237 protein-coding genes, 26 tRNA genes, 3 rRNA genes, 1 pseudogene, 1 riboswitch and 2 other annotated features (1 of these 270 running past the window's edge) are annotated in these 230686 nt (G+C 39.0%); of the genes and pseudogenes, 220 read left to right on the top strand and 47 right to left on the bottom strand.

Features of this window, described 5'->3' with window-relative positions:
- Nucleotides 1-168: 168 nt before the first annotated feature.
- The gene (locus IGJ41_RS00505; protein WP_438713644.1) at nucleotides 169-2676 is read left to right on the top strand and encodes an EndoS/ChiA family endoglycosidase; all 2508 of its coding nucleotides are present in this window, start codon (nucleotides 169-171) and stop codon (nucleotides 2674-2676) included.
- A 284-nt stretch (nucleotides 2677-2960) separates the two neighbouring features.
- The gene (locus IGJ41_RS00510; protein WP_010827083.1) at nucleotides 2961-4229 is read left to right on the top strand and encodes a RidA family protein; all 1269 of its coding nucleotides are present in this window, start codon (nucleotides 2961-2963) and stop codon (nucleotides 4227-4229) included.
- Nucleotides 4230-4278: 49 nt separating this feature from the next.
- On the opposite strand, the gene IGJ41_RS00515 is transcribed toward IGJ41_RS00510, so the two are convergent.
- Both IGJ41_RS00515 and IGJ41_RS00520 read right to left on the bottom strand, forming a co-directional pair.
- Nucleotides 4279-4722: a MepB family protein gene (locus IGJ41_RS00515; RefSeq protein ID WP_010827084.1), complete on the bottom strand. Its 444-nt coding sequence runs from the start codon at nucleotides 4720-4722 to the stop codon at nucleotides 4279-4281.
- Nucleotides 4719-6131, bottom strand: a complete 1413-nt coding sequence (locus IGJ41_RS00520; protein ID WP_002373794.1) for a PLP-dependent aminotransferase family protein — start codon at nucleotides 6129-6131, stop codon at nucleotides 4719-4721. The genes IGJ41_RS00515 and IGJ41_RS00520 overlap by 4 nt, the downstream gene beginning before the upstream one ends.
- A 97-nt stretch (nucleotides 6132-6228) precedes the next feature.
- On the opposite strand from IGJ41_RS00520, the gene IGJ41_RS00525 reads away from it, so the two are divergent.
- Together IGJ41_RS00525 and IGJ41_RS00530 are read left to right on the top strand one after the other, a co-directional pair.
- Nucleotides 6229-7194: an ornithine cyclodeaminase family protein gene (locus IGJ41_RS00525; RefSeq protein ID WP_010827085.1), complete on the top strand. Its 966-nt coding sequence runs from the start codon at nucleotides 6229-6231 to the stop codon at nucleotides 7192-7194.
- Between the two features lies 1 nt (nucleotide 7195).
- On the top strand, nucleotides 7196-7984 hold the full coding sequence (locus IGJ41_RS00530; protein WP_010827086.1) for a PhzF family phenazine biosynthesis protein: 789 nt from the start codon (nucleotides 7196-7198) through the stop codon (nucleotides 7982-7984).
- A gap of 48 nt (nucleotides 7985-8032) precedes the next feature.
- On the opposite strand, the gene IGJ41_RS00535 is transcribed toward IGJ41_RS00530, so the two are convergent.
- The 4 genes from IGJ41_RS00535 to coaA form a co-directional block, all read right to left on the bottom strand.
- On the bottom strand, nucleotides 8033-8578 hold the full coding sequence (locus IGJ41_RS00535; protein WP_002383833.1) for an ATP:cob(I)alamin adenosyltransferase: 546 nt from the start codon (nucleotides 8576-8578) through the stop codon (nucleotides 8033-8035).
- A gap of 150 nt (nucleotides 8579-8728) precedes the next feature.
- On the bottom strand, nucleotides 8729-9070 hold the full coding sequence (locus tag IGJ41_RS00540; RefSeq protein ID WP_025191068.1) for a hypothetical protein: 342 nt from the start codon (nucleotides 9068-9070) through the stop codon (nucleotides 8729-8731).
- Between the two features lie 111 nt (nucleotides 9071-9181).
- Nucleotides 9182-10744 carry a glutamine-hydrolyzing GMP synthase gene (gene guaA / locus IGJ41_RS00545; RefSeq protein WP_002356158.1) on the bottom strand — a complete coding sequence of 521 codons (1563 nt, stop codon included), beginning with the start codon at nucleotides 10742-10744 and terminating at the stop codon, nucleotides 9182-9184.
- A gap of 311 nt (nucleotides 10745-11055) precedes the next feature.
- Nucleotides 11056-11979, bottom strand: coding sequence for a type I pantothenate kinase (gene coaA, locus IGJ41_RS00550; protein WP_002356160.1), 924 nt, complete (start codon nucleotides 11977-11979; stop codon nucleotides 11056-11058).
- Between the two features lie 154 nt (nucleotides 11980-12133).
- Here coaA and IGJ41_RS00555 point away from each other — a divergent pair, with 154 nt between their 5' ends.
- On the top strand, nucleotides 12134-12721 hold the full coding sequence (locus IGJ41_RS00555) for an SGNH/GDSL hydrolase family protein (protein WP_002383835.1): 588 nt from the start codon (nucleotides 12134-12136) through the stop codon (nucleotides 12719-12721).
- A 14-nt stretch (nucleotides 12722-12735) separates the two neighbouring features.
- Entirely contained in the window at nucleotides 12736-13344 is a 609-nt protein-coding gene (locus tag IGJ41_RS00560) for a class I SAM-dependent methyltransferase (protein ID WP_438713648.1), read from the top strand.
- Nucleotides 13345-13376: 32 nt separating this feature from the next.
- Here IGJ41_RS00560 and add read toward each other — a convergent pair whose 3' ends face one another.
- Nucleotides 13377-14408, bottom strand: a complete 1032-nt coding sequence (add, locus tag IGJ41_RS00565; protein WP_002394590.1) for an adenosine deaminase — start codon at nucleotides 14406-14408, stop codon at nucleotides 13377-13379.
- Between the two features lie 141 nt (nucleotides 14409-14549).
- Between add and IGJ41_RS00570 the strand changes: the two genes are divergently transcribed.
- From IGJ41_RS00570 to deoD, 18 genes and pseudogenes are all read left to right on the top strand, one after another.
- Complete coding sequence (locus tag IGJ41_RS00570; RefSeq protein ID WP_002356164.1) at nucleotides 14550-15557, top strand: substrate-binding domain-containing protein; 1008 nt, start codon at nucleotides 14550-14552, stop codon at nucleotides 15555-15557.
- Between the two features lie 140 nt (nucleotides 15558-15697).
- Nucleotides 15698-16999, top strand: coding sequence for a pyrimidine-nucleoside phosphorylase (locus IGJ41_RS00575; RefSeq protein ID WP_002356165.1), 1302 nt, complete (start codon nucleotides 15698-15700; stop codon nucleotides 16997-16999).
- 27 nt (nucleotides 17000-17026) lie between these two features.
- Nucleotides 17027-17689 carry a deoxyribose-phosphate aldolase gene (gene deoC / locus IGJ41_RS00580; protein WP_002359333.1) on the top strand — a complete coding sequence of 221 codons (663 nt, stop codon included), beginning with the start codon at nucleotides 17027-17029 and terminating at the stop codon, nucleotides 17687-17689.
- On the top strand, nucleotides 17658-18122 hold the full coding sequence (locus tag IGJ41_RS00585; RefSeq protein WP_002387503.1) for a cytidine deaminase: 465 nt from the start codon (nucleotides 17658-17660) through the stop codon (nucleotides 18120-18122). Before deoC ends, IGJ41_RS00585 begins: the two co-directional genes overlap by 32 nt.
- A gap of 95 nt (nucleotides 18123-18217) precedes the next feature.
- Complete coding sequence (locus IGJ41_RS00590) at nucleotides 18218-19291, top strand: BMP family lipoprotein (RefSeq protein ID WP_002356168.1); 1074 nt, start codon at nucleotides 18218-18220, stop codon at nucleotides 19289-19291.
- 53 nt (nucleotides 19292-19344) lie between these two features.
- Nucleotides 19345-20427, top strand: a complete 1083-nt coding sequence (locus IGJ41_RS00595) for a BMP family lipoprotein (RefSeq protein WP_289866382.1) — start codon at nucleotides 19345-19347, stop codon at nucleotides 20425-20427.
- Between the two features lie 206 nt (nucleotides 20428-20633).
- The gene (locus tag IGJ41_RS00600) at nucleotides 20634-22202 is read left to right on the top strand and encodes an ABC transporter ATP-binding protein (RefSeq protein ID WP_002381361.1); all 1569 of its coding nucleotides are present in this window, start codon (nucleotides 20634-20636) and stop codon (nucleotides 22200-22202) included.
- Nucleotides 22195-23328 (top strand): ABC transporter permease, encoded by a 1134-nt coding sequence (locus IGJ41_RS00605; protein WP_002356171.1) that lies wholly within the window; start codon nucleotides 22195-22197, stop codon nucleotides 23326-23328. The genes IGJ41_RS00600 and IGJ41_RS00605 overlap by 8 nt, the downstream gene beginning before the upstream one ends.
- A complete protein-coding gene (locus IGJ41_RS00610; protein ID WP_002356172.1) occupies nucleotides 23328-24281 on the top strand; it encodes an ABC transporter permease in 954 nt (317 codons plus the stop codon). Before IGJ41_RS00605 ends, IGJ41_RS00610 begins: the two co-directional genes overlap by 1 nt.
- Before the next feature lie 206 nt (nucleotides 24282-24487).
- Nucleotides 24488-24886, top strand: coding sequence for a hypothetical protein (locus IGJ41_RS00615; protein ID WP_104855887.1), 399 nt, complete (start codon nucleotides 24488-24490; stop codon nucleotides 24884-24886).
- A pseudogene (locus tag IGJ41_RS00620) lies at nucleotides 24883-25065 on the top strand (lipase); the annotation flags it as partial. The gene IGJ41_RS00615 and the pseudogene IGJ41_RS00620, both read left to right, overlap by 4 nt.
- 72 nt (nucleotides 25066-25137) lie before the next feature.
- Nucleotides 25138-25536, top strand: a complete 399-nt coding sequence (locus IGJ41_RS00625; RefSeq protein ID WP_252671922.1) for a hypothetical protein — start codon at nucleotides 25138-25140, stop codon at nucleotides 25534-25536.
- Entirely contained in the window at nucleotides 25536-26774 is a 1239-nt protein-coding gene (locus tag IGJ41_RS00630) for a lipase (protein WP_173963735.1), read from the top strand. Before IGJ41_RS00625 ends, IGJ41_RS00630 begins: the two co-directional genes overlap by 1 nt.
- 8 nt (nucleotides 26775-26782) lie before the next feature.
- Complete coding sequence (locus IGJ41_RS00635; protein WP_104855890.1) at nucleotides 26783-27097, top strand: hypothetical protein; 315 nt, start codon at nucleotides 26783-26785, stop codon at nucleotides 27095-27097.
- Between the two features lie 13 nt (nucleotides 27098-27110).
- Nucleotides 27111-27368 carry a hypothetical protein gene (locus IGJ41_RS00640; protein ID WP_224798854.1) on the top strand — a complete coding sequence of 86 codons (258 nt, stop codon included), beginning with the start codon at nucleotides 27111-27113 and terminating at the stop codon, nucleotides 27366-27368.
- A 305-nt stretch (nucleotides 27369-27673) separates the two neighbouring features.
- Nucleotides 27674-28840: a phosphopentomutase gene (gene deoB / locus IGJ41_RS00645; protein ID WP_010819698.1), complete on the top strand. Its 1167-nt coding sequence runs from the start codon at nucleotides 27674-27676 to the stop codon at nucleotides 28838-28840.
- Between the two features lie 16 nt (nucleotides 28841-28856).
- A complete protein-coding gene (locus IGJ41_RS00650; RefSeq protein WP_002356180.1) occupies nucleotides 28857-29675 on the top strand; it encodes a purine-nucleoside phosphorylase in 819 nt (272 codons plus the stop codon).
- Nucleotides 29676-29693: 18 nt separating this feature from the next.
- On the top strand, nucleotides 29694-30401 hold the full coding sequence (gene deoD / locus IGJ41_RS00655) for a purine-nucleoside phosphorylase (RefSeq protein WP_002359338.1): 708 nt from the start codon (nucleotides 29694-29696) through the stop codon (nucleotides 30399-30401).
- A 38-nt stretch (nucleotides 30402-30439) separates the two neighbouring features.
- On the opposite strand, the gene IGJ41_RS00660 is transcribed toward deoD, so the two are convergent.
- Nucleotides 30440-31378 (bottom strand): iron-hydroxamate ABC transporter substrate-binding protein, encoded by a 939-nt coding sequence (locus tag IGJ41_RS00660; RefSeq protein WP_002361532.1) that lies wholly within the window; start codon nucleotides 31376-31378, stop codon nucleotides 30440-30442.
- A 229-nt stretch (nucleotides 31379-31607) separates the two neighbouring features.
- Between IGJ41_RS00660 and IGJ41_RS00665 the strand changes: the two genes are divergently transcribed.
- The 4 genes from IGJ41_RS00665 to IGJ41_RS00680 all read left to right on the top strand — a co-directional run bounded on the left by IGJ41_RS00665 (nucleotide 31608) and on the right by IGJ41_RS00680 (nucleotide 35738).
- Nucleotides 31608-32414 (top strand): ABC transporter ATP-binding protein, encoded by an 807-nt coding sequence (locus IGJ41_RS00665; RefSeq protein WP_002356183.1) that lies wholly within the window; start codon nucleotides 31608-31610, stop codon nucleotides 32412-32414.
- A complete protein-coding gene (locus IGJ41_RS00670; RefSeq protein ID WP_002367634.1) occupies nucleotides 32411-33421 on the top strand; it encodes a FecCD family ABC transporter permease in 1011 nt (336 codons plus the stop codon). The genes IGJ41_RS00665 and IGJ41_RS00670 overlap by 4 nt, the downstream gene beginning before the upstream one ends.
- Nucleotides 33418-34422, top strand: a complete 1005-nt coding sequence (locus IGJ41_RS00675) for a FecCD family ABC transporter permease (protein WP_010816253.1) — start codon at nucleotides 33418-33420, stop codon at nucleotides 34420-34422. Before IGJ41_RS00670 ends, IGJ41_RS00675 begins: the two co-directional genes overlap by 4 nt.
- Before the next feature lie 113 nt (nucleotides 34423-34535).
- On the top strand, nucleotides 34536-35738 hold the full coding sequence (locus tag IGJ41_RS00680; RefSeq protein WP_173963734.1) for an iron-containing alcohol dehydrogenase: 1203 nt from the start codon (nucleotides 34536-34538) through the stop codon (nucleotides 35736-35738).
- Between the two features lie 56 nt (nucleotides 35739-35794).
- Here IGJ41_RS00680 and gpmA read toward each other — a convergent pair whose 3' ends face one another.
- The 3 genes from gpmA to rpiA all read right to left on the bottom strand — a co-directional run bounded on the left by gpmA (nucleotide 35795) and on the right by rpiA (nucleotide 37953).
- Complete coding sequence (gene gpmA / locus IGJ41_RS00685) at nucleotides 35795-36481, bottom strand: 2,3-diphosphoglycerate-dependent phosphoglycerate mutase (RefSeq protein WP_002359343.1); 687 nt, start codon at nucleotides 36479-36481, stop codon at nucleotides 35795-35797.
- Between the two features lie 174 nt (nucleotides 36482-36655).
- Nucleotides 36656-37231, bottom strand: a complete 576-nt coding sequence (locus tag IGJ41_RS00690; protein WP_002356188.1) for a recombinase family protein — start codon at nucleotides 37229-37231, stop codon at nucleotides 36656-36658.
- 41 nt (nucleotides 37232-37272) lie between these two features.
- A complete protein-coding gene (gene rpiA / locus IGJ41_RS00695) occupies nucleotides 37273-37953 on the bottom strand; it encodes a ribose-5-phosphate isomerase RpiA (RefSeq protein WP_002376386.1) in 681 nt (226 codons plus the stop codon).
- A gap of 344 nt (nucleotides 37954-38297) precedes the next feature.
- Here rpiA and rpsL point away from each other — a divergent pair, with 344 nt between their 5' ends.
- From rpsL to truA, 42 genes are all read left to right on the top strand, one after another.
- Nucleotides 38298-38711: a 30S ribosomal protein S12 gene (gene rpsL, locus IGJ41_RS00700; RefSeq protein WP_002356190.1), complete on the top strand. Its 414-nt coding sequence runs from the start codon at nucleotides 38298-38300 to the stop codon at nucleotides 38709-38711.
- A gap of 55 nt (nucleotides 38712-38766) precedes the next feature.
- The gene (gene rpsG / locus IGJ41_RS00705) at nucleotides 38767-39237 is read left to right on the top strand and encodes a 30S ribosomal protein S7 (RefSeq protein ID WP_002356191.1); all 471 of its coding nucleotides are present in this window, start codon (nucleotides 38767-38769) and stop codon (nucleotides 39235-39237) included.
- Between the two features lie 83 nt (nucleotides 39238-39320).
- Nucleotides 39321-41402, top strand: a complete 2082-nt coding sequence (gene fusA / locus IGJ41_RS00710; RefSeq protein ID WP_002356192.1) for an elongation factor G — start codon at nucleotides 39321-39323, stop codon at nucleotides 41400-41402.
- Between the two features lie 150 nt (nucleotides 41403-41552).
- Nucleotides 41553-42740, top strand: coding sequence for an elongation factor Tu (tuf, locus tag IGJ41_RS00715; protein ID WP_002356194.1), 1188 nt, complete (start codon nucleotides 41553-41555; stop codon nucleotides 42738-42740).
- A 180-nt stretch (nucleotides 42741-42920) separates the two neighbouring features.
- Complete coding sequence (thiD, locus tag IGJ41_RS00720; protein WP_010713619.1) at nucleotides 42921-43745, top strand: bifunctional hydroxymethylpyrimidine kinase/phosphomethylpyrimidine kinase; 825 nt, start codon at nucleotides 42921-42923, stop codon at nucleotides 43743-43745.
- A gap of 271 nt (nucleotides 43746-44016) precedes the next feature.
- On the top strand, nucleotides 44017-45183 hold the full coding sequence (locus IGJ41_RS00725; RefSeq protein WP_002391607.1) for an SAM-dependent methyltransferase: 1167 nt from the start codon (nucleotides 44017-44019) through the stop codon (nucleotides 45181-45183).
- Between the two features lie 348 nt (nucleotides 45184-45531).
- Entirely contained in the window at nucleotides 45532-45840 is a 309-nt protein-coding gene (rpsJ, locus tag IGJ41_RS00730) for a 30S ribosomal protein S10 (RefSeq protein WP_002389727.1), read from the top strand.
- 21 nt (nucleotides 45841-45861) lie between these two features.
- A complete protein-coding gene (gene rplC, locus IGJ41_RS00735) occupies nucleotides 45862-46491 on the top strand; it encodes a 50S ribosomal protein L3 (protein ID WP_002356199.1) in 630 nt (209 codons plus the stop codon).
- A 25-nt stretch (nucleotides 46492-46516) separates the two neighbouring features.
- Nucleotides 46517-47140: a 50S ribosomal protein L4 gene (gene rplD / locus IGJ41_RS00740; RefSeq protein ID WP_002356200.1), complete on the top strand. Its 624-nt coding sequence runs from the start codon at nucleotides 46517-46519 to the stop codon at nucleotides 47138-47140.
- Nucleotides 47140-47430 (top strand): 50S ribosomal protein L23, encoded by a 291-nt coding sequence (locus tag IGJ41_RS00745; protein ID WP_002356203.1) that lies wholly within the window; start codon nucleotides 47140-47142, stop codon nucleotides 47428-47430. Before rplD ends, IGJ41_RS00745 begins: the two co-directional genes overlap by 1 nt.
- Nucleotides 47431-47469: 39 nt before the next feature.
- Complete coding sequence (gene rplB / locus IGJ41_RS00750; RefSeq protein ID WP_002356204.1) at nucleotides 47470-48300, top strand: 50S ribosomal protein L2; 831 nt, start codon at nucleotides 47470-47472, stop codon at nucleotides 48298-48300.
- A 42-nt stretch (nucleotides 48301-48342) separates the two neighbouring features.
- On the top strand, nucleotides 48343-48621 hold the full coding sequence (rpsS, locus tag IGJ41_RS00755) for a 30S ribosomal protein S19 (protein WP_002356205.1): 279 nt from the start codon (nucleotides 48343-48345) through the stop codon (nucleotides 48619-48621).
- A gap of 21 nt (nucleotides 48622-48642) precedes the next feature.
- On the top strand, nucleotides 48643-48990 hold the full coding sequence (gene rplV / locus IGJ41_RS00760; protein WP_002356206.1) for a 50S ribosomal protein L22: 348 nt from the start codon (nucleotides 48643-48645) through the stop codon (nucleotides 48988-48990).
- 66 nt (nucleotides 48991-49056) lie between these two features.
- Complete coding sequence (gene rpsC, locus IGJ41_RS00765) at nucleotides 49057-49713, top strand: 30S ribosomal protein S3 (RefSeq protein WP_002356207.1); 657 nt, start codon at nucleotides 49057-49059, stop codon at nucleotides 49711-49713.
- A 2-nt stretch (nucleotides 49714-49715) separates the two neighbouring features.
- Nucleotides 49716-50150, top strand: a complete 435-nt coding sequence (gene rplP, locus IGJ41_RS00770) for a 50S ribosomal protein L16 (protein WP_002356208.1) — start codon at nucleotides 49716-49718, stop codon at nucleotides 50148-50150.
- The gene (gene rpmC / locus IGJ41_RS00775; RefSeq protein WP_002383858.1) at nucleotides 50140-50328 is read left to right on the top strand and encodes a 50S ribosomal protein L29; all 189 of its coding nucleotides are present in this window, start codon (nucleotides 50140-50142) and stop codon (nucleotides 50326-50328) included. Before rplP ends, rpmC begins: the two co-directional genes overlap by 11 nt.
- 23 nt (nucleotides 50329-50351) lie before the next feature.
- Nucleotides 50352-50618, top strand: a complete 267-nt coding sequence (gene rpsQ, locus IGJ41_RS00780) for a 30S ribosomal protein S17 (RefSeq protein WP_002359348.1) — start codon at nucleotides 50352-50354, stop codon at nucleotides 50616-50618.
- Nucleotides 50619-50675: 57 nt separating this feature from the next.
- Nucleotides 50676-51044, top strand: a complete 369-nt coding sequence (gene rplN / locus IGJ41_RS00785) for a 50S ribosomal protein L14 (protein WP_002356211.1) — start codon at nucleotides 50676-50678, stop codon at nucleotides 51042-51044.
- Between the two features lie 35 nt (nucleotides 51045-51079).
- Nucleotides 51080-51391: a 50S ribosomal protein L24 gene (gene rplX, locus IGJ41_RS00790; RefSeq protein ID WP_002356212.1), complete on the top strand. Its 312-nt coding sequence runs from the start codon at nucleotides 51080-51082 to the stop codon at nucleotides 51389-51391.
- Between the two features lie 25 nt (nucleotides 51392-51416).
- Nucleotides 51417-51956: a 50S ribosomal protein L5 gene (gene rplE, locus IGJ41_RS00795; protein ID WP_002356213.1), complete on the top strand. Its 540-nt coding sequence runs from the start codon at nucleotides 51417-51419 to the stop codon at nucleotides 51954-51956.
- Between the two features lie 18 nt (nucleotides 51957-51974).
- Nucleotides 51975-52160: a type Z 30S ribosomal protein S14 gene (locus tag IGJ41_RS00800; protein WP_002356214.1), complete on the top strand. Its 186-nt coding sequence runs from the start codon at nucleotides 51975-51977 to the stop codon at nucleotides 52158-52160.
- Nucleotides 52161-52195: 35 nt separating this feature from the next.
- On the top strand, nucleotides 52196-52594 hold the full coding sequence (gene rpsH, locus IGJ41_RS00805; protein ID WP_002356215.1) for a 30S ribosomal protein S8: 399 nt from the start codon (nucleotides 52196-52198) through the stop codon (nucleotides 52592-52594).
- A 31-nt stretch (nucleotides 52595-52625) separates the two neighbouring features.
- Entirely contained in the window at nucleotides 52626-53162 is a 537-nt protein-coding gene (gene rplF, locus IGJ41_RS00810) for a 50S ribosomal protein L6 (protein WP_002356217.1), read from the top strand.
- A gap of 160 nt (nucleotides 53163-53322) precedes the next feature.
- Entirely contained in the window at nucleotides 53323-53679 is a 357-nt protein-coding gene (gene rplR / locus IGJ41_RS00815; protein WP_002356218.1) for a 50S ribosomal protein L18, read from the top strand.
- A gap of 20 nt (nucleotides 53680-53699) precedes the next feature.
- A complete protein-coding gene (gene rpsE, locus IGJ41_RS00820; protein ID WP_002356219.1) occupies nucleotides 53700-54200 on the top strand; it encodes a 30S ribosomal protein S5 in 501 nt (166 codons plus the stop codon).
- 14 nt (nucleotides 54201-54214) lie between these two features.
- A complete protein-coding gene (gene rpmD / locus IGJ41_RS00825; RefSeq protein WP_002356220.1) occupies nucleotides 54215-54394 on the top strand; it encodes a 50S ribosomal protein L30 in 180 nt (59 codons plus the stop codon).
- Between the two features lie 47 nt (nucleotides 54395-54441).
- The gene (rplO, locus tag IGJ41_RS00830) at nucleotides 54442-54882 is read left to right on the top strand and encodes a 50S ribosomal protein L15 (protein WP_002356221.1); all 441 of its coding nucleotides are present in this window, start codon (nucleotides 54442-54444) and stop codon (nucleotides 54880-54882) included.
- Nucleotides 54883-56181: a preprotein translocase subunit SecY gene (gene secY, locus IGJ41_RS00835; RefSeq protein ID WP_002359350.1), complete on the top strand. Its 1299-nt coding sequence runs from the start codon at nucleotides 54883-54885 to the stop codon at nucleotides 56179-56181.
- Nucleotides 56182-56267: 86 nt separating this feature from the next.
- Nucleotides 56268-56918 (top strand): adenylate kinase, encoded by a 651-nt coding sequence (locus IGJ41_RS00840; protein WP_002356223.1) that lies wholly within the window; start codon nucleotides 56268-56270, stop codon nucleotides 56916-56918.
- A gap of 210 nt (nucleotides 56919-57128) precedes the next feature.
- Complete coding sequence (gene infA / locus IGJ41_RS00845) at nucleotides 57129-57347, top strand: translation initiation factor IF-1 (RefSeq protein ID WP_002356224.1); 219 nt, start codon at nucleotides 57129-57131, stop codon at nucleotides 57345-57347.
- 32 nt (nucleotides 57348-57379) lie between these two features.
- A complete protein-coding gene (gene rpmJ, locus IGJ41_RS00850; RefSeq protein ID WP_002288710.1) occupies nucleotides 57380-57496 on the top strand; it encodes a 50S ribosomal protein L36 in 117 nt (38 codons plus the stop codon).
- Nucleotides 57497-57515: 19 nt separating this feature from the next.
- Nucleotides 57516-57881: a 30S ribosomal protein S13 gene (gene rpsM / locus IGJ41_RS00855; RefSeq protein ID WP_002356225.1), complete on the top strand. Its 366-nt coding sequence runs from the start codon at nucleotides 57516-57518 to the stop codon at nucleotides 57879-57881.
- Nucleotides 57882-57908: 27 nt separating this feature from the next.
- On the top strand, nucleotides 57909-58298 hold the full coding sequence (gene rpsK, locus IGJ41_RS00860; RefSeq protein ID WP_002356226.1) for a 30S ribosomal protein S11: 390 nt from the start codon (nucleotides 57909-57911) through the stop codon (nucleotides 58296-58298).
- Between the two features lie 80 nt (nucleotides 58299-58378).
- The gene (locus IGJ41_RS00865) at nucleotides 58379-59317 is read left to right on the top strand and encodes a DNA-directed RNA polymerase subunit alpha (protein WP_002356227.1); all 939 of its coding nucleotides are present in this window, start codon (nucleotides 58379-58381) and stop codon (nucleotides 59315-59317) included.
- 73 nt (nucleotides 59318-59390) lie between these two features.
- A complete protein-coding gene (gene rplQ / locus IGJ41_RS00870) occupies nucleotides 59391-59774 on the top strand; it encodes a 50S ribosomal protein L17 (RefSeq protein ID WP_002356228.1) in 384 nt (127 codons plus the stop codon).
- Nucleotides 59775-59819: 45 nt separating this feature from the next.
- Nucleotides 59820-60080, top strand: a complete 261-nt coding sequence (locus IGJ41_RS00875) for a hypothetical protein (RefSeq protein WP_002390254.1) — start codon at nucleotides 59820-59822, stop codon at nucleotides 60078-60080.
- The gene (locus tag IGJ41_RS00880; RefSeq protein ID WP_002363456.1) at nucleotides 60050-61249 is read left to right on the top strand and encodes a membrane protein; all 1200 of its coding nucleotides are present in this window, start codon (nucleotides 60050-60052) and stop codon (nucleotides 61247-61249) included. The genes IGJ41_RS00875 and IGJ41_RS00880 overlap by 31 nt, the downstream gene beginning before the upstream one ends.
- 15 nt (nucleotides 61250-61264) lie before the next feature.
- Nucleotides 61265-62440, top strand: a complete 1176-nt coding sequence (locus IGJ41_RS00885; protein WP_010827091.1) for a M20 family metallopeptidase — start codon at nucleotides 61265-61267, stop codon at nucleotides 62438-62440.
- A gap of 201 nt (nucleotides 62441-62641) precedes the next feature.
- On the top strand, nucleotides 62642-63481 hold the full coding sequence (locus IGJ41_RS00890; protein ID WP_104855724.1) for an energy-coupling factor ABC transporter ATP-binding protein: 840 nt from the start codon (nucleotides 62642-62644) through the stop codon (nucleotides 63479-63481).
- Nucleotides 63457-64326 (top strand): energy-coupling factor ABC transporter ATP-binding protein, encoded by an 870-nt coding sequence (locus IGJ41_RS00895; RefSeq protein WP_002381364.1) that lies wholly within the window; start codon nucleotides 63457-63459, stop codon nucleotides 64324-64326. Before IGJ41_RS00890 ends, IGJ41_RS00895 begins: the two co-directional genes overlap by 25 nt.
- Nucleotides 64323-65120, top strand: a complete 798-nt coding sequence (locus IGJ41_RS00900) for an energy-coupling factor transporter transmembrane component T family protein (RefSeq protein ID WP_002373841.1) — start codon at nucleotides 64323-64325, stop codon at nucleotides 65118-65120. The genes IGJ41_RS00895 and IGJ41_RS00900 overlap by 4 nt, the downstream gene beginning before the upstream one ends.
- A gap of 18 nt (nucleotides 65121-65138) precedes the next feature.
- Complete coding sequence (gene truA, locus IGJ41_RS00905; protein WP_153854391.1) at nucleotides 65139-65888, top strand: tRNA pseudouridine(38-40) synthase TruA; 750 nt, start codon at nucleotides 65139-65141, stop codon at nucleotides 65886-65888.
- 50 nt (nucleotides 65889-65938) lie between these two features.
- On the opposite strand, the gene IGJ41_RS00910 is transcribed toward truA, so the two are convergent.
- From IGJ41_RS00910 to IGJ41_RS00920, 3 genes are all read right to left on the bottom strand, one after another.
- Entirely contained in the window at nucleotides 65939-66250 is a 312-nt protein-coding gene (locus tag IGJ41_RS00910; protein ID WP_002381365.1) for a heavy metal-binding domain-containing protein, read from the bottom strand.
- Nucleotides 66251-66381: 131 nt separating this feature from the next.
- A complete protein-coding gene (gene brnQ, locus IGJ41_RS00915; protein ID WP_010821285.1) occupies nucleotides 66382-67737 on the bottom strand; it encodes a branched-chain amino acid transport system II carrier protein in 1356 nt (451 codons plus the stop codon).
- A 90-nt stretch (nucleotides 67738-67827) separates the two neighbouring features.
- The gene (locus tag IGJ41_RS00920; RefSeq protein WP_173963733.1) at nucleotides 67828-68319 is read right to left on the bottom strand and encodes a GNAT family N-acetyltransferase; all 492 of its coding nucleotides are present in this window, start codon (nucleotides 68317-68319) and stop codon (nucleotides 67828-67830) included.
- A 173-nt stretch (nucleotides 68320-68492) separates the two neighbouring features.
- Between IGJ41_RS00920 and IGJ41_RS00925 the strand changes: the two genes are divergently transcribed.
- Complete coding sequence (locus IGJ41_RS00925; RefSeq protein WP_173963732.1) at nucleotides 68493-69077, top strand: TIGR00730 family Rossman fold protein; 585 nt, start codon at nucleotides 68493-68495, stop codon at nucleotides 69075-69077.
- A gap of 44 nt (nucleotides 69078-69121) precedes the next feature.
- On the opposite strand, the gene IGJ41_RS00930 is transcribed toward IGJ41_RS00925, so the two are convergent.
- The 3 genes from IGJ41_RS00930 to IGJ41_RS00940 all read right to left on the bottom strand — a co-directional run bounded on the left by IGJ41_RS00930 (nucleotide 69122) and on the right by IGJ41_RS00940 (nucleotide 72312).
- On the bottom strand, nucleotides 69122-69862 hold the full coding sequence (locus IGJ41_RS00930) for an amino acid ABC transporter ATP-binding protein (protein WP_002356242.1): 741 nt from the start codon (nucleotides 69860-69862) through the stop codon (nucleotides 69122-69124).
- Nucleotides 69863-69873: 11 nt separating this feature from the next.
- A complete protein-coding gene (locus IGJ41_RS00935; protein WP_002381368.1) occupies nucleotides 69874-71457 on the bottom strand; it encodes an ABC transporter substrate-binding protein/permease in 1584 nt (527 codons plus the stop codon).
- 194 nt (nucleotides 71458-71651) lie between these two features.
- Nucleotides 71652-71826: riboswitch (Lysine riboswitch) on the bottom strand.
- Nucleotides 71827-72015: 189 nt separating this feature from the next.
- Nucleotides 72016-72312 carry a hypothetical protein gene (locus IGJ41_RS00940; protein ID WP_002356244.1) on the bottom strand — a complete coding sequence of 99 codons (297 nt, stop codon included), beginning with the start codon at nucleotides 72310-72312 and terminating at the stop codon, nucleotides 72016-72018.
- A 172-nt stretch (nucleotides 72313-72484) separates the two neighbouring features.
- Here IGJ41_RS00940 and IGJ41_RS00945 point away from each other — a divergent pair, with 172 nt between their 5' ends.
- From IGJ41_RS00945 to IGJ41_RS00965, 5 genes are all read left to right on the top strand, one after another.
- Nucleotides 72485-73198: an NAD-dependent protein deacylase gene (locus IGJ41_RS00945; protein WP_002403960.1), complete on the top strand. Its 714-nt coding sequence runs from the start codon at nucleotides 72485-72487 to the stop codon at nucleotides 73196-73198.
- A 4-nt stretch (nucleotides 73199-73202) separates the two neighbouring features.
- Nucleotides 73203-74048, top strand: coding sequence for a chorismate mutase (locus IGJ41_RS00950; RefSeq protein ID WP_002363448.1), 846 nt, complete (start codon nucleotides 73203-73205; stop codon nucleotides 74046-74048).
- Nucleotides 74049-74058: 10 nt separating this feature from the next.
- A complete protein-coding gene (locus IGJ41_RS00955; RefSeq protein WP_002356248.1) occupies nucleotides 74059-74571 on the top strand; it encodes a transcription repressor NadR in 513 nt (170 codons plus the stop codon).
- 227 nt (nucleotides 74572-74798) lie between these two features.
- The gene (locus tag IGJ41_RS00960; RefSeq protein WP_438713658.1) at nucleotides 74799-76295 is read left to right on the top strand and encodes a glucosaminidase domain-containing protein; all 1497 of its coding nucleotides are present in this window, start codon (nucleotides 74799-74801) and stop codon (nucleotides 76293-76295) included.
- Between the two features lie 275 nt (nucleotides 76296-76570).
- Complete coding sequence (locus tag IGJ41_RS00965) at nucleotides 76571-78061, top strand: aldehyde dehydrogenase family protein (RefSeq protein ID WP_438713660.1); 1491 nt, start codon at nucleotides 76571-76573, stop codon at nucleotides 78059-78061.
- Between the two features lie 226 nt (nucleotides 78062-78287).
- Here IGJ41_RS00965 and IGJ41_RS00970 read toward each other — a convergent pair whose 3' ends face one another.
- Nucleotides 78288-79271 carry an L-lactate dehydrogenase gene (locus IGJ41_RS00970; protein ID WP_002356251.1) on the bottom strand — a complete coding sequence of 328 codons (984 nt, stop codon included), beginning with the start codon at nucleotides 79269-79271 and terminating at the stop codon, nucleotides 78288-78290.
- 335 nt (nucleotides 79272-79606) lie between these two features.
- Here IGJ41_RS00970 and pth point away from each other — a divergent pair, with 335 nt between their 5' ends.
- The 46 genes from pth to IGJ41_RS01200 all read left to right on the top strand — a co-directional run bounded on the left by pth (nucleotide 79607) and on the right by IGJ41_RS01200 (nucleotide 110529).
- Complete coding sequence (pth, locus tag IGJ41_RS00975; RefSeq protein ID WP_002361556.1) at nucleotides 79607-80173, top strand: aminoacyl-tRNA hydrolase; 567 nt, start codon at nucleotides 79607-79609, stop codon at nucleotides 80171-80173.
- 19 nt (nucleotides 80174-80192) lie between these two features.
- Nucleotides 80193-83732, top strand: a complete 3540-nt coding sequence (gene mfd, locus IGJ41_RS00980) for a transcription-repair coupling factor (protein ID WP_010714993.1) — start codon at nucleotides 80193-80195, stop codon at nucleotides 83730-83732.
- 15 nt (nucleotides 83733-83747) lie between these two features.
- Complete coding sequence (locus IGJ41_RS00985; RefSeq protein WP_271851426.1) at nucleotides 83748-85337, top strand: putative polysaccharide biosynthesis protein; 1590 nt, start codon at nucleotides 83748-83750, stop codon at nucleotides 85335-85337.
- Between the two features lie 14 nt (nucleotides 85338-85351).
- Nucleotides 85352-85615, top strand: a complete 264-nt coding sequence (locus tag IGJ41_RS00990) for an RNA-binding S4 domain-containing protein (RefSeq protein ID WP_271851424.1) — start codon at nucleotides 85352-85354, stop codon at nucleotides 85613-85615.
- Between the two features lie 254 nt (nucleotides 85616-85869).
- Nucleotides 85870-86349, top strand: a complete 480-nt coding sequence (locus IGJ41_RS00995; RefSeq protein WP_002356257.1) for an FtsB family cell division protein — start codon at nucleotides 85870-85872, stop codon at nucleotides 86347-86349.
- A 44-nt stretch (nucleotides 86350-86393) separates the two neighbouring features.
- Entirely contained in the window at nucleotides 86394-86873 is a 480-nt protein-coding gene (locus IGJ41_RS01000) for a S1 domain-containing RNA-binding protein (RefSeq protein WP_002356258.1), read from the top strand.
- A gap of 84 nt (nucleotides 86874-86957) precedes the next feature.
- Complete coding sequence (tilS, locus tag IGJ41_RS01005) at nucleotides 86958-88346, top strand: tRNA lysidine(34) synthetase TilS (RefSeq protein ID WP_002378722.1); 1389 nt, start codon at nucleotides 86958-86960, stop codon at nucleotides 88344-88346.
- A gap of 18 nt (nucleotides 88347-88364) precedes the next feature.
- On the top strand, nucleotides 88365-88910 hold the full coding sequence (gene hpt / locus IGJ41_RS01010; protein ID WP_002356260.1) for a hypoxanthine phosphoribosyltransferase: 546 nt from the start codon (nucleotides 88365-88367) through the stop codon (nucleotides 88908-88910).
- Between the two features lie 93 nt (nucleotides 88911-89003).
- Nucleotides 89004-91160, top strand: coding sequence for an ATP-dependent zinc metalloprotease FtsH (gene ftsH / locus IGJ41_RS01015; protein WP_002363441.1), 2157 nt, complete (start codon nucleotides 89004-89006; stop codon nucleotides 91158-91160).
- 161 nt (nucleotides 91161-91321) lie between these two features.
- A complete protein-coding gene (hslO, locus tag IGJ41_RS01020) occupies nucleotides 91322-92218 on the top strand; it encodes an Hsp33 family molecular chaperone HslO (protein ID WP_016635097.1) in 897 nt (298 codons plus the stop codon).
- A gap of 11 nt (nucleotides 92219-92229) precedes the next feature.
- Nucleotides 92230-93228, top strand: coding sequence for a tRNA dihydrouridine synthase DusB (gene dusB, locus IGJ41_RS01025; protein WP_002396119.1), 999 nt, complete (start codon nucleotides 92230-92232; stop codon nucleotides 93226-93228).
- 93 nt (nucleotides 93229-93321) lie between these two features.
- Nucleotides 93322-94818: a lysine--tRNA ligase gene (lysS, locus tag IGJ41_RS01030; protein WP_287045896.1), complete on the top strand. Its 1497-nt coding sequence runs from the start codon at nucleotides 93322-93324 to the stop codon at nucleotides 94816-94818.
- A 654-nt stretch (nucleotides 94819-95472) separates the two neighbouring features.
- Nucleotides 95473-97033 (top strand): 16S ribosomal RNA (locus tag IGJ41_RS01035).
- 226 nt (nucleotides 97034-97259) lie between these two features.
- Nucleotides 97260-100172 (top strand): 23S ribosomal RNA (locus tag IGJ41_RS01040).
- 96 nt (nucleotides 100173-100268) lie between these two features.
- A 5S ribosomal RNA gene (gene rrf / locus IGJ41_RS01045) occupies nucleotides 100269-100384 on the top strand.
- The 16S, 23S and 5S rRNA genes sit together here with 25 tRNA genes alongside, the layout of an rRNA operon.
- A 14-nt stretch (nucleotides 100385-100398) precedes the next feature.
- Nucleotides 100399-100471, top strand: a tRNA-Val gene (locus IGJ41_RS01050).
- A gap of 6 nt (nucleotides 100472-100477) precedes the next feature.
- Nucleotides 100478-100550 (top strand) — tRNA-Lys (locus tag IGJ41_RS01055).
- Nucleotides 100551-100566: 16 nt separating this feature from the next.
- A tRNA-Leu gene (locus IGJ41_RS01060) sits at nucleotides 100567-100648 on the top strand.
- 6 nt (nucleotides 100649-100654) lie between these two features.
- Nucleotides 100655-100730 (top strand) — tRNA-Thr (locus IGJ41_RS01065).
- A gap of 4 nt (nucleotides 100731-100734) precedes the next feature.
- Nucleotides 100735-100806: transfer RNA gene (locus IGJ41_RS01070), tRNA-Gly, on the top strand.
- A gap of 15 nt (nucleotides 100807-100821) precedes the next feature.
- Nucleotides 100822-100907, top strand: a tRNA-Leu gene (locus IGJ41_RS01075).
- A 14-nt stretch (nucleotides 100908-100921) separates the two neighbouring features.
- Nucleotides 100922-100995: transfer RNA gene (locus IGJ41_RS01080), tRNA-Arg, on the top strand.
- A gap of 11 nt (nucleotides 100996-101006) precedes the next feature.
- A tRNA-Pro gene (locus IGJ41_RS01085) sits at nucleotides 101007-101080 on the top strand.
- Between the two features lie 13 nt (nucleotides 101081-101093).
- Nucleotides 101094-101166: transfer RNA gene (locus IGJ41_RS01090), tRNA-Ala, on the top strand.
- Between the two features lie 23 nt (nucleotides 101167-101189).
- Nucleotides 101190-101263, top strand: a tRNA-Met gene (locus IGJ41_RS01095).
- A 20-nt stretch (nucleotides 101264-101283) separates the two neighbouring features.
- Nucleotides 101284-101357, top strand: a tRNA-Ile gene (locus tag IGJ41_RS01100).
- A gap of 33 nt (nucleotides 101358-101390) precedes the next feature.
- Nucleotides 101391-101480: transfer RNA gene (locus IGJ41_RS01105), tRNA-Ser, on the top strand.
- A gap of 33 nt (nucleotides 101481-101513) precedes the next feature.
- Nucleotides 101514-101587, top strand: a tRNA-Met gene (locus tag IGJ41_RS01110).
- A gap of 38 nt (nucleotides 101588-101625) precedes the next feature.
- A tRNA-Asp gene (locus IGJ41_RS01115) sits at nucleotides 101626-101702 on the top strand.
- A 1-nt stretch (nucleotide 101703) separates the two neighbouring features.
- Nucleotides 101704-101774: transfer RNA gene (locus tag IGJ41_RS01120), tRNA-Gly, on the top strand.
- 9 nt (nucleotides 101775-101783) lie between these two features.
- Nucleotides 101784-101857 (top strand) — tRNA-Ile (locus IGJ41_RS01125).
- Nucleotides 101858-101871: 14 nt separating this feature from the next.
- A tRNA-Glu gene (locus IGJ41_RS01130) sits at nucleotides 101872-101943 on the top strand.
- A 12-nt stretch (nucleotides 101944-101955) separates the two neighbouring features.
- Nucleotides 101956-102045: transfer RNA gene (locus IGJ41_RS01135), tRNA-Ser, on the top strand.
- Nucleotides 102046-102078: 33 nt separating this feature from the next.
- A tRNA-Met gene (locus IGJ41_RS01140) sits at nucleotides 102079-102152 on the top strand.
- 48 nt (nucleotides 102153-102200) lie between these two features.
- Nucleotides 102201-102274 (top strand) — tRNA-Asp (locus IGJ41_RS01145).
- Between the two features lie 5 nt (nucleotides 102275-102279).
- Nucleotides 102280-102352: transfer RNA gene (locus IGJ41_RS01150), tRNA-Phe, on the top strand.
- A gap of 14 nt (nucleotides 102353-102366) precedes the next feature.
- Nucleotides 102367-102437 (top strand) — tRNA-Gly (locus tag IGJ41_RS01155).
- A gap of 13 nt (nucleotides 102438-102450) precedes the next feature.
- Nucleotides 102451-102524: transfer RNA gene (locus IGJ41_RS01160), tRNA-Ile, on the top strand.
- 10 nt (nucleotides 102525-102534) lie between these two features.
- Nucleotides 102535-102622, top strand: a tRNA-Ser gene (locus IGJ41_RS01165).
- A gap of 15 nt (nucleotides 102623-102637) precedes the next feature.
- A tRNA-Glu gene (locus tag IGJ41_RS01170) sits at nucleotides 102638-102709 on the top strand.
- Nucleotides 102710-102951: 242 nt separating this feature from the next.
- Nucleotides 102952-103794, top strand: coding sequence for a BglG family transcription antiterminator LicT (licT, locus tag IGJ41_RS01175; protein ID WP_002355181.1), 843 nt, complete (start codon nucleotides 102952-102954; stop codon nucleotides 103792-103794).
- Between the two features lie 73 nt (nucleotides 103795-103867).
- Entirely contained in the window at nucleotides 103868-105766 is a 1899-nt protein-coding gene (locus IGJ41_RS01180; RefSeq protein WP_002361131.1) for a beta-glucoside-specific PTS transporter subunit IIABC, read from the top strand.
- A 23-nt stretch (nucleotides 105767-105789) separates the two neighbouring features.
- On the top strand, nucleotides 105790-107220 hold the full coding sequence (locus IGJ41_RS01185) for a 6-phospho-beta-glucosidase (protein WP_002355183.1): 1431 nt from the start codon (nucleotides 105790-105792) through the stop codon (nucleotides 107218-107220).
- A gap of 122 nt (nucleotides 107221-107342) precedes the next feature.
- Complete coding sequence (locus tag IGJ41_RS01190; protein ID WP_002373156.1) at nucleotides 107343-108809, top strand: glycoside hydrolase family 1 protein; 1467 nt, start codon at nucleotides 107343-107345, stop codon at nucleotides 108807-108809.
- A 20-nt stretch (nucleotides 108810-108829) separates the two neighbouring features.
- Nucleotides 108830-109648, top strand: a complete 819-nt coding sequence (locus IGJ41_RS01195) for a histidine phosphatase family protein (RefSeq protein ID WP_104855682.1) — start codon at nucleotides 108830-108832, stop codon at nucleotides 109646-109648.
- 137 nt (nucleotides 109649-109785) lie between these two features.
- Nucleotides 109786-110529 carry an alpha/beta hydrolase gene (locus IGJ41_RS01200; protein ID WP_153854340.1) on the top strand — a complete coding sequence of 248 codons (744 nt, stop codon included), beginning with the start codon at nucleotides 109786-109788 and terminating at the stop codon, nucleotides 110527-110529.
- 17 nt (nucleotides 110530-110546) lie between these two features.
- Here the strand turns inward: IGJ41_RS01200 and IGJ41_RS01205 are convergent, their stop codons facing one another.
- The gene (locus IGJ41_RS01205) at nucleotides 110547-111140 is read right to left on the bottom strand and encodes a bifunctional transcriptional activator/DNA repair enzyme AdaA (RefSeq protein ID WP_002383918.1); all 594 of its coding nucleotides are present in this window, start codon (nucleotides 111138-111140) and stop codon (nucleotides 110547-110549) included.
- Between the two features lie 110 nt (nucleotides 111141-111250).
- Between IGJ41_RS01205 and IGJ41_RS01210 the strand changes: the two genes are divergently transcribed.
- The 5 genes from IGJ41_RS01210 to IGJ41_RS01230 all read left to right on the top strand — a co-directional run bounded on the left by IGJ41_RS01210 (nucleotide 111251) and on the right by IGJ41_RS01230 (nucleotide 114475).
- Nucleotides 111251-111742, top strand: coding sequence for a methylated-DNA--[protein]-cysteine S-methyltransferase (locus IGJ41_RS01210; protein WP_153854339.1), 492 nt, complete (start codon nucleotides 111251-111253; stop codon nucleotides 111740-111742).
- 12 nt (nucleotides 111743-111754) lie between these two features.
- Nucleotides 111755-112267 carry a DNA-3-methyladenine glycosylase I gene (locus tag IGJ41_RS01215; protein WP_002355189.1) on the top strand — a complete coding sequence of 171 codons (513 nt, stop codon included), beginning with the start codon at nucleotides 111755-111757 and terminating at the stop codon, nucleotides 112265-112267.
- A gap of 12 nt (nucleotides 112268-112279) precedes the next feature.
- Nucleotides 112280-112954: an HD domain-containing protein gene (locus IGJ41_RS01220; RefSeq protein ID WP_153854338.1), complete on the top strand. Its 675-nt coding sequence runs from the start codon at nucleotides 112280-112282 to the stop codon at nucleotides 112952-112954.
- A gap of 142 nt (nucleotides 112955-113096) precedes the next feature.
- Nucleotides 113097-114032 (top strand): cation diffusion facilitator family transporter, encoded by a 936-nt coding sequence (locus IGJ41_RS01225; protein WP_153854337.1) that lies wholly within the window; start codon nucleotides 113097-113099, stop codon nucleotides 114030-114032.
- Nucleotides 114033-114061: 29 nt separating this feature from the next.
- On the top strand, nucleotides 114062-114475 hold the full coding sequence (locus IGJ41_RS01230) for a DUF4809 family protein (protein WP_002364994.1): 414 nt from the start codon (nucleotides 114062-114064) through the stop codon (nucleotides 114473-114475).
- 99 nt (nucleotides 114476-114574) lie between these two features.
- Here IGJ41_RS01230 and fabI read toward each other — a convergent pair whose 3' ends face one another.
- Nucleotides 114575-115327, bottom strand: coding sequence for an enoyl-ACP reductase FabI (gene fabI / locus IGJ41_RS01235; protein ID WP_002358338.1), 753 nt, complete (start codon nucleotides 115325-115327; stop codon nucleotides 114575-114577).
- A 297-nt stretch (nucleotides 115328-115624) separates the two neighbouring features.
- Between fabI and fabF the strand changes: the two genes are divergently transcribed.
- From fabF to IGJ41_RS01250, 3 genes are all read left to right on the top strand, one after another.
- Nucleotides 115625-116863, top strand: coding sequence for a beta-ketoacyl-ACP synthase II (gene fabF / locus IGJ41_RS01240; protein WP_002358339.1), 1239 nt, complete (start codon nucleotides 115625-115627; stop codon nucleotides 116861-116863).
- A gap of 1 nt (nucleotide 116864) precedes the next feature.
- Nucleotides 116865-117299, top strand: a complete 435-nt coding sequence (gene fabZ, locus IGJ41_RS01245) for a 3-hydroxyacyl-ACP dehydratase FabZ (protein ID WP_002355197.1) — start codon at nucleotides 116865-116867, stop codon at nucleotides 117297-117299.
- A gap of 144 nt (nucleotides 117300-117443) precedes the next feature.
- Complete coding sequence (locus IGJ41_RS01250; RefSeq protein ID WP_002386045.1) at nucleotides 117444-118412, top strand: dihydroorotate oxidase; 969 nt, start codon at nucleotides 117444-117446, stop codon at nucleotides 118410-118412.
- 38 nt (nucleotides 118413-118450) lie between these two features.
- Here IGJ41_RS01250 and IGJ41_RS01255 read toward each other — a convergent pair whose 3' ends face one another.
- Complete coding sequence (locus IGJ41_RS01255; RefSeq protein ID WP_438713668.1) at nucleotides 118451-119098, bottom strand: FusB/FusC family EF-G-binding protein; 648 nt, start codon at nucleotides 119096-119098, stop codon at nucleotides 118451-118453.
- A gap of 354 nt (nucleotides 119099-119452) precedes the next feature.
- Here IGJ41_RS01255 and efp point away from each other — a divergent pair, with 354 nt between their 5' ends.
- From efp to IGJ41_RS01275, 4 genes are all read left to right on the top strand, one after another.
- Entirely contained in the window at nucleotides 119453-120013 is a 561-nt protein-coding gene (gene efp / locus IGJ41_RS01260) for an elongation factor P (RefSeq protein ID WP_002355202.1), read from the top strand.
- 168 nt (nucleotides 120014-120181) lie between these two features.
- The gene (locus IGJ41_RS01265) at nucleotides 120182-120319 is read left to right on the top strand and encodes a hypothetical protein (protein WP_002355203.1); all 138 of its coding nucleotides are present in this window, start codon (nucleotides 120182-120184) and stop codon (nucleotides 120317-120319) included.
- Nucleotides 120320-120408: 89 nt separating this feature from the next.
- Nucleotides 120409-121326, top strand: a complete 918-nt coding sequence (locus tag IGJ41_RS01270; protein WP_023894876.1) for a PLP-dependent cysteine synthase family protein — start codon at nucleotides 120409-120411, stop codon at nucleotides 121324-121326.
- A 13-nt stretch (nucleotides 121327-121339) separates the two neighbouring features.
- Nucleotides 121340-122476 (top strand): cystathionine gamma-synthase, encoded by a 1137-nt coding sequence (locus IGJ41_RS01275; protein WP_002358342.1) that lies wholly within the window; start codon nucleotides 121340-121342, stop codon nucleotides 122474-122476.
- Between the two features lie 36 nt (nucleotides 122477-122512).
- On the opposite strand, the gene genA is transcribed toward IGJ41_RS01275, so the two are convergent.
- The 3 genes from genA to genR all read right to left on the bottom strand — a co-directional run bounded on the left by genA (nucleotide 122513) and on the right by genR (nucleotide 126239).
- Nucleotides 122513-123943, bottom strand: coding sequence for a 6-phospho-beta-glucosidase GenA (gene genA, locus IGJ41_RS01280; protein WP_048737150.1), 1431 nt, complete (start codon nucleotides 123941-123943; stop codon nucleotides 122513-122515).
- A gap of 26 nt (nucleotides 123944-123969) precedes the next feature.
- Nucleotides 123970-125304 (bottom strand): PTS sugar transporter subunit IIC, encoded by a 1335-nt coding sequence (genB, locus tag IGJ41_RS01285; RefSeq protein ID WP_202524419.1) that lies wholly within the window; start codon nucleotides 125302-125304, stop codon nucleotides 123970-123972.
- Nucleotides 125305-125477: 173 nt separating this feature from the next.
- Complete coding sequence (genR, locus tag IGJ41_RS01290) at nucleotides 125478-126239, bottom strand: transcriptional regulator GenR (RefSeq protein WP_002362941.1); 762 nt, start codon at nucleotides 126237-126239, stop codon at nucleotides 125478-125480.
- A gap of 246 nt (nucleotides 126240-126485) precedes the next feature.
- On the opposite strand from genR, the gene IGJ41_RS01295 reads away from it, so the two are divergent.
- The 6 genes from IGJ41_RS01295 to IGJ41_RS01320 all read left to right on the top strand — a co-directional run bounded on the left by IGJ41_RS01295 (nucleotide 126486) and on the right by IGJ41_RS01320 (nucleotide 133009).
- Entirely contained in the window at nucleotides 126486-127028 is a 543-nt protein-coding gene (locus IGJ41_RS01295) for a dihydrofolate reductase family protein (protein ID WP_002419241.1), read from the top strand.
- A gap of 131 nt (nucleotides 127029-127159) precedes the next feature.
- A complete protein-coding gene (locus IGJ41_RS01300; RefSeq protein WP_002362943.1) occupies nucleotides 127160-128527 on the top strand; it encodes a TrkH family potassium uptake protein in 1368 nt (455 codons plus the stop codon).
- A 20-nt stretch (nucleotides 128528-128547) separates the two neighbouring features.
- Nucleotides 128548-129711 carry a cation:proton antiporter gene (locus tag IGJ41_RS01305; protein WP_002355211.1) on the top strand — a complete coding sequence of 388 codons (1164 nt, stop codon included), beginning with the start codon at nucleotides 128548-128550 and terminating at the stop codon, nucleotides 129709-129711.
- A 127-nt stretch (nucleotides 129712-129838) separates the two neighbouring features.
- Nucleotides 129839-130279 (top strand): CopY/TcrY family copper transport repressor, encoded by a 441-nt coding sequence (locus IGJ41_RS01310; RefSeq protein WP_002358353.1) that lies wholly within the window; start codon nucleotides 129839-129841, stop codon nucleotides 130277-130279.
- A 15-nt stretch (nucleotides 130280-130294) separates the two neighbouring features.
- Nucleotides 130295-132781 (top strand): heavy metal translocating P-type ATPase, encoded by a 2487-nt coding sequence (locus IGJ41_RS01315; protein ID WP_153854333.1) that lies wholly within the window; start codon nucleotides 130295-130297, stop codon nucleotides 132779-132781.
- Nucleotides 132782-132802: 21 nt separating this feature from the next.
- Nucleotides 132803-133009 (top strand): heavy-metal-associated domain-containing protein, encoded by a 207-nt coding sequence (locus tag IGJ41_RS01320; protein ID WP_002355215.1) that lies wholly within the window; start codon nucleotides 132803-132805, stop codon nucleotides 133007-133009.
- A gap of 44 nt (nucleotides 133010-133053) precedes the next feature.
- Here IGJ41_RS01320 and IGJ41_RS01325 read toward each other — a convergent pair whose 3' ends face one another.
- Both IGJ41_RS01325 and IGJ41_RS01330 read right to left on the bottom strand, forming a co-directional pair.
- Nucleotides 133054-134424: a DUF5808 domain-containing protein gene (locus IGJ41_RS01325; protein ID WP_425142625.1), complete on the bottom strand. Its 1371-nt coding sequence runs from the start codon at nucleotides 134422-134424 to the stop codon at nucleotides 133054-133056.
- Nucleotides 134424-134813: a GntR family transcriptional regulator gene (locus IGJ41_RS01330; RefSeq protein WP_002358356.1), complete on the bottom strand. Its 390-nt coding sequence runs from the start codon at nucleotides 134811-134813 to the stop codon at nucleotides 134424-134426. Before IGJ41_RS01330 ends, IGJ41_RS01325 begins: the two co-directional genes overlap by 1 nt.
- A gap of 149 nt (nucleotides 134814-134962) precedes the next feature.
- Between IGJ41_RS01330 and IGJ41_RS01335 the strand changes: the two genes are divergently transcribed.
- A complete protein-coding gene (locus IGJ41_RS01335) occupies nucleotides 134963-136291 on the top strand; it encodes an aminopeptidase C (protein ID WP_002358357.1) in 1329 nt (442 codons plus the stop codon).
- An 81-nt stretch (nucleotides 136292-136372) separates the two neighbouring features.
- Here IGJ41_RS01335 and IGJ41_RS01340 read toward each other — a convergent pair whose 3' ends face one another.
- The 4 genes from IGJ41_RS01340 to IGJ41_RS01355 form a co-directional block, all read right to left on the bottom strand.
- Nucleotides 136373-137587, bottom strand: a complete 1215-nt coding sequence (locus tag IGJ41_RS01340; RefSeq protein WP_438713672.1) for a tyrosine-type recombinase/integrase — start codon at nucleotides 137585-137587, stop codon at nucleotides 136373-136375.
- Between the two features lie 169 nt (nucleotides 137588-137756).
- Complete coding sequence (locus IGJ41_RS01345; protein WP_438713674.1) at nucleotides 137757-138353, bottom strand: DUF5067 domain-containing protein; 597 nt, start codon at nucleotides 138351-138353, stop codon at nucleotides 137757-137759.
- 83 nt (nucleotides 138354-138436) lie between these two features.
- Nucleotides 138437-138859, bottom strand: coding sequence for an ImmA/IrrE family metallo-endopeptidase (locus IGJ41_RS01350; protein WP_438713676.1), 423 nt, complete (start codon nucleotides 138857-138859; stop codon nucleotides 138437-138439).
- A gap of 16 nt (nucleotides 138860-138875) precedes the next feature.
- Complete coding sequence (locus IGJ41_RS01355; RefSeq protein ID WP_438713678.1) at nucleotides 138876-139292, bottom strand: helix-turn-helix domain-containing protein; 417 nt, start codon at nucleotides 139290-139292, stop codon at nucleotides 138876-138878.
- A 280-nt stretch (nucleotides 139293-139572) separates the two neighbouring features.
- Between IGJ41_RS01355 and IGJ41_RS01360 the strand changes: the two genes are divergently transcribed.
- From IGJ41_RS01360 to IGJ41_RS01580, 45 genes are all read left to right on the top strand, one after another.
- Nucleotides 139573-139755, top strand: a complete 183-nt coding sequence (locus tag IGJ41_RS01360; RefSeq protein ID WP_438713681.1) for a helix-turn-helix domain-containing protein — start codon at nucleotides 139573-139575, stop codon at nucleotides 139753-139755.
- A gap of 42 nt (nucleotides 139756-139797) precedes the next feature.
- Nucleotides 139798-140079, top strand: coding sequence for an excisionase (locus tag IGJ41_RS01365; protein ID WP_438713683.1), 282 nt, complete (start codon nucleotides 139798-139800; stop codon nucleotides 140077-140079).
- A gap of 43 nt (nucleotides 140080-140122) precedes the next feature.
- Nucleotides 140123-140539: a hypothetical protein gene (locus IGJ41_RS01370; RefSeq protein ID WP_438713685.1), complete on the top strand. Its 417-nt coding sequence runs from the start codon at nucleotides 140123-140125 to the stop codon at nucleotides 140537-140539.
- A 1-nt stretch (nucleotide 140540) separates the two neighbouring features.
- Complete coding sequence (locus tag IGJ41_RS01375) at nucleotides 140541-140744, top strand: hypothetical protein (protein WP_438713687.1); 204 nt, start codon at nucleotides 140541-140543, stop codon at nucleotides 140742-140744.
- Nucleotides 140720-141004, top strand: a complete 285-nt coding sequence (locus IGJ41_RS01380; protein WP_438713689.1) for a hypothetical protein — start codon at nucleotides 140720-140722, stop codon at nucleotides 141002-141004. Before IGJ41_RS01375 ends, IGJ41_RS01380 begins: the two co-directional genes overlap by 25 nt.
- A complete protein-coding gene (locus IGJ41_RS01385; RefSeq protein WP_438713691.1) occupies nucleotides 140997-141278 on the top strand; it encodes a hypothetical protein in 282 nt (93 codons plus the stop codon). The genes IGJ41_RS01380 and IGJ41_RS01385 overlap by 8 nt, the downstream gene beginning before the upstream one ends.
- Nucleotides 141279-141310: 32 nt before the next feature.
- On the top strand, nucleotides 141311-141898 hold the full coding sequence (locus IGJ41_RS01390; RefSeq protein ID WP_438713693.1) for a hypothetical protein: 588 nt from the start codon (nucleotides 141311-141313) through the stop codon (nucleotides 141896-141898).
- Nucleotides 141899-141914: 16 nt separating this feature from the next.
- On the top strand, nucleotides 141915-142400 hold the full coding sequence (locus IGJ41_RS01395; RefSeq protein WP_438713695.1) for a hypothetical protein: 486 nt from the start codon (nucleotides 141915-141917) through the stop codon (nucleotides 142398-142400).
- A 2-nt stretch (nucleotides 142401-142402) separates the two neighbouring features.
- Nucleotides 142403-143575 (top strand): DUF2800 domain-containing protein, encoded by a 1173-nt coding sequence (locus IGJ41_RS01400; RefSeq protein ID WP_438713697.1) that lies wholly within the window; start codon nucleotides 142403-142405, stop codon nucleotides 143573-143575.
- Nucleotides 143544-143906, top strand: coding sequence for a hypothetical protein (locus IGJ41_RS01405; protein WP_438713699.1), 363 nt, complete (start codon nucleotides 143544-143546; stop codon nucleotides 143904-143906). Before IGJ41_RS01400 ends, IGJ41_RS01405 begins: the two co-directional genes overlap by 32 nt.
- Before the next feature lie 24 nt (nucleotides 143907-143930).
- Nucleotides 143931-144515 carry a DUF2815 family protein gene (locus IGJ41_RS01410; protein ID WP_320564296.1) on the top strand — a complete coding sequence of 195 codons (585 nt, stop codon included), beginning with the start codon at nucleotides 143931-143933 and terminating at the stop codon, nucleotides 144513-144515.
- A 52-nt stretch (nucleotides 144516-144567) separates the two neighbouring features.
- Nucleotides 144568-145062, top strand: coding sequence for an NUMOD4 domain-containing protein (locus IGJ41_RS01415; protein WP_438713702.1), 495 nt, complete (start codon nucleotides 144568-144570; stop codon nucleotides 145060-145062).
- Entirely contained in the window at nucleotides 145059-147029 is a 1971-nt protein-coding gene (locus IGJ41_RS01420) for a DNA polymerase (protein WP_438713704.1), read from the top strand. Before IGJ41_RS01415 ends, IGJ41_RS01420 begins: the two co-directional genes overlap by 4 nt.
- A 12-nt stretch (nucleotides 147030-147041) precedes the next feature.
- A complete protein-coding gene (locus IGJ41_RS01425; protein WP_438713706.1) occupies nucleotides 147042-147431 on the top strand; it encodes a DUF1642 domain-containing protein in 390 nt (129 codons plus the stop codon).
- Nucleotides 147428-147649, top strand: a complete 222-nt coding sequence (locus IGJ41_RS01430; RefSeq protein ID WP_438713708.1) for a hypothetical protein — start codon at nucleotides 147428-147430, stop codon at nucleotides 147647-147649. Before IGJ41_RS01425 ends, IGJ41_RS01430 begins: the two co-directional genes overlap by 4 nt.
- Before the next feature lie 195 nt (nucleotides 147650-147844).
- Nucleotides 147845-150277: a VapE domain-containing protein gene (locus tag IGJ41_RS01435; protein ID WP_438714614.1), complete on the top strand. Its 2433-nt coding sequence runs from the start codon at nucleotides 147845-147847 to the stop codon at nucleotides 150275-150277.
- Between the two features lie 332 nt (nucleotides 150278-150609).
- Nucleotides 150610-150906, top strand: coding sequence for a VRR-NUC domain-containing protein (locus tag IGJ41_RS01440; RefSeq protein ID WP_185954524.1), 297 nt, complete (start codon nucleotides 150610-150612; stop codon nucleotides 150904-150906).
- A 3-nt stretch (nucleotides 150907-150909) separates the two neighbouring features.
- A complete protein-coding gene (locus IGJ41_RS01445; protein ID WP_438713710.1) occupies nucleotides 150910-152271 on the top strand; it encodes a DEAD/DEAH box helicase in 1362 nt (453 codons plus the stop codon).
- Nucleotides 152272-152276: 5 nt separating this feature from the next.
- Nucleotides 152277-152690 carry a sigma factor-like helix-turn-helix DNA-binding protein gene (locus IGJ41_RS01450; RefSeq protein WP_438713712.1) on the top strand — a complete coding sequence of 138 codons (414 nt, stop codon included), beginning with the start codon at nucleotides 152277-152279 and terminating at the stop codon, nucleotides 152688-152690.
- A gap of 171 nt (nucleotides 152691-152861) precedes the next feature.
- Nucleotides 152862-153053 carry a hypothetical protein gene (locus IGJ41_RS01455; protein ID WP_438713714.1) on the top strand — a complete coding sequence of 64 codons (192 nt, stop codon included), beginning with the start codon at nucleotides 152862-152864 and terminating at the stop codon, nucleotides 153051-153053.
- Complete coding sequence (locus tag IGJ41_RS01460; protein WP_438713716.1) at nucleotides 153046-153270, top strand: hypothetical protein; 225 nt, start codon at nucleotides 153046-153048, stop codon at nucleotides 153268-153270. The genes IGJ41_RS01455 and IGJ41_RS01460 overlap by 8 nt, the downstream gene beginning before the upstream one ends.
- A gap of 40 nt (nucleotides 153271-153310) precedes the next feature.
- Nucleotides 153311-154033, top strand: coding sequence for a phage terminase small subunit (gene terS / locus IGJ41_RS01465; protein ID WP_438713718.1), 723 nt, complete (start codon nucleotides 153311-153313; stop codon nucleotides 154031-154033).
- Nucleotides 154026-155366: a PBSX family phage terminase large subunit gene (locus IGJ41_RS01470; protein WP_438713720.1), complete on the top strand. Its 1341-nt coding sequence runs from the start codon at nucleotides 154026-154028 to the stop codon at nucleotides 155364-155366. Before terS ends, IGJ41_RS01470 begins: the two co-directional genes overlap by 8 nt.
- Nucleotides 155366-156898, top strand: a complete 1533-nt coding sequence (locus tag IGJ41_RS01475) for a phage portal protein (RefSeq protein WP_438713722.1) — start codon at nucleotides 155366-155368, stop codon at nucleotides 156896-156898. The genes IGJ41_RS01470 and IGJ41_RS01475 overlap by 1 nt, the downstream gene beginning before the upstream one ends.
- Nucleotides 156898-158055, top strand: coding sequence for a phage minor capsid protein (locus tag IGJ41_RS01480; RefSeq protein WP_438713724.1), 1158 nt, complete (start codon nucleotides 156898-156900; stop codon nucleotides 158053-158055). The genes IGJ41_RS01475 and IGJ41_RS01480 overlap by 1 nt, the downstream gene beginning before the upstream one ends.
- An 11-nt stretch (nucleotides 158056-158066) precedes the next feature.
- The gene (locus IGJ41_RS01485; RefSeq protein ID WP_016618524.1) at nucleotides 158067-158309 is read left to right on the top strand and encodes a hypothetical protein; all 243 of its coding nucleotides are present in this window, start codon (nucleotides 158067-158069) and stop codon (nucleotides 158307-158309) included.
- 95 nt (nucleotides 158310-158404) lie between these two features.
- Nucleotides 158405-158974 (top strand): phage scaffolding protein, encoded by a 570-nt coding sequence (locus IGJ41_RS01490; protein WP_063855942.1) that lies wholly within the window; start codon nucleotides 158405-158407, stop codon nucleotides 158972-158974.
- A 2-nt stretch (nucleotides 158975-158976) separates the two neighbouring features.
- Complete coding sequence (locus IGJ41_RS01495) at nucleotides 158977-159837, top strand: hypothetical protein (protein ID WP_016635118.1); 861 nt, start codon at nucleotides 158977-158979, stop codon at nucleotides 159835-159837.
- A 96-nt stretch (nucleotides 159838-159933) separates the two neighbouring features.
- Complete coding sequence (locus IGJ41_RS01500) at nucleotides 159934-160338, top strand: hypothetical protein (RefSeq protein WP_438713727.1); 405 nt, start codon at nucleotides 159934-159936, stop codon at nucleotides 160336-160338.
- Nucleotides 160332-160676: a putative minor capsid protein gene (locus IGJ41_RS01505; RefSeq protein WP_016635120.1), complete on the top strand. Its 345-nt coding sequence runs from the start codon at nucleotides 160332-160334 to the stop codon at nucleotides 160674-160676. The genes IGJ41_RS01500 and IGJ41_RS01505 overlap by 7 nt, the downstream gene beginning before the upstream one ends.
- Nucleotides 160676-161002, top strand: a complete 327-nt coding sequence (locus tag IGJ41_RS01510; RefSeq protein WP_002410129.1) for a minor capsid protein — start codon at nucleotides 160676-160678, stop codon at nucleotides 161000-161002. Before IGJ41_RS01505 ends, IGJ41_RS01510 begins: the two co-directional genes overlap by 1 nt.
- Complete coding sequence (locus tag IGJ41_RS01515) at nucleotides 161002-161400, top strand: minor capsid protein (RefSeq protein ID WP_085406301.1); 399 nt, start codon at nucleotides 161002-161004, stop codon at nucleotides 161398-161400. The genes IGJ41_RS01510 and IGJ41_RS01515 overlap by 1 nt, the downstream gene beginning before the upstream one ends.
- A complete protein-coding gene (locus IGJ41_RS01520; protein ID WP_438713730.1) occupies nucleotides 161400-161882 on the top strand; it encodes a phage tail tube protein in 483 nt (160 codons plus the stop codon). The genes IGJ41_RS01515 and IGJ41_RS01520 overlap by 1 nt, the downstream gene beginning before the upstream one ends.
- Nucleotides 161883-161952: 70 nt before the next feature.
- Nucleotides 161953-162402 (top strand): phage tail protein, encoded by a 450-nt coding sequence (locus IGJ41_RS01525; RefSeq protein WP_438713732.1) that lies wholly within the window; start codon nucleotides 161953-161955, stop codon nucleotides 162400-162402.
- A gap of 54 nt (nucleotides 162403-162456) precedes the next feature.
- Nucleotides 162457-162864, top strand: a complete 408-nt coding sequence (locus tag IGJ41_RS01530) for a hypothetical protein (RefSeq protein WP_438713734.1) — start codon at nucleotides 162457-162459, stop codon at nucleotides 162862-162864.
- Nucleotides 162865-162869: 5 nt separating this feature from the next.
- Entirely contained in the window at nucleotides 162870-163439 is a 570-nt protein-coding gene (locus IGJ41_RS01535; RefSeq protein ID WP_438713736.1) for a Gp15 family bacteriophage protein, read from the top strand.
- Nucleotides 163432-166710: a tape measure protein gene (locus IGJ41_RS01540; RefSeq protein ID WP_438713738.1), complete on the top strand. Its 3279-nt coding sequence runs from the start codon at nucleotides 163432-163434 to the stop codon at nucleotides 166708-166710. The genes IGJ41_RS01535 and IGJ41_RS01540 overlap by 8 nt, the downstream gene beginning before the upstream one ends.
- Complete coding sequence (locus IGJ41_RS01545) at nucleotides 166703-167425, top strand: distal tail protein Dit (RefSeq protein WP_438713740.1); 723 nt, start codon at nucleotides 166703-166705, stop codon at nucleotides 167423-167425. Before IGJ41_RS01540 ends, IGJ41_RS01545 begins: the two co-directional genes overlap by 8 nt.
- The gene (locus IGJ41_RS01550) at nucleotides 167425-170598 is read left to right on the top strand and encodes a phage tail spike protein (RefSeq protein WP_438713742.1); all 3174 of its coding nucleotides are present in this window, start codon (nucleotides 167425-167427) and stop codon (nucleotides 170596-170598) included. Before IGJ41_RS01545 ends, IGJ41_RS01550 begins: the two co-directional genes overlap by 1 nt.
- A 14-nt stretch (nucleotides 170599-170612) precedes the next feature.
- Nucleotides 170613-171029, top strand: a complete 417-nt coding sequence (locus IGJ41_RS01555) for a hypothetical protein (protein WP_438713744.1) — start codon at nucleotides 170613-170615, stop codon at nucleotides 171027-171029.
- Nucleotide 171030: 1 nt separating this feature from the next.
- Nucleotides 171031-171282, top strand: a complete 252-nt coding sequence (locus tag IGJ41_RS01560) for a hypothetical protein (protein WP_438713746.1) — start codon at nucleotides 171031-171033, stop codon at nucleotides 171280-171282.
- A 26-nt stretch (nucleotides 171283-171308) separates the two neighbouring features.
- The gene (locus tag IGJ41_RS01565; protein ID WP_438713748.1) at nucleotides 171309-171689 is read left to right on the top strand and encodes a hypothetical protein; all 381 of its coding nucleotides are present in this window, start codon (nucleotides 171309-171311) and stop codon (nucleotides 171687-171689) included.
- Between the two features lie 47 nt (nucleotides 171690-171736).
- The gene (locus tag IGJ41_RS01570) at nucleotides 171737-171991 is read left to right on the top strand and encodes a phage holin (protein ID WP_438713750.1); all 255 of its coding nucleotides are present in this window, start codon (nucleotides 171737-171739) and stop codon (nucleotides 171989-171991) included.
- Nucleotides 171988-172992, top strand: a complete 1005-nt coding sequence (locus tag IGJ41_RS01575; RefSeq protein WP_438713752.1) for a GH25 family lysozyme — start codon at nucleotides 171988-171990, stop codon at nucleotides 172990-172992. Before IGJ41_RS01570 ends, IGJ41_RS01575 begins: the two co-directional genes overlap by 4 nt.
- 689 nt (nucleotides 172993-173681) lie before the next feature.
- Nucleotides 173682-173755: transfer RNA gene (locus IGJ41_RS01580), tRNA-Ile, on the top strand.
- A gap of 193 nt (nucleotides 173756-173948) precedes the next feature.
- On the opposite strand, the gene IGJ41_RS01585 is transcribed toward IGJ41_RS01580, so the two are convergent.
- From IGJ41_RS01585 to IGJ41_RS01595, 3 genes are all read right to left on the bottom strand, one after another.
- Nucleotides 173949-174197 (bottom strand): hypothetical protein, encoded by a 249-nt coding sequence (locus IGJ41_RS01585; protein ID WP_425150468.1) that lies wholly within the window; start codon nucleotides 174195-174197, stop codon nucleotides 173949-173951.
- Between the two features lie 291 nt (nucleotides 174198-174488).
- A complete protein-coding gene (locus IGJ41_RS01590; protein ID WP_010827109.1) occupies nucleotides 174489-175109 on the bottom strand; it encodes a flavin reductase family protein in 621 nt (206 codons plus the stop codon).
- 21 nt (nucleotides 175110-175130) lie between these two features.
- Nucleotides 175131-176105, bottom strand: a complete 975-nt coding sequence (locus IGJ41_RS01595; protein WP_002355221.1) for a ring-cleaving dioxygenase — start codon at nucleotides 176103-176105, stop codon at nucleotides 175131-175133.
- A gap of 265 nt (nucleotides 176106-176370) precedes the next feature.
- On the opposite strand from IGJ41_RS01595, the gene IGJ41_RS01600 reads away from it, so the two are divergent.
- Together IGJ41_RS01600 and IGJ41_RS01605 are read left to right on the top strand one after the other, a co-directional pair.
- On the top strand, nucleotides 176371-176727 hold the full coding sequence (locus IGJ41_RS01600) for a DMT family transporter (RefSeq protein WP_002386054.1): 357 nt from the start codon (nucleotides 176371-176373) through the stop codon (nucleotides 176725-176727).
- Complete coding sequence (locus IGJ41_RS01605) at nucleotides 176724-177035, top strand: DMT family transporter (protein ID WP_002355223.1); 312 nt, start codon at nucleotides 176724-176726, stop codon at nucleotides 177033-177035. Before IGJ41_RS01600 ends, IGJ41_RS01605 begins: the two co-directional genes overlap by 4 nt.
- Nucleotides 177036-177130: 95 nt before the next feature.
- On the opposite strand, the gene IGJ41_RS01610 is transcribed toward IGJ41_RS01605, so the two are convergent.
- Together IGJ41_RS01610 and IGJ41_RS01615 are read right to left on the bottom strand one after the other, a co-directional pair.
- Complete coding sequence (locus tag IGJ41_RS01610; protein WP_002364979.1) at nucleotides 177131-178177, bottom strand: chitinase; 1047 nt, start codon at nucleotides 178175-178177, stop codon at nucleotides 177131-177133.
- 42 nt (nucleotides 178178-178219) lie between these two features.
- Entirely contained in the window at nucleotides 178220-178804 is a 585-nt protein-coding gene (locus IGJ41_RS01615) for a lytic polysaccharide monooxygenase (RefSeq protein ID WP_002355225.1), read from the bottom strand.
- Nucleotides 178805-179078: 274 nt separating this feature from the next.
- On the opposite strand from IGJ41_RS01615, the gene IGJ41_RS01620 reads away from it, so the two are divergent.
- The 3 genes from IGJ41_RS01620 to IGJ41_RS01630 are packed head-to-tail and all read left to right on the top strand — an operon-like array spanning nucleotide 179079 to nucleotide 181250.
- Complete coding sequence (locus IGJ41_RS01620) at nucleotides 179079-179813, top strand: acyl-ACP thioesterase domain-containing protein (protein WP_002355227.1); 735 nt, start codon at nucleotides 179079-179081, stop codon at nucleotides 179811-179813.
- Between the two features lie 50 nt (nucleotides 179814-179863).
- Nucleotides 179864-180697 carry a DUF72 domain-containing protein gene (locus IGJ41_RS01625; protein WP_002358361.1) on the top strand — a complete coding sequence of 278 codons (834 nt, stop codon included), beginning with the start codon at nucleotides 179864-179866 and terminating at the stop codon, nucleotides 180695-180697.
- Between the two features lie 16 nt (nucleotides 180698-180713).
- Nucleotides 180714-181250 carry a haloacid dehalogenase gene (locus IGJ41_RS01630; protein ID WP_002383648.1) on the top strand — a complete coding sequence of 179 codons (537 nt, stop codon included), beginning with the start codon at nucleotides 180714-180716 and terminating at the stop codon, nucleotides 181248-181250.
- Nucleotides 181251-181272: 22 nt separating this feature from the next.
- Here the strand turns inward: IGJ41_RS01630 and IGJ41_RS01635 are convergent, their stop codons facing one another.
- Nucleotides 181273-182625, bottom strand: coding sequence for an aspartate kinase (locus tag IGJ41_RS01635; protein ID WP_010827110.1), 1353 nt, complete (start codon nucleotides 182623-182625; stop codon nucleotides 181273-181275).
- A gap of 186 nt (nucleotides 182626-182811) precedes the next feature.
- Here IGJ41_RS01635 and IGJ41_RS01640 point away from each other — a divergent pair, with 186 nt between their 5' ends.
- The 3 genes from IGJ41_RS01640 to IGJ41_RS01650 all read left to right on the top strand — a co-directional run bounded on the left by IGJ41_RS01640 (nucleotide 182812) and on the right by IGJ41_RS01650 (nucleotide 186692).
- Nucleotides 182812-183498, top strand: a complete 687-nt coding sequence (locus tag IGJ41_RS01640; protein WP_010827111.1) for an HAD family hydrolase — start codon at nucleotides 182812-182814, stop codon at nucleotides 183496-183498.
- Between the two features lie 185 nt (nucleotides 183499-183683).
- A complete protein-coding gene (ezrA, locus tag IGJ41_RS01645; protein WP_002355233.1) occupies nucleotides 183684-185420 on the top strand; it encodes a septation ring formation regulator EzrA in 1737 nt (578 codons plus the stop codon).
- A 126-nt stretch (nucleotides 185421-185546) separates the two neighbouring features.
- Nucleotides 185547-186692 (top strand): cysteine desulfurase family protein, encoded by a 1146-nt coding sequence (locus tag IGJ41_RS01650; RefSeq protein ID WP_002358363.1) that lies wholly within the window; start codon nucleotides 185547-185549, stop codon nucleotides 186690-186692.
- 124 nt (nucleotides 186693-186816) lie between these two features.
- Here IGJ41_RS01650 and tnpA read toward each other — a convergent pair whose 3' ends face one another.
- The 3 genes from tnpA to IGJ41_RS01665 form a co-directional block, all read right to left on the bottom strand.
- A complete protein-coding gene (gene tnpA / locus IGJ41_RS01655) occupies nucleotides 186817-187272 on the bottom strand; it encodes an IS200/IS605 family transposase (RefSeq protein ID WP_173963818.1) in 456 nt (151 codons plus the stop codon).
- Nucleotides 187273-187476: 204 nt separating this feature from the next.
- Nucleotides 187477-188169 (bottom strand): response regulator transcription factor, encoded by a 693-nt coding sequence (locus tag IGJ41_RS01660; RefSeq protein WP_002355236.1) that lies wholly within the window; start codon nucleotides 188167-188169, stop codon nucleotides 187477-187479.
- Nucleotides 188166-189509: a sensor histidine kinase gene (locus IGJ41_RS01665; protein WP_025190950.1), complete on the bottom strand. Its 1344-nt coding sequence runs from the start codon at nucleotides 189507-189509 to the stop codon at nucleotides 188166-188168. The genes IGJ41_RS01660 and IGJ41_RS01665 overlap by 4 nt, the downstream gene beginning before the upstream one ends.
- A gap of 323 nt (nucleotides 189510-189832) precedes the next feature.
- Between IGJ41_RS01665 and IGJ41_RS01670 the strand changes: the two genes are divergently transcribed.
- From IGJ41_RS01670 to IGJ41_RS01690, 5 genes are all read left to right on the top strand, one after another.
- On the top strand, nucleotides 189833-190810 hold the full coding sequence (locus IGJ41_RS01670) for a DUF4822 domain-containing protein (RefSeq protein ID WP_002380015.1): 978 nt from the start codon (nucleotides 189833-189835) through the stop codon (nucleotides 190808-190810).
- A gap of 184 nt (nucleotides 190811-190994) precedes the next feature.
- Nucleotides 190995-191960, top strand: a complete 966-nt coding sequence (locus IGJ41_RS01675) for a DUF4822 domain-containing protein (protein WP_104855594.1) — start codon at nucleotides 190995-190997, stop codon at nucleotides 191958-191960.
- A gap of 218 nt (nucleotides 191961-192178) precedes the next feature.
- A complete protein-coding gene (locus IGJ41_RS01680) occupies nucleotides 192179-193222 on the top strand; it encodes a DUF4822 domain-containing protein (protein ID WP_002387660.1) in 1044 nt (347 codons plus the stop codon).
- 173 nt (nucleotides 193223-193395) lie between these two features.
- Nucleotides 193396-194199, top strand: coding sequence for an ankyrin repeat domain-containing protein (locus tag IGJ41_RS01685; RefSeq protein WP_002373191.1), 804 nt, complete (start codon nucleotides 193396-193398; stop codon nucleotides 194197-194199).
- Nucleotides 194200-194250: 51 nt separating this feature from the next.
- Complete coding sequence (locus IGJ41_RS01690; protein WP_104855596.1) at nucleotides 194251-195462, top strand: amidohydrolase family protein; 1212 nt, start codon at nucleotides 194251-194253, stop codon at nucleotides 195460-195462.
- 38 nt (nucleotides 195463-195500) lie between these two features.
- On the opposite strand, the gene IGJ41_RS01695 is transcribed toward IGJ41_RS01690, so the two are convergent.
- Both IGJ41_RS01695 and IGJ41_RS01700 read right to left on the bottom strand, forming a co-directional pair.
- Nucleotides 195501-196313 (bottom strand): alpha/beta hydrolase, encoded by an 813-nt coding sequence (locus tag IGJ41_RS01695; RefSeq protein ID WP_002397026.1) that lies wholly within the window; start codon nucleotides 196311-196313, stop codon nucleotides 195501-195503.
- Nucleotides 196288-197880, bottom strand: a complete 1593-nt coding sequence (locus IGJ41_RS01700; protein WP_002355248.1) for a PucR family transcriptional regulator — start codon at nucleotides 197878-197880, stop codon at nucleotides 196288-196290. Before IGJ41_RS01700 ends, IGJ41_RS01695 begins: the two co-directional genes overlap by 26 nt.
- A gap of 122 nt (nucleotides 197881-198002) precedes the next feature.
- On the opposite strand from IGJ41_RS01700, the gene fdrA reads away from it, so the two are divergent.
- From fdrA to IGJ41_RS01740, 8 genes are all read left to right on the top strand, one after another.
- On the top strand, nucleotides 198003-201014 hold the full coding sequence (gene fdrA, locus IGJ41_RS01705; RefSeq protein ID WP_002355249.1) for a DUF1116 domain-containing protein: 3012 nt from the start codon (nucleotides 198003-198005) through the stop codon (nucleotides 201012-201014).
- The gene (locus tag IGJ41_RS01710; RefSeq protein WP_131750442.1) at nucleotides 201007-201840 is read left to right on the top strand and encodes a DUF2877 domain-containing protein; all 834 of its coding nucleotides are present in this window, start codon (nucleotides 201007-201009) and stop codon (nucleotides 201838-201840) included. The genes fdrA and IGJ41_RS01710 overlap by 8 nt, the downstream gene beginning before the upstream one ends.
- 9 nt (nucleotides 201841-201849) lie before the next feature.
- Nucleotides 201850-203103 carry an MFS transporter gene (locus tag IGJ41_RS01715; protein ID WP_002355251.1) on the top strand — a complete coding sequence of 418 codons (1254 nt, stop codon included), beginning with the start codon at nucleotides 201850-201852 and terminating at the stop codon, nucleotides 203101-203103.
- A 134-nt stretch (nucleotides 203104-203237) separates the two neighbouring features.
- Nucleotides 203238-204176, top strand: coding sequence for a carbamate kinase (gene arcC / locus IGJ41_RS01720; protein ID WP_002355252.1), 939 nt, complete (start codon nucleotides 203238-203240; stop codon nucleotides 204174-204176).
- A gap of 6 nt (nucleotides 204177-204182) precedes the next feature.
- Nucleotides 204183-205403: a dicarboxylate/amino acid:cation symporter gene (locus IGJ41_RS01725; RefSeq protein ID WP_002361159.1), complete on the top strand. Its 1221-nt coding sequence runs from the start codon at nucleotides 204183-204185 to the stop codon at nucleotides 205401-205403.
- An 89-nt stretch (nucleotides 205404-205492) separates the two neighbouring features.
- The gene (gene allD / locus IGJ41_RS01730; protein WP_010710125.1) at nucleotides 205493-206554 is read left to right on the top strand and encodes an ureidoglycolate dehydrogenase; all 1062 of its coding nucleotides are present in this window, start codon (nucleotides 205493-205495) and stop codon (nucleotides 206552-206554) included.
- Nucleotides 206554-207975 carry a hypothetical protein gene (locus tag IGJ41_RS01735; RefSeq protein ID WP_002408676.1) on the top strand — a complete coding sequence of 474 codons (1422 nt, stop codon included), beginning with the start codon at nucleotides 206554-206556 and terminating at the stop codon, nucleotides 207973-207975. The genes allD and IGJ41_RS01735 overlap by 1 nt, the downstream gene beginning before the upstream one ends.
- A gap of 24 nt (nucleotides 207976-207999) precedes the next feature.
- A complete protein-coding gene (locus IGJ41_RS01740; protein WP_002389547.1) occupies nucleotides 208000-209223 on the top strand; it encodes an amidohydrolase family protein in 1224 nt (407 codons plus the stop codon).
- 139 nt (nucleotides 209224-209362) lie between these two features.
- Here IGJ41_RS01740 and IGJ41_RS01745 read toward each other — a convergent pair whose 3' ends face one another.
- The gene (locus IGJ41_RS01745) at nucleotides 209363-210874 is read right to left on the bottom strand and encodes a helix-turn-helix domain-containing protein (RefSeq protein ID WP_438713760.1); all 1512 of its coding nucleotides are present in this window, start codon (nucleotides 210872-210874) and stop codon (nucleotides 209363-209365) included.
- 74 nt (nucleotides 210875-210948) lie between these two features.
- On the opposite strand from IGJ41_RS01745, the gene IGJ41_RS01750 reads away from it, so the two are divergent.
- Complete coding sequence (locus IGJ41_RS01750) at nucleotides 210949-213084, top strand: vWA domain-containing protein (RefSeq protein WP_438713762.1); 2136 nt, start codon at nucleotides 210949-210951, stop codon at nucleotides 213082-213084.
- 61 nt (nucleotides 213085-213145) lie between these two features.
- Here the strand turns inward: IGJ41_RS01750 and IGJ41_RS01755 are convergent, their stop codons facing one another.
- On the bottom strand, nucleotides 213146-213325 hold the full coding sequence (locus tag IGJ41_RS01755) for a hypothetical protein (RefSeq protein WP_033591568.1): 180 nt from the start codon (nucleotides 213323-213325) through the stop codon (nucleotides 213146-213148).
- 185 nt (nucleotides 213326-213510) lie between these two features.
- On the opposite strand from IGJ41_RS01755, the gene IGJ41_RS01760 reads away from it, so the two are divergent.
- Together IGJ41_RS01760 and IGJ41_RS01765 are read left to right on the top strand one after the other, a co-directional pair.
- On the top strand, nucleotides 213511-214890 hold the full coding sequence (locus IGJ41_RS01760) for a PcsB-like coiled-coil domain-containing protein (RefSeq protein WP_104855599.1): 1380 nt from the start codon (nucleotides 213511-213513) through the stop codon (nucleotides 214888-214890).
- Between the two features lie 117 nt (nucleotides 214891-215007).
- Nucleotides 215008-215237, top strand: a binding site (T-box leader).
- Nucleotides 215238-215297: 60 nt separating this feature from the next.
- Nucleotides 215298-216425 (top strand): 5-methyltetrahydropteroyltriglutamate--homocysteine S-methyltransferase, encoded by a 1128-nt coding sequence (locus IGJ41_RS01765; protein WP_438713765.1) that lies wholly within the window; start codon nucleotides 215298-215300, stop codon nucleotides 216423-216425.
- Nucleotides 216426-216475: 50 nt separating this feature from the next.
- Here the strand turns inward: IGJ41_RS01765 and IGJ41_RS01770 are convergent, their stop codons facing one another.
- Nucleotides 216476-217660 carry an AI-2E family transporter gene (locus IGJ41_RS01770; RefSeq protein ID WP_010817008.1) on the bottom strand — a complete coding sequence of 395 codons (1185 nt, stop codon included), beginning with the start codon at nucleotides 217658-217660 and terminating at the stop codon, nucleotides 216476-216478.
- A 15-nt stretch (nucleotides 217661-217675) separates the two neighbouring features.
- A complete protein-coding gene (locus IGJ41_RS01775) occupies nucleotides 217676-218191 on the bottom strand; it encodes an HdeD family acid-resistance protein (RefSeq protein WP_002381189.1) in 516 nt (171 codons plus the stop codon).
- Nucleotides 218192-218383: 192 nt separating this feature from the next.
- Here IGJ41_RS01775 and IGJ41_RS01780 point away from each other — a divergent pair, with 192 nt between their 5' ends.
- The 6 genes from IGJ41_RS01780 (at nucleotide 218384) to IGJ41_RS01805 (ending at nucleotide 223886) form a co-directional block, all read left to right on the top strand.
- Entirely contained in the window at nucleotides 218384-219070 is a 687-nt protein-coding gene (locus tag IGJ41_RS01780; RefSeq protein ID WP_002355265.1) for a DUF969 domain-containing protein, read from the top strand.
- Nucleotides 219067-220011: a DUF979 domain-containing protein gene (locus IGJ41_RS01785; RefSeq protein WP_002355267.1), complete on the top strand. Its 945-nt coding sequence runs from the start codon at nucleotides 219067-219069 to the stop codon at nucleotides 220009-220011. Before IGJ41_RS01780 ends, IGJ41_RS01785 begins: the two co-directional genes overlap by 4 nt.
- A 15-nt stretch (nucleotides 220012-220026) precedes the next feature.
- Nucleotides 220027-220668, top strand: coding sequence for a pyroglutamyl-peptidase I (pcp, locus tag IGJ41_RS01790; protein WP_153854057.1), 642 nt, complete (start codon nucleotides 220027-220029; stop codon nucleotides 220666-220668).
- Between the two features lie 281 nt (nucleotides 220669-220949).
- Nucleotides 220950-221125 (top strand) — a binding site (T-box leader).
- An 89-nt stretch (nucleotides 221126-221214) separates the two neighbouring features.
- On the top strand, nucleotides 221215-222660 hold the full coding sequence (gene nhaC / locus IGJ41_RS01795) for a Na+/H+ antiporter NhaC (protein WP_002383673.1): 1446 nt from the start codon (nucleotides 221215-221217) through the stop codon (nucleotides 222658-222660).
- 151 nt (nucleotides 222661-222811) lie between these two features.
- The gene (locus IGJ41_RS01800; protein ID WP_002362972.1) at nucleotides 222812-223246 is read left to right on the top strand and encodes a MarR family winged helix-turn-helix transcriptional regulator; all 435 of its coding nucleotides are present in this window, start codon (nucleotides 222812-222814) and stop codon (nucleotides 223244-223246) included.
- A gap of 4 nt (nucleotides 223247-223250) precedes the next feature.
- Nucleotides 223251-223886, top strand: coding sequence for a nitroreductase family protein (locus tag IGJ41_RS01805; protein WP_438713768.1), 636 nt, complete (start codon nucleotides 223251-223253; stop codon nucleotides 223884-223886).
- A 42-nt stretch (nucleotides 223887-223928) separates the two neighbouring features.
- Here IGJ41_RS01805 and IGJ41_RS01810 read toward each other — a convergent pair whose 3' ends face one another.
- Complete coding sequence (locus IGJ41_RS01810; RefSeq protein WP_101731663.1) at nucleotides 223929-224762, bottom strand: Cof-type HAD-IIB family hydrolase; 834 nt, start codon at nucleotides 224760-224762, stop codon at nucleotides 223929-223931.
- A 183-nt stretch (nucleotides 224763-224945) separates the two neighbouring features.
- Here IGJ41_RS01810 and IGJ41_RS01815 point away from each other — a divergent pair, with 183 nt between their 5' ends.
- The 3 genes from IGJ41_RS01815 to IGJ41_RS01825 are packed head-to-tail and all read left to right on the top strand — an operon-like array spanning nucleotide 224946 to nucleotide 229163.
- Nucleotides 224946-226694: a PTS transporter subunit EIIC gene (locus IGJ41_RS01815; protein ID WP_202524423.1), complete on the top strand. Its 1749-nt coding sequence runs from the start codon at nucleotides 224946-224948 to the stop codon at nucleotides 226692-226694.
- Nucleotides 226685-228718: a BglG family transcription antiterminator gene (locus tag IGJ41_RS01820; protein WP_438713771.1), complete on the top strand. Its 2034-nt coding sequence runs from the start codon at nucleotides 226685-226687 to the stop codon at nucleotides 228716-228718. Before IGJ41_RS01815 ends, IGJ41_RS01820 begins: the two co-directional genes overlap by 10 nt.
- 10 nt (nucleotides 228719-228728) lie before the next feature.
- Nucleotides 228729-229163 (top strand): PTS sugar transporter subunit IIA, encoded by a 435-nt coding sequence (locus IGJ41_RS01825; protein ID WP_010711967.1) that lies wholly within the window; start codon nucleotides 228729-228731, stop codon nucleotides 229161-229163.
- A gap of 256 nt (nucleotides 229164-229419) precedes the next feature.
- On the opposite strand, the gene IGJ41_RS01830 is transcribed toward IGJ41_RS01825, so the two are convergent.
- Nucleotides 229420-229515, bottom strand: a complete 96-nt coding sequence (locus IGJ41_RS01830; protein WP_015543884.1) for a type I toxin-antitoxin system Fst family toxin — start codon at nucleotides 229513-229515, stop codon at nucleotides 229420-229422.
- A gap of 245 nt (nucleotides 229516-229760) precedes the next feature.
- Here IGJ41_RS01830 and IGJ41_RS01835 point away from each other — a divergent pair, with 245 nt between their 5' ends.
- A protein-coding gene (locus IGJ41_RS01835) for a PTS mannitol-specific transporter subunit IIBC (protein ID WP_010715007.1) crosses the window boundary here: on the top strand, nucleotides 229761-230686 show its 5' portion. Its footprint extends 847 nt past the window's final position; only the first 926 of its 1773 coding nucleotides appear in the window; the start codon lies at nucleotides 229761-229763; its stop codon lies beyond the right edge, outside the window.

Consider the following 230686-nt stretch of genomic DNA (forward strand, 5'->3'; position numbering starts at 1 on the left):
AAGTCTCAAAATTTACATTTAAACGCCGCCTAACGAAAGTGATTTTAGGCGGGAAAAGATTTTTATAGAAAATCCTCATTTTTCCAGTTTCTATTTTGCAAATTCGTTATTTTTTGTTATTCTATTGATGGTTGTGTATGCGCTTTCTTTTTTGGCGGATACACAAAAATGAACGGAGTGCAGAAAGGAATGGTGTTCAAAGTGGGGAACAATTTATCGACAAGAAAAGGAGAAAACAGAGAAACAATTGTCAGTTGGCTGGGTCTTTCGTTATTGGTTGGCTTGGCGTTTATCTTATTTAGTCTGTTTCATCAACCAATGATCAGCCAAGCCAATGAGCCGACCCAAGAGAAACATTTTATGGTTTATTATCGGGCTTGGCGTGACAAAACGATGCAAGGAGTTAATACAACATTGCCAGATGGAAATTGGCTAACGATGCACGATATTCCTTATGGTATTGACATTGTGAATGTCTTTAGTTATGTGCCAAAAGGACAAGAAGCACTTGCACAGCCATTTTATGATACGTTAAAAAATGAGTATGCGCCAGCACTGCATGCACGAGGTGTTCGTTTAGTTCGTGGGATTGATTACAACGAGCTATTAAAAGTTCCTTACGCAGGAACAACGCCTACAGAAGCAGAATTTGATGCTTATGCGAAAGAGTTGTTAACCAAATTTGTCGATGATTTAGGAATTGATGGGTTAGATATTGACATGGAAACTCGTCCAAGTGAAAAAGATATTGTTCTATCTAATGGTGTCATTCGTGCATTATCAAAATACATTGGACCGAAGTCGGGAACGGATCGTCCATTTTTGTATGATACCAATGCAGAATATTTACCACCTTTACAAGATGTCAGTGACTGTTTCGATTTTCTCGCGTATCAACAGTATGGCAGCGATGACCAACGCACGCAACGAGCATTAAATAATTTAAGTCCGGTTCTCAATGGGGAACGATTTGTTCCAGGATTAACTTTCCCAGAAGAGCAAGATCGCAACCGCTGGTATGACACAAAAGAGCCGTATATGGAAAGTAACATGTATAAAGTAGCTCGTTATTCTTATGAAAATAATTTAGGGGGCATGTTCCTCTATGCCTTAGATCGCGATGGTCGCACCTATAATGAAGACGATTTAAATCAGATAAAACCTTCTAATTTACTTTGGACAAAAACGGCCATTGCAGAGAGTAAAGGCGTTTCTCTTGCAGAGATGAAAGCGGCTGCGCAACACTATTTAAAACGAATTAGCTACGCCAACACAGACCTTGAAGCACAAAATAAAGCCGCAGAAGCAGTGACACAAGCAACGACGCTTTATGATGTGAATAAAGCTATTTTAGGTGGCGATTATGGCCAAGGGATTTCAAATACCTATGATGCTGAATTAGAAAAAGGCCTGTTAGCCATTGACTTAACCACTTTATATCGTGCGTTGGATCAAGCAGTTACAGCCATTGAAAAGGCAGAAAGCTATACACCAGAAACGATTCAAGCACTACAAACAACAAAAGAGACAGTCGCAACAGAACTTGCGGGAAAAACGTATACAGCCGCGCAAGTGACTACTTGGCAAACGGAGGTCCAAACAGCTTTGGATAATTTAAAAGAGAAACAAACACAACCTTTAAAAAGTGTCTTCTCCATTGATGCGGGAAGAAAATATTTTTCCGTGGAACAACTGGAAGAATTAGTGGCCAAAGCCAGTCAAAATGGGTACACAGATGTCCAATTAATTTTAGGAAATGATGGCTTACGGTTTATCTTGGATGATATGTCGGTCAATGTGAATGGTAAAAAATACAACCACAACCGGGTTTCAAAAGCAATCCAACGAGGCAACAACGCGTATTACAATGATCCTAATGGCAACGCGTTAACACAAAAAGAAATGGATCGGTTGTTGGCTTTTGCGAAAGCGCGCAACATCAACATCATTCCCGTGATTAACAGTCCAGGACATATGGATGCGTTGTTAGTGGCCATGGAAAAACTAGCGATTAAAAATCCCGCTTTTGATGGCTCAAAACGAACAGTAGATTTAGGGAACCAAAAGGCAGTGAATTTCACAAAGGCAATTATCAGTAAGTACGTGGCTTATTTTTCCGCGCATAGTGAAATTTTCAATTTTGGTGGCGATGAGTATGCAAATGATGTCGATACAGGCGGTTGGGCAAAACTGCAATCTTCTGGGCGCTACAAGGATTTTGTCGCTTATGCGAATGATTTAGCTAAAATAATTAAAGATGCGGGCATGCAGCCAATGAGCTTCAATGATGGCATTTATTACAACAGCGACGATTCTTTCGGTACATTTGACCCAGAGATTATTATTTCTTATTGGACAGCCGGTTGGAGTGGGTATGACGTAGCCAAACCTGAGTACTTTGTTCAAAAAGGACACAAAATTTTTAATACCAATGATGCGTGGTATTGGGTAGCTGGCAATGTTGATTCTGGCATTTATCAATATGACGATGCTTTAGCAAATATGTCGAAAAAAGCATTTACAGATGTGCCAGCAGGTAGCCCAAATCTTCCAATTATTGGAAGTATTCAATGTGTTTGGTATGATGACCCTAGTCGTGACTATGATTTTGAACGAATTTATACGCTAATGGATACGTTCTCGGAAAATTATCGTGAGTATATGGTGGTTAAATAAAACTAGTTAAAGCTAACGAGTTATCTATAAAGACTGGCACGAATCAAGCTTGATTCGTGCCAGTCTTCTTTAACTGAAGAAGATTTGTTTGAGGGCCAACAATCAATTTAGGAATGCCTTATTGAAATGTTCCTGTTCTTATTGTAGACTGAAAGAAGTGGTGGTGGAAAGCTATCACCATTAATAGAAAAGCAGGAAAATAAAAAGGATCTTGTTGGAAGTTTAATGTTTGAAAATGTAAGCGGAATCATTTTTGTTGGAATGCTAAAAAAGGGAGTAGAGTTATGAGTAATGAAAATATCGTCTTAGCAAGAAATACAGAGCGTGCACCAAAGCATCCTCTCACAACCCAAACAGTCGCATTTTCCCACTATAATCATTTGTCGGCACAGTTACCTATTGAGCCAACCTCTGGACAATTGGTAGAAGGTGACATTCGGGCCCAAGCGACACAATGTTTGAAAAATATCCAAGCGGTTGTTGAAAGTATCAACCATGTGATGAGTGACATTGTCAGAATGACCATTTTTGTCAAAGACATGCGGGATGTTGCCGCAGTTGAGGAGGTCTATGCGGCCTTTTTTACCCATTATTATCCAGCTAAAACAGTGATCGCCGTCGCAGATTTGCCGTTAGGCGCTTCTGTTCAAATGGAGGCACTTGTTTCAAATGGGGAAGGAACTATCCCTAATGCACCTCAAGCCGGGGATTTAATTAAATTAACAAATCAGACTGTTCAGGCACCAATTGATGCTCTAGCCAGTCAAACGGTCGCGTTTTCTCACTATAACAATCTGTCTGCACAATTGCCTATAGATCCTCAAACGGGCAGAGTTGTGGCTGGCTGTGTTAAAACGCAAACAAAACAATGTTTGAAGAACATAAAAGCCATTTTAACCAGTATTGATGTGCCTTTTGATGATATTGTGAAGGTCAATATTTATTTAAAAGATTTATCTAAGCTAGAAGCTGTCAATCAAGTATATGCCGCTTTTTTCCCAGATTCAGGAATTGCGCGTACGGTCAATTACATGCCAGCACGAACAGTGATTGCTGTTGCTGATTTACCAATGGGCGCGGCGGTGCAAGTAGAAGCGGTGGTTTCTCATGGGGATGGTACGCCACCACAAGCGATTGAAGATCGACATGGATTAATTATTGAAGCAAATAATACAGATCACGCACCGAAGTGTCCATTTTCGACACAAACTGTTGCTTTTTCTCATTACAACCATCTATCAGCTCAGCTACCATTAGACCCTAAAACAAATGCGTTAGTCGCTGGCGAAATCAAGGAACAAACGACGCAATGTTTAGAAAACATCAAAGCGATTATTGAAAGTGTGGATCATAGCTTAGCTGATCTGGTGAAAGTGAACATTTTTGTGAAAGAGATTGAAGAGCTGGCGGCAGTAGATGACGTCTACCAAACGTACTTCCCTGAAGGCACGCCTGCCAGAAGAGTGATTGGTGTGACGGATTTACCAAAAGGTGCCCAGATTCAAATCGAAGCGATTGCTGGGAACGCAGAAGGTACGCCACCAATTGGCTAAACAGTAAAATAAACAAACGTCAGCTGGCTTCTGAAGCCAGCTGACGTTTTTAGTATTTAGATAAATCAGTAAAGTAAGCTAGTTGCCATTTTTGTGTTTTTTTGGCGGTTTGATTAAGATTTTGGCACCAAGAAGGATAAAAACGGGCCGCCAATTTGCCTTTTTGTTGGTGCGTTTTGAGAATTTTTTGTTGGATTAAACATTCTTTCGGCAGAAGAAAGAGACCTTGCTTTTCTTGATCAGCAATGACAATTGCTAACATTTCAGGGGCTTCCGTAGCATCAAAGGCTTCGTTCTGATTTTGTTGATTTTTTTCCCAGAAGGCTACAAAATAGCCTTCTTTTTTCGGCGTTTTTTTGGCTAAGCGACTGCGGATAAGTTGTTGCGATTCATTAACTTGACATAAAAAGCCTTCATATTCGGCATTTTGTTTTTCTTCGGAAAGCAGGGTGATCGCGCCCACTGCTTTTTCAAGTATTGGCAATGAATTCATAGGGAATGTCCTTTCTTTTCGTTTAATGTCGGTAAGAGTTCTTGGATAATGGTTAATCCTTTCGCCAATACCTCAAGCTGATTGGAGGCCAAGGAAATTCGTAAAAAAGCATCTGGCTGATTTTGCACAGTAAAGCGGCTCGAGTGAAAAAGACGTACCCCATTTTGGAGAAATTCTTGTTCAATTTGCGGCGCCGTTTTTTCGGTAGAAAGGGGAATAGTTCGGTAGTACGGCAAAGGATTGCTAGGTCTAGCTAACCCAAAAATGGTATCAAATAAGTCATTGGCTTGTTTTGTTAAAGCCAATTTTTCTATCACTAATTCTTCTGCAACTGGTGAGCGTAAGACTTGGGTGACAATTTCAGCATCAAAGCCAGAAGTTTTAACGTTAATGTTAAAAATCGCACGCTCTATTTCTTGGCGAAGAAGCGGAGGGAAAACAAGGTACGCAATGCGTAAGCCTGTACAGACAAACTTTGTCATCCCCGCTAAGTAAATCGTTTGTTGAGGTAAGAGTTCTTGAAACGTTGGTAAAACTGCTTGCTGTGCATAAGTTGTTAAAAAAGAATGAATGTCATCTTCAATTACCCATAAGTGTTCTTGCTGAATGATTTCAGCTAAAGTCATTCGGCGGGCGCTAGACATTTGGAAACCAATCGGGTTATTACATGCGGGCATTAAGAAAATACCGTGTATTTTTTTCTTTTTGCATTCTTGCAGTAAATGCTCTGGGTCCATCCCCTCGGAATCATAGCCAATCGGGACGATTTCTAAATGATAAAGCTGGGCGAGTTCAATAAAATTTGAATACGTGTATCGATCTACGGCAATCCGCTGACCTGGAGAAAAAGCGGCGGCTAACGTCACGGCCAGCCCATTCTGGACACCAGATACAATGGCAACTTCTTCGGCATTGGTCCGAACGCCTTGTGTCTGAAGCCATTCGGCAGCGGTTGCTCGTTGAAAGTGCGTACCTAAAGGATCGCGATAATTTAGCAAACTGTTAAGGGCCGCATTTTTACTAACGGATTCAATAAAAGGTAAAATCCGCTGATTACACATATCAAAGGAACTAACCAGCCCTAAATCAATTAGATGGTCCGCTACTTGGTTGGTAGAGATTGTAATTGAGTGAAACGCGTTGGGAGAAACGAAGGTGCCGCTACCGATGTTGGTATAAAGTAAGCCTTTTTCCATAGCGTGTTTATAAGCTTGACCAATCGTCGTGAAATTCAGATCCAAGTAATCAGCTAATTCTCTTTGCGAAGGCAATTTCACATTTTTTTGAAGCGCACCAGATAAGATATCCGCTTCTAATTGTTGAACCAATGATTGGTAATAAGGTCTTGTTAAACGTTCTTTAACAGGGCGCCATGACAACGCATAGTTCTCATAGGAATTAATCGGCATGAGGGGAACTACCTTTCTATAAAATTGTATTCCATACAATTATAACATTGAGTGTATTGTTTGTCTGGTTTATGATAGCGCAAAGGGAGGAATTCAGATGGACATTATTTCTTATGAGAGGGTTATTCAACAATTGTCGTTTTCCGAAGCAATTCAAGTGATGAAACGTTGCTTTGCAGAGTTGCAAAAAGGAAAAATTTCGCAAAGTGAGCGCCATGTAGAGGTTTTACCAGATGGGGAAAATCAGAATCTTTTTGCATTAATGCCTGCTTACTTAGGAAAAAATCGCTTTTTTGGGGCAAAAATCATTACAGCTTTTCCAGAAAATCCACAAAAAAATTTGGCCTCGCATCTTGGTCAAATTTTATTGTTTGATAGTTCTACTGGAAGACCAGTCGCGATGATGGACGCCAATGCGATTACGTGGCTTCGCACAGCAGCTGTTTCTGCTTTGGCAACCGATTATTTAGCAGCTCCAAAGGCAAAAAGTATCGCTTTGATTGGTGCAGGTCAACAAGCTTCATCTCATCTCGCAGCGCTACAAAGCGTTCGGGCGATTGAAAAGGTTTTTATATATGACCGAACAGCAGAACGTGCACGAAAATTAATCGCTAAGCAACAGCACAATTACCCCGCATGTACCTTTATTGGTTGTTCTTCTGTCCAAGAAGCCGTCCAGGAAGCAGAAATTATCTGTACACTAACTTCCAGTCAGGACGCATTTTTAGAAGAAAAAGACGTTTTGCCGAATGCCCATATTAATGCAATTGGTACATTCACGCCGACTTCCAGAGAATTAACAAGCGACCTTGTTAAAAACAGTCAAGTGTTTGTAGATGAGTACGCGGCTGCATTAAAAGAAAGCGGGGATCTTTTAATTCCGATTTCAGAAGGTGCCTTTTCAGCTGAAAAAATTGTAGGTTCTCTCGGCGAATTAGTGACTGGCAAAGTTAAACTAAAGGCGGAGCAGAAAGGCCGTACGATTTTTGATGCGGTTGGCTTAGCAGTTGAGGATTTGTGTTGCGCGGAATACATTTATCAAAAAATACAAGGAGAGAATTAAAATGAGTTATCACTATTATATTGTCGATGCTTTTGCGGAGGAAGTTTTTAAAGGCAATCCCGCCGCTGTTTATGTTTTGGAAAAGTGGTTGCCAGAAGCGGTGATGCAAAACATTGCGATTGAAAATAATTTGTCAGAGACTGCTTTTACGGTCAAGGAGGGACAAAGTTACGCCCTACGCTGGTTTACGCCGGAACGAGAAATCGATCTCTGTGGACATGCTACATTAGCGACGGCTTTTGTGTTATTTAACTATTATTCCGTTGCGGAAGAAACGCTTCATTTTACTAGTCAAAGTGGACCGCTCGCAGTGACCAAAAAAGAGGAATACTATTATCTAGATTTTCCTTATATCCTACCGGAAAGGATTCCAATTTTGCCAGAGTATGAAGCCGCTTTAGGCACGAAAATTTATGAAGCTTATTTGGGTCGCGATTTATTTTTTGTCTTAAAAGACGAAGAGACAGTGGCAAAAATCACACCAGATTTTTCTGCATTAAAAGCATTGGATTTAGGAGTAGGAGTCATTGTAACGGCATCAGGAGACTCGGTGGATTTTGTTTCACGAACTTTTTTCCCGAAACTAAGAATTAACGAAGATCCAGTTTGTGGTTCTGCGCACGCCAATTTAATTCCTTATTGGGGAAAACGGCTCAATCAAATGACCCTTTCGGCCTATCAAGTGTCCCCAAGAGGCGGATTTTTAACTTGTGAAGTGAAAGAAGATCGAGTCATTATTGGTGGTACTGCTAAACTATTTGCAAAAGGGGAAGCGTACTTACCTGTATAAAAAGTACACCGACCGCTAGCAATTCGTCGTTAGCGGTCGGTGTACTTTTTAAATAGAATAGTTGCGAGAAACAAAGGGAACTTCTTCACCATTTTCGAGCTGATTTAGATACAAAGCTAACATGAAAAAGTAACCTGAGAGTAAGTTGACTACATCATACAGCTGCGGATCAATTTTTTTACCACCATAGTCCATGCGATAAAGTAAACGAACAATATCTTTGGCTTTGGCTCTTAAAATGTGTGCATAAGAGGAACAGATTGTGCCCATCGGTAAAACAAAAGGACGATTTTCTTCGTATGTCAGTTCATTCATAGTATTGACACGTTCCAAAAGCCAGGCTATTTCTTCCTCTGTGACTGTTAATTTTGTTCGGGTCGTTGGATTGACATGGTAGATTAACTCGCAAATTTTGGCTAGTTCTTCTGTTAGTGCAGGCTGTTCAGGGACGTCTAATTGTTGCACATATCCTCGTAGAAGACCTGTCATCGAGGCCAATTCATCAGTCATTAATTCAAAATCACATCGTAAATCTTCTGGTTTAGAAGATAGATACGGGTACGCTTCATACGGACTGCGGTACATTTTTTCCATTCAATTTCCCTACTTTCTAAAAATAAAAAGCCCTCAAAAAGAATGCACGAAAGCCAATCTTTTTGAGCGCCGTTGCTCGACTGTTCACAGTACACCATTGTACTTGCTAAGGTAATCATAGCCAAGAGTGAAGGGAGAGTCAAGGGGGAATCAAGGTTGGAGAAAGAAAATGAAGCTAAGAATTACCAGAAGTAAACCAAGCAATAAACTGACAAGACCAGAAAGTTGACCTAATCGTTGTTGGGTAGAAGAAGGCTGGTCGGTAACTGTGAGCAAACTTGAGAAAAAGTTCATTTTTTTCACGAGTATTAAATACGCAACAATAAGCAAAAGAATACCCGAAAAAAGGTACGAAAGGGGCTCAGAAATAAATTTTTGGGCACGAAGTAAAAAAATTCCTATGAAGAGGACAACAAAACCATACTTAAGAAAAGTTTTTTTTGACATGTTGAAATCGCTTCTTTTTAATTGATGAATTTTATTAATAGCCACTATTCTTATGATTAAATTATAGGACTTTGAGGGCGGTGGAGCAAAGTGTGATAACACAAAAGAAAACCCGCTAGAAACACCTATAAAATAGGTTTTCTAGCGGGTTGATTGTTATTCCCACTCCACAGTTGCAGGTGGTTTTGAAGTAATATCGTACACGATACGGTTTACATGTGCAACTTCGTTCACGATGCGCACAGAGATTTTTTGTAAAACATCCCAAGGGATACGGGCAAAGTCAGCGGTCATGCCGTCGATAGAAGTCACAGCACGGATACCGACTGTGTAATCGTAGGTACGGCCATCGCCCATAACGCCTACTGAGCGGATGCCAGGTAAGACAGTAAAGTACTGCCAAATGTCACGATCTAAGCCAGCTGCTGCGATTTCTTCACGTAGGATAGCATCTGAATCACGAACGATTTGTAATTTATCTTCTGTAATTTCACCAAGCACACGAATACCTAATCCTGGTCCTGGGAATGGTTGGCGCCAAACGATTGCATCAGGCATGCCAAGTTCAGTTCCTAAGGCACGAACTTCGTCTTTGAATAATGTATTTAAAGGTTCAATTAATTCAAATTGCATGTCTTCAGGAAGACCACCAACGTTGTGATGTGATTTAATTGTTTGCGCAGTTTCTGTACCAGATTCGATGACGTCTGTGTAAAGAGTTCCTTGTGCTAGGAATGAAACGCCTTCTTCCCCAGCAAGTTTAGTTGCTTCGTCATCAAAAACATACACAAATTCGTTACCGATGATTTTACGTTTTTGTTCAGGGTCAGAAACGCCTGCTAATTTGCTTAAGAAGCGTTCTTTTGCATCTACTTTAATAATGTTTAAGCCAAATTTACCGCCTAAACTTTCCATTACTTGTTCTGCTTCACCTTTACGTAATAATCCATGGTCAACGAAGATACAAGTTAATTGGTCGCCAATGGCTTTTTGTAAAAGCACGCCGACAACACTTGAGTCAACGCCACCTGATAAACCAAGTAAGACTTTTTTATCGCCTACTTGTTCACGGATTTTAGCGACTTCCATATCGATGAAGTTTTCCATGCTCCAGTCACCAGTACAGCCACAAACATCAAAAGCAAAGTGACGTAATAAGTCGTTACCATATTCTGAATGCCGAACTTCTGGGTGAAATTGTACGCCGTAGAATTTGCGGTTGGCATCTTCGATAGAAGCGATTGGACAATCGTTGCTTGTCCCAACTTTTTCGAATCCAGGAGCGATTTCTGTTACTAAATCACCGTGGCTCATCCAAACGGTTTGTTTCGCAGGTGTTCCTTGGAATAATGTCGCATCACCAAGGATTTCTAATTCTGCTTTTCCGTATTCACGGTTTGCGGCAGGTTCTACTTTTCCGCCTAAGTTATGAGTCATTAATTGCATACCGTAGCAGATGCCAAGAATGGGAATTCCTAACTCATAAATTTCTGGATCAATGCTAAAAGCATCTTTGTCATACACGCTGTTTGGTCCACCTGAGAAGATGATTCCTTTAGGCGCGATTTTGCGAATTTCTTCTGCCGTAGTTCGGTGGCTTAATAACTCAGAGAATACGCCAAATTCACGAATACGACGAGTAATCAATTGGTTAAACTGACTACCAAAGTCTAAAACAATAATTTTTTCGACAGATGTTAAATCGGCAACGTTAGTCACGTCTATTACCCCTTATCCATTTAAATTTATCTAAAGAAAAGGCGGTTAAAAAGTGGTCAGCACCAAGAATTAAGAAAGGATTTTCAAAAATTGTTTTACGATTTTTAGAAAATTTTGGCTTAATTCCGCAGGGGCTACTTTTAAACAGCCGAGAATCAGGCGGTTAAAAAGTGGTTCACTTTTGTTCCGTACTCTTCTTTGTCTAGCTATACTTATTAAAACATTTTACTCCTTGAAAGTCATGCATTCTGCTGAAAATTTTCAAGGATATTTCTACAAAAGATACAGGATATTTCTTAGCTCGTCAACCCTTAATATTTACGTAGATAGATTTGGTCAATCAAATGATTTTCCGTTTTATGCAAAATAATGTCCGCACGTCCGCGCGTTGGCAAGATATATTCCTCCAAGTTCGGCAAGTTCACGGTTTTCCAAACATTCCGTGCCATGGCGAAAGCATCTTCTCGTTTGCCAATTGCATATTGGTAATAATAATTATTAGGATCTAAGAAAGCCGTATCTAATAAGGCCCCAAAACGTTCTAGGTACCATTTTTCAATTAAGGCTGGATCGGCATCTACAAAAATAGAAAAATCAAAAAAATCACTCACATAAATTTGTTGATTGGCGGGTAACTGTAAGGTGTTAATGCCTTCAACAATCAAAATATCTGGTTGTTGAATCAACTCATATTCGCCTTCGATAACATCGTAGACACTGTGAGAATAGACGGGTGCTTTAATTTCGTCTTTGCCGCTTTTGACTTCGTTTAAGAAATTAATTAGCTTCTCCATGTCATAACTTTCAGGAAACCCTTTTCGGTCCATAATTCCCTGTTCTTCTAACACTTTATTGGGATACAAAAATCCATCCGTTGTAATGAGTTGAACGTTTCTTCGTTTAAACGTTCGGGCCAGAATTCTTTGCAAAAGACGAGCGGTGGTGCTTTTACCAACGGCGACACTGCCGGCAATTCCAATGATGAATGGTGGTACAGAGACATATTCATGTAGGAATAATCCTTTGCTAAGTGTTAGCGATTCAAATTCTTTCATGTACAAATGAATAAGATGCGTTAAGGGTACATAAATTTCTTGTACATCTTTTAGTGAAATTTGGTCGTTCACACTTTTAATGTTATCCAATTCTGCTTCGGTTAACGGTGCTTTGCCGTCATGATAAAACCCATGCCATTCTTCTCTGGAAATTGGGTAGTAATTCATTTTATCGTCCATTGTTCCTCCACCAAACCCTGTTCAATCTTTGTACATTTTACCATAATTTCACAAGGGAAACACAGGATTTTACAAAAGAATTCCCTTCTTCGCCAATTTATGATGAAAATGGTATCATGAAAAGAGAAAACTGTTAGAAAAGAGGGGAAAAGCCATGAGAAAAATTGTATTATTTGGTGATAGCATTACTGCTGGTTATTTAGAGGAAGCCGTCTCACCTGTTCTTGTTGACTTAGTGAAACGGGATATTGCTGCGATGGGTCTAGAAGAAGTGGCCGTTATTAATGCTGGAATGCCTGGCGATACAACAGAGGATGGTTTAAAACGATTAAATAAAGAAGTACTAATTGAGAAACCTGATGAGGTGGTGATTTTCTTTGGCGCCAATGATGCGTCACTGGATCGAAATATAACAGTAGCCACGTTTAGAGAAAACCTTGAAACAATGATTCACGAAATTGGTTCAGAAAAGGTGATTTTAATTACACCACCATATGCGGATAGTGGCAGACGTCCAGAACGTCCACAAACGCGTATCAAGGAATTGGTCAAGGTTGCACAAGAAGTCGGAGCGGCACATAACTTGCCAGTTATTGATTTGTATAAAGCGATGACTGTTTATCCTGGAACGGATGAATTTTTACAAGCGGATGGTTTGCATTTTTCACAAGTGGGCTATGAATTATTAGGTGCCTTGATTGTTCGAGAAATAAAAGGTAGACTAAAACCAAAACAAGCATAGATAGGAAGAACAAAATGGCGAATCATTATTATACAGAAAATCCAGAATTAGCACATGATTTAGAAAGCTGGTCTTTTCCATTACGTGGTCGGACCTTTCAGTTTACGACCGATAGCGGGGTCTTCTCAAGAGGAACAGTGGATTATGGTTCTCGTGTGTTGATTGATGCCTTTGAATGGGAAAATTTACCAGCAGGCCGTTTGTTAGATGTTGGTTGTGGCTATGGACCAATTGGGTTGTCCTTAGCAGCGGCGACTGGTCGACTGGTGGAAATGGTGGATGTCAACCAACGGGCAGTTGGGCTAGCTCAAATGAACGCCCAACGCAACCAAATTACTACTGTGGATATCCATTCTTCCAATGTGTATGAAACCTTAAACGAAACGACCTACGCGGCTATTGTTAGCAATCCGCCCATTCGTTCAGGCAAAAAAGTTGTCCATGGCATTTTAACAGGGGCTTTTCCGTTGTTGAAAGTTGGTGGCACACTAACGGTGGTTATTCAAAAGAAACAAGGTGCACCTAGTGCAGAAAAGAAAATGGCTGAAGTATTTGGCAATGTTGAAATTGTGACAAAAGACAAAGGCTATTATATTTTACGAAGTGTTAAAGAAGCAGAGTAAAAAAGAACCTCCACTTTAGTGGAGGTTCTTTTTTAGAATAGATATGCTTGATCAATTTTTTGGTTCAACAGTTTTTTTTCGTCTGGCGATAAAAAAGCACCTGCAAGCGCATTTTTAGTGAGTTGCTTCATTTCGTCATAACTTAATTGATACCAAGTGGCCAATTTCATGAATTCTTTCGTTAACGTAGTATCTGAAACAGTGCGATTATCGGTATTGATGCAGACGGCTAAGCCAGCCTCTATAAATTGTTGAAAAGGGTATTCAGCCAATGTTTTGACGGTGCCTGTTTGGAAGTTGCTAGTTGGACACATTTCTAAAAGAACCTTTTTTTCTTTTAAGAGCCCCAAATATTCGGGTGTATCTTTCAAAGCAATACCGTGCCCAATCCGAGTGGCACCTAAAGTGACAGCATCAGCGACATTTTTGCCACAGCCGCATTCCCCAGCGTGGAGTGTTAATGGAATTGACAATTGGTTGGCTAAAGCTAATACGTCTTCAAATGTGTATGGAGGGAAATCGACTTCATTGCCAGCTAAATCAAAGCCGACAACGCCTGTCTCTCTGAAATCATGCGCTAAGTGAACGATTTTTTCTATGGCTTGTTGTTGGTCATGCCGCATGCCGCATAACAGTGCATTGCTTTTTACACCAAAATCTTCTTCGCCTTGTTTTAAGCCAGTTAAAACAGCGGTCACGATTTCAGGTAACCGTAAGCCTTTTTCTGTATGTTGCGAAGGCGCAAAACGCACCTCTATGTAAGCCACGCCATCTTCGGCAGCTTGGCTAATCACGTCATACGCCGCTGCTTGCAAAGCTTCAGCTGTTTGTAGACAGGTTAGCACGAAGTCGAACCGAGTTAAATAATCATTCAAATCGGTGCATTTTTCAGGGGCAACCACTAACTCTTTCAAGGCTTGTTCGTCTTGGGGTAATGGAATGTTTTGTTTTTCAGCAATGGTGCGTAAAGTGGTTGGTCGAATCGACCCATCTAAGTGACAGTGCAACTCGATTTTTGGTAATTGACGGACACGGGATTCTTCCATGAAAAAAATAGCCTCCATTTTCTTTTGTTTTTTAATCTTTTTAGTCTATTTCTTTTGTCTTTTTTTTGTTAAAATGTAAAAGATTCGATAAGTATTTTGAAGACTGTAACACGTCTACAAATGTCTGTCAATGCAAAAGGAGACGTTGGGAGGGGCGCGATGAAACTAACGATTAAAGAAATTGCTGATATGGCTGGTGTTTCTGTCACAACCGTCTCACAAATTCTGAATAATAAAGGGAGTCGTTTCAGTGAAAAAACCCGCAACAAGGTGTTGGCGGTAGTCGCTGAAAATCATTACAAGCCAGATTACTTTGCTTCGAATGTAATCAACCGTCATTCCAAAACCATTGGTATGATTGTGCCAGATGTGACGGATTTCTTTTTCTCAAAAGTGATTGAAGGTGTGGAAACATATTTAAATTCGTTAGGCTACATGATTTTGTTATGCAATTCAAAGCATGATTCCGAGCAAGCGATGCAATATGTTAGCGAGTTGATTCATCGGTCGGTGGATGGCATTATTTTTGCCACGCCGAATGTTTTGCCAGAAAATCATATTTTAAAAGACCGACGAGAACATCCGATTCCTGTCATTCTTGTCGATCGTGGGATTAATCCACGAGATAGTGGACGATTAATCGTTAAAGAGTACGAAGGTGCTTATCAAGCGGTCCATCATTTGATTCAACAAGGGCATCAGCATATTGGCATGTTGCGTGAAAGTGCCGGCTATTATCGTTTGACGGAACGAGTGACGGCGTATCAGCATGCGTTACAGGACAACAATTTACCTTTTCGTCCGCATTATGTTTGTGCTGGGGAATTGAACTTGCATGGCGGCTATGCTGCGGCGAAAGAAGTTTTGAAAAATGAAGAAATCACAGCAATTTTTTGTGGCAATGATGAAATGGCGATGGGAGCTTATCAAGCCATTGAAGAAGCGGGCAAGAAAATTCCTGACGATATTTCGGTGGTTGGTTTTGATGGCTTGGAAATTTCCGAATATTTGGTGCCGAGTTTAACAACCGTCTATCAGCCGAGTTTTGATATTGGCTATTATGCAGCAAAATTTTTGGTGGAAGCTATTGCAGATCCAACAGGGAAAGTGCCGAATAAAGTTTTCGATGCGACGTTTATTGCTAGAAAAAGCACAAAACCGATTTAAAAAACAGCTTAGAAATAGAATGTTCGTGTTGTTTGCGTTTTCACAAGAAAAAAATAATAGTAAACTGGTTTACTAAATGGTTTAAAGCTGAACGATTTTGTTGTATAATACATTATCGGGAAATCGGAGGGAACGAATTCATGAGAATGGTAGACATTATTGAAAAGAAACGTGACGGGCATCAACTAACAAGCGAAGAAATTCAATTTATTATCAACGGATACACAGATGGTTCAATTCCAGATTATCAGGTAAGTGCCTTTTTAATGGCTGTTTTTTACCAAGATATGACAGACGAAGAAATTACACAAATGACGTTAGCAATGGTCCATTCAGGCGAAATTGTGGATCTTTCTTCTATAGAAGGAATCAAAGTCGACAAGCATTCTACAGGTGGCGTAGGCGACACTACGACGCTTATTTTAGCGCCATTAGTTGCTAGTGTCGGGGTCAATGTAGCAAAAATGTCTGGTCGTGGCTTAGGCTACACGGGCGGTACGTTGGATAAATTAGAAGCGATTCCTGGTTTTAAAGTTGAATTGACAGAAGAACGTTTTATTCAATTGGTGAACGATACAAAAGTGGCAGTGATTGGTCAGTCAGGTGATCTAGCACCAGCAGACAAAAAACTTTATGCGTTACGTGATGTGACCGCCACTGTTGACTCAATTCCATTAATTGCAAGTTCCATTATGAGTAAAAAAATTGCCGCAGGGGCAGATGCGATTGTCTTAGACGTGACTACTGGTGAAGGGGCCTTTATGAAAGACCTAGCAAGTGCTCGTCGATTAGCAGAAACAATGGTTCGCATTGGGAAACTGGCAAATCGCCAAACGATGGCAGTAATTTCAGACATGTCACAACCTTTAGGGGAGGCCATCGGAAACAGTTTAGAAATCGTTGAAGCAATCGAGACCTTGCAAGGAAATGGACCAGAAGATTTAGTGGAGATGTGCTATGTCTTGGGAAGTCAGATGGTCGTTTTAGCTAAAAAAGCCGAGACGTTAGACGAAGCACGGGCTTTATTGGAAGAAGCTTTAACAAGCGGTCGAGCGCTCGCAAAATTTAAAGAAATGATTGAAAATCAAGGCGGCGACAGTTCCGTTGTTGACCAGCCAGAAAAATTATTAACCGCGACTTATCAATTTGATTTACCTGCCAAAGAAACAGGCGTGGTACAAAAAATCGTTGCCAATGAAATTGGCGTTGCCGCAATGTTGCTGGGCGCTGGTCGTGCTACGAAAGAAGATACGATTGATTTTGCAGTTGGCTTGAAACTTCACAAAAAAGTGGGGAGCCCAGTTGAAAAAGGCGAATCATTATTGACCATTTACGCCAATCGTGAAGACGTGACAGAAGTTGAACAATTGCTTTATAAAAACATTGAAATTGGACCAACCGGCGAAGAGCCTATTTTGATTCACGATATTATTACGGAATAAAACAAAAAGAAAAGAGGAATTCTCATCATGGAATTAAACCGCATGATTGACCACACTATTTTGAAACCAGAAGCGACAGAAGCCGCTGTCCAAAAAATTATTGACGAAGCTAAGGAGTACAACTTTTTCTCTGTATGTATCAATCCTTGTTGGGTCGCTTTTGCTAGCGAGCAATTAGCTGATACCGACGTCGCTGTGTGTACCGTTATTGGCTTTCCTTTGGGGGCAAATACGCCAGAAGTTAAAGCATACGAAGCAGCTGATGCGATTAAAAATGGTGCGAATGAAGTGGATATGGTGATTAATATTGGTGCATTAAAATCACAACAATACGATCACGTACGTCAAGACATTCAAGGCGTAGTAGATGCAGCCAAAGGAAAAGCGTTAGTCAAAGTGATTATTGAAACAGCATTATTAACAGACGAAGAAAAAGTTAAAGCTTGTGAGTTAGCCAAAGAAGCAGGTGCCGATTTCGTTAAAACATCTACTGGCTTCTCAACAGGCGGCGCTAAAGTAGCAGACATTCGTTTAATGCGTGAGACAGTTGGTCCTGACATGGGCGTTAAGGCTTCTGGTGGCGTGCATAATGCAGAAGAAGCGTTAGCAATGATTGAAGCGGGGGCAACACGCATCGGTGCAAGTACGGGTGTAGCAATTGTTTCTGGCGCAACTGGCGAAGGGTATTAATTCGTATTTCAAATTAAACGAAGGTGTGGCGAAAAAGATGACAGTAAAACAAGAATGGCTTGATTGTGCCGTAGAAGCATTGGCACACGCCTATGTACCGTATTCTAACTTTCCTGTGGGCGCTTGCTTAGTGACTGCAGACGGGAAAATGTATCAAGGAGTCAACATTGAAAATGCCTCCTTTGGTTTAACAAATTGTGCAGAAAGAACGGCGATTTTTAAAGCCATTTCAGAAGATGAACGGACCTTCCAACATTTAGTTGTAGCAGGTAATACAGAGGCACCCATTTCTCCATGTGGCGCTTGTCGTCAAGTAATGGCTGAATTCTTTGATCCACAAATGCCAGTCACGCTAGTTGGTAAAGATGGCGCGACTAAAACAATGACAGTTGAGGCATTATTGCCCTATTCATTTACAGATAAAGATTTTTAAAAAAAGGACATAAGGTTTCGTTGGGCTCAAAGTAGATTTCAATAGCATAAATGCGAATGAAATAATAGATAAAATAGTAGGGGGCTTTTCGGAAAGTGAAACAAGCAAAATTTTTAGGTCTAGGATTGGCGGCAGTTGCCTTAACCATTGGGTTAGCTGCATGTGGTGGCAATAGCAAAAAGAACGCCAACACAAAAGGTGATCCACAACATAGTGTCGTAATGGTCACAGATACAGCCGGCATTGATGACAAATCTTTTAACCAATCTGCGTGGGAAGGAATGCAAGAGTGGGGCAAAGAGCACAAACTTCCAGAAGGACCTCAAGGGTATGCGTATATTCAATCAAATGAAGCATCTGATTATACATCAAACATTGACCAAGCCATTTCAAGTCAATTTAAAACGATTTTTGGCATTGGCTATTTACTAAAAAATGCAGTAGTAGATGCAGCGGACGCCAACCCAGAAACGAATTTCGTTCTAATCGACGATACAGTTAATGGGAAAAACAACGTCGCTTCTGCAACATTTAGAGATAATGAATCTGCGTATTTAGCAGGTGTGGCAGCAGCTAACACTACGAAAACCAACAAAGTAGGATTTATCGGCGGGGTTGAAGGACCTGTTATTGGCCGTTTCCAAGCTGGTTTTGAAAAAGGTGTAGCAGACGCTGGCAAAAAATTAGGCAAAGATATTCAAATTACGTCTACTTATGCAGGGACATTTGCAGACGCTTCAAAAGGACGGGCCTTAGCTTCTTCTATGTATCAAGCAGGTGCCGACATTATTTATCACGCAGCGGCGACTACAGGACAAGGAATCTTCCAAGAAGCCAAAGCGCTAAATGAAACAGGTTCAAAAGATAAAGTTTGGGTGATTGGTGTTGACCGTGACCAAAACGAAGACGGTAAATATACAACCAAAGATGGCAAGGATGATAACTTAACGTTAGCTTCAACCATTAAAGGGGTAAATATTGCTGTGAAAAAAATCTCTGATCTTGCATTAGAAGATAAATTCCCTGGCGGCGAACATTTAACTTATGGATTGAAAGATGGCGGTGTTGATTTAACAACAGAAGCCCTAAGCGATCAAGCCAAAACGGCAGTTAAAGAAGCCAAAGAACAAATCATCTCTGGTGACGTAAAAGTCCCAGACCAACCTTAGAAACAACTTAGTTGTTTAAATACATTAAACTATTTTTAGGAGGCTTTACAGAAATGAAAAAAGCAAAATTATTCGGTTTTAGTTTGATTGCATTAGGTTTATCAGTTTCACTTGCAGCATGTGGTGGCAAAGGCAAAACCGCTGAAAGCGGCGGTGGCAAAGGGGATGCAGCGCATAGTGCTGTAATCATTACAGATACAGGTGGCGTGGATGACAAGTCGTTCAACCAATCTTCTTGGGAAGGATTGCAAGCTTGGGGTAAAGAACATGATTTACCAGAAGGTTCAAAAGGGTATGCATATATTCAATCGAATGATGCAGCTGACTATACAACAAATATTGACCAAGCGGTATCAAGTAAATTCAACACAATCTTTGGTATTGGCTACTTGCTAAAAGATGCAATTTCTTCTGCAGCAGATGCCAACCCTGATACAAACTTTGTTTTAATCGATGATCAAATCGATGGCAAAAAGAATGTCGTTTCTGCAACATTTAGAGATAATGAAGCAGCTTACTTAGCCGGTGTTGCTGCTGCAAACGAAACAAAAACGAACAAAGTCGGTTTTGTTGGTGGTGAAGAAGGGGTCGTAATTGACCGTTTCCAAGCTGGTTTTGAAAAAGGTGTGGCTGATGCTGCGAAAGAATTAGGTAAAGAAATTACTGTTGATACAAAATATGCGGCTTCATTTGCTGATCCTGCCAAAGGGAAAGCTTTAGCTGCTGCAATGTACCAAAATGGCGTTGATATCATCTTCCATGCTTCTGGTGCGACTGGACAAGGGGTCTTCCAAGAAGCAAAAGACTTGAATGAATCAGGTTCTGGCGACAAAGTTTGGGTAATCGGTGTTGACCGCGATCAAGATGCTGATGGCAAGTACAAAACAAAAGACGGCAAAGAAGACAACTTCACGTTAACTTCAACGCTTAAAGGTGTCGGCACAGCGGTTCAAGATATTGCCAACCGTGCGTTAGAAGACAAATTCCCTGGTGGCGAACATTTAGTTTATGGATTAAAAGATGGTGGCGTTGACTTAACAGACGGCTATTTAAACGACAAAACAAAAGAAGCTGTTAAAACAGCAAAAGATAAAGTAATCTCAGGTGACGTAAAAGTCCCAGAAAAACCAGAATAATTTAAGCTCCTAAATGAAAAAAAGAAGGGCTCATTATTGTTCCTTCTAAAAATAAAGTGGTCCTTGGCAGCGACGGCTGCCAAGGAAACCCTTTATGATGTTTGGATTTTTAACTAAATAGTTGAGGTTCTTCAACTACTTAGTTAAGGGTCAAAATTACCCTCTAAAGTATTGCCAATATAATTTTGTTAGGAAGTGAATAGACCTTGTCTCAAGAAGAAAACGTAATTGAGATGCGTAAAATCACCAAAGAATTTGGGACGTTCAAAGCCAACGACCAAATTGATTTACAAGTAAAACCTGGTGAAATCCACGCACTGCTAGGTGAAAATGGTGCAGGCAAGTCGACCTTGATGAATATCTTATCAGGGCTATTGGAACCGACCTCAGGTGAGATTTATATGAATGGCGAAAAAGTCAACATTACCAGTCCTACTGCAGCCAATCGTTTAGGAATCGGAATGGTCCATCAGCATTTTATGTTAGTTGAAGCCTTTACTGTGACTGAAAATATTATCTTAGGTAGTGAACCTACCCATGGCGGTATTTTAGACCGGAAAAAAGCGAAAAAAGAGATTGAAGAAGTGTCTAAGCAATACGGGTTGGATGTAAATCCCAATGCCTATATTCGCGATATTTCTGTGGGTATGCAACAACGGGTTGAAATTTTAAAGACCTTATATCGTGGTGCGAACGTTTTAATTTTTGACGAACCAACCGCAGTATTAACGCCACAAGAAATTGATGAATTAATGATTATTTTGAAAGAACTAACCGATGAAGGCAAATCGATCATTTTAATTACACATAAGTTAGATGAAATTAAAAAAGTGGCGGACCGTTGTACGGTCATTCGCCGGGGGCAAAGTATTGGCACCGTCAATGTGAAAGACGTTTCTTCGCAACAGTTAGCCGATATGATGGTGGGCCGTTCTGTTTCTTTCAAAACAGAGAAAAAACCAGCGCAACCGAAAGAAACAATTTTATCAATTAAAGATTTAGTAGTGAAAGAAAGCCGCGGCTTAGATGCAGTGAAAAATCTTAGCTTAGATGTCCGAGCAGGGGAAGTTGTTGGAATTGCGGGGATTGATGGCAATGGACAAACAGAATTAATCCAAGCCTTAGCAGGATTAACCAAAGTCGAAAACGGGTCCATTCATTTGAATGAAAAAGAGATTACTAATCGCAAACCTCGGGAAATTACGGAAATGGGTGTCGCCCACGTTCCTGAAGACCGACATAAATATGGCTTGGTATTAGAGATGACATTGGCTGAAAATATTGGCCTACAAACGTATTACCAAAAACCATACAGTTCAACAGGTATTTTAAACTATCGAATGATTAACAAACATGCCCGTGAATTAATTGAAGAATATGATGTACGGACTCCTAATGAATTAGTACCAGCTCGGGCGCTTTCAGGTGGGAATCAGCAAAAAGCAATTATTGCCCGAGAAGTTGACCGCGATCCAGATTTGTTGATTGTTTCTCAACCAACACGCGGTTTAGATGTCGGAGCTATTGAATACATTCATCGTCGACTAATTGAACAAAGAGATAAAAATAAAGCTGTTTTATTAGTAAGTTTTGAATTAGACGAAATTTTGAACGTTTCTGATCGTATCGCTGTTATTCATGCGGGGGAAATTGTCGGAATTGTTGATCCGAAAGAAACGACAGAAAATGAATTGGGCTTGTTAATGGCTGGCTACTCATTGGAAGAAGCCCGTGCTGAATTATCAAAAGTAGAGGCAGGTGAAACTGTTGAATAATCGTTCTGAAAAAATAAGAAATATTTTAGTCCCTGTGTTATCTGTTATTATGGGTTTCCTCTTAGGGGCAATTATTATGGTTATCTTTGGCTATGACCCAGTGGCTGGGTATCAAGCGATGTTTGAAACAGCTTTCCAAGGAAAGAAAAGTATTGGTGAGATTTTTGTCACCGCAGCACCGTTGATTTTTACCGCTTTAGGATTCTCGGTGGCAAATTCGGCTGGATTCTTTAATATCGGGCTTTCTGGACAAGCCTTATGTGGTTGGGTGGCTAGTATTTGGGTCGCTTTATCCATGCCTGATGCACCCCGGATGATTGCGTTGCCGGTGGCGATTATTGTTGGGGCAGTTGCAGGAGCTTTAGCAGCAGCCATCCCAGGTTTCTTGCGTGCCTATTTTGGGACGAGTGAAGTTATTGTTACGATTATGTTGAATTATATTTTATTATACACAGGAAATCATATTGCTAATAATGTCATGAAACCAAGTATTATGGCGAATAAAGGGATTACCAAAATGATTGGTGCGAATGCATCATTACGCTCACCGTTTTTAACAAGTATCAGTGATGGCTCTCGTTTGAACATCGGCATTTTCTTGGCCTTCATTTTCCTTATTCTTGTGTGGTTCTTGATGAAAAAAACAACGCTTGGTTTTGAAATTCGGTCGGTGGGGTTAAACCCATTTGCTTCTGAATATGCTGGAATGAGCAGCAAGCGAACAATTATTTTATCTATGATGATTTCAGGAACGCTGGCTGGTTTAGGTGGTGCGGTCCAAGGATTGGGGACTTTCCAAAACTTCTTTATTCAAAACACATCGTTGAGCATTGGGTTCGATGGTATGGCCGTGTCTCTATTAGGAGCAGGTAGCTCAATCGGGATTTTACTTTCCGCATTACTGTTTGGAATGTTAAAACTTGGTGGACAAGGAATGCCGTTGATAGCTGGTGTACCAACAGAATTAGTTGATGTTGTTATTGCAGCGATTATTTTCTTTGTGGGAATTAGTTATTTAATTCGTTTCTTGTTAGCAAAAGCGTCTGGTAGTAAAAAAGAAGTAGCGATTGTAGAAACAATTGAAGCGGCGCCAGACAAAAACAATCAAGAGGGGGGAGACATCTAATGGATTTAGCAACAATTTCCTCAATCATCACGCAAACATTAGTGTATGCAACTCCGCTCATCTTGACAGCATTAGGCGGAACGTTCTCAGAACGAAGTGGTGTGGTTAACGTTGGTTTGGAAGGTATTATGGTAATGGGCGCTTTCAGTTCGGTCGTTTTTAACTTGACGTTTGCTGATACATTTGGCGCGGCGACACCATGGATTGCTTGTTTAGTAGGAGGCGTTGTCGGGATTGTCTTTTCTCTCTTACATGCCGTTGCAACTATTAACTTACGAGCAGATCATATTATCAGTGGTACTGTCATTAACTTGATGGCACCGGCGCTAGGGGTTTTCCTAGTAAAAGTTATTTATCAAAAAGGACAAACAGATATGATTACACAATCATTTGGCTATTTTTCTTTCCCAGGATTGTCAAAAATTCCAGTAATTGGTGAACTATTCTTTGCAAAAACCTCTTTGCCAGCTTTCGTAGCAATTTTGATTGCGATTTTAGCTTGGTTTGTCATTTATAAAACACGTTTTGGCTTACGGTTACGTTCTGTGGGGGAACATCCACAAGCGGCAGATACATTGGGAATTAATGTCTACTTAATGCGTTATTCTGGCGTCTTGCTATCCGGCTTCTTAGGCGGTATGGGCGGAGCTGTCTTTGCTCAAAGTATTGCGGGTCGTTTTGGGATTACCACAATTGCAGGACAAGGGTTTATTTCAATGGCCGCAATGATCTTTGGTAAATGGAATCCACTTGGGGCAATGGGCGCAGCCTTATTCTTTGGCTTTGCACAAAACTTAAGTATTGCTGGGGAAAACCTACCAATTATTTCAGAAATTCCAAAAGTTTATCTACAAGCAGCACCATACGTATTGACCATTTTAGTCCTAGTTGTGTTCTTCGGAAAATCATCGGGACCAAAAGCGAACGGGAAAAATTACGTCAAAACGAAATAGATTTAAAACTGTCCGTTGTAAAATAACGGGCAGTTTTTTTGATTGTTCTTCAAACAACTTTAGCGAGAGAGCTTTTCCTAGTACTTATTTTCTCAATTTTTTCTAGTGAAGTACAAGAAATTGAAAATTCATTTCTTTTTGCTATGTTAAACTAAAAAAGTAAAACGCTATCAAAGTCTCGATTCTAAATAAAGAAAGGAGGAGTCATGAATAAAAAAGGAATTAGAATGGGTATTTTATTGATTTTAGGAATCATCCTAATTGGCATTGGAGGAAAAGTATTTATGGACAAACGGGCAGAACAAAAAGAACAAGATTTACTAGCAGTGGAAAAACAATCTGTTAAAGTGCTGAAAAATACCTTTGCGGATATAGCAGAAGTCAAATTTGAGCGTTCGGCTAAAAATGAAATGACAGGGTCGTACAGGATTGTTGTGACGGTGAGAAGTAATACTGGTAGCACTGCTTATTTTGATTATGGGTTTGTAAAGGATAGTAAAGAACTTGATGATTATGGAGTGGTCGACAGAGAAGTTCAGAAAAAAGGAATAACCAAAAATGTTGTTAAAGTGATATTTTCTAATGGGCAGGAGATGTTAATTTGAATATAACAGACAAAGGTTATAATAAAATAAGTGGTGCTGTTTATTGGTTGGATCCAAAAGATAAGAAATATTCTCCTACACTAAAAGAGAATGTTGTTCATAACCTTGGTGGTACTGAATTCCAAATTCTCAAAATCCAAGAGAATTCTCAGACGGATGGGATGCAAGCGATGGCTGTTGTGTCAAACATAAATATCAGATGAAGATACATAGGTTAAGCAATTAACTATGAATAAATAAAAGGAGGAGCTATGAATAAAAAAGGAATTAGAGTAGGTATTTTATTGATTTTAGGAATCATCCTAATTGGCATTGGAGGGAAAGTATTTATGGACAAACGGGCAGAACAACAAGAACAAGATTTACTAGCAGTAGAGAAACAATCAGTGAAAGTACTGAAAAATACCTTTGCGGATATTAAGGAAGTCAAATTCCATGAAGCAGGAAAAAACGAAATGACAGGGTCGTATGGAATGTATGTGACAATGTTTAATAAGAATAACGACTCTGTAAAATTTGATTATGGATTTTGGAAAGAGAGGAATGAATTGGGAGATTATGGAGTAGAAGATGAAGCGGTACAAAAAGAAGGAGTCACAACTACTTCAGTAAAAGTAACATACACTAATGGGCAGGAGGAGTTGATTTAATGATAACTGACCAAGACTATAATCAATTAAGTGATAGAGTTTATTGGCTAGACCCTAAGCATAAAAGATATACACCGAGTATTAAAGAAGGAAGAATACGTAAATTTGGAAATTTAAAATTCCAAATCCTCAAAATCCAAGAGAATTCTCAGACGGATGGGATGCAAGCGATGGCTGTGGCTCCTTTAGATAAGCAAGGGGTTCCTGATTTGTCGCAAATTGTGATTAGTTATGCTGGCACCAATCCTGGTGATTGGAAAGATGTGGAAACGGACTTGCGCACGATTGGTGGTTTTTGGGACAAAACGGCATCTCCTGGTTTTTCCAATGCACGGAGTCTGCAACGTTTGGCTGGGCAACTGAGTTCGGCGGTGGCTTTTGCTGAGGCAGTCAAACAAGAATACAGCGAGGCCACTTTTTCTACTACCGGACATTCTTTAGGGGAATATTTAGCGTTGTATATTGCCGCGGAAAATCAATGGAAAAATGTCGGTTTTAATGGGCCGGACCCGTATGAGGTGTTAACACCAGCTGCTAAAAAGTGGGTTGCTGCAAATCCTGGCTGGTTAACCAATTACCGCAATCAGGCGGATTTTGTAGGCAATTTAATGGGCAATGGCACTGGTGCAGAAATCAAAGTTGCTTTGCAAATGAGGCTGCAGAATCCTTTAAAATCTCATGATTTAGCCAATTGGCGCTTTGATGCAGATGGTTATTTGGTAATTCCTGAGAATGAACACAATTTAGAAGCGAGCCTTCAAAGACAAGAGCGAAAAGCCATGACAGCTTTTTCCAGTGAGTTAGCCAACTTACAAGTTTTAAAGAAAAAGTTACTGAAAAATGGTGGCGGTTTATCAAGTAGTCAACAAATTTATTTAGAGGATGCTCAAGCCCGAGCGGTGGTTAAACTGGCGGCTCGTAATGCAAAAGAGGCGATGGAGCGAGTGATTCGCGTTCATCAGGAAGCTATTCGAAATTTAGAGAGAAATTGGGAAACAGGCCTTCATTCAGCTAGAAACGCTGTTCAGACGCTAACTGAAGCGGAGATTATGGAAGCTTTAGCTAGTGTGGGTGTCACCAAGCAAAGTCAAGTGTTTCAACCGAAAGAAACCCATGAACTACGTATCCAACAAGCCAAAGAAAAAAGCGCAGCCTTTGATGCTTTAGAACGAGAAATCACTGCCAAACTCGCTGAAATAGTTACCCGCGATAGCGAACTGGCAAGTCAATTTAGATAGGAGTAAAGATGACATTGGATGAATTACAAACAAAGTATCGCAAAGAACGACAAGGTTTAGAGGAACAGGGTGATGAGTTACGACGGACTCAGTTGCGAGGAGAACAAATGGTAATGGAAACTGAACAGCGTTTAAGAAGTGCCTTAAACAGTTTGGCGTTAGACGGAGAACCTTTACATCGAGCCAAAAGAGACCATTCAATGATGGTTGAACAGTTTCAAGAAACTATCCAGTTAGAACGACGAAAAATAAACCATAAAATAGAGAATTTAGAACAAACTTATCGAAGTGAGTATCAAAAACGAAGCAATGAAAAGAGGTAATTTAGTGGAAGAAATGATTCAACGGTTGTTAAAGGAGTTAGCTAGAAGTGCAGATAAAGCCAATGTTCGTTCTGTAGGAGTAGCAATGCAACAACGGGTTGCTCAGGAGAAGAATCAGGCAAATCAAAGGCATCGCAAGCTAGTCGTCGAAGCAGCAACAAGTTTTGGGACAAGGCAGCAACAACTAGGAACGGCTCTTAAAGGACAGTTTGGTAACAAAGTAAAAGAAGCCTTTCAAAGACAAACAATTAGTTTGAAGCAGTTCTTGTAGGAATATTACAATGACAAAAGGATTTTATGCGTTCATTTTTAAGAAGAAAATTGAAGGAATCTCAGCAATGCTCTAGGGAACAGCCTGGGGCTTTTTTAGTGTAATTATTTCTTTATATTTTAGAAAAAGTTGCTTTTTCTAAAATATAAGCCAGTCTTAAACACGCAATAATAGCGGATTCATGGTATAATTGAAGAGCTGAGAATAAATAGATTATTCTGTTTGATTCTCGAGACTATTTAAAAGGCTAGCGTAAAATAATTGTCATTCTTGACGTATTTACGACCTTAGAGGAGGAAGCAAGTGTGTTTAAACGTGTTCATTTAATCGTACTAGATTCAGTCGGTATTGGTGAAGCACCAGATGCTGAAAAATTTGGGGATGTCGGCAGTGATACACTGGGTCATATTGCCAAAGAAGCGGGACTAACCATTCCTCATTTAGAAAAACTTGGATTGGGAACTATTGCTCCTTTAACAGGTGTCAAAGCAGTGGCAGACCACGATGGCTATGTCACCAAATTAGAAGAAATTTCTGTTGGAAAAGATACTATGACCGGTCACTGGGAAATTATGGGCTTGAACATCAAAAAACCTTTTCGGGTATTCCCAAACGGCTTTCCTGAAGAATTGCTGAAACAAATTGAAGATTTTTCTGGGCGAAAAGTTGTTTGTAACAAACCATATAGCGGGACAGCAGTCATTGATGATTATGGCGAACATCAAATGAAAACAGGGGATCTAATCGTTTATACTTCAGCAGATCCTGTTTTACAAATTGCGGCGCATGAAGACATTATTCCATTAGAAGAATTGTATAAAATTTGTCAATATGTTCGTGACATTACGAAAGACGAACCTTATATGATTGGTCGGATTATCGCTCGCCCGTATGTTGGTGAACCAGGTAATTTCACTCGAACCAGTAACCGTCATGACTATGCTCTAGATCCTTTTGGCCATACTGTTTTAGATTCGTTAAAAGAAAACGGCAATGATGTGATCGCTGTTGGGAAAATTAACGACATCTTTAATGGACAAGGAATTACTGAAGCTATCCGCACGAAGAGCAATATGGATGGGGTGGATCAATTATTAACGGTCATGAACAAAGATTTCACAGGCTTAAGTTTTACTAACTTAGTGGATTTCGATGCGCTGTATGGCCACCGTCGTGATGTGAAGGGCTATGCAAAAGCCATCGAAGATTTTGATGGTCGTTTGCCAGAGATTATGGCAGCTATGGCCGAAGATGATTTGCTTTTAATTACAGCAGATCACGGGAATGACCCAACTTTCCCAGGAACAGACCACACACGTGAATATGTGCCTTTATTGGCTTATAGTAAAAAAATGACAAAACAAGGCAGCTTGCCACAAGGATTTTATTCAGATATTTCAGCAACGATTGCTGAAAACTTTGAAGTTCCTGCAACGGAAAACGGTCAAAGCTTTTTAAATCAATTACAATAATTCGAGGAGGCAACACATGACAACGTTAACGAATCATTTAAACGAAACAACTGAGTTTTTGAAAGAAAAAGGGGTGCAACAAGCAGACTTCGGTCTAATCTTAGGTTCAGGGTTAGGTGAATTAGCTAATGAAATAACCGATGCGATTGCTATTCCTTTCTCTGAAATTCCCCATTTTTCTGTTTCAACAGTCGTTGGACATGCTGGACAATTAGTTTACGGAACGCTTTCTGGAAAAAAAGTTTTGGCGATGCAAGGACGTTTTCATTATTATGAAGGACATTCGATGCAAACGGTCACTTATCCCGTTCGTGTGATGGCTGCTTTAGGCATTCATTCAATGATTGTAACCAACGCAGCTGGTGGCGTAAATGAAACATATACACCGGGAAATTTGATGTTAATCAATGACCACATTAATTTTACAGGCGATAATCCGTTAATTGGTGAAAATGATGAAGAAATCGGGCCGCGTTTTCCAGATATGAGTCATGCTTACACGCAAGAATATCGGGAAGTGGCAAAAAAAGTGGCTGCGGAACAAAATATTGATTTAAAAGAAGGCGTGTATATGGGCTTTTCTGGCCCGACATATGAAACGCCTGCAGAAATTCGGATGTCACGGACGATGGGTGCGGATGCAGTTGGCATGTCAACTGTTTCGGAGGTCATTGTAGCTGTGCATAGTGGCATGAAAGTACTAGGCATCTCTTGTATTACGAATTTAGCAGCTGGTATGCAAAGTAGCTTAAATCATGCAGAAGTAGTTGAAACAACTGAACGCGTTAAAGGACAATTCAAAGAGTTAGTGAAAGCAACACTAGCAGCTTTATAAAAAAAGGAGTAAACCAGAATGAGTGTGCATATCGAAGCAAAACCAGGTGAAATTGCCGATAAAATTTTACTACCAGGGGATCCCCTCCGAGCAAAATATATTGCGGAAACTTTTTTAGAGAATCCTGTCTGCTATAATCAAGTTCGTGGGATGTTAGGTTACACAGGAACGTATAAGGGACAGCGTGTTTCGGTTCAAGGAACAGGGATGGGGATGCCTTCAGCAGGTATTTATGCCCATGAGTTAATCAACTCTTACGATGTGAAGAAGTTAATTCGTGTTGGTACGTGTGGTTCTATTTCAGAAAAAGTCAACGTTCGTGAATTAGTTATCGCACAAGCAGCAGCGACGCCTTCTTCCGCGATTCGCAATGATTTTCCTAAATATGATTTTCCACAAATTGCGAGCTTTGATCTTTTACTCAAATCTTACGAAATTGCTAAAGCAAAAGGCTTTACTACCCATGTTGGTAACGTATTGTCAGATGATGTTTTTTACAAAGATAGCTTAGATGATGTCTTTCGTTTAGGTCGATACGGGGTATTAGCGATTGAAATGGAAGCGGCAATGTTATATTATTTAGCAGCAAAATTTGATGTAGAAGCATTGGCGATTATGACGGTGAGTGATAGCTTGGTGACAGGCGAAGAAACAACGGCAGAAGAACGCCAAACGACGTTTAATGAAATGATTGAAGTTGGTTTAGAAACGGCAATTGCTAATTAAAAAAATGCTTGGATGATTGTTTTCATCCAAGCATTTTTTTAATTTAAGAGCGCTTTTTTTACATCTTCAACAATTTGGGTATTCGCAATAGGTCCGTTGTATAACCAACTACTTTTTTTATCATAGGTATGAACTTGGTTATTTTTCACAGCAGGTAAGTTCTTCCAAATTGCTTCTTGGAAAAGAGGTGCTGATTCATCGCTATTTACAAGGAAAATATGGTCTGCGTCAAGCTCAGCTAATTTTTCTAAAGAAACTTGATTCCAATCCGCAGTAGCATTTTTAGAAATTTCTTCCACTAATTTTGGAACTTGGAGGCCTAAGTCCTGATAGAGCACGGTTCCGCTTGAGCGATTATCGCTAACCATAAAGACTTGGTTGTTGGTTACCCATAAGACTGCCGCAGATTTGCCAGCATCTTTTTTGCCAAGGTCTTCTTGGACGCCTTTGGTTAAGGTATCATAATCTTCTAACACTTTTTTCGCTTGTTCTTTTTTATCTAAAACAGTGGCAATATCTTCCAATTGATCACGCCAAGTGACATTTTCGCCGTTTTTGACTACATAAGTTGGCGCAATTTTACTGTATTCTTTGTATTTACCGCCTTCAACTAGAGCAGATGAACTGATTAATAATAAGTCAGGTTCAAATTTTAGAACCGCTTCATATGGTAAGTCATAGGAAATAGTGGGGACATCTTTCAATTCTTTCGCTAAATAATCTTGAATGCTGCCTTGTCCAACTGTCCATTGTGCCACTGGTTTTTCTCCTAATGCAACTAGATAATCTTCTAAATAACTCGCAATAATCCGTTTGGGTTTCGCGGGGACGGTTACTTTATTGCCTAAGGTATCTGTTACTTCATGTGTTTTGTCAGCGTTGTTGGCTTCTTTATTCGTATTACCACAAGCTGCGAGTAAGAATGAACCAAGAAGAAGGGTGGTACCAATTAGGACCGTCTTTTTTAAAAGTTTCATTGTGTAACTCCTTTATTTTTAGTTGATAACGATTCTCATTATCAGTTAAAAACGACTGTTTGTCAATCATCGCTTGCTTTTTTGAGCAAATAAGTTGCATTTTTTAGATAATTCGTTTTTTGATTGGAAGAAACATTGCTTTTTAAGGAAGGGTCTTTTATAATCAAGGAACAATGAGTGAGAACGATTCTCAATAAATGTAAAATAACGACAGAAAAATTAAAGAGGAATGGTTATGAATTATTTAGAGGCAGAGGACTTAACTACAGGATATGGTCGTCAAGTGATTAGTGAGGCGCTGAACTGTTCATTTGAAGCGGGAACTATTACAAGTATTATTGGACCAAATGGTTGTGGCAAATCGACCTTGTTAAAAACACTTGCGCGTATTTTGCCAGCTGAGAAAGGCAAGGTGTTCATTAAGAACCAAGAACTTCAACATTTTTCTTCAAAAGAAGTGGCGCAAGAACTAGCGATCTTATCACAAACGCCAGAAAATACAATCGATTTATCTGTTTTTGACCTCGTCTCTTTCGGGCGATATCCTTATCAATCGGGCTGGAAAAGCGTCACCACAGAAGATCAAGAGTACATACAATGGGCATTAGAATTAACAGGCTTAACTGAGTTAGCTAGAGAGTCTGTGGCAATTTTATCAGGTGGACAACGTCAACGGGTTTGGATTGCTATGGCGCTAGTGCAGGATACAGATATTTTAATTTTAGATGAACCGACCACCTATTTGGATCCAGCGCATCAGCTAGAAATTTTAAATGTGTTAAAACGAATTAATCAAGAACATCAGAAAACTATCGTGATGACAATTCATGATATTAATTTAGCTTCTCGTTTTTCTGATCGCGTGATTGCGATGAAAGAGGGAAAGATTATCAATGAGGGAACACCGCAAGAGGTGATTACTGTTACTGGCTTAGCAGATGTTTTCGCTATTCAAGCAGAAATTAGTTATCATAGTCAGACACAGCGGCCACTAGTGCTTTCTTATGAGTTGATGGAAATGGAGCTGGATGGATGAAAGGCATAAGCGGATTTTATAGACACCAATGGCAAGTGTTACTTGTCTGTCTTTTTTTGCTACTGGGGACAATGCTTCTGTCGCTGATGTTTGGTGCGACGTCGGTTTCGATTCAAACGATTATTGAATCATTTACGCACTTCGATGCGACTAATCAAGCGCATCAAGTTATCCAAACGGTTCGGTTGCCGCGGATTTTAGGGGCCGCTTTTGTGGGAGCAAGTTTAGCGGTGAGTGGGGCGTTAGCGCAAGGGATTACACAAAACCCATTGGCAGATTCTGGCTTGCTGGGTATCAATGCTGGGGCTGGCTTGGGCTTAGCGCTTGTTTTTGCTTTCCTCCCTCAGGCAAGTTATTGGTGGCTTTTAGTTGTTTCTTTTCTTGGTGCCGGCGTGAGTGTGGCACTGATTTATTATCTTTCTAATCATTCAATTCGAGGAGCAAGCCCCATGCGTCTGACCTTGGTGGGAGCTGGTATTAGTGCCCTTTTTTTATCATTTAGTCAATTCTTAGCCATTCAGTTCAATTTGAGTCAAGAGTTAACGTTTTGGTTTCTTGGCGGTGTCAGCGTTATTTCTTGGGCGCAATTAAAAATAGTCGTCCCGATCTTTCTGGGTGCATTTGCATTAGCAATTCTGATTAGTCCGTCGGTGACTATTTTACGGTTTGGCGATGATGCAACAATTGGTTTGGGGCGAAATCCGCAGCGTATTCGGTTGTTCGCCAGTATAACGATTTTGCTTTTATCAGGATTGTCTGTGGCGCTGGTTGGCTCGGTCAGTTTTGTTGGTTTGGTGGTGCCTCATGTGATGCGAACAGTTTCTGGAGAAAATTACCGGCGCTTGATTCCGTTTTCGGCGTTAGGCGGTGCGCTCCTTGTTTTGGTGGCAGATTTAATCGCTCGAATGGTGAATCCGCCTTTTGAAACACCATTTGGGATTATCACGGCCTTAATTGGCATCCCGTTCTTTCTTTATTTATTTCGTAAAGGAGGGCAATTAGGATGACACAGAAAAAAGTGTCCCGTTGGGTGGCTGTCTTAATAGTTGGGATTATCCTAACTGCTTGTATCAGTTTAACGCAAGGGGAATTATCTGTTTCCGTCATGGATTTAAAAGCCCTTCTTTTGGGACAGGGAAGTCAGGCCAAACAACTGTTAGTTTGGGATTTTCGGTTACCACGGATTGTGCTAGCGGTCCTTGCGGGCGCAGCTTTAGGCTTAAGCGGCGCTATTCTTCAAGGGATTACTCGGAATCCGTTAGCAGATACTGGGATTTTAGGCATTAATGCGGGTGCGGGTTTGGCAGTGATTTTGTTTATTAGTTTTGTTGAGACGACAAGTATCACGACGTTTGCACTTCCGCTCGTGGCCTTAGTTGGCGGCTTGCTAGCGGCTGTTGGGATTTTGGTAATCGCGTATCATCATCGTTTAGGATTGACGCCAGTTCGAATGGTCTTAGCGGGTGTCATTTTGAGTACGGGTATTTCAGCACTCACCTTATTAATTACATCAAAAATTGATACTGAAAAGTACCGTTTTGTTACAATGTGGCAAGCAGGCAGTATCTGGGGCAGTAATTGGTTCTTTGTGGGCGCTTTGTTGCCTTGGCTAGTCATCGGGTTCTTTTTTGCGATGAAGCGTCATCGTCTGTTGGATATTTTACAATTGGGGGACGAAACAGCTATTTCTGTAGGTATTGCTGTGAAAAAAGAACGAATCGTTTCGTTGCTGTTAGCGGTGATGTTGGCGGCTTCAGCGATTTCCGTTACAGGGGGAATTAATTTTTTAGGTTTACTTGCGCCACATATTGCTCGCAAATGTGGTTTTACGCAACAAAAACAGGTATTGCCATTGGCGGCGTTGTTTGGGAGTTTACTTTTATTGGTTAGTGATACGATTGGTCGGCTATTGCCTGGCAATGGAGAAATGCCTGCAGGGATTATTGTTGCGATCATCGGTGCGCCTTATTTTCTTTATTTGTTAATCAAAACAAGCGATTCGTTATAAAAAAGAATCAAAAGCTGGGTCAATTGGTCGTTGTGAAAGCAACTGTCATTTGCTCGGCTTTTTTATTGGCGGATTTTTGAAAAAATAGTATGATAAATGCGTAAGAGCATTGAATGGAGGGTGAAAGAATGGAAAACTTTAATTTTTATGTACCAACAGACATCCGTTTTGGGAAAGATCGTTTAGACGAATTACCTGCTGTGTTAGATCAATTTGGCAAAAATGTCTTACTTGTTTATGGTGGCGGTAGTATCAAACGTAATGGCTTGTACCAACAAATTACTGATTTGGCCCCAAAAAACGGGCATACACTGATTGAGTTGAGCGGTGTCGAACCAAACCCGCGCATTGAAACCGTTAGAAAAGGAATTGAGTTGTGTAAAGAAAACCAAGTCGATGTTATTTTAGCAGTTGGCGGTGGTTCAACCATTGACTGTTCCAAAGCAATAGCTGCGGGCTTTTATTCGGAAGAAGATATCTGGACAGTCATTGCAGCCAGAAAAGGGTATACTGGTCCTGCTTTACCAATCGTGACCATCTTGACTTTAGCAGCAACAGGTAGTGAAATGAACGCAGGTGCTGTCATTTCTAACTTAGAAACCAATCAAAAATTAGGCTTTGGTGGTCCGAATATGATTCCAAAAGTTTCGTTCTTGGATCCAACGAATACTTTTACGGTTCCTCAAAATCAAACAGCAGCTGGCTCAGCGGATATTTTCAGTCATTTGATTGAAAACTATTTTAGTATTTCGACAGGCACAGACGTCCAAGATTTTGTGTCAGAAGGCTTAATGCGAACGGTTATCAAAAATTGTCCTATTGCTTTAGAAAATCCAGAAGATTATGATGCACGTGCTAATTTAATGTGGGCAAGCAGTTTAGCCTTAAATGGTTTAACAGGGCGCGGCAAACAAGGTGTTTGGTCTTGTCACCCAATGGAACATGAATTAAGTGCGTTTTATGACATTACGCATGGGATTGGCTTAGCAATTTTAACGCCTCGTTGGATGAATTACGTTTTGTCTGAACAAACCGTAGGCAAGTTTGCACAGTTTGCTCGAAATGTTTGGGGAATAGTCGAACAAGAAGAGGAAGTAGCAGCGAAAAAAGGTATTCAAGCATTGTATGATTACTTTGTGGCTTGTGGCATTCCGATGACATTACCAGAAGTTGGCATCGAAGCAGATAAATTTGAAGAAATGGCACAACAAGCTGTGGCCCATAGTTCAATTGCCGAAAAGGCTTATGTACCATTGGATGCAGCGGATATAGTAGCGATTTATAACGATTGTTTAACCGAAAGTCAATTTATTTAATCCATAAAAAAGCGGTTTGCCTTGGCAAACCGCTTTTGTTAATAAGAAACAAGTTCTTATAAGTAGTATTTTTCTTTCACAGTTAAATCATCATTTAATTCATAAACTAATGGTTTACCTGTTGGGATTTCAAGATCCATAATATCTTCATCAGAAATGCCTTCGATGTGTTTAGCTAAAGCACGTAATGAATTACCATGAGCCGCTACTAAGACAGTTTTGTTGTCTTTTAAAGCTGGCGCAATTTCATCTTGCCAGAATGGTAATGCACGTTCCAAAGTAACTTTCAAGTTTTCGCCACCAGGAATATCGCGTTGGTCTAACATTGCATAACGACGGTCGTTTGCTGCAGAACCTTCATCTGTTGCTTCCATTAATGGAGGAAGAGTATCGTAAGAACGACGCCAGATGTGGACTTGTTCGTCTCCGTATTTTTCAGCAGTTTCTTTTTTGTTTAGTCCTTGTAATTTACCATAATGACGTTCGTTTAAGCGCCAAGATTTGATTTGAGGTACCCATAATTGATCTGAGTATTCTAGTAAATAGTTACAAGTTTTGATGGCACGAGTTAAAACAGAAGTATAAGCAACGTCGAATTCGATGCCTGCTTCTTTAATTTTACGGCCGCCTTCTTTTGCTTCTTCAACACCTTCAGGTGCTAAATCTACGTCAGCCCATCCAGTAAATTGGTTTAAGGCATTCCATTCGCTAAGTCCATGACGAGAAAAAACTAATTTTGGCATGTATAAGCTCTCCTTTGAGTTTAGTTTTCTGAAAATAAGATTTCCACGTTTATTGTACACCGTTTTGCGCAAGATTTCCAATGGAAAATAGTAAAAAAACGTGAAAGTTGCTGAAAAATTAGAGTGAAATCGAATCAAAAAAGAAGCCCCATCTGAAGGACTTCTTTTTTATTTTTAGGAATACAGCCGCTCGACATCTGTCTCAGGTAAATTGATGTACTTATAACAAGTGCCCACCGAAACGCCGCATTTATTAGAAATAAACTGGATGGTTTCTTTGTTTTCGTAATATAATGCACGGATTTTGCGGACGGTGCGTCCATCGATTTTTGGACGTCCACCTACTTTTCCGTTTTCACGAGCTTTGTGGAGCCCGACGAGTGTTCGTTCTTTAATTAGTGCACATTCCATCGCAGATAAGCTCTCCATTAATTGGAAATAGGCTTCACCTGTTGGAAGGTGAGTATCAATTCCTTCTGAAATGCTGACAAAATCAACTTGTTTTTCCTTTAACATTTTCATAAAGTCTGTTAATTGGCGGGTTGTTTTACCTAAATGGTGCAATTTACAAACAATAAGTGTATCCCCAGCAGAAAGAAGTTTTTCGACTTCGTCTAAGACACTGATCTCCGCTTGAGGATCAAATGTCTCTTGGAAAATATCATCACAACCAAACGATTGGAGAGTGGTTAGTTGATTTTTTAAATCGTCTTCAATAATAGTTGTGCGTGCATAACCAATTCGTTTCATATATTATCCTTCCTATATAAATAATCTTTTTTCACACATTCTTAACGTGCGGGAACATGTAAGGTTTTCGGTCCATCTTCATAACCGACGATTACCATAGAAACCATATTTAAAAATAAGCCGTGTTCAACGACGCCAACCAAGTTGTCTAAATAAGAACCTAAAGCTTCTGGATCTGTAATTTTTTCTAAATGCAAATCGATGATATGGTGGCCTCCATCTGTTATTAATGTTTCGCCAGCAGCGTTTAGACGAAGTGCTGGGTGATAGCCTTTTTCTTCAAATAAATGCACTAGTTGGCAGCTGCCATAAGGAACAACCTCAACTGGAAGTGGGAAAGCCCCTAAATCGTCCACCATTTTTGATTTATCCACAATCCAAATACATTTCTTTGAATAAGTGGCCACAATTTTTTCAAAAAGTAAGGCAGCGCCACCGCCTTTGATTCCTTGAAAATCAGCGCTGATTTCATCGGCGCCATCAATCGTAAGATCCACATACGGAACCTCATCAATACTTTTTAAAGGAATGCCCAAGGCTAAGGCTTGTTTCTCTGTTTCTTTTGAAGTAGTAACCCCTACGATTGACAATCCTTCTTCTTTTACGCGACGACCAATTTCGTCTACCATAAATTTTGCTGTTGAGCCAGTACCCAAACCGACAATCATGCCGTCTTCTACATATTTTGCAGCTTCGATTCCTACCATTTGTTTCAGATTCATCGCTGTTTTCCGCCCCCTTCAATAGTCAAAGATATTGTACCGTTATTTAACTAAAAAAGATAGAAAGTTTTTGAAAAAGTCATAAAAATTTTTAAAGGAAAAGTGCGTTTAAATAGAAGGAAAAGCTTTTTTTCGAAAGGCGAAAGAAGAGGGTTGACAGCTGATACTTATCGTGGTATCCTAACAAAGGTGCTTTATCTACAGGTTCCTTATAGGGACGTGCTGACTGTCTATCAAAGCATATTTGATAAAGAGTGCAGAGATTGCATTATTTTTTATCGCGAAAAAAGAACCACCTGGATGTGTGGAACTAGAAGCGAAGTAAGGAAGGAGGAGAACAAGGAATGCCTACAATTAACCAATTAGTACGTAAACCTCGTAAATCTAAAGTAGAAAAATCTGATTCACCAGCCTTAAACAAAGGATATAACAGTTTTAAGAAAACTCAAACAAACGTTAACTCTCCGCAAAAACGTGGAGTTTGTACACGTGTGGGTACGATGACACCTAAAAAACCGAACTCAGCTTTACGTAAATATGCCCGTGTTCGTTTGTCAAACTTAATCGAAGTTACAGCTTATATCCCAGGTATCGGTCACAACTTACAAGAACACAGCGTGGTATTATTACGTGGTGGACGTGTAAAAGACTTACCAGGGGTACGTTACCATATCGTTCGTGGTGCGCTTGATACTGCCGGTGTTAACGACCGTAAACAAAGCCGCTCTAAATACGGTACAAAACGTCCTAAAGCTTAATTATAATAAGACAATAACAACTTGAAAAATCATATTTCGGAAGGAGGAGTTACGGATGCCTCGTAAAGGTCCTGTTGCAAAACGTGATGTTTTACCAGATCCAATTTATAACTCAAAATTAGTAACTCGCTTAATCAACCGTGTAATGGTTGACGGTAAACGCGGGATTGCTGCTAACATTATCTATAATTCATTTGATATCATCAAAGAATCTACAGGTAACGATCCATTGGAAGTTTTTGAACAAGCAATGAAAAACGTTATGCCTGTTCTTGAAGTTAAAGCACGTCGTGTTGGGGGTTCTAACTACCAAGTACCAGTTGAAGTTCGTCCAGAACGTCGTACAACTTTAGGTTTACGTTGGGTAGTTAACTACGCACGTCTACGTGGTGAACACACAATGGAAGAACGTCTAGCGAAAGAAATCATGGATGCTGCTAACAACACTGGCGCTTCTGTTAAAAAACGCGAAGACACACACAAAATGGCAGACGCAAACCGCGCATTTGCTCATTATCGTTGGTAAGATCCTCTCTGTCTGTCGCGTAAAGTGGCAGCAGAAAGTCAATTTACAATCGATTTAAATAAAGAGAGGAGTAAACATACAAAATGGCAAGAGAATTTTCACTTGAAAAAACTCGTAACATTGGTATCATGGCCCACGTTGATGCTGGTAAAACAACAACAACTGAGCGTATCTTGTACTACACTGGTAAAATCCATAAAATCGGTGAAACCCATGAAGGTGCTTCACAAATGGACTGGATGGAACAAGAACAAGAACGTGGTATCACGATTACATCCGCTGCGACAACTGCACAGTGGAAAGGCTACCGTGTAAATATCATCGATACTCCAGGACACGTGGACTTCACAATTGAAGTACAACGTTCTCTGCGCGTATTAGATGGTGCGGTAACAGTTCTTGACTCTCAATCAGGTGTAGAACCTCAAACAGAAACTGTTTGGCGTCAAGCGACTGAATATAAAGTTCCTCGTATTGTATTCTGTAACAAAATGGATAAAATCGGTGCGGACTTCTTCTATTCAGTAGAATCATTACATGATCGTTTACAAGCAAACGCTCATCCAATTCAAATTCCAATCGGAGCTGAAGAAGACTTCACTGGAATCATTGACTTGATTAAAATGAAAGCTGAAATCTACACAAATGATTTGGGAACAGATATTCAAGAAACTGATATTCCTGAAGATTATTTAGAAAAAGCGCAAGAATGGCGCGAAAAATTAGTTGAAGCTGTTGCTGAAACTGACGAAGACTTAATGATGAAATATCTTGAAGGTGAAGAAATCACTGAAGAAGAATTAGTCGCTGGTATCCGTCAAGCAACAATCAACGTTGAGTTCTTCCCTGTATTAGCTGGTTCAGCATTCAAGAATAAAGGGGTTCAATTAATGTTGGACGCTGTTCTTGATTACTTACCATCTCCATTAGATATCGATGCTATCAAAGGGATCGATACTAAAACAGACGAAGAAACAACTCGTCCAGCTGATGACGAAGCACCTTTCGCTTCATTAGCATTTAAAGTTATGACTGACCCATTCGTAGGTCGTTTAACTTTCTTCCGTGTTTATTCTGGTGTCCTTGAAAGTGGTTCATACGTATTGAACGCTTCAAAAGGCAAAAAAGAACGTATCGGTCGTATCCTACAAATGCACGCCAACACTCGTCAAGAAATTGATAAAGTGTACTCTGGTGATATTGCTGCTGCTGTTGGTCTGAAAGACACAACAACTGGTGATACATTATGTGCATTAGATGCACCAGTTATTCTTGAATCTATTGAATTCCCTGATCCAGTTATCCAAGTCGCTGTTGAACCTAAATCAAAAGCTGACCAAGATAAAATGGGCGTGGCTCTACAAAAACTTGCTGAAGAAGATCCATCATTCCGCGTTGAAACAAACGTTGAAACTGGTGAAACAGTTATCTCTGGTATGGGTGAATTGCACTTAGACGTTTTAGTAGACCGTATGAAACGTGAATTCAAAGTTGAAGCTAACGTAGGTGCTCCTCAAGTATCTTACCGCGAAACATTCCGTGCTGCGACTAAAGCAGAAGGTAAATTCGTTCGTCAGTCTGGTGGTAAAGGACAATACGGTCACGTATGGGTTGAATTTACACCAAATGAAGAAGGTAAAGGCTTCGAGTTTGAAAACGCAATTGTCGGTGGTGTGGTTCCTCGTGAATACATCCCAGCAGTTGAAAAAGGGTTAGAAGACTCTATGAACAACGGTGTTCTTGCTGGTTATCCATTAGTTGATATCAAAGCAAAACTTTACGATGGTTCATACCACGATGTCGATTCAAATGAAACGGCCTTCCGTGTAGCTGCTTCTATGGCATTGAAAGCTGCGGCTAAAAATGCAAACCCAGTTATTTTAGAACCAATGATGAAAGTTACAATTACTGTTCCTGAAGATTACTTAGGTGATATCATGGGACACGTAACAAGTCGTCGTGGACGTGTTGAAGGTATGGAAGCACACGGTAACTCTCAAATCGTTAATGCGATGGTACCTTTAGCTGAAATGTTTGGTTATGCTACAACATTACGTTCAGCAACACAAGGACGCGGTACATTTATGATGGTATTTGACCACTATGAAGACGTACCTAAGTCTGTTCAAGAAGAAATCATCAAGAAAAACGGCGGCAACGCATAATTTTCCTTGAGAATAAAAGGTTTGTTTTTAGAACTATCCTTTTTTCAAGATTTCGTGTAAAATAGCTTATGATGATCAGACGATTTTTAGTAACGTCTATCACATATAAAACAAACAATAAAATTTATATTTTTAGGAGGAACATTCAAAATGGCAAAAGAAAAATTTGACCGTTCTAAATCCCATGTTAACATTGGTACTATCGGACACGTTGACCATGGTAAAACTACATTAACAGCTGCAATTGCTACTGTATTATCAAAACACGGTGGCGGGGAAGCACAAAGCTACGATTCTATCGATAACGCTCCAGAAGAAAAAGAACGTGGAATCACAATCAACACTTCTCATATCGAATATGAAACTGAAACTCGTCACTATGCACACGTTGACTGCCCAGGACACGCGGACTACGTTAAAAACATGATCACTGGTGCTGCTCAAATGGACGGAGCTATCTTAGTAGTTTCTGCTGCTGATGGTCCTATGCCTCAAACACGTGAACATATCTTATTATCACGTAACGTTGGTGTACCATACATCGTTGTATTCTTAAACAAAATGGATATGGTTGATGACGAAGAATTATTAGAATTAGTAGAAATGGAAGTTCGTGACTTATTATCAGAATACGATTTCCCAGGCGATGATGTTCCAGTTATCGCAGGTTCTGCTTTGAAAGCTTTAGAAGGCGACGAGTCTTATGAAGAAAAAATCTTAGAATTAATGGCTGCAGTTGACGAATATATCCCAACTCCAGAACGTGATACTGACAAACCATTCATGATGCCAGTCGAAGACGTATTCTCAATCACTGGACGTGGTACTGTTGCTACAGGCCGTGTTGAACGTGGTGAAGTTCGCGTTGGTGACGAAGTTGAAATCGTTGGTATTAAAGACGAAACATCTAAAACAACTGTTACAGGTGTTGAAATGTTCCGTAAATTATTAGACTACGCTGAAGCAGGCGACAACATCGGTGCTTTATTACGTGGTGTAGCACGTGAAGATATCGAACGTGGACAAGTATTAGCTAAACCAGCTACAATCACTCCACACACAAAATTCAAAGCTGAAGTATACGTATTATCAAAAGAAGAAGGCGGACGTCACACTCCATTCTTCACTAACTACCGTCCTCAATTCTACTTCCGTACAACAGACGTTACTGGTGTTGTAGAATTGCCAGAAGGTACTGAAATGGTAATGCCTGGTGATAACGTTGCTATGGACGTTGAATTAATTCACCCAATCGCTATCGAAGACGGAACTCGTTTCTCTATTCGTGAAGGCGGACGTACTGTAGGTTCAGGCGTTGTTACTGAAATCGTTAAATAATTAACTTTTTAACTATAGTTTTAACCAGCGTGAAAAACTGGGGTATTCGGACGTAAGACCAGAGAATTTATTCTCTGGTCTTTTTTTTGTTTAGAAATTGGCTGGCTAAAAAATAAGCCAATTGGCTGTTTTAGCAGACTTGTTTCTTCAGTATACTTGGAGAAAAGGGTAGGTGATTTAATGGAAAAAGTATTGACGATTGCAGGCTCCGATTCAACTGGAGGGGCAGGGATTCAAGCAGATTTAAAAACATTTGAAGAGTATGGAGTTTTTGGATTTTCAAGTTTAACCTCGATTGTGACGATGGATCCTACGACAGGTTGGTCACATGAAGTAACTGAATTGCCAGAAACGCTCTTAGAAAAACAATTGATTTCGGTTTTTGCAGGCGGTCCAGTAGCGGCTTTGAAAACAGGGATGATGGGCAATGAACAAAATATTAAAATGGCTAGCAAATACATTAAACAAGAGAAAATTCAAAAAGTCGTGATTGACCCAGTCATTGCTTGTAAGGGAACGGCACAAATTCTGCAACCCAAAAGTGTGGAAGGCCTAAAAAACGATTTACTGCCATTAGCATTAGTTGCCACGCCTAATTTAATTGAAGCGGGCATCTTATCTGGTTTAGGCGAAATTTCTTCCGTGGCGGAGATGGAAGAAGCGGCAAAACGAATTGTACAAATGGGAGCCAAGCATGTCGTGGTTAAAGGGGGACATCGCTTAGCTGGTGAAAAAGCACTGGACTTGTTTTACGATGGTCACACCGCGCATCTTTTGGAAAATGAATTATATCCTACTGATTATAATCATGGTGCAGGTTGTACTTTTTCAGCGGCAATCACAGCTGGCTTGGCGAAAGGTTATTCGGTGTTAGAAGCAGTAACTTTAGCGAAAAAATTTGTGGCAGCGGCGATTAAACACGGTATTCAAGTTAATCCTTATGTGGGGCACGTATGGCATGGCGCATACACTCATGCGGAACAACGGATGTGTAAGAAAGCATAATATTTAAAACTAGAGGAGTCTGTCAAGGGCTGGCTCTAGTTTTTTTGTGATAAAGAATAACAATAGTAGGTATTACGTTAAAAGAATGTTCAAATTTTTAAAAGAGGAGTAGAATAGAACTGTAATTGCAAAAAAAGAAGCGGAACATAGAAGGGGTGTTAACTTTTCTGTGCTTCAGTTTAGAACGGACTGTGGTGTTTGTTTTGACGAACTACCGGAAAGCGACTTCTTTTTGTTTTGGCTTCAAATGGTATTTAATGGAGGGAATGCAATGTTAGAAAAAGAAACGTACAGTCAACTGTTTAAATGGTCTTTTTCAAAAAAGACACAAGTCACATACTGGGATGGTACCGTCAAAGAGTATGGGCAAGGGTCGGGGGATCCGGTTTTTAAAATTGTATTCAATGAAAAAATTCCTGTGAAGGATTTACTGAATAACGCTTCGTTAACTTTAGGGGAAGCCTACATGGATCGCAAAATTGAAATCGAAGGCGATATCCAAGCGCTGATTTATGATGTGTATAACCAAAAGGATAGCTTTTTACACAATGCTAAATTTATTAAATGGCTTCCTAAAGAAAGTCATTCAAAAAAACGTTCGCAAGAGGATATTCACAGCCATTACGATCTAGGAAATGATTTTTACAAAAAATGGCTTGACCAAACAATGACGTATTCATGTGCTTATTTTAAAACGCCTGAAGATACATTAGAACAAGCGCAAGTGAATAAAGTGCATCATATTTTAGATAAATTGTTTATCAAAGAGGGCGACACTTTACTGGATATTGGCTGCGGCTGGGGCACGTTAATTTTAACTGCGGTGAAAGAATACGGAGCCAAAGCAACTGGGATTACATTAAGTGAAGAGCAATTTCATCATATTCGCCATATTATAGAAAAAGAAGGCCTACAAGATCGAATGACTGTCAAATTGATGGATTATCGTGATTTAAAAGGAGAGTCTTTTGACCATATTACGAGTGTCGGGATGTTTGAACATGTCGGTGCAGAAAATCTACATGAATATTTTGACGTCGTTCAACGAAATTTAGCGCCTAAAGGTACGGCGTTGATTCATGGGATCAGTCGCCAACAAGGTGGGGCTAAAAATGCTTGGATTAATCGTTATATTTTCCCTGGTGGCTATATTCCTGGTGTCACTGAGCTAGTCGGTCATATGACAGAAAATGACTTGCAAGTGATTGACTTGGAAAGTTTGCGCAGAGATTATCAATTGACGTTGGAACATTGGACAAAAAACTTCCATAATATAGAAGCAGAAATTGTTGACGAAAAAGGCGAGCGCTTCTATCGAATGTGGGACTTATATTTGCAAGCATGTGCAGCCTCATTCCAAGCAAGCAATATTGATGTTATTCAATATTTATTGGTTCATCCAGATAACAATGATATTCCAATGCGCCGGATTGGTTAATAGAATAAAAAAGAAAGAATTTGAGATTCTGGTAAAAAAGGAATCTCAAATTCTTTTTTTATAAAAATAGAATGAAAAGAATTGAAAAACAAAACAAATGCTTTTCAAAACAAGAAAAAATTCTTTCAAAAAAACGCAGAAAATCCTTGCTAACACTATCCTTTCATAGTATAATCAAAAAGGTGCTGTTTACAGGAGTGTAAAAAGCATTGGTAGATCAACGATTTGATTTGCCGGCTGTGAAGCGAGAGGTTGCGACACGCTCGGACGCTTTGCCATGAACGAGCATGCCGGATAAATTTTCGTGGAGCTATGTCTACTTTTAAAATAGGCGAAGGAGGGAACAAGATGGCAAAACAAAAAATTCGTATCCGTTTAAAAGCGTATGAACACCGTATTTTAGATCAATCAGCGGATAAAATTGTGGAAACAGCAAAAAGAACTGGAGCTGACGTATCAGGTCCGATTCCATTACCAACAGAACGCTCACTTTACACAGTTATTCGTGCGACTCATAAATACAAAGATTCTCGCGAACAATTCGAAATGCGTACTCACAAACGTCTAATTGACATTGTGAACCCAACACCAAAAACAGTTGACGCTCTAATGAAGCTTGACTTACCGTCTGGTGTTAATATTGAAATCAAACTATAAAATTAAGATGGAGGTGTACTCATGACCAAAGGAATCTTAGGGAAAAAAGTGGGAATGACACAAATCTTTACTGAGTCTGGTGAATTAATTCCAGTAACAGTAGTTGAAGCTACGCCAAACGTAGTTTTACAAGTAAAAACTGTTGAAACTGACGGATACGAAGCTATCCAAGTTGGTTACCAAGACAAACGTGAAGTTTTATCAAACAAACCTGCGAAAGGTCATGTTGCAAAAGCAAACACGGCTCCTAAGCGCTTCATTAAAGAATTCAAGAATGTTGAGCTAGGAGAATATGAAGTAGGTAAAGAAATCAAAGTAGATGTTTTCCAAGCAGGAGACGTTGTTGATGTTACAGGTACTACGAAAGGTAAAGGATTCCAAGGGGCAATCAAACGTCACGGCCAAAGCCGCGGACCTATGTCTCATGGTTCTCGTTATCACCGTCGTCCTGGGTCAATGGGTCCAGTAGCGCCTAACCGTGTATTTAAAAATAAACGACTAGCCGGCCGTATGGGTGGCGACCGCGTAACAATTCAAAACCTTGAAGTTGTTAAAGTGGACGTAGAAAGAAATGTTATCTTAATCAAAGGAAACATTCCTGGAGCGAAAAAATCTTTAATCACAATCAAATCAGCTGTGAAAGCTAAATAAGTGTAGGGAAAGGAGGAACTAAGGAATGCCGAATGTAGCATTATTCAAACAAGATGGAACTCAAAACGGTGAAATCACTTTAAATGAAGAAATCTTCGGAATCGAACCTAATGAAAGTGTTGTCTATGATGCAATCATCATGCAACGTGCTTCATTAAGACAAGGAACACACGCAGTTAAAAACCGTAGCGCTGTTCGTGGCGGTGGCCGCAAACCATGGCGTCAAAAAGGAACTGGTCGTGCTCGTCAAGGTTCAATCCGTTCACCACAATGGCGTGGAGGTGGCGTAGTCTTTGGACCAACACCGCGTTCATACAGCTACAAACTTCCTAAAAAAGTTCGTCGCTTAGCAATGAAATCTGTATTATCAGACAAAGTTGCTGAAAATAACTTGGTAGCAGTAGAAGGTTTAAGCTTCGATGCACCAAAAACAAAAGAATTCAAACAAGTTCTTGCTAACTTGTCTATCGATACTAAAGTATTAGTTGTTTTAGAAAATGGTAACGACTTTGCAGCTTTATCAGCTCGTAACTTACCAAACGTTTCTGTAGTAACTTCTGATAACGTTAGTGTGTTAGATGTTGTGTCAGCTAACAAAGTCTTGGCAACACAAACAGCTCTTACTCAAATTGAGGAGGTGCTTGCATAATGGAATTACTAGACGTAATCAAACGCCCAGTGATCACTGAAAAATCCATGTTAGCTATGGACGAAAAGAAATATACTTTCGAAGTGGACACTCGCGCAAACAAAACTTTAGTAAAACAAGCTGTTGAATCAGCATTCGATGTTAAAGTAGCAAACGTAAACATCTTAAACGTGCGTCCAAAATTCAAACGCATGGGTAAATATGCAGGTTATACAAAAAAACGTCGCAAAGCGATCGTTACATTAACTGAAGATTCAAAAGAAATTCAATTATTCGAAGCTGCTGAATAAGCAGTCCTGAACAATATCAACGTAGGAGGGAAATAAGACGTGGCGATTAAAAAGTACAAACCTACCACAAATGGCCGTCGTAACATGACAAGTTCTGATTTCGCTGAAATCACAACTTCAACACCAGAAAAATCATTGTTACAGCCATTAAAAAACAATGCCGGTCGTAACAACAACGGTCGCATTACGGTTCGTCACCAAGGTGGCGGTCACAAACGTCAATACCGTGTGATTGACTTCAAACGTAATAAAGATAACGTCGCAGCGGTTGTTAAAACGATCGAGTACGATCCAAACCGTTCTGCTAACATCGCGTTAGTTCATTACGAAGACGGGGTTAAGGCATACATCTTAGCACCAAAAGGATTAGAAGTAGGCATGCGCCTAGTATCTGGTCCAGAAGCAGATATTAAAGTAGGTAACGCATTACCATTGGAAAACATTCCAGTTGGTACAGTTATCCACAACATTGAAATGAAACCTGGTAAAGGTGGACAATTAATCCGTTCAGCTGGAACAAGCGCGCAAGTACTTGGTAAAGAAGGCAAATACGTATTAATCCGCTTAAACTCTGGCGAAGTTCGTATGATCTTAGCAACTTGCCGTGCAACAATCGGTTCAGTTGGTAACGAACAACACGAATTAATCAACATTGGTAAAGCTGGCCGCTCTCGTTGGATGCGTAAACGCCCAACTGTTCGTGGTAGCGTAATGAACCCTAACGATCACCCACACGGTGGTGGTGAAGGTAAAACACCAATTGGACGTAAAGCGCCAGTATCTCCATGGGGTCAACCAGCAATTGGATACAAAACACGTAATAAAAAAGCTAAATCAGACAAACTTATCGTTCGTCGTCGTACTAAATAATTTTTTTGACCATGTGTCGTACATTTTGAGAGGAGGTTCACCATGGGTCGTAGTTTAAAAAAAGGACCTTTCGTCGATGATCATTTGATGAAAAAGGTCGAAGCACAACAAGGTGCCGAAAAGAAAAAAGTAATTAAAACTTGGTCTCGCCGCTCTACAATTTTTCCATCATTCGTAGGTTTCACAATCGCTGTATATGATGGACGGAAACATGTCCCTGTTTACATTCAAGAAGACATGGTAGGACATAAATTAGGTGAATTTGCACCAACTAGAACTTATCGTGGCCACGTTGCTGACGATAAAAAAACTAAACGCTAATTTTGAGGGGAGGATATGCAAATGTCAGAACAAATTACATCAGCTAAAGCAACTGCAAAAACAGTTCGCACTTCACCTCGTAAAGCACGTTTAGTAATCGATCTTATCAGAGGGAAAAGCGTTGCGGATGCAATTTCAATCTTGAAATTCACACCGAACAAGTCTGCTGGAATCATTGAAAAAGTTTTAATGTCAGCAGTTGCTAACGCAGAAAACAACTTTGACTTAGACGTTGAAAGCTTAGTCGTATCTGAAGCATTTGTTAACGAAGGACCAACAATGAAACGTTTCCGTCCTCGTGCAAAAGGTTCAGCTTCACCAATCAACAAACGTACTAGTCACATCACAGTAGTTGTAACAGAGAAATAAGTCTCATGAAATAGGCTGTTTTCTTTATGAAAACAGAGCTTAAACATTTAAGAGGAGGGACAATCAGTGGGTCAAAAAGTACATCCAATTGGAATGCGTGTAGGCATCATCCGCGACTGGGATGCGAAATGGTATGCTGAAAAAGAGTATGCTGAATTCTTACACGAAGATTTAAGAATCCGTAAATTTATCGCAACAAAACTTGCTGATGCTGCTGTATCTACAATTGAAATCGAACGCGCTGCAAACCGTGTTAACATTTCAATTCACACAGCTAAACCAGGTATGGTTATCGGTAAAGGCGGATCTGAAGTCGAAAACCTAAGAAAAGAATTAAACAAATTAACTGGCAAACGAGTTCACATCAACATCGTTGAAATCAAAAAACCAGATTTAGATGCAAAATTAGTAGGCGAAGGAATTGCACGTCAATTAGAAAACCGTGTTGCTTTCCGTCGTGCTCAAAAACAAGCCATCCAACGCGCAATGCGTGCTGGCGCTAAAGGAATCAAAACTCAAGTATCAGGTCGTCTAAACGGTGCGGATATCGCTCGTTCAGAAGGATACTCTGAAGGAACTGTACCACTTCACACATTACGTGCGGACATTGATTACGCATGGGAAGAAGCGGACACTACTTACGGAAAACTAGGAGTTAAAGTGTGGATCTATCGTGGAGAAATTCTTCCAACGAAAAAAAACACTGAGAAAGGAGGGAAATAATCATGTTAGTACCTAAACGTGTAAAACACCGTCGTGAATTCCGCGGAAAAATGCGCGGTGAAGCTAAAGGCGGAAAAGAAGTAGCATTTGGTGAATGGGGTTTACAAGCAACTGAATCTCACTGGATTACTAACCGTCAAATCGAAGCAGCCCGTATTGCAATGACTCGTTACATGAAACGTGGCGGGAAAGTATGGATTAAAATTTTCCCTCACAAGTCTTACACAAGTAAAGCTATCGGCGTACGTATGGGTAAAGGTAAAGGGGCACCAGAAGGCTGGGTATCACCAGTTAAACGTGGTAAAATCATGTTTGAAATCGCAGGCGTTCCTGAAGAAGTAGCTCGTGAAGCTCTTCGTCTTGCATCTCACAAATTGCCGGTAAAAACTAAGATCGTAAAACGTGAGGAAATGGGTGGTGAATCGAATGAAGGTTAAAGAAATCAGAGAATTAACCACTGCCGAAATGCTAGATAAAGAAAAACAATTAAAAGAAGAATTGTTCAACTTAAGATTCCAATTAGCAACAGGTCAATTAGAAAACACTGCACGTATTAAAGAAGTACGTCAATCGATTGCACGCATCAAAACAGTATTGCGTGAACAAGCTAACTAATAGTGGAAGGAGGCCAAACGCGTATGACTGAAGAAAGAAATCAACGTAAAGTTTACCAAGGTCGCGTGGTATCAGACAAAATGGATAAAACAATCACAGTTGTCGTTGAAACAAAGAAAAACCACCCTATCTATGGCAAACGTATGAAATATTCTAAAAAATATAAAGCGCATGATGAAAACAACACAGCGAAAGTTGGAGACATCGTAAAAATCATGGAAACTCGTCCATTATCAGCTACAAAACGTTTCCGTTTACTAGAGGTAGTCGAAGAAGCAGTTATTATCTAATAAAACGAGAATTTCCTAATAGATTGAAGCACAAAATCTGAAAGGGGGATACACATCGTGATCCAACAAGAAAGTCGTTTAAGAGTCGCTGACAATTCTGGCGCACGTGAAATTTTAACGATCAAAGTCCTAGGCGGATCTGGTCGTAAAACTGCTAACATCGGTGACGTTATTGTTGCTACTGTCAAACAAGCAACGCCAGGTGGGGTTGTTAAAAAAGGTGAAGTAGTTAAAGCCGTTATCGTTCGTACAAAATCTGGCGCTCGTCGTGCTGACGGTTCTTACATCAAATTTGATGAAAATGCTGCGGTAATTATCCGTGACGATAAAAGCCCACGCGGAACACGTATCTTCGGACCAGTTGCACGTGAATTACGTGAAAACAACTTCATGAAGATCGTTTCTCTAGCACCAGAAGTATTATAATCTCGAGCCCACGTTAAAGGAGGTGCGAAACAGTAATGTTTGTTAAAAAAGGCGATAAAGTAAAAGTTATCACTGGTAAAGATAAAAACAAAGAAGGCGTTGTCTTAGCAGCGTTTCCTAAACAAGATAAAGTTATCGTTGAAGGTGTCAACGTCGTTAAAAAACACCAAAAACCAAACCAAGCAGCCCCACAAGGTGGAATCCTTGAAGTGGAAGCGCCAATTCATGTTTCTAATGTAATGGTGATTGATCCTTCAAACGGAGAAGCTACTAAAGTTGCGTTTAAAGAAGTCGACGGCAAAAAAGTCCGCGTTTCTAAAAAAACAGGTGAAGTTTTAGATAAATAAAAATTGCGGAAGGAGGGCTTACTGAATGAACCGCCTGAAAGAAAAATATATTAAAGAAGTAACACCATCATTGGTGGAAAAATTTAATTACAGCTCAGTTATGCAAACACCTAAAGTTGATAAAATCGTTATCAACATGGGTGTGGGTGATGCAGTATCAAATGCTAAAAACTTAGACAAAGCTGTTGAAGAATTAGCATTAATCACTGGTCAAAAACCACTTATCACAAAAGCTAAAAAATCTATCGCTGGATTCCGTTTACGTGAAGGAATGCCAATCGGTGCGAAAGTAACGCTACGCGGCGAAAGAATGTACGAATTTTTAGATAAATTAGTAACAGTTTCTTTACCTCGTGTACGTGACTTCCACGGTGTCAGCAAAAAAGCTTTCGATGGTCGTGGTAACTATACTTTAGGTATTAAAGAACAATTAATCTTCCCAGAAGTTGATTATGATTTAGTAGATAAAGTACGCGGTATGGACATCGTAATTGTTACAACAGCGAACACTGACGAAGAGTCTCGCGAATTGTTGGCACAATTAGGTATGCCATTCCAAAAATAATATAAGGAGGCGAACTACGTGGCTAAAAAATCAATGATTGCTAAAAACAAACGTCCTGCTAAACATTCAACACAAGCTTATACTCGTTGTGAACGTTGTGGACGTCCACATTCAGTTTATCGTAAATTTCATCTTTGCCGTATTTGCTTCCGCGAACTTGCCTATAAAGGTCAAATTCCCGGCGTGAAGAAAGCTAGCTGGTAAACAAGTAAACTCGCATAAAGGAGGTAAATAGTTCAATGGTCATGACAGATCCAATTGCAGATTTTCTAACTCGCATTCGTAATGCGAACATGGTTAAACATGAAACTTTAGAAGTACCTGCTTCAAAAATCAAACGTGATATCGCAGAAATCCTGAAACGTGAAGGATTTATCCGCGACGTAGAATACATCGAAGATGACAAACAAGGCGTAATCCGTGTTTTCCTAAAATATGGTAAAAACGAAGAACGTGTTATCACAAACTTAAAACGTATTTCTAAACCAGGTTTACGTGCATACGTAAAAGCTGACGAAGTACCAAAAGTATTAAACGGTCTAGGAATTGCAATCATCTCTACATCAGAGGGTGTAATTACTGACAAAGAAGCTAGAGCGAAAAATATCGGCGGCGAAGTAATCGCCTACGTATGGTAATTCTAAAAAATACACAAGGAGGTGTCTCTAAGTGAGCCGTATTGGTAATAAAGTTGTTGTTCTTCCTGCTGGTGTTGAAATCAAGCAAGACGGAAACAACATTACAGTTAAAGGACCTAAAGGTGAATTAACACGCGAATTTTCTTCTGATATCAAAATGAACATCGAAGGAAACGAAGTGACATTCACTCGTCCAAACGATTCAAAAGAAATGAAAACAATCCACGGAACAACTCGTGCAAACTTCAACAACATGGTTGTTGGTGTTTCTGAAGGTTTCCAAAAAGCACTTGAACTTATCGGGGTCGGATACCGTGCCCAAGTACAAGGCAACAAATTAACTTTAAACGTTGGTTATTCTCATCCTGTCGAAATGACAGCACCAGAAGGCGTAACATTTGAAGTACCTGCGAACACACAAGTTATCGTTAAAGGCATCAACAAAGAAGTTGTTGGTGAATTAGCTGCTAACATCCGTGGCGTTCGTCCTCCAGAACCTTATAAAGGCAAAGGGATTCGCTATGTTGGTGAATTTGTACGCCGTAAAGAAGGTAAAACTGGTAAATAATAACAGCTGTGTAGAAAACAGAAGTCAACAACAAGCAACTGTCATTTTATGGGATTTTTCCAATAAAATGCTTTTGTCTTGTCTGCCAGCTTCTCTTTTCCGTAATCTGCTGACTGCTTGAAATATTAGTAGTAAACATTAAATCAAAGAGGTGAAAATTGTGATTACAAAACCAGATAAAAACAAAACACGTCAAAAGAGACATCGTCGTGTACGTAACAAAATCTCTGGTACTGCTGAGTGCCCACGCTTGAACATTTTCCGTTCTAACAAAAACATCTACGCGCAAGTCATTGATGACGTAGCGGGTGTGACGCTAGCAAGTGCCTCTGCCTTGGATAAAGAAATTTCAGGTGGAACAAAAACAGAAACAGCTGCAGCTGTTGGTAAACTAGTTGCTGAACGTGCCGCTGAAAAAGGCATCAAAAAAGTAGTCTTCGACCGTGGTGGATACCTTTACCATGGCCGCGTGCAAGCTTTAGCTGAAGCTGCTCGTGAAAATGGACTAGAATTTTAGGAGAAGGAGGAACACCATTCATGGTTTATATTGATCCAAAACATTTGGAATTAGAAGACCGCGTTGTAGCGATCAACCGTGTAACAAAAGTTGTTAAAGGTGGACGTCGTTTACGTTTCGCAGCTTTAGTTGTTGTCGGTGACAAAAACGGACACGTTGGTTTCGGTACTGGTAAAGCACAAGAAGTACCTGAAGCTATCCGTAAAGCAATCGAAGACGCGAAGAAAAACTTAGTTGAAGTGCCTATGGTTGGTTCTACTATCCCGCACGAAGTAATTGGCGTATTCGGTGGCGGCCGTATCCTTATGAAACCTGCAGTAGAAGGTTCTGGGGTAGCTGCTGGTGGACCAGTTCGTGCCGTATTGGAATTAGCTGGTGTAGCAGATATTACATCTAAATCACTAGGTTCAAACACACCTATTAACGTTGTTCGCGCAACTGTTGAAGGTCTAAAACAATTAAAACGTGCCGAAGAAGTGGCAGCACTTCGCGGTAAATCTGTAGAAGAAATTATCGGTTAAGGAGGACAAAAATAATGGCTGAATTAAAAATTACTTTAAAACGCAGTGTTATCGGACGTCCTCAAAACCAACGTGCTACAGTTAAAGCGTTAGGTTTAGGTAAAGTGAATAGTACTGTTACAAAACCTGCCAATGAAGCAATCAAAGGTATGGTTAACACTATTTCACATTTAGTGGACGTAGAAGAAGTTTAAGATTTATAGATTTGTAATAGAAGATTGCTTAAGGAGGTGCCAAACCTATGAAACTTCATGAATTAAAACCTGCTGAGGGCTCACGCCAAGTACGTAACCGTGTTGGACGTGGTACTTCATCTGGTAATGGTAAAACAGCTGGCCGTGGACAAAAAGGGCAAAAAGCCCGTTCAGGCGGTGGTGTTCGTTTAGGATTTGAAGGGGGTCAAACTCCATTATTCCGTCGTTTACCAAAACGTGGGTTTACAAACATTAATCGTAAAGATTACGCTGTTGTAAACTTAGATACTTTAAACCGTTTTGAAGATGGAACAGAAGTAACTCCTGTTGTCCTAAAAGAAGCAGGAATCGTTAAAAACGAAAAAGCGGGAATCAAAGTTCTTGCAGATGGTGAGTTAACGAAAAAATTAACTGTGAAAGCAGCTAAATTCTCGAAATCAGCACAAGAAGCTATCGAAGCTGCTGGTGGTTCAATCGAGGTGATCTAATTGTTCAAGCTATTAAAGAACGCCTTTAAAGTCAAAGACATTAGATCAAAAATCTTATTTACAGTTTTAATCTTGTTTGTATTTCGCCTAGGTGCGCACATTACTGTGCCCGGGGTGAATGCAAAGGGATTGTCTGATTTAAGTAGCTTACCCTTTTTGAATATGTTGAATATGGTGAGTGGTAGTGCCATGCAAAACTTCTCTATCTTCTCGATGGGGGTTTCGCCATACATTACAGCCTCTATTATTATTCAACTATTGCAAATGGATATTGTACCTAGATTTGTAGAATGGTCAAAACAAGGGGAAGTTGGGCGTAAGAAATTAAATCAAGCTACAAGATATCTAACGATTGTCTTGGGTGTGGCTCAGTCAATGGGGATCACTGCTGGTTTTAATAGCTTAAGTCAAACTGGGATTGTCAACAATCCAACCTTAGGTACCTTTGTGATGATTGCAGTTATTTTAACTGCTGGGACGATGTTTGTGACTTGGATGGGTGAACAAATTACAGAAAAAGGAATCGGAAATGGTGTTTCAATGATTATCTTTGCCGGGATTATTTCCCGTTTGCCAGGAGCAGTCAAAGAAATCTATGAAGATTACTTCGTCAATATCGAGTCTTCTCGTATTTGGCAATCTGTTATTTTCATTGCAATCTTAGTTATTGCTATTTTGGTGATTGTTACAGTCGTAACGTTCTTCCAACAAGCAGAACGTAAGATTCCAATCCAATATACAAAACGTGTTTCTGGTGCTCCAACAAGTAGTTATTTACCGTTAAAAGTAAATGCTGCTGGGGTTATTCCAGTTATCTTTGCCAGCTCGTTAATTGCAACACCAAATGCCATTTTACAAGCTTTCTCATCAAAATTCGCTGGTGAAAATTGGTATGACATTATGACAAAAATCTTCAGTTATAACACAGTTCCAGGGGCAATCATCTATACTGTCCTAATCGTTGCGTTTACGTTCTTCTATGCATTTGTTCAAGTAAACCCTGAGAAATTAGCGGAAAACTTACAAAAACAAGGAAGCTACATTCCAAGCGTGCGACCAGGTAAAGGTACAGAAGAATATGTATCTGGCGTGTTAATGAGATTAAGTGTTGTCGGCTCAATTTTCCTAGGACTTGTTGCTTTACTTCCAATCATTGCGCAAATGGTTTGGAACTTACCTCAATCAATCGGTTTAGGTGGAACAAGTTTACTAATCGTTATCGGGGTTGCATTAGAAACAACGAAACAATTAGAAGGATTAATGATGAAACGTCAATATGTCGGCTTTATCAATAAGTAAGAATCGAGTGTTGAGGTTTTACCTCAGCACCATTCTCACATATGGCTAGCTTCATAAGCCGGTCTTTAAAATTAGGAGGAGAATATATGAACCTCATTTTAATGGGATTACCTGGAGCAGGTAAAGGCACCCAAGCAGAAAAAATCATTGATACGTATGGCATTCCACATATTTCTACTGGAGATATGTTCCGTGCAGCAATGAAAAATGAAACTGCCTTGGGCCTAGAAGCGAAATCTTATATCGATAAAGGTGAACTGGTTCCTGACGAAGTAACAAACGGAATTGTTAAAGAACGCCTTGCTGAACCAGATACAGACAAAGGATTCCTATTAGATGGTTTCCCACGTACACTGGATCAAGCAAAAGCATTAGATACAATGCTTAAAGAATTAAACAAAAAAATTGATGCTGTCATTGACATCCATGTAGAAGAAGATGTATTAATCGAGCGTTTAGCTGGACGATTCATCTGTCGCACATGTGGCGCAACGTATCATAAATTATTCAACCCGCCAAAAGTTGAAGGCACTTGTGATCGCTGTGGCGGACATGAATTCTACCAAAGAGAAGATGATAAGCCCGAAACGGTTAAAAATCGTTTGGCAGTCAACATTGAAAGTAGCGCACCAATCTTAGCTTTCTATAAAGAACAAGGCTTGATGCATACAATCGATGGCAATCGCGAAATCGATACTGTTTTTTCTGATGTGAAAAAAATCATTGACGAAAACTAATTTCCAATTGCCCGCAGTTTAACCCTGTTGTTGTATTCAGTTTCTCTTGCCAAAACATAACTAAATATGGTAGAATATATCAGTCCGACTTCTACAGTTTTGTGACATCAAAATGAATAACGAAGTTAGTTGAGAATTTCTAGGTGGGAGCTGGAGTTTCCGCCGTTTTATCGTGTGAAAACGCGAAACAAGTACAAGGAGGTACTGTGCGTGGCAAAAGAAGATATGATTGAAGTCGAAGGTACAGTCGTCGAAACTTTGCCGAATGCAATGTTTAAAGTCGAACTAGAAAATGGACACCAAGTTCTTGCTACTGTTTCAGGTAAAATCCGTATGCACTACATCCGTATCTTACCTGGTGACAAAGTAACAGTTGAATTATCACCGTATGATTTAACGCGTGGCCGTATTACTTATCGCTTTAAATAATTGTACTCCGTAAAACCACAGGAGGTATTATCATGAAAGTAAGACCATCAGTAAAACCAATGTGTGAACATTGTAAAGTAATTCGCCGTAAAGGACGTGTTATGGTTATTTGCCCAGCAAATCCAAAACATAAACAACGTCAAGGATAATTAGGAGGTGTAACGAATAATGGCTCGTATTGCAGGAGTAGACATCCCTCGTGACAAACGTGTAGTAGTTTCTCTTACTTACATTTATGGTATTGGTAACACTACAGCTAAAAAAGTTTTAGCAAACGTTGGCGTATCTGAAGATGTTCGTGTACGTGATTTAACAAACGAACAAACAGATGCGATTCGTGCGGAAATTGATAAGTTAAAAGTTGAAGGGGATCTTCGTCGTGAAGTGAACTTAAACATCAAACGCTTGATGGAAATCGGTTCATACCGTGGAATCCGTCACCGTCGTGGATTACCAACTCGTGGACAAAACACGAAAAATAATGCACGTACTCGTAAAGGCCCTACTAAAACAGTAGCAGGCAAGAAAAAATAATTCCTAAGTGAAGGAGGTTAGAACTTCATGGCAGCAAAAAAAGTTAGTCGTAAACGCCGTGTCAAAAAGAATATAGAATCAGGTGTAGCACATATCCATTCTACATTCAACAATACAATCGTAATGATTACTGATACACATGGTAATGCATTAGCATGGTCATCAGCAGGATCATTAGGCTTTAAAGGAAGCAAAAAATCAACTCCTTTTGCCGCTCAAATGGCTGCAGAAGCCGCAACTAAAGTGGCAATGGAACATGGACTTAAAACTGTAGACGTAACAGTTAAAGGACCTGGTTCTGGACGTGAAGCAGCAATTCGTTCATTACAAGCAACAGGTTTAGAAGTGACTGCAATTCGTGACGTGACTCCAGTTCCTCATAATGGATGCCGCCCTCCAAAACGCCGTCGTGTTTAATGAGCGCCACTCATTCTGAGTTTGAATTAGGAACGTCATTGAACAAGACACTTTTCGTTTTGAAAGGGGTATAGATAAGAATGATTGAATTTGAAAAACCAAGAATCGAAAAAATTGATGAAAATAGAGATTATGGTAAGTTCGTCGTTGAACCATTAGAACGCGGTTACGGAACTACTTTAGGTAACTCTCTACGTCGTATTTTATTGTCTTCTTTACCAGGAGCTGCAATTACGAATATTCAAATCGATGGTGTTTTACACGAATTCTCAACCATTCCAGGTGTACGAGAAGACGTAACACAAATTATTTTGAATATTAAAGGCTTAGCATTGAAATTATATGCTGAAGAAGAGAAAACCCTTGAGATCGATATTACAGGACCCGCTACCGTGACTGCCGGCGATATTATCGTGGACAGTGATGTTGAGATCCTAAATAAAGATTTAGTTATCTGTAGTGTTGCTGAAGGAGCTACTTTCCATGCTCGCTTAACAGTGAAACCTGGTCGTGGCTATGTTCAAGCAGACGAAAACAAAAAAGAAGATATGCCAATCGGTGTACTTCCAGTTGATTCCATCTACACACCCGTTCGTCGTGTTAACTACCAAGTAGAAAATACACGTGTTGGTCGTCGTGATGATTTCGACAAATTAACAATGGAAATATGGACAGATGGTTCAATCATTCCTCAAGAAGCACTAAGTTTAGCTGCGAAAATCATGACTGAGCATTTAGATATCTTTGTAAACCTTACTGACGAAGCGAAAAACGCTGAAATCATGGTGGAAAAAGAAGAAACTCAAAAAGAGAAAATGCTAGAAATGACGATTGAAGAACTTGATTTATCAGTTCGTTCATATAACTGTTTAAAACGTGCAGGCATTAATACTGTACAAGAACTTACAAACAAATCTGAACCAGAAATGATCAAAGTACGTAATTTAGGTCGTAAATCTCTTGAAGAAGTAAAACTTAAATTGCATGATCTAGGATTAGGATTACGTAAGGACGATTAAGACTTTTACGAAGTTTCCAGTCCTGCTTAACAGCAGTGGCTCGTGAGAACAGAAACGAAGGAGGGAACCCAACGTGAGTTACCGTAAATTAGGACGCACATCAAGCCAACGTAAAGCTATGCTACGTGATATTACAACTGATTTAATCATCAACGAACGCATCGTAACTACTGAAGCTCGTGCGAAAGAAGTACGTTCAACTGTAGAAAAAATGATTACTTTAGGTAAACGTGGAGATCTTCATGCACGTCGTCAAGCAGCTACTTTCGTTCGTAATGAAGTTGCTAGTGTTCGTGAAGAAGATGAGTCTATCGTTGTTGAATCAGCTTTACAAAAGCTATTTAACGATTTAGGACCTCGTTTCGCGGAACGCCAAGGTGGTTACACTCGTATCTTGAAGACAGAACCAAGACGCGGCGATGCAGCACCAATGGTAGTTATCGAATTTGTTAAATAATTAATAAACCGATCACTTTATAGATGTTTCTTTTAGAGTGTTATGATGTTGGAGGCGACTCCGAGTCTAGCTCTGCTTTCCCTGCTAAAGATGGCTTTAGCAGGGGAGCACTCATCATATAAAGGTGATTTTTTTTTGCTTTGGGAAAACGCTGTTTTCTCAAAGCTTTTTTGTTTCTTAAAAGCATTGCAGAAGCTTTTCCGGTTTGTTATACTGATTATTAATTGGAATTTTCAGATAATTAAACAATCTGAGTTAGTAGAAGGGGGAATTATATGTCGCAAATGTTTGCTTTTTCGTTGCTGATGGTTATTTTATACATTGGTGATGTAGTTTCTATCAAAACAAAAGCTTGGATTCCATCTGTTTTTGTTTGTGGTGTTTTATTTATTCTTGGTTATTGGACTATTTTTCCACAAAATATTGTGGAAGTGGCAGGGATTCCTACAGTGGTTGCCACTTTATTAATGTATCTGTTGATTACTAATATGGGCACTCTGCTCTCTATTAAAGAATTGGTTAATCAATGGAAAACGATTGTGATTGCTTTGTCAGGTATTCTGGGCATTATTGCCTTGTTATTAGCTGTAGGGACTTTTGTTTTTGACTTAAAAACAGTTTTAGTTGCAATCCCGCCGTTAGTAGGAGGTTTAGTTTCTTCATTAGTAATGTCAGAAGCGGCTCAATCAGCTGGTTTAGCCTCACTTTCGGTTTTGGCAATTTTAATTTATGTCATTCAAGGGTTTGCTGGTTACCCCTTAACTTCAATTGTTCTAAAAAAAGAAGGAAAGCGGAAGCTTCAAGAATATCGAGCAGGGACATGGCAGCCGGTTCATGAACAAGAGGGGCAAGAAACAGGAGCAGAACCAGATGTGCCTAAACTATTTGAAAAAGTACCCAAACGATATCATACAGATTATTCACGAATTTTACGTTTAGCCTTAGTTGCCACACTCGCTTATTATGTTTCTGTGTGGACGGCACCGTTTGTGACGATTAGTCCTTTTGTGCTGTGTTTATGTTTTGGCGTGATTGCAACGTCTTTAGGCTTTTTAGAAAAGCAACCATTGCAGAAAGCAAATAGCTTTGGTTTTGCGATTTTAGGGTTAATGCTTTTTGTCTTTGATGGCTTAAAACAAGCCACACCTGAAATGTTGATGGATTTATTTTTACCAATGATTGGGATTATTGTGATTGGTGTTATCGGGATGTACATCTTTTCAGCAATTGTTGGTCGTGTATTAGGTGTGAGTAAAGAGATGGCATTCGCTGTTTCGTTGACAGCTTTATATGGCTTTCCAGCCGATTATATTATTACGAATGAAGTGATTCAATCATTGACAGAAGATGAACAAGAACAGGCGGCTTTAACGAGCCATTTAATGCCACCGATGTTAGTGGCAGGTTTCGTAACAGTCACCATTGTTTCGGTTATTTTAGCGGGTATTTTTTCAAGTATTTTATTAAGTTTGTAGAAACGGGGCGTAAGTATGAAAAAAATCAAAGCACTAATCATGCAGCATGCACAAGAAATGATTGCTTTTCGACGGGATTTACACCAACATCCAGAATTACAATTTGAAGAATTTCGAACGACAGAAAAAGTCGCGGCAGTTCTTGATCAATTGGGAATTACTTATCGCAAAACAGAACCGACGGGTTTAATTGCTGAAATTGTGGGCGGCAAACCAGGCCGAGTGGTTGCGCTGCGGGCGGATATGGATGCCTTACCTGTACAGGAATTAAATGAAGATTTAGCTTATAAATCTTTAGAAGCTGGCAAGATGCATGCATGTGGGCATGATTCCCATACCGCGATGTTAGTAACAGCGGCTAAAGTATTAAAAGAAATCCAGGAAGAACTTCAGGGAACAGTAAGGTTAATTTTTCAACCATCTGAAGAAAATGCGCAAGGTGCTAAAGCAATGATTGCGCAAGGCGCAATGACCGGTGTTGATGATGTATTTGGCTTACATATCTGGTCACAAATGCCTGTAGGAACCGCTTCGTGTCGAGTGGGCTCAAGTTTCGCATCCGCAGATATTTTTTCTGTTGATTTTAAAGGACGTGGTGGCCATGGTGCCATGCCAAACGCTTGTATTGATGCGGCAGTCATAGCTTCTTCTTTCGTGATGAATCTGCAAACGATTGTTTCTCGGGAGACAGATCCTTTAGATCCAGTAGTTGTCACGATTGGACGGATGGATGTGGGGACCCGTTTTAATGTGATTGCTGAGAATGCACGTTTAGAAGGAACGGTTCGTTGCTTTAGTGTAGCAACGCGTAATCGAGTAGAACAGGCACTACAACGCTATGCGGAACAAACAGCCGCTATTTACGGTGGGACGGCTTCGTTAGATTATCAATATGGAACGTTGCCAGTGATTAATGATGAGCAGGATGCCTTGTTTGCCCAAACATTAATTAAGGAAAATTTTGGTGAAGCGGCCTTAAGACAAGAAGAGCCGACAACCGGTGGTGAAGACTTCAGTTATTATACTGAACATGCTTCTGGTTGTTTTGCCTTAGTGGGAAGTGGTAATCCGGAGAAAGATACGGAATGGGCACATCACCATGGTCGTTTTAATATTGATGAAGATGCGATGGCAATGGGTGCTGAGTTATATGCCCAATATGCGTTTGAATATTTGAAGACACATTTTTAAAAGAAAATCAGTAACTTCTTGTTTTATGAGAACAAGAAGTTATTTTTATGAAAAATAGACCTGTCAAGACAGATAAGAGCTCCCATAATGACCGTTCTTTTGGTATAATAAAAAATAGTGTGAAGAATCAGAACAGATGATTGAAAAAACGCTACTTTTTTGGTAGTGTTAGAAAGAATAAATAGATTGAGGGAGTACGCGATGCAACCAATCATTGAACTAAATAATATCCAATTTAATTATCAACCAGAAGATGCTTCTCCCGCTTTAAAAGATGTGTCTTTTTCCATTCAACAAGGCGAATGGGTCGCTATTATTGGCCATAATGGTTCTGGTAAATCAACGTTAGCCAAAACGATCAATGGGCTGTTACTGCCAGCTGCTGGGACTATCAAAGTTGGCGGCAAAGAATTAAATGAAGCAAACGTCTGGGATATCCGGCGTATGGTAGGAATGGTCTTTCAGAATCCAGATAACCAATTTGTCGGTTCAACAGTCGAAGACGATGTGGCTTTTGGTTTAGAAAATCAAGGTATTCCGCGTGATGAAATGGTCGAACGTGTTCACGATGCATTAGAACGGGTTCGTATGTTAGATTTTGCCAAGCGAGAACCTGCTCGGCTATCTGGCGGCCAAAAACAACGAGTAGCTATCGCTGGTGTGGTTGCTTTGCGACCAGATATTATTATTTTAGACGAAGCGACAAGTATGTTAGATCCAGAAGGTCGTGCAGAAGTGATTGCTACCATTCAAAAGATTAAAGAAGAAAGCAATTTAACAGTTATTTCTATTACCCACGATATTGATGAAGCGGCTAATGCGAATCGTATTTTAGTGATGCGCCAAGGACAATTGACAAACGAGGGAACACCAGAAAAGATTTTTTCTGCAGGAGAAGCGCTTGTTGAAATGGGCTTGGATTTACCGTTTCCTGAAAAATTAAAAGTAGCTTTGAAAGAGCGTGGCGTTGTTGTGCCAGCGAATTATTTAACAGAAGAAGGGATGGTGGATTGGTTATGGACATCCGTTTTAAACAAGTAGATTTTACTTACCAACCCAATACTCCTTTTGAGCAACGGGCATTATTCGATATTAATTTAACGATTCAAGACGGCTCTTATACAGCGATTGTCGGTCATACTGGCAGTGGCAAATCAACGTTATTACAACATTTGAATGCTTTGGTGAAACCAACTAAAGGCCAAGTGACAATTGGAGAGCGTGTAATTACGCCAGAAACTGATAATAAGAATTTAAAACCAATTCGTAAAAAAGTTGGGATCGTTTTTCAATTTCCAGAAGCACAATTGTTTGAAGAAACAGTGGAGCGAGATATCGCTTTCGGGCCGAAAAACTTTGGTGTTTCAGACGAAGAAGCGAAAAAATTAGCTAAGAAAATGCTTGATTTAGTCGGCTTAGATGAAAAATACTTACAACATTCTCCGTTTGAGTTATCAGGTGGTCAAATGCGCCGTGTCGCAATTGCTGGTGTGCTAGCGATGGAACCAGAAGTCTTAGTATTAGACGAACCGACTGCTGGTTTGGATCCTAAGGGTCGTAAAGAAATGATGGAGATGTTTAGTCGTCTGCATAAAGAACACAATATGACCATCGTTTTAGTGACACATTTGATGGATGACGTGGCTAATTACGCAGATCATGTGATTGTTTTAGAAAAAGGACAAATCGTCCGAGCGGGAGCACCACAAGAAGTGTTTCAAGAGACACAATGGCTGAAAGAAAAACAATTAGGCGTGCCAACTGCAGCCGAATTTGCTGAAAAATTAGTGGCAAAAGGCTTTTCTTTTGAGCAATTACCATTAACGGCCGATCAATTAGCCGATCAGCTTCTGAAAAAAATGCAGGAAGCAGGTGAGGCAAAATGATGAATAAATTGATTTTTGGGCGCTATATTCCAGGTGATTCTTTTATCCATCGTTTAGATCCGCGCGCAAAATTATTAGCTAGTTTTTATTTTATTGGAATTATCTTTTTAGCAAATAATTGGCAGAGTTATGTTTTAATAGCAGCCTTTACTGCTTTTGCTATTTCATTATCAAAAATCAGCGCCCGCTTCTTTATCCGCGGTGTTCGGCCATTATTATGGCTAATTCTGTTTACTGTGGCTCTTCAAACCTTGTTTACACAAGGGGGAGAGGTGTACTTTCAGTGGGGAATTATTTCCATTACCCAGTTTGGTGTGACGAATGGGCTATTTATTTTCTGTCGTTTTGTTTTAATTATTTTCATGTCAACGTTATTAACTTTAACGACGGCACCATTAGAGTTATCAGATGCGATTGAATATTTGCTACGCCCACTTCGTGTAGTGAAATTTCCAGTTCATGAAGTTTCATTGATGTTATCAATTGCCTTACGTTTTGTCCCAACATTAATGGATGAAACGGAAAAGATTATGAATGCTCAACGTGCCCGTGGTGTTGATTTTGGTGAAGGAAACTTACTTCAAAAAATGAAAGCTATTGTTCCACTGTTAATTCCGCTTTTCGTAAGTAGTTTTAATCGTGCGGAAGATTTGGCGACTGCCATGGAAGCAAGAGGTTATCAAGGTGGCGAAGGACGGACAAAATACCGCATTCTTCATTGGCACCTACGAGATACAATAGTAATGTTTGGCTTTGTCTTGTTAACCATTGGCTTATTTGTATTAAGAACTTAGAAAAGGTGAAGAAAAATTATGCCCCGCTATAAAGCAATCATTGCCTATGATGGCACTCATTTTCATGGCTTTCAAAAGCAGCCTAATGAGCGTACCGTTCAAGAAGAAATAGAAAAAACGTTAGCACGCATGAATAACGGACGCTCCGTGACGGTTTTTGGTTCAGGACGAACAGATGCAGGTGTTCATGCAATGGGCCAAGTGATTCACTTTGATTATCCGCAGGAACGTCCGTTGGAAAAAATGCGCTTTGCGTTAGACACACAAACACCAGAAGACATTGCTGTGCGCAGTGTGGAACGTGTTTCAGAAGACTTTCATGCACGTTATCACGTGATCGAAAAAACCTATCAATTTAAAGTGGATATTGGCAAACCACGAAGTCCATTTCGACGTTTTTATGCTAGTTATTTTCCGTATCCCATTGATCTCGAAAAAATCCAACAAGCTTTACCTGATTTATTAGGTACCCATGATTTTACCTCTTTCTGTGCCTCAGGAAGTTCAGTAGAAGATAAAGTCCGAACCATTCATGAAGCCAGTGTTCATGTCAATGAAACGGGGGATGAATTAACATTCACTTTTCGGGGCGATGGTTTCTTGTACAAAATGATTCGGATTTTAGTTGGTACGCTATTGAAAATCGGCAATGGGCGGCTGGAACCAACCGTGATTCCAGCAATTATCGCAGCCAAAGATCGAAATTTAGCAGGTCCGACTGCTCATCCAGAAGGATTGTATTTAGCAGAAGTGAAATATGACAACTAAAAAGACGCAGACCTTACAAGAAAAGGTCTGCGTCTTTTTAGTTGTAAAATTTAGATGTATTTAACAGCTGTTCCGTAAGCCACGACAGATTGCATGTCTGTGCCAATTGTGCCAGAATCAAAACGCATCATCACAACAGCATCTGCACCTAATTTAGAGGCTTCTGCTTTTAAACGTTCGATTGCTTGGTCGCGTGCTTCTCGTTGCATATCAGTGTAACCTTTGATTTCACCGCCAACTACGCTTTTTAGTCCAGCACCTAAATCTTTAAACATATTTTTAGAACGTGTGGTTAACCCGAAAACTTCTCCAATAATTTCATATTCTTGACCGCTAATTCTCTCGGTTGTTGTAACTAACATGGGCAATTTCCTCCAGTACTTGTTGGTAACTTCAATTTACCATAGTCAAGAGTTTGGTACAACGAATATACATAAAAACGACACTAGAAAAGATGCGCTTCCGCATTTTTCTAGTGTCGTTTTGGTAAGAATTAATCAAGAATAGGATCTTTTTTAGAAATCATGACCCAAACCCAACTAATTAGAAAAGCAACCGTTGCTGGAACGACCCAGCCCATGCCAATAGTGAACAATGGTAAGTATTGGCCGGCTTTTTCTAAAAGCGTTGTTACAAACGCCGTATCTTTGATAAAGGTGGGGGAGCTATTTAATGCATCTAAAACAGCAGCAATCAATGTGATATAGGTCGTTGCTTGATAGACTTCCCGTCGATGTTTGAAAATAGGACTGATGATTACCAAAAGCATTAAAGTAATCGCCAATGGATAAAGGAACATCAAGACTGGAACGGCAAATTGAATGATGTTGGTCAAACCGACATTTGCAAAAATAGCTGGTAAAACAACAACAATTGCCAAGAATTTTTGATAGGAAACTTTCGGAAACATTTCTTCAAAAGTCTCAGAAAAGGCTGTGCTTAAGCCGATACCGGTTTTTAAACAAGCAAGAACTACGATAAAAGCCAGTAAAATACTCCCTGGTAGGCCTAAATAGTAATTAGCAATTTGGGCTAAGGCAATCCCGCCGTTTTCACTGATTGGAAAAGCCCCGATACTCATTGTTCCCATATAAGCAAGTAAGGTATAGATAATCCCCATCAATACAACACTGAAAGCACCTGATTTAATCATTCCTTTAGCGATATCTCCTGGTTTTTCGACGCCCATATTTCGTAAAGTGGAAACGACAACAATCCCAAAAGCTAATGAAGCTAAAGCATCCAACGTATTATAACCTTCTGTAAATCCTTTAAAGAAAGGACTTGAAATATAATTTTCACCAACAGCGGCACTGGCCACATGACCTAATGGTTTTACAAAGGCTAAAACAATCAAAATTCCTAGCAATGCTAAAAATAACGGATTTAAAAATTTACCCACATAATCTAAGATTTTACTTGGCTTTCTAGAGAAGAGCCAAACAGCTAAGAAAAATAATGCGGAAAAACCAGCAAGAACCAGCCATTGCAAGTCTTTAGGGACAAATGGTGCAAGACCAATCTCAAAAGAAGTAGTTGCTAACCTTGGTAAAGCAAAGAAAGGACCAATCGTTAAATATAATAGTAAGGTAAAAATAAGAGCATAACGACGATTAATCCGAGAAGCTAAGTCAAAAACACCTGAACTTTTAGAAACACCCATAGCAATGACACCAAGAAAAGGTAAGCCAATTCCAGTGGCTAAGAAGCCCAAGTTTGCTAAAAAGACGGAAGCCCCCGCTTCTTGTCCCATATGTACAGGGAAAATTAAATTTCCAGCACCGAAAAACAAACCGAATAACATTGAACCAACGTATAGATAATCACGCCAAACTAACTTTTTTTGCATAGATTCACACTCCTTAATATTGTCTTATTATTTAAAATAACAGAAGAAGAAACAGAGAGCAACCAGTTTTTATAGAAAACATTGGTTTTCTTATTTTTCTATGAAATAAGCATACTGATAATCATCACAATAGTGTCCATTTATATAAAATTCTTCTTTAAAATGTGCTTCCTGCACAAAACCATGTTTTTCATAGAATCGAATGGCTTCTTGATTGGTAGCCATTACTCGCAAACTCAGCTTATGAATCCCGCTTATCTGGGCCATCTCTTTGACATACGACAACAAAGAACCACCAATCCCTTGGCCTTGGAAATCTGGCGAAACGCCAATACTTAGTAGCCATTGTTTTTGATGAGCTGCTAACGAAGTGGGCGAATGGACTTCAATAAATCCAGCGAGTTGTTGTCCGCTGATGGCAACAAAAATCGTTTCATCTTTCATTTTTTCTTGATATGCCGCAAGCGAGAGTGGTTGTATCTCGGCAGGGGTATTCTTTTTTGTCCAAATGATTTGGTCCAAGGCATGTAATGCGGGCCAATCGGCTTCGGCAACTAAGCGAATAGTGAGTAAGGTAGACAAGATAATAGGGCTCCTTTTTCTGAAATTTTAAAATATAAAAAGACTATAGCATTTATTGTCTGAAAATTCAAATACTTTTAAAACGAAAAGAAAAATGGCTGCACCTTTTCGAGAAAATCAAAATATGCTACCATAGCTACCAGAGGATAGATGGTAAAAAAGAATCTATCTAAATGGAGGGTATGTTTGTGAAAAAAATGGCAGTATATTGTGGCGCCAATCTGGGGAATGAGCCAATCTATCAGCAAGCTGCAGTAGCGTTAGCCGCTTGGATGAAAGAAAATCACTATGATCTAGTTTATGGCGGTGGCAATGTTGGTCTAATGGGTACGGTGGCTGACACGCTTTTAGCAGAAGGTGGAGAGGTAATTGGTGTTATGCCCACTTTTTTAATGGAGCGGGAGATTGCACATAATGGCATTACAAAGATGCATACAGTTAGCGATATGCATGCGCGTAAGAAAAAGATGATTGAATTGGCAGATGTATATTTAGCTTTACCCGGTGGGCCCGGAACGCTAGAAGAAATTAGCGAGGTGATCTCTTGGGGCCGAGTCGGTGAACATATGAATCCTTGTATTTTATACAACGTGAATGGTTACTATGATTTATTAGCTGCCTTTTTTGATAAAATGGTAGAAACTAATTTCTTAACAGCGGCGGATCGAGCTAAAATTTTCATTTCAGATTCCTTAGAAGAAATTGGTGCATTTATTGATTCCTATGAACCGCCAATGATTCGTCAATACAAAAAATAACAAAAGAGGCAGTCATTCTAACCAGAATGACTGCCTCTTTTTTACTAGTTTTTCGTTAGAATCCGATGTAAGAACTCTTTTGTCCGAGCTTCTTTTGGATGGACAAAAATATCTTCAGCGGTCCCTTCTTCGGCAATGACACCTTTATCCATGAAAATAACACGATCGGATACGTCCCGCGCAAATTCCATTTCATGTGTTACAATCACCATGGTTAGCCCTGTATGGGCAAGATTTTTCATCGTTTTTAGCACTTCGCCAACCATTTCAGGATCCAATGCAGAAGTTGGTTCATCGAAAAGTAAAACATCTGGATCCATTGATAATGCTCGAGCAATGGCTACCCGTTGCTTTTGTCCACCAGATAATTGAGCAGGTTTGGCATCAATAAAACGAGCCATGCCAACTTTTTCTAAATTTTCTAAGGCAATTTTTTTGGCTTCTTCTTTGTTTCTTTTTAGGACAGTCATCTGACCAGAAGTACAGTTTTCTAAGACATTCATGTTATTAAATAAATTGAATGATTGGAAAACCATACCTAAATGGGTCCGATATTTGGGCAAACTATAACCACGTTCTAAAACATTTTTACCATTATAGATGATTTTGCCATCTGTTGGTTTTTCTAACAAATTAATACAACGTAGTAACGTTGATTTACCAGAACCAGAAGAACCGATAATGGTGACAACTTCTCCTTTGTTGACGTTCATATTGATATCTTTTAATACTTCGTTTTCGCCAAAGCTTTTTCGTAAATGTTCAATTTCAATAATTGCACTCATCTGTTTGCCTCCTAGCTTTCTTTTCCTTCTTCAGTTAATTCTTCTACTTTAACGTAAGCAGAAGGGCCATCCATTTTACGTTCCACAACACGTAAGATTCGTGTAATCACAAAAGTCATTACCAAGTACATGATGCCGACAATTGTAAAGGTTTGGAAGAACTGGAAGTTTGCGCCAGAAGCAGCATTCCCTTGGAAGAATAAATCTGCAACACCGATAACACTTAACACGGCCGTATCTTTGATATTAATGACAAATTCATTCCCTGTTGCAGGTAAAATATTACGTAATACTTGGGGAATAACGACTTTACGCATTGTTTGTCCATGGGTCATCCCAATCGCTTGTGCTGCCTCGAATTGTCCTTTATCTACTGCGAAAATACCTCCGCGAACAATTTCAGACATATAGGCACCAGTATTCACAGAAACGATAAATAGTGCGGCCACTGTTCGGTCTAAAGAGATGCCAAAAGCTAGAGCTAAACCATAGAAAATAACCATTGCTTGAACCATCATTGGTGTACCACGGAAAACTTCAATATAAATAGAAAGAATTAAATTTCCTAATTTTTGGAAGAAACGAGCGACTGGGTTTTCAGAATCTGGAATTGTACGGAAGACACCAATTAGTAAACCAAGGGTTGTTCCGACAACTGTCCCAATTAACGCGATAAATAGCGTTAAACCAGCACCACGTAAAAACATGTCGCCATATTGATTCCAAATATTTTTGAAATCGTTAATAAGTCCTGTTTTTTGTTCATCACTATCTGTTGCTGCAGGTTGATCCTTGATTGCTTGGTCCATAATTTTTGTCCGTTCATCTTGAGAAATACCTGCTAAAATTTTGTTTACTTTTTCAATGTCTGGATCGCCTTTACGCATGCCGACTGCTACTTGCGAGTCTTCAGCGCTAGCATCAAAGCCATTTTCTTTTGGAAATTCTAACATTTTTAATTCTTTATTGACACTAGTTGCTGTTATGCCTTCAGGGCGTTCACTAACATACCCGTCAATCATGCCAGAAGCAAGTGCTGTTCGCATAGCTGAAAAGTTATCCATTGCTTGCTGTTTATTGACATTTGGAATTTGATCAATTAATCCGTAGTGGAATGTATTTAGTTGAGCCGTAATTTTAGCATCAGCTAAATCTTTCAAGCTTTTTGCATTAGCGTATTTGCCATCTTTTTTTACAATTACGACAAATTGTGATTCATAATAAGGGTTTGTAAAAGCAATTTCTTTTTTTCGTTCAGCGGTTGGGCTCATTCCGGCGATAATGGCATCAATTTTTCCAGATTGTAAGGCGGGCGCCAAGCCATCCCATTTGGTTTGGACGATTACTAATTTACGACCTAAACCATCGGCAATTTTTTTAGAAATTTGAACATCATAGCCGCCTGCATAAGAGTTGCCTTGAATAGGCACTGCGCCATGTGCGTCATTTTTCTGTGACCAGTTAAAAGGGGCGTAGCCAGCTTCCATGCCGACACGAAATTCACCATTTTCCTCCGCCGAAGCGTTGGTTGTCATGCCAAGTAACGAAAATAGCGTGACAAGTAGTAGACTGAATGAAAAAACTTTTTTGTTCATCTTTTTCTCTCCTTTAAATTTCTTGTCTGATTGATCGTTTTGTCTTTTTTCAATCAACAAGCTTTGATAATCAGCTGAGCAAAAGCGATTCTGTCTTTTTAAAGGAGAATACTTCTGTCACAACCTATTTTTGAATACAAAAAAACAACCAAACAGATGTAAGGTTGCTAGGTAATGTCGAAAAAAATTCCTCAACGAAACATAGCACAACTTAGCATCACTACTAAGACAGTCCGCAAGCTCTTAACTTACGTCCCAACACACAACAGAAGAGGCTCTGTTATGCATTTCGGCGATTGATCCTAAACTTGCTTCCCAGTGTCCTCTCACTCCACAAGCGTAATAAAAACCGCGACCTCTACCTCTTTTTTGAGGCACTATTCAGTTATTAAATTCAGTTATTAATTTTAGGATAAATCCAGAAGAAAGTCAATATGTTCCAGCAAAGGAATTTATCAAGAGGACACAAACACCATGAAATTAGCGTAACATTTTCCCTACGAAATAGAAACTAATACGAAAAAAGCAACCATTCCTAAAGGAACAGTTGCTTTTTACTTAAGCTTTGACAGCTTTTGGTTCACGACCTAAAATAGCTTGAAGAACAGTCAATACACCTAAAGAAGCTAAAATTGTATAAATTAGACTTGAGTAAGTTAAGATACCGAAATCCCAAGTTTTGTAAACTAATAAAACAATTGCTAAGGCGATAATAGCGATAACGTTGAAGAACGCAAAAGCCCAAAGATTTCCGTTTTCTTTACGAGAAAGATAAAAAACAGAGAACCAAATGCTTAAAACGCCCCAAGCGATGCAGGCAATAATTGCAGCCCAATAAATAATAAATGCGACCATTGTTGTTTCACCTCACTTTTACTCATGCATATTTTACCACGAGTTGAGAAATTTGTCACAAACTCTTTCAAGATAAATCAATATATAGGTAAGAAGTTTTCAAAAAGTGGAAAAACTTTTGGTGCTAATGTTAAAATACGTTATAATATAGAAGATTAGGAGCTGAATCGATATGCAAGATATCACGCAAGCTGAGGCAATTCATTGGTTGGCAACCCAACAAAAAATCACATTTTTAACAGGTGCGGGTATCTCGACAGCCTCAGGTGTGCCAGATTATCGTTCCTTAAAAGGTGTCTATCAAGGAATCCAGCAACCGGAATACTTATTGAGCCGGACTTGCTTAAAAACAGAGCCAGAAAAGTTTTATCAATTCGTTAAAACGCTCTATCATCCAGACGCACAACCTAATATCATTCACCAGAAAATGGCACAATTAGAGCAAATGAAACGGGGAAAAATTGTTTCACAAAATATTGATGGGCTTCATCGAAAAGCAGGTAGCCAAGAAGTGGTGGACTTTCATGGTAATTTATATGAATGTTATTGCCAAACTTGTGGTGCAACGGTTCCTTGGCAAGACTATTTGCTTAGTGATCGGCACGCTGATTGTCATGGACAAATCCGTCCAGCTATTACTTTGTATGAAGAAGGACTATCCGAAGAGGCAATCGAAAAAGCCATTCAGGCCGTTGCTTCTGCCGACTTAATCGTGATTGTCGGCACGAGTTTTCAAGTGCATCCATTTTGCGATTTGATTCATTATAAACAACCAATGGCAACTATTTTAGCCATTAATCAAACGCCGCTATTTTTACAACAACCTTATTATTTTTTAGAAGCGAAAGCCGAAACGATATTTGCAGAATTAACGATAAAGGAGTAACGGAATGGAAGAATTTAAATCAGAAAAAGAAAAAATGATCGCAGGTGCACTATATTTTGCCTCAGATCCTGAATTAGTGGCTGATCGCAAAAAAGCCCGTGAACAAATGGCGTTAATTAACCAACAACCAGACACTTATATTCGTCGTCAATTAATAGAAGAAACATTTGGAAAAGTGGGTGTCGGGACGTACATCGAACCGATGATTCAATTTGATTACGGCTACAACATTTCTGTGGGAAAAAATTTCTATGCCAATTTTAATAACGTTTTTTTAGATGTTTGTCCAATCGAAATTGGCGATAACTGTATGTTTGGCCCCAATGTGCAACTTTATACAGCCGAGCATCCATTACAAGCAGCCAAGCGTAATAGCGGAATGGAATCAGGGAAACGAATTATCATTGGCAACAATGTTTGGATTGGCGGTGGAGCGATTGTCCTTCCAGGCGTAACATTAGGCGATAATGTAGTGGTGGCAGCAGGTGCTGTTGTGACCAAATCGTTCCCAGAAAACTGTGTGATCGCAGGTAATCCAGCACGGATAATTAAAGAATTGACTGAAGATGACGCCCCAACAACTTCTTTAGAACAACAACGAGCAAAGATTAACCAAATCGATAAGGAACTAGTCCGTTTATTAGAACAGCGGATGGACGTCGTCGCAGAGATTGCTGCAGTGAAAAAGAAAGCAGGTCATGCGGTTTTTGATTCTGAAAGAGAACAACAAGTATTAGAAACTATTCTGAATCATGTTGAAAATGCCGAGTATGAAGAAACATTATCTGAGACTTTCCAGGGAATTATGGACGCCTCTAAACGTTTCCAAGAAAAACATTTAGGAGAGTGAGGCGAAGGTCGTGGATGGAGAAATCAGAAGAAGAGAGATTGTTAAAAGATTAAGAGAGACCGAAAAGCCAATTAGTGCCACTCGTTTTGCAAAAGCTTTTGATGTCAGCAGACAAATTATTGTAGGAGATGTCGCTCTATTACGGGCGACAGGGGTCGAAATTGTCGCAACAGCTCGAGGGTATATGTTGGAACAACCTTTAGAAGGAATTGAGCGGAAAATTGCTTGTCAACATACGCCTGAACAAACGAGAGAAGAATTGTCAGTCATTGTTGCCAAAGGTGGAGAAGTGGTAGATGTGAGTATTGCACATCCGCTTTATGGGGAATTAATCGGCAGTTTGCGCATTCAATCAGAGAAAGATATTGATAAATTTATGGACAAGTATCAAAAAGAGCATGCTACATTACTATCAGTTTTAACAGGAGGCGTCCATCTGCATACTATTCGCTGTGCAGACGAAGAAACTTTCCAAGAAATCAAAGAGGCGCTTCGAAAAAAAAGTATTTTGTTTGAAGGATAACGAGAAAAAGAGAGGACATTGATGTTTGTTCAAGCCCTTTCTTTTTTTTCTTAGAAAATTACCAAAAAAAGATAGAAGAATTTGTGAATTTTCTTCTATTTTTTTAACTTTTTGCTAGAAATTTTTTATGAAACAGTATACTATTAAAAAAGGAGCCATTTAAACAATAACTATGTCAATTATTATGTTGGTACATAAAAATAAATGGAGAAAAATAAAAAAGGAGAATGAGTATGAAAAAACAATTTGCCATATTCTCTACCTTATTACTTTTAGGTTCATCAATGCCAGTAGGCGCATTTGCAGAAGGTAATAACTTGGTAGCTGAAAATAGTTCTGTCGCAGAAACAACCGCAGAAGCCACTGAAACGACAGCGACTAGTGAAACAACAGAAGCGACAGAAGAATCAACGACTGAAACAGAAAGTTCAACCGAATCAAGTGAATCTACAACCACGGAGTCCACGGAAACGTCAGGAACCGAAACGACAGATTCCACAACGGATTCAACATCCACAAGTACGACAGAATCGACTACTGACTCCACCTCAACGAGTACAACAGAGTCAACCACAGATTCTACGTCAACAAGTACAACTGAATCAAGTACCACGCCGACGACCACACCAAGTTCTTCTAAAGAACAGCCAAAACCTGGCACGAGTACTTCTGAATCAAAACAGCCGGCGAAACCAGTGACACCAACAGCGCCAGCTGAAAAGCCAGTAGAACAACCAGCAGCGTCAACACCGCAGCCCGAAATAGTCCCACCAGTTACAAATGAAACGGTTGGGTTAGTGGAAGACGATGAGACGTTTACGGTCAGCAAAACGAAGAAGACAGAAGAGTTTATTCAAGAAATCGGGGAATCTGCTCGGAAAGTGGCCAAGGACAAAAACTTATATGCTAGTGTGATGATTGCTCAAGCAATTTTAGAAAGTGGCAGCGGCAATAGTAAATTAAGCCAGAAACCAAACTACAATTTGTTTGGTATTAAAGGCGATTACAAAGGTCAATCTGTTTCTTTTATTACCTATGAAGACAATGGTTTCGGTAACCTATACACAGTAGAAGCAAAATTCCGTCAATATCCAACGTATAAAGAATCAATGGAAGATTATGCGAAATTATTGAAAAATGGTTTAGATTCCAATAAAGATTTCTATCATGGTGTCTGGAAAACGGAAGCCAAATCATACAAAGAAGCGACACGTTTCCTAACAGGAAAATACGCAACGGACAAAGATTACCATAAGAAATTAAATGCGTTAATTAAAACATACGATTTAACTTATTATGATAAAGAAAAAGCAACCGTTGAACCAATGGAATCAAATTTCCCAGCCTATAATGGCAAAAACTATGACACCTTTAATAGTTATGCTTGGGGCAACTGTACACAATATGTTTACAACCGTATTACGCAATTAGGTAAACGTGTGGACTTAACAATGGGGAATGGTCAAGATTGGGGCGAAACAGGTCGTGCACGCGGGTACAAAGTAAGTCGTACACCAAAAGCAGGCGCAGCGGTTTCCTTCCCAGCTGGTGTTTTAGGCGCAGACAATACTTATGGTCATGTCGCATTTGTGGAAAAAGTCTTTAAAGATGGTAGCATCTTAATTTCTGAAATGAACGTGAAGGGATTAAACGTTGTTTCGACACGTACAATCTCAGCTGATGAAACACATTTAATGAACTATATCGTTCCAAAAGATAAATAAAAAAATCAGCTCTTTGTCAATAAGAACGGATGAGTTGGAAAAATCAAAGCTAGCACTGAAGAAGCAATTTTAATTCTTCAGTGCTAGCTTTTTTTGTGGCAAAAGTTCTCTCCAATAAAGTTTAATACATTCAGTTATTGCCAGGCGGTTTCAGGTCGGGATGAGTTAGCAACAGTCGCTGATAGCTATATTTTTTTTAGGTAGAATCATTTACTTTTAGGTGAAAGATGTCTTATAATTGTAAGCGGATACAAAAATAAAAAAGAGGTGGGTAAATGAGTAAAAAAGAAATAAATCAAGTAGTTGCCAGTAGCTATCAATTGTATATTAATGGAGAGTGGACAACAGGTAGTGGTAACAAAATGATTGCTAGTTACAATCCTAGTAATGGTGAAAAATTAGCAGAATTTGTAGATGCCACAAATGCAGATGTGGATCGAGCTGTAGAAGCAGCCCAAGAAGCGTTTCAGACATGGAAAGATGTTGACGTTGTAACAAGAAGCAATCTTTTATTGAAAATTGCTGATTTGATTGAAGAAAATCAAGAACATTTGGCTATGGTGGAGACTTTAGATAATGGAAAACCGCTTCGGGAAACGCAATCGATTGATGTCCCTGCCAGTGCAGACCATTTTCGGTATTTTGCTAGTGTGATTCGTGGAGAAGAAGGGGCTGTCAAAGAATTTGATAAGGATACGTTATCCATTGTTGTGAAAGAACCCATTGGTGTTGTGGGTCAAATTATTCCGTGGAATTTCCCCTTATTAATGGGTGCTTGGAAATTAGCGCCAGCGTTGGCAGCAGGTAATACGGTTGTGATTCATCCGTCCTCGAGCACATCATTAAGTCTGTTGGAATTGTTTAAGATTTTTGATCAAGTCTTGCCGAAAGGAGTAGTGAATTTAATCACCGGTCGTGGTTCTGATTCAGGAAATTATATGTTGGCACATCCAGGGTTTGATAAGCTAGCTTTTACAGGCTCAACAGAGGTGGGGTACACTGTCGCTAAAGCGGCGGCCGACCGCCTAATTCCAGCCACTTTAGAACTTGGCGGAAAATCAGCCAACATTATTTTTGAAGATGCCAATTGGGAACGTGCATTAGAAGGCGTGCAGTTAGGGATTTTATTCAATCAAGGGCAAGTTTGTTGTGCTGGGTCTCGTGTGTTCGTTCAGTCAGGTATTTATGATCAATTTGTAGAAGCTTTAAAGGAAAAGTTTGAACAAGTGAACGTTGGTTTCCCGTGGGAAAAAGATGTTGAAATGGGCGCTCAGATCAATGAGCATCAATTGGAAGAAATTTTAAAATATGTCGAAATTGTTGTGAAGGAAGGAGCTACGCTGATTACTGGAGGGCAACGTTTAACAGAAAATGGGCTAGACAAGGGGGCATTTTTAGCTCCTACGTTATTAGCAAACGGCACGAATACAATGTGTGTGGCCCAAGAAGAAATCTTTGGTCCTGTTGCAACAGTGATTAAATTTGAAACGGAAGAAGAAGTCATTCGTTTAGCTAATGATTCTGAATATGGTCTAGGTGGCGCCGTCTTTTCTCAAGATATCAATGTGGCATTACGGGTTGCTCGTGGTGTACGGACAGGTCGGATGTGGGTCAACACATACAATCAATTGCCTGCGGGCGCGCCATTTGGCGGTTATAAAAAATCAGGAATTGGTCGAGAAACGCATAAATCAATGCTAGATGCTTATACGCAAATGAAAAATATTTACATTGTGACAAAAGAAGAAGCAGATGGACTGTATTAAGTAGTGTAGTGAATTTTAGATAATAAACTTATTTTTGGTTATTGTTATTTTTAGAGCTAAACAAAACAATAATTTTTTGAAAAAATTGGGTGATGAGTAAAGTAAAACAAATTAAAAGTAAAGCCTGGTGCAAAAATCACTTTGGATTTTTGTACCAGGCTTTAAAGCGGAGTAACAATAGTGTTCACTCTTGGTTGTTTTTAATTTTTGACTATTGTAGAAGGAGTTATTTTGCTTCTTCTGCTTCAAATTTAGCAAAAGCTGTTTCAATAACTTCTTTTAATGCAGAAGCAGAAGCTTCCATTTTTTCTTGTTCAGCATCTGTTAATGGAATTTCAATGACTTGTTTAACGCCTTGGCGGTTGATGATCGCTGGTGCACCGATATAAATATCGTTTTGACCATATTCACCTTCTAAATAAACAGATAGTGGTAACACAGAGTTTTCATCGTTTAGGATAGCTTTAGTGATACGCGCTAGTGCAACCGCGATTCCATAGAAAGTAGCTCCTTTTTTCTCGATGATTGTGTAAGCAGCGTCGCGTACGTTGAAGAATAAATTAACCATTGCTTCTTCATCGACGTCAGGATTATTTTTCACCCATTCGTAAATTTGTAAGCCAGCGACATTTGCATGTGACCAAACTGGGAATTCTGTATCTCCGTGTTCTCCTAAGATGTAGGCATGGACATTTCGTGCATCAACGTCAACTAATTCGGCAATTGCTTGACGGAAACGAGCAGAATCTAGTGAAGTTCCTGAACCGATTACTCGTTCTTTCGGGAAGCCAGAGAATTTCCAAGTTGAATAAGTCAAAATATCAACTGGGTTTGCGGCAACTAAGAAGATACCGTTGAAACCAGAATCAACAATTGTTGTAACGATTTCTTTATTAATTTTCAAGTTTTTATGAACTAAGTCTAAACGAGTTTCGCCTGGTTTTTGAGGCGCGCCAGCTGTTAAGACAACTAAGTCTGCATCATGGCAATCGTCATAAGTAGCAGCATAGATTTTTTTAGGAGAAGTAAATGCTAATGCGTGAGATAAGTCCAACGCGTCTCCTTCAGTTTTTGGTACATTAATATCAATAATCCCAACTTCTTGAGCAATATTCTGAGTTACTAAAGCAAAGGCATAGCTAGAACCTACGGCACCGTCCCCGACTAAAATTACTTTTTGGTGATCTTTATTCCCTGCGGCTGCAGTCATGTGTACCATTCCTTCCTCTACATTCTTTTTCGTGAGCAACGAGTTTTTATTTCCTGTTGCTAAAGTGATAGTAACATGGTTTGTAAAAAATGTCACGAACTTTGATTGTAAAAATGATACAGTTTTCAGACCTGTTTCAAAATGGTAGCTCTTACATGTGCGTAATTTCACTATCTTACGCATATTTAAATTTCTAAAAAATTTTTTTACATCTTTCTTAATCTTCAAAGACTGCGAGTTTTTTTATTTCTATGGTATAATGAATAAAACTGGGTAGCGCATACGCTTCCCAGCCATTTTGTGTTGGCAAGCTTATAATCCAAGGAGAATGAAAGATGAAAGTAATCGTAGGACTGGGAAATCCCGGTAGTAAATACAAAGAAACAAAACACAACATTGGCTTTATTACGCTAGATGAAATTGCGTATCGGCAAAATGTTTCGTTTAATAATAGTAATTTTGAAGCAGATATTGCAGAGTTTTTTATAGGGACTGAGAAAGTATTGTTAGTGAAACCATTAACATTTATGAATGAATCAGGTCGCTCTGTTGGTCCGCTGTTGACCTACTTTGGGGTAGATGAGGAAGACTTGATTGTTATTTATGATGACTTAGACTTAGAGGTCGGTAAAATTCGTTTACGGCAAAAAGGTAGTGCTGGGGGCCACAATGGGATAAAAAGTCTGATTGCCCATTTAGGAACAAATGTCTTTCCTAGAATTAAAATTGGCATTGGTCGGCCCTCAAAAAATGATACAGTTATCCACCATGTACTAAGTACTTTTCCCAAAGAAACACACGAAGAGATGTTACTTGCTGTAAAAAAAGCAGCCGATGCCGCTTTATATGCATGCGAAGGACATACGTTTGTTGAAACAATGAATCAATTTAATGGAAAATAGCAGAAAGGAGGGCCCTTGTTTGAATATTATCGAACGAATTAGCCAAACAGAAATTGCTAAATCATGGCGCAGTCAACTAATGACAACAGGAACGCGCCAACTAATTACTGGGTTATCAGGCTCTGCTAAAACATTACTGATGGCAGGCGCTTTACAAAAGACGCATCAAAAAATTGTTATTGCGGTTCCAAATCTATACTATGCTAATCAATTAGTAGATGATTTTTTAAATATTTTACCTTCAGAACAAGTTCATCTATTTCCAGTAGATGAAGTGTTATCCGCCGAAATGGCCTTTTCTTCACCAGAAGCGCGCGCAGATCGAGTGAGTGCGTTAAATTTCCTGATGACAGCGAATGCAGGAATTGTGGTCGTGCCAGTAGCTGGACTACGAAAATATTTGCCAACGAAAGAAACGTGGCAAAATGCGCAACTCCATTGGGAAATCGGGACAGAAGTAGAACCTGAAATCCTCGCGCAACGCTTAGTGTTAATGGGCTATGAACGCCAATCGATGGTCGGGAAACCCGGCGAATTTAGTATTCGTGGAAGCATTATTGATGTCTATCCGCTAAATGCCGAATACCCTGTTCGTGTGGAACTGTTTGATGTTGAAATCGACTCAATCCGTTATTTTGAAGCGGATACCCAACGTTCATTAGAAAATCTTGAAGAAGTAACGATTTCACCAATGACTGATTTAGTGTTCTCAAAGTCAGATATGAATCATGGCATGATGAGGTTACAAGATGCTCTAGAAAAACGTTTAGCGACAGCTAAAGATCAAACGGAGACCGATTTTTTAGAAGAATATTTTGGTCAGTTGCTGTCTTCTTGGGAACAAGGGATTCCTACAGAAAATGCTCACTATTATACAGATTTTCTGTACCAACAAAAAACTACGCTGTTAGATTATTTACCAGAAAATAGTTTGCTTTTTGTGGATGATTATTCTCGTATGATGGAAACGGAGCGAGAAATCGCTAGAGAGGAAGCGGAATGGCAAACCCTGAAAATTGAAGAAATGCGCGTGTTTTCTGAACAAACTTTTGGCGTAGACTTTCATGATCAATTGCGAAAAACTGCACGAAATACGACCTTCTTTTCACTTTTTCAAAAAGGAATGGGGAATCTTCGTTTCCAAGAAGTCCATAATTTCCAATATCGTTCAATGCAACAATTCTTCGGTCAAATGCCGTTGCTAAAAGCGGAAGTGGACCGTTGGCAAAAGCAAAACCAAACGGTCGTTGTTTTTGTTCCTACGAAAGAACGGATTCAAAAAGTCGAAGAGCTATTTCAGGACTTTGACATACCTAGCGTAGTAAGCAATTGGGATCAGTTGTTAGATGGGCATGTCCAAATTGTCCAAGGGGCATTACAAACAGGGTTTGAATTGCCTAAAAACAAGCTCGTGGCGATTACGGAAAAAGAAATTTTTCATACAACGACCAAAAAACGGGCACGTCGTCAAACAATCTCTAATGCGGAACGTTTGAAAAGTTATAGCGACTTAAAAACGGGCGATTATGTCGTTCATGCGAATCACGGGATTGGTAAATATATTGGTATGGAAACCTTAGAAGTTGATGGGGTTCATCAAGATTACATGACTATCTTGTACCAAAATGATGACAAGTTATTTATTCCAGTAACACAATTGAACTTGATTCAAAAGTTCGTTGCTTCCGAGTCTAAAACGCCGAAAATTAACAAGCTAGGCGGCAGTGAATGGACGAAAACCAAACGAAAAGTTGCTTCAAAAATTGAAGATATCGCGGATGATTTAATCTTACTTTATGCGACAAGAGAATCGGAAAAAGGCTATGCTTTTCCGCCAGATGATGCGTATCAAAAAGAATTTGAAGAGGCTTTTCCGTATTCTGAAACAGATGATCAATTACGTAGTGCTGCCGAAATTAAACACGACATGGAAAAATCTCGACCAATGGATCGTTTGTTAGTTGGCGATGTAGGGTTTGGTAAAACAGAAGTGGCCTTACGAGCGGCTTTCAAAGCTGTTAGCAACAATAAACAGGTTGCCTTTTTAGTGCCAACAACTATTTTAGCGCAACAACATTACGAAACGATTCAAGAGCGGTTTGAGGGCTTTCCTGTAGAAATTGGTTTATTAAGTCGTTTCCGCACGAAAAAACAGCAAAATGAAACAATTGAAAAAATTAAACATGGACAAGTAGATATTGTGATTGGTACCCATCGTTTATTGTCGCAAGATATTAATTTTAGTGATTTAGGCTTGTTGATTATTGATGAGGAACAACGGTTTGGAGTGAAACATAAAGAACGACTAAAACAATTGCGTTCACAAGTGGATGTCTTGACGTTAACAGCAACGCCAATCCCAAGGACCCTCCATATGTCAATGTTAGGTGTCCGTGATTTATCCGTCATCGAAACCCCACCAGAGAATCGTTATCCGATCCAAACGTATGTCATGGAAAATAATCCTGGGGCGATTCGGGAAGCGATTGAGCGAGAAATGGCCCGAGATGGTCAAGTCTTTTATTTATACAATCGAGTAGATACGATTGAACGAAAAGTTGAAGAGTTACAAGCGCTAGTTCCAGACGCACGAATTGCGTATGCACATGGGCAAATGACAGAAGTACAACTGGAGAATACTTTGTTTGATTTTATTGAAGGACAATATGATATATTAGTCACTACAACGATTATTGAAACAGGGGTAGATATTCCTAATGCTAATACCTTGTTTGTAGAAAATGCGGACTACATGGGCTTATCTACGTTGTATCAATTACGTGGTCGTGTGGGGCGTAGCAATCGAGTGGCCTATGCTTATTTTATGTACGAACAGCAAAAAATCCTAAACGAAGTTAGTGAGAAACGTTTAGAAGCAATTAAAGACTTTACGGAATTAGGTTCTGGGTTCAAAATTGCGATGCGTGACCTTTCCATTCGAGGGGCCGGAAACCTTCTTGGTGCCCAACAACATGGCTTCATTGATTCGGTTGGGTTTGATATGTACTCACAGATGTTATCTGAGGCAGTTGCTCGTAAACAAGGAAAAAATATCCAAGACCAAAAAACGTCTGTTGAAATTGATTTGGGCATTGATGCTTATATTCCAGGAACGTACATCACAGATGAACGACAAAAAATTGAAATTTATAAACGGATTCGTCAATTAGAAAATATGGATATGTACGAAGAATTAGAAGCGGACTTGTTAGACCGCTTTGGAGAGTATCCTGACGAAGTGGCGCATTTATTAACCACTGGCCGTATCAAAATGGATGGCGACCGTGCCTTGTTAGAAAGTATTCGTAAACGCGACCAAAAAGTCAAGTTTGTGTTAAGTAAAATTGGCACAAAAACATACTCTGTGGAGCAGTTGTTTGAAGCGTTATCGGCAACCAGCTTAAAAGCGGATCTAGCAGTTGAGAAAGAACAAATGACTATTTCCTTGAAGTTGCCGAAAGATTGTAAAGAAGCTGTTTGGATTCAAGAAATTGCTACTTTTACAACCGCATTGCGACAAGAAAAATACAAACATTCGCAAGAAACGGATTCCCTTTAAAAGGAGGCCTAGAAGATGGCACAAAAAGAAATGCAGCGAATGATGCAAGGTGCCGTTGTGTTAACCATTGCTTCCTTCATTGCAAAAGTGTTGAGTGCGTTTTATCGCGTTCCTTTTCAGAACTTTGTAGGGGATGAAGGATTTTACGTGTATCAGCAAGTTTATCCAATCTATGGGATTGCGATGACATTAGCATTGTCAGGTTTACCGCAATTTATTTCCAAAATTGTTGCTGAACAACCAGATATTCGGAGTCAAAAACAAGTGTTGCGCCAACTATATCCCTATGTGTTATGGTTAGCGATTGCTTGTTGGGCCTTCTTTTTCTTTGGTAGTCAAGAAATTGCTATTAGTATGGGGGATGCTGCACTCCAACCATTAATGGAAGTTGTTTCCTTTACCTTTTTACTCGTTCCAATTCTTTCTTTCTATCGTGGGAATTTTCAAGGTCATTTGTTGATGGTGCCTAGTGGTATTTCACAGGTGATGGAACAGTTTGTGCGTGTCGGGGTTATTCTAGTAGCTGCGTTGTCCTATCATTACTTTGGTGGCTCCATTTACCAAACGGGGACGGTGGCCATGAGTGGTGCGTTGGCTGGCGGTGTCTTAGCGGTACTTGTCTTATGGTACTACAATCGAAAAATTCTTAGTGGAAGTACGGAATACTTGCATCAATGGAAGATTATGCCTCAAACCACAGGACTATTTAAACGTTTAATGATTGAGGGTGGTTTGGTCTCTTTATATAGTGCTTTTCTGATTCTATTTCAATTAATTGATTCCTTTAAAGTAAAAAATGCCCTCATGCTTTTCGGGCTCTCTGATTTAGCTGCGAAAGTGGACAAAGGGGTCTATGATAGAGGACAACCACTAGTTCAATTAGGATTGGTAATTGCTTTAGCTTTAAGCTCAACCTTTTTACCAGGTTTGACAAAATATTTTATGAAAAAAGACCGTCAACAATTTTTACAAGTTGCAAAAATCTTTTTGCGTCTTACCACAACCTTGGCATCGGCGGCTTCGATTGGTCTGATGATGTTATTGCCGTACATGAACTTTACGCTTTTTAAAGATTATAAAGGCAACGATGTTTTAGGGGTGTATGTTTTATCCATCGCTTTTATGGCCATTATTCAGGCCTACCAAAGTATTGAACAAAGTCGCAATCGTTTTAAAGGTCCTTTAGTGGCAGCTGGTGTGGGCTTATTAGTGAAATTACTGACAACGGGCTTTTTCACCATTCGTTGGGGAACATTAGGTGCTAGTTGGTCTACTATTCTTGGGTTACTAGCGACGTTATTCGTTTTAGTCCGACAATCGGATGCAGCGATTAATTGTTTTGTTCGAGAACGAAGCTTTTTGAAAAAATTGTTGCTTAGTTTAGCAATCATGATGCTGTCATTACTGGTCTATCAAGGAATTATCTCCATCTTGTTCCAAGGTGTGCATCACCGAAGTCAAGCGTTTTTCGTTACAGTTTTAGGTGTTGCAGTGGGTGGTACAGTTTTTATTAGCACCATCATTAAGTTAGAATTATTTACGATACGTGAATGGTTAGGTTTACCGTATGGCGCAAAAATTTTACGGATGAGACAAAAAAAATAAAAGAGGTGAATGTGATGCGGTTAGATAAATTTTTAAAAGTTTCTCGCATTATTAAAAGAAGAACAATTGCCAAAGAAGTCGCTGATAAAGGTCGGATTCAAATCAACGGAGTCTTGGCCAAATCTTCTAGTACTGTGAAGATTGGTGACCTTGTCAAAATTCAATTTGGGAACAGAATTTTAGAAGTAGAAGTCCTGCAACTAAATGACTCTACGAAAAAAGAAGATGCCACAAAAATGTATGAAATAAAATCAGAAACACGTGTCTCTGAAGAATAAACAGGTGAGGATGGAGAGCTTGGCAAGTTCATTGAAAAGATGAATATTCCAAGCGCTTCATCCTTTCAGCGTTTTAATGAAACAGACGCGCCGCTTTTGAAAAAAATTAATAAATCAACCGCTGTTATTTCAAAAGCAAAGAATATTTTAGAAAAAAGCTTAATTTTCTTCAACTTCTCTGAAATTAACATTAGACAAGGTTCTTAGATGTTGGTATAATAAAACGGACAATCCAAAGCGAGTGGAGCGAGACGATGGGAAAGAATGAAAAAAACTCGAAGAAAGTTGCGGCATTGGAAAATGACTACACGAAAGAACAGTATGTCGAATTCCAAAAACAACAGAAACAATTGATTTTTAGACGCAGACGCTTGGCAGCGATTTTTCTCGTGGCCTTCATTATTTTTGCCTTTTCTGGCATCCAATTGATGAAAGATTATCATCGCTTAGGTGCTTTCAAACAAGAACGAGCAGATGCAATTGCTGAATCCGTAGCAGTTGATAAGAAGGTCAAGGATCTAAAAAAAGACGTTGCTTTGTTAAAAGATGATGATTATGTGGCAAAATTAGCACGTAGCCGTTTCCTTCTCTCAAAAGAAGGCGAACAGATTTATCCCACACCAGAACAAATGAAAAAAACACAGACTTCTGGAGCGGAAGAAAGCAAGAGCAGTTCAGAAAAAAATAGTCAATCACAGTCTTCAACTGAAACAACTAAGTCTTCAGCTGAATAAACTGCAATTATAATTAGGGAAAAAATAGGAGGAACAATTTTTTTATGTCAATCGAAGTAGGAGCTAAATTGCCAGGAAAAGTGTCAGGGATTACTAACTTTGGTGCATTTATTGATTTAGGAGAAGGAAAAACTGGGTTAGTACACATCAGTGAAGTGTCTAATGGATTCGTTAAAGATATTCATGATGTATTAACAGTAGGTGACGAAGTAACAGTGAAAGTAACCTCAGTTGGTGACGACGGCAAAATTGGCTTATCGATCCGTAAAGCTCAAGAGCCAGCAGAAGGGCAACAACCAAAACGTGAATTTCAACGTCGTGAAAACAATTATGAGAATCGTGACCGTAATCCACGCGCAGGGGGCAAAAAGCCTTTCAATAAACCACAAGCAAATAACAATAACAATAAACAAGATTTTGACTCATTGATGAGCTCTTTCTTGAAAGATAGTGATGACCGTTTATCTTCATTAAAACGTAATACTGAAGGCAAACGTGGCGGACGTGGCGGACGTCGCGGCTAAGCACAAACAATAGGGGGACTGGGGATAACGAATGGGTTATTTCTCGGTTCCTCTTTTATTCTAAGGAAGAAAGAAGGGCGAACAATGTTTTGGCAGTTTTATAAACGAGGAAAAGAACAAGGATTTTGGCAACCGCATCAAACAATCGTGGTCGCTGTTTCTGGTGGTGTAGATTCCATGGCCCTTTTGACGTTAATGGAACAGGTGGCAGAAAAAGAACAATTACAATTGGTTGTTGCACACGTCAATCATCAATTGCGAGAAGCGTCGGCACAGGAAGCGCAATATCTCGCTACCTATTGTCAGCAGCGAGAGCTAACGTATTATGAAACGCGTTGGGAAGACCCTGAAAAGCAACGGAATTTAGAAGCAAAAGCGCGCACATTTCGTTATGAATTTTTTAAAGAAGTCATGGAAATTGAAGGTGCGGCGGTCTTAATGACGGCACATCATCTAGACGATCAAGCGGAAACGATTTTAATGAAACTGATTCGAGGAACTAATTTTTCCCATTCCGCGGGCATTAAAGAGAGACGTCCTTTTGCGACAGGGGAATTGATTCGTCCGTTACTTATTTATCCAAAAGAAGAATTGTATCAATTTGCACAGCGACAAGCATTCGTTTATTTTGAGGACGAAACGAACCAAACCAATGAATATTTGAGAAATCGACTCCGTAATCAGGTTTTGCCGCTATTAAAGCAGGAAAATCCGCAATTCTTAGATCAGATTGCTTCTTTTAGTAATGAACAACGTTTTGCCCAAGAATTTATTCAGGAACAAATTGAGCCTCAATTATCTGAAGCCGTAGAACCAACCAAACAAGGCTGGCGCATTCCTTTGAAGAGGTTATTAAAAGAAACGCCTGCGTACCAGCACTTCTTTTTAACCGCGTTTTTCCAAAAAACATTAGTGCCATTAGGGGTTTCGTTAAACCAACGCCAGATGACACAAATTTTAAAAGTTTTGAATGATGAACGGCAACCGCAAGGCTCGGTTATGTTAGAACAGCAATGGCAACTAGCTAAAAGTTATGATTGGCTATGCTTAGAACAAAAACAGGCTGCACTGCGAGAAGAAGTTACACATTTATTAGTACCTGGTGCGGGGATTTATTTATCGGAAACCGAGTGGCTAGGATTAATTGCGACAGACAAACCGTTTCCTCTTCCTGAAGAGATTAATCAATGGGCGGGCCAGTTGTTGGCAATCCCGTTGACCACAGCCACACCTTTGACCGTTCGTCATCGCCAAAGTGGTGATCGGATTACATTAAAACCAGGGTTTACGAAAAAATTAAGCAGAGTTTTTATTGATCAAAAAGTGCCAAATGAAGCGAGAGAGAGTGCTTGGGTCATTACGGATGAGCAAGAGGAAATCATTTGGGTACCAAAATTTGCAAATTCCTATTTGAGTATTCCTTTAGAAACTGATAAAATACACTACAGACTCCTTTTTAAGACAAAGGAGTAATGCTGAAAGGAGCGCACTATGATAGAAAAAGATATTGAGAAAGTCCTAATCTCCAAAGAAGAAATTCTTGCGAAGTCTGCAGAGCTTGGCAAGCAACTGACAGAAGAATATCAAGGGAAAAATCCTTTAGTGGTCGGTATTTTAAAAGGTGCAGTACCATTTATGGCTGATTTGACTCGTGAAATCAATACTTATTTAGAATTGGACTTTATGGATGTATCTAGTTACGGCAACGCGACAGTTTCTTCAGGCGAAGTAAAAATTGTCAAAGACTTAGACACAAATGTCGAAGGTAGACATATTTTAATCGTAGAAGATATCATCGATAGTGGTCGTACATTAGCGTATTTAGTAGATTTGTTTAGATACCGTAAAGCTGCATCTGTGAAAATTGTTACCTTATTAGATAAACCAGAAGGCCGTGTAGTAGACATTAAAGCTGACTACGTAGGGTTTGATGTGCCCAATGAGTTTGTGGTTGGTTACGGATTAGACTATGCAGAAACGTACCGCAACTTGCCTTATATTGGCGTTTTAAAACCTGAAGTTTACGAATCAAATTAATATCTATCAAGGAATTAATTGTGTTACAATGTAAAGGTCAGGATTGATAAAAGAATAACATGAATTGTAATGATGAGCATAAGGAGGACAGGCATGAACAAAAAGAATAATGGCATGAAAAATGGTTTATACTACGTCTTAGTAGTACTTGCCATGGTCATGGTTGTCTATTTCATTTTTGGAAATAACAACCAACAATCGCCAGACATCGATTACTCAACCTTCCAACAACAATTGGAAGACGGAAAAGTCAAAGACATGACCATTCAACCAACCAATGGGGTTTACCGAATTGAAGGTCAGTATAAAGAAAAACAAGAAGTGAAAGACACAGGTGGTCTGTCATTGTGGGGCTCAACGCAAGCATCGTCAAAAGGCTTCACAACAACCGTTTTACCTAGTGATACAACCTTAGCTGGCATTCAAGATGCGGCACAAAATAACAAGGTGAAGCTAGTTGTCAAAGAACAATCAACAAGTGGTGCTTGGTTGTCACTGTTGTTTAGTTTCTTACCATTAGTGATTATTTTCTTCTTCTTCTACATGATGATGAGCCAACAAGGCGGTGGCGGTGGCGGCGGTGGCCGTGTGATGAACTTCGGTAAATCAAAAGCCAAAGAAGCCGATAAAAAAGCTAACCGTGTCCGCTTCTCAGATGTAGCTGGTGCGGAAGAAGAAAAACAAGAATTAGTTGAAGTAGTGGAATTCTTAAAAGATCCACGTCGTTTCGCTGAATTAGGCGCACGGATTCCTGCGGGCGTACTATTAGAAGGACCTCCAGGGACTGGTAAAACGTTACTTGCTAAAGCCGTAGCAGGTGAAGCAGGTGTGCCATTTTACTCAATCTCAGGTTCAGATTTCGTTGAAATGTTTGTCGGGGTCGGTGCTAGCCGTGTCCGGGATTTATTTGAAACAGCGAAGAAAAACGCGCCTGCGATTATCTTTATCGATGAAATCGATGCAGTTGGTCGTCAACGTGGTGCTGGTATGGGTGGCGGACACGACGAACGTGAACAAACCCTTAACCAATTATTAGTTGAGATGGATGGTTTTGATGGCAATGAAGGAGTTATCGTAATTGCTGCAACGAACCGTTCAGACGTGTTAGACCCAGCGTTGTTACGTCCAGGTCGTTTTGACCGCCAAATCTTGGTAGGACGTCCAGATGTCAAAGGTCGTGAAGCGATTTTACGTGTTCATGCGAAAAACAAACCGTTAGCTGATGACGTTGATTTGAAAGTTGTTGCACAACAAACACCAGGTTTTGCTGGTGCTGATTTAGAAAATGTCTTAAACGAAGCAGCCTTAGTTGCCGCTCGTCGTAACAAGAAAAAAATTGATGCTTCTGATGTGGATGAAGCCGAAGACCGCGTAATTGCTGGTCCAGCTAAAAAAGATCGTGTGATTAATAAAAAAGAACGCGAAATGGTGGCTTACCATGAAGCAGGACACACAATTGTTGGTTTAGTCTTAAGCCGTGCTCGTGTTGTCCACAAAGTAACAATTATCCCTCGTGGTCGCGCAGGCGGTTATATGATTGCTTTACCAAAAGAAGATCAATTCTTAATGACTAAAGAAGATATGTTTGAACAAATCGTTGGCTTACTTGGTGGACGTACAGCAGAAGAAATTATCTTTGGCGTTCAATCAACAGGGGCTTCAAATGACTTTGAACAAGCAACAGGGATTGCCCGTAGCATGGTAACGGAATATGGAATGAGTGACAAATTAGGACCTGTTCAATATGAAGGAAACCATCAAGTCTTTGTCGGTCGTGATTATGGTCAAACAAAAGCTTACTCAGAACAAGTGGCGTTTGAAATCGATCAGGAAGTTCGTCGTATCTTAATGGATGCTCATACGAAAGCGCATGAAATTATCGAAGCGCACCGTGAACAACATAAACTAATCGCTGAAAAACTATTAGAATATGAAACATTAGATGCAAAAGCAATCAAATCATTATTTGAAACAGGTAAAATGCCTGAAGGTGCTGACAGCGACTATCCTAGTGAAAAAGAAGCGCAAACATTCGAAGAAGCAAAACGTGCTTTAGAAGAAAAAGAAGCGCAAAAACAAGTTGAAGAAAAGCAAGACTTTGAAGAAGCGAAAAAAGAATTACATGATGAAGCAGAAGAAGTCAAAGTAGAAAGCGAACAAACAGAAAAAGAAGTCCAATCTGAAGAGAAAAAAGATTCAGATTCCAATTCTGAATATGATCGCAATAACTACGAAGATCGTTATAAATAACCAATTAGTAGAAGGTGCAGTATTTGTCGAGATGACGAATACTGCACCTTCTATAATATTAAGATATTCTATAGAAGGAAGATTATTTGGTTGAAAAAACACCTGATTCCTAGTATTATCTGACTAATGGACAAAAAAGCACCAAGAGAAGAGGAAAAAGAATGGAAGATTATTTAGTAAAAGCCCTTTGTTATAAAGGTTCAATACGAGCATATGCCATCAGTGCCACTGAAACTGTTAGCGAAGCGCAAAGAAGACATGATACATGGAGTTCTTCTACTGCAGCGTTAGGGCGCACATTGATTGGAGCCCTTTTACTAGGAGCGACTTTAAAAGGTGACGATAAATTAACTGTAAAAGTACAAGGAAATGGCCCAGCTGGCGCTATTATTGTCGATAGTAATGGCCGTGGAGAAACAAAAGGCTACATTAAAAATCCACATGTCAGCTTAAAGTTGAATGCAACAGGTAAAATTGATGTACGTGGCGCTGTCGGTAACGAAGGAATTTTCACAGTCATTAAAGATTTAGGATTAAAAGAAACCTTTTCTGGACAAACACCTATTGTTTCTGGTGAAATCGGTGAAGACTTTACATATTTTATGGCGGTCTCTGAACAAGTTCCTTCAGCTATCGGTTTAGGTGTATTGGTGGACACGGATGAATCGGTAAAAGCAGCCGGTGGTTTTATGATTCAAGTAATGCCAGGTGCCGATGAAAGTACCATTGATTTTATTGAACAGCGTCTAGCGGAAGTGCCCCCAATTTCACAATTACTAGAAAATGGAGAAACACCTGAACAAGTCTTGTATCGCTTATTGGGAGAAGACGAAGTAGAAATTTTAGAAAAAATTCCTGTACAATTTAAATGTGACTGTTCCAAAGAAAAATTTGCGACCGCTTTGATTGCCGTTGGGATCGATGAATTAAATGCGATGATTGATGAAGATCATGGAGCGGAAGCAGTTTGTCAATTCTGTAACAATAAATATCACTATAGTGAAGAAGAATTAATTGAACTTCGCGATGAAGCGATTCGCAATACGAAACAAAAGTAGGAGGAAAGACTATGTGGAAAATTGGAGACGTTGAAATCCCCAACCGTGTTGTCGTAGCTCCGATGGCGGGTATTAGTAACGCCGCTTTTCGTGTGACTGTAAAAGAATTTGGCGCAGGATTAGTCGTTTGTGAAATGATTAGTGACAAAGGAATTAAATTAAGAAACAAAAAAACCTTAGAAATGCTATATATTGATGAGCGAGAATATCCTTTAAGTGTACAAATTTTTGGTGGAGATAAAGAAACATTAGTGGAAGCTGCTAAGTTTGTGGAAGAAAATACGCAAGCGGCGATTATTGATATTAACATGGGTTGCCCTGTCAATAAAATAATTAAAGCTGAAGCTGGTGCGAAATGGTTGCTGGATCCGAATAAAGTGCATGAGATGGTTCACGCAGTCTCTTCGGCAGTTTCTTTGCCTGTCACTGTAAAAATGCGAACAGGCTGGGATGAAGATCATCTATATGCTGTAGACAACGCTTTGGCTGCCGAACAAGCAGGGGCTTCGGCAATTGCTATGCATGGTCGGACGCGTGTCCAAATGTACGAAGGGACAGCCAACTGGGACGTTTTAAAGGAAGTGAAAAAGCATTTAAGCATTCCTTTTATGGGAAATGGCGATGTCAAAACGCCTGAAGATGCTAAACGCATGTTAGAATATGTTGGAGCGGATGGTGTGATGATTGGTCGGGCTGCTTTGGGCAATCCTTGGATGATTCAACGGACGAAAGAATACTTGGAAACGGGCGAATTGATGCCTGAGCCTTCACCAGCTGAAAAAATCAATATTGCAAAAGTTCATTTACAACGATTAGTGGATTTAAAAGGTGAAAAAATTGCGGTCCGTGAGTTTCGCCAACATGCTTCTTACTATCTAAAAGGAATCTCGCGAGCGGCCAAAGTCAAAGTTGCGATTAACCAAGTTGAAACACAACAAGCAGTTGTCGATTTACTTGATGCCTTTGTAGAGAAGATTTCCAAAGTTGCTGTAACTACTATAGAAGAATAAAAAATTCAAGCCGAAAGTAAAATTCGGCTTGCTTTTTTTCGAATTACTGTGGCATTATTAGGATAGGTTAAAATCAAGAATGGAGGAACAACAGTGGCAGAAGAACAACAAGCGCATTTAGAGGATTTAAATGATCAAATGCTCGTGCGCCGCGAAAAAATGGAAGCTTTACGTGAAGAAGGGATTGATCCTTTCGGTAAACGTTTCGATCGCACTCATAATTCAGCAGAACTTCATGAACAATATGATAATCATACAAAAGAAGAACTTAGTGAAATGAATACAGAAGTCAGCGTTGCTGGACGTATGATGACAAAACGTGGTAAAGGAAAAGCTGGTTTCGCCCATTTGCAAGACCGTGAAGGCCAAATTCAAATTTATGTTCGGAAGGACCAAGTTGGAGACGAAGCCTATGAACTATTTAAACATGCTGACTTAGGCGACTTCTTTGGTGTGACAGGTCAAGTAATGAAAACCAATACGGGGGAAGTTACTGTTAAAGCTCAAACAATTACGTTATTAACTAAAGCTTTGCGTCCATTGCCAGATAAATACCATGGATTAACGAATGTGGAACAACGTTATCGTCAACGCTATTTGGATTTAATCAGTAACAAAGAAAGCTTTGATCGTTTCATGAAACGCAGTCAAATTATTAGCGAAATCCGTCGTTATCTAGATGGCAATGGCTATGTCGAAGTAGAAACGCCTGTCTTGCATAACGAAGCAGGAGGAGCTGCTGCTCGTCCATTTATCACACACCATAATGCATTAGATATGGACTTATACTTACGCATTGCCCTAGAGTTACATTTAAAACGTTTAATTGTCGGTGGCATGGAAAAAGTATATGAAATTGGTCGTGTCTTCCGTAATGAAGGAATCGATACCACTCATAACCCAGAATTTACAATGCTAGAAGCTTATACCGCTTATACTGATTATCAAGATGTGATGGATTTAACAGAGGGAATTATTCGTAATGCTGCGGAAAAAGTCTTAGGAACTACTGATATCACGTACGATGGTCAAGCGGTTGACTTAGGAAGTCCTTTCAAACGTCTACACATGGTAGATGCGGTCAAAGAACAAACGGGCGTAGATTTTTGGCAAGAGATGACGATAGAAGAAGCCCGTGCGTTGGCTAAAGAACATAATGTCGTAATTACAGATGCCATGACAGTCGGTCATATCATTAATGAATTTTTCGAAACATTTGTAGAAGATACGTTGCAACAACCAACATTTATTTATGGTCACCCAGTCGCTGTTTCACCATTAGCGAAGAAAAATCCAGAAGATGGTCGTTTCACTGACCGCTTTGAACTGTTTATTATCGGAAAAGAGTTTGCTAATGCATTTACAGAATTAAATGATCCAATTGACCAACGTGAACGTTTTGAAGAACAAGAAAAAGAACGGGAACAAGGAAATGATGAAGCACACGGAGTAGATGAAGATTTCATCGAAGCCTTAGAATATGGCTTACCACCAACCGGAGGATTAGGTATTGGGATTGATCGACTAGTTATGTTATTAACTGATGCACAATCAATTCGTGATGTCTTGCTATTCCCAACAATGAGATAAAAAAAGATGCCTTAAGGGCATCTTTTTTTTGTATTCGCAAAAAATTAAATAAAAAAAGAATAGAAAAACAATTGAAACCAATTCTTTTTTTCTAAAAAAATCGAAGATGGGTAATAAAAAGAATGGGTAATCTGATAAAAAAACGAACTTTATCTAATCGGATAAGAAAGAATAATCGGTATTTAAAAAAAGTTTAAAAAAAGTGAAAATAATGATTGACCAATGCTTGAAATCTTGGTATATTATTACATGTCGCAAGGCGAGTTACACAGCTGAGCGATTCAGAAATCAACAATTAAATAACAATTCTTGATTTCAAATCTCTCGAAAAAAGTTTGAAAAAACAACAAAAAAAGTTGTTGACAAATAACAAGCGAGATGATAAGATATAGAAGTTGTCACAACAGGCAACAACAACCGAGCGAAACAACTTAAAGAACTTTTTTAAAAAAAGTTCTTGACATTCAAACGAAAGTTTGTTATGATATAAAAGTTGCTGCGAGGTAACGTAGACCTTTGAAAACTGAACAAAGAATAGACGAACCAAATGTGTAGGGCGTCTTGATTCAATTCAAGACAACAAACATTTTTAACAAGCAAGCAATATGCTAGCAAACAAATTGAGCTTAACAATCGCAAGATTGTTCTAACTTTTATTATGAGAGTTTGATCCTGGCTCAGGACGAACGCTGGCGGCGTGCCTAATACATGCAAGTCGAACGCTTCTTTCCTCCCGAGTGCTTGCACTCAATTGGAAAGAGGAGTGGCGGACGGGTGAGTAACACGTGGGTAACCTACCCATCAGAGGGGGATAACACTTGGAAACAGGTGCTAATACCGCATAACAGTTTATGCCGCATGGCATAAGAGTGAAAGGCGCTTTCGGGTGTCGCTGATGGATGGACCCGCGGTGCATTAGCTAGTTGGTGAGGTAACGGCTCACCAAGGCCACGATGCATAGCCGACCTGAGAGGGTGATCGGCCACACTGGGACTGAGACACGGCCCAGACTCCTACGGGAGGCAGCAGTAGGGAATCTTCGGCAATGGACGAAAGTCTGACCGAGCAACGCCGCGTGAGTGAAGAAGGTTTTCGGATCGTAAAACTCTGTTGTTAGAGAAGAACAAGGACGTTAGTAACTGAACGTCCCCTGACGGTATCTAACCAGAAAGCCACGGCTAACTACGTGCCAGCAGCCGCGGTAATACGTAGGTGGCAAGCGTTGTCCGGATTTATTGGGCGTAAAGCGAGCGCAGGCGGTTTCTTAAGTCTGATGTGAAAGCCCCCGGCTCAACCGGGGAGGGTCATTGGAAACTGGGAGACTTGAGTGCAGAAGAGGAGAGTGGAATTCCATGTGTAGCGGTGAAATGCGTAGATATATGGAGGAACACCAGTGGCGAAGGCGGCTCTCTGGTCTGTAACTGACGCTGAGGCTCGAAAGCGTGGGGAGCAAACAGGATTAGATACCCTGGTAGTCCACGCCGTAAACGATGAGTGCTAAGTGTTGGAGGGTTTCCGCCCTTCAGTGCTGCAGCAAACGCATTAAGCACTCCGCCTGGGGAGTACGACCGCAAGGTTGAAACTCAAAGGAATTGACGGGGGCCCGCACAAGCGGTGGAGCATGTGGTTTAATTCGAAGCAACGCGAAGAACCTTACCAGGTCTTGACATCCTTTGACCACTCTAGAGATAGAGCTTTCCCTTCGGGGACAAAGTGACAGGTGGTGCATGGTTGTCGTCAGCTCGTGTCGTGAGATGTTGGGTTAAGTCCCGCAACGAGCGCAACCCTTATTGTTAGTTGCCATCATTTAGTTGGGCACTCTAGCGAGACTGCCGGTGACAAACCGGAGGAAGGTGGGGATGACGTCAAATCATCATGCCCCTTATGACCTGGGCTACACACGTGCTACAATGGGAAGTACAACGAGTCGCTAGACCGCGAGGTCATGCAAATCTCTTAAAGCTTCTCTCAGTTCGGATTGCAGGCTGCAACTCGCCTGCATGAAGCCGGAATCGCTAGTAATCGCGGATCAGCACGCCGCGGTGAATACGTTCCCGGGCCTTGTACACACCGCCCGTCACACCACGAGAGTTTGTAACACCCGAAGTCGGTGAGGTAACCTTTTTGGAGCCAGCCGCCTAAGGTGGGATAGATGATTGGGGTGAAGTCGTAACAAGGTAGCCGTATCGGAAGGTGCGGCTGGATCACCTCCTTTCTAAGGAATATTACGGAAATACACATTTCGTCTTTACTTTGTTCAGTTTTGAGAGGTCTACTCTCAAAACATTCGTTCATTGAAAACTGGATATTGAAGTAAAAAAAATCAAAACAAACCGAGAACACCGCGTTGAATGAGTTTTTTAATAAGTTCAATTGCTTATTTATTGATTAACCTTCTATCGCTAGAAGAAGTGATCAAGACCCAACCGTAAGGTTGATAAGGTTAAGTGAATAAGGGCGCACGGTGGATGCCTTGGCACTAGGAGCCGATGAAGGACGGGACTAACACCGATATGCTTTGGGGAGCTGTAAGTAAGCTATGATCCAGAGATTTCCGAATGGGGGAACCCAATATCTTTTATAGGATATTACTTTTCAGTGAATACATAGCTGATTAGAGGTAGACGCAGAGAACTGAAACATCTTAGTACCTGCAGGAAGAGAAAGAAAATTCGATTCCCTGAGTAGCGGCGAGCGAAACGGGAAGAGCCCAAACCAACAAGCTTGCTTGTTGGGGTTGTAGGACTCCAATATGGTAGTCTGTTAGTATAGTTGAAGGATTTGGAAAATTCCGCTAAAGAGGGTGAAAGCCCCGTAGACGAAATGCTGACAACACCTAGGAGGATCCTGAGTACGGCGGAACACGAGAAATTCCGTCGGAATCCGCGGGGACCATCCCGCAAGGCTAAATACTCCCTAGTGACCGATAGTGAACCAGTACCGTGAGGGAAAGGTGAAAAGCACCCCGGAAGGGGAGTGAAATAGATCCTGAAACCGTGTGCCTACAACAAGTCAAAGCTCGTTAATGAGTGATGGCGTGCCTTTTGTAGAATGAACCGGCGAGTTACGATTGCATGCGAGGTTAAGTCGAAGAGACGGAGCCGCAGCGAAAGCGAGTCTGAATAGGGCGAATGAGTATGTAGTCGTAGACCCGAAACCATGTGATCTACCCATGTCCAGGTTGAAGGTGCGGTAAAACGCACTGGAGGACCGAACCCACGTACGTTGAAAAGTGCGGGGATGAGGTGTGGGTAGCGGAGAAATTCCAAACGAACTTGGAGATAGCTGGTTCTCTCCGAAATAGCTTTAGGGCTAGCCTCGGAATTGAGAATGATGGAGGTAGAGCACTGTTTGGACTAGGGGCCCATCTCGGGTTACCGAATTCAGATAAACTCCGAATGCCATTCATTTATATCCGGGAGTCAGACTGCGAGTGATAAGATCCGTAGTCGAAAGGGAAACAGCCCAGACCACCAGCTAAGGTCCCAAAATATATGTTAAGTGGAAAAGGATGTGGGGTTGCACAGACAACTAGGATGTTGGCTTAGAAGCAGCCACCATTTAAAGAGTGCGTAATAGCTCACTAGTCGAGTGACCCTGCGCCGAAAATGTACCGGGGCTAAACATATTACCGAAGCTGTGGACTACACCATTAGGTGTAGTGGTAGGAGAGCGTTCTAAGGGCGTTGAAGGTCGATCGTGAGGACGGCTGGAGCGCTTAGAAGTGAGAATGCCGGTATGAGTAGCGAAAGACAGGTGAGAATCCTGTCCACCGTATGACTAAGGTTTCCTGGGGAAGGCTCGTCCGCCCAGGGTTAGTCGGGACCTAAGCCGAGGCCGATAGGCGTAGGCGATGGACAACAGGTTGATATTCCTGTACCAGTTGTTTTTGTTTGAGCAATGGAGGGACGCAGTAGGCTAAGGAATGCATGCGATTGGAAGTGCATGTCCAAGCAATGAGTCTTGAGTAGAGTTAAATGCTTTACTCTTTAAGGACAAGTTGTGACGGGGAGCGAAATAATAGTAGCGAAGTTCCTGATGTCACACTGCCAAGAAAAGCTTCTAGTGAGAAAACAACTGCCCGTACCGTAAACCGACACAGGTAGTCGAGGAGAGTATCCTAAGGTGAGCGAGCGAACTCTCGTTAAGGAACTCGGCAAAATGACCCCGTAACTTCGGGAGAAGGGGTGCTGACGACCGTCAGCCGCAGTGAATAGGCCCAAGCGACTGTTTATCAAAAACACAGGTCTCTGCAAAATCGTAAGATGAAGTATAGGGGCTGACGCCTGCCCGGTGCTGGAAGGTTAAGAGGATGGGTTAGCTTCGGCGAAGCTCAGAATTGAAGCCCCAGTAAACGGCGGCCGTAACTATAACGGTCCTAAGGTAGCGAAATTCCTTGTCGGGTAAGTTCCGACCCGCACGAAAGGCGTAACGATTTGGGCACTGTCTCAACGAGAGACTCGGTGAAATTTTAGTACCTGTGAAGATGCAGGTTACCCGCGACAGGACGGAAAGACCCCATGGAGCTTTACTGTAGTTTGATATTGAGTGTTTGTACCACATGTACAGGATAGGTAGGAGCCGATGAGATCGGAACGCTAGTTTCGGAGGAGGCGCTGGTGGGATACTACCCTTGTGTTATGAACCCTCTAACCCGCACCACTAATCGTGGTGGGAGACAGTGTCAGATGGGCAGTTTGACTGGGGCGGTCGCCTCCTAAAAGGTAACGGAGGCGCCCAAAGGTTCCCTCAGAATGGTTGGAAATCATTCGAAGAGTGTAAAGGCAGAAGGGAGCTTGACTGCGAGACCTACAAGTCGAGCAGGGACGAAAGTCGGGCTTAGTGATCCGGTGGTTCCGCATGGAAGGGCCATCGCTCAACGGATAAAAGCTACCCTGGGGATAACAGGCTTATCTCCCCCAAGAGTCCACATCGACGGGGAGGTTTGGCACCTCGATGTCGGCTCGTCGCATCCTGGGGCTGTAGTCGGTCCCAAGGGTTGGGCTGTTCGCCCATTAAAGCGGCACGCGAGCTGGGTTCAGAACGTCGTGAGACAGTTCGGTCCCTATCCGTCGCGGGCGTTGGAAATTTGAGAGGAGCTGTCCTTAGTACGAGAGGACCGGGATGGACTTACCGCTGGTGTACCAGTTGTTCTGCCAAGGGCATTGCTGGGTAGCTATGTAGGGAAGGGATAAACGCTGAAAGCATCTAAGTGTGAAGCCCACCTCAAGATGAGATTTCCCATTTCTTTAAGAAAGTAAGACCCCTGAGAGATGATCAGGTAGATAGGTTGGAAGTGGAAGGCTAGTGATAGTTGGAGCGGACCAATACTAATCGGTCGAGGACTTAACCAAAGAATGGATAAGTAAAAGCAACTTGGTTATTTTGATTCAAACTTCAATCCAGTTTTGAGTGAATGAAGATTCAACTCAATAAGAAACAACACCCAGTGTGGTGGCGATAGCGAGAAGGATACACCTGTTCCCATGCCGAACACAGAAGTTAAGCTTCTTAGCGCCGATTGTAGTGAAGGGTTTCCCTTTGTGAGAGTAGGACGTCGCCACGCGAATTGTTGTTTTTGGAGGTTTAGCTCAGCTGGGAGAGCACCTGCCTTACAAGCAGGGGGTCAGCGGTTCGATCCCGTTAACCTCCATTTTTTGAGCCGTTAGCTCAGTTGGTAGAGCATCTGACTTTTAATCAGAGGGTCACAGGTTCGAGCCCTGTACGGCTCATATTCATATTTCATTTGCGGGTGTGGCGGAATTGGCAGACGCACTAGATTTAGGATCTAGCGCCGCAAGGCGTGGGGGTTCAAGTCCCTTCACCCGCATATTTAGCCGGCTTAGCTCAGTTGGTAGAGCATCTGATTTGTAATCAGAGGGTCGAGGGTTCAAGTCCTTTAGCCGGCACCATTTTGCGGAAATAGCTCAGTGGTAGAGCACCACCTTGCCAAGGTGGGGGTCGCGGGTTCGAACCCCGTTTTCCGCTTAGCCAATTCATTACGCCGGGGTGGCGGAACTGGCAGACGCACAGGACTTAAAATCCTGCGGTGAGTGATCACCGTACCGGTTCGATTCCGGTCCTCGGCATTGTTTTATATTTAGCACCCATAGCTCAACTGGATAGAGTGTTTGACTACGAATCAAAAGGTTAGGGGTTCGACTCCCTTTGGGTGCATTAGTTATATACGGGAAGTAGCTCAGCTTGGTAGAGCACTTGGTTTGGGACCAAGGGGTCGCAGGTTCGAATCCTGTCTTCCCGATAATAATTTTCATGGGGCCTTAGCTCAGCTGGGAGAGCGCCTGCTTTGCACGCAGGAGGTCAGCGGTTCGATCCCGCTAGGCTCCATTCTTATTTTAATATAAGAGTTTCGCGGTGTAGCTCAGCTGGCTAGAGCGTCCGGTTCATACCCGGGAGGTCGGGGGTTCGATCCCCTCCGCCGCGATTATACATTTGGAAGAGCCTGGACCTTTAGCTCAGTTGGTTAGAGCAGACGGCTCATAACCGTCCGGTCGTAGGTTCGAGTCCTACAAGGTCCATTGTGACGTTGTTTATAGTTTTATTTTTATCATGGAGGATTACCCAAGTCCGGCTGAAGGGAACGGTCTTGAAAACCGTCAGGCGGGTAAAACCGTGCAAGGGTTCGAATCCCTTATCCTCCTTTCTTAGGAATTAAATTTCCTTGGTCTAATTATCGCGGGGTGGAGCAGTCAGGTAGCTCGTCGGGCTCATAACCCGAAGGTCGTAGGTTCAAATCCTGCCCCCGCAATTGCTTTTGATTTCAAAAGCACATAAAAAGAAAAGTATGGTTTGGTAGTTCAGCTGGTTAGAATGCCTGCCTGTCACGCAGGAGGTCGCGGGTTCGAGTCCCGTCCAGACCGCCATGCGGGTGTAGTTTAGTGGTAAAACCACAGCCTTCCAAGCTGTTGTCGCGAGTTCGATTCTCGTCACCCGCTTTTCTTTTTGGGCCTATAGCTCAGCTGGTTAGAGCGCACGCCTGATAAGCGTGAGGTCGATGGTTCGAGTCCATTTAGGCCCATAATTTTATAAAATGGCCCGTTGGTCAAGCGGTTAAGACACCGCCCTTTCACGGCGGTAACACGGGTTCGAGTCCCGTACGGGTCATAGTTTTGTTACGGAGGATTACCCAAGTCCGGCTGAAGGGAACGGTCTTGAAAACCGTCAGGCGGGTAAAACCGTGCAAGGGTTCGAATCCCTTATCCTCCTTTCTTAGGAATTAAGTTTCCTTGGTCTAATTATCGCGGGGTGGAGCAGTCAGGTAGCTCGTCGGGCTCATAACCCGAAGGTCGTAGGTTCAAATCCTGCCCCCGCAATTGCTTTTATTTTTTAAAGCATACATTTGTATAAAGCAAAAACGAATTGGTTTGGTAGTTCAGCTGGTTAGAATGCCTGCCTGTCACGCAGGAGGTCGCGGGTTCGAGTCCCGTCCAGACCGTTTTTGGCTCGGTAGCTCAGTTGGTAGAGCAATGGATTGAAGCTCCATGTGTCGGCAGTTCGATTCTGTCCCGCGCCATCCAAGAAAAATTTGCGGGTGTAGTTTAGTGGTAAAACCACAGCCTTCCAAGCTGTTGTCGCGAGTTCGATTCTCGTCACCCGCTTTTTTCTTATTTGGGGCCTATAGCTCAGCTGGTTAGAGCGCACGCCTGATAAGCGTGAGGTCGATGGTTCGAGTCCATTTAGGCCCATTTATTTCTTGGGGAAGTACTCAAGTGGCTGAAGAGGCGCCCCTGCTAAGGGTGTAGGTCGGGAAACCGGCGCGAGGGTTCAAATCCCTCCTTCTCCGTTTTTTCTTTTTAATGGCCCGTTGGTCAAGCGGTTAAGACACCGCCCTTTCACGGCGGTAACACGGGTTCGAGTCCCGTACGGGTCATAGTGAAGCATACAAACAGTGTTTGTATGCTTTTTTTATTTTTATTACAAAAAAATATTGTTGAAAGCGTTGACATTTGTTGTAAATATGTTATTCTTTGGATGTAGGGATAAGTAAATAGATGGATAGTGATTGTTTAAAGACAAGCTAAACCTAATTTTTTCATGAAGCGACAGGTGTGTCGTTCTTTTTGAAGAAATTGGGTTTTTCTTTTTTCAACGAAACACAAAGGAGGTGGGGCATTGATTATTCACAAAATTTTAAACAATAATGTGGTTATTACATTAGATGATGATAAACGAGAGCAAATTGTTATGGGCAAAGGAATTGCTTTTAAGAAACGCATTGGTGATTGGGTTCCTGATGAAAGTATCGATCAAGTTTTTTATTTAGCCAATCAAGAAACATCACTTAAGTTTCAAGAATTGTTAGGAAATATTCCTTTAGAGATGATGAAACTCTCGGATGACATTATTGTTTATGCAAAATCAACGTTGAAAAAGAGTTTGAATGATACCATTTATATTTCTCTGACGGATCATTTGTACACAGCTTTAGAAAGAAAAAAACAAGGAATTGCAATTAAGAATTTATTATTATGGGATATTAAACGTTTTTTTCCTGAAGAGTACGAAGTAGGAGTAAATGCTTTAAAAATGGTACAAAAGCGCGTAGGAATGGAATTGTCAACGGATGAGGCAGGTTTTATCGCATTGCACTTGGTGAATGCGGAGATGGAGGAAGAAGTCGGTAATATTTACGAATTGACAAAGTTGATGCAAGAGATTACAAATATCGTCAAATACTATTTTAAGGTAAGTTTTGATGAAGACTCTGTTTACTTTTATCGATTTAGCACACATTTAAAATTTTTCTGTTATCGCTTATTACACCAACGTGAAGTTGTCGAAAATGATGATGAAGAACTGTATGCGGTAATTAAAAAGAAATATCTCAACGCCTATCGTTGCGTGGAAAAGATCAGCTTGTATTTAAATGAGAACTATGACTATCAAGTTTCAAATGAAGAACGCTTGTACCTAACGATTCACATTGCACGAATTGTACAAACAACGGAACAATAAACGCACCACTTTGGATAGTGACATTCAGTTGGCTAAACCTTCAAATGAAAATAAATTTTTGGAGGAAAAAAAGATGGGAAAATATCATGAACTAGCAGAAAAAATTGTAAAAAATGTCGGTGGGCAAGAGAATATTAATAGTTTGACACATTGTATCACACGTCTTCGCTTCAAATTAAAAGATGAGAGTCAAGCGAATGATGATGTCTTAAAAAATATGGACGGTGTGGTAACTGTTATGAAAAGCGGTGGACAATACCAAGTCGTTATTGGGAACCATGTTCCAGCCGTTTACGAAGAAGTAGTTAGTATTGCAGGCTTGTCAGGAGAACGTGAAGAAGAAGCTTCCAGTGGGAATTTATTTGATCGCTTAATAGATATTTTAAGTGGTTGTTTCCAACCCTTTTTAGGGGCGTTAGCAGCGGCTGGGATGGTCAAAGGGTTAAATGCCTTATTGGTTTTCTTAAAGCTCTATACGGCTACGTCAGGGACTTATACCATGTTAAATGGGATTGGCGATGCAATTTTCTACTTTATGCCAGTTATTTTAGGTTATACAGCAGCTAAAAAATTCCGGTTGCATCCAATGGTAGGGATCGTGATTGGCGCAGCTTTATGTTACCCAACGATTCAAGGAAGTGCATTACAAACGGCCTTTGAAACAACAGCGGGTGCGGGAGCCGCAGCGCCGTATAATTTATTCGGCTTACCTGCCTATGATACATTTATGGGGATTCCTTGGGTCGGTGCGAACTATACAAGTAGTGTCGTACCAATCATCTTCATTATTGCTTTTGCGGCACAAGTTCAAAAAGTGTTTAAACGTATTATTCCAGAAGTTGTTCAAACGTTCTTAGTACCGTTTTTCGTCTTGTTGATTGCCTTACCAATTGGTTTCTTAGTAATTGGGCCAATCGTTAGCATGCTAACAGATTTATTAAGCGCTGGCTTTACAGCATTAATGAGTTTCTCACCAGCTTTGTATGGTTTGATTCTTGGTTTCTTCTGGCAAGTCTTAGTTATTTTTGGTTTACATTGGAGCGTTGTGCCATTAGCTATTATGCAAGTGACACAAGAAGGCTCAAGCCAAGTATTAACGGGATCATTTGCAGCTAGTTTTGCGCAAACAGCGGTTGTTTTAGCGATGTTCTTCAAATTGAAAGATAAAAAGTTAAAAGCTTTGTGTCCGCCAGCAATTATCTCTGGTATTTTTGGTGTAACAGAGCCAGCGATTTATGGAATCACTTTACCGAAAAAATGGCCATTTATTTATTCAATGATTGGTGGCGCTGTCGGTGGTTTATATTTGATGATCAACAATGTGACAGCTTATACAATGGGTGGTTTAGGAATTTTCGGTGTGCTAAACTTTATCAATGGTGATGATGCAAGTGGGATGATTCAGTCCTTTATTGCAATTGCCATTGCAGCGGTCGTTGGTTTTGGTCTAACATTCTTCTTCTGGAAAGACAATACAGTTGAGGAAGAAGAAGTGATTATTGATAAAACAACGATTAAAAAAGAAAATATTACAAGTCCAGTCAAAGGACGAGTGTTATCTTTAAAAAATGCAGAGGATCCTGCTTTTGCAAATGGAGCATTAGGAAATGGGGTCGTGATTGAACCAACGGAAGGTAAAGTGGTTGCACCCTTTGATGGAACGATTGTCACACTATTCCCAACAAAACATGCATTAGGTTTGATTTCAGATAACGGCACAGAATTATTGATTCATATTGGGATTGATACAGTTCAATTAGAAGGCGAAGGCTTTGAAGCTTTTGTAAAACAAGGTGATCGCGTGAAAAAAGGTCAAACATTAGTAACCTTTGATTTAGAAGGAATTAAAAAAGCTGGGTTTAGTACACAAATCCCAATCGTTGTGACGAATACAGCGGATTATTTAGATATTTTGGAAGTCGGCAGTAATGAAGTTTCAACAAGCGATGATTTGCTGACCGCTTTAATATAAAAAGATGTGGAGGAAGAGAATTTATGGCATTTAGAAAAGACTTTTTATGGGGTGGCGCAACAGCAGCCAATCAATGTGAAGGTGGCTATAACGAAGGCGGACGCGGTTTGGCAAACGTCGATTTAGCGCCAACTGGTCCAGATCGTTTTCCAGTAATCACTGGTGAAAAGAAAATGTTTAACTTTGATGAGGAACATTTCTATCCTGCACAAGAGGCGATTGATATGTATCATCGCTATAAAGAAGATATCGCCTTGTTTGGTGAAATGGGTTTTAAAACATACCGTTTATCCATTGCTTGGAGTCGAATTTTTCCAATGGGAGATGAAACAGAGCCGAATGAAGAAGGCTTGAAGTTCTATGAAGACTTATTCAAAGAATGTCATAAATATGGGATTGAGCCACTAGTAACGATTACACACTTTGACTGCCCAATGCACTTAGTGGAAGAATATGGCGCTTGGCGTAGTCGTAAGTTAGTAGGTTTCTATGAAAATCTTTGCCGTGTAATTTTCAACCGATATAAAGGATTAGTCAAATATTGGTTAACGTTTAACGAAATTAATATGATTTTACATGCACCATTTATGGGAGCTGGTTTATACTTTGAAGAAGGCGAAAACAAAGAACAAGTGAAATACCAAGCGGCTCATCATGAACTACTAGCAAGTGCAATTGCGACAAAAATTGCTCATGAGGTAGATCCTGAAAACCAAGTAGGTTGTATGTTAGCGGCTGGTTCCAACTACGCTTATACTTGCAAACCAGAAGATGTTTTCGCTGCTCGACAAGCAGATCGTGAAAATTATTTCTTTATTGATGTCCAATCACGCGGGGAATACCCTGCGTATGCTTTAAAAGAAATGGCCCGTAAAGGTATTCAAATTGAAATGGAAGAAGGCGACGAAGAACTTTTAAAAGAACATACGGTGGACTTCATTTCGTTCTCTTATTATTCTTCTCGTGTCACATCAACAGATCCAGAAATTAATGAACAAACAGCTGGTAACATCTTTGCCTCTGTGAAAAATCCTTATTTAAAAGCCAGTGAATGGGGTTGGCAAATTGATCCACTTGGTTTGAGAATTACGATGAATGACTTATATGATCGTTATCAAAAACCACTATTCATTGTTGAAAATGGCTTAGGAGCGGTAGACACACCAGACGAAAATGGTTATGTAGTCGATGATTATCGTATCGATTATTTGGCGGCGCATATTCAAGCGATGAAAGATGCCGTTGAACAAGATGGTGTCGACTTGTTAGGCTATACGACTTGGGGCTGTATTGATTTAGTATCAGCTGGAACTGGTGAAATGAAAAAACGCTATGGCTTTATCTATGTGGATCGCGATAACGAAGGAAATGGTACGTTAAAACGAAGCAAGAAGAAATCGTTTGATTGGTACAAAAAAGTAATCGCAACAAATGGTGAAGATTTAAGTAATTAATAAAATTAGCAACTATTAAAGGGCGTTTGACGTTGGCAGAAAAAACAAGGACTCTTCTGCTAGCGTCAATTCCCTTGATGGTTTCTTTGTGATGCCTAAAAACAGAGGGAAAGAGGGATTTTATGGGATTTCCAGAAAATTTTTTATGGGGCGGCGCAACAGCTGCTAACCAATATGAAGGTGGCTACCTTTCAGGAGGCAAAGGTCTGAGTACATTAGATGCAATTACTGGTGGTAGTCAAACAGAACCGCGACGGATTACGTATCTAACTAAAGAGGGCCAAAAGGCTTCGTGTACGCGCGATCAAGCATTACCCGAAGGAGCGATTGGCTATATCGATGAAGAGTTATACTACCCTAGTCATGTAGCGACGGACTTTTACCATCATTACGAAGAAGATATCGCCTTATTTGCAGAAATGGGTTTCAAATGTTTTCGGCTATCTATCGCTTGGAGCCGGATTTGCCCAAATGGAACAAAAGAGATTAATGAAGAAGGCTTAGCCTTTTATGATAAAGTTTTTGATACTTTGCTGCGCCATGGAATTGAGCCTGTTGTGACGATTAACCATTTTGATATTCCGATGTATTTGGCCGATGAATATGATGGTTGGAAAAATCGTGAAGTGATTGATTTCTTTGTTTTCTTTTGCGAAACCATTTTTACACGTTACCAGGATAAAGTGAAGTATTGGATGACTTTTAATGAAATTAATTTTTTAAGAAGTTGGACGCAAATTGGGATTCACAATAATGATAAACAAAGTAAATATCAAGCAGCGCATCATCTATTTGTAGCAAGTGCGAAAGCAGTTGAATTGGGACATTCCATCAATCCAGATTTCCAGATTGGTATGATGGTGGCTTATATCCCGAGTTATCCTTTGTCCTGCAAACCTGAGGACGTGATGGCAGCTGTTCAATTTAACCGAGAGCAAGAATTTTATATGGATGTCCAGGCTAAGGGCTATTATCCAGCGCATAAGCTCAAAGAATTTGAGCGTGAAGGAATGACAATTCAAATGGAGTCAGAGGATTTAGCGATTATTCAAAAAGGAACAGTTGATTATATCGGGTTTAGTTATTATATGTCGACCGTTTCGACTGCTTATCCCGAAGAAGTAAAATATGTCGGAGGCAACCAAATGCCTGCGGTTAAAAATCCTTATTTGCAAGAATCTGAATGGGGCTGGGCTGTCGATCCTTTAGGGTTAAGAATTTCATTGTGTCAGTTGTCAGATCGTTACAATATGCCATTGTTTGTGGTTGAAAACGGGTTTGGTGCGGTGGACACATTGCAAGAGGATGGCTCGATTGTCGACGATTACCGCATTGATTATTTTAAACAACATATTGAAGCCATGAGAACCGCAGTAGAAGAAGACGGGGTTAACTTAATTGGTTATACGCCATGGGGTTGTATTGACTTAGTTTCAGCAGGGACTGGCGAAATGAAAAAACGTTACGGTTTTATCTATGTAGATATGGATGACGAAGGTCAGGGAACCTTGAAACGAACTAAGAAAAAATCATTTAATTGGTACAAACAAGTTATCGCTAGTAATGGTGAAAACTTAACAACTGAGTAGAAAATGAGGGGAAATAAAAAATGAAAAAACGATTGACGATTGTGGGGATGCTTTTTCTGGCCATTTTAGTAATGGTTGGTTGTGGTAAAAATCAGCAAGCAACGACAAAAGAAAAAGAGACAAAACCTGAAGAACTAACTCTTTACATTGTGCGCCACGGAAAAACCATGTTAAATACGACGGACCGCGTACAAGGATGGTCAGATGCGGTCTTAACACCAGAAGGTGAAAAAGTTGTGACCGCAACTGGGATTGGCCTGAAAGATGTTGCCTTTCAAAATGCATATAGTAGTGATAGTGGCCGCGCCTTGCAAACTGCTCAACTTATTTTAGATCAAAATAAAGCAGGCAAAGACCTTGAAGCCGTGCGTGACCCAGATTTACGTGAATTTAATTTTGGTAGCTATGAAGGGGATTTAAACAAGACAATGTGGCAGGATATTGCTGATGATCAAGGTGTTTCCTTAGAAGAATTTATGAAAAACATGACCCCTGAATCCTTTGCCAACAGTGTAGCTAAACTGGATCAACAGCGCGAGGAAAGCAAGAATAACTGGCCTGCAGAAGACTATGCTACAATTACCAAACGTTTGAAAAAAGGCTTAGATAAAATTGTTGCCACAGAATCAGCCAATCCCGGAAATGGCAATGTTTTAGTGGTCTCTCATGGCTTGAGTATTTCAGCGTTGTTAGCAACTTTATTTGATGATTTTAAAGTCCCAGAAGGCGGTTTGAAGAATGCTAGTGTTACAACGATTCATTACAAAAATGGCGAGTATACTTTGGATAAAGTCAATGATGTCAGCTACTTAGAAGCAGGCAAAAAAGAATCAAAATAATCTAAGGCGTCGAGAAACAGTTTATTTAGGAGTTGGTGGAGCAAGAAAAGGGTTGCTCCACCAACTCCTATTGTTGTGTTCTTTTTTTATTAAAGGTAGAATCAGAAAGAAGAATTTTTTCATTGGGAGGAAATGAGATGAAAAATAGAACAAAATCACGCTGGAAAAAAATTGTCCTAGGACTTGGGCTTTTTTTAGTAATCTTAGTCATCGGCCTGACTATTTTTATTAAAAATAGTACGTATCAAGCGACCGATTCGGCCTTAAAAATAAGTCAAAGTGCCACGCAAGAAAAAAACTATGATTATTACACAAACGGGCAAAAAAATGATACAGCACTGATTTTTTATCCAGGTGCATTGGTTGTGCCAGCTAGTTATAGTGAATGGGCGCAAGAAGTTGCTAAGAAAGGTTATGATGTCTATGTTGTTCATTTTCCTTTGAATTTAGCGGTTCTTGCACCAAATGCTGCAGAACAAATTATAAAGGATCATCCACAACAAAACTTCGTTTTGGCTGGGCATTCCCTGGGTGGTGTGATGGCTAGTCGTTTTGTAGCGGAAAATGAGCAACGAATCAAAGGCATGATTTATTTAGCCAGCTATCCTGACGAAAAAGGTGCACTAAACAAGCAAAAACTGCCGGTTCTGTCAATAACAGCCACAAACGATGGTGTTTTAAATTGGACTAGCTACCAAAAAGCCAAACAGTTTTTGCCAAAAGATACGCAGTATGTATCTATCAAAGGTGGTAACCATGCAGGGTTTGGTAATTACGGTGTCCAAAAAGGAGACAACAAAGCGACAATTTCTAACGAGCAACAGCAAACAGAAATCAGTCAATTGATTGTAGCGTGGCTACAATCACGCCCCAATAAATAATCCGATGAGCCGAAATGTTATTTTTTCGGCTCATTTTTACTGCGATAAACAGAGGGGGTTACGCCTGTTTCTTTTTTAAAAGTGGTGGCAAAATATGCTGCGGTTTGGAAGCCAACTTTTTTCGCGATTTGTTGAATCGTAAGGGGTGAATGGAGAAGCAATTCTTGGGCTTGCCTAATTCGGACACTTGTTAAATAAGCTAATGGGGTTTGTTTCGTCTGTTCCTTAAAGGTTCGCTGCAAATGAAAGGGACTACCGTGGCAGGCTTGCGCTAAATAGTCTAAACTTAAAGGTTCCGCTGAATGCCGATCAATAAATTGCTTAATTTGAGCAACCCATTCCTCGTTAGGAACGACTTGCCCGGTTGGTTGACATCTTTTACATGGACGAAAACCAAGTGTTAAAGCTTCCTGAGCCGTTTTGAAAATCAGAACGTGGTTCTTGTTGGGCACACGGGAAGGGCACGAAGGACGACAAAAAATTTTAGTTGTGGTCACACCATAAAAAAAATCACCATCAAATTGCGTATTATTATTTTGAATGGCTTCCCAACGTTTCTGAGTAAGTCGATACGTTGTTTTCATTGTAAGCACACCTCCCGTTTTCTTCATTGTAAAAGAATCCCTAATAAAAACAAGAGAAAAGTGATAGGAGCGCAAGATTTTGAAAGCCAAAAGAATTATAATGAAGATAAGAAAACACGAGAAAGAAGTGTAGACATATGGCAAAAAAGATTTATTATGCGCAACAAGAATGGCAGAACGATCACTATTATCTTGGTGTGACAGACGCTGGACTAGCTTTTGTAGGTTCAGCCAATCAATCGATAGAAGAGGTGAAAAACTGGTACCCTCAAGCACAATTAGAAGCTTCTGAAAAGAAAACTGCACCTTATAAAAAAGCATTAATAAGTTATCTTAACCAACATTCGACAACGTTTGCTTGCCCCATAGACATCGAAGGAACTCCCTTTCAAAAAGAAGTTTGGCAGGCGTTGCAAGAAATCCCTTATGGTGAGACAATGACCTATCAGGAAATTTCAGAAAAAATTGGGCGTCCACGTGCGGTTCGAGCAGTTGGCACAGCGATTGGGAAAAATCCTTTATTAATGGTCATTCCTTGCCATCGAGTCATCGGCAGCAAGGGACAATTAACCGGTTACCGTGGTGGTTTAGCAATGAAACAAGCATTATTAACATTTGAACAGTCTTAAAAGGAGGCGGCGATGAACAACTATCAATGGTATACAGAACAATGGGGAAAACCTACAAGAGAGGATGATTTGCTGTTTTTATTGTTGACGGTGGGTGTTTTTCAGGTTGGTTTAAGTTGGAAAGCAGCAGCAGGGAAAAAAGTAGCATTCATGAAAAATTTTTGCCAAATGAAGCCGGAAAAAGTTGCCGCGCTGTTGCCCGACGAAGTCGATCGAATAGTAGCTGATCCAGATATGATTCGTAATCGGCGCAAAATTGAAGCAACCATTAAAAATGCGCAAGCAATTTTAAAAGTACAAGAAGAATTTGGCAGTTTTGCCAATTATCTATGGCAATTTGTAAAAAACGTCCCCGTTTTATCTATTTATGAAGAAGCATACCAAGTCCCGCGCACACAGCTTTTGTCAGATAACGTAGCAAAAGACTTAAAAAAAAGAGGATTTTCTTTTGTAGGTCCGATTGTCACCAATATGTTTCTGAAAGCTAGCGGGATTATCCAGGTGGAAATTTTAAATCCAGAATAAAGGAGTGTTAGGATGTTTGAAAATGAATCTCTTAGTTTTGAAGAACAAACAATTATTCAAGCAGCAGCGCGTTATGTTCAACAAGAATTAGCCAACGAAGCAAGTGGCCATGACTGGTGGCATATTTATCGAGTGACACAATTAGCAAAAACAATTGCAGAGAAAGAACAAGCAAATTTATTTTTATGTATATTAACAGCATTGTTACATGATATTGGCGATGAAAAATTTAACGAAAGTGAAGAGGCGGGCTTGCTAAAAGTGCAACAATGGTTGGAAGCAAATAACTTATCAACAGAGCAAACGAATCACATCCTTTCCATTATTGCTAATATGTCCTTTAAAGGAGGAAATACTGGGAAAACAGTCACTACATTAGAAGGAAAAGTGGTCCAGGATGCGGATCGACTAGATGCCATCGGCGCAATTGGAATTGCACGGGTGATGGCTTATTCGGGAAATAAAGGCCGTTTAATTCACGATCCTCACAAACAACCTCGTGAACAGTTAACCCAAGAAGAATACCGGAATGGGGAAGATACTGCTATTATGCATTTTTATGAGAAACTTTTAAAGTTAAAGGAACAAATGAATACAAATTATGGTCGCTTATTGGCGGAAAAGCGTCATCAATTTATGGAACTTTATCTGGAGGAATTTTATCAAGAGTGGGATGGACACCGATAAATGAGGGCCAACTAAAACAGCCAGTACATTTCTTTTTGAATTTTAAGAGAACTCTTTTTTACAAATACCTCAGAAGTGGTAAAATGATGGATGAATAAACGGGTGGTTTATCTTAGTTTTACGTTACATATAGGAGGTAATTATGGAGACAAAAAAAACGAGTGGCATGTTTGCAGTTATTGCCGCACTGATTGCGAATATTTTAGTAGCGATTAGTAAATTTGTTGGTTTTGCTTTAAGTGGTAGTACCGCTATGATGAATGAAAGTATCCACAGTGTCGTGGACTGTAGTAATCAGGTGTTATTACTTTTTGGGAATAAGCGCGCTTCTCGTGGACAAAGTGCATTACATCAATTTGGAGAAGGCCGTGCAAAATACTTTTTTAGTACAATTGTTGCAACGATGCTCTTTTTTGGTGGGGGCGCGTTAGGCGTAATGGAGGCTATTCAGAAGTTACTGCATCCCTCTCATGAAGTAGAAAATGTGGCTATTGTCATTGGTATTTTAATTTTTGGTTTGCTTGTGGAAGGTAGCTCTTTGCGTGTAGCGATGAAAGAAATCAAAGAATTGAATACAGAGAAGTTATCGCTCTTAAAATTTTTGCGAGAAAGTCGTCACAGTGAAATTTTAATTATTTTTACGGAAGACTTTTGTGCGGTTATTGGTTTGTGTTTAGCTTTGGTGGGGACCCTTTTAACGATGGTAACTGGAATTGCTGCATTTGATGCTATCAGCGGCTTACTGATTGGTTTACTATTAATGTGTGCAGCCATTTTCTTAGCGAAAGAATTTTATAGTTTGATTATTGGTGAAAGTGTGACCGCTACAGATTTAGCAAAAATTAAAACCGCATTTGATCGGGCGGATGTTGAAAAACTAATTGATGTAAAGACCGTTCATTTAGGCCCAACTGAAATTTTAGTAGCGGCAAAAATTGATGTGGTAGAACCAATGGAAGAAGATGCACCTGATGTTGTGAATGCGATTGAACGAGACATTCGCAGTAAAATGCCTGATAAAAAAATCTATATCTATATTGAAGTTGACGATTATGATGTGAATTACGTTCGTAAATAACAAATGAAAGAATAATTTTAAAAAACAATATGGGGGAAGAAACGATGCAAGAGGCAATTATAACAAGTACAGTAGATTTAACCAGTGGTGGTTGCAACGCCTGTGGTTTAGTGGAAGATACCGTCTACACATTAGCAATGAATGGAGTGGACATTCCGTTAGATGGCTTGACAGTTGCTCATCTAGTTTCTGCTGTTGTTGCCAGAAATGGATTTAAACAGGAGCTGCAAATGGATATGCTAGATGACGAATATATCCTTTATCGAAAAGAAGACACAGCAGTAACCTTTAAAGAAGCGTACAATCATTTAAGCTACGATAACGGTTCTGAAAAAATCCAATCTAAAAATAAACTGGAAGATTTATCAAAACTTTTTGAACAAGTCAATCAAATCCTAACAACTGTTTTTGGAATTGAAACTGTCAATTTTATTATAGAATAAAGTACAAAATAGAACAGAAATTGGACAATCAATGAGTGAAAGAGATTGTCCAATCTCTGCTTTTTTAATGTATAAATAGAAAATAAAGACAAAAAATGATTAAGTTAAGTGAACGCCTTTATCGACATAAATGATGTCACCGACCACGCCACTAGCTAGTTCACTGACTAAAAAGGCACAAGTGTTTCCGACTTCTTCAATGGTTACACCTGTTTTATCTGGTGTCCGCTCATTAGAAATACTAATCAATTGATCGTAGTCTTTTACACCAGTCACAGCCAATGTTTTAATCGCTCCTGCGGAGATTCCGTTGACACGAATTTTATCTGCAGCTAATTCAAAAGCTAGATATTTCACGGCAGTTTCTAAAGAAGCTTTAGCAATCCCCATCATATTGTAGTTAGGAATCGCACGTTCGGAACCTAAATACGTCAATGTGACAATTCCTGAACCAGGATTTAACAAAGGTTTCGCATAATGAGTGACTGCTAAAAGAGAGTAGCTACTAATATCTTGTGCTAATAGGAAACCATCACGAGTGATGTCACTAACGTTTCCAGACAATTCTTCTTTTTTGGCAAAAGCAATCGCATGGACTAGTCCATCGATTGTGCCCACTTCGTTTTTAATTGTTTCAAAGGCTGCTTGAATGGACGCATCAGAAGCAACATCGCACTCCACCAACAAATCATTTTCATCTGCTAATTTAACCACTTGCTTTTTCATGCGTTCGTTTTGATACGTATAAATAACATTGGCCCCTTGATCTTTTAATGCTTTTGCACAGCCCCAAGCAATACTTTTTTTGTTGGCAACACCCATTACGACGACATTCTTATTTTGTAAAAACATATAAAATCTCCTTTAATAAAAAATTTTTGTTGATAGAATAGGCTTTTCTTCATCAAAATGTAAAAGTTACATTTATTGAGTTGACGAATAAAATTTCAACTGGTATTATCTGTGTGAGAATGATAACAAAATCTTCTCAATTTTCTAATCTTGAAAAAAACAGACATTTTTCCTGATGTCTGAATTATTAACCAAAATACTTTGAAAGTCAAACTATTTTTCTTATTTTTTAATAAAAAGTGCTGGAAACCGCATGAAATAATAGTTTGATAATCAAAATAAACTCGGAGGTACAGTATGAAAAGAGTGGTCATAACCGGCATGGGTGCCGTAACACCATTAGGCAATACCGTAAAAGAATTTTGGCATAATCTAGTGGATGGCAAACTAGGAATTGGCAAAATTACTAAATTTGATTCTGAAGATACTGGGGTAGCTTTGGCTGGCGAAGTGAAAGAGTTTGACCCAAGTGCTGTTTTAGAACGCAAAGAGCAAAAAAGAATGGACTTATTTTCTCAATATGGCTTGGTCGCTGCTTTAGAAGCGTGGGAAATGAGTGGTTTAACAGAAGCAACGATTGACCCGACTCGTTTAGGTGTGATTGTCGGTAGTGGGATCGGCGGGATGACTACCTTACAAGACCAAGTACGGGTAATGGATAAAAAAGGCGCAAAACGCGTAACACCATTTTTCGTGCCCATGGTAATTGCTAATATGGCAGCGGGAAATATTTCGATTCGTTTAGGTGCAAAAGGACCTTCTCAAACTATCGTGACTGCTTGTGCTTCTGCGACGAATGCGATTGGTGAAGCTTTTCGCACGATTAAATATGGTTTAGCGGACATGATGGTAACTGGTGGCACAGAAGCCACAGTATGTGAAATTGGGATTGCCGGTTTTGCAGCATTGAATGCTTTAAATACAACAGAAGATGCGACTCGGGCTTCGATTCCTTTTGATAAAGAACGAAAAGGTTTTGTGATGGGTGAAGGCGCAGGAATGCTGGTTTTAGAAGAACTCGAGCATGCACAGAAACGTGGCGCAACTATCTACGGCGAAATTGTTGGATATGGCAGCAACTGTGATGCTAGCCACATGACCGCTCCTTTAAAAGACGGTAGTGGCGCGGCGGCTGCGATGGAAATGGCGATTGCGGAAGCAGGGATTACGCCGGAACAAATTGGGTATATCAATGCTCATGGTACGTCAACCCCAGCGAATGACGCTGCGGAAACAACGGCCATCAAGCGTGTCTTTGGTGAGCGAGCATCGCAAATTCCAATTTCAAGTACAAAGAGTATGACTGGACATTTATTGGGCGCGGCTGGCGGTATCGAAGCGATTGCTTGTGTACAAACATTGCAAGAAGGAAAAGCTCATCCGACAGTAGGCTACCAAGTTGCTGATCCAGATTGTGATTTAGATTATGTCACAGAAGGTGCACGTGACATTACAGCGGACTATACAATTAGTAATTCGTTTGGCTTTGGTGGCCATAATGGTGTAATTTGCTTGAAGAAATGGGAGGAAAACTAGTATGAAAAAAGTAATGACTGCAACAGAAATTATGGAAATGATTCCTAATCGCTATCCGATTTGTTATATTGATTATGTGGATGAAATTATTCCAAATGAAAAGATTATTGCAACAAAAAATGTAACAATTAACGAAGAATTTTTCCAAGGACATTTCCCTGGAAATCCAACAATGCCAGGCGTTTTGATTATTGAAGCATTGGCACAAGTAGGTTCGATTTTAATCTTAAAAATGGATCAATTTGAAGGTGAAACAGCCTATATTGGCGGTATCAACAAAGCCAAATTCCGTCAAAAAGTGGTCCCTGGTGATGTCTTGAAATTACATTTTGAAATCGTCAAATTACGTGACTTTGTCGGCATCGGCAAAGCGACTGCTTATGTGGAAGATAAAAAGGTCTGCGAATGTGAATTGACGTTTATTGTGGGACGATAAGAATCAATCAATTTTGGATACGTTAGTTTCCCTAAGAAAAGGAATAAGTCACAATGGCTTATTCCTTTTTAAATTTATATAAATAACACTAACGCAAAAAAACATGCTATAATCATAAAAAGCTTACGTGAAGGTGGTAAGCTTATGAGTAAAACAATTTACAGGAGGGTTTTTCTTTTGGATATTTCAGTAGAGTTTTCGGGACATAAATTGGCGAATGTGTTAATGAACGCATCAGGCATTCATTGTATGACAATTAAGGAAATGGACGAGTTAGCGGCTTCTCAAGCAGGTGCTTTTGTCGCTAAGACGGCAACACCTAATCCTCGTCAGGGCAATGAGGAGCCTCGGTATTTTGATACACCATTAGGAAGTATTAACTCAATGGGCTTGCCTAATTTAGGGATTGATTATTATTTAGATTATCAGATTGCACGTCAAAAGGAATTTCCTGAGGAGTTACGCTTTTTATCTGTATCTGGTATGAATTATGAGGAAAATATCGCTATTTTAAAAAAAGTGCAAGAAAGTGAATACACAGGAGTGACAGAATTTAATTTGTCTTGTCCCAATTTGCCTGGTAAACCGCAAATTGCTTATGATTTTGAATTAACAGAAAAGCTTTTAACAGAAGTTTTCCAATTTTTTACTAAACCATTAGGTGTAAAATTACCCCCATTTTTTGATATTGCACATTTTGACGCAATGGCTGAAATTTTAAATAAATTCCCTTTAGTATACGTGAATAGTATTAATAGCATCGGTAATGGTTTATATATTGACAGTGACAAGGAAGAAGTGGTCATTAAACCAAAAGGAGGCTTCGGTGGACTGGGCGGCGAATATGTCAAACCAACAGCGTTAGCCAATGTTCGTGCGTTTGCGCAACGTTTGAAACCAGAAATCAAAATTATTGGAACGGGCGGTATTACATGTGGAAAAGATGTTTTTGAGCATCTTTTATGTGGTGCGACATTAGTACAAGTCGGCACACAATTGCATCAAGAAGGTCCACAAGTTTTTGAGCGTCTAGCCAAAGAATTACAAGAAATCATGGCAGCAAAAGGTTATGAAAGTATTGAAGAATTTCGTGGGAAATTGAAAGAGATGTAACAAAAAAAACGTCAAGAAATTTTCTTGACGGTTTTTTGTTATTTCACAGCCTTAACATTTTCCATAAAGGCTTCCAAATATTCAGGTTGTATTAATTGTTGGTTACAGGTGTCGCTATCATGGCAAATGTAATTGCCTTTTTTCGTGTAGGTTCCGTCACCGCCTGATTTGGTGGTAGCTAGGAACATAGACACATTCGTGATTGTTTGACAGATGGAGCAAACACCTTTAACAATGGTGGGTGAAAGGGTGCCGTGGACGCCGATTAATTTATTTTCTCGATAAGCTAAGATAAATTTTTTCTGAGTCCCAGCGTCGTTCCAACCGACATAGGTATTGTTCCGTAAATCCATGTTTTCCCACTCAGGAATCTTTAACTTTTTCACTTTGCGAAAGACTTTCGTGACTTGTGGTGTTGAAGGTTCCTTAAAGGGCAGCACGGTTTCTTTTAATTCGTCTAAATATTTTTCAGCACGTGCGCGTGTTAAACGACGATCCATCACTTTGTCCAACAAAATCGTAACAGCAGGGTGTTCTTCTGGAAATAACCCATTGATTTTTTCGGCACATAGGGCCTGGACAGTTTTGACAGTCGTAGCATCGTTAACAGACGTATAGGTGTTTAGTAACACAGCGACTTGTTCTTTAATTATGTTAAATTGGTAAGGTTGAATAGTTGGGTTCATGATTTTAAATTCCTTTCAAATAGACCGAGTACATACGCTGAAAGGCAATTTGTCTCACCAACGTATGTTTAGTGACAGACAACCTCATGTGTTTTTGATAAAGATAGCGTTTGACGTATCATATCATCACCCCCTTTAATGATTGATTTTTTCTATGTGAAAAGTGAAAATAATTGATGAAAGCTTGGTAATTCTAACGCAATTCAAGAAAAAAGGCAAGTTAAACTCGTTTTATTTCCCAATTCAATGTCTGGGGAGTGATAAACTTCTAAAAAAGATACGTGATTTCCTAGATTAATCCTAGGTTATTTGCTACAATAATGAAGAATTAACCAGAGAAAAGGAGAAATTACAATGATTGCAGCAAGCGATTTAAAAGCCGGTATGACTTTTGAGCAAGACGGCAAATTAATTAAAGTAATGGAAGCTAGCCACCACAAACCAGGTAAAGGTAACACAGTTATGCGTATGAAATTAAAAGATGTTCGTACGGGTTCAACAACAGATACAACAATGCGCCCAGATGAAAAAGTGAAAAAAGCGCACATCGATACAAAACCGGTTCAATATTTATACAGCCAAGATGATATGGCTATTTTCATGGATTTAGAAACATATGAACAATATGAAGTACCAACTGCTTTAATTGAAGAAGAACTAAAATATTTATTAGAAAATATGGAAGTAAAAATTCAATTTTATGGTGAAGAAGTCATTGGTTTAACTTTACCAACAACGGTAATCTTACGTGTTGCTGAAACACAACCTTCAATCAAAGGCGCAACAGTAACTGGTTCTGGTAAACCCGCTACAATGGAAACAGGATTAGTTGTTAACGTTCCAGATTTTGTTGAAGCAGACGAATTATTAGAAATCAATACTGCGGAAGGTACGTATTTAAAACGTGCTAAATAAGTAGCAGAAAAACAGAAGGCTAGCCTTCTGTTTTTTTTGGTCTATTAATTCTTTTACCTATAAGAAAACCATTGGTGTGATAGGAAATAGCAATCGTTAGAATCGTTGACACTAGAAAATGGGAAATGGTATAGTTTGGTCAACACATGACGAAGGAGGAAATCAACCATGACGAAAAAACAAGCTAGCCCTTTTTTAGAAACGGAAAGCTGTTGTTGTATGGTGCAAAATAGTGCAGCATACTCTTTTGTGATGGGGAAAACCTCCGTTATTTCTGAAAAATTGCCTAACACGATTCCTCTCTGAATCTAGACAACCAGAAATAAACAAAAAAGGTGCTGATGCGATCAGCACCTTTTTGTTTTATGTACATGTATTAGAAGGAGGAATTCGCTATGATTGTTCAGTCAATTTTAGACACAATCGGAGCAACACCATTATTTGAATTTACAAGTGAACAATATCCTATGCCAGAAGGCACTAAAATTTATGCGAAACTAGAATATTTGAATCCAGGTGGCAGCGTCAAAGATCGGCTTGGTGTGCATCTTCTCAAAGAAGCAATGAAAACGGGAAAGATAAATCAAGCCACAACAATTATTGAACCGACAGCGGGGAATACAGGGATTGGACTTGCATTAGCTGCCAGTCAACTGGGCCTCAAGACAATCTTTGTTGTGCCAGAAAAATTTAGTCAGGAAAAACAACAGCTGATGCAAGCGTTAGGTGCTAAAATTGTTCTTTCGCCAACAGAGCAAGGGATTGTCGGGGCGATAACTAGTGCCCAAGACTTAGCCAAGGAAATTCCTAATAGTTACGTGCCGTTACAATTTGAAAATCCGGATAATCCTGCTGCTTACTACGAAGGATTAGGGCCTGAAATTGTTCAAGACTTAGGCGGAAAGATTACTAGCTTTGTCGCAGGTTTAGGCAGTGGTGGAACGTTTGCAGGTGTTGGCAGATATCTCAAAGAACAAAATAGTAAGACGCAATTATGGGGCGTGGAGCCAGAAGGTTCAATTTTAAATGGCGGACCTGCACACGGACATGAAATCGAAGGCATTGGCGTGGAGTTCGTGCCGCCTTTTCTTAAACAGATTCCTGTGGACGGCTTTTATACCATTTCAGACGAGGATGGTTTTTTCTGGGTCAAACAATTAGCCAAGAAAAGCGCTTTGCTGGTGGGAAGCTCCAGCGGCGCAGCATTTGCGGCGGCATTAAGAGAGGCGCGCCGCTTACCAGCAGGCAGCACAATTGTAACTATTTTTCCTGACGGTAGTGACCGTTATTTATCAAAAAATATTTATTCTTAGGAGGAAAACTTTTATGAAATTCAATACCAAATTAATTCATGGCGGCATTAGTAAAGACACAACAACAGGTGCAGTGAGTGTTCCTATTTATCAAACGTCAACCTTTGAACAAAATGGCGTGGGCCAGCCCAAAGAATATGAATATTCTCGTTCAGGTAATCCCACACGTCACGCATTAGAAACCTTAATCGCTGAGTTAGAAGGTGGGAGCCATGGCTTTGCGTTTAGCTCAGGCTTAGCTGGTATTCATGCAATCATTTCTATGTTTGGACCCGAAGATCATATTTTATTAGGTGACGATGTCTATGGGGGGAGTTTCCGTTTATTGGATAAAGTATTTGTAGCAAATGGGTTAAGCTACACGATTGTAAACGCCAGCGACTTATCAACAATTGAAGCCGCAATTCAGCCAAATACAAAAGCCTTGTTTTTGGAAACACCAAGTAATCCACTGTTAAAAATTACAGATATTGAAGCGGCGGCTAAGCTTGCTAAAAAACATCAGTTGTTAACTATTGTCGATAATACATTTGCGACGCCTTATTTTCAACGGCCGTTAGCATTAGGTGCTGATATTGTCGTTCACAGCGGGACAAAATATTTAGGGGGCCATAGTGATGTAGTTTCTGGTTTAGTCGTAACGAATCATCCAGAAAGCGCAGAAAAGATTGCCTTTTTACAAAATGCGATTGGCGCTGTTTTAGGACCACATGATAGTTGGTTGGTCCAACGTAGTTTAAAAACATTAGGCGTACGGATGGCAGCGCATGCCCAAAATGCTCAAAAAATCGCAGAATTTTTAGAAGCGCATCCAGCTGTAGCAACGGTGTATTATCCAGGACTAGCGAGTCATCCTGGTCACGAAATTGCACAAAAACAGATGTCGGGGTTTAGTGGTATGATTTCTTTTGAATTAGCCAAGGATGAGCAAGTCGTTCCTTTCGTAGAAGCGTTGGAAATTTTTACTTTAGCGGAAAGTTTAGGTGGCGTAGAAAGTTTAATTGAAGTACCTGCCATTATGACTCACGCATCTATTCCCAAAGAAAATCGTGAAGCCGTGGGAATTAAAGATGGACTCATTCGTTTATCTGTAGGAATTGAAGCAGTCGAAGACTTGTTGGCTGATTTAGAAAAGGGATTACAAGCATAAACAAAAGGCCCTCGTCTTTAGACGAAGGCCTTTTGTTTATAATTCTTCTCCATTCGTAGCAATCACTTGTTGATACCAAGCAAACGATTTTTTCTTTCGCCGTTCCAACGTTCCGTGACCATCGTTGTCTTTATCTACATAAATGAAGCCATACCGTTTCTTCATTTCGCCTGTACTAGCACTCACTAAATCGATGAATCCCCAAGGTGTGTAGCCCATCAAATCAATGCCGTCATACGCAACGGCTTCTTTCATCATCTCAATATGTTCACGTAAATAAGCGATTCGGTAAGTGTCGTTAATCGTTCCGTCTGGTTCTAGCTCATCAATAGCACCAAAGCCATTTTCAACAATAAAGAGTGGTAATTCATACCGATCATTGAACCAATTCATTGCATAGCGCAAGCCCATAGGATCGATTTGCCAGCCCCAATCAGATGTTGCTACATAAGGATTTCGCACCAAGTCTTTTGCTTCATTGTAGTCAAAAGTAGGGACCTTTTCTGCACCTTTCACAGCAAACGACATGTAATAGCTAAAGCCAATATAATCAACACAGCCATTAGCCAAATCAGTTAAATCTTCTTCTGTGACATCTAATGAAATGTTTTTTCGTTTCAAATAGCATTGAATTGCACTTGGATAATGACCGCGGACATGAACATCGGTAAACCAATAACGTTTTTGCATTGCGCTAACACTCATCATCATATCCTCAGGATTACAAGAATAAGGATAAATAGGCACCATCGCAATCATACAGCCAATTTGGAAGTCGGGATTGATAGCGTGGCCAATTTTCACTGCACGTGCGCTAGCGACTAGTTCATAATGAGCAGCCTGATACATAATTGCTTCGCGGTCTTCTCCTTCCTGGTAAGCAATACCAGAGTTAGTAAAAGGTGCAAAATCTTCTTCATAATTGGCTTGGTTGTTAATTTCGTTAAAGGTCATCCAATATTTGACTTTTTTCTGGTAACGAGTGAAACAGACTTCAGCAAATTTGACAAAAAAATCAATGACCTGGCGATTGCGAAAGCCGCCATATTTTGTGACTAAATGATAAGGCATTTCAAAGTGAGACAGTGTCACAACTGGCTCAATACCATTTTTCAAACACTCGTCAAAAAGTGCATCATAAAAACGAAGGCCTTCTTCATTGGGCGTTTCTTCATCTCCGTTAGGAAAAATTCGTGTCCAAGCAATAGAGGTTCGGAAACAATTTAAACCAAGTTCTTTGAATAGTTGAATATCTTCTTGATAGCGATGGTAAAAATCAATCGCTTCATGGTTAGGATAGTGTTCATCTGGTAAAACGCCTGCGGTAATTTTACGAGGGACGCCATGTGCACCGGCAGTCATTACATCCGCCACGCTCACCCCTTTACCGCCTTGGTCCCAGCCTCCTTCTAATTGATGAGCAGCGACAGCGCCGCCCCAAAGAAAATCATTTTTCAAAATTGACATATCGTTTCAGTCCTTTGTTCAAATTTTTATACGTTTTGTGCTTCGACTTTTTCAAGGGTTTCTTCAGTAATCGGTTGATTGGTTTCTTCTGCGTAGTTAAGTGCATCCATTTTTTTAGCAAACGGTAAATAGATAAAGAAACTTATCGTCAGTACTACTACTTGAAGCAACGCGGCTTGCCAACCACCAACTAAAAGTCCAGAAATGATTGGAGGAGTAGTCCAGGGAACTTGTACCGCAGTAAAGAGAGGAACCAGTCCTGTGTACAAGGCAAAATATGTCACAACAGAAGAAACAATCGGTGTGATAATGAATGGCACAGCCATGATTGGGTTCATCACGATAGGTGTAGCAAAGACAATTGGCTCGTTAATATTGAAAACAGCTGGCCCAATTGAAAGCCGACCTAATTGCTTAAACTGAGCTGATTTGGCAAAGAAAACCATGAACACGACTAACCCGATTGTCATGCCCGCACCAGTGACCGTTAAAAATTGATCTAAAAATTGTTGTGTAACAATATGGCCACCATTAGCCAGTGTTAAGTCTTTTCCAGATTTCAAAATTTCGGTGTTTTCTAAAGAGTTTGCTTGTAAAATAGGGCCCATGATACCGCCAACGATTGTTGACCCGTGAACACCGAAAAACCAAAAGAGGGGAATGACAAAGCCTAATAGTAATGCGCCACCTAGTGAATCTGTGACTCCTTGAAGTGGTGATTGTAGCACTTCGTAAATAAAGTCAAAGAATGTCGTATTGAAGACTTTATCTAGAAGAATGAAAATTAGCATTGCACCAGTTACAATGACGCTGGCAGGAATTAACGCAGTAAAGGAATTGGCCACATTTTCTGGTACAGCTTCTGGTAATTTGATACGAATATCATGACGTAAAAACCAACTATATACAACGCCGACTAACAAACCAACAATAATAGCTGTAATCATCCCTTTGCCAGCTGTCCAATCTTTGTTGATGACATTGCCAACTACTGCGCCAGAAACCGCATCTTTGACTTCAGATGACATAAACAAAATGAAAACCACCATGGCAATCATGCCCGCTGGGAGGCCTTCAAATCCCTCGCTTTTTACATATGAGTAGGCAATACCGATGACCGCAAATAACGACATAATCGCAAAAGATGCCCCATATGCTTGATTGAAATAAACAGCCAGACCGCTTGCGTTAACCCATTCAGAAATAGCTGTAACTGGGAAATTCGCTAATAGAAGAAATACGGAACCAACAATGGTAAAAGGCATCGTGTAAAGCATCCCGTTCCGTAAGGCAGTAATTGCTTTGGTATTGACGAATTTTAGTACTGGAGGTAATAATTTCTCGTTAATCCATTCGTTCATAAAAATCTCTCCTTTGAAGAATAATATAAATGCAAATGTATCCGTTTACATATTTACTATATAAGCTTATTTGAAGAAAAAATAGACTTTTGCTTGAATGAGAAACATGTACCAAGAAAAAAAACACAAAAGCTCATGCTGTTTTAGACAGCATGAGCTTTTGTGAAAAACAACTAGGAAGGTGTTTCATCTAGTTCCTTTAAAAGTTGACTTGCTTGATGAGCTAGGAGTTCAATTAAAGCAATGACAGGGATTTGAGTGGTTGTATTGACTGATTTATCTGCAAATGGAGAACGTTCGTCGGGCATATAATAGGAGATGTTGTAGTCAGCCAAGCGGGCAATAGTTGAATGTTGATTGTTGGTAATGCTTAGCACTTTGGCGCCAGCTGTTTTAAAGTCGGTCATTTGTTTAATCATTTCATTGGTTTCCCCAGATACAGACAGAATCAAGGCTAATGTATTTTCAAATCCGCGCTTGGGGATAGGCGTAAAGGGGTCAGCAATACTGTAAGAATTGATATTTAAGTTGGCAAAATAACGACTGCCATAACTACCTAAAATTCCGCTGGTACCAATGCCAGTAAAGGCAACGTGACGTGCTTGAACAATCATTTGAATTGCTGGACGAAGCATTTCGTAATAGGTTTCTTGGTTTAATTTTTTCAAAAAAGCATCGACGTGAACTGTGGCATCATAAAAATTTTCAAACGTTTGTGTTTGTTTGGCTTCTTCTTTCACTGCATATTTTAATTCGGAAAAACCAGCATAACCCATTTTGTTACAAAATCGTAGAATCGTTGAGGTGGAGACATGACAGGAAGTAGCCAGTTGGCGAATGGTCTGTTGAGGGATTTGGTGCAGGTGTTCCAATACATAATGGTAAACGAGCATTTCTAATTCATTCAAGGTCTGAACCTTCTCTAAATCAAACAAAGTAATCCTCCTTTATATAAAAACTGAATATGTTATTTTTTTGTGTAAATCAAATAAACCAATTCTTATTTTTCTTGAAAAAAATGTAAAATAACTCAATAAAAAGTTTCTTATTTCCTATTTTACAAAAAGTAGCCCAATTATCCTAGTTTTTCTCTTTTTTCTTTTAAAAATAACAATGCGCACCCCTAGAGTTTTTTGTGAAAACAAGCTAAAATAGATAAGAAGAGAAAAGGAGGCGTTGATGTGGCACGGGAAGTAATTTTATTTATTGCAGCGAGTATTGATGGTTTCATTGCGGACAAAGCGGGCGGTGTTGCTTGGTTAGAAGAGAATATTCGTGGCGATGAAGAAGATCGTAGTTACGATGAAATGTATGAAAAAATAGACACTGTGGTAATGGGGCGGACTACTTATGATCAAGTGACACAAGAATTGTCCCCAGATGTGTATTTTTATGAAGACAAGCATTCTTATATCATTACCTCTCATCCAGAACCATCAACTGCTTCAAGAACTTTTACAAAGGAAGATCCCGTCACATTAATTCGTCGTATCAAAGAAGAAGACGGCGCGGGAATTTGGATTGTTGGAGGCCCGAAAGTGGTTCAACCGCTTTTGGCAGCTGATTTAATTGATACCTTCATTTTGACGACAATACCACTGTTTCTGGGTGAGGGCATTGCTCTATACGAGACAATGGATCAATCAATCCCAGTTCGTTTAAAACAGGTTTATCAAAAAAATGAGTTGGTTTATTCGATTTATCAACGTGAAAACAAAAATTAAAAAATAATTATTCGGTTGGGCAAGTTGCTTTCAAGGTTTTGAGTTTCTCATAGGGCGAGAGGAACAAAGCAACAGTTGTCTAGCCGTTTGTGTTGTTTTTGATTGACAAAGAAATGGTAGAGGAGAAAAAAATGAAACATCAGATCAAAAGAAGGTTGTATATTTCACCTGTTCAAACAATTGTCTTAGGCTTTTTTCTATTAATTGTTGTAGGCACAATCTTATTAATGATGCCTTTTTCTGCACAAGCTGGACAAAAAACGCAATGGATTGATGCTTTTTTCGTGGCAACTTCCGCCGTCTGTGTTACAGGGCTTTCGCCTTTGAATACGGCGGAACATTGGAGTCCTATCGGGCAAGTTATTATTATGATTTTGATTGAATTAGGCGGCTTAGGCTTTTTAACCGTTGCCACGATTTTCTTTAGTTTGCTGCGGAAAAAAGCGTCACTAAGTGTACGGATGTTGTATCAAGAAGCTTTAAATGTTAGTGAAGTTTCCGGAGTTTTTCGTTTAATGAAATATATTATGAAGTTTGCGGCCATTATTCAATTACTTGGAGCCTTCTTGTTGTCCTTTCAATTTGTGCCAACATTTGGGTGGAAAAAAGGGATGTTTTTTAGTCTCTTCCATGCCGTTTCGGCATTTTGTAATGCTGGCTTTGATTTGCTAGGGGATAGTATGGTTCCTTATCAAAATTCGCCTTATCTTTTACTAGTCATTAGCTTTTTAATTATAGCTGGTGGCTTAGGATTTATTGTGTGGCGCGATATTTTTGCAATGATTAAAGGTTATAAAAATAAAATTAAGCACCGTGTTAGTATTCATACACGCCTTGCTTTAACGGTGACCGCCACCTTTTTAGTCTTAGGGACCGTTATTTTTTACATTTCGGAATATCGCCATTTTCCAGCTGACATGTCTTTTTGGCAGCGTCTTGTCAACAGTTGGTTCTTGTCGGTTACACCAAGAACGGCTGGCTTTTATTCAGTTGATTATTTGAAAATGAGTAATCCAGGCCTGATTGTCACGATTTTGTGGATGTTTATTGGTGGCACTTCAGGATCAACCGCTGGCGGCTTGAAAACCACTACGTTTGGTGTGTTATTTTTACAATTTCGTGCAATTTTTAAAGGGAAACAGCGAGTGGAATTCCATGAACGCACAATTCCTGAGCGAGTAGTGCTCCAAGCGTTTACTTTGTTCTTCTTGGCAACTTTTTTATGTGTAACTGCTTCGGTTATTCTCTCGTTTACAGAAACATTACCTTTAAAAAACGGGATTGAGTATATTGTTTTTGAAGTGATTTCTGCATTTGGAACGGTTGGTTTAACAATGGGGTTAACACCAGATTTAACTGTTTTTGGTAAACTGGTGATTATTTTTCTAATGTTCGTCGGTCGTGTGGGTGTGTACACGGTGTTATTGTCATTAATTAAGAAAGGCTTGGAAAGTCAGTCGAAAGTTCAATATCCAAAAGAATCAGTGATGATTGGTTAATAGAGAAAGAGGGAAATAGAATGGAATTTTTAGGTATTTTATGTTTGATTTTAATTACAACGACTTTAGCAGGTGTTGCTTGTAAAAGAGTAGGAATTCCTGCAGTAATTGGGCAATTGCTAGTAGGGATTGTGTTAGGTCCAGCGATGTTAAATATTGTGCATCAAGATGTGTTTGTGCATGACTTTTCAGAAATTGGTGTCATTATGCTGATGTTTATTGCTGGAATGGAATGTGAATTGGAATTATTGAAAAAATATGCGAAACCTAGTGTCATGGTCGCTATTTTGGGCATCGTTTTACCGGTTGGTTTTACTATGTTGATTGGTCAGCTGTTTGCTTTTTCTTGGAAAGAAGCTTTTTTCCTTGGGTTAGTTTTAGCAGCAACGTCGGTCAGCATTTCAGTAGAAGTATTAAGAGAGTTGAATGTTTTAAGTAGTAAAGAAGGTGCAACGATTCTTGGGGCTTCCGTCGTTGACGATATCGTGGTCGTGATTATTTTAAGTGTCGCTGTCGGCATGATTGGTGCAAGTACAGGCGGCAATACAGAAGTCAGCTTTATTGTTAAGTTAATTGAACAAGGCTTATTCTTTATTGGGATTTTCTTTTTGGTCCGCTTTATCGCTCCCTATTTACTACGTTTAAGTCAAAAAATGAACATTGGGTCGTCTGTTATTATCATGTCATTGATTATCTGTTTGGGCATGGCTTATTTGGCTGATTTAGTTGGTTTAAGTTCTGTCGTAGGTGCCTTTTTTGCAGGGATTGCTGTGGGACAAACGGATGCAAAAACAGAAATTGATTTCAATATTGAAGCTATTGGCTATGCCGTGTTTATTCCCGTCTTCTTTGCCAGCATTGGCTTATCAGTGACATTTAACACGTTAGGAAAAGATTTACCTTTTATTTTGGTAATGACGATTATGGCGATTTTAACGAAATTACTGGGCGGCGCCTGGGGAGCGAAAATGGTTGGTTTCTCCAATACAAGTTCTTTAATGGTCGGTGCTGGGATGGTTTCGCGTGGGGAAATGGCATTAATCATTGCGCAAATTGGCTACCAATCTAAATTACTTTCAGAAGCGTATTATACGAGCATGATTGTGGTAATTATCTTAACGACCTTAGTTGCACCGTTCTTATTGAAATACTTTGTTAAAAAACAAGAATCTGCGTTGCAATAAAAAAAGATGAGCAGAAGTTGTTGACAAAAAAATAAAATAGCTATATGATGAGTTCAAGATAAACGACTACGTTTGTAGTCGATAACCTTGAACTCTTTTTTATTGATGAAGGAGGAATTTAACGAGTATGGCAAAAGATAAATTAGCGACAATTACAGATGCAGAGTGGGAAGTCATGCGGGTTATTTGGACCCAAGGCAAGACCACGAGTCGTGAAGTGCATACACTTTTAAATGAGAAGAAAGAATGGAAATCAACGACCGTCAAGACGTTACTAAGTCGTTTAACAGATAAAGGGTTAGTTGGAACGGAGAAAGCAGGCAATAAATATATTTATTATCCGCTAGTAGAAGAACGTCGGAGCGTTGAAACGGTGGCAGACGAACTTTTAGCTAAGGTGTGCAGCCGTAAAGTTGGTTCCGTGGTAGAAACAATTTTAACAGAGAGTCAGTTGAGTTATGACGATTTGGATCGATTAGAGGAACTCTTGAAAGAGAAGCGCAAGACGGCGGTTGAATCCGTCCCTTGCAACTGTATTCCTGGTCAATGCCAATGTCATTTAATTTAAAAAGGAGTGAAAAAAATGGAAAGTAAAACGTTTGATATTGAAGGGATGAGCTGTGCTTCCTGTGCCCAAACGATTGAAAAGGCTACGACGAAGTTACCTGGGATGGCAAAGGCAAGTGTCAATTTAGCTACGGAAAAATTAAGTGTCACGTATGATCAGACGGAAGTCACAGAAGAAGAAATTAAGGAAGCTGTGTCAGATGCTGGCTACAAGGCGATTAGCCCAGCCCAGCAACGAACGTTTGCGATTGAAGGAATGAGTTGTGCTTCCTGTGCCCAAACGATTGAAAAAGCTGTGAACCAATTATCTGGTGTTCAACAAGCGATTGTTAATTTAGCCACGGAAAAACTGGTGGTTAGTTATGACGACCATCAAGTAACGAGTGCTGAAATTATCAAAGCAGTTACGGATGCAGGTTATCAAGCGACAGAAGAAGTCGCTGCAGGTGCAACAGCGGACCAAGATCGTGAAAAGAAACAAAAACATATTGCTGAGATGTGGCAACGTTTTTGGATCTCAGCGGTGTTTACAGTACCCCTTCTTTATATTGCGATGGGACATATGGTAGGCTTACCATTGCCGGATTTTTTGAATCCAATGACACATGCGACGACCTTTGCAATGGTTCAATTGATTTTGACGTTACCCGTTCTATATGTCGGCAGAGAATTTTTCACAGTTGGTTTTAAAGCATTATTTAAAGGGCATCCGAATATGTTTTCTTTGGTAGCTTTAGGAACCAGTGCTGCTTTTGTGTATAGTTTATATGGCACAGTCATGATATTCTTAGGAGATACAAGTTTTACAATGGCTCTTTATTATGAATCAGCGGGTGTTATTTTAACTTTAATTACATTAGGAAAATATTTCGAAGCTGTTTCAAAAGGGAAAACCTCAGATGCGATAAAAAAATTAATGGGTTTGGCGCCGAAAACTGCTCATATTTTACGTGATGGCGCAGAAATTGAAGTGCCAGTTGATGCTGTTCAGTTGGATGACATTGTGATTGTTCGCCCAGGAGATAAAATCCCTGTTGATGGAGTGATTGTTTCAGGCAGTAGTTCTGTGGATGAAGCCATGTTAACGGGCGAAAGTTTGCCTGTTGAAAAGAAAGTCGGTGATGCAGTAATTGGTGCTAGCATCAATAAAAATGGCAGCTTTCAATTCAAGGCGACAAAAGTGGGAAAAGAGACGGCCCTTGCCCAAATCATTCAATTAGTGGAAGATGCGCAAGGCTCAAAAGCGCCGATTGCACAATTAGCTGATAAAATTTCGGGTGTTTTTGTCCCAATCGTTATTGGTTTGGCTGTTCTTTCTGGCTTGGCTTGGTTCTTTTTAGGACAAGAGTCATGGATTTTCGCTTTGACAATTACCATTTCTGTGTTAGTGATTGCTTGTCCTTGTGCGCTCGGCTTGGCAACGCCGACTGCGATTATGGTGGGGACAGGTAAGGGCGCTGAAAATGGCGTTTTAATTAAAAGTGGGGATGCTTTAGAAACCACTCACAAAATTCAAACAATCGTGTTTGATAAAACAGGAACTATTACAGAAGGCAAACCGGTGGTTACGGATATTTTAGTTGCTGATTCAGCACTTTCAGAAGCTGAGTTACTAACATTAGCAGCTTCTGCAGAACAAGGATCAGAACATCCTCTAGGTGAAGCAATTGTGGGGGCGGCTAAAGAACGTCAATTGCCATTAGCAGAAGGAAGCGATTTTTCAGCGATTCCAGGTCACGGCATCCGTGTGACAGTCAACGAACGAGTCCTACTTTTGGGCAATATAAAATTAATGAAAGAAGAGGCCATCGAGCTATCAACGTTTGTTCAACAAGCGGATCGTTTGGCAGAAGAAGGGAAAACCCCAATGTTTGTGGCAAAAGATGGTTCGTTTGCGGGTATCATTGCGGTAGCAGATACTGTGAAGGATAGCAGTCAAACAGCCATTGCACGTTTGCATAAAATGGGGATCGAAGCCGTGATGATTACGGGAGACAACAAGCGTACTGCAGAGGCGATTGCGAAACAAGTAGGTATCGATCGTGTCTTAAGTGAAGTTTTACCAGAAGATAAAGCGTTAGAAGTGAAAAAACTACAAGCAGAAGGCAAAAAAGTTGCGATGGTGGGTGACGGTATTAATGATGCACCAGCACTTGCCCAAGCGGATGTGGGGATTGCTATTGGTTCAGGCACAGATGTTGCAATGGAATCGGCCGATATTGTGCTAATGCGTAGTGATTTAATGGATGTGCCTACAGCAGTTGAATTAAGTAAAGCGACCATCAAAAACATCAAAGAAAATCTTTTCTGGGCATTTGCCTATAATACATTAGGTATTCCAGTGGCTATGGGTGTGTTACACTTATTTGGTGGACCTTTGTTAAGTCCGATGATTGCAGCAGCAGCTATGAGTTTTAGTTCAGTCTCTGTCTTACTAAACGCCTTACGATTGAAAGGATTTAAACCTTCGACGGTGAAAAAAACTAGTGGAAGTCAAAAATAAAATTGAAAAGGATGAAGTGAAATGGAAAAAACAGTAAAAATTGATGGGATGAAATGTGATGGCTGTGTTCAAGCGGTCACTGAAAAATTTAGTGGAATTGACGGCGTAACGAATGTTGCGGTTCACTTGGCAGATCAAACAGCCGTTGTGACAGCAGATCGTGAAGTAAGCCAGGATGAACTGAATACCACGTTGGCAGATACAAAATTTAAGGTTGTCAGCGAATAACAAAAAAACAGGGCCTACCATCATGAGTAGGCCCTGTTTTTTTGTTATGGAAGCTTTGCTTTGATTTCCTGATAAATCTTAGTCGTTTCTTGACCCTCACGCGCAGTATAATAATAAACTTTTTCCCGCGTTTCTATTTTCATAATCGGATGACTTTTTGTATAAATTAGTAAATAAGCAGGTTTTCCAGCGACTTTAAATTCTCCTGTTAAGTAACTATCTGTCGCAGCACCCATTGTGCGGATGCGTTCTTGAGGTAAGTCATCAATCAAAGAAACAGCAGTGATTTGGTTAAAAGGAATTGACCTTGTTTTTGCTAATGGGGCAGATAACTCAATTTGTTTATTTTCAATAGTTGCTTGAAAGGCATGACTAGAAAAATCATTTATAAACATCGGCACTGTGGCAAAGAACAGCACCGCAATCGTTAAAATGCCAGTAGCGGCTAGAATAATTTTCCCAGCAGGCCGTCCTAGGTTAATAGATAAATTCATACCAATGCGATCAGGAACCATGATTTTGGGGTCCTTTGGATTGATATAAATCCCATACCGCCAATATTGATCATCATCCCCATAGCGATAATCGCCAGCCTGTAAAACGAATTGATCTTGTTTTTTGCGCATTGAAAATAGGTAGTAGAAGAGAAAGCCTACATAAACAAACAAAAGAATAAAATAACAAAAAGTAAGAGCCATCGCAACCGTATAATCAATTACAATTGTGAAAGTTGGTAAAATGGTTAGCGGTGCAAAAACTAAGGCTGATAAAACCATTAAAACAGACCAATGATGACGAAATAAATCATTGATTTGCTGATTAATTTTTGAGTCACTAGTTAGCGGTTTGACAGGTAAGCGCGCAATAAAATAATAGCCGCCAATGAACAAACTTAACATCAAAACAGTAATTAAGAAAAGAATCCAGGAACCAATCGCCGTTTGCAAGGAATAAAAGCCCCCAGCAAAAGTAAGAATAATTGCAGGTAAAAACCACCAAAATGAAATAAGTTTCTGGTTTTTATTTAAAACTAATTGCGTATCGATTAAGAGAGGACGCTTAGGTAGCAACCAGCCGTTTTGCATTTTTAAAGCGGCCATTTTGCGAATATAAACGATTTGCAGATAGTAGCCACTGCCAATAAAACTAAATAAAAGTAACAGAAAAAGGAACAATAAAATCGAATCATAAGGAATAAATAACAAAGGTAAACTAAGAACACTAAAAACGGCTGCTAGTTGAACCAAGCGTTTTTTATAACGTTTTCGGATTGCTTGAACGCTGGGATCTTGTAGTTTATCTTCTGGTAAAGTGTTTTCCAAAATAATATTTTTGTGAGGATTTGCATAAATCCCCATAGTAAATGCCATAAAAAAAGCGACAGAAACTAGGATGAAATAAAAGAATACCGCCATTATAATGCACGCCCTTTCGAATCAAAATTTTGATAAATTTTCTGAATAAGTGCTTGGATTTCTGCTTCGGATTGCTGATGTAAAAAACTTTCAGCCAACAGAAGTTCTAAACGCTCATGCAATTGCTGTTGCCAAACAGCGGTAGCAGGTAACTTTGCGGCAATTTTGGTGCCGTTACGACGGTCAGTCACAATATAACCTGATTGCTTTAACTTATTATAAGCTTTTGAAACAGTCATCATATTGACCCCGATTTCGTCCGCCAATTGTCGGATAGAAGGCAAACTTTCATTGGGAACCAGTTCACCTTTGGCAATGCCTACAATGATTTGATCAATGAGTTGCTGATAGATGGGCTGTTCGCTTTGTTCATCTATTTCTAAAAGCATCGAATCACTCCTGTCTTATTTGTGTTATCTGTATTATATATCATAATACAAAAAGAGTTGGAAAGCAAGGAATTTAGAGTAAATGGTTGTTTCTGTTTAAAGAGAAGCATATAATGAAGAAGAACGTAAAATGAAAGGACGATGAAAATATGACAGCAATTGAACCAAAATTAACAGAGAAATTCCATCAAGATTTCTTGAACAATAATAAACAAAATGCCTTACAACGTAGTGTAGTAAAAAATGGTATCAGCGCTTCAGGTGAATCTGTACAAGGAGCCGTGAATAACGTACCCGTCTTTTCAGTCGACTTAGCTACTGGAAAAGTGGCCAATCAAAAACAAAGCGGTCGCTGCTGGATGTTTGCGGCATTAAATACATTTAGACATAGAATGTTAAATGCGTTTCAATTAAAAGATTTTGAATTATCACAAAACTATACATTTTTCTGGGATAAATATGAAAAATCAAACTATTTCTATGAAAATATTATTGCAACAGCCGATCAACCGTTGACTAGTCGTAAAGTGGCCTTTTTATTAGCGACACCACAACAAGATGGTGGGCAATGGGATATGATCGTTTCAATTTTTGATAAATATGGCGTAGTGCCTAAAACGGCAATGCCTGAAAGCAGCAACAGTTCCAATTCACGTGATTTAAACAACTATTTAAATAAAAAATTACGCAAAGATGCAACAATTTTACGTAGTTTAATTGAAAAAGGCGCTTCTGCTGAAGAAGTCCAAAAAAACAAAGAAGCAATGTTACAAGAAATTTATAATTTCTTAGCAATCTCTTTAGGAACACCGCCAGAAACCTTTGATTTTGAATACCGTGACGAAGAAAAAAATTATCATTTGGATCAAAATCTAACACCGCAAACATTCTTTGAAAAATACGTTGGCGTTAATTTACATGATTATGTAAGTATTATTAATGCTCCTACAGAAGATAAACCCTTCAACAAAACATACACTGTTGAAATGTTAGGGAATGTTGTCGGCGGCAAAGAAGTTAAATATTTAAATGTAGAAATGGCTGCTTTCAAAAAATTAGCTGCTGCACAATTGGAACAAGGCGAATCTGTTTGGTTTGGTTGTGATGTCGGACAATCTTCAACACGTGACACAGGAATTATGGCATTAGACGTTTACGATATGAACGATCTTTTTGATATTGATTTTACGATGACTAAAGCAGAACGTTTAGACTTTGGTGAAAGCTTAATGACACACGCCATGGTTTTAACAGGTGTTGATATCGTTGATGGTCAAACAACAAAATGGAAAGTGGAAAATAGCTGGGGCGAAAAAGTCGGTGAAAATGGCTTCTTCGTCATGAGCGATGCGTGGATGGACGAATACACTTATCAAATTGTTGTGCACAAAGATTTATTAACTGATGAACAGAAAAAAGCTTGGGAACAAGCGCCAACTGTTTTGGCACCTTGGGATCCAATGGGAGCCCTTGCGTAGCAAGGGATACAGCCTTTCTTTTTGGAAAAAGGGCATAAAAAGGGCAAAAATAATTAAAACTGAAAAAAGGGCAAGATTTGGTTATAACTCGTTTAGGGTCTTAACCAAGTCTGTTTTTTGTTTCTTGGTGACATGCATGTATATTTTTTCGGTTGTCTCTCTGTCCTCATGCCCGACACGATCCATAATCACTTGGATAGGTATACTTTTTTCAGCTAGCATACTTATATGGGTGTGTCTGAACACATGCGTGCTAACTTTTGTGGATGTGTTAAATTCAATTTGGTAGCTAGCAATAAAACCATTAATTGTGCCTAAATCGTAAGGACGATCATTTGACGTCACGAATAAAAAATCAGAGCTTTTATTTTTTATGAAGTGGTTATGATACATGCGGTCTTTTATAATTTGTACTGCAGCATCGCCCAACTCAATAGTACGAAATGATTTCCTTGTTTTTGGTGGGACTTTTTGTCCTCGGGTGTGGCTACGTGTTGCATGATCGTAAGTTCCGTGAATATCTAACAAAAATCCATCGTGAAAGTTTTTTGATTCTAAAGCAATCAATTCACCGAAACGCATACCAGTGTGAAATTGTAGTTCGAGCAGTTGCTTATAAAGCGGGTTGTGTTTATTTAAAACTTGAAATATTTGTTCAGCCTCGGCTTTTTCTAAATATCTAGGTACTTGCTCATGAATAAGATCGTCTACTGTTTTTGCAGGCGTTACTATTTTAGAAAGATTGATCGCATCAAGATTTTTAATGTATCTTTTCTTATAGGCAAGAGTAAATGCACCGCGAATAATCGCACGGAATCTTTTTATATAGGATTTTTGATATTCAAAGTCAAAAATCATACGATCATAAAACGCTTGTATATCATCAAAGGTTAAATCCTGCATTCTCTTATCTTTTTCTATTACTAAGAACTCATTTAAGAGTGAATCAATGCCATAGCTATATCCCGAGAGCGTGGAACCTTTTTTACGTTCTTTTGATTTTGGATCCTGAATATAATCAAACCATTCTTTTATCATATCTTCCAACGTTTTATCATTTGGTATTACGCCTTCGTTTTCAATTAAATTTTCTAGATGCTTCTCTTCTTCGTAGTCGGCCAGTATCTTTTGTATTTTTATTTCTAGCTCGCGACGTGCTGCATTCTCAGCTTGTTTAGTATTTTTTGCTAAAGTCGTGGTGACTTTTTGTGTTTTACCGGTCCGAGGGTCGGTGTATCTTTCGCGATATTGGTATGTGATATTTCCTTTTTTATCCTTTTTCTCTTCTACCCACACGTTCAACTCTCCTTTTATGGGAACTTATGTTCTTTTTGAAGACGTATAAAAACCTCGTAATGAGGCTTATTTTTTGATATAATAGCATTAAATAAGCCTTTGTGTTTATTTGTCAGATACGCCACTCAAACTTTGGTCGGGGAGAGGGCGTATTTTTATTTGCATAATATTAAATAGTAACCTTATATTTAGCTGCTTTTTCAAAAGATACTAACGGACTAAAGTGAATTTCAATTTCGCCTGTTTGGTTTAAACCGAAATGAGCGACACAGTCCATTTCTTTTCCTGGGGCAACAGATCCCATTGTATTATCATTTGCATAGGTTTCAGATTTTTTATTATCTGAACCATACACTTCTACATCCATACCCACTGGGATATCAGATTTCCCGTTATTTTTAACAACGTATGTGATTTTAACAACTTGTGCAGGTTGTGAATCGGCATACTCGTTTCTTTCATCGGTAAGCTCAACTCCTGTTAGAGTGTATTCGGTATCCCCAACTTTAACCGTATCTCCGACTTTATAAAAATTCGTCTCTTCTTTTTTATCACTATTTTTTTGTGAAGAATCTTTAGCTTCAGAAGACTTGCTTACTTTTTCGCCTCCGTTAGATGAAGTTTTTTTATCGTTTCCACCAAGTGACCCACCTATGATAATTAAAAGAATAACTATTAAGACCCAAAACCAAATTTTTTTATAAATTGGTTTTTTCTCCTTCATTGTATAAGTTTTTCCGTCTTCTCCTACTACTTTTTTTGCCATTTTATCTCCTCTTTCTGTTATAATAATTGTAGTATAAAATTTTGTTGAGATTAGGAGTCCGTGTTCACGCACGGGCTTCTCTTTTATATAAAACGCTCAAATGAATCAGGTAATCCGTAATACTGTAATATTTCATACTTACATGATAATCCATAATCTTTATGACTGTCGTCGATTGCTAAAATAGTAGCAAAATAATTTGCTTCTTTCTCTATTTTCAATTCGGAAACAATTGTATCTTCGGAAAGCATAGGGGTGTTTTCATCAGGATGTAGAAGGCTGTGTCCTAATTCGTGCGAACAGGTAACTATTTTTTTTTGTTCGCTTAAAGAAGAGTTAATATGAATCATTTTAATCTTCTTTAACTTATTGTAAAATCCCATAATTTCGCCTAAATCTTCTTCTATGACAATGATACCTAAGCTATTCGCAATTTTGTAAGGATTGCGCGTCTCGTAATTTTCTACCAACTTTTTTACTCTTTTGTCTATACTGGGTAAATTCAAAGGGAACAACTCCTTATTAATTGCGATATTTTTTCGGTGTATATCGTTTTTTCGCTTCTATTTTTGCTATTCTTAGAGAATTTTCGAGCGAAGCAATTAATAGTTCGTGTGTTTCCTTTTCAATTTCAGATGTTTCTTTGGAAAACGATAAGGCACCTGCGTTTTTTAAATCTTTTATCATTTCTTCAAGTTCTTCTGCGATATTCTTTTCATCTTTTTCTGTTAAATCATAATAACGTCGTTTATCTGTGCGACCTAATAAAAAGTCTGCACTAACATCGAAGAAGTCAGCTACTTTCTGCAATCTTTCACTAGAAGGAGATTGCTTTGCCCACTTGCTTATGCTTCCCTGTGCAAAATCCAACTTTCTTTCTAGTTCGGCAACAGTAAGTTTCCTCTCGTTTGCCAATAATTTAACCCTATCTAATAGCATAATATCAACCCTTCGGCTCAAAAAACAAAAAATAATTGACTATTATACATTATTTCGTTGACAAATTGATTATCGTCAATTATACTATGTTTTGTAAGCAAGATATTTACGGCATACAAAAAACATAAGCGTAAACTGAATAGTCTTCCCGGACATGAGTAAAGCTCGCTTTTTGTGTGCTGTATTTCGTATGCTTACATTATGTACTATTGTCAATCTTGTGTCAATAGTTTTGATAAAAATAATTGACTATTGTCAATTTAGAAAGAGGTGAATACCAGTGTCTTTGAAACAGAAAGTACAAATTGAACTAATCAAAAAGGAGTGGAGCCAGCGAGAATTAGCGCGTCGTATGGGGATTTCGATGGCGTATTTGCAAGATATTTTGCTTGAAAATCGTAAACCTATTGATCGTTTAAAGCAAATAGAAGAAATCCTTGATATTAAACTATTGAAACGTTAAGCCTGACATTGTTGGAATTTACGTAAGGAGGGTGGAAAATTAATGCCGAAACCAGTTCGAATCGATTTAAAAGCTGTAGAACAGAATCCAGATCGTGCCGTAATTAAATACGGAAACAAAGCCGTCGTACAAAAAATGTACTCGATTACTAAATCCAGTTTGGAAAAATGGCTGGCTGTGATGCAAGATACTCCACGGTTCGCTTCAGGGGTAATTCATCCAACGCATAAAATTGTTTTAATTGAGCTAGATGTGTTTGATGAGTTTGTTCGTTGGATGGATAAAAATCGCTACAGGAAAAGAAATGTTACTAAAATAAAATAAAGTTCATTATAGAAGTATGGCTTTTATATTAGGAGGGTATTAGATGGAAACAAAAGAAACTAATTTAGAAGAATTGTATTCAAAGCAGGACTATTTGCTTGATGATTTAGAAAGATCTTTGGAACTTTATCAAGAAGATATGACACCTAGCGAGATTGTTACGTACCGTTTTAACAGTATTGAGGAATTTATTGGTGAATCAATATTAGAAACAGCAGACGGAATGACAGGCTACTTTATGAATTCAGAGGATCCACAGGTGAGCATCTTTGTACAATGCTATAGCGGAGGTAAACAAACTTGGACATATATTAAAGAGAGCCGTGTACAACACGTAGACTATTTAATTTCAGACAAGTCTTTGGACACGCCTCTAAAGCGGTTAGAAAAGTTACAAGAATGCATAAACAAAATGCGAGGAGTGCAGGTAGCGATAGAACAGTTGGAAGGGGATGAATAAGTTGAAAAGTATCTATAAAGCGAGAATTTCAGGATCGTTATTATTGGCTTTCGTTTTAGGTGCTATTGCCAAAACTAACTTCGCAATCGGTATGATGACCTTGGTGGTTGTTCCGTTAGCTGTTTTATGGTTTATGGGCTACGACGAAGCAAAATATAAAAAGTTTGAGGAGGAGCATTCATGGAAAACAAGGGTGAAGAATTAACAACAGTAGCTTATGAAATAGATGTGCTAACAACTACGATCGATATAGTTTTGAACTACATCAGTTGTATTAACTTAATGCATACGAAAACAGCAAATCGAGATGACAGAGACTTATTGTTTTATAGCCTTTTTGGTACCGAGAAAGGGATGGCGAATATTAGCGACAACCTAGAAAACATCAATAGTAGGTTAAATAAACTCACTAACCAGATTTTAGACTTCGCCGAAGCAGAAAAAGGAGCTGATACAAATGGATAGAATCGATGCAGAAAGTACCTTAGTTGAAATTCAAACTTTACAATTTTTTATCGGTGAATACCTCAGCAAGCTAGCAAACCTTTCTATAGCTTATGAAAGAAATGAAGAGGGTGCTGCTTGGAAATTAGCTTGTGAAGCTGCAAGATTTTCAGACCATTTGAACGGGTTACACGGTCTATTACAAGACAAAATAAATGAGTTAGAGGATTATACCTTAAATAGCTGCGAACAAAAACAAGAGCCTACCTCGTCCGCCAACGAAGTAAGCCATTAAATAAATATTCTATACAAAGGAAGTGTAACACAATGAAATTAAAACCGCAAAACACGTATCGTCATTTATTAAATTTTGTAGGTGATGCTAGTAGACCTGTTTTAGCAGCGTTTCATATTACTAAAGAAGGTCATATCGAAGCGACAAACAGTCATATCTTACTGCGACTATTAAATCACGTACAGCCACGACATGAGCTAATCATGCACCCGAAAGAGCTTCGGGAAATCAACGGCTCATATCCAGAAACAAATCGTTTATTCCCTTCCAATTTTCAAAGCACTTGGCTTTTAACTGGGGACGAAGCAGCAAAAATTTCTAAATTCTTAAAAGGTTTAGACAAGAATACGACTGTCACGGTATCTGCTGACGATAAAAAGCTAAAAATAGAAAGTGATGAAGCTAGTGCTAGTTTCAAACTGTTTGATTTTCCAACAGGCGACTATAGCGGAATTGAATTGTTCGTTAACAGTACCTATTTGAAATATATCACTGATTTTATTGCAGATTGCAGCACAGCACCAGTACAGTTATGCATTTCTGAAAAGGCTTATAGACCAGTGGTCTTTAAAGCAGAAGGACAATTTGAAGGGCTAATTGCTCAAATTAGAACCAGATAAAGGGGAGAAATTTAATATGTCAAAAATTAATCTAAACATTGAAGCCGAATCAGTAACAGAATTGAAAGAAATTCTATCTCAATTAGCAACGGGAAACGTTGTAGAAGTTACGCAGCCTGCAAATGTGACAACTGAAAAGGTTGTAGAAACTGCAGAAAAAGTAGCGAAAAAAGAGCCTGCAAAAAAGAAAAAAGCCACTACGAAGAAGAAAGAAGAAGCCTCTACGGTCTCAACCTCAGACACCGAACCATCGAAAACTGGGGAGAAAGTCGCGCCTACTGAAACAGATTCAGAAACGGAAGAAGTATCAGCAACAGCCGATTTACACCCAGAGGCCACAAAAGCGGATGTGCAAGCTGCCATGAAAAAAGCAATGGCAAACGGCAATCGTGATCGAATTAAAATGTGCTTTGGTCGCTACAATGCGGAAAAACTTTCAGATTTGAAAGAAGAGCATTACGGCAAATTTATCACTGACTTAGAAACGTTAGCAGGTGAATAAGTATGCCAGTAGGAAATCACGCCCTGTTAGGGGCAAGTAGTGCCCATCGGTGGTTAGTATGTCCGCCGTTGGCACGCTTAGAAGAAAAAATAAAAGATCGCGGTAGTTCTTTTGCAGAAGAAGGAACAGCTGCGCATGAGTTAGCAGAGTTGCAACTGTTAAAGCGATTTAAGTTACTAACTGCCAAAGCGGTAAACTCTCGGTTAAAACTATTTAAGGAAACAAATAGCTACTATGATCAATCGATGGAAGATTACGTTTCTCTCTATTGCGACTTAGTAGAAGAGCGGGTCAACCAATACGAAAATGCCTCTGTCGAGTTAGAACAACGGGTTGACTTTACAAAATGGGTCCCAGAAGGCTTTGGAACTTCTGACGTAGTTGTTTTGTCTGATAAGACGATTGAGATTATCGATCTAAAATATGGAAAAGGTGTTCCTGTTGATGCGTATTTAAATCCGCAGCTTATGTTATACGCACTTGGTGCAGTGGATAAGTATGACATTATCTACGAGTTTGAAACGGTGCGGATGACGATTATTCAACCCCGTTTGGATAACATTTCTACCTTTGAAATTGAAAAAGAAGAATTATTGTACTGGGCAGATAACTACGTGGCGCCTCGAGCCGTTCAGGCTTGGGAGGGTACAGGAGAATGGAAAATCACCGATGACGTGGTGAAGTTTTCAAAAGTTCGCGCCCAACTAAGACCACGTGCAGAAAAGAATTTTCAGCTAGTCGATAAGTACGAACTGAAAGAAGCACCTCTTTTAACTAATGAGGAAATCGCCGAGATCTTAGAACGTGCGCCAGAGATTAAAAAATGGCTGGAACATGTCGAAACGTATGCTTTACAAAAAGCACGAGATGAAGGCGAAGAGTTCCCAGGTTGGAAAGTAGTAGCTGGGCGTAGTAATCGGAAAGTTTCAGATGTAGAAGGGCTGTTAATGGTCTTAGAAGCCGAAGGGTTTGAGGATGAAGACATCTTAAAACCGCAGGAATTGAAAGCCATCGGGCAATTAGAGAAAGTTGTCGGAAAGAAAAAATTTGCGGAAATAGCTTCGGAGTTCATCATCAAGCCAGAAGGCAAGCCGGTGTTAGTTGCTGAAACAGATAAACGCCCCGCACTAAACAGCGTAGAGAATGCGCTCAGTGATTTTGAAGGGATGGAGTAAATTGTCTCAAAAAGAATATCAAGCAAAGCCTGTGATTTTTGCTGGTAAAGGCTACTATATCACAAGAGAAGATACGCGCAACGTAGGTCTTTATGTATCCAATGGCGCTAAAGATTTATTTAAAGGGTATTTTAGTACGATTGAAGCGGCTTTAGCTTCACTGGTCACTAACTCCTCAATTCTTGATGAAACGCAGACTATGGACGTAAAAACCTATAAAGAATCTATTTTAGAGATGAAAGAACAAATCAGCTCAGACATTAAACAGTATTTTAAAGAACAAACTTCTAATTCAACAAATGATTTAGAAGAAGACGAATTATTTAACTAAAAAAAACGAAAGTAGGAATTTAAAATGGCAAAAGTAAACGGAACGAAAGTAATTACAAACAAAGTGAGATTAAGTTTTGTGCACGTGTTAGAACCTCACGCAATGGAAGAAGGACAAGAGAAAAAATATTCTGCAATGTTGATTATTCCAAAAGAAGACAAAGAAACCATTAAAGCAATGAAAGCAGCGATTAAAACTGCATACGAAGGCGCTAAAAGCGACAAACTTAAAGGCGTTAAATTTGACCGTTTAAAAACGACACTGCGCGATGGCGATGAAGAAATGGATACTGAAGAACGCCCAGAGTTTGAAAACGCAATGTTTATCAATGTATCAAGTAAAACGAAACCACAAGTTGTAAAACGTGAAGACGGCATGCTTGTAAAAACGGATGATCCAGACGAAGTCTACTCTGGTGTTTATGCAATTGCTTCAATTAACTTTTACGCTTATAGCACAGCAGGAAACAAAGGGGTTACCGCTGGTTTAAATAATATTTTAACAACATGTAAAGGTGACTTCTTAGGAGGCCGTGCTAATGCAGAATCTGACTTCGGCGACTTGGATTGGGATGACGAAGAAGACAACGACGATGACATGTTTAACTAAAAACTGAATAGGGGGCGGAAACGCCCCTTTTCTTTTGAAAGGAGAAATTTAAATGGAGATTTGGAAAGATATACCTGAGTTCGAAGGACGATACCAAGTTAGTACCCTAGGTAGGGTGCGAGGTCTGGATAGGATTTCTAAGGGTCGTCTCATAAAGGGAAAAATTTTTAAAGGTCACCAAGGAGATAAGCAAGGTCACTTAGTAGTTCGTTTGGATGATCGCAAGCAACACTATATTCATCGCTTAGTGATGTTGACTTTTTATCGAGTAGCTGAGGAGAGCGAAGTAGTACGGCATCTTAATGGCATGCCTTGGGATAATCGTTTTGAAAATCTTGCCTACGGAACACAATCAGAAAATAATATTGATGTTTATAGGTATGGGAAGAAGTTTCATAGGTTCGACCTTTCTGAGGTAAGAACGATAAAAGAGCAGCTCTTGCATGGTGAAACGCAAAAATCATTAGCTGAAAAATATGGTGTTTCGATTAGATGTATAAATAGAATAAATACTGGGCAAACATTCGGCTGGATTGATGCGTTATGAGAATTGACTTAGATTTAGAAACGTTTAGCTCAGTTGATATTAAATATGGAACATATCGCTATTCTGATAGCCCGGACTTCGATATTTTGTTTTTATCCTATTCAATTGATTTTGGTGAAATTGTTACAGTGGATCTTACAAGAGAAGCTTTTCCTCAAGAAATAAAAAAATGGATTCTTGATAAGCAGGCTGATTTTTGGGCATGGAATACCGCTTTTGAACGGATTTGTCTATCTCGTTATTTTAATAAACATGGATGGATGACAGAGGAATTTATAAGTCCAGAAGGTTGGTACGATGTAATGGTTCATGCACAAGAATTAGGGCTACCGGCTTCATTGGGACAATGCGCTAAATATTTGAGTATTGAACAACAGAAAGATACACGTGGAACTCAACTGATTAATTACTTTTCTAAGCCATGTAAACCAACTAAAACGAATGATCAGCGTATTAGAAACCTGCCGGGACATGCCCCAGATAAGTGGAAACTATACGGTGAATACAATGCTCAAGACGTTCGAACACAGTTAGCTATTGCGAATAAGTTGAATCTTTTCCCTGTTCCTGAGAGTGAATGGGAGCTTTACACACTGGATCAACGAATCAACGACCGAGGGGCAGAAATTGACCACGAATTGGCAACGGCTGCTATAGACATTATGGCTGATTTAAGTGAAGTAGGACTAAACGAAATGAAGGCATTAACAGGATTGGAAAATCCTAACAGTTTAGCCCAACTGAAAAAGTGGCTAGAAGAACAGGGAACACCTTTCGAGAAGTTAGGAAAAGAGGTTGTGTTAAAAGCGTTAGCTTTAGGAAACCTGCCCGAGAATGTGGCGGAGGTACTAAAATTGCGCCTTAGTTTATCCAATTCAAGCACAAAAAAATATCTGATGATGGATAACGCCCGTTGTTCGGACAATCGCATTCATGGCATCTTACAGTTTTACGGCGCCAACCGTACAGGAAGATGGGCGGGCCGTTTGTTACAGGTACAGAACTTGCCTAGAAACTATTTAAGTGAGATTGATTTTGCCCGTCAACTTGTAAAAGAAAAAGACGTGGAAGGCATCGAATTAATGTATGAAGATGTGCCAGACACATTGAAACAGCTTATCCGAACGGGGCTAGTCGCCAAAGAAGGGCATCGCTTCATCGTGTCTGATTTTTCAGCGATTGAAGCGCGGGTTATCGCGTGGTACGCAAAACAAGATTGGGTGCTCGAAGTATTCCGCACACACGGAAAAATTTACGAGGCGACGGCAGCGCAGATGTTCCGTTTAGGCGACGTAGCGGACTATGACTGGAAAAGCCACGAAGGCAAAGACATGCGCCAACGTGGAAAAGTGGCTACATTGGCGCTTGGTTATCAAGGAGGCCCCGGGGCACTTAAAGCGATGGGCGCACTAGAAAACGGTATTGAAGAACACGAATTACAAGATATTGTGGACCGTTGGCGCACAGCCAATAAACGCATTAAGAACTTTTGGCATGAAACCCAAAAAGCTGTGATTGACTGCCTGCAAAACGGCGGCATCAAAAAAGGGCCTAGAGGATTAAAGTTCTACAAAAAAGCGGGTTTCTTATTTATTCAGTTACCAAGTGGGCGAAAGTTAGCCTATGCCAAAGCTCATTTGGAACAAGGAGATTATGGACCTGCCGTTTTTTATGAGGGTCAAGGCGATAAAGTCATGTTTACCAAACAGCAAACGTACGGCGGTAAATTGGTGGAAAACATCGTCCAAGCAACAGCAAGAGATGTTTTAGCAGAAGCGATGCTACGACTTGAACGTGAGGGCTATCCGATAGTTTTCCATGTACATGATGAGGCAGTAGCCGAAGTGCCAGACGGTGAGAAATCCATCGAAGAGATGAACGAAATCATGTCTGTTGTCCCTGAGTGGGCGGAAGGATTGCCGTTGAATGCCGAAGGATTTGAGACCAAATATTATATGAAAGACTAGGAGGGAAACAGAGTGAGTGAACTAACCGAACTACAAAAAATTAGTGCTTTAGCAACAGATTTGATGAATAAGAAAATGAACGACACCGATCGATTTGTTCATTTAAGCCACATTCAGGAATTAGTAAAGGAGCTAAGCGAATCGAAAAAGGTTGTGGTGCCGAAATTTGTGGCAGATTGGCTTGATGGTTTAAAGGGTAGAATTAGTGATAATAAACTAAGTTCTGGTGCTGCATTCATGGTATTCGTGGGTCAACAGTTAGAATGCTTATATTACAACGAATATACATTGATAACTGACGATGTTGAGGGTTGGCTTTTACATCCAGAAAATAAAGTAAAACTATTGAATGCGATTGATAACGGCTACGAAGGTGAAAAAGTGGGGATTGATACGGAATGAAATATCAGGTAAGTTGGGAAAACAGACTAACAGACGAAATAAATATACATGGAACGTTCGAGACATTGCAAGACGCCTTACAATCAATTTATGATTGGTGGGACAAAAATGAATTTACTCCACGTTACATTCGGCACTGGAACACTGGAAATCGTGCGACTATTGATTACGGAAGTCACCACATGTTTTATTATATTTCGGAAGTAGAGGACGAATAAATGGAAGATATCTTAATTATACTAGCTTTAGTACTTTACTTTTTGTTAGGCTACATTGTTGGTGAACGTAGATATCTTAAAGCGATGAGAGCTGCAATTAAGTGCGAGTTGAAATTACCTACAAGTGACTATCAAAAAGGATGGCTTGATTGTTTATATTTTGTAATGAAGCGATACTAGAAAGGAAGCGTGACGATGGAACAGCCAGAAAAAAACATCAAACTTGCGTACAATGGTGAAATCCATCTTGCAATTGGCACATCAAAAACCGAGAAAAAATGGAAAAATCGGCAGATGTCGTGGTCTGATTTTATCCAACGATTAAAGACACCAACGGTGACACAGGAGACTGTCGAGGACTATAAAAAAATGCCAAAATCGAAACAAGGCGAGGTTAAAGATGTTGGGGCGTTTATTGGTGGTTGGCTGAAAGAAGGGCGACGAAAAAGAGGGAACGCCCAACAGCGAAGCCTTGTCACACTAGATGCCGACAGTACAACGTTAGACTTTTGGGATGATGTGCAGCTGTTATTTGACCATGCGGCGGCTATCTACACGACACACAGCCATTTAGTCAAAGGCCCTCGATATCGGCTAATTATTCCGTTAAGTCGCCCCGTAACTACCGAAGAATATGAACCCCTAGCGAGAAAGCTTGCGGAGTTCTTCGGTATGGATAACTTCGACGATACGACCTATCAGGCGGAACGTTTAATGTATTGGCCCAGCCATTCTATAGACGGGGAATATTTCACCGACAACATCGATTTACCTTGGGTAGATCCTGACGAGATTTTAAGCCAATACGAAGACTGGCGAGACTCTAGTTTCTGGCCTGAAAGTTCTCGGGGGCATTCAATCCGTGAAAGCCAAGCGAAAAAAGCGGGGGACCCGTTAGAGAAAAAGGGAATTGTTGGGGCGTTTTGCCGTTCTTACGACATTATTTCGGCAATTGAAACCTTTTTACCCGACATCTACGGACCAACAGGGCACGATGACCGCTGGACGTTTTTAGGAGGCTCAACTAGTGGCGGATTAGTGATTTATGATGATAAGTTCGCTTATTCCCATCACGGTACGGACCCAGTGGGCGATCAGTTGGTTAACGCCTTTGATCTTGTCCGCATTCATCTGTTTGGCGATTTAGACGATGACGTCAAACCGACGACGCGGATTGATCGTTATCCGTCATTTAAAGCGATGCGAGAGTTCGCAATGGAAGACAAGCAAGTTAAGACCTTGATTCAAAGTGAACGATTGTCACAAGCGTTAGAAGACTTTGACGGCGAACTAGACGAATTGGAAGAGGACGACAAAGACTGGTTTACAAAGTTAGACCTCGAAATCGATGAATACGGTCAAATTATGGCCTCTGCGAAAAATTTAGAAGTTATTATGCTAAATGATCCAAACCTTAAAAAGAAAATCTTTATGAACAGCTTTTCTAATCGTATTGAGGTGAAGGGTAACCTGCCATGGCGGAAGCTAGACCAAGACAAGATGTGGAAGGACAGCGACGATGCAGGACTGCGCGTTTATATCGAAAAGATTTACGGCATTGTTAGCCGCGGTAAAATTGATGACGCATTAGTCCAAGAGATTGAAAGAAACTCGTATGATCCCGTAAAAGAATACCTTGAAAAACTAAAATGGGACGGTGTGCCTCGCGTAGAAACCTTGCTAATTGACTACTTAGGTGCAGAAGATACGCTGTTTAATCGTGTAGTTACGAAAAAATTTCTAACGGCTGCAGTGGGGCGGATTTTTGTGCCAGGGATTAAGTTTGACTATATGCTGGTGACCAGCGGACCTCAGGGAATAGGGAAAACGTTATTGCCTGCAAAATTGGCAGGAGACTGGTTTTCTAACAGCTTAGAAGGTGTGACGGGGAAAGATTCCTACGAAGCGTTACAAGGTGTTTGGATTATGGAAATGGGCGAATTGTCAGCAACTAAAAAAGCAGACATTGAAGCTACCAAGCATTTTATTAGCAAGCAAGAAGATATTTTTCGTGTGGCCTATGGCCGTCATAAGTCCTATTTTAAACGCCGTTGTGTCTTTTGGGGAACAACGAACGATAACGAGTTTTTGAGAGATAAAACAGGGAATCGGCGTTTTTGGCCAGTAGACGTCGGCATTCAACCAATTAAAGATAAAGTATGGGAAATGACCGACGGAACGCGTAATCAGATATGGGCAGAAGCTGTTGAACTATGGGAAGCAGGAGAGCCCTTGTATTTAACAGACGAACAAGAAAAACTAGCACTAGAAGCCCAAGAAATGCACACGGAAACCTCGAGTATGGAAGGCGAAATCCTTGAATATTTAGATATCCCAATAACTGAAGATTGGTACAAACGAAGTAAGCAAGAAAGACGAGAGTATATTCAGGGGTGGGGCACCGATATTCAGGAAGAAGGCGATATTGTTAGGAACAAAGTATGTATAGCAGAGGTTTGGAATGAATTGTACAACGGTGATTCTAAGAATATTCATCCAGCAAAAGCTGCAGAGATTCGTCAAGTTTTAAACCATTTATCAGGTTGGGAAAAATATAAATTGAGTAGAGGTAGGTTGAGATTTGGCCCAGGTTATGGGCTGCAAACGGCATTTACCCGATGTGAATGATGGATACGATTATGGATACAGCTAAAAGTAAGAACCTTATTAAATCAACGTTTCTGCTGTATCCATAAATTTTCAGGAATGGATACAGTAAAAAGTAGGAGCGTATCCACTGTATCCATAAAAAAATGGCATGGATACGGGTATGGATACGGCTTTATATCAACAGCCCTAAGGGTTTGAAAGGTAAAGTATCCATTGTATCCATAATATCTATTCATATATAGAAATAGTTAATATACATATATAGGACGTATATGTATATATGTAAAATAGGGTATTTAATCTATTCGCGTGCGCGAGGGATACTTAGGATACAGACAAGGAGGCAAAAAATGGAACTTGAAACAGATATAGAGAAATACTTCAAAAGAAGAGTTGAGAAAAAAGGCGCGTGGTGTCCTAAATGGACTTCGCCCGGAATTAGGGGCGTACCGGACAGATTAGTGTTTTTACCAAACGGTAAGATAGCGACAGTCGAAATGAAAAGACCTAAAGGCGGCGTTGTAAGTAAGTCTCAAATGAAAATAGCTGAAAAACTTAGAGGTTTAGGGCATTCTGTGTGGCGATGTTACACAAAAGAAGAAGCGGATTACATCATTTTTCTATTCGAGGAATTGGGGTGGCTGTAAAATATGAAAGCAACATTACACCCATATCAGGAGTATTCAAAAAATTTTATTCTTGATCATCCTTACTGTGCACTATTGTTAGATATGGGGCTAGGGAAAACATTATCCAGTTTAACGGCAATAGATGAACTGTTAAACACCTTTGAAATTATCGAGAATGTTTTGGTTATTGCACCGTTATCAGTCGCAGAAAAAACTTGGACTGATGAAATTGAAAAATGGGACCACTTGCAACACCTAACCTTTTCAAAAGTTTTAGGTAGTCCAAAGCAACGAGAAGAAGCTTTATTTAAAAAAGCGGATGTTTATTTAATCAATCGCGAAAATGTGGAATGGCTAGTCAATTACTATCAACGCAAGTGGCCGTTTAAAACCGTAATCATTGATGAGTTATCCAGTTTTAAGTCAAGTAGCGCCAAACGGTTTAAAGCGTTACGGAAAGTACGCCCCTTCATGGAGCGGGTTATCGGATTAACTGGCACACCTTCCCCTAACAGCCTTTTAGACTTATGGCCGCAAATGTATTTATTGGATCAGGGCGAACGGCTGGGCAAAACCATCACCCAGTATCGAAATAAATATTTTGTACCCGCACAAAAAAACGGGCATATCGTTTATTCTTGGCAGTTAATACCAGGAGCCGAAGAATCCATTTACGACAAAATTAGCGATATTTGCGTGAGTATGAAAGCGAAGGACCATTTGAGCTTACCGCCTAGAACTGAAAATATTGTCGAAATTGAACTAAGCAATAGCAGTTGGAAACAATACAAAGAACTAGAACGAGAATATGTCTTAGAGTTAGAAGAGTCGGACGTCGTAGCCAGTAACGCGGCTACACTATCCAACAAGCTGTTACAGCTATCTAACGGCGCTATATACGACGAGAACGGCGACGGCAGAGAAATACACCGAGGCAAGCTAGATGCCCTAGAACGAATCATAGAGGACGCACAAGGGCAATCAATTTTAGTCTTTTATCAATACAAACATGATTTAGAAAGAATCCTAGCCCGATTTAAACAAGCAAAAGTTTTAAATGTGGCTGAGGGAGATATTCAAAAATGGAACGAGGGAAAAATCCCGTTGCTTTTGGCCCATCCGCAGTCGGCAGGCCACGGCCTAAATTTACAAAAAGGCGGCCATATTATCGTATGGTTTGGCCTGACCTGGTCTTTAGAATTCTATCAACAAGCCAATGCCAGATTGGACCGTCAAGGACAAGAACAACCTGTTATTATTCACCACTTAGTAACAAAAGGGACCATTGACGAACAAGTAATAAAAGCACTTCAAACAAAAGAAGTGGGGCAAGAAGCCCTAATGGCAGCCGTTAAAGCCAAAATTGAGGAATACAGGGGGTAATATTTTTGTATGAATGGTTAAATAGTTACCAAAAGTTAGAACAAGAAATCTATTACCTTGATTGGGAATTAGACACTTATAAAAGTGAGTTAGAGCGATGGTGTGATCCAGAGGACTTAGGAAGATATACGCTAACAAAGGATTCTAAAGCATCTAAGTTAGAGGACATCATAGAAGACCTTGAAAAACGTTTAGCTTGGAAAATGAACTCTATCTATGATCTGCGAAGATTGGTTTACAGCTTCAAAGGCCTTGATCAGAAAATTCTAGTAGCAAAATACATCGAAGGCTTATCTTTAAAACAAATTGCGAGTGAATTCGGCCATAGTTACGGCTATATTAGAAATAAACACAATCAAATTTTGAAGAAAATCGAAAGAGGTGACAATGTTGTGACAAACGCCATTGATAAATCGTGATATACTGATACCAGTAAAATTATGCAAAAAGTTTAATTTACAATTTCAAGTACACGAGCCTGCCTACGGAAATAGGAAAAAGTGGCAACTAGCCTGATACTAGAAGATAGGAAGACTACACGTCAGGGTGTGGTCTTTTTTAGTACATAAATTTACAAAGAGGTGTTAGCCATGATCGCAAAGAAACGTTTAGTCTTAAATAATATCAACTATTGTTTGCCTGGTATGGCATGTGAACTGGTCGAACAAACGAAAAAATACCATACCTTTCGAAGAATTGAAAAGAAACAAATAGTTGATTTTAGAGTCAGTAATGATTTAGTATCATTATTTTTCTGTTTGGAGGGAATGAAGGATGGATAATTATTGGTACATATCCATGAACCATCAATACCCAAAAGCAATGAAAAACCAACATAAACGGGTAGTAATGTCGGTGCAGATTAAGAAGTCCTATTCCATTATAGAGATGACACGAGAAGCTACACCACAAGAAATTGACTATTGCAAGTTGGTATATTGCGGTCATGGGTGTTGGAGTGACAAACATGTACAAGAGAATATAAGTAAATACAGATGAATTACAAAACGAACACAGATGGCGAGGTGGTGTAAAATGTATGGCTAGAGCTAGAAATCCAAATAGAGAAAAGGCAAAACATCTTTGGTTAGAATCTGAAGGAACAAAGAAATTAAAAGATATCGCAATCGAATTAGGTGTTACAGATTCCACTATTAGAAAATGGAAATCTCAAGATAAGTGGGACACTACAATGAAACGGAGCGCTCCGATTGAAACGGAACGTTACGATACGCTTAAAGGCAATAAAAACGCTAAAGGCAACAAGGGAGGCTCACCTCCTAAGGGTAATAAGAACGCAGTTAAACACGGGCTGTTTGCTAAGTGGATGCCGGAAGAGACAATCGAGATAATGGAGACCGTTTCCCAATCAGAACCGGCAGATATCCTTTGGAATAACATTATGATTCAATATACAGCCATTATCCGATCACAACAGATTATGTATGTCAATGATATCGGAGATATCTCAAAAGAGGAGTCGGGTTGGTCATCTGGCGAAAGCGGAAGCAGTTCTACTATGCAAGTTCAATACGCGTGGGATAAACAAGCGAACTTTTTAGCCGCCCAATCTCGAGCAATGGGGGCACTATCAAATTTAATTAAACAATTTGTAGCTATCGCAGACGAAGCCGATGAACGACGAGCAAAATTAGAATTAATTGATACCCAAATCCTTAAACTAAAAAGTGAGATTCCAAAAGAGACCCATCAGAAAATGTCTATCACCATCGTTGATGAATGGGGCGATGAAGATGAGTAAAATTCATATTCAGAAAGAAGTGAACCCACACTTTAAATCGGTTTGGAAATCGAAAAAACCGTATAACATATTAAAAGGCGGTCGTAATTCGTTTAAGTCGTCGGTTATTGCGTTATTGCTGGTTTATATGATGATTAAATATCTTTTGACAGGCGAGAAGGCGAACGTAGTTGTTATTCGTAAAGTGGCTAATACAATACGTGATAGTGTCTATTTAAAAATACAATGGGCGTTAAATAAGTTTGGTTTGATGGATCAGTTCACTTGTACGGTATCGCCCTTTAAAATTACGCACAAAGAGACAGGTTCCACGTTCTATTTTTATGGCCAAGACGATTTTCAGAAATTGAAATCGAATGATATTGGCAACATTATTGCTGTTTGGTATGAGGAAGCGGCCGAGTTTAAAAACGCCGAAGAATTTGATCAGTCAAATACTACTTTTATGAGACAAAAACACCCACTGGCTGATACGGTCCAGTTCTTTTGGAGTTATAACCCACCAAGAAACCCTTATTCATGGATTAATGAATGGTCAGAGGCGTTAAAAGGGCAAAAAAACTATCTGGTTCACGAATCTAGCTATCTGAACGATGAACTAGGGTTTGTAACAGATCAAATGCTAGAAGACATTAACCGCATAAAAGAAAACGACATTGATTACTACAGGTATTTATACTTAGGCGAGCCTGTAGGACTTGGAACAAATGTTTACAACATCGAACTCTTTCATGAACTTGATGCGTTACCGGATGATGATAGAATAGTCGGCTTATATTACGCAACTGACGTGGGGCATCAAACATCAGCAACCGTTTGCTTGTGCTTTGGTCTAACTGCTAAGGGAAATGTGATATTGCTTAACATGTATTATTACAGCCCACAAGGAAAGACGGTAAAAAAGGCGCCGAGTGATTTATCAAAAGAGTTACACGAGTTCATCGAACGAACCTCTAAGCATGCCTCTGTTGGGAATGCCCGAATTATGCAGCGAACAATAGATAGTGCAGAAGGCGGTTTGAGGAATCAATACTTTAAAGATTACGGGAAAAGATGGCACCCTGTAGCAAAGAAAAAGAATATCGATATGATTGACTACGTCCATGACTTATTAGCGCAAGGGCGTTTTTATTGTTTGAAATCTACGCTTAAAACAGGATTGCCTAATTGTGATGATCTGACAATATTTGTTGAAGAACACAAACGATACCAATTTGATGAACGCTATTTAAATTCAGATGACCCGAAAGTAATTAAAGAATTTGACCATAGCGTGGATGCTTTCAAGTATGCATGCCTAGACAACGCAAGAGATTGGAGGTTAAAGCGCTAATGAAGTTTATTGAAGCCGTGAAAGGATTGTTTAAGAAAGGAGGCTATGCATTGACTGGGCAAGAATTAACGAGCATTAACGATCATCCAAAAGTAAACATAGACCCATTAGAATTACAACGGATTGAACAAGATTTTAAAGAGTATAGAAACGACTATGACTTTATTGAATATGTCAATTCGAATAACGAAATAAGAAAACGTAAGTATATGGCTTTAAACATGAGAAAACTAACTGCAGAAATGATGGCTAGTTTAGTCTTTAATGAACAAGTAGACATTAAAGTAGATGATGAACAAGCAAATGAATATATACAACACGTATTCGAACACAATGATTTTAAAAAGAATATGACAAGGTATTTAGAACCAATGTTTGCGGCAGGTGGTCTTGCGATACGTCCTTACGTCGATATGAATACTGGTGAAATGGAATTTTCTTGGGCGTTAGCAAATGCCTTTTATCCGTTACGTTCAACAACAAACGGAGTTTCCGAGGGCGTAATGCTTTTTAAAACGGTCGAAACTGAAAATAGTAAGGCAGTGTACTATACGCTTTTAGAATTCCACGAATGGATAAATGGGAATGTAAAAATTACCAATGAGTTATACCGTTCAGAGGAAGCGAACAAGATAGGCAAGAGGGTACAACTTGGCTATAACGGGCAATATGAAGGGCTGTCAGAATCAGCGAACATAACAGACATGAAGAAACCGCTGTTTAATTATTTAAAACCAGCCGGGTTTAATAACTTTAGTTTGTACAGTCCTTTAGGGATAGGTATATGTGACAATTCGGTAAATACGCTCAAGCAAATCAACGATGCGTATGATCAATTTAACTGGGAGATACGAATGGGGCAGCGAACAGTTATTGTAAGTGACCATGTACTCGATTATCATCCAGATGAACAAGGGAACAGCATGAAGCCGATTTTTGATCCAGATGTTAATATCTATCGACCAATGCGAATGGAACAAGACAGTGAACTAATTAAAGACATTACAAACGATATTCGAACAGAACAGTACATTTCGGCTATCAATCAGTTTATGAAAACATTAGAAATGCAAATGCAACTTAGTGTTGGTACGTTTAGTTTCGACGGGAAATCCGTGAAAACTGCAACAGAGGTAGCAAGTGAGAACTCGTTAACTTACCGTACGCGTAACATGCAGTGTAACGAAGTAGAAAAGTTCATCAAGGGCTTGGTAGTTTCTACACTAGAATTAGCAAAAAGAACTATATACCAAGGAAAGTCGTTGTACACAGGTAAAATACCTAACTTTGAGGAAATCAGCGTGGACTTTGATGACGGGATTTTTTCTAATTTAGACCAAAAGTTAGAATTTTTCAGCAAAGCGAAAATAGCTGGGTTAGTACCAGTTACAGAAGCGCTAAAAGGGATATTCAAATTGACAGATGAAGAAGCTATCAGATGGTATCAACGTATCCAACAAGAAGAAGCTGGGTTGGATCCATCTGAAATTGAAGAGTTTAGAATTAGTAAAGAGCTAGGAGATGAGGAATAATGATTACACCTCATCAATTAGATTTATGGTCCTCTAACATGTCACACCTCTACCAATCGTTAGAGGGCGAATTAATACGAATCATCGTTAAGCGTTTAAAAAATGGCAGTGATGATATATCAGATTGGCAAAGAGAAAAGTTACAAGAACTGCATTTATTTAACAAAGAAACAGCGAAAGTTATTTCTCAAGTAACGGGCATTGCTGAAACCGAAATAGAGCGAATGTTTGAAAGCACCGGGCAAAAGATTGTAAAAGACTTGGATAAAGAATTGCCGTATGATCCAAAGCCTATGCCAACCGATTTAGACAATATCATGAAAGCCTATCATGACCAAGTTTGGTCTGATATTAACAACTATGTAAATCAAACGTTGTTATCCACTAACTTTGGTTATGGAACAGTTACCACTCAAATGTACAATGAAATCATTAATAAGACAGTCGCTGCATTTAATAGCGGCTTATTTACGTTTGAGGAAGCGTTAGAACGTACGTTGCAAGAATGGGCGCAAAAAGGGATTAAGTCCACTTTTATAGATAAAGGTGGTCATACATGGAGCTTGGAAAGATACATTAGAACTGTTTTGAAGTCAACACTAGGAAATACCTTTAACCAGTTGCGAACAGACCGTATGAGTGAATATGGCGTTCATACTGTAATTGTCACTAGCCATGTGGGGGCTAGAAAAGCTTGTTCAAAGATTCAAGACCATGTGGTTGATTTACGTAGGATAGTTCCTAGTAGCAGCAAATATAAAAGTATCTACGATCCTTATTGGCAAGCTGAATATGGAACCGCTGGAGGCCATCGGGGAGTAAACTGCAATCATTTACACATCCCTTTTATTCCTGGCGTTAACACGAACAATCAACCGAAAGTTGATACAAAAGAAAATGAAAAAGTTGCTCAATTGACTAAGCGTCAACGGCAACTGGAACGCCAAATAGTTAAGTTCAAAAAGAATCAAATGGTTTCTGAAGCATTAGGACAGACTGACAACGCCAAGCAATGGCAACAGAAAGTAAGAGCAAATCAAGCGAAACTACGAGAACTAGTAGATTCTAATGAGTATTTAGGCAGAAATTATGCCCGTGAAAAAGTTTACACCCCGGTAAATACGCTACTAAAAGATTTTCGTTACGACGATTTTTAGGAGGTTCTAAAATGGTATATAGACCGCATTATTTAAATGTTGAACATATTGTTGAAGAAATTTATTTAGGGGATTGTGTAAAACCAGTTGCTAGAAATGTATTAGCTAAAAACACAGGTAGAAAAAAAGTAGTTCAAAATGCGAGAAGTAAAAAGAAATATGAAGTGTTTAATGATTCAGACCCCTACGATCGATTGGATGCCGATTACGAAGAATATTTAAAAAGAGAAGAAAACAGGTCTAATTACCGTTAGGCTTTTTATTTTATACCTAGACCTGCTCGGAAGTCTCAAAAAGACGGCTCACAGTGGGAGTTGCCACTCAAAAAACACTTAGGAGGAACAGATTTATGAAAAAAGAGGATTTAATCGCATTAGGCATTGAGGAAGAAACTGCAAAGTCGATTATGGCGTTACACGGGAAAACAGTTACGCAACTGAATGCGCAAGTAGCTACCGCGGAGAGTGAACGTGACAGCGCTAAACAAGAACTAAAAGCGAATCAAGAAGAATTGACGGCCTTAAAAGAATCAGCACAAGGCAACGAAGAGTTATCTCAAAATCTGGCCGATTTACAAGCGAAGTTCGATGAGGCGAAAACCAATTCTGAAAACCAATTAGCCGAACAACAAAAAGACTTTGCCATTCAATTGGCTTTAAAAGAAGCGAATGCACTTGATGAAACGATTGTTCTTGGTCTTTTAGATAAAGACACTATTAAAGTTGTTGACGGTAAGTTACAAGGCTTTGAAGAACAATTAAAGGGACTTCAAGAAAATAAATCATTCTTGTTTCAAGAAGCAAAAGACCCTGAACCAACTCCGCCAACTCCTCAAATTTTGGCTGGTGGAAATCCTGCAGGCAATGCAGCAGGTGGAAAAAGCATTGTACAAAAAATTCAAGAAAGATTAGGTGAATAATTATGGCAGTAGTATTAGATTCAAAAGATTTAGCAACAATTGATAAAGAATATCGCGCAGATTCCCAAGTATGGGATATTTTGACGCAAGGCGCAAAAAGTATCACTGCAGCCGATTTTGTAGGCGTGAACGAAGTACGAGTGAATAAGATGTCAGGATTCATGGAAGCAACGCAATACAAACGTAATGGGGAAAATGCACGTAACCAAATTGATATCGCCAAAGAAACAATCAAATTAACGCATGAAGACTGGTTTGGTTATGATGTCGATCAATTAGATCAGTCTGAAAGTGCAGCGTTAACGATTAATAACATTGTGACAGAGCACAAGCGTTTAGTCACTGTACCGCATCGTGACAAAGTAGCAGTACAAGTAATGTTTGATAGTGCTGAAAAAAAAGTGAATGAAACATTAACAGAAGACAATATTTTAGCGGCTTATGATGCTGCAGAAGAATATATGACAGACAACGAAGTTCCTGGCGGATATGTAATGTTCGTTTCGGCAGCAACCTATCGCTTGCTAAAAAATGCCAAAGGGGTAACAAAATCATTTTCTACTAACCAAATGGCAATCAATGGTATTAATCGCACAGTAGCTCAAATTGACGGTGGCGTGCCCATCTTAAAAGTGGCGAAAGACCGTTTCTCAGGTGTGAACATTGAAGATAAATTAAACTTTATCATTGTTCCTTTAACTGCAGTTGCGCCAATTGTCAAATATGGGACAGTTGATACTGTGCCAGCTTCGCAAGACCGTAGTGGTTACCGTGATACAATTAAAGGTTTGGATTACTATGATGCAATTGTATTTGATAATGCGAAAAAAGCTATTTATGTGTCATATGTCCCAAAAGCGTAGCCCCGAAAGTTGGTAATCTAACGCCGACAACAAGCGGGGTAGTTATTGAAATGGAAGAAGGAGCTTAGTCTCCTTCTTTTTTAGGAGGAATCTAAGATGTCCTATATTGATTTTGAAGAGTTTAAAGAGCTTACAGGCGCCACAGATGAATATAAAGATAACTTTGACAAATATTTAGTAAAAGCCACCGCAGCGATTGATAATGTAACGAATTACTTTTATCAGTTCAATGATATAACGAAAGATTCTAGGCAATTTAGAGTGAAACAGTTTAAACTCGCTCTGTGTGCGCAAATAATGTATTTTGTCGATGTTGGTGCGGATACGTATGAAAGTATCAACAATGCCCCTCAAAGCTTTTCAGCAGGCCGTACGAGTATTTCTAATTCCAGTCGCTACAATCCTTCTGGAAATAACGAAAGTAAGTCGTTGACTGCCGAAGACGTTTATTTGTATCTGGAAGGTACAGGTTTGTTATATCGAGGTGTTTCGTCATGCTAATGCCAAAGCCACCCAAAAAGTTCTTAGTTGATTCCTTTGAGTATAAAGAGTACTTAGGGGAAGGCGATTGGAACAAGCCAGTATACAAGGAACCGATCCTTATTGAGTATTGCCGAATTGACAGAGGAAGCCAATATACCTTTTCATCAAGCGGTAAACAGCTGCTCTATAACGGATTGATTTTCTGTTATCACGGATTGACTATGCCCTTTCCTGAATTCAAAGAACAATCATTGGTTATTTATGATGGTAAGGAACACGTAATCACTAAAATTGATACTGTCATAGAAGCCTATCAAGCAGCCACTATTTATTCTTATGAGATTGAGGTAGTCTGATGGGGATTAAGGTAAATTTAAGCGGTGTAAGAACCAAAGTAAGCCCTGAGGCAATGAGACGAGGCAGATATGCGCTGGGTAATCAAGCGATGGCAGATATGAACCAATTTGTACCACGAAAGAATAATATTTTAAGGCAAAGCGTTCATTTATCAAGCAATGGTGAAAAGATTATTTACGGCACGAAATACGCGAAACGTCAATTTTATTTGAACGGAAAAAAATATACCACACCAGGTACTGGGCCAAGATGGGATTTAAAAGCAAAAGGCGCTTATCTAAATTCGTGGAAACGGGCTTTTCTGAAAGGAGCGGGTATTAAGTAATGGATTTTCTTGATTGTTTAAATGAAAAGATAAACCAGATTCCTAATTTGCCGTTAAATATCCGGAAAGGATACCTTTCAGCACTAGAAAGTTTAGTGATATACCCATTACCGGGCGGTAAGGTAGAAACCGAATATTATGACGGAATCAAAGACGAGTTGTTAAACTATGAAATTGCCATGAAATCAAAAGACGGTGGTAAGATAGAGCATACGTTATGGCTGCTATCGGATATATTAGAAAATATTGAAGAACTACCAAGTAAAGATAGCTCTTTTGAGTATAACAATTTAACAATAACGAACAGACCTTTCATCAATGAAGCAGATGAACAAGGTTGGTTCGTTTTTTTATTAGATTTTCAAGCAAAATTAACCACATTCAAGGGGGAAAAATAATGTTATTAAAAATGGATATCCAAATGTTTGCACGTGAAAAAAATGCGAAACGTGAACACTATATCGCTGAATATACACCAGGGAAAGAAACAGCTCCTTCGGAAGATACAGAATGGTTGCGACTAGCAAAATATATTTCTAGTATTAGTGACGATTCAGATGAAGAGACAGACGACACAGGATTCTATGATGGCGACGGTACACCAGAAACGACTGTAATATCGGTATCTGGCGCATACTCACCAGAAGGGGTTTACGATGCAGAAGACCCTGCGCAACAATTAATTGCTAGAAAAAAATATAAACTAGGGGATGCTCGTAAAGTTTGGCATAAGATCATTATGACTAACGGTGATGTTTATATAGGCCGAGCTACGGTAACGGATATTAAAGCCGGTGCGGGGGATGCGACAGCATTTGAAGAATTTAGCTGTTCTATTAAATTCGATACTCTTCCTACGATTACACCAAAAAAAGCGTAGCCCCGCAAGTCGGTAAACTAACGCCGACGACAAGCGGGGTTATCGTTGATATGAAGGAGGAAGATCGGAAATGACTAAAGAATATGTAATTTATAAAGGTAAAGAAAAAATTGTATCTGGTGCTTCTCCACTAGAGATTACAGAAATTGCGCCGAATACTGAAGTGCAGGCAGGGACATATAAAGTTTCGGCTAAAGGAAGTCAAAACTTTACAGATATTTCAGCGTTTAAAACATTGCCAATTGCTGTAACTGGTTTAGAGTTTTCTCCTAAAACGTCAACTGCTGATGCAGGTGCCGCCGGTAATCGGCAATTAACCGTAACTGTTAAACCAGAGGATGCAACAAATAAAAAAGTGAAGTACAAGATTACGCCTGAGGTCAAAGGTCTTACTGTTTCTGAGAAAGGGAATATTATTTGGGATGAGAATGTCCCGGCTGGAGTTTATACGACAACAGGAACAACAGAGGACGGCAAAAAAACAGATTCCCACACTTTAACGTTAAATAATCCAGCATAACTATATAAATATAAAGGGCAGCTGCTTGCTGTCCTTTTTTATGGAGGTAATTAAATGAAAGCATTAGAGATTAACGTAGCACGAACTGGTTTTCCGGTTATTTTAGCAGGACATGAATTTTTCTTTAATAGTTCACCAGAACATTTAATCGAGGTACAAAAAAACTATGAAGCGTTTGAAAAAGAAGTAGATTCGATTGAAGGGCCCAATGAAGACGATGCAGATAGTTTGGACTTAGAGCCGTACAAAGAGTTGTTAGCAAAAGGGTATGACGTCATGTTAGGCGAAGGAACATTCGATACGTTGTATGCGGATATTCCAGACATCAACGCATGGTTAAACGCTTTCTTTGATTTATACAACGGGATTTCCGAGCAACTGGACGAATTCAAAGAGGAACAAACAAAAAATTCCCAACGTTTAAAAAAGAAGTACTTGAAAAAAGTTAGCAAGAAAGGGTGAGCGCAATGCGGTTAAACGATCCGCTGCCCTCTTTTTTTGAGTTTGAAGAGAAAGAGTATCCTCTGAATCTTGCTTTTGATCGTGTGTTGGATGTTTTCGACGTGCTGTCTGATGACGGGATGAATCTTTCAGACAAGGTAGAGACTTGTATAAAGATTTTAGTTGGTGATGTAGGACTAGATATTATATCTCAGTTTGTGATGTTCAGAGAACTATACGATACCTATCTCGTCTTTGGTGAAAAATCAGAAGTGGTAACCGATGAATTAGGAAATGTTATGCCAATGAAACCAGTCAGTAAAGATATGGACATTGTATTAGATGCAAAATACATTTATGCCTCTTTTCGACAAATAGGTATCAATTTATTTGAGGAACAGGGCCGTTTGTCTTGGGAAGAATTCCAAGTATTGCTAGAAACGTTGCCAGATGACACGCCTATTCAAAAAATTAAAAGTATCCGTAACTGGAAACCGCAAAAAGGAGAAAGTACTGAACACAAGGAACAAATGAGAGAACTTCAAAGGCGTTATGCATTACCAAATTACGTAAGGGAGGAGGAAGAAGATGGCTGATGGAAGTGTAGTAATTGATGTCGATGTGAATGGGAAGGACGTCACAGGGCTAAATAATCAATTAGACCAATTGGAAGGCAAGTCCGCCAAAGCAAGTCGAGGCATTGGAGACATGGTCAAAGCGATGGGGCTCGTTAAGTTGGGCAGTGCAGCATTTGATGTTTTAAAAGGCTCAATTGAAGGAGCAGTTACACGTTTTGACAAGTTGAACCAGTTTCCTAAAGTTTTAACAGCTATGGGAGCTAGTACAGATGATGCTACCCGTGCAACGAATAAGTTGAAAGAAGGAATTGATGGGCTACCAACGAAATTGCAAGATGTGAGTGACACTACGCAACAAATGTATAGTGTTTTTAAAGATGCCGATTTAGCGGCTGACAGTACACTTGCTTTAAACAATGCTTTACTTGCTAGTGGTTCTAGTGGTGAAAAAGCACAACGTGGAACAGAACAATATATGAAAATTCTACGTACTGGGAAAGTTGAACTTGATTCCTATACGACTTTACAAGAAACCATGGGCTTTGGATTAGATAAGTTAGCAGAAAAATTTGGCTTTACAGGCAAATCTGCGCAACAAGATTTGTACAAAGCCTTACAAAGTGGTCAGGTTACCGTTGAACAGTTCAACCAAGGGTTAATTGATATCCAAGATGGCTTAGGCGGAACAAAAGAAGTCGCTCGAAAAACTACAGAAGGTATAGCTACTTCTTTTTCAAACTTGAAAAACTCCATAACTAACGGAATGGCAAATGTGTTAACTAAATTTGATGAGATCGTAACGAAAGTTTCTGGAAAAAGTATTGCGGCTAATTTGAATAGCCTAAAAGGCATTGTAAATAATACGTTTTCAGCGATTACAAAAGCCATGGATGGCTTAATCCCTGTTATTGATTCAATAAAAAAGGCTTTTGCTGATAATCAATCAATAATAAAAATATTTTCTGATACATTCGATCAAGCTTTCAAAATAATAGGATTTATTGTATATGATGTAATAAATATTCTTCAACGATTTTGGGGAGAAATATCGAAAAGTAGTGAAAGTTCAAGTTTAATTGATACCTTATCAAGTGTGTTTACTACCTTGAAAGATGTTGTGTTAGATGTATTAGAAAATATTCAATACTTTTTTGATATTCTTGGTTCTGTTGATGTTCCGGAAAAATTAGGAGCTGCATTTAATAATTTAAAAGATATTTTGTTCGATTCTGTTGAAGCAGTTGCCAATTTCTTTGGTAGTTTTAATCTAGGAGAAACAAGCACTTCTATTACCGAGACTTTAATAGATACTGTTATATTGCTAGTAGATACTTTTTTAAAAGTAACCGAAAAAGCTAAAGATTTTATAAAATGGATTGATAGCGGTTCGACTGCATCAGATGTTTTTAAAGGGGTAATAGTAGCCTTAGGTGTCGCTATATCTGGCGTTGTTCTGTATTACAAAGCTTGGCAAACATATATCAATCTAGTAGTTAAAGCACAGAAAGCTTGGAACTTAATTACTAAAATTGGAACAGGAATACAAACGGCGTTTAATGCAGTTATGTCTATTAATCCGATTTTTTTAATAGTAGGAGCCATAGCAGCGCTAATCGCTGGATTAGTTTATTGGATAACCAAAACTAAATCTGGCCAAAAAGCATGGAAGGCCTTTACAGACTGGCTTGTAAAGGCTTGGGAAGGTATGGTCGATTTCTTCAAAGGAGTTTGGGAAGGAATAACAGATATTTTTGATTCTGCAGTTAAAACGGTTAAAGAGCTCTGGAAGGGTACGATGGATTTTTTCAAAAAACTAGGTGAAGATATAACGTCTATCTTTAAATCTAGTATAGAAACAGTGAAAGACTTGTGGAGCGGTGTAACAGAATTTTTCCAAAGTTTATTAGATGGAATTATTTCGGCATTTAATACGTCTGTTGAATTTTTGAAAGGTATTTGGCAGTCTGCAGTTGATGTATTTAACACTATTTGGGAAACCATAGGTCCAACAGTGATGATTATTGTTGATGGCATTGTAGAACTCTGGAATAATTTCACAGAAACAATTACTGGTATATGGGAAGGAATTAAAACGACTGCGGAAGGCGTTTGGGAATTGATTAAATCTGTAATTATGGGCCCTATACTACTATTAATTGATTTGATAACTGGCGATTGGGAACAATTAAAGGAAGACTTATCAATGATTTGGGAAAGTATAAAAGAAGCCGGTAGTATGATCTGGGACGGCATACAACAGATAATTGGTTCATATGTTGAAGGCGTAGTCAATTTTGTAAAAACGGTTTGGGAAACTGGAAAAAACTTCTTAAGTGATATATGGGAAGGGATTAGCAATATAGCTTCTACAGTGTGGGATGCAATTACTAGTACAATTTCAAATTTGGCACAAAGTGCGCTTGATGGTGCTAAAAACGCATGGAGCGGAGCGAAACAGTGGGCATCCGACACTTGGGAAAGCGTTAAGCAAACTTCTGCCGAAACATGGGATGGAATAAAAACTACAGTATCAGAATCTGCAAAGAATGCTCTAGAATGGGCTAAAAATGCATGGAGTGGAGCAAAACAGTGGGCATCTGAAACATGGGAAGGCGTTAAACAAGCAACTGCAGAAAAATGGGAAAATACTAAATCAACGGTAGCAAATCTTGCAGATGCTACATTAAGAGGAATGGAAAGTGCTTGGAGTACAGCAAAAAGCATTGCATCAGATATATGGGAAGGTGTAAAAGAAACTGTAAAAGCTGCTATGGATTTTGATCTATTTGCGGCTGGTAGAGCAATTATGGAAAGTTTCACTGATGGGCTTACGCATGCATGGGAAGCGACGAAAGAGTTTGTCAGTGGTATTGGTGATTGGATACGAGAACATAAAGGTCCTATTAGTTACGATAGAAAACTTTTAATTCCAGCTGGTAAAGCGATTATGGGTGGTTTAAATGAAAGCTTACAAGCGAGTTTTAAATCTGTCCAAAAAACAATTAAGCCTATGGCTAATCAAATCGCGGATACACTTTCATTTGACAATGCTTTTTCAAATTTTAACTTTACTAGTCCAGAACTAGCATTAAACACAAATATGATGGGTGCTGCTAATTTGGGTAAACAAATTGTTAATAGCAGTAATACATCCAAAACCATTAACAATAAACCGACAGTGAATGTGTACGTTCAGGAGTGGTCTGGAAAAGAAGATATTCAAACGACAATGCGAGAAATTGCGTGGCAAACACAAGTAGAAGAGAAAGGGTGGTTATCGGATGTCTAGTTATATTGAATTTTCGGGGAAAAAATCAACCGATTTTCATTTACGAATCATGAACGGAATTACCTTTTCAACAGCGTCGAGAGATATTCGATTAGAAGAAATCGAAGGTGTAGATGGTTCTGTTATTCTATCTAATAATCGGATGAAAGATATTGATCAATCATTTCCTTGTATTTTAACTTTACCTGAAGGTGGAACGATTGAGAAGGCAACGACTGCGTTGTCTAATTGGTTACACGGTCAAAGCGGATGGGGTGATTTAATCTGGTCAGGTGATCCGGAGTATGTATATACAGCTCTATATTATGAACAAACAGATGTTCAACATGTATTGCATACATTTGGTAAATGCGTATTAAAGTTCAAGCTAAAACCCTATAAATATTTAAAAGAAGGCTTGAAAGAGCGTGTACTCTTAACAGATGGTGCTTTGACAAACGTTGGTACAAGAGTAGCTAAGCCGTTGATAACTATTAAGGGTAGTGGAGACATTACGTTGATTATTAATGGCAAAAATTATGTGTTCAAATCTGTAGATCGCGAGTTAACTATAGATTGCTTAGCTGAAACGGCTACAGGGATAAACAATCAACCCGCATATGATAAAGTTTACACTTATCCTTTTCCTATATTTCCTATAGGCAACGTAAAAATTACTTGGATTGGGCGAATAAAAGAGATGAAGATAACGCCAAGGTGGGAGGTGCTTGTTTAATGAGTAAGCCAATTTTGTATAAAGCGAATGAAACGAATTTTTTTCATTTAGGGTTAGGTGTTCTTAGTGATGCGTTGAATTGTTTTGTATACGAAGAACGGAATGGTTCCTTTTATTTAGAAATGGAAACATTAATAAACAGTGCAAGTTTTAAGGAATTAGTAAACAATCGAATTATTAAAGCAGATGCAGGACATGAGTTAAAAGATCAACGATTTGTTATCAAAAAAATAACCAAAACACACAAGGGTGTTGCAAAAATTTATGCAGAACATATTTCTTATCAAACAGTAGATATGGCCTTACGTCCAGAAGTTACGATTGCAGGGAATGGATCGACTGCTATGCAACAATGGAAAAATGCCTTGGTTGAAAAGAACCTTTTTGAAGTAGATAGTGATGTAACTGTTATTAGCAAAACAGTATGGACTATACAAGACGTGAAAAATGCAAGAGAAGCGTTGGGCGGTGTTAGAGGGTCTATTCTCGATCGTTGGGGTGGGGAATTTAGATTTGATAATCGGCATATCAGCTTAAAACAGCAACGGGGATCACGTGCAAGAACGATCATAGCGTATGGACGAAACCTGACAGATTTGGAACAAGAGGAAAATATCTCAAGTACCGTAACAAGCATTTATCCATATGCGACAAAAAATGACAACGGAAAGGATAAACTATATACAATTCCTGAATTTTTTGTAGATTCAGAATATGTGAATCAATACCCTAACCGTAAAATAGAACTAGTGGATTTTTCTGATGAATTTTCCGATAAGCAAATTCCTAATAATCAACGGCTACGCGAATTAGCAAAGCGATATATTAAAGCGAATCAAGTAGGAATACCTAAAGTATCAATGCATGTTCAGTTTATTGATTTGTCCAAAACTATGGATTATAAAGAAATTGCACCTTATGAACAGCTCAACTTATGTGATATTGTACCTGTTTATTATGAAAAATTAGGCATTCATACGGAAGCAAAGGTTGTTCGAGTAAAATGGAATGTTTTAACGGATAGTTACGATGAAATTGAAATTGGAGATATCCGAACAAGTCTTGCAAAAAGTGTTACGAAACCAATTGAAAATTTGGTGAAACAGGCACAAGTGAAATCAACTGTGGCTCTGAGTTCGGCGAATGGCAAAAACACCAATTTTTATGGAACTGATCGTCCTGAAGCAACGAAAATTAATGATGTTTGGTTTAAGAATGATGGAGAAAATACCATCATGTATATCTGGGATGGTACAACATGGATTGAAACGGTGTCTACTAAGCCGAATGAAGTCTTTATGAAAGAGTTCCGTGAACAAGCAACAACCTTGGATGAAGTGAAAAAACAAGCAAAAGAAGCGATTGATAAATCTAGTAATACTGTGAATAAACTAGCTGAACAAAATAAACAGTTGAGTGATCTAACCCGAGATTTTAAAGCGGATAAAGAAACAACAAGTGCTGCATTTAAACAATTAGATGATAAATTATCAATGACGGTTTCTAAGACCTACGTGGATGAACAAACGGGTAAACTTAATGAAAATATATCAAAAGTGACGCAAAGTAATGATAGTTTAGTCTCTGTTGTAGGTAAGTTAGAAAAAGCTGTCGATGGAAAAGTAACTCAATCTGAGTATAGTTCGTTTGTCCAACAAGTGAATACCCTTCAAACTACGGTTAGGAATAAAGCAGATAAAAGTCAAGTGAGCCAACTAGCTGATCAGTACAATTCCATTGTACAGAAAGTAGAATCTTTGCACGAAGGGCGTCCCAATTTAATACTTGCATCACGATATCCTTATATAGACGCAAGTACGTTGAAGCAAGAATATAGAGGCGAATATTCTGCGATAACGTTAAACGAAGATCATTTAATCGAAGTACAAAAAACAGGTGGTAAACTTCGTTTGTCGAGGAAAGCGAAGCTAACTGCTGAACAGTATTATAAACAGTTAACGTTTTCTGCAAAAATAAAGTTAAATGAAGACGCGGAAGTGCTTTTGACAACTATCTATTATAGCGGTTCAGGAGCCAGTGAAATTGGACGGAGCACAGAAAAATTTTCATTAAAGGAACACGAAGAGCAAGTGGTAGTTTCTATAACACAAGTAAAAGGCAGCTGTGTTTATATGGAGTATATTTTTGAAGCAAATCTTGAGCATGTCCTCTATGTTGATTGGGTTAAGTTAGAGAATGCGGGATTTTCAAATGTGAAAAATACAGCCTGGAGACCTGCTGATGAAGAGTTGGTTACTCAAACACAAATTACTCAAACCTATGACAAGATCATGTTGACAACTATTCAAAAGGGCAAGATTATAGCGCAGCTCAATCAAGAAGCAGGACAAACATTGATTCAAAATAAAAAGCTTTATTTAGATGCCGAAAGTGTCTTTTTTAGTGGCAAAGCGTTTATTCCGAGTGCCGCAATTAAAGAATTGTCTGTGGATAAATTAAGTTCAGGAACATTAAATGCAGCGAACATAAACGTAGTTAATTTAAATGGTAATAGTCTTGTCAGTAAAAGCGTTACAGGTGATAAGCTAGCAACGAATGCGATACAAGTTGGACTTAACAGGTACAGCGATGTTTTGTCTATTGATCCAAACAGTCTTAACTTTTCTGAAAATGGACAACTTTCTGGGAGGTTAACGGGAAAAGGCTTAGAATTTTGGTACGGTTCACGTTATATCGGCTCAATGGGCCATGGTGATAAGTTGTACAATCAAAATATTCGAGGAATAGCGATGCATTTAGAAAGCACAGGAGATTATATCGCTTGGGGATATCGGGAAAATGCGGCAGCTAATGCGTACACAGATATGCTTACACTTGACCCTAGGGGTGCAATGTCTGGCTATAGAGGGATTCACGCAGATTCGCCATTTTTTATGAATGATGGATTTGGAGTAGCAGGGTATGAGCCGCTTACTTTTTCAACGAGTACTATTGGTTTGAGCATAGGGTTTTCGGGCGCGGCAAGTAGATTATTATTTGGAATGCATGATCTTTACTACCTTGTCAATTATAGAAATGAAGGGTGGACAAGATATAGTATAGAGGATGCGGTTATTACAGCAGCCAAATTAAAAGGCTTGGGTAGTATTATTATTCCAACAAGTCTTAGAAGTGATGGGATGATAGGTACCTATAAAGAAATTTCATTATAAGATAGGAGAATTAGATGAAAATAGCTATTAAAAATCGTCAGAGTAGAGAATTTTTAGAGTTGCTTCACTTATTTAGTGGCCAAAAGAGGCAAGCAAGAGCGTTAGCTCGTTTTGTTCGCTTGATTACTAAAGTTGATATGGAAATAGAATCGGATAAAAGAAGTATTTTTCGTGAATTTTGTGTATGCGATGGTGAAGGAGAAATCGTTACAACGGATAATGGAGAAGTAACATGGCTTTCCGGTAAAAAAGAACGAGGGGTACAAGAAATTATTAACGTGTTGGAAGACGAGAGCATTATAGATTTGACAGAATTCGAAAATTATTTCGACGACTTTGTGGATTTATTGGAAAATGAAGCAGTGACATTGAATGGTAAACAAGCGCAAGCATACGATGAGTTATTAGAAATATTAGAAAGGGTTGAGTAATATGCTAGATGTGAAAAAAGAAATTATTTTAACGGGAGAAGCAAAAGTTGATGAACAGGTTGTTATCGGATTAAGTGCTACGATTAGAGATGGAGAACGGGACAGTTACATTTCTCAAAATATATATAACAGCGAATTATATCAAAAAAATCGCATATCTTTAAGAAAAGAAATTAATGAATTTCAAGAGAGAGTCTGGTCTGAAGAGGATTCTTTATCTGAAAAAGAAAAGGCGCCGTCTAGCAAAAGCTAGGCGGCTTTATTGGATGGTGATAAACTTTGGCGTTAAGAAAACGAGTACAAGAACATGAGCAACGATTAGAGAGACATGATCGAGTGATTGATAATTTGGAAACCCAGATGTCAGAAATGAAAAAAACAGTTGAATTAAGTTTTTCTAAAATCGAAGAATCGAATAAATACCTAAGAGATATGAATATGGAACAAATGAAACAGAATAATGAAATACTGACTGCGATATTAGATAAAAATACAGAATCTGACAGGCGATCGGATGAATTAAAGAAAGAGATGGCCGCCCGTAGTTCTGACTTAAAGAAATTAGCGACTGAAAATCGCTGGAAGTTGATCCTAGGGGTTGCGTTGTCAGGCCCCCTTACCGCGTTGGTAGTGGATTTAGTCAGTAAAGCGTTTTGTTAGAAACGGATAAAAAGATTTTTACTAAATGATTGAAAGGATGTTTTTAGATGATTAATTGGAAAGTACGATTTAAAAGTAAGCAATTCTGGCTAACCTTGGTACCTGCTGTATTACTTTTAATCCAAGTATTGGCAGTACTGTTTGGTTACGACTTTAAAACAGATGTTATTAATAAAGAGTTGTTGGACGTAGTGAATGCGGTGTTTGTGGTCCTGTCCATTTTAGGAATTGTTGTGGACCATACAACACCGGGATTTTCTGATGGCGAAAAACAAGTGCCAGAGAAGGATGAAGCAAAATGACGTTAAATGGTATTGATATTTCAGGATGGCAAGCCGGGATTAATCTAGGAGCCCAAGGGGTTCCTGCAGAGTTTGTAATTATCAAAGCAACTGGAGGGACTGGCTATGTAAATCCAGATTGTGATAGAGCGTTTCAAGAGGCAGTTAGTAGCGGGAAAAAGGTAGCAGTCTATCATTTTGCGAATGAAGTAGGGTTCGAGGGGACTCCCGAGCAAGAAGCCACTTTTTTCTTGGAAAATATTAACGGCTACATTGGCAAAGCAATTCTCATATTAGATTGGGAAAGTACAAACAAGGGAGATATTCAATGGGCAAAACGTTGGTTAGACACTGTGAGAGAGCAAACGGGTGTTTCTCCGCTATTTTACACCTATACGGGTATCTTGCAATCGTATGACTTTAGTACTATCGCTAATGCGGATTATGGCTTGTGGTTAGCTGATTATGGCATGAATAGTCCTCAAGAGTATTCTCAACCTACGCCACCATCTGTACCGTATTGGGAATTTATTACCATGTATCAATACACATCGAATGGTCAATTGCCTGGATGGGACGGTCGTTTAGATTTAAATATATTTTATGGTGATAGAGAGGCCTGGGATAAATATGCACGCGCAAAAGAACAATCACCTGTTGTCTCTGATTATCCAGGGCCACCAGCTACTAAGACTAAGAGACGTTATGGCTATCGAGTGGATGATGTACAGCTTGTGAATGGCATTTGGCAAGTGAAAAATGACTTACTAGGACAGCCTAATTTTGATTGGACAGATAATGGAATTGATGTTGCGTATATTGATAAAATTAATCCAGCAACTGGAGAAAATACAAAAGATCAAGAATTACATGTGGGTGACTACTTTGCGTTTCAAACGGCTTCAGTCGGTGTGATTACAGAACAAGTAAATACAGCAGGGAAAATATTATCACATGTTCAATTTCCTGATGGATTTATTTGGCTTTACACACCAAGCGTTGAAAAACTTATTTATGGATAAGTCATGAAAAGCGGTTACCAGAGTATATGAATAAAAATTGATAAAATGTGTTTTATGTTCCTTAGTAACGTAGAAACGTTTTTATACGAGGTATAATCATATTAGGTTACGACACACACCTAAAAAATACTTTCTGGTAGAAGAAGTCGCAGTTGATGGGCGGCTTCTTCTTACGTTCTTCAGTAACGTTTTTTTGAAGTTTATTTTGATATACTGAGTTCAGCTTTATTCATTTAAGGCGCCTTCGTTCATGCCCTCTATTAAATTAGAGGGCTCTTCTTTTGATAGAATCAACAACTAGTTCCTGGAGAACTGAAAAATAAGGGCATTCGTAGTATTATGAAGGTACACCATTTTATAACTCTTATATGCAAGAGTGCTGTAAAATATTGTTACACTTATTTTTTCTCATGAGGTGCCTTCCTCGAGGTGCCTCTTTTTTGTTTTTCTGAATATGATATGTATTTTTTTAATGATGTTCCTGTAGAACATTATTTTGATATGTATATAGGGTATACTAATACTAGACGTAATTCCAAATTTATTCTGAGAGAAAAGAGTTGCTTTAATTGAGGCGACTCTTTTCTTTTACATAAAAAGTAAAAAGTGGTAATTTTTAAGTAGTCACTCCTTGAATAATAGTCAAGGTATGCTCATATCCTTGGGGAGTAGGGTGTGAGCTCTTTTCAGGACCATTAGCTCAGTTGGTTAGAGCAAACGGCTCATAACCGTTCGGTCACAGGTTCGAGTCCTGTATGGTCCATAAAAAAACGACAACAGTGTTATGAAAAGTCAATTCTTTTGAATTACTTTTGATTTTTCTAAATAATTTAGTACAAAGCTTATATCTACAACTTTTTCTAAAGCAAAATACTTTTGAGATACTTTTGGCCCGCTAATTCGATATACTGCATGAAAACAAGCCTCGCTCCCTAAATGAGAGTGAGGCTTATTTTTTATGCACTAATCAAAGTTTTCCTTACAAGCATTTTATCAATGACAAGTTGATTTCTTTTATTCAAATGACCATAGACAGCTAGTTCAGATTTTTCAGGTAACATTAGTAGCGTATTTGCCAGCTCGTGTTTGGAGACGATACAGTTTATAGTTTCGTCCTGTGTTACTAATGAGAATCGAACTAGCATTTTTGGATACATACTTAACATTCTAATCTTTTCAACTACTCCTACATAATTAGTTTTCATAATATCGGCCTCCTATTGATCTTATTATACCGAACTAGCGTTCGTTTTGTCTATCGTTTTACATAACTGTAATATTTGAGTGAAAAGGGCACGAAAAGGGCAAAAGTAGTAATACTTTGTCAGATTATCATGTTTTTCATAAATTTTATTACTATCATATAGCATTATAAATGCCTGTTTTACGGGCTTTTACTACCTTTGTGAAAATTGGACCAAATCCTTGGGATCCAATGGGAGCATTAGCATAAAACAGAAAAAGAAGGCCCCCGCCGTCATGGCGGGGCCTTCTTTTTACGTTGGGCGGCGAACTTCACGGATTTCGCCCAATGTTGTATAATCATTGCCTGCTAAACGAGCAATCGGTTGGAGTTTAGCAGGTAAAATGTACTGATGTTCTTCATCAAAAACGGCTGAATCAAAATAGAAATCGGTAATTTCTACAATGAATAAATCCGTAATAATTTGACCTTCATGGTTAGCAATAGGTACATATTGATGTAAGCGAGCTTCCATCCGAATTGGCGCGGCTTTGATTGCTGGAACAGCAACAGTCTGGCTGGCAATGGTTTCAATACCGAATGTGTCAATTTCACTGATCTCTGCTGCTAAAGGTGCCGAAGTCTGATTCATTTGAGTAAGAACGTTTTCGTTAACGAAATGGATGACAAGTTCTTTAGTAGCCAAGATGTTTCGTGCCGTATCTTTAGGCTCTTTGTCTGGTCGTAAAATGGACAACGTTGCTAAAGGAATTTCAGCTGCCGCTGCATTAAAGAAACTAAAGGGGGCAGCATTGACGATACCTGTGGCTGTATCTTGTGTTGTAACCCAAGCGATTGGCCGAGGAATAATACTTCCTGATAAAAATTTATACGCTGTTTTTGCAGATAACTCGTTACTATTGTAATGAATCATAGGAACCTCCTAGAAAAAATACTAATTTCGTTGAACATTCGCATCTGAAGTATCGAAAGGACGCACAAATTCTTCAATCCCTGCCCGTTTTGGTTCTAAAAATGGCGGTAATGATAATTTTTCGCCAGCGTGTTCATAGGTTTCATCCTCTAAAAATCCAGGACCATCGGTTGCCAGTTCAAATAAAACATGTGTTGCTGCCAAGAAATATTCAGATTTAAAGTAAAAACGTTCCACAAAGCCAGAATTAGGAAATTCCAAACGATTAATTTTTTCAATCCAGAAACGTAGTGCTTCCTCATCGGCAACGCGCAAGGCTAAGTGATGGACATTGCCGTAGCCTTCTTGAGCCGCTGGCAAATCTTCCCGATGCTCTACGATGATGCTGGCACCATTCCCACCTTCGCCAACTTCAAATAAATGGAAACTACCTTCAGCATCAATCAATTTGAACCCTAAAACTTCAGTTAAAACTAGTTGCAGATGTTCGTAATTTTCGACAGTTACAAAGGCTGGACCTAAGCCGATTAAAGCATGTTCACTAGGGACGTTAGATTTTTTCCAAGGCGTGCCGGCTGCAACACCTTGGTTCTTTTCATCAGAAATAAGTTGGTAACGTTGATTGTCAAAGTCTTCAAATTCTAAATACTTTTTACCAAAACGTTCTTGAATTTCTCCATGATCAATTGCATATTCATTAAAGCGTGATACCCAGTAATCCAAAGCAGCATCATCTTTTACACGGAAGGAAGTACGAGAAATTGTATTGGTTCCTTTGGTTCCTTTAGGTAAGCCTGGAAAGTCAAAGAAAGTCATATCTGTTCCGGGAGAGCCGGCATCATCAGCAAAAAATAAATGATATGTTTCAATATCGTCTTGGTTAACAGTCTTTTTAATTAAACGTAGACCTAAAATATCGGTGAAAAAGTGATAAATTTTTTCAGCACTTGAAGTCATGGCAGTGACGTGGTGTAAACCTAAAATTTGTGTATTCATAATAAAAATCCTCCTAAAAGAAAAATAATTTTTTAATTAATTAACTTACTAAAAGTAAGTTTAAATGATTAGTCCTAAAAATGCAAAAGAAATGTCTCGAATTCGAACTATTATTTTTTAGTTGATTTTTTAAAAAAATAAGAATATAATAGCCTGAGATATTTTAATACATAAACTTTCGTAAACATCGCCGGATGCTTGCGACTAAAGTGTTAATGAACAGTTCTTAGGCCATAGCTGAACTGTTTGTTGGCACTTTTTTTGTTTGGAAGGGAAGGAAAACAAGATGAGTAAAGCTTGGTTAAAAGTTATTTTTGGCGCTTTTTGTGAAGTGATTTGGGTCATTGGCATGAAGCATAGTACAACATGGTGGGAGATTTTAGGGACAGTAATCGCAATCTTTATCAGTTTTTATGCGCTGATTAAAGCAGGAGAGGAATTGCCAGTTGGCACAGCCTATGCTGTATTTGTCGGCTTAGGTAGTGCTGGAACTATTGTAACAGATCATTTTTTATTCCACACACCTTTGGGTATAGGAAAAGTTCTTTTTCTGTTGCTGTTATTAATAGGTGTGATTGGCTTAAAAATGGTAACTGGAAATAAAGAGGAGGAAACAAGATGAGTTGGTTATACTTAGTCATTGCAGGCTGTTTTGAAATCTTTGGCGTAGGTTCAATTAAATTATTTACAACAAAAAAAGACTTACGTTCATTGTTAATTTTAATTCTAGCGTTTAGTGGTAGTTTCTTATTTTTATATTTAGGGATGAGACAATTACCGATGGGCGTTTCTTATGCGGTTTGGACAGGAATTGGTACAGCAGGAGGCGCTATTTTAGGAATGCTCTTAGGTGAATCAAAAGACCTACGACGGATATTTTTTATTTTTTTAATCATTGTTTCTGTGATTGGTTTAAAATTAATTGGTTAGAAGGCGAGAGAACATTGTTTGGATTATTGAAAGACAGGTGAGTAAAATTTAAAAAGAGACAGAACCAAGTGCGGTGTTCTGTCTCAAAATAGCTTTTATTTTACAAGGTTACTATAACGTGTCGCAAATTCATTGTTGTAGGACTTGCCGTTGACATCTTGACCAACGTCCCAATTTGCAGACCAAGTCATTAAGCCACGGATAGGATTACCGTCTTTTGCTAACTGATCAAAAGTTTTGGCTACAGGGGTAGCCTCAACGACATAGCCGCTACCAGCAGCATCCCGATTTGCTGGTAAACCAAGGACTAATTTATCGTTTGGTATCTGTAGATAGCCGCGCGTGCCATGGATTAATGAATCAGACATATAATAGAGGAACTCGTATTTTAGAGCATCGTTGCTTTGAGCAACCCAAGTCATAATTTCATCAACCCAGACACCGTCGCCGCCTTGGTTATATAATTGTGGGGCAATGTAATCATAATAACCATTTAGGGAAGTAATGTATGTTTCATAAGCGGCACCAGGTTTTAAATAAGGGAATTCTGGCGCCATCGTAATGATGAAATTTTTTCCTTGTGCTCGATAATGGTCTTTGACTATTTTCAACGCAGCAGGGATGACGGTTTGGTTGTCGCCAGCAGTAATCGCTAATTGCTCTAAGTCGATGTCTAAACCATCAAAGCCGTATGTTTCCACTTGACGAATGATTTCATTCGCAAAGGCTTGTTCATCGCCTTTGACTAATTGGATATGTGCATCTGCTCCGCCAAGTGCCAATAAAACTGCTCGACCTTGACTATTTAATTGTGCGACTTCTTGTCGGAAGGCAGTGTCTGTTTGGTTATAAGGCTTGAATGTAGGAATCCGTGTCGTGCCATCGCTTTTCATGAAGGAAACCGGTACGACATTGTAGGCTTGATTTACTTCTGAAAGGTTCAGTGATGCTGATGTTCCTTGTTTGTAACCATCGCGTCCTTTTGAGGCCCAGTTATGCCAATATCCAACCAACACTTTTTTGCCAGAGATATCTACCATCGTATCCGCAGCATCTGCAGAAGCTTGAGTAGGCGTTAACCACAAGCCAACTGCAACGGTTGAAAGAAGGAGAAAAGCAGGAATTATTTTTTTTAGCTTCATTTTTTGAGAACTCCTTTAATTTAGTTTAAGATGTGAGTATTTTTACTGAATGTTCACATCAATCGCTTGGTAAAAGGCGTTCACCGTATCACCAATGCCCCAGACAGCGTAAATGACATGATAACCTTTGCGGTCTGTCGGAATATTAATTGTTTGTTTAACAACTTTATTAGGAACTTCTTGTTTGCCGTCAATTGAAGCAATTTTGTCGAAGTTTTTAATGTCTAATGGTTGATTGGGATTCCAGCCATTTTTAGTAATATAGTAATCCCAAGAAGCAGTTCTATGTTGGGCAGTTAAGTTCCAAGTGATGTCAAGGGGACCTGTTGTAATGTTTGTTTTGTGCCAACGAGTAGCTGTTTGTTCATCCAAAGGTTCAAAACCTGAGACACCTGCACTGGCTAATTTACCAGTAATAAACGTATTTTTGGGCGCTTCGATACTTTGAGGTTCCCATTGTGCACGACCAACATTTGTATTTAAGTTACCACCAGCAGAACTACCAAAGAAAGCACGACTTCCAGGACTTGCTACGTAACCATGAGCCTCTGAAACAGTAGGGGCCAATGCAGCGCCACCTAAAACAAAACTAAAAGCCAGGACGATTGTTAATAAACTCTTTTTCACGAAAAAAACCTCCTAAAAAATTATTTTGTATGCGCTTACAGATAGGAATATAACATAATAATCTTTCGGATACAAATAATAAGAAATGTTATTTTTAAAAATAAAACAATATTTTTTAAGTAATATTAAGAATGTTTTTAAATAATATAAATAATAGTGTTTTTCAAAGTTTTGTTAATTTTTCATTCGGAATCGCAATTGAAGAAATCACGTGGTATACTTTTAAGAAGAAACAATGACACGAAAGTAGCCATTGGAAAAAGGAGATTATTTCGTGGGAAAAAAACATACATCCTCTTATGAAGTTGCCTACTATGACGGCGATTTTACTGGTGCAATGAAGATACCGGCTTTGTTAGCGGTTGTCATTAAAGTATCAGAAGAACAAACAGAATTACTAGGAAGAGATGCGGCTTATGTCGCCCAATTTGGCCTAGGCTGGGTCATCACCAACTATGAAATAGAGATTCACCGCTTACCAAAAGTTGGTGAAAAAGTAGCAATTACAACGCAAGCTATGAGTTATAACAAATATTTTTGTTATCGTAACTTTTGGGTTCATGATGAAGAAGGCAATGAATGTGTCTTTGTGAAATCAACCTTTGTCTTAATGGATCAAAAAAATCGGAAAATCAGTAGTGTGTTACCAGAAATTATTGCACCTTTTGATTCTGAAAAAATCACTAAAATTTATCGCCATGAAAAAATTGAAAAAGTCACAGAGGGGAACTTTTTACCTTATCGTGTGCGTTTTTTTGATATTGATGGCAATCAACATGTTAATAATGCGATTTACTTTAATTGGTTATTGGATGTGTTAGGGTATGACTTTTTAACAACGCATCAACCGAAAAAAATTCTTGTGAAATTTGATAAAGAAGTAGAATATGGGCAAGAAGTCGAAAGTCATTACGAAATTGTCGAACAAGAAAATCAGTTGAAAACGCGCCATGAGATTCGGATTGATGGTCAAACCTATTGTGAAGCGAATATCGATTGGACCAACTAAGTTGAGATAACGGTTTAGAAAAATAAAAAGTTACGCAGAGGAGGAAGGACATGATTCGCTTAGGATTAACATCTTTTAGTGAACACGACTATTTAACTGGAAAAAAACGGGCCACGCTTTATGAATATGCCAGTCATTTACCGCTAGTTGAAATGGACACGGCGTATTACGGGATTCCTCCCAAAGAACGAGTAGCTGAATGGGTCAAAGCAGTTCCCGAAAACTTTCGCTTTGTCATGAAAGTTTATAGTGGAATCAGTTGTCAAGGTGAGTGGCAGACTTATTATGCAAGTGAAGAAGAAATGATCACCGCCTTTTTAGAAAGTATGGCCCCATTAATTGAAAGTAAAAAATTATTTGCCTTTCTAGTACAATTTTCAGGAACATTTGGTTGTACGAAAGAAAATGTCGCTTACTTGCAAAAAATTCGTCACTGGTTTAAAGACCTACCTATCGCCATTGAATTACGAAATAATTCATGGTATCAACCAAACTTTGTAAAACAAATGTTGCAATTTATGAAAGAAAATCAATTTTCACTTGTGATTGTAGATGAACCGCAGATTCCTACGAATCCAGTGCCCTTTTATCCGTATGTAACGAATCCTAATCTCGTGCTCTTCCGGTTTCACGGACGTAATGCGGCTGGCTGGTTAGCCAATGATGCAGAGTGGCGTAAAAAAAGAACCCTCTATCATTATAATACGCAGGAAATCGCTGATTTAAGCGAAGCTGTTTTAAAAATGTCGCAAGAAGCTAAAGAAGTGGGCGTAATTTTTAATAATAATTCTGGCGGCGATGCCGCAGAAAACGCTCTACAGATGCAAAAAGTCTTGAATTTGAGTTACGATGATTTGAATCCAAAACAATTAGATTTATTTTGAGAAAGAAGGTAGCTGAATGTCTGAAAAGCAATCCCCTTATGAAATGGCTTGTGCCTTCCACGAGGTTTTTAATCCACAACAACCAGAGCAACCAACTGCTTTTTCGCCAGAGTTAGCCAGTCGACGAGCAGAGTTTAAAGTCGAAGAACTTGTGGAATTTTTATATAGTGCTGCTAATAATGATCAAGTGCTTTTTCAACAATTGGTCAACGGATTAAAAAAATCTGTCGATAAAGCAGAGCAGAAAGTCTTGGCGAAAGGCAAACCAGTATCTGATCCTTTAGTGGAGGAAGTGGATGCACTAGTCGATTTATTGTATTTTACTTATGGTTCGTTTTGCTTAATGGGCGTCAATCCAACAAAAATTATTGAAATCGTTCATCAAGCCAATATGGGAAAATTATTTCCAGATGGGCAGCCACATTATGATCCAGAAACAAATAAAGTATTAAAACCTGAAAATTGGGAACAAGATTTTGCGCCAGAAGCTAAAATTAAAGCGGAAATTCAACGCCAATTGAAAATTACTGAAACCAATGAAAAAGACGAATGAGAAAACTCATTCGTCTTTTTCATTAATCATGGAAGAACGTCCGATATAAGGCTTTGATAGCTTTTTCCTCTTGTTCTTTTTTGATACCAAACATAATACTTACTTCCGAAGATCCTTGGTTAATCATTTCTAAGTTGATTTTTTCTTTGGCTAACGCCATTGTACTTTCAGCAGTAACCCCAATTCGTTGGCGCATGCCTTCCCCGACAATCATAATCATGGAAAGGTGATGCGTGATGCGTAACTCATCAGGCGCTAAAACTTCTTGGAGTTGGGCCATCAGTTGATTTTCAATTTCAGTTGTTAACTGGTCTTCTCTTAAAACAATCGTGATGTCATCAATTCCTGAGGGCATATGCTCATAGCTCAAGGCTAATTTTTCTAGTACTTCTAAGAGCCGTCGCCCAAAACCTAATTCTCTATTCATTAAATACTTACTAATGTAAATACTTGCGAACCCTTGATCACTAGCAATTCCTACAACAGGAGCATGCTTCACTTTGCGAGAGGTGGTAATTAGGGTGCCAGGATGATGTGGGTTGTTGGTATTTTTGATAACGACTGGAATATTTGCGCGATAGGCAGGCATTAAGGCTTCGTCGTGGAGGACGGCAAATCCTGCATAAGCTAACTCCCGCATTTCTCTGTAGGTCAATTCTTGAATCGTTTGAGGCTGTTCAATAATTCCAGGATGGGCGACATAAATTCCGTCCACATCGGTAAAGTTTTCATACAAATCTGCTTGAACACCTGCGGCAACAATGGACCCTGTGATATCGGAACCGCCACGAGAAAAAGTACAAATTTCGCCGGCTTCTGTATAACCAAAGAAACCTGGAATAACCAAGATTTGTTGAGTCTCACGATAGGCACTAATTTTCTCTAAAGCTTTTGGTAAAATGCGAGCATTGCCTGGTTCAGGTGTCACCAGGAGACCTAATTCTTTCGGACTAATGTAGCGAGCATCTAAGCCATTTTGCTTGAAAAAACTGGCAACAACTTTTGCATTATTGTCCTCGCCGCTAGCTAAAAAATAGTCAAATAAAAAAGCATTGTTTTCTTTTGGTAAAGTGGCTAATTGGCGAATCGAAATAGCAATATCAGCTAAAACTGCTTTATCCAAGTGTAATTCATCAAAAAGATCTTCATAACGACGAATGATGGCAGAGATTGTCGATTCAATTTCCTCATTATTTAAGTAGCGCTGATAGTATTGAATCAATAAATCAGTCACTTTAATATCTTGCGGGGTTCGCTTTCCAGGAGCGGATACAACGACAAACGTTCGGCGCGGCTCTTCCTTGACGATTTGTAAGACTTTCTGTAACTGTGGTGCTGATGCTAGCGAGCTACCGCCGAATTTAACTACGTTCACGTTTATCACTCCTGTTTTTAATTATTTTCTCATTTGTAGATTAGTAAAAGGATACCGAAAAACATTTAGAAAAGCAACCACTTATTTTCAGAAAGTTAGGAAATCATGAAAATATTTGTTCTTCATTTTTCCTTAAAATTTTGTTAAACTGTAAAGATATGAGTCGTAACGAAGGAGTTAAATAGTATGACAGAATCCAAAACTGCCATTATTTTTGATATGGACGGTGTCCTAGTAGATAGCGAAGCTTATTATTATGAGCGACGTAAAGCATTTTTAGCGGAATTTGATTTGACCATTGAGGGCCTAACCTTGCCAGAATTAGTCGGTGCGGATATGCGTTCATTATGGCAAAAGATTGAACAAGTCAACAAAAAAGAGCTAGATATTGCTTTTTTAAATGAACAATACATAGCCTATAAAAAAGCGCATCCGATAGATTATTTAGCTGTGCTTGATGAAAATGCGAAACGTGTTTTACAATTTTTAAAAAGACAAGGCTATAAAATCGGATTAGCTTCTTCTTCCACAAAAGACGCAATTGAAGAGGTTTTGACAGTGGGGCAATTAAGTAGTTATTTTGATGCGGTCGTGAGTGGGGAAGATTTCGAAGAAAGTAAACCGGCGCCGGATATTTATCTGCACACGTTACAAGAATTAGCTGTTGCGCCACAGGAATGTATAGCCATTGAAGATTCAGAAAAAGGCATTGCCTCTGCCAAAGAAGCTGGGCTAGAAGTTTGGGCTATGCGCGATGAACACTTTGGGATGGATCAAAGTCAAGCGGATGCCTTCTTAACACAACTAAGTGATATTTGTAAAAAAATTAGTGAAAATCGGATCGATGAAAGCAGTGAATCAATCCCTTCGTAAGAAGATCGCGGGTTTTCTTAAAAAAGTTTGTTATAACTAGTGAATGAATATACAGTTTGTGCTATAATTTTCTATAGGTATTTCTGCAAGAATGCCCTTTTCCAAGGGTCAGGAACAATAGATAACCGTGTGAAGAGAACAAACAACCTTTCTTTTATTATAGAAAAATTATCGGAGGAGCCAAAATGAAGAATAATTGGATTATCATTTTAGTACTAGTAATCGTTATTATTGCTGCGGTGCTATACTTAATTGGTTATTTTATGCGCAAAAAAAATCAAGAACAATTAGATGAATTAGAAGTTCGTAAAGAAGCCCTGTTTGACTTGCCAGTCTTTGAAGAAATCGATGACATTAAAAAAATGCATCTAGTTGGACAGAGTCAAAATAGTTTCCGTGAATGGAATCAACGTTGGGTAGAACTATCGACGCGTTCTTTCGCCGAACTAGAGAGTCAAATTTATGAAGTCGAAAATCAAAATGAAATTTTCCGTTTCATGAAAGCGAAGAAAGCAGTCGTGGAAGCGAATGAAACGATGACCGAAATGGAAGCCGAAGTGGAAGTCATTCGTAATGGCTTGAAAGAATTACGTGAAAGTGAAGAGCGCAATTCATTAGAAGTTCAAAAAGCTTTGGATGTCTATGAAGAATTAAGTAAATCACTAAAAGATGATAAAGCTAGCTTTGGTCCAGCTTACTCCGAAATCCAAAAACAATTAAGAAACGTCGAAATTGAATTCACACAATTTGTCACACTAAATACATCGGGGGACCCAATCGAGGCTCGAGAAGTCCTAGAAGATGCGGAACGTCATACGTATGAATTGGAAGACTTAATGAAACGGATTCCACCAATGTATGAAGAATTAAATGAAACTTTCCCAGATCAATTAAAAGAAATCGAAGAAGGCTACAACCAATTATTAGCTGACGATTATGTGTTCCCTGAACAAAACTTTGCTGAAGAAATTCAACATGCGAAAAAACGTGTCGAGAATTCAATGGCTGATTTAGAGAAAACAGAGATTGCTGCAGTAGAGGTCGCAAATCGCGACACAGCAACGGCGATTGATGCATTATATGAAGTGATGGAACGTGAAATTGAAGCGAAGAAATATGTCGTAACCAATCAAAAAATTATTGACGATTATATTTCTCATTCCTTAAAAAATAACCGTCAATTAATGATTGAATTGGACCATGTATCACAAAGCTATACCTTAAACAACAACGAGCTAGGACGTAGTCGTGGCTTCCAAACGGAAATTGAAGAAATTATCCGCCGTCAAAAAGACTTGGAACCTCGAATGAAAGAACATACCGTTCCTTACTCTGAAATTCAAGCGTTCTATAAAGAATGCTATAAGATTTTAGATGATATTGAAAATCAACAATTAGAAATTGATGCTTCATTGAAAGAACTAAGAAAAGGCGAAAAAGTCGCCCAAGAAAAAGTCGACGAATACGAATTCCGTTTACGGAGTATCAAGCGGTATGTTGAAAAGCAACGATTACCAGGTTTGTCTGCTGATTACTTAGAATTTTTCTATGTGGCAACGGATCGAATTGAAGATTTAAGCCGAGCCTTAAATAAAATGCGCATTAACATGGATGAAATCAATCGTTTATGTGACTTATGCGAAGATGATTTAGAGTTATTAGATAAGAAAACAAAAGATTTAGTCAATGCAGCAGCTCTGACAGAACAAATGATGCAATATGCAAACCGCTATCGTCATACTCACGAGAACATCCGAGCGGCTTTAGATAAAAGCATGTATTTATTCTCGACAGAATTCCGTTATCAAGATGCATTAGATGAAATTGGAACGGCATTGGAAGCTGTTGAGCCAGGGGCGTTCAAACGAATCGAAGATTTTTATTTTAAAAATATCAATAACCCTAATCTAACAGCAATTTAATTAAACAATCACTAAACAGAGGTTTGTCGACAGACAAGCCTCTGTTTTTTATGGCGTGGGGGTGACTTGAAGTGATACTTTAGAAAGTATATAATGGGAAAGAATTTTAAAAAAGAAGGGTGACAAATGATTTATTTTGATAATAGTGCAACTACACCGATTTACCCCCAGGCTTTAGATACATATGTAAAAACCAGTCAGCGGATTATTGGCAATCCGTCTAGTCTGCATGACTTAGGCAGCCAAGCGAATCGGCTCTTACAACAAGCACGGAAGCAGATTGCGGAGCTAATCAATGTTTCAGCAAATGAAATCTATTTTACAAGTGGCGGAACTGAAGGAGATAACTGGGTTTTAAAAGGAACGGCAATCGAAAAACGAGAATTTGGTAATCATATTATTATTTCTGCAGTGGAACATCCAGCAGTTACAGAAACAGCGGAACAATTAGTCGAACTAGGTTTTGAACTTTCTTATGCGCCAGTGGATAAAGAAGGTCGTGTGAAAGTCGAGGAACTACAGAAATTAATTAGAAAAGAAACGATTTTGGTTTCTGTTATGGCAGTGAACAATGAAGTGGGAACGATTCAACCAATTAAAGAAATCAGCGAGGTTTTAGCGGAGTTTCCTAAAATTCATTTTCATGTAGACGCGGTTCAAGCAATTGGGAAAGTTAATTACTCAGAGTGGTTAACGGATCGGGTGGATTTTGCAACGTTTTCTGCACATAAATTTCATGGACCACGAGGCATTGGTTTTATGTATTGGAAACAAGGAAAACGTTTAGCGCCGCTTTTAACAGGAGGCGGGCAAGAAAACAACCAACGCAGTGGGACAGAAAACGTACCAGCAATTGTGGCAATGGCCAAAGCGTTACGCTTGCATTTAGAGAACGAACAACAACGGCCGCAACATGTGGCGACATTACGGAGTTATTTATTAAAGGCGCTAGAAGAATTTCAAAATGTGACTGTTTTTTCACAAGATAATGAACATTTTGCGCCACACATTTTATGTTTTGCTTTGAAAGGGATTCGCGGCGAAGTGCTAGTCCATGCATTGGAAGAAAAACAGATTTATATTTCGACTACGAGTGCTTGTTCTAGCCGAAAAAAAATGGCTAGCAGCACCTTGTATGCTATGCATGTGCCTGGGGAATTGGCGACTTCCGCTGTGCGCATTAGTTTAGATGAAAGCAATACAATGGCAGAAATTGAACAGTTTATGATTGTTTTCAACCAACTTTATCAAAAATTTTCTCGTGTAAATTAGTAAATATCCACCCGCATAGCGGGTGGCTTTTTAATAGCCCTAGAAGGGCTCGCTACCTGCTGCTCCCTTAAAGGGAGCTTTTTTAGAGACCGCCAACCGCTACCATTCTATTCTTATCTAGCTGTTACTTCCTAAATGGATCTTTATACTCTCTTTTGTTTATACTATCCCTTACTCGATCTTCTGCTTCTTGTTCTCGTGTATACTTTGCTATCGTTTTTTGGTTCAGTCCTACGGTGCTCACATAATAGCCTTTTGACCAAAAGGATCGATTTCCATAATTGTATTTTAAATTCGCATGACGTTCATGAATGATTACTGCACTTCTTCCTTTTAAGAAACCCATAAAACCAGATACACTCAACTTCGGTGGAATTCTTACCAACATATGGATATGGTCGGGCATTGCATGCGCTTCAATGATTTCGACTTCTTTCATCTCACACAATTTTCTTAGTATTTTCCCTATATCTCGCCTCAATTGACCATAGATTACTTTTCTTCTATATTTTGGTGTAAACACAAGATGATACTTACAATTCCAACGAGTATGTGCTAAACTTTTATCGTCGTTCGACATTCAAAAACTCCTTTCGATTTGATAACGGTTGGTAGCCTTTATCTATTATATCGAAAGGAGTTTTTATCGCTAAAGCTCTGGCCTCCACGCGCAGTACGCGTGGTTTTTTTGTCGAAATCTCTTTAGAGATTTCGACTGACTAAAGTCATTAATAAAAAAATAAGTCGGAGCCTAGAAATAGGCTCCGACTTATTTTTGCTCTCTTTATCGATTGAAGCGGTAGCCACTTCCCCAGAGTGTTTCAATTGGAGAGTCAGAAAGATTGGCTTTTTTTAATTTTTCCCGAATCCGTTTAATGTGAACAACGACAGTCGAAACCTCAGTATCTAAGGCATCAAACCCCCAGACACTTTCAAAAAGTTCTTCTTTATTCCACACACGGTTAGGATGTTCCATCAAGAAAACCAGCAATTTGTATTCTTTACTAGTAAAAATAACTTCATTTTCTAAAACAAACACTTTGTGGGCGGCAGTGTCGACAGCGATTTCATTGATTTTTAGTAATTGTGGTGGTTGTTCTGCTTTGCTTAACAATTGATAACGGTTCATATGGGCTTTTGCTCGAGCGACTAATTCATTGGGACTAAACGGCTTGATTATATAATCATCCGCACCTAAGCCAAGCCCACGAATTTTATCAATATCTTCTTTTTTAGCCGAAACAATCATGATCGGCGTTTGCTTTTTTTTCCGAATTGCACGACAGATTTCAAAACCATCCATAGTTGGCAGCATCACATCTAAAATAATTAAATCAAAGGGCTCATTTAAAGCTGCTTCCAATCCTTTTTTTCCATCATGTTCAATTGTGACAGTCATATCGTTAATTTCTAAATAATCTTTTTGCAAATCAGCAATGCTTGGATCATCTTCAATAATTAATACATGTGGTTTCATTTTTCATCCTCCAACAACGGCAGCGTAATTATCACGTTGGTGCCGTCTCCTTTTTTACTTGTGACAGTGATTGTTCCCTGATGATAGTCAATAATTTGTTTGACAATACTTAATCCCAAGCCGCTTCCTTTAACTGTTGGGGTTCGAGATTTGTCTACACGATAGAAGCGTTCGAATAAATAAGGTAATTCTTTTTTATCGATACCAATGCCGTTATCTGTAATGGTTAAAACTAAGTCTGTTTGATTATGCGTTAAAGAAATCGTAAAGGCTAGTTGTTCTTTAGTGGGATCCGCAAATTTAATGCTATTTTGAATTAGATTGGTAATCACGCGATTCATCTGCGTGGGATCCATTTGAACGTATAAAGCTTCGGTGGGAAGTACAGAAGTGATCACGAGTTCTTGTTCCAAACGGTATTCTTCAAGAATATGTGCAATAAAACGAGTGAAATTGGTCTTTTCCATTGTAAAGACAGCACGGTCTAGGTCTAATTTAGAATACAAAAATAATTCTTCAATTAAATCATTGAGGCCTAAACTTTTTTCATGAATGACCGTTAAATAGCGCTGTTTTTTTTCTTCAGTATTGGCAACGCCATCCATCAAACCTTCAACGTAACCAATAATAGAAGTAATTGGTGTTTTTAAGTCATGAGAAATATTTGCAATTAATTCTTTCCGATTAGCTTCATATTTTTCGCGTTCCGCATTGGCTTCTTCTAAATCTTGCCACATTTGTTCAAAACTAAGTTGGAGCTGTTTGACTTCTGTTGAGACGGTTTGGTGGCTAGTTGGTGTAAATGGATTTTCTTTTTGGGCATCCTTACCCAATGTTTTAGTCGCTTTTTCTAATGCTTCTAATGGCTCGATAGTGGTTTTGGTTAAGCGCTTATTGATGAGCCAAGCTGCCGCAATTGCTATAAGGATAATTAACAAAATCATCCAGATAATCCAGCGTGTGAAGAATTCAAAAAGGCTGCTTTCGCGTTTCAAGACAATAAAGCTCCCGTTAGAACCATCTAAATAATGAAAATCGGATTTGACATAATGATATAGACGCCCTGCATTATCCAGTGTGCCAGTTGGCATAATATTATTCATTTCGTAGTTTGGAATATGTACAGACAAAGATTTTTCTACTAAATTATCCGAATAATAAGGAAACCGTGCATTCTTTCGAATAATCACACTTAATCCTTTTGCCTCAATTGTTTGAATCGTTTCCTTTAATTCTTTACTTAAAGGCGTATCTAGTAATTTCGGTGACTTTTTTAACAATTGATCTAAGGCCAAATAACTTTCTTCTTCGTTAGCGGTCAATGGTCGTTGCTTATTCATCATTCGGTAAGCTTGGGGCAAGCTGGGAACAGTTCCTAACGTGATGTAAGAAGCTAAGGATAAAACAGCTAAAACAGAGGCTAAAGTAATAATGATGGCACTAATATAAGAAATAAAAAAGCGGCGTTTAATGGTCAAAAGCGTCCCTCCTAGTGGTTTTAATCTATTTCTTACTTATAGTGTATTACAAGTGAACAAAAAAAAGCTAGTATTGTTATTAACTTTTTTTCATTTGTTTATAATTTGTTCATTTTTCGGCAAGTAGGAGTTTATAAGGCTTTGCTATTCTAAATATATCAAAAAGAAAAAGGGGATTACCAACCATGAAAAAGAAAAAAATTTTTAGTGCGCTTACCTTATTAACCTTTAGTACGTTGTTGATTGCAGGCTGTGCTGGCGGAGCCAACTCTGCAACAGATAAATCAAGTGCAGCTAGCTCAAGCACTGCAGTCTCTAGTTCAGAAGAAGCAGCTAAAGAGCAATCAAAAGGACAAGAATTAACAGAAATTTTATCCAGTACTGATTGGCAAGGCACAAAAGTTTACGACAAAAATAATAATGATTTAACAGCAGAAAATGCTAATTTTATTGGTTTAGCAAAATATGATGGTGAAACAGGTTTTTATGAATTTTTCGACAAAGAAACAGGTGAAACCCGTGGCGATGAAGGCACATTCTTTGTGACAGACGATGGCGAAAAGCGTATCTTAATTTCGGATACACAAAACTATCAAGCGGTGGTCGATTTAACGGAAGTGACGAAAGATAAATTTACCTATAAGCGAATGGGTAAAGATAAAGACGGGAAAGATGTAGAAGTCTTTGTAGAACATATCCCTTATTCTGACGAGAAATTAACCTTTACGAATGGCCGTAAAGATTTAGAAACAGAAACTGGCAAGATTGTTACCAGTGAACCTGGGGATGACATTTTAGGGGCTACATTATGGAATGGCACGAAAGTTTTAGATGAAGACGGTAACGATGTTACTGAAGCAAATAAAATGTTTATTAGTTTAGCGAAATTTGATAATAAAACAAGTAAATATGAATTCTTTGATTTAGAAACGGGTAAAACACGTGGAGATTTTGGTTACTTCCAAGTAATTGATAATAACAAAATCCGTGCTCACGTTTCAATTGGTGACAATAAATATGGAGCTGCATTAGAATTAACAGAATTAAATGATAAACGTTTTACGTATACACGAATGGGTAAAGACAACAATGGCAAAGAAATTAAAGTCTTTGTAGAACATGAACCATATGAAGGAGACTTTACGCCAGACTTCACGTTCTAATTAGTCAATCACGAGTGGATGAAGCGGTCAAAAGGAAGTAAAGGATTCTTTTGACCGCTTCATTTTTAACAAAAAAATAGTTTATAGTTGTTTTTAATCGTTTATAAATTGTTCATTTTTCTGACAGTGGTAGTTTAGAATCGTTTGTTAAGATAGGTTTATCAAAGAAAAGGAGCGATGCTTTATGAAAAAGAAAGTATTAAGTTCGATTACTTTAGTAACATTAAGTACGTTACTTATAGCAGGTTATGCAAGTCCAGCATTTGCAGGTCATGCAGCCAATCCAAATAGTGCTACAGCAAATTTAGGCAAACATCAAAACAATGGCCAAACAAGAGGCGACAAGGCGACTAAGATTTTATCTGGCACGGACTGGCAAGGAACCCGTGTTTATGATGCTGCTGGTAATGATTTAACGGCAGAAAATGCTAATTTTATTGGTTTAGCAAAATATGATGGTGAAACCGGTTTTTACGAGTTTTTCGACAAAAATACTGGGGAAACCCGTGGTGACGAAGGAACATTTTTTGTGACAGGTGATGGCACAAAACGAATTTTAATTTCGCGGACACAAAATTATCAAGCCGTAGTGGATTTAACCGAAGTGAGTAAAGACAAATTTACTTACAAGCGTTTAGGGAAAGATAAACTGGGGAATGATGTTGAAGTTTACGTGGAACACATCCCTTATCACGGGAAAAAATTAGCTTTTACAAATGGACGTGAAGCATTAACCAATCAAACTGGCAAAATTGTGACAAATAAATCAGGGGATAAAATTTTAGGAACAACCTTGTGGAATGGCACAAAAGTCGTAGATAAAAACGGTAATGATGTGACAGCGGCCAATCAAAATTTCATTAGTTTAGCGAAATTTGATCCAAACACAAGTAAATATGAATTTTTCAATTTACAAACAGGTGAAACCCGCGGCGATTTTGGGTACTTCCAAGTGGTGGACAATAACAAGATTCGGGCCCATGTATCTATTGGTACGAATCGTTACGGTGCGGCGCTAGAATTAACGGAACTAAACAATGATCGATTTACGTATACTCGAATGGGTAAAGATAACGCTGGTAATGATATTCAAGTGTTCGTGGAACATGAACCTTACCAAGGCACATATCAGCCAGCCTTTACTTTCTAGTCTCCTCTTGTCTTCTCTCTCATTTAACAAAAGAACGTCCCCCAACGTTCTTTTGTTTTCTCTTCCTTTATAAATAAATTGTTATTAGTTACATTTAAATATCGTTATTAATATAATTATAATAATTATTATTTAATAATTTTTTCATATTGTGGACAGATGGAGTTAATAACTACATGCTATCCTTAAATTATCAAAAGGAAAGGGAGTAGTCGTTTATGAAGAAAAAAATCGTTGGTACAATTACGTTGTTGGCTTTAAGTGCGTTATTAGTTGGTGGAGCAGGAGGGGCTTTGACGGCAGAAGCATACGTTCCTCAAAGCGTAGACAATCCCAATAATTTAGGGGATTTACCTGAGTATTTACGTTCAGTTGGTATTAGACAAGATGAAGGATTATCAGAAAAAGATTGGGCTGGAACACGCGTTTATGATCGAAACGGGAATGACTTAACAGATGAAAATCAAAACCTATTACATGCAATCAAATTTGATGCAACCACTAGTTTCTATGAATTTTTTGATAAAGAGACTGGAGAATCAACAGGAGATGAAGGAACCTTCTTTATGACCGCGGGTATTACAGATGTTTCCCGTCTTGTAATTATTTCTGAAACCAAAAATTATCAAGGTGTATACCCACTTAGAACTTTATACCAAGATACTTTTACGTATAGACAGATGGGGAAAGATAAAAACGGAAATGATATTGAAGTTTTCGTAGAAAACAAAGCAACCTCAGGACCAGTTTATGGTCGTCCGCAGCCATACCCCAATAATCGTCCCAGAACACTAGAATTCACGAATGGACGCCGTGCCATGACAGAACAAACAGGCCAGATTGATGTAAATCGACAAGGGGATGAAATTATTGGTAAAACTTCCTTTGATGGGACACCGCAACTTCTTTGGAATGGCACAAAAGTAGTGGATAAAGATGGCAATGACGTAACTTCGGCCAACCAAAACTTTATCAGCTTAGCGAAATTTGACCAAGATAGCAGCAAATATGAATTTTTCAATTTACAAACTGGTGAAACTCGTGGCGACTATGGCTACTTTAAAGTAGGGAATCAAAATAAATTCCGTGCCCATGTGTCCATTGGAACCAATCGCTATGGCGCTGTCTTAGAGTTAACAGAATTGAATGATAATCGTTTTACGTACACACGAATGGGTAAAGATAACGAAGGAAACGATATCCAAGTCTATGTGGAACATGAACCATACCAAGGAACTTTTAATCCTGAATTTACCTTTTAAGAACAAAACATACGAATGGAAACCAAAAAAAGTTTCGACTTCTTTTGGTTTCTCTCTTTTTAAAATAGAAAAACAGAGAAAGCGTTTTAATCGACAAATAAAAAAAGATTCGTTAGATTAGAACCACTGGAGAAAAATCTCATATTTCTCTCGAGGAAAGGAAGTTGAGCACAATGAACAAAAAAATTTTAATGGGGCTATTAAGTGTCGTGACCATTCCATTACTTGCTGCGTGTCAAGGAGGAGAAACACCCTCCGCAGCGTCAAAAAATAGTCAAACGGTGACTACTCAAAGTAGTGCAAAAACTGAAAGCACCAGTACAACCCGTTCGGTGGCTCAAACAACATCAAAAGAGGAAGTGAAAGAACCGATGAAGACCTATGAAGTGGGTGCGCTTTTAGAAGCAGCCAATCAACGAGATACGAAGAAGGTCAAGGAAATTTTACAAGATACTACTTATCAAGTGGATGAAGTCGACACAGAAGGCAATACACCGCTCAATATCGCTGTGCACAATAATGACATTGAAATTGCAAAAGCGTTGATTGATCGGGGTGCCGATATTAATCTGCAAAACAGCATTAGTGATAGTCCCTATCTTTATGCGGGAGCGCAAGGACGTACGGAGATTTTAGCGTATATGTTAAAAAATGCGACACCAGATTTAAATAAGCATAACCGTTACGGTGGCAATGCGTTAATTCCGGCAGCTGAAAAAGGACATATTGACAATGTGAAGCTCTTGTTAGAAGATGGACGAGAAGACATAGATTTCCAAAATGACTTTGGCTATACAGCGTTGATTGAGGCAGTGGGGTTACGTGAAGGGAACCAACTATACCAAGATATTGTAAAATTGTTAATGGAAAATGGTGCGGATCAATCCATTAAAGACAATTCTGGTCGAACAGCAATGGACTATGCCAATCAAAAAGGTTATACGGAAATTAGTAAAATTTTAGCACAGTACAACTAAGTATTGTGTCCTTTCGGGAAGGAATAAATACAGGTAGGAGTGAAGGAAAGCATGAATTATTGGTTAAAAAATGTTCGAATTGAAACAGGGTATCAAAAAGAAGGTGACTGGTTATCTGGGACAGTAACCAAAGAAGTGGCAATTGAAGTAACAGATGGAGTATTTACGAAAATCATTCCCAATGAAGAATTGGTAGAACAACCTGGGTTGACAATTATTGATGGTCACCATCAATTGATTTTACCAGGTTTGATTGAAAAACATTGTCACTTTGATAAAAGTAAACTAGGTGTTCCGTGGTATCCGGTGACGCCAGCGAAGTCAATTGTGGAACGTGTCGAAGCAGAAATTCCTTATTTAGATAGTTTAGAACTTTCTTTAACTGAACGCGCCAATCATTTAATTGACTTAGAATTACCACATGGCGCGACAGCCTTCAGAACACATGTTGACGTGGAACCGATGACAGACTTACGTTATTTTGATGAAGTCCAAGCATTGGCCCAAACGAAACCATTTGCGGTAGAAATTGTCGTCTTTCCACAGCACGGCTTACTACGTTCAGATTCCGTTGAATTAGTTGATCAAGCATTGGCAAAAGGTGCCGATTTTATTGGTGGCGTGGATCCTTATTCATTGGATGGTGATTACAAAAAATCATTGGCTGAAACATTCCGCTTAGCAGATAAACATGGTGTCGGTGTGGATATTCATTTACATGACCGTCATGAAGCTGGGACAACAACGATTAAAGAAATTATTCGTTTAACGAAAGAATATGGTCTACAAGACAAAGTATTTATCAGTCATGCCTTCGGGTTAAATGATTTCATTGGTGAAGAACGTGCCGAAGTTTATGACGCTTTAGCAGCAGAAAAAATTCATATTAATTCCAGCGTGCCAATCACACCTAATACGATTCCGCCAATTATGGAATTGTTAAGTCATGGAGTCAATGTTCATCTTGGTTGTGACAATATCTACGATTGCTGGTCTCCCTATGGTGATGGTTCATTACAAGAAAAATTGGCTCGTTTAGGTGAACTTTTTAATGTGAAAGATCAAGATGCTTTAACCCAATTATTGGGCTTAGTGACAGATGGTGTCACAACTTTAGACGAACAAGGGCAAGCAAATTGGCCGCAAGTTGGTGCTGAAGCAACTTACTTACTCACTGAAGCAGAATGTGCGGCGGCTTTTGTCGCTCGTCAGACACCGGTGGAAATCAGTGTGGTAAAAGGAACCACACTTTATCAAAAATAACAAAAAGAAGCGAGATTTCTCGCTTCTTTTTGTTATGCTTATCGTTCCTTCAGCCAGCTATCCAATTGCTCAAATAAAGTGATGACCGAAGGATCTTTGGTTTGTTTTAAAAAATCATGTTCTAAATAGTAAACCGCTTTAAAGGTACTCTCAGGAATGGTCCGTCCGATTTTTTTGCTATAGCGGAACGGCACTTCTTCGTCTGAACTGCTAGCTGTACTGAAACAAGGTGGAAAAGTTTTTAATGTTTCGTCTGACAGTGCGTAAGCAGACCAGTCCCCATTTTCTGGTAATCCGTAAAAGTGCGGCAATAGCGCTTGCTGAATACTGTAATGATACAGCAGATAGCGAGAAAGAAAAGGATCATCCCAAACAGGCTTCGTTTGGTCGATAGCAGCTATTTCTTTAGCGGAAATGGCTTGCTTTAATAATTTCCGTGGCTCTTTAATAAATTCTAAATCTGTATAGCCGTAAAAATTGACTAAAAATTGTGGCATCAAATTTAGTGTTTGTAATTGTTTGGTTAACTGTAACATTAAATAACCGCCAGCGGAACGCCCGCACAAACCAAATGGCTGGTTTTGAATAATCTCTTCGTTTAACAATTGGAAGGTTTCTGTTAGTGTCCCTAAGATGTGATCGATTTTTGTATTTGGAGCCAACAAATAGTCCAGCGCTAAAACGGTATAGCCATTGCTTGTAAACAGCTCCTTCAGTTCTTCTGGTAAATCACTTTTGGTTCCATAAATCATCCCGCCACCGTGTAAATAGACGACATAGTTCGTTGGTTCAGTCGTAGTGGGGTAGATAGTAACTGTTGCGCCATTAGCGAGTGTTTGATTGTTTTTCAAGTGCACGTCTCCTCATCTTTATAATGTATGTGGCAATTTCATAATTTAACAATTGCAAGGGATTGGCTAAGTCAATATCAAGAAGTTGTTCCACTTTATTTAAACGATAACGAATCGTTTTTGAATGGAGGAACATCGCTTCAGAGGTCTGTTTATAGTTGCGGTTATTTTGGAAAAAACTGTACAAAGTTTCAAATAAATCGTAGTTGTTTTCGGCTAATTGATAAAGTGCGCGAGGAATTAATTCGTCTAAATTTTCCAATTGGTCTTCGCGGATAAAATTTTTAAATACCCCGATATCGGCTAAGGTGACAATTGGTCCGTTATAAAAAGTTTCATTAAAGCGCAGAATGTCCAGACATTCAATCAGTAGCTCTTTAATCCCTTCTCGTGATTTTAAACTGCTGACGGCAACGGTAAGCGTGTCGTTTTCTTCTAAAAGTTCAGCTAATAAACGACTTAATTGCAGCTTTGTAATTTTTCCATCACTTTCATTGAAGTTAAAAAGGACCGCCGAATAATTTAGCTGATCGAAGAAGATGGATTTCACACGCAGGGTACGAAGTAAGGCAATAATTCGTTCTTTCATGAGTTGTGTATTGGTGTCTTTGGTAGAAAAAGCAATCGCTTGGTAAGAATCTAGCTCTTGCATTTGCACTTCACGAAGCAAACTGTTTAGCTCGTCAGGATTTTGCGGTGTATTTTGTAAAATAGCATCCGCTAAGTTGTTCAAACGAGTATACCGTTCTTTTTTTAACAAATTTTCGGTATTGAATTTTTCTTGTAAGACATCAATCGCATTTTCTATAATCACTAAATCCGTTTCTTTAACCTTTTCATCTTGTAAATAAACCAGAAGTAAACAATTAGTGGAATAACTATTGAAAATAGAAACTTCTAGTGCCAACTGTTTTTTGGGGTTGGCATGAGAATAAAGTGTTAAAAGAGAGTAATCATTTTTAGTGAACTCACTGTTTTTTAGTTTTTCTCTTGAGAGCACAATCGCATCATGGGGTAAGTCGCCATCGCTAATTTCCAGATGTTTATCCAACATTTTTAAAGCGAAGGGTAATTTAATGATGTCATAAAATTCTTGCATAATCGTCTCAACCGTTGGGTAGTGGCGCTCTAATTTGGTGAAACGTTGGCGTACATCGTAATACGTACGTAAGACATGCGACTGATAATTCAACAAAGGCTCGTAAATCGTAAACAGAATTTTTTCATAGCTAATGTCTTGTGTGATTTTAATTAAAGGAATTTCATAATTGAAACATAATTCGATAAACCATTCTGGAATCATTTTAATGAATCGATCTGTTTTCAAAATTAAGCCGCTGATGCCAATTCGGCGCATCTTTACGAAAAAATTTTCCAACTCTTTTTCGGGTAGATCATGCAATGCGTAGAAAGAAGTCAAAATTAACTGATTCTTTCTACTCCAGTTCTCAATGTCAATCGCTTCTAAGACCATTGCCGAGTCAACTTCATTGTCTAAACCAATCTCTTTCGTCAAAATTTTACCTTTTTTTAAGTCACCTATCGATAATAACTCTCTTAATTTCATCGTTTTCTCCTTTTTTCCTCTTATGGATAAAAATTATACCATTTTTTTAGAATTATGTCCGATGAAAACACTTTCTCGTTTCGATACAATAGCATTGTAAGGAATAGATAGGAGGATGAACAATGTTACACACAGTAATTTTGAAAAACAATTACCAAGACTCCATCAACTTAATGTTATTGACCAATAAAATCAATGCATTAGATGGTGTAACCATGAGTCAAATCATGATGGGAACAGATGCCAACAAAGACATCCTTAACAACACGAACTTGTTAACGGATGAGGCCAATAGTGCATCTGCAAACGACATGATGATTGTGGTTGACAGTGAAAAAGAAAACATCATGGAAGAAGTTATGCCAGCGATTGATGAATTCTTAGATGATTTATCAGCAAAGGGAACTAGTGAAGAAGCACAAGCAGCGACTTCTTGGTCAGAAGCGTTTGATCTTTTACCAGAGGCGAATGTAGCGCTATTCAGTATTCCTGGTGAATATGGTGCGCCAGAAATGGAACGTGCCTTAAAAAATGATTTACACGTGTTCTCTTTCACGGATAATGTGTCAATTGAAGATGAAGTACGTTTGAAAAAATTAGCGCATGAAAAAGGCTTACTAATGATGGGCCCTGACTGTGGAACTGGTATTATCTCAAGTATTCCAATCGCCTTTACAAATGTTGTTTCTCCAGGAAACATTGGCGTTGTTGGTGCTTCAGGAACAGGGATTCAAGAAGTTACAACGATTATTGACCGCTTAGGTGGCGGAGTTGTTCACGCCATTGGTACTGGTGGTCGTGACCTAAGCGACAAAGTAGGCGCTATCACAGTGAAAGATGCTATTGTGGCTTTAGAAAATCACGAACCAACCGATGTGATTACAGTTATTTCTAAACCACCTGCAAAAGAAGTTCGTGATGAAGTGGTTGAATTATTACAAAGCATTTCAAAACCAGTCGTTGCGATTTTCTTAGGAGAAAAACCAACAAGTCACGAAGGCAAAGTTTATCTAGCTCATACATTAGAAGAAACAGCTAAAATTGCTGTTGATTTAGCAAATGATGTGGCCGTGAAGAAAAATTACTTTGAAGCATTAGCAAAACCAGCTGTACCAACATTACCAGAAGATAAAGTTGTAAAAGGCTTATATTCAGGTGGTACATTAGCTTCTGAAGCGGGTATGTTAATTTCTGAAGCTTTAGACCTTGGCGGTTTAGTGAAAGCAGAAGGTTATGTCTTGAAATCTCACGGTTATGAAGTCATTGACTTAGGCGATGATATGTATACACAAGGTCGTCCGCACCCAATGATTGACCCAGATGTTCGTATCGAAAAAATTCGTGAATACGCACAAGATGAAAAAACGGGGATTATCTTATTCGATGTGGTGTTAGGCTATGGTGCTCATGAAGACATGGTTGGTGCATTGTTACCAGCAATTGAAGAAGCGCGTGCCACAGCCAAAGAAGCAGGACGTGATCTTTACTTTGTTGCAACTGTTTGTGGGACGACGAAAGATCCGCAAAATTACCAATCGTCGGTTGATCGTTTGAAAGAAGGCGGCGTTTTAGTTGCAGAAAGCAATGCTAAAGCTGTTCAATTAGCTTTATTACTAAAAGGAATCGAAATTTCAGAAGACGATAAAGAAGTGGTTGCTTACAACGGACCAACTGTCGATGTACCAAAACCAGGCGAAAAAGTAATGGAACTATTAACAACCAAACCAAGAATTATTAACGTTGGGTTGCAAAGCTTTACAGAATCAATCGTTGATTACGGTGGCGAAACTGTTCAATTTAACTGGCGTCCGCGTGCCAACGGCAATAAGAAAATGATTAAAATTTTGGATGCTTTGGAAGATTACAGTGAACAAATCGAAGCTGAAAATCACAAAGTAACAGATAAAATTAAAAATGCACAACCATTCTTAGTAGATGTGGTACCTGCGAAATCAGTGATTCCAGAATTAAATGATGATGCACAAAAAACATTACTTCATGCTGGACCACCAATCCAATGGTCTGAAATGACTGGACCAATGAAAGGTGCTTGTATCGGAGCTGCATTATTCGAACGTTGGGCAGACAATGAAGAAGATGCTTTGAAGATTTTTGAAGCTGGCGAAGTACGTTTCATTCCTTGTCACCATGTAAAAGCAGTAGGACCAATGGGCGGTATTACTTCTGGTAATATGCCAGTCTTTGTTGTAGAAAATCGTTTAGAAGGTAACGAAGCATACTGTATCTTGAATGAAGGTATCGGTAAAGTATTGCGTTTTGGTGCTTATTCACAAGAAGTAGTTGATCGTTTAGATTGGATTAAAGATGTTTTAGGACCAACGATTGCGAAAGCCTTGAAACTTTCTGAAGAAGGCTTGAACTTAAACGTATTGATTGCGCGCTCTATTACAATGGGTGACGAGTTCCACCAAAGAAATATTGCCGCATCGTTGAACTTCTTAAAAGAATTGTCTCCATTAATTATCAAAACAGATATTCCAGAAGATCAAAAATACGAAGTAATCAAATTCTTAGCTGACACAGATCAATTCTTCTTAAATGTCATGATGGCAACTGGAAAAGCAATTGTTGATGGTGCCCGTAAAGATACCAACGGAACGATTGTCACAACGATGACTCGTAACGGCGTGAACTTTGGGGTCCGGATTGCAGAAACAGGCGATCAATGGCATACCGCACCAGTAAATACACCAAAAGGTCTTTACTTCACTGGTTTCAGCGAAGAAGACGGAAATCCTGATGTCGGGGATAGTGCAATTACTGAAACAGTAGGCGTTGGAGCAATGGCTATGGTAGCTGCACCTGGCGTAACACGGTTTGTTGGTGCAGGTGGCTTTGAAGATGCGTTAGCAACCTCAAATGAAATGGCAAAAATCTGTGAAGGACACAACCCAACATTCTCAATTCCAACTTGGGATTTCCAAGGAACTTGTTTAGGAATTGATATCCGTAAAGTGGTGGAATTAGGAATTACACCAATCATCAATACAGGGATTGCACATAAAAATGCCGGTGTTGGTCAAATTGGTGCAGGGACAGTTAGAGCACCTCTAGGCTGTTTTGAAAAAGCCCTAGAAGCGTATGCTGAGAAACTAGGCATTACGGTTGAATAACCAACTAGTCATTAGTGACTACATTTTTCCTATCCACCAATATGGCAAGATGGGAACCATTCACAGTGTTTTTGAACGTTCATTTAATCTGAAAGTCCAGGATCAATTAATCAATGTTGCAAACTTCCATAATTATTTATCAAGCTTTGGTATGTTTTTGCCAGATCAATTGTTTCAAGAAATCTTTCCGTATGTACAACAAGGTAATAAAGTCAAAATCACAGAAAATCAGTTGACCTTTTACAGTACAGTCGGCGTGAAAACGATCCAACTCACACCTGCCGAGGTCGTTTCTTTAAACATTACTCATTTCAAGTTAGAAAAAGACCAATTACGCTTGTTGCGAGACCGCTTATTAGCGAGAAACTTAGAACGTAGAATTGGCCTGCCTTTAGACGAACGAGCGAAGCATATTTTCAAAAAAATGAGACAAAAACAAAAAGTTTGGACACTATCGGAATGGCAAGAAGTAACGAATTATCTGATTGGTCGGGGCAAAGGGTTAACCCCGAGTGGTGATGACATTTTAGTGGCGTATCAAACAATTCTGTTCATACTTGCTGATGAAAGAGCTGCGGCGTTAGCCGCTACTCTTTCGGCAGCAAATTTATCCACAACAGATGTTAGTAAAGGCTATATTGCAAGCTCGGCTAAAGGATATGTAAATTCATTGTTGTATCAGTTACTCTTGGATTTGGAGAACCATCGGGATAATAGAGTTGACGAAAATATTGACAGAATTATACAAATCGGACATTCCTCTGGTAAAGATATGTCATTTGGAATGTTGCTAGCTTTACAATCTGTAGAGTTAGATGAGAAGTGAGGAGAAGACATGGAGAATAGTAAAAAAAATCAAGCAGTGCAAGTGAGCAATAGTTACTGGATTAAAGTCGTAGCCATTTTCTTCGTAGGCTGGATTTTAATGTACGCAACACGAACTATTTTTAATCCAGTGATGGGGGTCATTGGAGAACAATTTGGTCTAAGTAACACACAACTTGGTTTAGCCAATAGTATCTTCTTTCTAACCTATGCTGTTGCACAGATTCCTTTTGGGATGATTGGCGATAAAATTGGGCGGAAATTAGTCATTGCTGTTGGGTTTATCGTTCTTGCTATTTCTACTTATTTTAGTGGATTGGCGACAACCTTTGTTATGTTTTTAGTCATTCGTGCAATTGCTGGTATTGGTCAAGGAGCTTACTATGGCCCACAATATGCGCTATCGACAGAAGCGATTCCAGCAAGTAAACGGACCATCGGTAATGCCATCATCAATAGTGGGATGGCCTTCGGTACATCAGGTGGGTACTTACTTTCAAGTAAGTTGGTTTTAGAAAATGGTGAACATTGGAGCAAACCATTCTTTATCATGGCGATTCCAACGTTTATCGTAGGAATTCTTTTCTATACAATTTTGAAAGAAAAAGTGATTCGTCCTGGTGAAGAAGCTGCACGAGCAGCTGCTGAAGAAGGACCACAAGAAAAGATCTCATTAAAAGAAATTTTCTCAAATCGTAATTTATTAGCCGCATTTATTTTATGTTTCACAAGTATTTATGCAAACTTTGTCATTATTACTTGGTTGCCACAATTTTTAATTGCTGAACGTGGCTTTACAGGAGCGAGCGTTGGTTTCATTTCATCACTTGTACCATGGGCCTCTATTCCAGGAGCCTTAATCTTCGCTCGTTTGAATGATAAAACAGGTGCGACGAAAAAATTAGTCTTTACATTAGTACCTTTAGCAATCCTATCTGTCTTTGCGATTGCTTTTGTAACAAATCGGACATTGTTAATTTCTGTTTTAATTCTTTATGGGTTAACAGGGAAATTAGCGTTAGATCCAATTATGGTGACTTTTGTTACCAAACATGCACCAAAAGCGGCCTTAGGAACAACGTTAAGTGCCTATAATTTTATCGGGATGTCAGGGTCAATCCTAGCACCGTATGTCACAGGATATTTAGCAGATACAGCAGGCTCAATGCAAGTTGGCTTCTATCTTTCTTGTGTACTATTAGTTATTGGTTTACTAGCTTTTGCTTTCTTAGCTAAAGATGAGAGTAAACCGAAATTAGGTTAATTATCCCTTCGATAATGACTGAAACAATCAAAATGAGCAAGACAAAATCTTTCATTTCGTAAACAAATTATTTCTTATCCGTCGATACTGAAAAGATTTTGTCTTTGCTTTACTAAAAAGGAGCGAATCAATCAATGAGTTTAAACGTAATTGCCCTAGGTGGTAATGCTATTTTAGATACGGATCCAACAGATGAAGGCCAAAAAGCCGTCGTTAATCACGCGGCCAAATATATTGCAGAATTTGTTGCTAAAGGGGAACAAGTCATTGTCTGTCACGGAAACGGACCACAAGTAGGGAATTTGCTTTTACAACAAAAAGCAGGCGAAAGTGAAAAAAATCCAGCGTTGAAATTGGATACTTGTGTTGCGATGACACAAGGAAGCATCGGTTACTGGTTACAAAATGCTTTAACTAATGAGTTTGAAAAACGTAACATTGCTAAACCAGTTATCTCTGTAGTTACACAAGTGCGTGTGGACAAAGAAGATCCTTCGTTTAAAAAACCATCAAAACCAATTGGTCCATTCTATACAAAAGAAGAAGCTGACGCGGAAGCAGCCAAAGATGGCTCTACGTATGTGGAAGATGCTGGCCGTGGCTACCGAAAAGTTGTTCCATCACCAATGCCTAAAGAAATTGTTGAAAAAGAGGCGGTTCGTGCTTTAGTAGAGGCGGACGTTTTAACTATCTGTTCTGGTGGCGGGGGCATTCCGGTCGTAGCAGAAGACGGACAATACGTAGGTGTGGAAGCGGTTAACGACAAAGATTTCTCTGCACGTGTTTTAGCTGAAAACGTTGATGCAGACCGTTTGATTATTTTGACAGGCGTTGATAACATCTACATTAATTACAATCAACCAGATCAAAAAGCATTAGAACAAATCAGTGTAGCCGAAGCAGAAGAATACATTAAAGAAGGTCACTTTGCTGCTGGTAGTATGCTACCAAAAATCGAAGCTGCCTTAGACTTCGTAAAAGGTGATGACAAACGGAAAGCAATCATTACTTCTATCGAAAACTTAGAAAACATCGATAAAGAAGCAGGAACTGTGATCAGTCAAAAGGGGTAGTTTACCATGAAAAAACCGTCCATGATCACCCAAATTGCAATTGCTGTTGTCGTAGGAATCCTCGTAGGACTCTTGATTCCTGCTAGCGGCAATTACTTGAAAATAGTTGGAGATGTCTTTTTGCGACTGATGCAAATGGCTATTCCTATCTTGATCTTAGGGCAAATTGTCCAAGCAGTTGGCAGTATTAATCCAAAAGAATTAACGAGCCTTGGGGGTAGAACAATCGCTGTTTTCGGGATTTCCTCCTTAGCTGCCGCTTTATGGGGCGTCCTAATGGCAGTCATTTTTAATCCAGGATACGGTGTTAAAATGACTGGCTTCCAAGATGCTTCTATTAAAGCGCAAGAAATCTCAATCACTGATACGATTTTAAATTTCGTTCCGAAAAATATTTTTGATTCACTGACTCAAGGATCGATTATTCAAATTATTGTCTTTGCATTATTTTTTGGTTTAGCACTGAATAAATACTTACAAAGCCATCCAGAGACACAACTCTTCCAAATAATTGTGGACTTTAATGAAGTTATCATTACAGTCATTCGATACGTCATGTATCTAGCACCTCTGGGGATTTTTGCTTTAATTGCTTCAACAATTAGTCACTTAGGCCTTCAAATTATTTTACCGTTAGTGAAGTATCTATTGGTCTATGGATTAGGAACTATTTTATTTTTGGGCATCTGGATTTTGGTTATCACATTGTACTGTAAAGTAAGTCCACTACGTTTAATTACAAACATGAAAAATATGTCTGTGATGGCCTTGGCGACAACTTCTTCAGCAATTACTTTACCAGTAGCTTTGGAAGAAACAGAAACAAAATTAGGTTTAAGTAAGCGAATTACTAACTTAGTGTTGCCGTTAGGTATGTCGTTAAACAGTAACGGTTCAGCGATGCATATGGCTTTTACTGTAATGACTATCGCTCAGATGTATCAGCTAGAGTTTGATATTACGAAAATGATTTACTTAGCAATTACAGCAACGTTTGTCTCACTAGCAAACGCAGTTGTTCCCGGTGCGGGCTTAGTCTCACTGGCAGTGATTGTTCCGCAAATGGGTTTACCCATTGAGAGTATTGCAATTTTTGCAGGCGTCGAATGGTTTGTTGGCATGTTACGAACAATTTTAAATGTCAATTCAGATGTTTACTCTGCTATTCTAGTTGCAAAATCAGTGGATGAAATTGACTATACTGTCTTTAACAGTAGCAATAAGTAGTGAAAAAAGGGGAGGAAATGCAAGGACGAAGAAGAAAATCACTTGTTTTCTTTCCCTTTTTTAAGATTAATGATAAAGGAGCAAGCGCAATGGAAGAAATGGTTGTCGTTACACCGGAAAAATTAGAAAAGCTGATGAAGCAAAAATTAGAAGCTGCTGGTTTACATTCTGAACATGCCGAAGAAGTTGCTCGACATTTAACTTTTGCAGATGCTAGCGGTATTCATTCACACGGGGCGGTTCGTATGGATTATTATGCGGAACGGATTGCAAAAGGCGGGATCACGATTGACCCCGAATTATCATTTGAAAAAACTGGACCGTCCACTGCCATTTTTCATGGCGATAATGGCGTGGGTCAATTTGTTTGTAACGAAGCATTAGCTGCTGCAGTTGACCTAGCCAAAGATTCAGGGTTAGCATATGTTGGCGTTTCTCAAACGAGTCATAGCGGGACGTTATCGTATTATGTTAAAAAAGCAGCGGAACAAGGCATGGTTGCTCTTTCGATGTGTCAATCTGATCCAATGGTGGTACCGTTTGGTGGTACAAGCAATTATTTTGGAACAAATCCAATCGCTTTTGCAGCACCTAGAGCAGGTCATGAACCAGTCGTGTTTGATATGGCTACGACAGTACAGGCGTGGGGGAAAATTTTAGATGCACGTTCAAGAGATGTTGAAATTCCCGACACGTGGGCAGTAGACGAAAAAGGCCAGCCAACGACTGATCCTTATGAAGTACGAGGTTTATTGCCGATTTCAGGACCAAAAGGATATGGACTAATGATGATGGTCGATGTCTTAGCTGGTTCGTTGTTAGGCTTACCTTTTGGCAAACATGTCAGCTCCATGTATGCGGATTTAACGGAGAAACGGAATCTGGGACAGATGTTTTTAATCATTGATCCAAGCCGCTTTACAGATTCTGAACGATTTAAAGAAAATATTAATCAAATGGTGGAAGAACTTCATAGTGTGCCTACAGCAGAAGGGTTTCAACAAGTTTACTATCCAGGAGAAATTGGTCAGCTAAACTATCAAAAAGCCATGTCAGAAGGCATTGAAATTCCACAAAGTATTTATGATTATTTAGTTAGTGAGATTGTACATTACGATAAATATGGCGGGCAAGGTGCCTTTGCCAAATAATGAGGAGCGCAGAGGGTATTCGCTGCTGCGTTGCTCTCGCCTTCTTTCTATTGGAGGAAAGTAAAATGAAAAAATCGTCAAAAGTAGCACTTATTTTTGCATTTTTAGTTAGTATTTTTGTGCCAGTTGCGGCCTTTGCTGATGAGATTGGGGATGTAGTTGCCCCGACAGGAATCATGGCATTAGTTGTGATTATTCCATTGATTGTTGTTTTGGTTCTATTGTTTATGAAAGTCGATATGATTATTGCTGGTTTAATTGGTGGCGTCTTAGCGATGCTGATTGGCGGCATTGGACTAGAAGAAGCGAATAAACAGATGTTGGAAGCTATCCCGATGATGTTAGGAATTACCGTTCCCATCATTAATTCAGCTGTTGCGATGGCGGTCTTTAAAGCAGGTAGTTATTCAGCTGCATTAACTTTAGCCAAACGAGGCACAAAAGGAAAAGTCGAGTATGTTTCAGCTTTTATTGTTATCTTATTAGCCGCAGCCACATATATGTCAGGAATTGGTGGCGGAAGTGCGATGGTTATTGCGCCATTGGCCTTTGCTGCAGTTGGCGTTGTTCCTGAATTAATTGCAGCAATGTCTTTAGCTGCTGCGGTATCATTTACAACCTCACCCGCTTCATTAGAATCAAGTATTGTTTCAAAATTAGGCGATATCAGTGTCGGTTCATATGTTTCAACCATGCGACCTTACTGGTTATTCTTCGTAGCATTAGCGATTGTTTTAGCCTTTTGGGGAACGAAACATAGAAAGATTGGCTTTAAAGAGTCGGCAGATGATGAATTTGATAAAAAGAGCAATGGTGAATTATTTAAAATTACCTTGCCAGCCATTTTCTTATTGTTTGCTGTAATTTTTGGACCAATTGTGAATGATTTAATTGGTTTTGCCTTCTTTACGCCACTTGTATACATGATTTTAACATTAGTTTTAATTTTCTTATGTACAGATTTCTCAATGAACAAATCTGTCGAAGCGATGGTAGATGGGTCTACATATATTTTGACTCGTTTATTCCAAGTAGGGATTTTCTTAGCCTTTATTAATGTTATTGCACAAACAGGAACGTTTGCTGTAATCGCAGGTGTTGCTGAAAATGCACCAGCCTTTATTGTCGTGCCAGTTGCCATTTTAACAGGGATTTTAATTGGGATTCCAGCTGGGGCCTACGTAGGTTCTGTTTTAACTTTAGTGCTACCAGTTGCTGTATCGTTGAACTTCCCACCGTTAGCATTAGGTTTTGTAGCAATGGGTGTTGGTTTAGGTAGTCAAATGAGTTTCGTGAATATTACCATGCAAGCTTTATCTTCAGGCTTCCAAATTCCAATTTTGGATGTTGTTAAAGGAAACGTGAAATGGTTAAGTATTGCCTCTGTACTATTATTAGTTATCGGTTTAATCTTTGGATAAAAAACAATTTAGGGAGTGGAAAACATGGATTTATTAATTAAACAAGTTCGTCTTCAAGACGGTGAAGCATTACAAGATGTAGCTATTAAAGAAGGAAAAATCATTGAAATCGCCCCAGTTATTACTGGCGATGCCAAAGAAGTCATCGAAGCAGATGGTCGTGTTTTAATCCCAGGTTTTGTAGAAAGCCACTTACATTTGGACAAGGCATTAATCGCTGATCGTAAACCAAATAAATCAGGTACGTTGAAAGAAGCGATTGAAGTAACCGCAGAATTAAAACCAACATTTACCGAAGAAGACATTTACGACCGTGCTAAACGTGCTTTAGAAATGTTAATCGTTCATGGGACCACGGCGTTAAGAACGCATGCAGAATTTGACCCAGCGCAAGGTTTTACTGGCTTCAAAACAATTATGCGTTTGAAAGAAGAATACAAAGAGTTAATTGACATGCAAGTAGTCGCATTTCCGCAAGAAGGAATTTTTAAAGCCCCTGGAACAGAACAAATGATGTATGAAGCAATGGATATGGGCGCAGACGTTGTCGGCGGTATTCCTTATAATGATGCACCAGCGAAAGAACATATTGATTTAGTGTTTGAAATTGCTAAAAAATATGATAAAGATGTAGATTTACATCAAGATTTTGCCGATGAAGCTGATGATATGAGTATTGAATATTTATGTGAAAAAACTATCGCTGAAGGCTACCAAGGCCGTGTTTCAGTGGGCCACTTAACGGCATTGCACGCCTTACCTGAAGCAGAATTGGCGCCTATTATTGCAAAAATGGCGGAAGCGAATATTAGCGTAATGGCTTTACCAGCAACGGATTTACATTTAGGGGCTCGTGGTGATCAGTACAATGTTCGACGTGCGGTTACGCCAATCCGTAAATTACGCGATGGTGGCGTGAATGTCTGTATTGCTACAAATAATATTCGCAATGCTTTTACACCATATGGCACAGGGGATATTGTTCAAACAGCGATGCTAGCCATTCCTGTTGGGCACCTAGGTGGAGCGGATGACTTAAAAACAGTGCTACCAATGGTAACAACAAGTCCTGCTCGTGCGATGGGACTAGAAGGATACGGTGTCGCAGTTGGGAATAAAGCAGATTTAGTCTTATTAGACACAAAAGTGGTTGAACATGCGATTATTGATATTCCAGAACGGTTATATGTTATTAAAAACGGCCGTGTTACAGTCAAGACAGACAAAAAAGTCGAAATCATTCGTTAAGAAAAAAAATAAAAAGCTCAAAATGTTAGTTGTCAAAACTAACATTTTGAGCTTTTTTTGATAAAGGTAAAGATGTGTTTGATTGATCCTGTTTTAGTTATTTTTTTGTTCCTCGAGTTCTATTTATAACAGAATTAAATCATTTCTTTGCTACCAACCGATCTAATTGTTCTTGAATCGCTAGTAAGTCAGGTAAAGAAACTTGCGCATTAATTAATAAAAATGGTGCAGCTTGTTTTACTTGCAGCAAAGGCGTAGTGCTTAAATAAAGGTCGTACCTATCTTCTTCAGACAATTGATTAATTGCAAGGTGATAGAAACTTGCAAACGTTTCACGAATTCGTTGAATGATAATCGCTTCAATCGGTGTAGGTAAGTCTGTTTCTATTTTTATGTGAATTGTTTGATTGAAAGCTGTTGGAGCAGTAATTAACGTGTAGGCCATCGATAATTGAAGGCCTAAGCCAGTTTGTTTAGCTGGGTTCGAAACATAGATGTCTTGCTCGGCGACTATCTTTTGTGCATGCTCAAATAAATGAGCAAAATTTTGTAATAAATACTTCTTAATATTGTAGCCAGTAAGTGTAAAATCCATTTGTTCAAATAACTCTACGAAAAGAAGACCAGCCACTAATTGTTTTGTGAATAAGCCCCTGTTTTTTGTCGTTTCAAAGGCATGAGGGTTTTCTGTTTCAAGGGAGTGAAGAATCTTTTTAATAAAAGAATTCGTCTCTGAAAATGGTTGGTTAGGTTCGATTAAATCTATAAAATGTTTGTTCGAGAGTTGTACTGTTGTATTTGTTAATAGAAATAAAAAAATCAGCTGGCTTTCACTCTTGGGTAACAGAAAGGCGTTCGTTAATTGATTTTCTAAATGTTCTTTTAGTAGATGATGAGTATCAACAAATTGAAGCAGTACTTCTTGATCTTCATCAGATAAAGAAGAAATAGATTCAGAAAATAGGAAATTTGTCTGGAATCCCTTTCGATAACGAATAATATTTACCGCTAAAATATAACAAATAAGTTTCATATTCAATTGATTAGCTGGAAAATAGCCTAAAGCAATCAGTTCTTTCGCAAGGGTTTCACATTTTGTTTGCGAAACGTCAGCAAATGGCCAATCGAGACCAGAAAAAACGCGCCAATAGAAAGCAATCATGAAAAAACGAATGCGTGGTTCAGCACCAACTAAACGAATCTCGCCTTTGGTTCTCTGGATCGAAAAATCAAAGGTTTTTAAAATGGTATCTAACTCAGCAACCTTATGCCGAACAGTTGATTCGGATAAGAATTGGTCCATACTAAATTTTGTTAAATGAACATTGCTTTCAAAGAATAGTTTTTCGAGCAATGTAAAATACGGACTACTTTGCAAAATTTGCTTCGTCAAAATTTTATATTCTTTTTTTGATCCCATGAAACAATAGCCTTTACCTCGCTCGGCAGAGAAAATATGTGAACAATTATTAGCCAATACATAAGGTTTACTAATTAAGGATTCGTAGTATTTATTAATTGAACGTCGATCCATTTGTAACAATTGACTAAGTGTTTCAATACGAATAAAGTTTTTTTTAGGGTACAACAAACGCAGTAAATCCAATTCCTTTTTAACTTCTGAGCCGAAAAAAGTGTCTAATATTTCCATTATTCTTCTCCAATTGGTTCGATTCTTTTTGTTAAAATAAGTATAACTTGTTTTTTATTCGATTGTTTAAAAAAATGTACTTAACAAGTACATTTTTTTGTCTCCTTAAAAGTTATTTCTGTAGTAAGTTACATATATCGCTCAAATTTCATTTGAATGAGAAATTACTTACCACAAAGGAGTTAAAAAAATTGAAAAAAACAACCTTATTTTTATTTATGTTCTTTTTCCTAATGACTATTTTTAGTATAGACGTTTCCGCAGAAACATACAATTTTAACTATAAAAATGACGAACAAGGTCATTATTTAACGAACGGAATTAGTGAGGGAGACACAAACAATTATGATTATGGTCATGCCCCTGAAGCGACATTTGACGAAGAAAAATATGTGAATTATGGAGATGAAGCTTATTTGAAGAAAAGTGTGGCGGCTGTAACAGGCCAGCAAGGGCTTTTTAATGTGACTTTAGATGTAAAAGGAAATCAAACAGAAAGCCCTATTGATCTAGTGCTAGTGATTGACTATTCTTCGTCAATGAAAGGTGAAAAATTAAACAACGCTTTGAAAGGTTTGCAACAATTCGGCGAAGAACTTTCAGATTCATTAACAGATGGTCATGTTCGAATTGGTATTGTTGCCTATAATCGACTAACTTACTCCACCGCGGATTTTTCTACAGACATGAATGACTTAGAAGACTTTTTAAGAAATACAGCCGAACCACATTCAGGTACATTTATGCAAAAAGGCTTGCTAGAAGGGCAACGTTTATTGGCTGAAAAAAGTCGTCCAAATGCAAAAAAGATGTTGGTTCATATTGGTGATGGGAGTGCAAATGCTAGTTTTTTACCTAGAGAAAATGCTCAAATCTATCCCAATAATGGTGAAATTATCGATTACAACGGTTACCATACATCGTCCTACATGGAAGAGTTTCAAACAGAATCCAATCAGTACTATACAAGTAACAGTGCTTCTACTGATGCTAACGCTATCCAAACAAACAGTACAACAGTGACAGATAATACGTTAGGAACCATTGTTTCTCTAAAAAAATCAGGAGATACTTATTATTCAATTGCAGCTAATCCTTCGTTAAGAGGAGAGTATATTAGTAGGAATATAGCTTCTGATCCTAAAAATTATTTGATTATTGATGAAAATTTATCTGGCTTGGGCACTGCGCTGAAAGAATTAGCTGGGAGTATCAATAATACTATCCATGAGGGGCTCATTATCGATCCGATGGGAGAAAATATTCTTTTACAAGGTGCTGGGAATTTCACAGAAGATAACTACCAACTAAAAGGTTGGCGAAAAATACCAACGGGTGAATGGTTAGAGGCTAGTGACTTATTGACTGATGTCGTAGTTACAGAAGAAAATCAAGTGCTCCATATTTCTACTATTTCATTAGGAAAGAACGAACGTTTAACATTAACTTATCAGATTAGATTGAACACAGAAACAAATGATTTTAAAGGAGATACATGGTTTTTATGTAATGATCGTACTACGTTACAGCCAACTCCAGAAGAAGAAGCAGTTGATTTTCCGATTCCAGCAATTAAAGCACCTACTGTACAATTAAAATTGATTAAGAACTGGGAAAATATTGCAGAAAAAGAAATTCCAGAAGCAATTCAATATCAAGTAACTCGAAAAGCGACAACAGAAGAAGCTGCTTGGTCTACTTCAGAAGTCATGCAACTAACCAAAAAAGAAGGCTATCAAAAGCTGATTAATCAAGTAACGGTTAATGGCGCAGAAGTAGTATTACCAAAGTTTAATAACAGGGGTGAAGACTTTATATATCAGATAGAAGAAGTGAACGTGCCATCTGAATTTGACAGTATAATGACAAAGACAAAGGATGAATTTATCCTTACCAATCGTCGTAAAGAAGTTGTTTCCAGCACAACAGATACAAGTACGAATGAGTCTTTAAGTTCTGAGACTGCTACGACAAATTCGAGTGCTGAAAAACCAATTGTTGTAGAAACTACCACATCAACCTCAGAACTCAAGGATAATAATTTCTTAGCAGAGACGAACACAACAGCAAAAAAAATAACGAAGGCTACACCCAATGACACACATTTACCAAAAACAAACGAAACCCAGAAATTTCAAAGAGTATTCTTACTATTAGGTGGTTTATTGGTAGGTTTATCTGGATTCTATTTACTTAAGCAGAGAAACTAAAATAATTCTTTAAATAAAGCAATAAAAGGCGGCTCAACGAAGCGGCCTTTTTCTTGATTCATTACCAAAATATAACGAATTTTGTAACAAAAACGTTTGATAAAAAGAAGGAAAAATGATTAATTTTACGAAAAAAAGCATATATCGACAAAAAAGAAGCAAAATTTGAATAAAAAAAGAAAAAATATGAAAAAAAATCGAAGAATTGTTTAACAATTGAAAACACGTGAAAACCAGTCATGACAAGGTGTAAAAACCTTACAAAAGGTAAGTTTACCTATTATGAAGAAAGAAGGAATGATCTGAAATGTTTTTGTAACATTTCTATTGCTTAATTGAAATATGGGTGTGGTAGAATGTTTTTGTCGTAAGAAAAGATTAAGATATTTTAAATAAACTTTAGAAATTAATTCGGAGGAATGACAAGTGAAGAAACGTCTATTTGCATCAGTATTACTATGTTCATTAACGCTATCAGCAATTGCTACCCCAAGCATCGCTTTGGCGGACAATGTTGATAAAAAAATTGAAGAAAAAAATCAAGAAATTTCATCATTAAAAGCAAAACAAGGGGATTTAGCTTCACAAGTATCTTCTTTAGAAGCAGAAGTATCTTCAGTATTTGATGAAAGCATGGCTTTACGTGAACAAAAGCAAACCCTAAAAGCAAAATCAGAACAATTACAACAAGAAATTACAAACTTGAATCAACGTATTGAAAAACGTAACGAAGCAATCAAAAATCAAGCACGCGATGTTCAAGTTAATGGACAAAGCACAACAATGCTAGATGCAGTTTTAGATGCGGACTCAGTTGCAGACGCAATCAGCCGTGTTCAAGCTGTTTCAACAATCGTAAATGCCAACAACGACTTAATGCAACAACAAAAAGAAGACAAACAAGCTGTTGTTGATAAAAAAGCTGAAAACGAGAAAAAAGTGAAACAACTTGAAGCAACAGAAGCTGAATTAGAAACAAAACGTCAAGATTTACTTTCTAAACAATCTGAATTAAACGTAATGAAAGCTTCATTAGCATTAGAACAATCATCTGCTGAAAGTTCTAAAGCTGGCTTAGAAAAACAAAAAGCAGCTGCTGAAGCAGAGCAAGCACGTTTAGCTGCTGAACAAAAAGCTGCAGCTGAAAAAGCCAAACAAGCTGCTGCAAAACCAGCTAAAGCTGAAGTGAAAGCAGAAGCACCAGTTGCCTCTTCATCAACAACAGAAGCACAAGCACCAGCAAGCTCAAGCTCAGCAACTGAATCAAGCACGCAACAAACAACTGAAACAACTACACCAAGTACAGATAATAGTGCAACAGAAAATACTGGCTCTTCTTCATCAGAACAACCAGTACAACCTACAACACCAAGTGATAATGGAAATAATGGTGGCCAAACTGGTGGTGGAACAGTTACACCAACACCAACACCTACACCAGAACCAGAGAAACCAACACCACCAACACCAACACCTTCTGCTGATCCAACAATCAATGCATTGAACGTTCTACGTCAATCATTAGGTTTACGTCCAGTAGTATGGGATGCAGGTTTAGCAGCTTCTGCAACTGCTCGTGCAGCACAAGTTGAAGCAGGTGGTATCCCAAATGATCACTGGTCTCGCGGAGATGAAGTTATCGCAATTATGTGGGCTCCAGGTAACTCAGTAATCATGGCGTGGTACAATGAAACAAACATGGTAACAGCTTCAGGTAGCGGTCACCGTGATTGGGAAATTAACCCAGGTATTACACGTGTCGGTTTTGGTTACTCAGGTAGCACAATTGTAGGACACTCTGCCTAATCAGCAATGATAAAAATAGACGTAAGCAGCTTCTGGAAAGAAGCTGCTTTTTTCGTTACTATTTCATCCATCTCCGTTGACAAATTTGCTAAACGTGGTATTCTAATTATAATCTAATAATTTCCGTTGAATAGGAAAGTAAATGCAAGACAGCTGGTAGAGAGACTTTGGTTGGTGAAAAAAGTTAGATGTCTGTATCGAAAAATGGCCTAGGAGGAATTTTTGTCGAAACGTAGGCAAAAACGTAATGTCTTTCGTTAACAAGACCGCTGATTATGATTGTCAGTTGAAGGGAAAGAGTCATCTTTCCGAAAAAAGGTGGTACCGCGATAATAATCGCCCTTTTACTAGTTACGGCTAGTAAAAGGGCGTTTTTTTATAAATAAAAATAGGAAAGAGTGAGGCAAATGAGTAGTCAGATTCCTTTTACAGTTGATCATGTGGGAAGTTTTTTACGTCCAGAAACAATTAAGAAAGCACGGAAAAAGGTCCAAGCAGGTGCTTTATCTCAAGCAGAGCTACGTCTTATTGAAGATGAAGAAATCAAAGCATTAGTAGCAAAACAAAAAGCTGGCGGCTTACGGGGAATCACAGATGGTGAATTTCGTCGCGGTTTTTGGCATATTGATTTCTTAGAAGGATTAAATGGCGTGACAGGCTATATCCCAGAAACGGGGTATAACCAAACCTTTCATGGAAAAGCAGCTCCGGCCTATAATATCTGCGTAGTGGATAAAATATCTTTTCCTGCGCAACATCCATTTTTAGAGGACTTTTCATTTTTAAAAGAGGTGGTGGAAGTTGGTGATGGCACGGTAGCCAAAGCAACGATCCCTAGTCCGACCATGATTTTACGTCAAGAAATTTTATCCAACGACGGCACCTCGCGCATTCAAACAATTTATCCAGAGATTGGTGCTTTTTATAAGGATTTAGCACAAACATATAAAGCCGCAATTGCGGCCTTTTACGAGAGAGGTTGCCGCTATTTACAATTTGATGATACAAATTGGGCGTTTCTAGCGGATCAGACAAAACAAGAAGAATTACGAGCAAAAGGAATACAGCCAGAAGAAATTACACAAGTGTGTACCACGATTATTAATGAAGCCTTAGCTGGCAAGCCAGAAGATTTAACTGTAACCACACACATTTGCCGTGGGAACCATGCTTCGTCTTGGTTATTTTCAGGTGGTTATGAACCGATAGCAAAAGAATTATTTGCTACGAATTATGATGGTTTCTTCTTGGAATATGACTCAGATCGTGCAGGGGACTTTTCACCATTAAGACATTGGCAAAATAATGGCAGCAAAGTCGTTTTAGGTTTAGTTACTTCTAAGTTTCCTGAATTAGAAGAGACTGAACAAGTGAAAGCACGAATTGAAGAAGCCCAACAGTTTGTTCCTTTAGAAAACTTAAGTATTAGTCCGCAATGTGGTTTTGCTTCAACGGAAGAAGGAAATCGTTTGACGGAGAAAGAACAATGGCGCAAAGTTCAATTACTTCAAGAAATTGCTAGAGAAGTATGGTAAAAAACTGGGACATAAGTCTAAACGGCTTATGTCCCAGTTTTTTCATTGTATTATTTTAAATATTGATCTTTAGTAAAATTCGTGTGTTCATACTCGCCGTTGTCACCATAAAAGCGGTTATAGCGTTGTTTGAATTTGCGGAATAAATAAATGACTGTCACTTTAACTAGGCAATACATTGGAATCCCAAAAATAACGCCCATTAAACCAAACAGTTCACCCATAACTAACAAGACAAGTAAAATAGTAATCGGATGGACTTTTAATTTATCGCCCATCACACGAGGAATAACAAAATCACCATGAATCAATTGGATGGCAAACCAGACGATAACAAATTTAACTACCATAAATGTGGAATCCTGAAAGGCAATAATCAATCCAGGAATAAAGGCAATAAATGGCCCGATATAAGGAATAATACATAAAATACCCGCAGCTAAAGCTAAAATGCTACCAAATTGTAAACCAATTAATAGAAAAGTTGGCCAATACATAATCCCTAAAACCAAGGAAGCAATGACTTGACCTTTTAGATAATCGCCAATTTGAATGTTGGCAATTTGGCTATATTCGTCAAAATCAGGACGAAAAGCTGGGGGAATGATGCCTTTTACAAAGCGATAAAACTTTTCTTTGTCTTTTAAAAGGAAAAAAGCGATGATAGGTCCTGTAAACAAGGTTAGGAAAGTAGAAGAGACTGCAGAAAAGACGCTTCCCAGACCTTGTGCGCCTGTTTGTAGGTAATCCCCTGCAAAGTCTTTAAAGGAGTTTGCAAGTTTGCCCCAGAGCTGATTAATCGACTCATTAGCAGATTCTAAATCTTTTGCAAAAGGTGTTTTAGCCATAAATTCTTGTACTGTTTGGAGCGTGCTTTTCCAAAAACTTGGGAATTGTTTGATTAATTCTTCCGTTTGGTCTTGGATAATTGGGAAAAGTTGCAGTCCAGCTAACACTAGTAATGCAATAATTAAGACATAGAGAATCGCAATCGCCCAAACACGGGGAATTTTTTTCTCAAGGCGTTTCACCATTGGATTAAGCAAATAAAATAGAATAATACCAAAAAGTACCGGGCCTAAGACGGCACTAAAAATAACAAAAATTGGTTTAAAGATAAATGAAACAGTGTTGAATAAAAAGATAGTTACAGCAATTAGACAAAGGATAGTTAATGTGTAAAGTAAATTTTTCCCACCTAAAAAGCGGATCCACTTGGTACTTTCTTTATCCATAAGTTGCTCCTTTCGTTAAGCTTTATTTCTAAAATGACCAATAATTTCAATGACACCCATGAAAATCAGGATAAATCCAAAGACTTGCATCAAAACTAAGAGACTTTTGAAGGGGTTGAAAACTAAAACAGCTCCAGCGATTAAAACCAGAATACTGTAGATAAGCGCGCCTGTTTGACGAGTATTTAAAGCAAAAGTCAATTGAACGAGGCCGTTTATAACAATGCTAATCCCTAATAAAAACGGCAGAATCGAAACGATCACTGGTGCAAAAAATAAAAAGGCTACTGCTAAGACGACAAAGATTAAACCTGTTACGAAACCAAGTCCCCAGCTACCCGTTTGTTTTTTTATTTTGTAGTCATCATAAATATTAATTAACCCTAAAAGCATCAAATAACCAGCAATTAAATAACCGACGAACTGGAAGAAAGCACCGGGATTAAAGACAATGGCACTTCCGATAACGATAAAGACGGCGTCGCGCAATAGGGTATGGCGCCGAAAATTTTCTCTAAAAGTTTGGAACATAAAAATCCTCCTCAATGTTATTGTTTCTTTTATTCTAGCGGAAAAAAGAAAAAAGTGCGAGTGGTAGCTCTAAAAAGTGTTGGAAACTGTGTCTTTAGAAAAAATAACATTAAAAATTAAAAAAGTCTTACAAATGAGCGAAAATTGGCATATAATGGAAAGTGAAATTTTATTTTAAGAAGGAGAGATTTGATGGATTTATTACCTTTATTAGGCGTATTGATCGTCATTGTCGGCTTCGCATTGAAATTTGATGCTATCTTGATTGTGATGGTTGCTTTAATAGTGACGGCTTTTACTGGCGGGCTTGGTTTGACATCAATGCTAGAAACACTAGGAACAACCTTTGTGAATAATCGAGGCATGGCTATCTTTATTATTATTATGTTAGCAACAGGAACGTTAGAGAGAAATGGCTTGAAAGAGTCAGCGGCTACGTTGATTAAACGATTCAAAAAGGTATCTGCTGGTGTGATTATTGACATTTATGGTGTCTTTCGGATTATCTTCGCCGCTTTTAACGTAAGTTTCGGTGGGGTAGCAGGTTTTGTGCGTCCGATTATTTTGCCAATGGCGTTAGGAACAATTGAATCAAAAAATTTACCAATGGTGCCAGAGTATGAAGAAGAACTAAAAGGGATGGCTTCAGCCATGGAAAATATCTGTTGGTTCTTTGGTCAAGTTCTGTTTGTTGGTGGGGCTGGGGCATTACTTGTTCAATCAACATTGAAAGATTTAGGCTATGAAGTGACATTAGGTAAACTGGCTTTAGTGGAAGTACCAGTCGCCTTAGTTGCCTTAATTTCGGCAAGTATTTACTTTACTTTAAAAGAAAAAAGATTACGTAAAAAATATTATGGACAGGAGGGACTGAAATGAGTTTTTTCACAGATCCAAGTATTGATTTGAGTGCAAAGTTATTGGAAGTCCTTTATATTTTTATGGGTATTATCTTGTTATATACAAGTTTTCGTAGTTTTCGTGATAAAACCAATCAACATGCGTATGGGACTAGTTTATTCTGGGGGATTTTAGGGATCTTAATCGGTTTTGGTCGGTTTATTCCACCAGTTGCCTGTGGCGTACTTATTTTTGTGATGACAATTCCGGCAATTCTTCAAAAAGTGACAAAAGGAGAAAGTCGCTTACCTTCGAAAGAATACATGGAAAAAATGTCTCAAAAATTAGGAATGAAGATTTTTATTCCCGCACTAAGTATCGGGGTTTTTGCAATTCTTTTTGCCACATTGACTACTTTAGGGGCTTTAGTCGGTGTCGGTGTTGGTGTCTTTGTAGCGATTTTCATCATGATGTTCTTTTCTAAAAATAATACGCCGAAAGTATTTTTTGATGATGCGGCGGAAATGTTAGAGACAGTCGGTCCGCTTAGTACGTTGCCAATGCTATTAGCTTGTTTAGGTGCTGTTTTTACTAGCGCTGGTGTTGGTGAGATTATTTCAAAAGGGGTTAGTGCCGTAGTACCAGCAGGAAATGTCAATGTAGGGATTATTATTTATGCTGTGGGAATGGTTATTTTTACGGCTATCATGGGCAATGCCTTTGCAGCAATAACCGTGATGACAGTCGGAATTGGTGTGCCGTTTGTCTTTTCTTTAGGTGCAGATCCCGCATTAGTTGGGATGGTTGCCTTAACATGTGGTTTTTGTGGTACACTGTTAACACCGATGGCTGCGAACTTTAATATCGTACCTGTAGCCATGTTGGAAATGAAAGATAAGTACGGCGTCATTAAAAATCAATTGCCGATTGCACTTTTCATGTTAATTTTCCAAATTGTTTATATGATTCTATTCAAATAAGAAAGGATGATCGAAATGAAAGTTGTCGTTACTGGCTTTGATCCATTTGGAGGAGAAGCAATCAATCCTGCCTTTGAAGCAGTCAAAAAATTACCTGCTGAAATTGCAGGAGCTGAAATTATTAAAGTGGAGGTGCCAACTGTTTTTGGCACTAGTGGTGAAAAAGTGGCTGAAGCAATTGAAACCCATCAACCAGATATGGTGATTTGTGTTGGACAAGCAGGCGGCCGTCAAACAGTCACTGTTGAAAAAGTAGCGATTAATTTAGCGGAAGCGCGTATCCCGGATAATGCAGGTCAACAACCAAGCGATGTGCCGTTGGTTGAAGATGGAGCAACAGCCTATTTTACAAATTTACCGATTAAAGCGATGGTAAAAAATTGTCATGACCATCAATTACCTGCAGCGATTTCTTATACAGCAGGAACCTTTGTATGTAATGATATTATGTATCACTTACTACACTTAATTAACACTAAATATCCAACTATTCGTGGCGGATTTATTCATGTTCCGTTCCTACCAGAACAAACAATTGATAAACCAACGTTTGCTTCTATGTCATTAGAAGCAATCACAGAATCTTTGTTCTATATGATTGAAGCAGCGGTAAAAACGCAAGAAGATATTCAACTACAAGGTGGCACAACCCACTAATTAACAGGAGTGTGGAACAAAAATCACTTTGGATTTTTGTTCCACGCTCAAAAACTGATAAACGGCGGGAACAGAAGCAACTCCTTCGGAAATAAGCCGAAATTCTCTAAAAATTAAAGAACAATTTTCGGAAATTCCTTCTTATTTCTCGGAGTTAAACGCTGCTGTCCCGACCTCTTTCTATTTTTACAAAAAGAAAAAGTAATTTTTGTTGGCGTGTGAAAAAATTTTTTATACTATTTTCGTTGACAAGTCGGTTTCTTCTTGGTATATTGAGATTCATAAATTATTAGCCCAGTAGGAAATAGATGTTTTGTTCAGAAAGTCGATGGTTGCTGCGAATCGATCAAGTCTATTTGTGAATTACACTAATAAGTAGTAACAATTACATAATACATAAGCGAGAAGCAAGTAAGCTTCTAATTAAGGTGGTACCGCGGAGAGATTCGTCCTTATTCTTTAAGGATGAATCTCTCTTTTTATGTAGCTTTAGGAGGCGTTTTCAATGAGTTGTGGAGGGGTTATTCGTTATCATAAGATCCTTTAATGTCAGAGTATTCAGAAAAAAGATTAGAGGAGAGTAACGAAATGAAAGAAAAACAGAAAAAGAAGACCGTGAGTGTTCGAGAAGCAAGTATCGTTTTATTAATTATTGTGGCAGCTATTGCAACAGGAGTAATTGGCTTAAAGATATCGCCAAATATTACTATTTTGTTTGTGATTGCATTGATTTTAGGCTACGCAATGTTTCGTAAAGTACCATTTGATCAAATGCATAAAGGGATTGTTGATGGCTTGAAGCCAGGGATTATTCCAATTTTTATTTTTATTTTAGTGGGGGCATTGATTGCCGTTTGGATTCAAGCTGGAATTATTCCAACGATTATGGTTTTTGGTTTTAAAATGATTAGTGTTAAATGGTTTGTGCCGTCAGTTTTTATTGTCTGTGCGATTGTCGGCAGTGCAGTAGGTAGTGCTTTTACAGTGATGTCAACAATTGGAATTGCCTTTTTCGGTATTGGCAGTACCTTAGGGTTAAATCCTGCTTTAGTTGTGGGTGCGATTGTTTCTGGTTCAGTTTTTGGTGATAAAATGTCACCTTTATCAGAATCAACAAACTTAGCCGCAGCGATTGTTGAAGCGGATTTGTTTAAACATATAAAAAACTTGATGTGGTCGACTGTACCAGCATTTATCGTCTCTTTAATCTTGTTTATGATTTTAGGACAAACGTACGCGAATACTAGTCTGACAGAAGTAGTTCAAGTTATTCAAGTATTGGAAGACCACTTTACCATTTCAATTTGGTCATTGTTACCATTAGCCTTAATGTTAATCTGTGCCTGGCGCAAAATTCCAGCGATTATCACGATTTTGTTAAACATTATTGTGGCAGTAATTATGATTATTATTCAAAATCCGAAAGTATCGTTGCAGGCATTAGGAAACACGTTGGAAAATGGGTTTGTTTCTCAAACGGGGAACGCACAAATTGATCAATTATTAAGTCGTGGCGGGATTATGAGTATGATGCCGACTGTTGCACTTATTATTCTAACGTTGTCTCTAGGTGGCTTATTAATGGAATTAGGATTGATTTCTGCGGTCATGGAAGTTGTTTCTCAGAAAATGAGCAGTACACCGAAATTGATTTTATCAACGTTATTAACAGGAATTGGCGTAAATATTTTTATTGGTGAACAATTCCTATCGGTTATTTTACCAGGGAATGCCTTTAAAGAAGTTTACAAAAAAGAAGGCTTGGATCCGACTGTTTTAGGCAGAACCTTGGAGGATGGCGGGACGGTTATTAACTACCTCATTCCTTGGGGGATTGCAGGTAGCTTCGTAGCGGGGACCTTTGGCGTACCAACGTTGACTTACTTACCATTTGTTTTCTTTAGCTTATTATCGCCTGTCTTCTCAATGGTCAGTGCGTTTACTGGTTTAGGGATTAAGCGGTTATCAGCAGAACCTGTTACCGAAAAATAGGTCGATTAAAATAGAACAGTTGATGGGGAATACTGTAGTTTCTCTCTGTCAATTGTTCTATTTTTCTTGTAAAAAAGGTTGCATTTTTAGAAAGAAACAGTTATAGTTGACTAGTCAATTGTTGACGAGTCATCTTTTTAAGGAGGAAACTATGTCGTTATCATTACGGGAAGTTAGCCAATTATTATGTCAGTTAAAGGTATTAGATCAAAAAATTACCAAAGTTTTTGAAGAGCAAGTTGGCTTGAGTTTGACTCGTTATGAGTTGCTGATGATTTTAAAAGAACGTCAGCCGTGTCTTCAAACGGAGATTCAAGAACACTTAAAAATCGATAGTGGTGCGGTCACTCGCCATTTGAAAATTTTAGAAGAGAAACAGTATGTGACACGACAGCGAAATCCAGAAAATAATCGGGAAGTGCTAGTGCATTTAACAGAAAAAGCACAACAAGAACTACAGCAATGTACAGCCAAGCAACAAACGGTAACAGAAATTATTCCCAGTACATTTACAAAGGACGACTGTCGCCAGTTAAAAGAACTTTTGACAAAACTAGATCAAAGCATTACAACGAAAGAGGTATGATAGAATGACAACATATACAACGAATGATTTTTCAGAGATTGTTTTTGGCCGCAAATCAGTTCGGGTGTACGATGAAACCCATAAAATTTCTCATGAAGAAATGTTAACAATGATTCAAGAAGCGACCACCGCCCCTTCTTCTGTTAACATGCAGCCATGGCGTTTTGTCATAGTGGAAAGTGAAGCAGGCAAAGAAAAATTAAAACCCTTAATTCGCTTTAATACGCGTCAAAATGAAACATCTTCTGCAATGCTCTTAATTTTTGGTGATCTAAACTGCCATGAACGAGGAGAGGAAATTTACAATCAAGCTTATGCTAGTGGTAAAATGCCTAAGGAAGTGCGGGACCAACAATTAGCAGCAATTATTCCCCATTATGAAAGTTTAAGCAGAGAACAAATGAATGACATCGTAAAAATTGATGCGAGTTTAGCAGCTATGCAATTTATGTTAGTGGCACGAGCTCACGGATATGAAACAAATCCAATCGGTGGTTTTGAAGCGGAAAAATTAGCCGAAACATTTGGTTTAGATCAAGAGCGCTATGTCCCAGTAATGATTTTATCTGTGGGTAAGGGGATGGAAACTGGCTATGAATCTGTTCGTTTAGCACCAGAAAAAATCACGACATTTGAATAGGCAATAAAAAATGACGGCGTACGCTTGCATCAACCAACGATCTTAAAGAAAGTTGGCTAATGCAACAGCGATGCCGTCATTGTCGTTGGATAAAGTGACTTCCGTTGCGATGCTTTTAAGCTCGTCAACGGCGTTTTCCATAGCAATCCCCGTGCCGGCCCATTCCAACATTGTATAATCGTTGAGACCATCACCAAAAGCAATTACTTCTTCAGCAGTTATGCCTAACTGTAGGGTTAGTTTTTCTAAAGAACGCGCTTTATCAATATTTTTAGCGGTAAATTCAAAATAGAAAGGAGCGGAAAAAGCAGCGGTGACGGTTTCTTTGAAAGGCGCGTAGATGGCCTCATGATATTTTTGTAAATAGGTGGGTTCACCAGCAATTAAAATTTTGTTCAAGGGAAAGTTTAGTCTGGCGGCTAAATCATGCCACTCACATAATTGAAAGTTGCCGCCCCGTGATTCATATTCAATAATATTAAAATCACCAGTCTCTAAATGTAAGGTGTTATGAAAAACATCATTGACATACATAAATGTTTCATCATTAATCATTGGAATTACGTCAAATTGTTTCAAATGCTCTAAAATTTGTTGACTCAATGACTTTGAAATTGTCTGATTAAATAGTTGTTGCTGACTGCCATGATGGGTGACACAAGCGCCGTTATAGGAAAGTAAGTGTCCATTATAATGAGCCATCTCCAATTCATCTGCTAAGGGCCGCATACCGTTAGTCGGGCGGCCAGAAGCCAAAATCAGTGAGAGGCCTTGTTTTTGTGCAGCTACTAGTGCTTGTCGCGTTTTTGGTGAAATCTTTTTTTCTGAAGTTAACAAGGTGCCATCAATATCCATTACAATTGCTTTGATTGCCATAATTGGCCTCCAATCCGAAGAGTTTCTTTCTTTTAGTATAAAAGTTTTTTCTATTAATGTAAACGGATTCTCTTGTGAGGTGTATAAAAGAATTATTTTACAAAAATCTATACTATTTTTTTGTGAAATTTCATATAATAGAAGTATTCTAATTATCTACATAGAGAGCGAGGGACAAGGAATATGAAGGAAAAAGAAATGCATTCGCTCTTTTTTAAACATAAGTTTGTGAAAGTAACTCCCTATTTACGTCGTTTTGGTCATCGTTTGAGTGGGATGATTATGCCAAATTTGAGTATTTTTATTGCGTGGAGCTTATTGTCTTTGGTGGCTGGCTATACGACCGGGAATCTACGGCTAGCTCTTTCTGAAGTCGAAACGATAATGATTCGAGTTGTTTTACCGATTTTAATTGGTTTTACAGGCGGAAAAATGTTCGAGGAACAACGTGGCGGCGTCGTTGCTGCTATTGCGACAGTGGGCGTGATTGTTTCCACAGATGTTCCACAGTTGTTTGGTGCTATGTTTATTGGGCCTTTAGCAGGATATACTTTCGCCAAAATTGAACAAATTCTCTTACCGAAAGTTAAAGAAGGCTATGAGATGCTGACTAAAAACTTTTTGGCAGGAATTGTGGGAGGACTGCTTTGCTGTTTTGGTATTCTGGTTGTAGCTCCTGCTGTTGAAAGCGCTAGTTTTTGGCTGTATCAATTTTCTTCTTGGTTAATTGAAGCCAATCTTTTGCCATTGGTTCACGTTTTCTTAGAACCCTTAAAAGTGTTATTTTTTAATAATGCGATTAACCATGGCTTATTAACGCCTCTAGGTTTAGAAGGTGCTAGTCAAACAGGTCAGTCCATTTTATTTTTATTGGAAACAAACCCTGGACCAGGCGTGGGCGTTTTGGTTGCTTTTCTGCTGTTTGGTCCTGTAGGACAACGAAAAACAGCAGGAGGCGCCACCATGATTCAATTGATTGGGGGTATTCATGAAATTTATTTTCCGTTTGTTTTGATGGATCCGCGCTTATTTTTAGCAGTAATTGCTGGAGGAATGAGTGGTACGCTTGTTTTTCAAATATTTAATGTGGGGCTAAGTGCTCCAGCTTCGCCAGGTTCATTGGTTGCGATTTTAGCCAATGCCCCGACTGAGGCGAGGCTGGCGGTTTTTAGCGGAATTTTTGTTAGCTTTCTGTGCTCTTTTGCAATAGCAAGCTTGTTATTAAAACGTCAACGAGGAATTGAACCAGTTTCAATGATAAAGATGAAGGAGAAGGAGGAAGACCAAGTGGAAACAGTCACACCTAACTATCAGCAAATTTTATTTGTTTGTGATGCAGGAATGGGATCAAGTGCCATGGGGGCTAGTTTGCTAACCCGACAATTAAAAGCTGTGAACTTGGAGATACCTGTGACTTACCGGTCCGTTCATCAGATGAAGTGGCAGCCTAAGACATTAGTGGTCATTCAAGCAGAATTGAAACAGTTAGCACAAAAGTACGTCCCAGAAAAGGATATGGTGAGTGTTCAAAATTTTTTAGAAATTAAATCCTATTCCCCGCAAGTTTTAGCCAAACTGACTGCTTCTTCTCAAGAGCAATCTTCACTTGGTTCAGAGTCTACTGGAACGAACCCGACCAAACAAAGACAGAAGCTTGTTTTTTTATATGCCGAGAATGTTCGAGGATCGCAAACAATGGGAATGGAATTATTGCGGCAACAAGCAGCGAAACAAGGAGTCGCGATTGAAGTATCTAAAGAACCACTGGAAACAGTCTTTTTTACCAAGGAGACAACCTACGTAGTGACTCGTGAACTGGCGCAAGCCTATCATTTAGATCTAACGCAACAAAATTTATACGTAGTTACTAGTTTTTTGAATAAGAAAGAGTATCAAGAATGGCTGGAAGGAGGAGCTGATAGATGTTTTTAACGACAAGAGAAACTGTTCTATTAACGGAATTAGTGAATAGTCCTACCCCTGTTTCAGTAAACCGCATGATGAATTTGTTAAAGGTTAGCCGCCGGACGGTATATCGTGAATTAGAAAATTTAGAAACCTCGCTAGCATCGATGGGCGCGACATTGGAAAAAGTAGCTCGTGGGCGCTTTTCGATTCAAGCAGATGAAGCAGCGATGACGGAAATTCAGGCTGCTATTTTAGGAGAAGAGACACAGGAACTTTCTACTTTGGCGCGGCAACATGCGATTTTATTGACATTACTGCAAACAAAAGAACCAGTCTCTATGCATTATTTTCTGGAAACGTATTGTATTAGTAATACGACTTTTTATGCCGATATTAAACAATTAGAAACACGGATTGCTCGGATTCCGTTGACGATTTCTCGGAATCAAGGTTATGAAGTGACTGGTTCTGAAAAATATCGCCGTCTTCTAATGGCGAATATTCTAAGTATGGAAATTAATGAGTACCAATTTTTTCATTTTACCGAATTAACAACAAGCGACCATTTTTTCTTTCAGTTTATTCATGCAGAACATTTAGCATTTGCACAAAAAATTGTTCAGCCAGAAGTAGAAACTTTATTTCCAGCATTAAGTGATCGCAAATTACAACATTTGATTTTAATGTTAACAATTGCGATGGATCGAGTCACTGCAGGTTTTTATTTAGCTGATGAGACCTATACTGGGCAGATGAATAAGGCTTTTCTAAATTGTTCTAAACGACTTTTTTCAAAAGTCGCTGCTGAAACGAAACAACTATACGCTGTCAGTGAGATTGTTTTTTTTGCTAGCTTATTAAGTGATTTTTCTAATTCTTTTGATGAAGATTTTTTTGATGAACATTTTGACACTCAGCTGGCTTATGCATTGAAACAACTGATTGAAGCAGTAAGTCAAGAAACGGAAGTTAATTTTTTCGAAGATACCAATTTGTATAAAATGTTGTTGACGCATTTATCAGGTGTTTTTTCTCGGGCGGTTTTACAAGAAGAAGATTTAACGAATCCCATTTTAGAACGGATCATGAATCAATATCAAGAAATAGCTGCGGCTTTACGCCAAGCGTTGCCGCAAATTTTTCCGCAAAAGAATCTATCGGAAGAGGAAATTGCCTACATGGTACTTCATTTTGCTAATTCTTTAGAACGGAGTCCCAAAATTATGGAAGTTGATATTGCTGGTTTTTCTCCTAGCGGTTTGGCTTCGACAAGTATGTTGGAAATGCGATTACGGCGCTACTTTCCTTTTATCAACCAGATTCATTTTTTTCGGATTGCGGATTTAGGTAAGGTGAATGTTGAGGAAAACTATGACTTAGTGATTTCCACTTCGTTATTACCAGGATACAATGGCAAATATAAATTGATCTCACCGTTACTTTTAGACGATGAAATCCGCCAATTGAAAGAAGAGTTTAAGCGGATTAGTCACGAAAAACGCTCGCTTAGGAAAGCACCTGTGAAAAAAACAGGTGGCGAAGAAAGCTACGAAACAGTGGTCGCTTTCATGGAAGAAATTAGTAAACTATTAGAAACATTTTTCATAGCAGATTTAAATAATCAAGCGGATTTGGCAGAAACCGTTCAACAAGCCCTCGCGCAACTTTCCGCAGATTTAATCACCGATAGTGCAATCGTTTGTCAGCAATTGATGAAACGTTACGAGCAAGCGCCTATTGGGATTCCTCAGACGGAAATGGCCTTATTCCATACCTCAAGTACAGCAGTGACACAGCCTGTTTTTTGTATTTTTAATCTGGCCCAGCCACTTATGATTGAAGGTATGGATAAAAAGCCGATGCAGTTACAACGTATGTTACTCATGCTAGCGCCGATGCCGATTGATGAAACAATCGGGAAAATTTTAGGAAAAATCAGTGGTGCGATTATTATGAATGATTTAAATACAGAAATTTTTCATTCAGGAAATGAAGCCATTGTTTATCAGTTGCTTTCGTCATTATTAATTGAAGAAATGAAAGGCTAGGTGTTGAGAGATGTTTGAAATTACAGCGGAGCAAATAATGTTGAATCAATCGTATGCTAGTTGGGAGGAAGCACTTGCAGCTTCTGGTGAATTACTGCTAAAAAATCAGTTGGTCACGCCTGACTATGTCAAAGCAATGTATCAACGTCAACAAAAAGTCAGCGTGTATATCGGTAACTTCGTGGCATTGCCTCATGCGGAAGGACAAGATGAACAAGTTTTAAAAGAAGGGATTTGCTTTATTCAAGTGCCTGATGGGGTCAACTTTGGTACGGAAGCAGATCGAAAAATAGCCACCTTGTTATTTGTTGTTGCTCTAAAAAGTCAACAGCAATTAAGCATGCTTCAAGAATTAGCTTTTTTCTGTTCAGATCTCGAAAACATTCAGCGGCTCAGTGATTGTCAAACAATAGATGAAGCGCAAAAAATTCTGGCTCAAGCCTAAAGTTACGTCTGAAAAAAAAGCAATTCAATCTGAAATGTTCAAAAATTATTGAAATAATTCTATATTAAAAAATAAAATATTTTAATTTAAGAGGTTAAACAAAAAAGATAAGAAGATTCCTTGACAAAAAATAGGACCTATGATAAATTTAAAGTAACTTGTGACAAAGTCGTGCATGGATGCACTAAAAAGACACCCTATTGCGGTAGGGTGTCTTTTTTTGCTGTTTAGACAGCAGCGGTTGGAAGCAACTTGTTTATTCCTCGTTCTGTTTTTCCAACCAAATGGTTACAAGTTTCAGGACAATCCCGACAAAAATCGGCACAAGAATTTTTGTGACAATCTCGTACATGTGATGCACCTCCTTTCGAGGCAAGTCGCCAATTTGAGTATAGCATAAAAAGTTGTTAATTTATTATTGAAATTATTAGAAATGGAATAAGCACGTGTTTTCTGGTTTTCGTAACTAGAGAACACGTGCTTTTTTCTTTCAACTTTTGGCACAATGGTTTGTGCCAAAGTACGACTTTTTCCAGATTCGGAAAGCGGATACAATTTAGTCAACAAGAAAAGTTACTTGAGAGAAGGGGAATAAAAATGGAACAAGTACCAGAAAAAAATAAAGTATCAATTAAAGCAAAAGTCCAAAGACTTGGCAGTACCTTATCTAGCATGGTGATGCCCAATATCGGGGCGTTGATTGCGTGGGGCGTTTTGACAGCGCTATTTATCCCAGATGGATATCTGCCAAATAAAGCCTTTGCCACGATGGTTGGCCCAATGTTGACCTATTTAATTCCATTATTAATTGGCTACACTGGTGGGAAAGTAATTGCAGGTGATCGCGGTGCCGTAGTTGGCGCAATTGCGACAATGGGCGTGATTGTGGGAACCGATATTCCGATGATGCTAGGTGCCATGATTATGGGTCCACTTGGTGGCTTTACAATTAAGAAATTTGATCAGTATTTCCAACATCGGATTAAAGCTGGTTTTGAAATGTTAGTAAACAATTTTTCAGCTGGATTAATTGGTTTTGCGTTAGCTTTACTTGGTTTTTCAGCGATTGGCCCAATTGTCGATGCTCTGACTGCTGCAATGGCACGTGGTGTGGAAATCATTTTAAATGCTCATTTGATTCCATTAACGAGTATTTTTATTGAACCGGCAAAAGTGCTTTTTTTAAACAATGCGATTAATCATGGCATTTTAACACCCTTAGGGACAGAACAAGTCTTATCGGCTGGCAAATCAATTCTTTTCCTATTAGAAGCAAACCCTGGTCCTGGGTTAGGTGTCTTATTAGCATTTATGTTTTTTGGAAAAGGTGCGGCAAAATCTTCTGCGCCGGGAGCAATAATTATTCATTTCCTTGGTGGTATCCACGAAATTTACTTCCCATATGTAATGATGAAACCGTTATTATTCTTATCGGTTATTGCAGGTGGTGCGACAGGTAGTTTGGTTTTCCAAACGTTAGATGCTGGTTTACGTGCGCCCGCTTCACCAGGCTCCATTATAGC

Source organism: Enterococcus sp. DIV1537a (genome assembly GCF_051712085.1).
GTDB lineage: Bacteria > Bacillota > Bacilli > Lactobacillales > Enterococcaceae > Enterococcus > Enterococcus faecalis.

Bases quoted from the DNA above. Each gene is read 5' to 3' on its own strand.
- IGJ41_RS01380 (WP_438713689.1), top strand. From the start codon at position 140,720: ATGGAAAACAAGGGTGAAGAATTAACAACAGTAGCTTATGAAATAGAT.
- IGJ41_RS01180 (WP_002361131.1), top strand. From the start codon at position 103,868: ATGGGAAAATATCATGAACTAGCAGAAAAAATTGTAAAAAATGTCGGT.
- IGJ41_RS00530 (WP_010827086.1), top strand. From the start codon at position 7,196: ATGAGTTATCACTATTATATTGTCGATGCTTTTGCGGAGGAAGTTTTT.
- IGJ41_RS00925 (WP_173963732.1), top strand. From the start codon at position 68,493: ATGGAGGGTATGTTTGTGAAAAAAATGGCAGTATATTGTGGCGCCAAT.
- IGJ41_RS01665 (WP_025190950.1), bottom strand. From the start codon at position 189,509: ATGAATAAGCAACGACCATTGACCGCTAACGAAGAAGAAAGTTATTTG.
- IGJ41_RS01540 (WP_438713738.1), top strand. From the start codon at position 163,432: ATGGCTGATGGAAGTGTAGTAATTGATGTCGATGTGAATGGGAAGGAC.
- pcp (WP_153854057.1), top strand. From the start codon at position 220,027: ATGAAAGTTGTCGTTACTGGCTTTGATCCATTTGGAGGAGAAGCAATC.
- thiD (WP_010713619.1), top strand. From the start codon at position 42,921: ATGGAAAAAGTATTGACGATTGCAGGCTCCGATTCAACTGGAGGGGCA.
- IGJ41_RS01205 (WP_002383918.1), bottom strand. From the start codon at position 111,140: ATGAAGAAAACGGGAGGTGTGCTTACAATGAAAACAACGTATCGACTT.
- IGJ41_RS01230 (WP_002364994.1), top strand. From the start codon at position 114,062: ATGGGGGAAGAAACGATGCAAGAGGCAATTATAACAAGTACAGTAGAT.
- IGJ41_RS01490 (WP_063855942.1), top strand. From the start codon at position 158,405: ATGAAAAAAGAGGATTTAATCGCATTAGGCATTGAGGAAGAAACTGCA.
- IGJ41_RS01445 (WP_438713710.1), top strand. From the start codon at position 150,910: ATGAAAGCAACATTACACCCATATCAGGAGTATTCAAAAAATTTTATT.
- IGJ41_RS00690 (WP_002356188.1), bottom strand. From the start codon at position 37,231: ATGAAACGAATTGGTTATGCACGCACAACTATTATTGAAGACGATTTA.
- rplV (WP_002356206.1), top strand. From the start codon at position 48,643: ATGTCAGAACAAATTACATCAGCTAAAGCAACTGCAAAAACAGTTCGC.
- IGJ41_RS01370 (WP_438713685.1), top strand. From the start codon at position 140,123: ATGGAAACAAAAGAAACTAATTTAGAAGAATTGTATTCAAAGCAGGAC.
- IGJ41_RS01750 (WP_438713762.1), top strand. From the start codon at position 210,949: ATGTACTTAACAAGTACATTTTTTTGTCTCCTTAAAAGTTATTTCTGT.
- IGJ41_RS01420 (WP_438713704.1), top strand. From the start codon at position 145,059: ATGAGAATTGACTTAGATTTAGAAACGTTTAGCTCAGTTGATATTAAA.
- allD (WP_010710125.1), top strand. From the start codon at position 205,493: ATGGAAGAAATGGTTGTCGTTACACCGGAAAAATTAGAAAAGCTGATG.
- tnpA (WP_173963818.1), bottom strand. From the start codon at position 187,272: ATGTCGAACGACGATAAAAGTTTAGCACATACTCGTTGGAATTGTAAG.
- rpsG (WP_002356191.1), top strand. From the start codon at position 38,767: ATGCCTCGTAAAGGTCCTGTTGCAAAACGTGATGTTTTACCAGATCCA.
- IGJ41_RS01220 (WP_153854338.1), top strand. From the start codon at position 112,280: ATGTTTGAAAATGAATCTCTTAGTTTTGAAGAACAAACAATTATTCAA.
- IGJ41_RS01590 (WP_010827109.1), bottom strand. From the start codon at position 175,109: ATGATTCATTACAATAGTAACGAGTTATCTGCAAAAACAGCGTATAAA.
- IGJ41_RS00510 (WP_010827083.1), top strand. From the start codon at position 2,961: ATGAGTAATGAAAATATCGTCTTAGCAAGAAATACAGAGCGTGCACCA.
- IGJ41_RS00885 (WP_010827091.1), top strand. From the start codon at position 61,265: ATGAAAAAAATCAAAGCACTAATCATGCAGCATGCACAAGAAATGATT.
- truA (WP_153854391.1), top strand. From the start codon at position 65,139: ATGCCCCGCTATAAAGCAATCATTGCCTATGATGGCACTCATTTTCAT.
- IGJ41_RS00625 (WP_252671922.1), top strand. From the start codon at position 25,138: ATGAATAAAAAAGGAATTAGAGTAGGTATTTTATTGATTTTAGGAATC.
- add (WP_002394590.1), bottom strand. From the start codon at position 14,408: ATGGAGGCTATTTTTTTCATGGAAGAATCCCGTGTCCGTCAATTACCA.
- IGJ41_RS01265 (WP_002355203.1), top strand. From the start codon at position 120,182: ATGACGAAAAAACAAGCTAGCCCTTTTTTAGAAACGGAAAGCTGTTGT.
- IGJ41_RS01575 (WP_438713752.1), top strand. From the start codon at position 171,988: ATGACGTTAAATGGTATTGATATTTCAGGATGGCAAGCCGGGATTAAT.
- IGJ41_RS01675 (WP_104855594.1), top strand. From the start codon at position 190,995: ATGAAAAAGAAAGTATTAAGTTCGATTACTTTAGTAACATTAAGTACG.
- IGJ41_RS01595 (WP_002355221.1), bottom strand. From the start codon at position 176,105: ATGAATACACAAATTTTAGGTTTACACCACGTCACTGCCATGACTTCA.
- IGJ41_RS01475 (WP_438713722.1), top strand. From the start codon at position 155,366: ATGAAGTTTATTGAAGCCGTGAAAGGATTGTTTAAGAAAGGAGGCTAT.
- deoD (WP_002359338.1), top strand. From the start codon at position 29,694: ATGAGTGTGCATATCGAAGCAAAACCAGGTGAAATTGCCGATAAAATT.
- deoC (WP_002359333.1), top strand. From the start codon at position 17,027: ATGGAATTAAACCGCATGATTGACCACACTATTTTGAAACCAGAAGCG.
- IGJ41_RS00745 (WP_002356203.1), top strand. From the start codon at position 47,140: ATGGAATTACTAGACGTAATCAAACGCCCAGTGATCACTGAAAAATCC.
- IGJ41_RS00515 (WP_010827084.1), bottom strand. From the start codon at position 4,722: ATGAATTCATTGCCAATACTTGAAAAAGCAGTGGGCGCGATCACCCTG.
- rpsS (WP_002356205.1), top strand. From the start codon at position 48,343: ATGGGTCGTAGTTTAAAAAAAGGACCTTTCGTCGATGATCATTTGATG.
- IGJ41_RS01610 (WP_002364979.1), bottom strand. From the start codon at position 178,177: ATGAAGCTAAAAAAAATAATTCCTGCTTTTCTCCTTCTTTCAACCGTT.
- IGJ41_RS01390 (WP_438713693.1), top strand. From the start codon at position 141,311: ATGAAATTAAAACCGCAAAACACGTATCGTCATTTATTAAATTTTGTA.
- IGJ41_RS01470 (WP_438713720.1), top strand. From the start codon at position 154,026: ATGAGTAAAATTCATATTCAGAAAGAAGTGAACCCACACTTTAAATCG.
- IGJ41_RS00535 (WP_002383833.1), bottom strand. From the start codon at position 8,578: ATGGAAAAAATGTACCGCAGTCCGTATGAAGCGTACCCGTATCTATCT.
- IGJ41_RS01200 (WP_153854340.1), top strand. From the start codon at position 109,786: ATGAAAAATAGAACAAAATCACGCTGGAAAAAAATTGTCCTAGGACTT.
- IGJ41_RS01325 (WP_425142625.1), bottom strand. From the start codon at position 134,424: ATGGCGGTATTCTTTTATTTCATCCTAGTTTCTGTCGCTTTTTTTATG.
- IGJ41_RS00555 (WP_002383835.1), top strand. From the start codon at position 12,134: ATGAGAAAAATTGTATTATTTGGTGATAGCATTACTGCTGGTTATTTA.
- IGJ41_RS01410 (WP_320564296.1), top strand. From the start codon at position 143,931: ATGGCAAAAGTAAACGGAACGAAAGTAATTACAAACAAAGTGAGATTA.
- rpsM (WP_002356225.1), top strand. From the start codon at position 57,516: ATGGCTCGTATTGCAGGAGTAGACATCCCTCGTGACAAACGTGTAGTA.
- IGJ41_RS01570 (WP_438713750.1), top strand. From the start codon at position 171,737: ATGATTAATTGGAAAGTACGATTTAAAAGTAAGCAATTCTGGCTAACC.
- IGJ41_RS00560 (WP_438713648.1), top strand. From the start codon at position 12,736: ATGGCGAATCATTATTATACAGAAAATCCAGAATTAGCACATGATTTA.
- fabF (WP_002358339.1), top strand. From the start codon at position 115,625: ATGAAAAGAGTGGTCATAACCGGCATGGGTGCCGTAACACCATTAGGC.
- IGJ41_RS01640 (WP_010827111.1), top strand. From the start codon at position 182,812: ATGACAGAATCCAAAACTGCCATTATTTTTGATATGGACGGTGTCCTA.
- IGJ41_RS00865 (WP_002356227.1), top strand. From the start codon at position 58,379: ATGATTGAATTTGAAAAACCAAGAATCGAAAAAATTGATGAAAATAGA.
- IGJ41_RS01500 (WP_438713727.1), top strand. From the start codon at position 159,934: ATGTCCTATATTGATTTTGAAGAGTTTAAAGAGCTTACAGGCGCCACA.
- IGJ41_RS01185 (WP_002355183.1), top strand. From the start codon at position 105,790: ATGGCATTTAGAAAAGACTTTTTATGGGGTGGCGCAACAGCAGCCAAT.
- IGJ41_RS01415 (WP_438713702.1), top strand. From the start codon at position 144,568: ATGGAGATTTGGAAAGATATACCTGAGTTCGAAGGACGATACCAAGTT.
- hpt (WP_002356260.1), top strand. From the start codon at position 88,365: ATGATAGAAAAAGATATTGAGAAAGTCCTAATCTCCAAAGAAGAAATT.
- IGJ41_RS01320 (WP_002355215.1), top strand. From the start codon at position 132,803: ATGGAAAAAACAGTAAAAATTGATGGGATGAAATGTGATGGCTGTGTT.
- IGJ41_RS01530 (WP_438713734.1), top strand. From the start codon at position 162,457: ATGAAAGCATTAGAGATTAACGTAGCACGAACTGGTTTTCCGGTTATT.
- efp (WP_002355202.1), top strand. From the start codon at position 119,453: ATGATTGCAGCAAGCGATTTAAAAGCCGGTATGACTTTTGAGCAAGAC.
- rpsJ (WP_002389727.1), top strand. From the start codon at position 45,532: ATGGCAAAACAAAAAATTCGTATCCGTTTAAAAGCGTATGAACACCGT.
- IGJ41_RS01740 (WP_002389547.1), top strand. From the start codon at position 208,000: ATGGATTTATTAATTAAACAAGTTCGTCTTCAAGACGGTGAAGCATTA.
- rpsL (WP_002356190.1), top strand. From the start codon at position 38,298: ATGCCTACAATTAACCAATTAGTACGTAAACCTCGTAAATCTAAAGTA.
- IGJ41_RS01715 (WP_002355251.1), top strand. From the start codon at position 201,850: ATGGAGAATAGTAAAAAAAATCAAGCAGTGCAAGTGAGCAATAGTTAC.
- IGJ41_RS01495 (WP_016635118.1), top strand. From the start codon at position 158,977: ATGGCAGTAGTATTAGATTCAAAAGATTTAGCAACAATTGATAAAGAA.
- rplD (WP_002356200.1), top strand. From the start codon at position 46,517: ATGCCGAATGTAGCATTATTCAAACAAGATGGAACTCAAAACGGTGAA.
- rplX (WP_002356212.1), top strand. From the start codon at position 51,080: ATGTTTGTTAAAAAAGGCGATAAAGTAAAAGTTATCACTGGTAAAGAT.
- tuf (WP_002356194.1), top strand. From the start codon at position 41,553: ATGGCAAAAGAAAAATTTGACCGTTCTAAATCCCATGTTAACATTGGT.
- IGJ41_RS01190 (WP_002373156.1), top strand. From the start codon at position 107,343: ATGGGATTTCCAGAAAATTTTTTATGGGGCGGCGCAACAGCTGCTAAC.
- pth (WP_002361556.1), top strand. From the start codon at position 79,607: ATGAAAGTAATCGTAGGACTGGGAAATCCCGGTAGTAAATACAAAGAA.
- fabI (WP_002358338.1), bottom strand. From the start codon at position 115,327: ATGTTTTTACAAAATAAGAATGTCGTCGTAATGGGTGTTGCCAACAAA.
- rpiA (WP_002376386.1), bottom strand. From the start codon at position 37,953: ATGAATCTGAAACAAATGGTAGGAATCGAAGCTGCAAAATATGTAGAA.
- IGJ41_RS01630 (WP_002383648.1), top strand. From the start codon at position 180,714: ATGTCTGAAAAGCAATCCCCTTATGAAATGGCTTGTGCCTTCCACGAG.
- IGJ41_RS01435 (WP_438714614.1), top strand. From the start codon at position 147,845: ATGGAACAGCCAGAAAAAAACATCAAACTTGCGTACAATGGTGAAATC.
- IGJ41_RS01815 (WP_202524423.1), top strand. From the start codon at position 224,946: ATGAAGGAAAAAGAAATGCATTCGCTCTTTTTTAAACATAAGTTTGTG.
- IGJ41_RS01430 (WP_438713708.1), top strand. From the start codon at position 147,428: ATGAAATATCAGGTAAGTTGGGAAAACAGACTAACAGACGAAATAAAT.
- IGJ41_RS01255 (WP_438713668.1), bottom strand. From the start codon at position 119,098: ATGAACCCAACTATTCAACCTTACCAATTTAACATAATTAAAGAACAA.
- IGJ41_RS01480 (WP_438713724.1), top strand. From the start codon at position 156,898: ATGATTACACCTCATCAATTAGATTTATGGTCCTCTAACATGTCACAC.
- rpmC (WP_002383858.1), top strand. From the start codon at position 50,140: ATGAAGGTTAAAGAAATCAGAGAATTAACCACTGCCGAAATGCTAGAT.
- IGJ41_RS01785 (WP_002355267.1), top strand. From the start codon at position 219,067: ATGAGTTTTTTCACAGATCCAAGTATTGATTTGAGTGCAAAGTTATTG.
- IGJ41_RS01455 (WP_438713714.1), top strand. From the start codon at position 152,862: ATGATCGCAAAGAAACGTTTAGTCTTAAATAATATCAACTATTGTTTG.
- IGJ41_RS01505 (WP_016635120.1), top strand. From the start codon at position 160,332: ATGCTAATGCCAAAGCCACCCAAAAAGTTCTTAGTTGATTCCTTTGAG.
- IGJ41_RS01335 (WP_002358357.1), top strand. From the start codon at position 134,963: ATGACAGCAATTGAACCAAAATTAACAGAGAAATTCCATCAAGATTTC.
- tilS (WP_002378722.1), top strand. From the start codon at position 86,958: ATGTTTTGGCAGTTTTATAAACGAGGAAAAGAACAAGGATTTTGGCAA.
- IGJ41_RS01690 (WP_104855596.1), top strand. From the start codon at position 194,251: ATGAATTATTGGTTAAAAAATGTTCGAATTGAAACAGGGTATCAAAAA.
- IGJ41_RS01765 (WP_438713765.1), top strand. From the start codon at position 215,298: ATGAGTAGTCAGATTCCTTTTACAGTTGATCATGTGGGAAGTTTTTTA.
- hslO (WP_016635097.1), top strand. From the start codon at position 91,322: ATGGAAGATTATTTAGTAAAAGCCCTTTGTTATAAAGGTTCAATACGA.
- nhaC (WP_002383673.1), top strand. From the start codon at position 221,215: ATGTCAGAGTATTCAGAAAAAAGATTAGAGGAGAGTAACGAAATGAAA.
- IGJ41_RS01385 (WP_438713691.1), top strand. From the start codon at position 140,997: ATGGATAGAATCGATGCAGAAAGTACCTTAGTTGAAATTCAAACTTTA.
- IGJ41_RS01830 (WP_015543884.1), bottom strand. From the start codon at position 229,515: ATGTACGAGATTGTCACAAAAATTCTTGTGCCGATTTTTGTCGGGATT.
- rpmJ (WP_002288710.1), top strand. From the start codon at position 57,380: ATGAAAGTAAGACCATCAGTAAAACCAATGTGTGAACATTGTAAAGTA.
- IGJ41_RS01315 (WP_153854333.1), top strand. From the start codon at position 130,295: ATGGAAAGTAAAACGTTTGATATTGAAGGGATGAGCTGTGCTTCCTGT.
- IGJ41_RS01700 (WP_002355248.1), bottom strand. From the start codon at position 197,880: ATGAAATTAAGAGAGTTATTATCGATAGGTGACTTAAAAAAAGGTAAA.
- IGJ41_RS01605 (WP_002355223.1), top strand. From the start codon at position 176,724: ATGAGTTGGTTATACTTAGTCATTGCAGGCTGTTTTGAAATCTTTGGC.
- coaA (WP_002356160.1), bottom strand. From the start codon at position 11,979: ATGGACGATAAAATGAATTACTACCCAATTTCCAGAGAAGAATGGCAT.
- IGJ41_RS00995 (WP_002356257.1), top strand. From the start codon at position 85,870: ATGGGAAAGAATGAAAAAAACTCGAAGAAAGTTGCGGCATTGGAAAAT.
- IGJ41_RS01775 (WP_002381189.1), bottom strand. From the start codon at position 218,191: ATGTTCCAAACTTTTAGAGAAAATTTTCGGCGCCATACCCTATTGCGC.
- IGJ41_RS01510 (WP_002410129.1), top strand. From the start codon at position 160,676: ATGGGGATTAAGGTAAATTTAAGCGGTGTAAGAACCAAAGTAAGCCCT.
- IGJ41_RS00680 (WP_173963734.1), top strand. From the start codon at position 34,536: ATGGAGGGTGAAAGAATGGAAAACTTTAATTTTTATGTACCAACAGAC.
- IGJ41_RS01355 (WP_438713678.1), bottom strand. From the start codon at position 139,292: ATGCTATTAGATAGGGTTAAATTATTGGCAAACGAGAGGAAACTTACT.
- IGJ41_RS01305 (WP_002355211.1), top strand. From the start codon at position 128,548: ATGGAATTTTTAGGTATTTTATGTTTGATTTTAATTACAACGACTTTA.
- IGJ41_RS01440 (WP_185954524.1), top strand. From the start codon at position 150,610: ATGGAACTTGAAACAGATATAGAGAAATACTTCAAAAGAAGAGTTGAG.
- IGJ41_RS01365 (WP_438713683.1), top strand. From the start codon at position 139,798: ATGCCGAAACCAGTTCGAATCGATTTAAAAGCTGTAGAACAGAATCCA.
- IGJ41_RS00940 (WP_002356244.1), bottom strand. From the start codon at position 72,312: ATGGTCGCATTTATTATTTATTGGGCTGCAATTATTGCCTGCATCGCT.
- rplO (WP_002356221.1), top strand. From the start codon at position 54,442: ATGAAACTTCATGAATTAAAACCTGCTGAGGGCTCACGCCAAGTACGT.
- IGJ41_RS00725 (WP_002391607.1), top strand. From the start codon at position 44,017: ATGTTAGAAAAAGAAACGTACAGTCAACTGTTTAAATGGTCTTTTTCA.
- IGJ41_RS01560 (WP_438713746.1), top strand. From the start codon at position 171,031: ATGCTAGATGTGAAAAAAGAAATTATTTTAACGGGAGAAGCAAAAGTT.
- IGJ41_RS01460 (WP_438713716.1), top strand. From the start codon at position 153,046: ATGGATAATTATTGGTACATATCCATGAACCATCAATACCCAAAAGCA.
- IGJ41_RS01250 (WP_002386045.1), top strand. From the start codon at position 117,444: ATGAGTAAAACAATTTACAGGAGGGTTTTTCTTTTGGATATTTCAGTA.
- IGJ41_RS01770 (WP_010817008.1), bottom strand. From the start codon at position 217,660: ATGGATAAAGAAAGTACCAAGTGGATCCGCTTTTTAGGTGGGAAAAAT.
- rpsQ (WP_002359348.1), top strand. From the start codon at position 50,352: ATGACTGAAGAAAGAAATCAACGTAAAGTTTACCAAGGTCGCGTGGTA.
- IGJ41_RS00965 (WP_438713660.1), top strand. From the start codon at position 76,571: ATGAGTAAAAAAGAAATAAATCAAGTAGTTGCCAGTAGCTATCAATTG.
- IGJ41_RS00675 (WP_010816253.1), top strand. From the start codon at position 33,418: ATGACACAGAAAAAAGTGTCCCGTTGGGTGGCTGTCTTAATAGTTGGG.
- fdrA (WP_002355249.1), top strand. From the start codon at position 198,003: ATGTTACACACAGTAATTTTGAAAAACAATTACCAAGACTCCATCAAC.
- terS (WP_438713718.1), top strand. From the start codon at position 153,311: ATGGCTAGAGCTAGAAATCCAAATAGAGAAAAGGCAAAACATCTTTGG.
- IGJ41_RS01525 (WP_438713732.1), top strand. From the start codon at position 161,953: ATGACTAAAGAATATGTAATTTATAAAGGTAAAGAAAAAATTGTATCT.
- gpmA (WP_002359343.1), bottom strand. From the start codon at position 36,481: ATGCCAAAATTAGTTTTTTCTCGTCATGGACTTAGCGAATGGAATGCC.
- IGJ41_RS00985 (WP_271851426.1), top strand. From the start codon at position 83,748: ATGGCACAAAAAGAAATGCAGCGAATGATGCAAGGTGCCGTTGTGTTA.
- rpmD (WP_002356220.1), top strand. From the start codon at position 54,215: ATGGCTGAATTAAAAATTACTTTAAAACGCAGTGTTATCGGACGTCCT.
- IGJ41_RS00575 (WP_002356165.1), top strand. From the start codon at position 15,698: ATGAGAATGGTAGACATTATTGAAAAGAAACGTGACGGGCATCAACTA.
- IGJ41_RS00935 (WP_002381368.1), bottom strand. From the start codon at position 71,457: ATGAACAAAAAAGTTTTTTCATTCAGTCTACTACTTGTCACGCTATTT.
- IGJ41_RS00570 (WP_002356164.1), top strand. From the start codon at position 14,550: ATGAAACTAACGATTAAAGAAATTGCTGATATGGCTGGTGTTTCTGTC.
- IGJ41_RS01660 (WP_002355236.1), bottom strand. From the start codon at position 188,169: ATGAAACCACATGTATTAATTATTGAAGATGATCCAAGCATTGCTGAT.
- ftsH (WP_002363441.1), top strand. From the start codon at position 89,004: ATGAACAAAAAGAATAATGGCATGAAAAATGGTTTATACTACGTCTTA.
- IGJ41_RS00930 (WP_002356242.1), bottom strand. From the start codon at position 69,862: ATGAGTGCAATTATTGAAATTGAACATTTACGAAAAAGCTTTGGCGAA.
- IGJ41_RS01210 (WP_153854339.1), top strand. From the start codon at position 111,251: ATGGCAAAAAAGATTTATTATGCGCAACAAGAATGGCAGAACGATCAC.
- IGJ41_RS01300 (WP_002362943.1), top strand. From the start codon at position 127,160: ATGAAACATCAGATCAAAAGAAGGTTGTATATTTCACCTGTTCAAACA.
- IGJ41_RS00840 (WP_002356223.1), top strand. From the start codon at position 56,268: ATGAACCTCATTTTAATGGGATTACCTGGAGCAGGTAAAGGCACCCAA.
- IGJ41_RS01215 (WP_002355189.1), top strand. From the start codon at position 111,755: ATGAACAACTATCAATGGTATACAGAACAATGGGGAAAACCTACAAGA.
- genB (WP_202524419.1), bottom strand. From the start codon at position 125,304: ATGAACGAATGGATTAACGAGAAATTATTACCTCCAGTACTAAAATTC.
- IGJ41_RS00520 (WP_002373794.1), bottom strand. From the start codon at position 6,131: ATGCCGATTAATTCCTATGAGAACTATGCGTTGTCATGGCGCCCTGTT.
- ezrA (WP_002355233.1), top strand. From the start codon at position 183,684: ATGAAGAATAATTGGATTATCATTTTAGTACTAGTAATCGTTATTATT.
- rplE (WP_002356213.1), top strand. From the start codon at position 51,417: ATGAACCGCCTGAAAGAAAAATATATTAAAGAAGTAACACCATCATTG.
- IGJ41_RS01805 (WP_438713768.1), top strand. From the start codon at position 223,251: ATGACAACATATACAACGAATGATTTTTCAGAGATTGTTTTTGGCCGC.
- IGJ41_RS01735 (WP_002408676.1), top strand. From the start codon at position 206,554: ATGAGGAGCGCAGAGGGTATTCGCTGCTGCGTTGCTCTCGCCTTCTTT.
- IGJ41_RS00875 (WP_002390254.1), top strand. From the start codon at position 59,820: ATGTTGGAGGCGACTCCGAGTCTAGCTCTGCTTTCCCTGCTAAAGATG.
- IGJ41_RS01650 (WP_002358363.1), top strand. From the start codon at position 185,547: ATGATTTATTTTGATAATAGTGCAACTACACCGATTTACCCCCAGGCT.
- IGJ41_RS00970 (WP_002356251.1), bottom strand. From the start codon at position 79,271: ATGACTGCAGCCGCAGGGAATAAAGATCACCAAAAAGTAATTTTAGTC.
- IGJ41_RS00670 (WP_002367634.1), top strand. From the start codon at position 32,411: ATGAAAGGCATAAGCGGATTTTATAGACACCAATGGCAAGTGTTACTT.
- IGJ41_RS00525 (WP_010827085.1), top strand. From the start codon at position 6,229: ATGGACATTATTTCTTATGAGAGGGTTATTCAACAATTGTCGTTTTCC.
- IGJ41_RS00630 (WP_173963735.1), top strand. From the start codon at position 25,536: ATGATAACTGACCAAGACTATAATCAATTAAGTGATAGAGTTTATTGG.
- IGJ41_RS00910 (WP_002381365.1), bottom strand. From the start codon at position 66,250: ATGTTAGTTACAACAACCGAGAGAATTAGCGGTCAAGAATATGAAATT.
- IGJ41_RS01625 (WP_002358361.1), top strand. From the start codon at position 179,864: ATGATTCGCTTAGGATTAACATCTTTTAGTGAACACGACTATTTAACT.
- rpsE (WP_002356219.1), top strand. From the start codon at position 53,700: ATGGTTTATATTGATCCAAAACATTTGGAATTAGAAGACCGCGTTGTA.
- IGJ41_RS00960 (WP_438713658.1), top strand. From the start codon at position 74,799: ATGAGTATGAAAAAACAATTTGCCATATTCTCTACCTTATTACTTTTA.
- IGJ41_RS00900 (WP_002373841.1), top strand. From the start codon at position 64,323: ATGATGAATAAATTGATTTTTGGGCGCTATATTCCAGGTGATTCTTTT.
- IGJ41_RS00990 (WP_271851424.1), top strand. From the start codon at position 85,352: ATGCGGTTAGATAAATTTTTAAAAGTTTCTCGCATTATTAAAAGAAGA.
- IGJ41_RS01545 (WP_438713740.1), top strand. From the start codon at position 166,703: ATGTCTAGTTATATTGAATTTTCGGGGAAAAAATCAACCGATTTTCAT.
- IGJ41_RS01550 (WP_438713742.1), top strand. From the start codon at position 167,425: ATGAGTAAGCCAATTTTGTATAAAGCGAATGAAACGAATTTTTTTCAT.
- IGJ41_RS00880 (WP_002363456.1), top strand. From the start codon at position 60,050: ATGTCGCAAATGTTTGCTTTTTCGTTGCTGATGGTTATTTTATACATT.
- dusB (WP_002396119.1), top strand. From the start codon at position 92,230: ATGTGGAAAATTGGAGACGTTGAAATCCCCAACCGTGTTGTCGTAGCT.
- IGJ41_RS00650 (WP_002356180.1), top strand. From the start codon at position 28,857: ATGACAACGTTAACGAATCATTTAAACGAAACAACTGAGTTTTTGAAA.
- rpsH (WP_002356215.1), top strand. From the start codon at position 52,196: ATGGTCATGACAGATCCAATTGCAGATTTTCTAACTCGCATTCGTAAT.
- IGJ41_RS01800 (WP_002362972.1), top strand. From the start codon at position 222,812: ATGTCGTTATCATTACGGGAAGTTAGCCAATTATTATGTCAGTTAAAG.
- IGJ41_RS01680 (WP_002387660.1), top strand. From the start codon at position 192,179: ATGAAGAAAAAAATCGTTGGTACAATTACGTTGTTGGCTTTAAGTGCG.
- IGJ41_RS01405 (WP_438713699.1), top strand. From the start codon at position 143,544: ATGCGCTCAGTGATTTTGAAGGGATGGAGTAAATTGTCTCAAAAAGAA.
- IGJ41_RS01485 (WP_016618524.1), top strand. From the start codon at position 158,067: ATGGTATATAGACCGCATTATTTAAATGTTGAACATATTGTTGAAGAA.
- fusA (WP_002356192.1), top strand. From the start codon at position 39,321: ATGGCAAGAGAATTTTCACTTGAAAAAACTCGTAACATTGGTATCATG.
- arcC (WP_002355252.1), top strand. From the start codon at position 203,238: ATGAGTTTAAACGTAATTGCCCTAGGTGGTAATGCTATTTTAGATACG.
- rplP (WP_002356208.1), top strand. From the start codon at position 49,716: ATGTTAGTACCTAAACGTGTAAAACACCGTCGTGAATTCCGCGGAAAA.
- IGJ41_RS01670 (WP_002380015.1), top strand. From the start codon at position 189,833: ATGAAAAAGAAAAAAATTTTTAGTGCGCTTACCTTATTAACCTTTAGT.
- IGJ41_RS01825 (WP_010711967.1), top strand. From the start codon at position 228,729: ATGTTTGAAATTACAGCGGAGCAAATAATGTTGAATCAATCGTATGCT.
- IGJ41_RS01745 (WP_438713760.1), bottom strand. From the start codon at position 210,874: ATGGAAATATTAGACACTTTTTTCGGCTCAGAAGTTAAAAAGGAATTG.
- IGJ41_RS01520 (WP_438713730.1), top strand. From the start codon at position 161,400: ATGTTATTAAAAATGGATATCCAAATGTTTGCACGTGAAAAAAATGCG.
- IGJ41_RS01330 (WP_002358356.1), bottom strand. From the start codon at position 134,813: ATGCTTTTAGAAATAGATGAACAAAGCGAACAGCCCATCTATCAGCAA.
- IGJ41_RS00635 (WP_104855890.1), top strand. From the start codon at position 26,783: ATGACATTGGATGAATTACAAACAAAGTATCGCAAAGAACGACAAGGT.
- IGJ41_RS01685 (WP_002373191.1), top strand. From the start codon at position 193,396: ATGAACAAAAAAATTTTAATGGGGCTATTAAGTGTCGTGACCATTCCA.
- IGJ41_RS01555 (WP_438713744.1), top strand. From the start codon at position 170,613: ATGAAAATAGCTATTAAAAATCGTCAGAGTAGAGAATTTTTAGAGTTG.
- IGJ41_RS01725 (WP_002361159.1), top strand. From the start codon at position 204,183: ATGAAAAAACCGTCCATGATCACCCAAATTGCAATTGCTGTTGTCGTA.
- IGJ41_RS01270 (WP_023894876.1), top strand. From the start codon at position 120,409: ATGATTGTTCAGTCAATTTTAGACACAATCGGAGCAACACCATTATTT.
- IGJ41_RS01225 (WP_153854337.1), top strand. From the start codon at position 113,097: ATGGAGACAAAAAAAACGAGTGGCATGTTTGCAGTTATTGCCGCACTG.
- IGJ41_RS01345 (WP_438713674.1), bottom strand. From the start codon at position 138,353: ATGGCAAAAAAAGTAGTAGGAGAAGACGGAAAAACTTATACAATGAAG.
- IGJ41_RS01810 (WP_101731663.1), bottom strand. From the start codon at position 224,762: ATGGCAATCAAAGCAATTGTAATGGATATTGATGGCACCTTGTTAACT.
- IGJ41_RS01000 (WP_002356258.1), top strand. From the start codon at position 86,394: ATGTCAATCGAAGTAGGAGCTAAATTGCCAGGAAAAGTGTCAGGGATT.
- IGJ41_RS00895 (WP_002381364.1), top strand. From the start codon at position 63,457: ATGGACATCCGTTTTAAACAAGTAGATTTTACTTACCAACCCAATACT.
- rpsK (WP_002356226.1), top strand. From the start codon at position 57,909: ATGGCAGCAAAAAAAGTTAGTCGTAAACGCCGTGTCAAAAAGAATATA.
- IGJ41_RS01535 (WP_438713736.1), top strand. From the start codon at position 162,870: ATGCGGTTAAACGATCCGCTGCCCTCTTTTTTTGAGTTTGAAGAGAAA.
- IGJ41_RS00945 (WP_002403960.1), top strand. From the start codon at position 72,485: ATGCAAGATATCACGCAAGCTGAGGCAATTCATTGGTTGGCAACCCAA.
- IGJ41_RS01195 (WP_104855682.1), top strand. From the start codon at position 108,830: ATGAAAAAACGATTGACGATTGTGGGGATGCTTTTTCTGGCCATTTTA.
- IGJ41_RS01310 (WP_002358353.1), top strand. From the start codon at position 129,839: ATGGCAAAAGATAAATTAGCGACAATTACAGATGCAGAGTGGGAAGTC.
- IGJ41_RS01515 (WP_085406301.1), top strand. From the start codon at position 161,002: ATGGATTTTCTTGATTGTTTAAATGAAAAGATAAACCAGATTCCTAAT.
- rplC (WP_002356199.1), top strand. From the start codon at position 45,862: ATGACCAAAGGAATCTTAGGGAAAAAAGTGGGAATGACACAAATCTTT.
- IGJ41_RS00660 (WP_002361532.1), bottom strand. From the start codon at position 31,378: ATGAAACTTTTAAAAAAGACGGTCCTAATTGGTACCACCCTTCTTCTT.
- IGJ41_RS00610 (WP_002356172.1), top strand. From the start codon at position 23,328: ATGGATTTAGCAACAATTTCCTCAATCATCACGCAAACATTAGTGTAT.
- IGJ41_RS01400 (WP_438713697.1), top strand. From the start codon at position 142,403: ATGCCAGTAGGAAATCACGCCCTGTTAGGGGCAAGTAGTGCCCATCGG.
- IGJ41_RS00640 (WP_224798854.1), top strand. From the start codon at position 27,111: ATGATTCAACGGTTGTTAAAGGAGTTAGCTAGAAGTGCAGATAAAGCC.
- genA (WP_048737150.1), bottom strand. From the start codon at position 123,943: ATGTCAATTTTGAAAAATGATTTTCTTTGGGGCGGCGCTGTCGCTGCT.
- IGJ41_RS01395 (WP_438713695.1), top strand. From the start codon at position 141,915: ATGTCAAAAATTAATCTAAACATTGAAGCCGAATCAGTAACAGAATTG.
- IGJ41_RS01820 (WP_438713771.1), top strand. From the start codon at position 226,685: ATGTTTTTAACGACAAGAGAAACTGTTCTATTAACGGAATTAGTGAAT.
- IGJ41_RS01275 (WP_002358342.1), top strand. From the start codon at position 121,340: ATGAAATTCAATACCAAATTAATTCATGGCGGCATTAGTAAAGACACA.
- brnQ (WP_010821285.1), bottom strand. From the start codon at position 67,737: ATGCAAAAAAAGTTAGTTTGGCGTGATTATCTATACGTTGGTTCAATG.
- IGJ41_RS00595 (WP_289866382.1), top strand. From the start codon at position 19,345: ATGAAAAAAGCAAAATTATTCGGTTTTAGTTTGATTGCATTAGGTTTA.
- IGJ41_RS01755 (WP_033591568.1), bottom strand. From the start codon at position 213,325: ATGACTGGTTTTCACGTGTTTTCAATTGTTAAACAATTCTTCGATTTT.
- IGJ41_RS00665 (WP_002356183.1), top strand. From the start codon at position 31,608: ATGGTTATGAATTATTTAGAGGCAGAGGACTTAACTACAGGATATGGT.
- IGJ41_RS00615 (WP_104855887.1), top strand. From the start codon at position 24,488: ATGAATAAAAAAGGAATTAGAATGGGTATTTTATTGATTTTAGGAATC.
- IGJ41_RS01585 (WP_425150468.1), bottom strand. From the start codon at position 174,197: ATGAAAACTAATTATGTAGGAGTAGTTGAAAAGATTAGAATGTTAAGT.
- IGJ41_RS00890 (WP_104855724.1), top strand. From the start codon at position 62,642: ATGCAACCAATCATTGAACTAAATAATATCCAATTTAATTATCAACCA.
- IGJ41_RS01780 (WP_002355265.1), top strand. From the start codon at position 218,384: ATGGATTTATTACCTTTATTAGGCGTATTGATCGTCATTGTCGGCTTC.
- IGJ41_RS00505 (WP_438713644.1), top strand. From the start codon at position 169: ATGAACGGAGTGCAGAAAGGAATGGTGTTCAAAGTGGGGAACAATTTA.
- fabZ (WP_002355197.1), top strand. From the start codon at position 116,865: ATGAAAAAAGTAATGACTGCAACAGAAATTATGGAAATGATTCCTAAT.
- IGJ41_RS00950 (WP_002363448.1), top strand. From the start codon at position 73,203: ATGGAAGAATTTAAATCAGAAAAAGAAAAAATGATCGCAGGTGCACTA.